At 40.9% G+C, this 230,686-nt stretch carries 230 protein-coding genes, 1 pseudogene, 2 riboswitches and 1 other annotated feature (2 of these 234 running past the window's edge); of the genes and pseudogenes, 64 read left to right on the top strand and 167 right to left on the bottom strand.

Annotated features, from left to right (window positions below):
* The 7 genes from QNH43_RS21800 to QNH43_RS21830 form a co-directional block, all read right to left on the bottom strand.
* Positions 1–177, bottom strand: the start of a protein-coding gene (locus QNH43_RS21800) for an ankyrin repeat domain-containing protein (protein ID WP_283915641.1). 333 nt of this gene lie to the left of the window's left edge; only the first 177 of its 510 coding nucleotides appear in the window; it begins with the start codon at positions 175–177; its stop codon lies beyond the left edge, outside the window.
* A gap of 353 nt (positions 178–530) precedes the next feature.
* Positions 531–1,040 (bottom strand): ankyrin repeat domain-containing protein, encoded by a 510-nt coding sequence (locus QNH43_RS21805; protein WP_283915642.1) that lies wholly within the window; start codon positions 1,038–1,040, stop codon positions 531–533.
* 125 nt (positions 1,041–1,165) lie between these two features.
* Positions 1,166–1,378, bottom strand: coding sequence for a bacteriocin immunity protein (locus QNH43_RS21810; protein ID WP_101223243.1), 213 nt, complete (start codon positions 1,376–1,378; stop codon positions 1,166–1,168).
* A 19-nt stretch (positions 1,379–1,397) separates the two neighbouring features.
* On the bottom strand, positions 1,398–3,200 hold the full coding sequence (locus tag QNH43_RS21815; protein ID WP_283915643.1) for a ribonuclease YeeF family protein: 1,803 nt from the start codon (positions 3,198–3,200) through the stop codon (positions 1,398–1,400).
* Positions 3,201–3,613: 413 nt separating this feature from the next.
* Positions 3,614–3,856, bottom strand: coding sequence for a hypothetical protein (locus tag QNH43_RS21820; protein ID WP_283915644.1), 243 nt, complete (start codon positions 3,854–3,856; stop codon positions 3,614–3,616).
* Positions 3,857–4,052: 196 nt separating this feature from the next.
* Positions 4,053–4,187 carry a hypothetical protein gene (locus QNH43_RS21825; protein ID WP_283915645.1) on the bottom strand — a complete coding sequence of 45 codons (135 nt, stop codon included), beginning with the start codon at positions 4,185–4,187 and terminating at the stop codon, positions 4,053–4,055.
* A gap of 577 nt (positions 4,188–4,764) precedes the next feature.
* Positions 4,765–5,223, bottom strand: a complete 459-nt coding sequence (locus QNH43_RS21830; RefSeq protein WP_283915646.1) for an SRPBCC family protein — start codon at positions 5,221–5,223, stop codon at positions 4,765–4,767.
* A 218-nt stretch (positions 5,224–5,441) separates the two neighbouring features.
* Here QNH43_RS21830 and QNH43_RS21835 point away from each other — a divergent pair, with 218 nt between their 5' ends.
* Positions 5,442–6,701: an ATP-binding protein gene (locus QNH43_RS21835; protein ID WP_283915647.1), complete on the top strand. Its 1,260-nt coding sequence runs from the start codon at positions 5,442–5,444 to the stop codon at positions 6,699–6,701.
* Positions 6,702–6,786: 85 nt separating this feature from the next.
* Here QNH43_RS21835 and QNH43_RS21840 read toward each other — a convergent pair whose 3' ends face one another.
* The 6 genes from QNH43_RS21840 to helD all read right to left on the bottom strand — a co-directional run bounded on the left by QNH43_RS21840 (position 6,787) and on the right by helD (position 14,965).
* Positions 6,787–6,933 (bottom strand): hypothetical protein, encoded by a 147-nt coding sequence (locus tag QNH43_RS21840; protein ID WP_283915648.1) that lies wholly within the window; start codon positions 6,931–6,933, stop codon positions 6,787–6,789.
* 455 nt (positions 6,934–7,388) lie between these two features.
* A complete protein-coding gene (locus QNH43_RS21845) occupies positions 7,389–7,547 on the bottom strand; it encodes a hypothetical protein (RefSeq protein WP_283915649.1) in 159 nt (52 codons plus the stop codon).
* Positions 7,548–8,422: 875 nt separating this feature from the next.
* Complete coding sequence (locus QNH43_RS21850) at positions 8,423–11,593, bottom strand: ATP-binding cassette domain-containing protein (RefSeq protein ID WP_283915650.1); 3,171 nt, start codon at positions 11,591–11,593, stop codon at positions 8,423–8,425.
* 448 nt (positions 11,594–12,041) lie between these two features.
* Complete coding sequence (sspL, locus tag QNH43_RS21855) at positions 12,042–12,173, bottom strand: small, acid-soluble spore protein L (protein ID WP_034304091.1); 132 nt, start codon at positions 12,171–12,173, stop codon at positions 12,042–12,044.
* A 139-nt stretch (positions 12,174–12,312) separates the two neighbouring features.
* Entirely contained in the window at positions 12,313–12,549 is a 237-nt protein-coding gene (locus QNH43_RS21860; RefSeq protein ID WP_283915651.1) for a hypothetical protein, read from the bottom strand.
* 79 nt (positions 12,550–12,628) lie between these two features.
* Positions 12,629–14,965 carry an RNA polymerase recycling motor HelD gene (helD, locus tag QNH43_RS21865; protein ID WP_283915652.1) on the bottom strand — a complete coding sequence of 779 codons (2,337 nt, stop codon included), beginning with the start codon at positions 14,963–14,965 and terminating at the stop codon, positions 12,629–12,631.
* Positions 14,966–15,357: 392 nt separating this feature from the next.
* Between helD and QNH43_RS21870 the strand changes: the two genes are divergently transcribed.
* Positions 15,358–15,615 carry a zinc ribbon domain-containing protein gene (locus QNH43_RS21870; protein ID WP_283915653.1) on the top strand — a complete coding sequence of 86 codons (258 nt, stop codon included), beginning with the start codon at positions 15,358–15,360 and terminating at the stop codon, positions 15,613–15,615.
* A 421-nt stretch (positions 15,616–16,036) separates the two neighbouring features.
* Here the strand turns inward: QNH43_RS21870 and QNH43_RS21875 are convergent, their stop codons facing one another.
* A complete protein-coding gene (locus QNH43_RS21875) occupies positions 16,037–16,957 on the bottom strand; it encodes a response regulator (RefSeq protein ID WP_283915654.1) in 921 nt (306 codons plus the stop codon).
* On the bottom strand, positions 16,954–18,225 hold the full coding sequence (locus QNH43_RS21880; protein WP_283915655.1) for a sensor histidine kinase: 1,272 nt from the start codon (positions 18,223–18,225) through the stop codon (positions 16,954–16,956). The genes QNH43_RS21875 and QNH43_RS21880 overlap by 4 nt, the downstream gene beginning before the upstream one ends.
* A gap of 199 nt (positions 18,226–18,424) precedes the next feature.
* Between QNH43_RS21880 and QNH43_RS21885 the strand changes: the two genes are divergently transcribed.
* A complete protein-coding gene (locus QNH43_RS21885; RefSeq protein ID WP_283915656.1) occupies positions 18,425–19,696 on the top strand; it encodes a cation:dicarboxylate symporter family transporter in 1,272 nt (423 codons plus the stop codon).
* Positions 19,697–20,091: 395 nt separating this feature from the next.
* Here the strand turns inward: QNH43_RS21885 and QNH43_RS21890 are convergent, their stop codons facing one another.
* Positions 20,092–21,069, bottom strand: coding sequence for a 2-hydroxyacid dehydrogenase (locus QNH43_RS21890; protein ID WP_283918422.1), 978 nt, complete (start codon positions 21,067–21,069; stop codon positions 20,092–20,094).
* 95 nt (positions 21,070–21,164) lie between these two features.
* Positions 21,165–22,478, bottom strand: coding sequence for an Nramp family divalent metal transporter (locus QNH43_RS21895; RefSeq protein WP_076364046.1), 1,314 nt, complete (start codon positions 22,476–22,478; stop codon positions 21,165–21,167).
* Between the two features lie 337 nt (positions 22,479–22,815).
* Between QNH43_RS21895 and QNH43_RS21900 the strand changes: the two genes are divergently transcribed.
* Entirely contained in the window at positions 22,816–23,217 is a 402-nt protein-coding gene (locus QNH43_RS21900; protein ID WP_283915657.1) for a hypothetical protein, read from the top strand.
* Positions 23,218–23,508: 291 nt separating this feature from the next.
* On the opposite strand, the gene QNH43_RS21905 is transcribed toward QNH43_RS21900, so the two are convergent.
* The 4 genes from QNH43_RS21905 to QNH43_RS21920 all read right to left on the bottom strand — a co-directional run bounded on the left by QNH43_RS21905 (position 23,509) and on the right by QNH43_RS21920 (position 26,353).
* Positions 23,509–23,778, bottom strand: coding sequence for an excalibur calcium-binding domain-containing protein (locus QNH43_RS21905; RefSeq protein ID WP_098370146.1), 270 nt, complete (start codon positions 23,776–23,778; stop codon positions 23,509–23,511).
* Between the two features lie 157 nt (positions 23,779–23,935).
* A complete protein-coding gene (locus QNH43_RS21910) occupies positions 23,936–24,490 on the bottom strand; it encodes a competence protein ComK (RefSeq protein WP_283915658.1) in 555 nt (184 codons plus the stop codon).
* A 460-nt stretch (positions 24,491–24,950) separates the two neighbouring features.
* The gene (locus QNH43_RS21915) at positions 24,951–25,262 is read right to left on the bottom strand and encodes a protealysin inhibitor emfourin (protein WP_283915659.1); all 312 of its coding nucleotides are present in this window, start codon (positions 25,260–25,262) and stop codon (positions 24,951–24,953) included.
* A 32-nt stretch (positions 25,263–25,294) separates the two neighbouring features.
* Entirely contained in the window at positions 25,295–26,353 is a 1,059-nt protein-coding gene (locus QNH43_RS21920; protein ID WP_283915660.1) for a M4 family metallopeptidase, read from the bottom strand.
* A 370-nt stretch (positions 26,354–26,723) separates the two neighbouring features.
* Between QNH43_RS21920 and QNH43_RS21925 the strand changes: the two genes are divergently transcribed.
* The 4 genes from QNH43_RS21925 to QNH43_RS21940 all read left to right on the top strand — a co-directional run bounded on the left by QNH43_RS21925 (position 26,724) and on the right by QNH43_RS21940 (position 29,852).
* Complete coding sequence (locus tag QNH43_RS21925; RefSeq protein WP_283915661.1) at positions 26,724–28,067, top strand: PepSY-associated TM helix domain-containing protein; 1,344 nt, start codon at positions 26,724–26,726, stop codon at positions 28,065–28,067.
* Positions 28,068–28,094: 27 nt separating this feature from the next.
* On the top strand, positions 28,095–28,565 hold the full coding sequence (locus QNH43_RS21930; RefSeq protein ID WP_283915662.1) for a FixH family protein: 471 nt from the start codon (positions 28,095–28,097) through the stop codon (positions 28,563–28,565).
* A gap of 175 nt (positions 28,566–28,740) precedes the next feature.
* Positions 28,741–29,223: a hypothetical protein gene (locus tag QNH43_RS21935; RefSeq protein WP_283915663.1), complete on the top strand. Its 483-nt coding sequence runs from the start codon at positions 28,741–28,743 to the stop codon at positions 29,221–29,223.
* 461 nt (positions 29,224–29,684) lie between these two features.
* A complete protein-coding gene (locus tag QNH43_RS21940) occupies positions 29,685–29,852 on the top strand; it encodes a hypothetical protein (protein ID WP_283915664.1) in 168 nt (55 codons plus the stop codon).
* Positions 29,853–30,067: 215 nt separating this feature from the next.
* Here QNH43_RS21940 and QNH43_RS21945 read toward each other — a convergent pair whose 3' ends face one another.
* The 10 genes from QNH43_RS21945 to QNH43_RS21990 all read right to left on the bottom strand — a co-directional run bounded on the left by QNH43_RS21945 (position 30,068) and on the right by QNH43_RS21990 (position 38,878).
* Positions 30,068–31,267 carry a phosphoglycerate dehydrogenase gene (locus tag QNH43_RS21945; protein WP_283915665.1) on the bottom strand — a complete coding sequence of 400 codons (1,200 nt, stop codon included), beginning with the start codon at positions 31,265–31,267 and terminating at the stop codon, positions 30,068–30,070.
* 137 nt (positions 31,268–31,404) lie between these two features.
* A riboswitch (ZMP/ZTP riboswitch) is annotated at positions 31,405–31,483 on the bottom strand.
* Between the two features lie 108 nt (positions 31,484–31,591).
* The gene (locus QNH43_RS21950) at positions 31,592–32,932 is read right to left on the bottom strand and encodes a sugar porter family MFS transporter (RefSeq protein ID WP_283915666.1); all 1,341 of its coding nucleotides are present in this window, start codon (positions 32,930–32,932) and stop codon (positions 31,592–31,594) included.
* A 23-nt stretch (positions 32,933–32,955) separates the two neighbouring features.
* Positions 32,956–33,381, bottom strand: a complete 426-nt coding sequence (locus tag QNH43_RS21955; RefSeq protein ID WP_283915667.1) for an RbsD/FucU family protein — start codon at positions 33,379–33,381, stop codon at positions 32,956–32,958.
* A complete protein-coding gene (locus QNH43_RS21960) occupies positions 33,374–34,288 on the bottom strand; it encodes a fumarylacetoacetate hydrolase family protein (protein WP_283915668.1) in 915 nt (304 codons plus the stop codon). Before QNH43_RS21960 ends, QNH43_RS21955 begins: the two co-directional genes overlap by 8 nt.
* 15 nt (positions 34,289–34,303) lie before the next feature.
* Positions 34,304–35,077, bottom strand: coding sequence for an SDR family NAD(P)-dependent oxidoreductase (locus QNH43_RS21965; protein WP_283915669.1), 774 nt, complete (start codon positions 35,075–35,077; stop codon positions 34,304–34,306).
* The gene (locus QNH43_RS21970) at positions 35,074–35,889 is read right to left on the bottom strand and encodes an SDR family NAD(P)-dependent oxidoreductase (RefSeq protein WP_283915670.1); all 816 of its coding nucleotides are present in this window, start codon (positions 35,887–35,889) and stop codon (positions 35,074–35,076) included. The genes QNH43_RS21965 and QNH43_RS21970 overlap by 4 nt, the downstream gene beginning before the upstream one ends.
* Before the next feature lie 34 nt (positions 35,890–35,923).
* A complete protein-coding gene (locus tag QNH43_RS21975) occupies positions 35,924–37,087 on the bottom strand; it encodes a UxaA family hydrolase (RefSeq protein WP_283915671.1) in 1,164 nt (387 codons plus the stop codon).
* Positions 37,084–37,413, bottom strand: coding sequence for a UxaA family hydrolase (locus tag QNH43_RS21980; protein ID WP_283915672.1), 330 nt, complete (start codon positions 37,411–37,413; stop codon positions 37,084–37,086). Before QNH43_RS21980 ends, QNH43_RS21975 begins: the two co-directional genes overlap by 4 nt.
* Positions 37,394–38,257 carry an amidohydrolase family protein gene (locus tag QNH43_RS21985; protein ID WP_283915673.1) on the bottom strand — a complete coding sequence of 288 codons (864 nt, stop codon included), beginning with the start codon at positions 38,255–38,257 and terminating at the stop codon, positions 37,394–37,396. The genes QNH43_RS21980 and QNH43_RS21985 overlap by 20 nt, the downstream gene beginning before the upstream one ends.
* Positions 38,258–38,431: 174 nt before the next feature.
* Positions 38,432–38,878, bottom strand: a complete 447-nt coding sequence (locus QNH43_RS21990) for an ATP-dependent metallopeptidase FtsH/Yme1/Tma family protein (protein WP_283915674.1) — start codon at positions 38,876–38,878, stop codon at positions 38,432–38,434.
* Between the two features lie 149 nt (positions 38,879–39,027).
* Between QNH43_RS21990 and QNH43_RS21995 the strand changes: the two genes are divergently transcribed.
* Entirely contained in the window at positions 39,028–39,543 is a 516-nt protein-coding gene (locus QNH43_RS21995; protein ID WP_283915675.1) for a GNAT family N-acetyltransferase, read from the top strand.
* A 32-nt stretch (positions 39,544–39,575) separates the two neighbouring features.
* Here the strand turns inward: QNH43_RS21995 and QNH43_RS22000 are convergent, their stop codons facing one another.
* From QNH43_RS22000 to QNH43_RS22020, 5 genes are all read right to left on the bottom strand, one after another.
* Positions 39,576–40,592, bottom strand: coding sequence for a LacI family DNA-binding transcriptional regulator (locus QNH43_RS22000; RefSeq protein ID WP_283915676.1), 1,017 nt, complete (start codon positions 40,590–40,592; stop codon positions 39,576–39,578).
* Positions 40,593–40,748: 156 nt separating this feature from the next.
* Positions 40,749–41,165 (bottom strand): VOC family protein, encoded by a 417-nt coding sequence (locus tag QNH43_RS22005; protein WP_283915677.1) that lies wholly within the window; start codon positions 41,163–41,165, stop codon positions 40,749–40,751.
* A gap of 102 nt (positions 41,166–41,267) precedes the next feature.
* A complete protein-coding gene (locus tag QNH43_RS22010) occupies positions 41,268–41,759 on the bottom strand; it encodes a PTS sugar transporter subunit IIA (RefSeq protein ID WP_283915678.1) in 492 nt (163 codons plus the stop codon).
* Positions 41,760–41,839: 80 nt separating this feature from the next.
* Positions 41,840–42,226: an iron chaperone gene (locus QNH43_RS22015; protein WP_283915679.1), complete on the bottom strand. Its 387-nt coding sequence runs from the start codon at positions 42,224–42,226 to the stop codon at positions 41,840–41,842.
* A 512-nt stretch (positions 42,227–42,738) separates the two neighbouring features.
* Positions 42,739–43,509 carry an SDR family NAD(P)-dependent oxidoreductase gene (locus QNH43_RS22020; protein ID WP_076364016.1) on the bottom strand — a complete coding sequence of 257 codons (771 nt, stop codon included), beginning with the start codon at positions 43,507–43,509 and terminating at the stop codon, positions 42,739–42,741.
* A 259-nt stretch (positions 43,510–43,768) separates the two neighbouring features.
* Between QNH43_RS22020 and QNH43_RS22025 the strand changes: the two genes are divergently transcribed.
* On the top strand, positions 43,769–44,365 hold the full coding sequence (locus tag QNH43_RS22025; RefSeq protein WP_283915680.1) for a TetR/AcrR family transcriptional regulator: 597 nt from the start codon (positions 43,769–43,771) through the stop codon (positions 44,363–44,365).
* Positions 44,366–44,432: 67 nt separating this feature from the next.
* Here the strand turns inward: QNH43_RS22025 and QNH43_RS22030 are convergent, their stop codons facing one another.
* Positions 44,433–45,077: an alpha/beta hydrolase gene (locus QNH43_RS22030; protein WP_283915681.1), complete on the bottom strand. Its 645-nt coding sequence runs from the start codon at positions 45,075–45,077 to the stop codon at positions 44,433–44,435.
* Between the two features lie 201 nt (positions 45,078–45,278).
* Between QNH43_RS22030 and blaOXA the strand changes: the two genes are divergently transcribed.
* Complete coding sequence (blaOXA, locus tag QNH43_RS22035; RefSeq protein WP_283915682.1) at positions 45,279–46,070, top strand: class D beta-lactamase; 792 nt, start codon at positions 45,279–45,281, stop codon at positions 46,068–46,070.
* A gap of 366 nt (positions 46,071–46,436) precedes the next feature.
* Here the strand turns inward: blaOXA and QNH43_RS22040 are convergent, their stop codons facing one another.
* The 7 genes from QNH43_RS22040 to QNH43_RS22070 form a co-directional block, all read right to left on the bottom strand.
* Positions 46,437–48,194 (bottom strand): SulP family inorganic anion transporter, encoded by a 1,758-nt coding sequence (locus tag QNH43_RS22040; protein WP_283915683.1) that lies wholly within the window; start codon positions 48,192–48,194, stop codon positions 46,437–46,439.
* Position 48,195: 1 nt separating this feature from the next.
* The gene (locus QNH43_RS22045) at positions 48,196–48,789 is read right to left on the bottom strand and encodes a beta-class carbonic anhydrase (protein ID WP_283915684.1); all 594 of its coding nucleotides are present in this window, start codon (positions 48,787–48,789) and stop codon (positions 48,196–48,198) included.
* A gap of 302 nt (positions 48,790–49,091) precedes the next feature.
* The gene (locus tag QNH43_RS22050; protein WP_283915685.1) at positions 49,092–49,829 is read right to left on the bottom strand and encodes a PepSY domain-containing protein; all 738 of its coding nucleotides are present in this window, start codon (positions 49,827–49,829) and stop codon (positions 49,092–49,094) included.
* Between the two features lie 83 nt (positions 49,830–49,912).
* Positions 49,913–51,253: a sensor histidine kinase gene (locus tag QNH43_RS22055; protein ID WP_283915686.1), complete on the bottom strand. Its 1,341-nt coding sequence runs from the start codon at positions 51,251–51,253 to the stop codon at positions 49,913–49,915.
* Positions 51,250–51,951 (bottom strand): response regulator transcription factor, encoded by a 702-nt coding sequence (locus QNH43_RS22060; protein WP_283915687.1) that lies wholly within the window; start codon positions 51,949–51,951, stop codon positions 51,250–51,252. Before QNH43_RS22060 ends, QNH43_RS22055 begins: the two co-directional genes overlap by 4 nt.
* Before the next feature lie 341 nt (positions 51,952–52,292).
* Positions 52,293–54,908 carry a phosphoenolpyruvate synthase gene (gene ppsA / locus QNH43_RS22065; protein ID WP_283915688.1) on the bottom strand — a complete coding sequence of 872 codons (2,616 nt, stop codon included), beginning with the start codon at positions 54,906–54,908 and terminating at the stop codon, positions 52,293–52,295.
* 434 nt (positions 54,909–55,342) lie between these two features.
* The gene (locus QNH43_RS22070) at positions 55,343–55,840 is read right to left on the bottom strand and encodes an SRPBCC family protein (protein ID WP_283915689.1); all 498 of its coding nucleotides are present in this window, start codon (positions 55,838–55,840) and stop codon (positions 55,343–55,345) included.
* Positions 55,841–56,543: 703 nt separating this feature from the next.
* On the opposite strand from QNH43_RS22070, the gene QNH43_RS22075 reads away from it, so the two are divergent.
* The 4 genes from QNH43_RS22075 to QNH43_RS22090 all read left to right on the top strand — a co-directional run bounded on the left by QNH43_RS22075 (position 56,544) and on the right by QNH43_RS22090 (position 58,304).
* Positions 56,544–56,948, top strand: a complete 405-nt coding sequence (locus QNH43_RS22075) for a VOC family protein (RefSeq protein ID WP_283915690.1) — start codon at positions 56,544–56,546, stop codon at positions 56,946–56,948.
* Between the two features lie 293 nt (positions 56,949–57,241).
* Positions 57,242–57,391, top strand: a complete 150-nt coding sequence (locus tag QNH43_RS22080) for a hypothetical protein (RefSeq protein ID WP_283915691.1) — start codon at positions 57,242–57,244, stop codon at positions 57,389–57,391.
* A 277-nt stretch (positions 57,392–57,668) separates the two neighbouring features.
* Positions 57,669–57,821, top strand: a complete 153-nt coding sequence (locus QNH43_RS22085; RefSeq protein WP_283915692.1) for a hypothetical protein — start codon at positions 57,669–57,671, stop codon at positions 57,819–57,821.
* A 75-nt stretch (positions 57,822–57,896) separates the two neighbouring features.
* The gene (locus QNH43_RS22090; protein ID WP_283915693.1) at positions 57,897–58,304 is read left to right on the top strand and encodes a DUF4183 domain-containing protein; all 408 of its coding nucleotides are present in this window, start codon (positions 57,897–57,899) and stop codon (positions 58,302–58,304) included.
* 94 nt (positions 58,305–58,398) lie between these two features.
* Here the strand turns inward: QNH43_RS22090 and QNH43_RS22095 are convergent, their stop codons facing one another.
* The gene (locus tag QNH43_RS22095) at positions 58,399–58,683 is read right to left on the bottom strand and encodes a DUF4183 domain-containing protein (RefSeq protein WP_283915694.1); all 285 of its coding nucleotides are present in this window, start codon (positions 58,681–58,683) and stop codon (positions 58,399–58,401) included.
* Positions 58,684–59,083: 400 nt separating this feature from the next.
* Here QNH43_RS22095 and QNH43_RS22100 point away from each other — a divergent pair, with 400 nt between their 5' ends.
* A complete protein-coding gene (locus QNH43_RS22100; protein WP_283915695.1) occupies positions 59,084–60,253 on the top strand; it encodes a hypothetical protein in 1,170 nt (389 codons plus the stop codon).
* An 85-nt stretch (positions 60,254–60,338) separates the two neighbouring features.
* Here QNH43_RS22100 and QNH43_RS22105 read toward each other — a convergent pair whose 3' ends face one another.
* From QNH43_RS22105 to QNH43_RS22130, 6 genes are all read right to left on the bottom strand, one after another.
* A complete protein-coding gene (locus QNH43_RS22105) occupies positions 60,339–61,634 on the bottom strand; it encodes a hypothetical protein (protein WP_283915696.1) in 1,296 nt (431 codons plus the stop codon).
* A 223-nt stretch (positions 61,635–61,857) separates the two neighbouring features.
* Positions 61,858–63,177, bottom strand: a complete 1,320-nt coding sequence (gene argH / locus QNH43_RS22110) for an argininosuccinate lyase (protein WP_283915697.1) — start codon at positions 63,175–63,177, stop codon at positions 61,858–61,860.
* 32 nt (positions 63,178–63,209) lie between these two features.
* On the bottom strand, positions 63,210–64,775 hold the full coding sequence (locus QNH43_RS22115; RefSeq protein ID WP_283915698.1) for an APC family permease: 1,566 nt from the start codon (positions 64,773–64,775) through the stop codon (positions 63,210–63,212).
* A gap of 479 nt (positions 64,776–65,254) precedes the next feature.
* The gene (locus QNH43_RS22120; RefSeq protein ID WP_283915699.1) at positions 65,255–65,662 is read right to left on the bottom strand and encodes a YbaN family protein; all 408 of its coding nucleotides are present in this window, start codon (positions 65,660–65,662) and stop codon (positions 65,255–65,257) included.
* 138 nt (positions 65,663–65,800) lie between these two features.
* A complete protein-coding gene (locus QNH43_RS22125) occupies positions 65,801–66,445 on the bottom strand; it encodes an MBL fold metallo-hydrolase (RefSeq protein ID WP_283915700.1) in 645 nt (214 codons plus the stop codon).
* Positions 66,446–66,654: 209 nt separating this feature from the next.
* Positions 66,655–67,200 carry a helix-turn-helix domain-containing protein gene (locus QNH43_RS22130; protein ID WP_283915701.1) on the bottom strand — a complete coding sequence of 182 codons (546 nt, stop codon included), beginning with the start codon at positions 67,198–67,200 and terminating at the stop codon, positions 66,655–66,657.
* Between the two features lie 148 nt (positions 67,201–67,348).
* On the opposite strand from QNH43_RS22130, the gene QNH43_RS22135 reads away from it, so the two are divergent.
* Positions 67,349–68,710 carry a D-serine ammonia-lyase gene (locus QNH43_RS22135; protein WP_283915702.1) on the top strand — a complete coding sequence of 454 codons (1,362 nt, stop codon included), beginning with the start codon at positions 67,349–67,351 and terminating at the stop codon, positions 68,708–68,710.
* A 433-nt stretch (positions 68,711–69,143) separates the two neighbouring features.
* Here QNH43_RS22135 and map read toward each other — a convergent pair whose 3' ends face one another.
* From map to azlC, 4 genes are all read right to left on the bottom strand, one after another.
* Positions 69,144–69,884, bottom strand: coding sequence for a type I methionyl aminopeptidase (map, locus tag QNH43_RS22140; RefSeq protein ID WP_283915703.1), 741 nt, complete (start codon positions 69,882–69,884; stop codon positions 69,144–69,146).
* A gap of 65 nt (positions 69,885–69,949) precedes the next feature.
* Positions 69,950–70,279 carry a PaaI family thioesterase gene (locus QNH43_RS22145; RefSeq protein ID WP_283915704.1) on the bottom strand — a complete coding sequence of 110 codons (330 nt, stop codon included), beginning with the start codon at positions 70,277–70,279 and terminating at the stop codon, positions 69,950–69,952.
* Positions 70,280–70,311: 32 nt separating this feature from the next.
* Positions 70,312–70,644 (bottom strand): branched-chain amino acid transporter permease, encoded by a 333-nt coding sequence (locus QNH43_RS22150; protein ID WP_144528885.1) that lies wholly within the window; start codon positions 70,642–70,644, stop codon positions 70,312–70,314.
* Positions 70,641–71,396 carry an azaleucine resistance protein AzlC gene (gene azlC / locus QNH43_RS22155; protein ID WP_283915705.1) on the bottom strand — a complete coding sequence of 252 codons (756 nt, stop codon included), beginning with the start codon at positions 71,394–71,396 and terminating at the stop codon, positions 70,641–70,643. The genes QNH43_RS22150 and azlC overlap by 4 nt, the downstream gene beginning before the upstream one ends.
* 177 nt (positions 71,397–71,573) lie before the next feature.
* On the opposite strand from azlC, the gene QNH43_RS22160 reads away from it, so the two are divergent.
* Positions 71,574–72,962, top strand: a complete 1,389-nt coding sequence (locus QNH43_RS22160; RefSeq protein WP_283915706.1) for an aminotransferase-like domain-containing protein — start codon at positions 71,574–71,576, stop codon at positions 72,960–72,962.
* Positions 72,963–73,493: 531 nt separating this feature from the next.
* On the opposite strand, the gene QNH43_RS22165 is transcribed toward QNH43_RS22160, so the two are convergent.
* Together QNH43_RS22165 and QNH43_RS22170 are read right to left on the bottom strand one after the other, a co-directional pair.
* On the bottom strand, positions 73,494–74,180 hold the full coding sequence (locus tag QNH43_RS22165) for an MBL fold metallo-hydrolase (RefSeq protein ID WP_283915707.1): 687 nt from the start codon (positions 74,178–74,180) through the stop codon (positions 73,494–73,496).
* A gap of 213 nt (positions 74,181–74,393) precedes the next feature.
* A complete protein-coding gene (locus tag QNH43_RS22170) occupies positions 74,394–74,843 on the bottom strand; it encodes an NUDIX hydrolase (RefSeq protein WP_283915708.1) in 450 nt (149 codons plus the stop codon).
* A 285-nt stretch (positions 74,844–75,128) separates the two neighbouring features.
* Between QNH43_RS22170 and QNH43_RS22175 the strand changes: the two genes are divergently transcribed.
* Positions 75,129–75,710 (top strand): LOG family protein, encoded by a 582-nt coding sequence (locus QNH43_RS22175; protein WP_283915709.1) that lies wholly within the window; start codon positions 75,129–75,131, stop codon positions 75,708–75,710.
* Positions 75,711–75,781: 71 nt separating this feature from the next.
* Here QNH43_RS22175 and QNH43_RS22180 read toward each other — a convergent pair whose 3' ends face one another.
* The 3 genes from QNH43_RS22180 to QNH43_RS22190 all read right to left on the bottom strand — a co-directional run bounded on the left by QNH43_RS22180 (position 75,782) and on the right by QNH43_RS22190 (position 77,412).
* Positions 75,782–76,204 (bottom strand): NUDIX hydrolase, encoded by a 423-nt coding sequence (locus tag QNH43_RS22180; RefSeq protein ID WP_283915710.1) that lies wholly within the window; start codon positions 76,202–76,204, stop codon positions 75,782–75,784.
* Between the two features lie 27 nt (positions 76,205–76,231).
* Entirely contained in the window at positions 76,232–76,657 is a 426-nt protein-coding gene (gene fabZ / locus QNH43_RS22185; RefSeq protein ID WP_283915711.1) for a 3-hydroxyacyl-ACP dehydratase FabZ, read from the bottom strand.
* A gap of 140 nt (positions 76,658–76,797) precedes the next feature.
* The gene (locus tag QNH43_RS22190) at positions 76,798–77,412 is read right to left on the bottom strand and encodes an undecaprenyl-diphosphatase (RefSeq protein WP_283915712.1); all 615 of its coding nucleotides are present in this window, start codon (positions 77,410–77,412) and stop codon (positions 76,798–76,800) included.
* 312 nt (positions 77,413–77,724) lie between these two features.
* Here QNH43_RS22190 and QNH43_RS22195 point away from each other — a divergent pair, with 312 nt between their 5' ends.
* From QNH43_RS22195 to QNH43_RS22205, 3 genes are all read left to right on the top strand, one after another.
* Entirely contained in the window at positions 77,725–78,249 is a 525-nt protein-coding gene (locus QNH43_RS22195) for a histidine phosphatase family protein (protein ID WP_283915713.1), read from the top strand.
* A 137-nt stretch (positions 78,250–78,386) separates the two neighbouring features.
* Positions 78,387–78,770: a VOC family protein gene (locus tag QNH43_RS22200; protein ID WP_283915714.1), complete on the top strand. Its 384-nt coding sequence runs from the start codon at positions 78,387–78,389 to the stop codon at positions 78,768–78,770.
* A gap of 55 nt (positions 78,771–78,825) precedes the next feature.
* Positions 78,826–79,431: a dienelactone hydrolase family protein gene (locus tag QNH43_RS22205; protein WP_283915715.1), complete on the top strand. Its 606-nt coding sequence runs from the start codon at positions 78,826–78,828 to the stop codon at positions 79,429–79,431.
* Here the strand turns inward: QNH43_RS22205 and QNH43_RS22210 are convergent.
* The 10 genes from QNH43_RS22210 to QNH43_RS22255 all read right to left on the bottom strand — a co-directional run bounded on the left by QNH43_RS22210 (position 79,428) and on the right by QNH43_RS22255 (position 88,437).
* Positions 79,428–79,622 (bottom strand): Fur-regulated basic protein FbpA, encoded by a 195-nt coding sequence (locus tag QNH43_RS22210; protein ID WP_283915716.1) that lies wholly within the window; start codon positions 79,620–79,622, stop codon positions 79,428–79,430. The genes QNH43_RS22205 and QNH43_RS22210 overlap by 4 nt on opposite strands.
* 25 nt (positions 79,623–79,647) lie before the next feature.
* On the bottom strand, positions 79,648–79,854 hold the full coding sequence (locus tag QNH43_RS22215) for a Fur-regulated basic protein FbpA (RefSeq protein WP_283915717.1): 207 nt from the start codon (positions 79,852–79,854) through the stop codon (positions 79,648–79,650).
* Between the two features lie 413 nt (positions 79,855–80,267).
* A complete protein-coding gene (locus QNH43_RS22220) occupies positions 80,268–81,470 on the bottom strand; it encodes a M20 family metallopeptidase (protein ID WP_283915718.1) in 1,203 nt (400 codons plus the stop codon).
* 81 nt (positions 81,471–81,551) lie between these two features.
* The gene (locus QNH43_RS22225; RefSeq protein ID WP_283915719.1) at positions 81,552–82,424 is read right to left on the bottom strand and encodes a MetQ/NlpA family ABC transporter substrate-binding protein; all 873 of its coding nucleotides are present in this window, start codon (positions 82,422–82,424) and stop codon (positions 81,552–81,554) included.
* A 21-nt stretch (positions 82,425–82,445) separates the two neighbouring features.
* Complete coding sequence (locus QNH43_RS22230) at positions 82,446–83,096, bottom strand: methionine ABC transporter permease (protein WP_283918423.1); 651 nt, start codon at positions 83,094–83,096, stop codon at positions 82,446–82,448.
* A 20-nt stretch (positions 83,097–83,116) separates the two neighbouring features.
* Complete coding sequence (locus QNH43_RS22235; RefSeq protein ID WP_283915720.1) at positions 83,117–84,133, bottom strand: methionine ABC transporter ATP-binding protein; 1,017 nt, start codon at positions 84,131–84,133, stop codon at positions 83,117–83,119.
* A gap of 299 nt (positions 84,134–84,432) precedes the next feature.
* Positions 84,433–84,544: riboswitch (SAM riboswitch) on the bottom strand.
* Positions 84,545–84,785: 241 nt separating this feature from the next.
* Positions 84,786–85,139, bottom strand: coding sequence for a GNAT family N-acetyltransferase (locus QNH43_RS22240; RefSeq protein ID WP_283915721.1), 354 nt, complete (start codon positions 85,137–85,139; stop codon positions 84,786–84,788).
* Positions 85,140–85,249: 110 nt separating this feature from the next.
* Entirely contained in the window at positions 85,250–85,618 is a 369-nt protein-coding gene (locus QNH43_RS22245) for a nuclear transport factor 2 family protein (protein WP_283915722.1), read from the bottom strand.
* A gap of 326 nt (positions 85,619–85,944) precedes the next feature.
* Entirely contained in the window at positions 85,945–87,255 is a 1,311-nt protein-coding gene (locus QNH43_RS22250; RefSeq protein WP_283915723.1) for an amidohydrolase family protein, read from the bottom strand.
* A gap of 204 nt (positions 87,256–87,459) precedes the next feature.
* Positions 87,460–88,437 (bottom strand): zinc-dependent alcohol dehydrogenase family protein, encoded by a 978-nt coding sequence (locus QNH43_RS22255; RefSeq protein WP_283915724.1) that lies wholly within the window; start codon positions 88,435–88,437, stop codon positions 87,460–87,462.
* 198 nt (positions 88,438–88,635) lie between these two features.
* Between QNH43_RS22255 and QNH43_RS22260 the strand changes: the two genes are divergently transcribed.
* The gene (locus tag QNH43_RS22260) at positions 88,636–88,974 is read left to right on the top strand and encodes a YmaF family protein (protein WP_283915725.1); all 339 of its coding nucleotides are present in this window, start codon (positions 88,636–88,638) and stop codon (positions 88,972–88,974) included.
* Positions 88,975–89,056: 82 nt separating this feature from the next.
* Here QNH43_RS22260 and QNH43_RS22265 read toward each other — a convergent pair whose 3' ends face one another.
* The 6 genes from QNH43_RS22265 to QNH43_RS22290 form a co-directional block, all read right to left on the bottom strand.
* On the bottom strand, positions 89,057–89,845 hold the full coding sequence (locus tag QNH43_RS22265; RefSeq protein ID WP_283915726.1) for an ABC transporter ATP-binding protein: 789 nt from the start codon (positions 89,843–89,845) through the stop codon (positions 89,057–89,059).
* 15 nt (positions 89,846–89,860) lie between these two features.
* A complete protein-coding gene (locus QNH43_RS22270; protein WP_283915727.1) occupies positions 89,861–90,874 on the bottom strand; it encodes a FecCD family ABC transporter permease in 1,014 nt (337 codons plus the stop codon).
* Positions 90,871–91,875, bottom strand: coding sequence for a FecCD family ABC transporter permease (locus tag QNH43_RS22275; protein WP_283915728.1), 1,005 nt, complete (start codon positions 91,873–91,875; stop codon positions 90,871–90,873). Before QNH43_RS22275 ends, QNH43_RS22270 begins: the two co-directional genes overlap by 4 nt.
* Before the next feature lie 84 nt (positions 91,876–91,959).
* Complete coding sequence (locus tag QNH43_RS22280) at positions 91,960–92,928, bottom strand: ABC transporter substrate-binding protein (protein ID WP_283915729.1); 969 nt, start codon at positions 92,926–92,928, stop codon at positions 91,960–91,962.
* A 567-nt stretch (positions 92,929–93,495) separates the two neighbouring features.
* Entirely contained in the window at positions 93,496–94,134 is a 639-nt protein-coding gene (ycaC, locus tag QNH43_RS22285) for an isochorismate family cysteine hydrolase YcaC (RefSeq protein ID WP_283915730.1), read from the bottom strand.
* 176 nt (positions 94,135–94,310) lie between these two features.
* Positions 94,311–94,871 (bottom strand): NADPH-dependent FMN reductase, encoded by a 561-nt coding sequence (locus tag QNH43_RS22290; RefSeq protein WP_283915731.1) that lies wholly within the window; start codon positions 94,869–94,871, stop codon positions 94,311–94,313.
* 229 nt (positions 94,872–95,100) lie between these two features.
* Here QNH43_RS22290 and QNH43_RS22295 point away from each other — a divergent pair, with 229 nt between their 5' ends.
* From QNH43_RS22295 to QNH43_RS22310, 4 genes are all read left to right on the top strand, one after another.
* A complete protein-coding gene (locus tag QNH43_RS22295; protein ID WP_283915732.1) occupies positions 95,101–96,192 on the top strand; it encodes a low temperature requirement protein A in 1,092 nt (363 codons plus the stop codon).
* A 130-nt stretch (positions 96,193–96,322) separates the two neighbouring features.
* Complete coding sequence (locus tag QNH43_RS22300; RefSeq protein ID WP_283915733.1) at positions 96,323–96,766, top strand: MarR family winged helix-turn-helix transcriptional regulator; 444 nt, start codon at positions 96,323–96,325, stop codon at positions 96,764–96,766.
* Positions 96,767–96,934: 168 nt separating this feature from the next.
* Entirely contained in the window at positions 96,935–97,270 is a 336-nt protein-coding gene (locus tag QNH43_RS22305; RefSeq protein ID WP_283915734.1) for a hypothetical protein, read from the top strand.
* Positions 97,257–97,907, top strand: a complete 651-nt coding sequence (locus tag QNH43_RS22310; RefSeq protein WP_283915735.1) for an O-methyltransferase — start codon at positions 97,257–97,259, stop codon at positions 97,905–97,907. Before QNH43_RS22305 ends, QNH43_RS22310 begins: the two co-directional genes overlap by 14 nt.
* Before the next feature lie 513 nt (positions 97,908–98,420).
* Here the strand turns inward: QNH43_RS22310 and QNH43_RS22315 are convergent.
* The 6 genes from QNH43_RS22315 to QNH43_RS22340 form a co-directional block, all read right to left on the bottom strand.
* Positions 98,421–98,576, bottom strand: a complete 156-nt coding sequence (locus tag QNH43_RS22315; RefSeq protein ID WP_065310844.1) for a DUF1540 domain-containing protein — start codon at positions 98,574–98,576, stop codon at positions 98,421–98,423.
* Positions 98,577–98,725: 149 nt separating this feature from the next.
* Positions 98,726–100,519 (bottom strand): carbon starvation protein CstA, encoded by a 1,794-nt coding sequence (gene cstA / locus QNH43_RS22320; RefSeq protein WP_076372238.1) that lies wholly within the window; start codon positions 100,517–100,519, stop codon positions 98,726–98,728.
* Positions 100,520–100,660: 141 nt separating this feature from the next.
* The gene (locus QNH43_RS22325) at positions 100,661–101,407 is read right to left on the bottom strand and encodes a LytR/AlgR family response regulator transcription factor (protein ID WP_283915736.1); all 747 of its coding nucleotides are present in this window, start codon (positions 101,405–101,407) and stop codon (positions 100,661–100,663) included.
* Positions 101,379–103,196, bottom strand: coding sequence for a sensor histidine kinase (locus QNH43_RS22330; RefSeq protein WP_283915737.1), 1,818 nt, complete (start codon positions 103,194–103,196; stop codon positions 101,379–101,381). The genes QNH43_RS22325 and QNH43_RS22330 overlap by 29 nt, the downstream gene beginning before the upstream one ends.
* 178 nt (positions 103,197–103,374) lie before the next feature.
* Complete coding sequence (locus QNH43_RS22335) at positions 103,375–103,521, bottom strand: hypothetical protein (protein WP_283915738.1); 147 nt, start codon at positions 103,519–103,521, stop codon at positions 103,375–103,377.
* Complete coding sequence (locus QNH43_RS22340; protein WP_283915739.1) at positions 103,515–104,630, bottom strand: GerAB/ArcD/ProY family transporter; 1,116 nt, start codon at positions 104,628–104,630, stop codon at positions 103,515–103,517. The genes QNH43_RS22335 and QNH43_RS22340 overlap by 7 nt, the downstream gene beginning before the upstream one ends.
* 859 nt (positions 104,631–105,489) lie before the next feature.
* On the opposite strand from QNH43_RS22340, the gene QNH43_RS22345 reads away from it, so the two are divergent.
* Together QNH43_RS22345 and QNH43_RS22350 are read left to right on the top strand one after the other, a co-directional pair.
* The gene (locus QNH43_RS22345) at positions 105,490–105,810 is read left to right on the top strand and encodes a YbjQ family protein (RefSeq protein WP_076372230.1); all 321 of its coding nucleotides are present in this window, start codon (positions 105,490–105,492) and stop codon (positions 105,808–105,810) included.
* Entirely contained in the window at positions 105,810–106,037 is a 228-nt protein-coding gene (locus QNH43_RS22350) for a hypothetical protein (protein WP_283915740.1), read from the top strand. The genes QNH43_RS22345 and QNH43_RS22350 overlap by 1 nt, the downstream gene beginning before the upstream one ends.
* Before the next feature lie 310 nt (positions 106,038–106,347).
* Here QNH43_RS22350 and QNH43_RS22355 read toward each other — a convergent pair whose 3' ends face one another.
* From QNH43_RS22355 to QNH43_RS22380, 6 genes are all read right to left on the bottom strand, one after another.
* Entirely contained in the window at positions 106,348–106,809 is a 462-nt protein-coding gene (locus QNH43_RS22355) for a carboxymuconolactone decarboxylase family protein (RefSeq protein WP_283915741.1), read from the bottom strand.
* Between the two features lie 123 nt (positions 106,810–106,932).
* Positions 106,933–108,281, bottom strand: a protein-coding gene (locus QNH43_RS22360; RefSeq protein WP_283914783.1) for an IS3 family transposase whose coding sequence is annotated in 2 segments (ribosomal slippage) — positions 106,933–107,837 and positions 107,837–108,281 — 1,350 coding nt in all. Because the reading frame shifts where the segments join, the coding sequence is not laid out codon by codon here.
* 77 nt (positions 108,282–108,358) lie between these two features.
* Positions 108,359–109,225 carry an RNA polymerase sigma-70 factor gene (locus QNH43_RS22365; protein ID WP_283915742.1) on the bottom strand — a complete coding sequence of 289 codons (867 nt, stop codon included), beginning with the start codon at positions 109,223–109,225 and terminating at the stop codon, positions 108,359–108,361.
* 191 nt (positions 109,226–109,416) lie between these two features.
* Positions 109,417–110,115 carry a hypothetical protein gene (locus tag QNH43_RS22370; RefSeq protein WP_283915743.1) on the bottom strand — a complete coding sequence of 233 codons (699 nt, stop codon included), beginning with the start codon at positions 110,113–110,115 and terminating at the stop codon, positions 109,417–109,419.
* A gap of 604 nt (positions 110,116–110,719) precedes the next feature.
* Positions 110,720–110,896, bottom strand: a complete 177-nt coding sequence (locus QNH43_RS22375; RefSeq protein ID WP_283915744.1) for a hypothetical protein — start codon at positions 110,894–110,896, stop codon at positions 110,720–110,722.
* A gap of 273 nt (positions 110,897–111,169) precedes the next feature.
* On the bottom strand, positions 111,170–112,066 hold the full coding sequence (locus tag QNH43_RS22380) for a LysR family transcriptional regulator (RefSeq protein WP_283915745.1): 897 nt from the start codon (positions 112,064–112,066) through the stop codon (positions 111,170–111,172).
* A 134-nt stretch (positions 112,067–112,200) separates the two neighbouring features.
* Between QNH43_RS22380 and QNH43_RS22385 the strand changes: the two genes are divergently transcribed.
* Together QNH43_RS22385 and QNH43_RS22390 are read left to right on the top strand one after the other, a co-directional pair.
* The gene (locus QNH43_RS22385) at positions 112,201–113,181 is read left to right on the top strand and encodes a DMT family transporter (protein WP_283915746.1); all 981 of its coding nucleotides are present in this window, start codon (positions 112,201–112,203) and stop codon (positions 113,179–113,181) included.
* 10 nt (positions 113,182–113,191) lie between these two features.
* On the top strand, positions 113,192–113,335 hold the full coding sequence (locus tag QNH43_RS22390; protein ID WP_283915747.1) for a hypothetical protein: 144 nt from the start codon (positions 113,192–113,194) through the stop codon (positions 113,333–113,335).
* Between the two features lie 327 nt (positions 113,336–113,662).
* Here the strand turns inward: QNH43_RS22390 and QNH43_RS22395 are convergent, their stop codons facing one another.
* The 12 genes from QNH43_RS22395 to QNH43_RS22450 form a co-directional block, all read right to left on the bottom strand.
* The gene (locus tag QNH43_RS22395; protein ID WP_283915748.1) at positions 113,663–114,292 is read right to left on the bottom strand and encodes a class I SAM-dependent methyltransferase; all 630 of its coding nucleotides are present in this window, start codon (positions 114,290–114,292) and stop codon (positions 113,663–113,665) included.
* A gap of 239 nt (positions 114,293–114,531) precedes the next feature.
* Positions 114,532–115,437 (bottom strand): NAD(P)/FAD-dependent oxidoreductase, encoded by a 906-nt coding sequence (locus QNH43_RS22400; protein ID WP_283915749.1) that lies wholly within the window; start codon positions 115,435–115,437, stop codon positions 114,532–114,534.
* Positions 115,438–115,503: 66 nt separating this feature from the next.
* Positions 115,504–115,932 (bottom strand): Rrf2 family transcriptional regulator, encoded by a 429-nt coding sequence (locus QNH43_RS22405; RefSeq protein WP_283915750.1) that lies wholly within the window; start codon positions 115,930–115,932, stop codon positions 115,504–115,506.
* A gap of 295 nt (positions 115,933–116,227) precedes the next feature.
* Positions 116,228–118,132, bottom strand: a complete 1,905-nt coding sequence (locus QNH43_RS22410) for an endonuclease MutS2 (protein ID WP_283915751.1) — start codon at positions 118,130–118,132, stop codon at positions 116,228–116,230.
* A gap of 659 nt (positions 118,133–118,791) precedes the next feature.
* Positions 118,792–118,947, bottom strand: a complete 156-nt coding sequence (locus QNH43_RS22415; RefSeq protein ID WP_283915752.1) for a hypothetical protein — start codon at positions 118,945–118,947, stop codon at positions 118,792–118,794.
* A 329-nt stretch (positions 118,948–119,276) separates the two neighbouring features.
* The gene (locus QNH43_RS22420; RefSeq protein ID WP_283915753.1) at positions 119,277–120,995 is read right to left on the bottom strand and encodes an adenine deaminase C-terminal domain-containing protein; all 1,719 of its coding nucleotides are present in this window, start codon (positions 120,993–120,995) and stop codon (positions 119,277–119,279) included.
* Positions 120,996–121,011: 16 nt separating this feature from the next.
* Positions 121,012–122,076 (bottom strand): ABC transporter ATP-binding protein, encoded by a 1,065-nt coding sequence (locus QNH43_RS22425; protein WP_283915754.1) that lies wholly within the window; start codon positions 122,074–122,076, stop codon positions 121,012–121,014.
* 14 nt (positions 122,077–122,090) lie between these two features.
* Positions 122,091–122,879 carry an ABC transporter permease gene (locus QNH43_RS22430; RefSeq protein ID WP_192206492.1) on the bottom strand — a complete coding sequence of 263 codons (789 nt, stop codon included), beginning with the start codon at positions 122,877–122,879 and terminating at the stop codon, positions 122,091–122,093.
* Positions 122,880–122,885: 6 nt separating this feature from the next.
* Positions 122,886–123,710, bottom strand: a complete 825-nt coding sequence (locus QNH43_RS22435; RefSeq protein WP_192206493.1) for an ABC transporter permease — start codon at positions 123,708–123,710, stop codon at positions 122,886–122,888.
* A 24-nt stretch (positions 123,711–123,734) separates the two neighbouring features.
* Positions 123,735–124,664, bottom strand: a complete 930-nt coding sequence (locus tag QNH43_RS22440; protein WP_283915755.1) for a nucleoside hydrolase — start codon at positions 124,662–124,664, stop codon at positions 123,735–123,737.
* Between the two features lie 21 nt (positions 124,665–124,685).
* Entirely contained in the window at positions 124,686–125,723 is a 1,038-nt protein-coding gene (locus QNH43_RS22445) for an ABC transporter substrate-binding protein (protein WP_283915756.1), read from the bottom strand.
* A 192-nt stretch (positions 125,724–125,915) separates the two neighbouring features.
* The gene (locus QNH43_RS22450; RefSeq protein ID WP_081395810.1) at positions 125,916–126,221 is read right to left on the bottom strand and encodes a DUF2294 domain-containing protein; all 306 of its coding nucleotides are present in this window, start codon (positions 126,219–126,221) and stop codon (positions 125,916–125,918) included.
* Positions 126,222–126,638: 417 nt separating this feature from the next.
* Here QNH43_RS22450 and QNH43_RS22455 point away from each other — a divergent pair, with 417 nt between their 5' ends.
* The 3 genes from QNH43_RS22455 (at position 126,639) to QNH43_RS22465 (ending at position 129,883) form a co-directional block, all read left to right on the top strand.
* Complete coding sequence (locus tag QNH43_RS22455) at positions 126,639–128,174, top strand: maltose/glucose-specific PTS transporter subunit IIC (RefSeq protein ID WP_283915757.1); 1,536 nt, start codon at positions 126,639–126,641, stop codon at positions 128,172–128,174.
* Positions 128,175–128,205: 31 nt separating this feature from the next.
* Entirely contained in the window at positions 128,206–128,898 is a 693-nt protein-coding gene (locus QNH43_RS22460) for an N-acetylmannosamine-6-phosphate 2-epimerase (protein ID WP_283918425.1), read from the top strand.
* Positions 128,899–129,004: 106 nt separating this feature from the next.
* Positions 129,005–129,883 (top strand): MurR/RpiR family transcriptional regulator, encoded by an 879-nt coding sequence (locus QNH43_RS22465; protein WP_260320996.1) that lies wholly within the window; start codon positions 129,005–129,007, stop codon positions 129,881–129,883.
* Between the two features lie 136 nt (positions 129,884–130,019).
* On the opposite strand, the gene QNH43_RS22470 is transcribed toward QNH43_RS22465, so the two are convergent.
* Together QNH43_RS22470 and QNH43_RS22475 are read right to left on the bottom strand one after the other, a co-directional pair.
* Positions 130,020–130,469, bottom strand: a complete 450-nt coding sequence (locus tag QNH43_RS22470) for a YfmQ family protein (protein ID WP_283915758.1) — start codon at positions 130,467–130,469, stop codon at positions 130,020–130,022.
* Positions 130,470–130,987: 518 nt separating this feature from the next.
* Positions 130,988–131,182: a hypothetical protein gene (locus QNH43_RS22475; RefSeq protein WP_283915759.1), complete on the bottom strand. Its 195-nt coding sequence runs from the start codon at positions 131,180–131,182 to the stop codon at positions 130,988–130,990.
* Positions 131,183–131,680: 498 nt separating this feature from the next.
* On the opposite strand from QNH43_RS22475, the gene QNH43_RS22480 reads away from it, so the two are divergent.
* Complete coding sequence (locus QNH43_RS22480) at positions 131,681–131,959, top strand: hypothetical protein (RefSeq protein WP_283915760.1); 279 nt, start codon at positions 131,681–131,683, stop codon at positions 131,957–131,959.
* 61 nt (positions 131,960–132,020) lie between these two features.
* Here QNH43_RS22480 and QNH43_RS22485 read toward each other — a convergent pair whose 3' ends face one another.
* The 7 genes from QNH43_RS22485 to QNH43_RS22520 form a co-directional block, all read right to left on the bottom strand.
* Positions 132,021–133,451 carry a MocR-like pyridoxine biosynthesis transcription factor PdxR gene (locus QNH43_RS22485; RefSeq protein ID WP_283915761.1) on the bottom strand — a complete coding sequence of 477 codons (1,431 nt, stop codon included), beginning with the start codon at positions 133,449–133,451 and terminating at the stop codon, positions 132,021–132,023.
* A 470-nt stretch (positions 133,452–133,921) separates the two neighbouring features.
* Positions 133,922–135,490: a SagB family peptide dehydrogenase gene (locus QNH43_RS22495; RefSeq protein ID WP_283915762.1), complete on the bottom strand. Its 1,569-nt coding sequence runs from the start codon at positions 135,488–135,490 to the stop codon at positions 133,922–133,924.
* Between the two features lie 23 nt (positions 135,491–135,513).
* Positions 135,514–137,457, bottom strand: a complete 1,944-nt coding sequence (locus QNH43_RS22500; RefSeq protein WP_283915763.1) for a TOMM precursor leader peptide-binding protein — start codon at positions 137,455–137,457, stop codon at positions 135,514–135,516.
* Complete coding sequence (locus QNH43_RS22505) at positions 137,454–139,403, bottom strand: putative thiazole-containing bacteriocin maturation protein (RefSeq protein ID WP_283915764.1); 1,950 nt, start codon at positions 139,401–139,403, stop codon at positions 137,454–137,456. Before QNH43_RS22505 ends, QNH43_RS22500 begins: the two co-directional genes overlap by 4 nt.
* A gap of 149 nt (positions 139,404–139,552) precedes the next feature.
* The gene (locus tag QNH43_RS22510; protein WP_076372345.1) at positions 139,553–139,816 is read right to left on the bottom strand and encodes a heterocycloanthracin/sonorensin family bacteriocin; all 264 of its coding nucleotides are present in this window, start codon (positions 139,814–139,816) and stop codon (positions 139,553–139,555) included.
* A gap of 451 nt (positions 139,817–140,267) precedes the next feature.
* Positions 140,268–142,583, bottom strand: coding sequence for a copper amine oxidase (locus QNH43_RS22515; RefSeq protein ID WP_283915765.1), 2,316 nt, complete (start codon positions 142,581–142,583; stop codon positions 140,268–140,270).
* Positions 142,584–142,863: 280 nt separating this feature from the next.
* On the bottom strand, positions 142,864–144,327 hold the full coding sequence (locus QNH43_RS22520; protein ID WP_283915766.1) for an aldehyde dehydrogenase family protein: 1,464 nt from the start codon (positions 144,325–144,327) through the stop codon (positions 142,864–142,866).
* Between the two features lie 888 nt (positions 144,328–145,215).
* Between QNH43_RS22520 and QNH43_RS22525 the strand changes: the two genes are divergently transcribed.
* Positions 145,216–146,001, top strand: a complete 786-nt coding sequence (locus QNH43_RS22525; protein ID WP_283915767.1) for a helix-turn-helix domain-containing protein — start codon at positions 145,216–145,218, stop codon at positions 145,999–146,001.
* A 496-nt stretch (positions 146,002–146,497) separates the two neighbouring features.
* On the opposite strand, the gene QNH43_RS22530 is transcribed toward QNH43_RS22525, so the two are convergent.
* The 9 genes from QNH43_RS22530 to QNH43_RS22570 form a co-directional block, all read right to left on the bottom strand.
* Positions 146,498–147,793, bottom strand: a complete 1,296-nt coding sequence (locus QNH43_RS22530; protein ID WP_283915768.1) for a uracil/xanthine transporter — start codon at positions 147,791–147,793, stop codon at positions 146,498–146,500.
* Positions 147,794–148,124: 331 nt separating this feature from the next.
* Positions 148,125–149,372 (bottom strand): amidohydrolase, encoded by a 1,248-nt coding sequence (locus QNH43_RS22535; protein ID WP_283915769.1) that lies wholly within the window; start codon positions 149,370–149,372, stop codon positions 148,125–148,127.
* Positions 149,373–149,400: 28 nt separating this feature from the next.
* A complete protein-coding gene (locus tag QNH43_RS22540; RefSeq protein WP_283915770.1) occupies positions 149,401–150,651 on the bottom strand; it encodes an amidohydrolase family protein in 1,251 nt (416 codons plus the stop codon).
* A gap of 24 nt (positions 150,652–150,675) precedes the next feature.
* Positions 150,676–151,923, bottom strand: coding sequence for an amidohydrolase family protein (locus QNH43_RS22545; RefSeq protein WP_283915771.1), 1,248 nt, complete (start codon positions 151,921–151,923; stop codon positions 150,676–150,678).
* Between the two features lie 211 nt (positions 151,924–152,134).
* Entirely contained in the window at positions 152,135–152,383 is a 249-nt protein-coding gene (locus QNH43_RS22550; RefSeq protein WP_283915772.1) for a hypothetical protein, read from the bottom strand.
* A gap of 72 nt (positions 152,384–152,455) precedes the next feature.
* Entirely contained in the window at positions 152,456–154,021 is a 1,566-nt protein-coding gene (locus QNH43_RS22555; RefSeq protein ID WP_283915773.1) for a glutathione ABC transporter substrate-binding protein, read from the bottom strand.
* Positions 154,022–154,120: 99 nt separating this feature from the next.
* Positions 154,121–155,620 carry a chlorohydrolase family protein gene (locus QNH43_RS22560; protein ID WP_283915774.1) on the bottom strand — a complete coding sequence of 500 codons (1,500 nt, stop codon included), beginning with the start codon at positions 155,618–155,620 and terminating at the stop codon, positions 154,121–154,123.
* 1 nt (position 155,621) lies between these two features.
* On the bottom strand, positions 155,622–157,130 hold the full coding sequence (locus QNH43_RS22565; RefSeq protein WP_283915775.1) for an amidohydrolase family protein: 1,509 nt from the start codon (positions 157,128–157,130) through the stop codon (positions 155,622–155,624).
* A gap of 66 nt (positions 157,131–157,196) precedes the next feature.
* A complete protein-coding gene (locus tag QNH43_RS22570; protein ID WP_283915776.1) occupies positions 157,197–158,753 on the bottom strand; it encodes a glutathione ABC transporter substrate-binding protein in 1,557 nt (518 codons plus the stop codon).
* Positions 158,754–158,963: 210 nt separating this feature from the next.
* On the opposite strand from QNH43_RS22570, the gene nikC reads away from it, so the two are divergent.
* The 7 genes from nikC to QNH43_RS22605 all read left to right on the top strand — a co-directional run bounded on the left by nikC (position 158,964) and on the right by QNH43_RS22605 (position 165,703).
* A complete protein-coding gene (gene nikC / locus QNH43_RS22575) occupies positions 158,964–159,866 on the top strand; it encodes a nickel transporter permease (RefSeq protein WP_081395807.1) in 903 nt (300 codons plus the stop codon).
* Positions 159,867–159,878: 12 nt separating this feature from the next.
* On the top strand, positions 159,879–160,799 hold the full coding sequence (nikB, locus tag QNH43_RS22580) for a nickel ABC transporter permease (RefSeq protein WP_034304259.1): 921 nt from the start codon (positions 159,879–159,881) through the stop codon (positions 160,797–160,799).
* A 12-nt stretch (positions 160,800–160,811) separates the two neighbouring features.
* On the top strand, positions 160,812–161,834 hold the full coding sequence (locus QNH43_RS22585; RefSeq protein WP_141994077.1) for an ABC transporter ATP-binding protein: 1,023 nt from the start codon (positions 160,812–160,814) through the stop codon (positions 161,832–161,834).
* Positions 161,834–162,823: an ABC transporter ATP-binding protein gene (locus tag QNH43_RS22590; protein WP_283915777.1), complete on the top strand. Its 990-nt coding sequence runs from the start codon at positions 161,834–161,836 to the stop codon at positions 162,821–162,823. The genes QNH43_RS22585 and QNH43_RS22590 overlap by 1 nt, the downstream gene beginning before the upstream one ends.
* An 88-nt stretch (positions 162,824–162,911) precedes the next feature.
* On the top strand, positions 162,912–163,679 hold the full coding sequence (locus QNH43_RS22595) for a sensor histidine kinase (RefSeq protein WP_283915778.1): 768 nt from the start codon (positions 162,912–162,914) through the stop codon (positions 163,677–163,679).
* Positions 163,676–164,374, top strand: a complete 699-nt coding sequence (locus tag QNH43_RS22600; RefSeq protein WP_283915779.1) for a response regulator transcription factor — start codon at positions 163,676–163,678, stop codon at positions 164,372–164,374. The genes QNH43_RS22595 and QNH43_RS22600 overlap by 4 nt, the downstream gene beginning before the upstream one ends.
* A gap of 3 nt (positions 164,375–164,377) precedes the next feature.
* Positions 164,378–165,703, top strand: coding sequence for an SLC5/6 family protein (locus tag QNH43_RS22605; RefSeq protein WP_283915780.1), 1,326 nt, complete (start codon positions 164,378–164,380; stop codon positions 165,701–165,703).
* A gap of 55 nt (positions 165,704–165,758) precedes the next feature.
* On the opposite strand, the gene QNH43_RS22610 is transcribed toward QNH43_RS22605, so the two are convergent.
* The gene (locus QNH43_RS22610; protein WP_283915781.1) at positions 165,759–166,346 is read right to left on the bottom strand and encodes an NAD(P)H-dependent oxidoreductase; all 588 of its coding nucleotides are present in this window, start codon (positions 166,344–166,346) and stop codon (positions 165,759–165,761) included.
* 120 nt (positions 166,347–166,466) lie between these two features.
* On the opposite strand from QNH43_RS22610, the gene QNH43_RS22615 reads away from it, so the two are divergent.
* Positions 166,467–166,895 (top strand): MarR family winged helix-turn-helix transcriptional regulator, encoded by a 429-nt coding sequence (locus tag QNH43_RS22615; protein ID WP_283915782.1) that lies wholly within the window; start codon positions 166,467–166,469, stop codon positions 166,893–166,895.
* Positions 166,896–166,979: 84 nt separating this feature from the next.
* On the opposite strand, the gene QNH43_RS22620 is transcribed toward QNH43_RS22615, so the two are convergent.
* Positions 166,980–168,437, bottom strand: coding sequence for a protein adenylyltransferase SelO (locus QNH43_RS22620; protein WP_283915783.1), 1,458 nt, complete (start codon positions 168,435–168,437; stop codon positions 166,980–166,982).
* Between the two features lie 530 nt (positions 168,438–168,967).
* On the opposite strand from QNH43_RS22620, the gene QNH43_RS22625 reads away from it, so the two are divergent.
* Together QNH43_RS22625 and QNH43_RS22630 are read left to right on the top strand one after the other, a co-directional pair.
* The gene (locus tag QNH43_RS22625) at positions 168,968–169,408 is read left to right on the top strand and encodes an SRPBCC family protein (protein WP_283915784.1); all 441 of its coding nucleotides are present in this window, start codon (positions 168,968–168,970) and stop codon (positions 169,406–169,408) included.
* Between the two features lie 823 nt (positions 169,409–170,231).
* Entirely contained in the window at positions 170,232–170,924 is a 693-nt protein-coding gene (locus QNH43_RS22630) for an FHA domain-containing protein (RefSeq protein WP_283915785.1), read from the top strand.
* 102 nt (positions 170,925–171,026) lie between these two features.
* Here the strand turns inward: QNH43_RS22630 and QNH43_RS22635 are convergent, their stop codons facing one another.
* Positions 171,027–172,829 carry a hypothetical protein gene (locus tag QNH43_RS22635; RefSeq protein ID WP_283915786.1) on the bottom strand — a complete coding sequence of 601 codons (1,803 nt, stop codon included), beginning with the start codon at positions 172,827–172,829 and terminating at the stop codon, positions 171,027–171,029.
* Between the two features lie 205 nt (positions 172,830–173,034).
* Between QNH43_RS22635 and QNH43_RS22640 the strand changes: the two genes are divergently transcribed.
* Entirely contained in the window at positions 173,035–174,426 is a 1,392-nt protein-coding gene (locus QNH43_RS22640) for a hypothetical protein (protein ID WP_283915787.1), read from the top strand.
* Here QNH43_RS22640 and QNH43_RS22645 read toward each other — a convergent pair.
* From QNH43_RS22645 to QNH43_RS22655, 3 genes are all read right to left on the bottom strand, one after another.
* A complete protein-coding gene (locus tag QNH43_RS22645) occupies positions 174,423–174,557 on the bottom strand; it encodes a hypothetical protein (RefSeq protein WP_283915788.1) in 135 nt (44 codons plus the stop codon). The two genes, QNH43_RS22640 and QNH43_RS22645, sit on opposite strands and share 4 nt — an antisense overlap.
* Positions 174,558–174,823: 266 nt before the next feature.
* Positions 174,824–175,789 (bottom strand): quinone oxidoreductase family protein, encoded by a 966-nt coding sequence (locus QNH43_RS22650; protein WP_283918427.1) that lies wholly within the window; start codon positions 175,787–175,789, stop codon positions 174,824–174,826.
* 110 nt (positions 175,790–175,899) lie between these two features.
* Positions 175,900–176,046, bottom strand: a complete 147-nt coding sequence (locus tag QNH43_RS22655) for a hypothetical protein (RefSeq protein ID WP_100298038.1) — start codon at positions 176,044–176,046, stop codon at positions 175,900–175,902.
* A 158-nt stretch (positions 176,047–176,204) separates the two neighbouring features.
* Here QNH43_RS22655 and QNH43_RS22660 point away from each other — a divergent pair, with 158 nt between their 5' ends.
* Complete coding sequence (locus QNH43_RS22660) at positions 176,205–176,735, top strand: GNAT family N-acetyltransferase (RefSeq protein WP_283915789.1); 531 nt, start codon at positions 176,205–176,207, stop codon at positions 176,733–176,735.
* A gap of 255 nt (positions 176,736–176,990) precedes the next feature.
* Here the strand turns inward: QNH43_RS22660 and QNH43_RS22665 are convergent, their stop codons facing one another.
* Positions 176,991–177,821, bottom strand: coding sequence for an STAS domain-containing protein (locus tag QNH43_RS22665; protein WP_283915790.1), 831 nt, complete (start codon positions 177,819–177,821; stop codon positions 176,991–176,993).
* 128 nt (positions 177,822–177,949) lie between these two features.
* Positions 177,950–178,381, bottom strand: coding sequence for an Lrp/AsnC family transcriptional regulator (locus QNH43_RS22670; protein WP_283915791.1), 432 nt, complete (start codon positions 178,379–178,381; stop codon positions 177,950–177,952).
* A 149-nt stretch (positions 178,382–178,530) separates the two neighbouring features.
* Here QNH43_RS22670 and QNH43_RS22675 point away from each other — a divergent pair, with 149 nt between their 5' ends.
* Entirely contained in the window at positions 178,531–179,115 is a 585-nt protein-coding gene (locus QNH43_RS22675) for a DJ-1/PfpI family protein (RefSeq protein ID WP_283915792.1), read from the top strand.
* A gap of 151 nt (positions 179,116–179,266) precedes the next feature.
* Here QNH43_RS22675 and QNH43_RS22680 read toward each other — a convergent pair whose 3' ends face one another.
* The 3 genes from QNH43_RS22680 to QNH43_RS22690 all read right to left on the bottom strand — a co-directional run bounded on the left by QNH43_RS22680 (position 179,267) and on the right by QNH43_RS22690 (position 183,957).
* Positions 179,267–181,231: a hydantoinase B/oxoprolinase family protein gene (locus QNH43_RS22680; RefSeq protein ID WP_283918428.1), complete on the bottom strand. Its 1,965-nt coding sequence runs from the start codon at positions 181,229–181,231 to the stop codon at positions 179,267–179,269.
* A gap of 34 nt (positions 181,232–181,265) precedes the next feature.
* The gene (locus QNH43_RS22685; protein ID WP_283915793.1) at positions 181,266–183,305 is read right to left on the bottom strand and encodes a hydantoinase/oxoprolinase family protein; all 2,040 of its coding nucleotides are present in this window, start codon (positions 183,303–183,305) and stop codon (positions 181,266–181,268) included.
* Positions 183,306–183,786: 481 nt separating this feature from the next.
* Positions 183,787–183,957: a hypothetical protein gene (locus tag QNH43_RS22690; protein WP_283915794.1), complete on the bottom strand. Its 171-nt coding sequence runs from the start codon at positions 183,955–183,957 to the stop codon at positions 183,787–183,789.
* A 318-nt stretch (positions 183,958–184,275) separates the two neighbouring features.
* Here QNH43_RS22690 and QNH43_RS22695 point away from each other — a divergent pair, with 318 nt between their 5' ends.
* The 5 genes and pseudogenes from QNH43_RS22695 (at position 184,276) to QNH43_RS22715 (ending at position 188,167) form a co-directional block, all read left to right on the top strand.
* The gene (locus tag QNH43_RS22695) at positions 184,276–184,704 is read left to right on the top strand and encodes a helical membrane plugin domain-containing protein (protein ID WP_283915795.1); all 429 of its coding nucleotides are present in this window, start codon (positions 184,276–184,278) and stop codon (positions 184,702–184,704) included.
* A gap of 42 nt (positions 184,705–184,746) precedes the next feature.
* The gene (locus tag QNH43_RS22700) at positions 184,747–185,928 is read left to right on the top strand and encodes an NAD(P)/FAD-dependent oxidoreductase (RefSeq protein ID WP_283915796.1); all 1,182 of its coding nucleotides are present in this window, start codon (positions 184,747–184,749) and stop codon (positions 185,926–185,928) included.
* Between the two features lie 318 nt (positions 185,929–186,246).
* Positions 186,247–186,387 carry a hypothetical protein gene (locus QNH43_RS22705; protein WP_283915797.1) on the top strand — a complete coding sequence of 47 codons (141 nt, stop codon included), beginning with the start codon at positions 186,247–186,249 and terminating at the stop codon, positions 186,385–186,387.
* Between the two features lie 259 nt (positions 186,388–186,646).
* Positions 186,647–187,717: pseudogene (locus QNH43_RS22710) on the top strand (CotH kinase family protein); the annotation flags it as partial.
* 72 nt (positions 187,718–187,789) lie between these two features.
* A complete protein-coding gene (locus QNH43_RS22715; RefSeq protein WP_260320926.1) occupies positions 187,790–188,167 on the top strand; it encodes an SET domain-containing protein in 378 nt (125 codons plus the stop codon).
* Between the two features lie 110 nt (positions 188,168–188,277).
* Here the strand turns inward: QNH43_RS22715 and argS are convergent, their stop codons facing one another.
* The 3 genes from argS to QNH43_RS22730 all read right to left on the bottom strand — a co-directional run bounded on the left by argS (position 188,278) and on the right by QNH43_RS22730 (position 191,948).
* A complete protein-coding gene (gene argS / locus QNH43_RS22720; RefSeq protein ID WP_434060138.1) occupies positions 188,278–189,957 on the bottom strand; it encodes an arginine--tRNA ligase in 1,680 nt (559 codons plus the stop codon).
* Positions 189,958–189,991: 34 nt separating this feature from the next.
* Positions 189,992–190,210: a binding site (T-box leader), on the bottom strand.
* A 67-nt stretch (positions 190,211–190,277) separates the two neighbouring features.
* Positions 190,278–190,823 (bottom strand): response regulator, encoded by a 546-nt coding sequence (locus tag QNH43_RS22725; protein WP_283915799.1) that lies wholly within the window; start codon positions 190,821–190,823, stop codon positions 190,278–190,280.
* Positions 190,824–190,916: 93 nt separating this feature from the next.
* Positions 190,917–191,948: a Delta(5) desaturase DesA gene (locus QNH43_RS22730; protein ID WP_283915800.1), complete on the bottom strand. Its 1,032-nt coding sequence runs from the start codon at positions 191,946–191,948 to the stop codon at positions 190,917–190,919.
* A gap of 448 nt (positions 191,949–192,396) precedes the next feature.
* On the opposite strand from QNH43_RS22730, the gene QNH43_RS22735 reads away from it, so the two are divergent.
* Positions 192,397–193,887 carry a LysM peptidoglycan-binding domain-containing protein gene (locus QNH43_RS22735; RefSeq protein ID WP_283915801.1) on the top strand — a complete coding sequence of 497 codons (1,491 nt, stop codon included), beginning with the start codon at positions 192,397–192,399 and terminating at the stop codon, positions 193,885–193,887.
* A 31-nt stretch (positions 193,888–193,918) separates the two neighbouring features.
* Here QNH43_RS22735 and QNH43_RS22740 read toward each other — a convergent pair whose 3' ends face one another.
* The 8 genes from QNH43_RS22740 to QNH43_RS22775 form a co-directional block, all read right to left on the bottom strand.
* Positions 193,919–194,815 carry a DMT family transporter gene (locus tag QNH43_RS22740; RefSeq protein ID WP_283915802.1) on the bottom strand — a complete coding sequence of 299 codons (897 nt, stop codon included), beginning with the start codon at positions 194,813–194,815 and terminating at the stop codon, positions 193,919–193,921.
* Positions 194,816–195,306: 491 nt separating this feature from the next.
* Positions 195,307–195,510 carry a zinc ribbon domain-containing protein gene (locus QNH43_RS22745; RefSeq protein WP_076370592.1) on the bottom strand — a complete coding sequence of 68 codons (204 nt, stop codon included), beginning with the start codon at positions 195,508–195,510 and terminating at the stop codon, positions 195,307–195,309.
* Between the two features lie 187 nt (positions 195,511–195,697).
* Positions 195,698–196,234, bottom strand: a complete 537-nt coding sequence (locus QNH43_RS22750; protein ID WP_283915803.1) for a hypothetical protein — start codon at positions 196,232–196,234, stop codon at positions 195,698–195,700.
* A gap of 376 nt (positions 196,235–196,610) precedes the next feature.
* Positions 196,611–197,567: an ABC transporter permease gene (locus QNH43_RS22755; RefSeq protein ID WP_283915804.1), complete on the bottom strand. Its 957-nt coding sequence runs from the start codon at positions 197,565–197,567 to the stop codon at positions 196,611–196,613.
* Positions 197,567–198,499 carry an ABC transporter ATP-binding protein gene (locus QNH43_RS22760; RefSeq protein ID WP_076370588.1) on the bottom strand — a complete coding sequence of 311 codons (933 nt, stop codon included), beginning with the start codon at positions 198,497–198,499 and terminating at the stop codon, positions 197,567–197,569. Before QNH43_RS22760 ends, QNH43_RS22755 begins: the two co-directional genes overlap by 1 nt.
* 262 nt (positions 198,500–198,761) lie before the next feature.
* Positions 198,762–199,001, bottom strand: coding sequence for a hypothetical protein (locus tag QNH43_RS22765; protein ID WP_283915805.1), 240 nt, complete (start codon positions 198,999–199,001; stop codon positions 198,762–198,764).
* Between the two features lie 62 nt (positions 199,002–199,063).
* The gene (locus tag QNH43_RS22770; RefSeq protein ID WP_283915806.1) at positions 199,064–199,558 is read right to left on the bottom strand and encodes a GNAT family N-acetyltransferase; all 495 of its coding nucleotides are present in this window, start codon (positions 199,556–199,558) and stop codon (positions 199,064–199,066) included.
* A gap of 105 nt (positions 199,559–199,663) precedes the next feature.
* Positions 199,664–200,317 carry an HAD family hydrolase gene (locus QNH43_RS22775; protein ID WP_076370582.1) on the bottom strand — a complete coding sequence of 218 codons (654 nt, stop codon included), beginning with the start codon at positions 200,315–200,317 and terminating at the stop codon, positions 199,664–199,666.
* A gap of 290 nt (positions 200,318–200,607) precedes the next feature.
* On the opposite strand from QNH43_RS22775, the gene QNH43_RS22780 reads away from it, so the two are divergent.
* Positions 200,608–201,405 carry a peptidoglycan-binding protein gene (locus QNH43_RS22780; RefSeq protein ID WP_283915807.1) on the top strand — a complete coding sequence of 266 codons (798 nt, stop codon included), beginning with the start codon at positions 200,608–200,610 and terminating at the stop codon, positions 201,403–201,405.
* A 92-nt stretch (positions 201,406–201,497) separates the two neighbouring features.
* Here QNH43_RS22780 and QNH43_RS22785 read toward each other — a convergent pair whose 3' ends face one another.
* Both QNH43_RS22785 and QNH43_RS22790 read right to left on the bottom strand, forming a co-directional pair.
* Entirely contained in the window at positions 201,498–202,031 is a 534-nt protein-coding gene (locus QNH43_RS22785) for a GNAT family N-acetyltransferase (RefSeq protein WP_349654784.1), read from the bottom strand.
* 11 nt (positions 202,032–202,042) lie between these two features.
* The gene (locus tag QNH43_RS22790; RefSeq protein ID WP_283915808.1) at positions 202,043–203,047 is read right to left on the bottom strand and encodes a phosphotransferase enzyme family protein; all 1,005 of its coding nucleotides are present in this window, start codon (positions 203,045–203,047) and stop codon (positions 202,043–202,045) included.
* Positions 203,048–203,452: 405 nt separating this feature from the next.
* Between QNH43_RS22790 and mntA the strand changes: the two genes are divergently transcribed.
* Both mntA and hepT read left to right on the top strand, forming a co-directional pair.
* Positions 203,453–203,860 carry a type VII toxin-antitoxin system MntA family adenylyltransferase antitoxin gene (mntA, locus tag QNH43_RS22795; RefSeq protein WP_283915809.1) on the top strand — a complete coding sequence of 136 codons (408 nt, stop codon included), beginning with the start codon at positions 203,453–203,455 and terminating at the stop codon, positions 203,858–203,860.
* Complete coding sequence (gene hepT / locus QNH43_RS22800; RefSeq protein WP_283915810.1) at positions 203,850–204,266, top strand: type VII toxin-antitoxin system HepT family RNase toxin; 417 nt, start codon at positions 203,850–203,852, stop codon at positions 204,264–204,266. Before mntA ends, hepT begins: the two co-directional genes overlap by 11 nt.
* Positions 204,267–204,337: 71 nt before the next feature.
* Here the strand turns inward: hepT and QNH43_RS22805 are convergent, their stop codons facing one another.
* From QNH43_RS22805 to QNH43_RS22840, 8 genes are all read right to left on the bottom strand, one after another.
* Positions 204,338–204,532 (bottom strand): hypothetical protein, encoded by a 195-nt coding sequence (locus QNH43_RS22805; protein ID WP_283915811.1) that lies wholly within the window; start codon positions 204,530–204,532, stop codon positions 204,338–204,340.
* A gap of 62 nt (positions 204,533–204,594) precedes the next feature.
* Positions 204,595–204,858, bottom strand: coding sequence for a hypothetical protein (locus QNH43_RS22810; protein WP_283915812.1), 264 nt, complete (start codon positions 204,856–204,858; stop codon positions 204,595–204,597).
* Between the two features lie 581 nt (positions 204,859–205,439).
* Positions 205,440–205,859, bottom strand: coding sequence for a VOC family protein (locus QNH43_RS22815; protein WP_283915813.1), 420 nt, complete (start codon positions 205,857–205,859; stop codon positions 205,440–205,442).
* Positions 205,860–205,942: 83 nt separating this feature from the next.
* On the bottom strand, positions 205,943–206,440 hold the full coding sequence (locus QNH43_RS22820; protein ID WP_283915814.1) for an SRPBCC family protein: 498 nt from the start codon (positions 206,438–206,440) through the stop codon (positions 205,943–205,945).
* Positions 206,441–206,601: 161 nt separating this feature from the next.
* Complete coding sequence (locus QNH43_RS22825; protein WP_283915815.1) at positions 206,602–207,114, bottom strand: Type 1 glutamine amidotransferase-like domain-containing protein; 513 nt, start codon at positions 207,112–207,114, stop codon at positions 206,602–206,604.
* Positions 207,084–207,257, bottom strand: a complete 174-nt coding sequence (locus QNH43_RS22830; protein WP_283915816.1) for a hypothetical protein — start codon at positions 207,255–207,257, stop codon at positions 207,084–207,086. Before QNH43_RS22830 ends, QNH43_RS22825 begins: the two co-directional genes overlap by 31 nt.
* Before the next feature lie 115 nt (positions 207,258–207,372).
* Positions 207,373–208,563 carry a macrolide family glycosyltransferase gene (locus QNH43_RS22835; protein WP_283915817.1) on the bottom strand — a complete coding sequence of 397 codons (1,191 nt, stop codon included), beginning with the start codon at positions 208,561–208,563 and terminating at the stop codon, positions 207,373–207,375.
* A 379-nt stretch (positions 208,564–208,942) separates the two neighbouring features.
* On the bottom strand, positions 208,943–209,833 hold the full coding sequence (locus QNH43_RS22840; protein WP_283915818.1) for a LysR family transcriptional regulator: 891 nt from the start codon (positions 209,831–209,833) through the stop codon (positions 208,943–208,945).
* 163 nt (positions 209,834–209,996) lie between these two features.
* On the opposite strand from QNH43_RS22840, the gene QNH43_RS22845 reads away from it, so the two are divergent.
* From QNH43_RS22845 to QNH43_RS22855, 3 genes are read left to right on the top strand one after another with little or no spacing between them, the layout of a single operon-like run.
* Positions 209,997–210,386 (top strand): tautomerase family protein, encoded by a 390-nt coding sequence (locus QNH43_RS22845; RefSeq protein WP_076370564.1) that lies wholly within the window; start codon positions 209,997–209,999, stop codon positions 210,384–210,386.
* 44 nt (positions 210,387–210,430) lie between these two features.
* Positions 210,431–211,633 (top strand): YbfB/YjiJ family MFS transporter, encoded by a 1,203-nt coding sequence (locus QNH43_RS22850; RefSeq protein ID WP_283915819.1) that lies wholly within the window; start codon positions 210,431–210,433, stop codon positions 211,631–211,633.
* Between the two features lie 34 nt (positions 211,634–211,667).
* The gene (locus tag QNH43_RS22855; protein WP_283915820.1) at positions 211,668–212,756 is read left to right on the top strand and encodes an NAD(P)H-dependent flavin oxidoreductase; all 1,089 of its coding nucleotides are present in this window, start codon (positions 211,668–211,670) and stop codon (positions 212,754–212,756) included.
* Between the two features lie 430 nt (positions 212,757–213,186).
* Here the strand turns inward: QNH43_RS22855 and QNH43_RS22860 are convergent, their stop codons facing one another.
* From QNH43_RS22860 to QNH43_RS22925, 15 genes are all read right to left on the bottom strand, one after another.
* Positions 213,187–213,318: a hypothetical protein gene (locus tag QNH43_RS22860; protein WP_260320919.1), complete on the bottom strand. Its 132-nt coding sequence runs from the start codon at positions 213,316–213,318 to the stop codon at positions 213,187–213,189.
* A gap of 152 nt (positions 213,319–213,470) precedes the next feature.
* Positions 213,471–213,569, bottom strand: a complete 99-nt coding sequence (locus tag QNH43_RS22865; protein WP_283915821.1) for an aspartyl-phosphate phosphatase Spo0E family protein — start codon at positions 213,567–213,569, stop codon at positions 213,471–213,473.
* Positions 213,570–213,808: 239 nt separating this feature from the next.
* On the bottom strand, positions 213,809–214,150 hold the full coding sequence (locus tag QNH43_RS22870; RefSeq protein ID WP_283915822.1) for a thioredoxin family protein: 342 nt from the start codon (positions 214,148–214,150) through the stop codon (positions 213,809–213,811).
* A 2-nt stretch (positions 214,151–214,152) separates the two neighbouring features.
* The gene (trxB, locus tag QNH43_RS22875) at positions 214,153–215,130 is read right to left on the bottom strand and encodes a thioredoxin-disulfide reductase (RefSeq protein WP_283915823.1); all 978 of its coding nucleotides are present in this window, start codon (positions 215,128–215,130) and stop codon (positions 214,153–214,155) included.
* Positions 215,131–215,296: 166 nt separating this feature from the next.
* A complete protein-coding gene (locus tag QNH43_RS22880; protein WP_283915824.1) occupies positions 215,297–215,905 on the bottom strand; it encodes a cysteine dioxygenase family protein in 609 nt (202 codons plus the stop codon).
* Between the two features lie 232 nt (positions 215,906–216,137).
* Entirely contained in the window at positions 216,138–216,881 is a 744-nt protein-coding gene (locus QNH43_RS22885; RefSeq protein WP_283915825.1) for an amino acid ABC transporter ATP-binding protein, read from the bottom strand.
* Between the two features lie 20 nt (positions 216,882–216,901).
* Positions 216,902–217,585, bottom strand: coding sequence for an amino acid ABC transporter permease (locus tag QNH43_RS22890; protein ID WP_283915826.1), 684 nt, complete (start codon positions 217,583–217,585; stop codon positions 216,902–216,904).
* Positions 217,586–217,597: 12 nt separating this feature from the next.
* The gene (locus QNH43_RS22895; protein WP_283915827.1) at positions 217,598–218,419 is read right to left on the bottom strand and encodes an amino acid ABC transporter substrate-binding protein; all 822 of its coding nucleotides are present in this window, start codon (positions 218,417–218,419) and stop codon (positions 217,598–217,600) included.
* Positions 218,420–219,026: 607 nt separating this feature from the next.
* Entirely contained in the window at positions 219,027–219,110 is an 84-nt protein-coding gene (locus QNH43_RS27875) for a helix-turn-helix domain-containing protein (RefSeq protein WP_434060214.1), read from the bottom strand.
* Between the two features lie 134 nt (positions 219,111–219,244).
* Positions 219,245–219,379, bottom strand: a complete 135-nt coding sequence (locus QNH43_RS22900) for a hypothetical protein (protein WP_283915828.1) — start codon at positions 219,377–219,379, stop codon at positions 219,245–219,247.
* Positions 219,380–219,493: 114 nt separating this feature from the next.
* Positions 219,494–220,651: a trans-sulfuration enzyme family protein gene (locus QNH43_RS22905; RefSeq protein ID WP_283915829.1), complete on the bottom strand. Its 1,158-nt coding sequence runs from the start codon at positions 220,649–220,651 to the stop codon at positions 219,494–219,496.
* A gap of 1,172 nt (positions 220,652–221,823) precedes the next feature.
* Complete coding sequence (locus tag QNH43_RS22910; protein ID WP_283915830.1) at positions 221,824–222,516, bottom strand: aspartate/glutamate racemase family protein; 693 nt, start codon at positions 222,514–222,516, stop codon at positions 221,824–221,826.
* A gap of 30 nt (positions 222,517–222,546) precedes the next feature.
* On the bottom strand, positions 222,547–222,969 hold the full coding sequence (fosM, locus tag QNH43_RS22915) for a FosM family fosfomycin resistance protein (protein ID WP_283915831.1): 423 nt from the start codon (positions 222,967–222,969) through the stop codon (positions 222,547–222,549).
* 1 nt (position 222,970) lies between these two features.
* On the bottom strand, positions 222,971–223,513 hold the full coding sequence (locus tag QNH43_RS22920) for a PepSY-associated TM helix domain-containing protein (protein ID WP_283915832.1): 543 nt from the start codon (positions 223,511–223,513) through the stop codon (positions 222,971–222,973).
* A 46-nt stretch (positions 223,514–223,559) separates the two neighbouring features.
* A complete protein-coding gene (locus tag QNH43_RS22925; RefSeq protein ID WP_283915833.1) occupies positions 223,560–224,000 on the bottom strand; it encodes a GNAT family N-acetyltransferase in 441 nt (146 codons plus the stop codon).
* A 167-nt stretch (positions 224,001–224,167) separates the two neighbouring features.
* Between QNH43_RS22925 and QNH43_RS22930 the strand changes: the two genes are divergently transcribed.
* From QNH43_RS22930 to nhaC, 3 genes are all read left to right on the top strand, one after another.
* A complete protein-coding gene (locus QNH43_RS22930) occupies positions 224,168–225,577 on the top strand; it encodes a sigma-54 interaction domain-containing protein (protein ID WP_283915834.1) in 1,410 nt (469 codons plus the stop codon).
* Positions 225,578–225,811: 234 nt separating this feature from the next.
* Positions 225,812–226,978: an alanine dehydrogenase gene (locus QNH43_RS22935; protein ID WP_283915835.1), complete on the top strand. Its 1,167-nt coding sequence runs from the start codon at positions 225,812–225,814 to the stop codon at positions 226,976–226,978.
* A gap of 49 nt (positions 226,979–227,027) precedes the next feature.
* Positions 227,028–228,479: a Na+/H+ antiporter NhaC gene (gene nhaC, locus QNH43_RS22940; protein WP_283915836.1), complete on the top strand. Its 1,452-nt coding sequence runs from the start codon at positions 227,028–227,030 to the stop codon at positions 228,477–228,479.
* Positions 228,480–228,575: 96 nt separating this feature from the next.
* Here the strand turns inward: nhaC and QNH43_RS22945 are convergent, their stop codons facing one another.
* Positions 228,576–229,067 (bottom strand): GNAT family N-acetyltransferase, encoded by a 492-nt coding sequence (locus QNH43_RS22945; RefSeq protein WP_283915837.1) that lies wholly within the window; start codon positions 229,065–229,067, stop codon positions 228,576–228,578.
* Between the two features lie 157 nt (positions 229,068–229,224).
* Positions 229,225–230,686, bottom strand: partial view of a spore germination protein gene (locus QNH43_RS22950; RefSeq protein ID WP_283915838.1) — the 3' portion only. The gene runs 185 nt beyond the window's last position; only the last 1,462 of its 1,647 coding nucleotides appear in the window; its start codon lies beyond the right edge, outside the window; it ends in the stop codon at positions 229,225–229,227.

A 230,686-nucleotide genomic window follows, 5' to 3' on the forward strand; every position in this document is an offset into this window, starting at 1 on the left:
TATTAGATATTCTATTATTTCTAACTGTCCAAAAGCTGCTGCTATATGTAACCATGTACCAAAGGGTGTCATCCATGTTAACATTCCTGGTTCTTGCTCAAGCAAATCTCTTAAAGTATCCAATTGGCCACTTTTTATGGCACCTCTAATGTCTTTCGCAATTTGAATTTTATCCATATAGTTTCTCCTTTATTTCCAAGGTCTTCTATATATCTATAATATCATCTAAGTCTGAACCTGCCGTATAAACTGATTTCAATTGATTTTTAACACTTTCTAAAGATATAATATTATGTTTTCCTATAATTAAATTTCAAAAAAAAACAAAAAGCATTTGTCGCCTCAAAGACAATCAAATGCTTTATCGTTAGCTATATAAAGTATTCATTACAAATCTTATCTTTAAATCAACGAGCGTTTCTTAATTTCATAAGTTTATAGCTTGTTCCTTGTAACGATACTTAGTAAGCTTAAAATGCCATCTCGCCTAGCTTCTTTCGTTTTTGACATAACTTATATTGTTACAAAAACTATTCTTTTTCATCCAACTTCTGCTTTAAATATTCAGCAATTTCTGTTTGCCCTCTTTCAATAGCAAATTCATAAGCTCCCCTATCTTTCATAGTATCCCCAGTATATTTAATATTAATATCAATACCATTCTGAACAAGATACTTTACAATATCAAGGTGCCCACCATAAATCGCTGAGAATAAAGGGTTTCTATTCGGGTCACTAACATCTAATATTGCACCATTATCAAGTAAGTACTCTACAATACTAATTTCACCTTCACTAGCTGCATGTGCAATAGTCGCTGACTTTGGTACGCCTTCGTTTATGTTAATATCCATACCAGATTCAACTAGAAATTTCATCATATCCAGTTTACCAGCTCTAGCCGTAACGTGTAGCCACGTTCCAAAAGGTGTTACAAAATCAAGCAAACTTTTATCAGTAATAATGATCTCTTTTGCTTGTTCTATATCACCATTCTTAATTAATTCATAGATTTTTATTGCTTTTTCCTTATTATCCATAGAATCCTCCAAAAATATCTTTATTTCATTGTTGCTGCTTCTTCACCTAGTAGCATATCAACCAAAAGAAACCTTGAATGGTAAATAGCCATTCAAGGTTCTAATAATACGTGTTCTAAATACATTTATTTTTCTTCTTTATATGCTAAGGCAATCTCTACTACTTCCTCTGGTGATAAATCCTCATCATTCCAAAAAATCAAGTCACTAGGGGCAGGATGAGGAACATTGTCTTCTAAAACTTCTATATATTCACTTACTTCTTCATCAGACAGCATAGGATTACATATTTTATTTACTAGTTCAACTAATTCCTCTTTAGATAACTTTTTACTCATTTTTTCTGCCTCCTCTTAATTACTGCCCTTTCTTTCCAAAATGATAAGCAGGGTCTAAAATATCTTGGTGCATTTTTGGTGAAGTAATCATTAAATTATCAAGATTGTATACTTCTCCACCCTTGTCTATGGGCTGTTTATGGTGAAGTATATATGACTTATGTTTGCCATAATGTTCAACTTTAGGAGCAATGGGAGCATTTCCTACTAACATCCTTGAAACATTTCGGGTGTTAAACTCCTTAGCAAAGCTTGAATTTGCTACAGACTTCCAAAACTCTTTTCTAAAATCATCAAAGGAATTAAATTGTTTGCCTATTAGTTTATCTCTTATTTCTTTAGGGATTACACCTATTGCCCCTTTATTATACATAAGCTTGGTCTGTGTTTGAAGACTTCTATCTAACTTAAAGCTTTCGTTTACAAACCCTGGCTTATACCTTGGACTCTTACTTAAATCTTTGCCCGTACCCCTACCACTAACCTCAGACTCCACTTTCGCCATAGAAATTAGCTGATCCTTCAACCCCGCACCATTAACCACATTATAAGGTACCCCACCTGCCATCGACAGTTGGTTTTTAGGGTTGTATGGCAATAGGCTAGGGATAGTGGCCAGCTCTTTTGCCTTCGTTGCACCTTTAACTGCAGCCGCTTTTGTAGTCGCTACCCCAGTTTTCGTTATGGCTCCCGCGCCTTTTGTTCCTACTACTGATGTGACGACTGTTCCGAGGGCATAGGTTACCCAATGAGACCGGGAATAGGCATCTCCATTTACCATATCCCGTTCATATGAGTCGGAGATGGATTTGGATATATATTTATAGGTTTGAATCGGGTGCATGATTGAATTGGCTACACCTTCAACCGTTTCGCCAGGATCTGTGACAAAGTCCCAAACTCCTGTCACGAAGTCTTTCCCTACATCATAAAGGCCTACGCCGATTCCTTTAGCAATGTCAGCCGTTTGCTTGGATGCTTCTAGCTGCATGACATATTGCTGCTGGTTGGGCGCTAAGTTTTCATACCCGATTTGCTTGGCGATTTTGAGGAACTCATCCTGATCTGTGACATGTTCGAGTTGTGCCTTCAAGTCTTTGATCCGGCGATTCTCCGCTTCCTCTTTCTTAACCTTCAGATATTGCGCGGTTTCTTTTTTCCTGACTTCCAGGTTTTTATAGGCTTCACTATTTTTATACGCTGTTGCATTAAAATAGAGAGGGGACACTACTCCTCCTCTTGTACTGGATATTTTCAATTGCTCCATGAGTGCCGTCACTGCCGCTTGGTCCGCTTCGGATTTAGCATATTCAGCCGTCCACTTATGATCGATCTCGTTTACTTTGTCTATCGTTTCGTTCCGATTCCTTTCAGCTTTCTCCATGTTCTCAAAGAACGCATCATCGGAAAAGGGCTCTAACTGAATGATATCATCAATTCCAGCCAATATTTTTTTCAGATCATTTTTTTGGGCTGTGACCATTTCCTTTGAATTTCGACTGGCGCTTTCCAGCTCTTCCTCTAAAAAAGGGACCGTAACCACGGTTTCACTCAGGTTCGCTTCGATTGTATCTCCTTGAATTCCACTTAAAAAGGCAACATGCCGATTGATCAGACGCAGCCAGGAATCCACGACATCGATCTGTGCTTTGTAAAATCCTTTGATTGCCTCTGCGCCTTGACCCTGCAGCTCATCATCCAAATGAACGATACTCTCAAATCCTTTTTTTAATTCAGTGAGCTGTTCTTTTAGGTCCTTATATTGCCCGACACGCGTTTGCATGGCGGAAACTAGTGTTTGAGATTCGTAAATCATCGACATAATGGAAAGTCCTTTCAACTTCTTTTCTTATAACTAGATTTCATTTATATGTAATATTTTTATTCACTGTAAAATTATGGACTAAATATATTTTAGAAGAGTTTCTATATTTATTCAAGAATTGAAGGGGATTTCACAAACAATTGTTTTTTTTGAAAGGTAAACGATACATGCTCATCGGCTCATCAAATAAAAGAGTTGGAGTATTTGAGACGATGCTGAAGACTAGGGAATTTTTTATGATTAGAAAATCACATTAAAAAGGAGGGACAAAAACTGCTATTGCCAAGGAAGCGGGGTTTGATTGCAAAACAATTAGTAAATACAGGAAGACCAGGTACCTCATAGTCTATTCCAATTCTATTATAACTGTACAGGATTTAATACTTGCTAGTAATAAAGCGTAACGATATTTATTTGTTTTTATCTACACGCTTTTCTAATGCGACCCAAGATAAATAAATCAGTAGAGTGGTAATCAAAATTATGAAACCAGCTTGTGTGATATAAGAAAAATCCCATTCTTTAATTTCTTTCTCATCAAGTCCATTATAATTTTGAATTACATAGTTCGAAGTCTCATAATCCATAAAAACGTAACAAATAATTCCTCCAATTATGACTCCACCTAACAATGATAATAAAAACTTTTTCAATATGTTGTCCCCCTAACCCTTTAGTAAATATGAGTGAGAATAAACTTATTGATAACCAAAGTCTCTATCTTCATCCCTAAAATTCCTATTACAAGTGCTTCTCTAGAATTGTTCAAACTCTACTTCATATATGGTTCTCTTAAAAGGGGGAAATACCTTCAAGTTCCCGAGTAAATCCAAAGGCAAATCTTCCATATTATCGTTTACTTCTATACTTTTTTTCTTCACTTATATCTATTCCTGCAGATACTTCAGCATTCGAATCCAATTTAAACATATTCATATTCAGTAAAACACATAAACTACCTATCACCATCGCCAGTTTTTTCATTTTCTTCTCCCTGCTTTTCCTTTATGTAATAATATTCAAAAATCCAGATTAATAGATTCCAAAATTAAATTCAGGATTTTCACATATGGAATATTTTACTTTTTTTCGTCCACTCACAAATTAGATAGGTAAAAAAGTTGTGAACCGATTACTCCTCTCTGTGATACCTTTTTCCCCGCAAATTAAACACCCCTGACACTAAAAGTACCAAGGGTTGAAGATTAATATATTTACATATAATGGGCACGTTCCCATGGAAGGGTCATTAAACATTTGTTTTTCAGAAACAACTTTACTGACCTCAATAAGAGTTCTTCAGTTGTCTAGGTTAGTAAGTGGCTTTAATTGTGATGTATAGGTCATTACGGTATGGGGGCTAATAGATTTTGCTTAGGTGCGAGACTCCTGCGGGAAAAGCGTGTCCAAGGGAGACACCACAGGCGCAAAGAGCGCCGAGGAGGCTCCCGGACCGCCCGCGGAAAGCGAGTGCCTGCAGTGGAATGAAACGATCAAAGCATCCCCTCCAACATAGGCAAGTTGTATGCCCCCTATAATGCGGAAGATTGACTTAATTAATTCATGATTCACTTGTTTCTGCTTCAGCTACCCTTTTGACACGTTCCAAGAATTCAACAACCACTTTATCGGTGGCAAATAATAAAAGTAATTTCAAAAACCACTTTAATGGGCGACTGGTGACTGTATATGTAAAGGAAGTTCGATTGTCATTGATTTTATTTAGTTCATAAAAGGCTGTAATTTCAAACATTTTTGCGAGTATGAAGCCCACTTTTAGCTTTTTCTCATTCGTTTCATTCAAATATTCCAATGTTTCTATATCATACTCTTCCGTTCGTTTTCCTTCTCGATACTTTTGGTGATATACACTTCCAACCTTTTCTTCCGTTATTTTAACGGGCTTCTGTTCAACTACTTGAGGCATGATTTTTTGCATATTTTCTACAGAACCATCAAGAAACTTCCAGACTTGTTCAATCGGGGCGTCTATTTCTATTTCCCTTGTCCACTTTTTCAATGAAATCACCTCTACCTACATTATATTTCCTTTATTATGTAAAACCAACTTTCCAGCTGATAAATCATTATATAAGTTTCATTTTCCACCTAGATCAATAAATGACTCTTTTTTTGAATTTAAATGTCTTTCTGTAAATAAATTACTTTATTAAGATTCTCTTTTTTACTGTTATTCTTGTATAATATACGAAACGGTTACTTTTTCAGGAGAATCCAATGAATTTTATTTATATTAATCAAAACATATTAGATAACCTCTTTTATATCTTGGTAAGTATTTTGATTTATTATTTTTTATTAGATCATGGCAAAAGGTTAAGTCAGTATGGCAAGACCCTTATTACTGCATGCATGAGCATTCCTATTATATTATGTATGAAGTTTCCTATTTATATAGATGAATATTGTGTCCACGATCTCAGGCAAATTCCTTTCATAATAGGGACCCTTTATGGTGGTTGGCCTGTAGGGGCTGCCCTGTTAGTCATCATATTAACTTTTAGGTTTGCTTTTTATGGTTTCAATTTCCTTACGTTACTTGTTTATATCGTTATCTTTATTATAACTGCTTTATTTTCTTCCAAATTCAATCAGTCCAATCGAAAAAATAAGCTAAATGGCTCGATACTATTAATTTTGTTTCTAGGAATAATGACCAGCCTTATTTCACTCGGTATGTCTGATTATTTTCATATAACGGAGGCGTATTTGTTTTACTTTATCATCCTCCCTCCTTTCATTATCGCTTTAGCTGTATATATCATGGAAATTTTAAAAGATGCCATTTTAATCCGGACACAAATGATACGGCTTGAAAAAATGGAGGTAGTCAGTCAGCTTGCGGCCAGTATTTCACATGAAGTTAGAAATCCTTTAACAGTTGTGAAAGGATTTGTTCAACTGCTAAAGGCTCCTGATCTTACTCAAGAAGTAAAGGAACAATATATACAGCATGTTGTCAGAGAGCTTAATAGTGCAGAATCCATTATTAGTGAATATTTGGCATTTGCAAAACCTGCACTTGAAAAAGTGGATACCATTTCAATTAACCGTGAAATAGGATATGTACTTGAAATGATAAAACCATTGGCCAGCATGAATTTAGTTACGATATCTGAACAGTTGGCTCCAGGCATTACCCGGGGGAATGTTCAACATTTCAAGCAATGCTTCCTGAACCTGATTAAAAATGGTATAGAGGCAATGCCTGACGGCGGGGAACTTAGCATTGTTTCCTATATAAATAATTTCGATATCATTATCGAAATAAGTGACAATGGAATAGGCATGAACAAGGAACAAATAAATCGTTTTGGCGAACCTTATTACAGTTCCAAAGAAAAAGGGACAGGGTTGGGATCAATGGTAGCTGTCAAGACCATTCAAACGATGAATGGCACACTTCATATAACTAGCCTTTTGAATAAGGGAACAACGATTTCAATAACCCTTCCCGTTTATCAAGAGGATTATTAAAAAAGCCCGCCATTATCCGCGGGCTTCAGACTGTAGACAAACTCGATGAAAACTCAGTTTGCCTGCAGTTTTTTATTTAATAAGTTCAGTTGATTTCAGAAATCCGCTCCCTTTCCGCCGACTGTCTGCCAAGCCTCCTCACCGCAAGCGGCTGTGGGGTCTTGGCAAGCCAGTAATTCGGCAGGAGTGTCGCAAATTTCTTCAATCCAATGAGGATTACAGTAAAAAACATTAAAACCGGAGCACTTTATTCGACCAGCAACACTGTCTTGGGCCACTGACGCAGTATATCGACCTAAACCACACAATATTCGGCCGTTCACGCACAGTATTCCACCTACCCCACATAGTATTCGACCGTTCCTGTTCGACCTTCATCACTATTCGTACTCTGAACCTCTTTTATATTCAAACAGAAGTCCGCCATTAACAGCGGACTTTTAGTTTGTAGACAAAAGGGGTTCTATCTAAATTTTAAAAACAAAGTTGATTGGAACGGAGGGTGCGAGACTCCTGCGGGAAAAGCGTGTCGAAGGGAGACCCCGCAGGCGCAAATGCGCCGAGGAGGCTCCCGGACCGCCCGCGGAAAGCGAGTGCCTGGAGTGGAAATCAACGTTTAAATTGTACAAACCCTAATAAACTGTAGACAAACCCGAAGAAAAGCGAATTTGCCTGTAGTTTTTTTATTTAAAAAATATACCGGTGAATTTCAAAAATCCGCTCCCTTTCTGCCGACTGCCTGCCAAGCCGCATCAAAGCAAGCGCGTGTGGGGTCTCGGCTAGCCAGTTATTCGGCAGGAGTGTCGCAAATTTCTTCAATCCAATGAGGAATACAGTAAAAAACATTAAAACCGGAGCACTTTATTCGACCAGTTGCACTGTCTTGGGCTATTGACGCAGTTTATCGACCTAAACCAAACAATATTCGGCCGTTCACGCACAGTATTCTACCTTCCCCACATAGTATTCGACCGTTCCTGTTCGACCTTCATCACTATTCGGACTCTGAACCTCTTTTATATTCAAACAGAAGTCCGCCATTAACAGCGGACTTTTAGTTTGTAGACAAAAGGGGTTCATCTGAATTTCAAAAACAAAGTTGATTGGAACGGAGGGTGAGAGACTCCTGCGGGAAAAGCGAGTCCAGGGGAGACCCCACAGGCGCAAAAGCGACGAGGAGGCTCCCGGACCGCCCGCGGAAAGCGAGTGCCTGGAGTGGAAATCAACGGTCAAAGTTTAAAAACCTATAAAAATTGTAGACAAACCCGATTTTCATCGAGTTGTCTGCAGTATGAGTCCGCCATTATCGGCGGACTTTTAGCGAGTGCCTGGAGTGGAAATCAACGGTCAAAGTTTAAAAACCTATAAAAATTGTAGACAAACCCGATTTTCATCGAGTTGTCTGCAGTATGAGTCCGCCATTATCGGCGGACTTTTAGTCTGTAGACAAAAGGGGTTCTATCTAAATTTAAAACAAAGTTGATTGGAACGGAAGGTGCGAGACTCCTGCGGGAAAAGCGAGTCCAGGGGAGACCCCGCAGGAGCAAAAGCGACGAGGAGGCTCCCGGACCGCCCGCGGAAAGCGAGTGCCTGGAGTGGAAATCAACGGTCAAAGTTTAAAAACCTATAAAAATTGTAGACAAACCCGATTTTCATCGAGTTGTCTGCAGTATGAGTCCGCCATTATCGGCGGACTTTTTGCAATAGAGTGCTGTCATTATTTATTTTTTCTGTTCAAGGCATTGATAAACGGCCATCATATCTCGTTTGTTCAGCTCACGAATCCGGGCGAAGATGGGGATATCGGCAACGGCCTCGGTACGTTCACTTTCAGCCACAACATCGCTTACTTTCCCTGTCAGCCAGGTCTGGACGTTGATGTCTTCGACGATGGCTTTACGCCCTTCATCATTGATGCCACTGGCATGGCAACTCACACACGGTATCGTTAATTTATATACGCCGTCATGGAGGTTATCTTCTGAAATGACTTTCTTTCCATTACAGAATGGGCATTTATGACTTGCTTTAATTTTATTGATTTGGGTCACGATTTTTTTGTAGCCGAATGTTTCATAGACATAGGTTAGTTTTTTGTATTTGCCATTGGTGAAGTATTTATCAATAATGGTTTCTCTTGTTTCGTTAATATCGGCAAAGTCACAGATGGTGATCTGGTTTTTGCTGCTGATTGCTTCGAGATTGCCTTTAATGCTGCCCCAAAATGGTTGGGTATTTTGTAAGACCACTTCATAGCCTTTGAGGCTTGCCAGTTCCAGTTCGAGCATTTTCAACGCTGCTTTTGTTTCACGTGGAAGGAATGAGACATCATCAGTGAGTGCGATATCGCCGCCCACAATCGCTTTTAGTTTTTCCAGTTCCGGCAGCTTCCCGACAATTTTGATGACTTGATCAATTGGCTGTTGGATGATCTCACGAATGTCTGTATCACCAAATGCCAGTTTTTTATGATGGTTCAGGATCGTTCCTTGACAGACAGGACAGGCGATCATTTCTTTTGATGCTTTCATCTGCTCTTTAATGATCGATTTCGATATGAACATATACCGTCCAATGATGAAATTGAAGCCTTCCCAAATTCTTGATGCCTTGCCTGCTTTATCATAAAAGGACTTTTCCCAATATCCATATAAGAAGGTCTGCTTTTCTGCATCTGTCATCTCATTATAGCTTTTACTGATGTCGTGACCGAGTTCATTCTTGATCTCATCAAACAGGAATTGCAGTTTTGAATGTTGATAGTATTTCAGTACTTCCATCACGTCTGGATGTAATAAGCCATCCCAGAATGGCACGTTTTTGTCTTGAATGACGACATCAAAGTCAAATTTTTCAATGACCCGGCGGCCCGAACAGCTTGGACAATGATTTTCTGCAGAATAGAAATCAAAGCTTCTTGTATCTTTATTGGTCGGATGCGCAGCGACTATATGGTTGATCATTCCGCCCACTTCAAAAAGAAACGTATATTGGCTGTACAAGTGCCGTTCAAGATCGATGGCGATCACAGGTGCAATCGTGTCTGACTCGTATTCACCATAAATCACACGAGCGATTGGTGATAAGCTTTTTAAAATCCCGCCCTTATAGACATTCTCTGCCTTTTTGAAATAGTCGAGATGATTTTCCTGTAAATAATGGATGCCATTTTTTGACCGAAGTGTGGAAGAGATATGCAATGGCTCCGCTCGATCTCCACTGTCTTTGTGACGATAATGCTCATCATGACTGACAACGTCAAGATGTTGGACAGGTGCAAGCTGTCTTTTACCGAAATCAACGATATGATCCGAGCTTTCCAGCATATAACCATTATGTTCAATCATGATGATGGAGACCGATTCATCCTCGAGGATGACCCTGACACTATCGATGAATTGGTTCAAAATGTTTTGCGATAACCCTTTTGAAGGCTCGTCAAAAATGAACAGCGTGTGTGGGTTTCTTGTCTTCGCGAACAGCTCGGAAACTAAGTGGACACATTGAAATTCACCTGTCGATAGTGTTTGTGTTTTTCTTTCTAACGTCAAATAACCAAGCCCAAGTTTGATCAATAAGCTCAAGCGTTTATGGGCGATGTCCTCCTTTGGCAATTCTTCGATGATATCTTCAATCGAACGCAGAAAAATATCATCAATCTCATCACTGTATTTGGTGAGTTTCTTTTTAATATCAAGAAATGTCGCAACGGTTGATCGACTGGTGATCGATTTGTTTCGGTCCTGCCCGACCATGACCAGCTTATCCTTTGGATACCGCTTCTGAAAATCCTTGGAGATACATTCATTGACAAGTGTGGATTTACCGCATCCCGACTCACCCGTAAAGGTAACGAGCCTATTCTTTGGAATCCGGATTTCCTCCATTTGAATATTACGGCAGTATAGATCCTGAAATTGATAGTATTCCGTTGGCGTCGCTTCATTTCGTTCCCAGCTGATTGGTTTGGGACGCGGTGATTCCTCAACGATTTTCCCACCATATTTACCGCTGCCAGGTCCAAAGAACAATTGTTCATCCGTGCTATCTAACACCGTGTCTGAATGATCAATGAGCCAAATTTGATTTTTATTACCTAATTGCTCAATCTGTTCCAATATTTTCAAAAGGGTTTGATGATCAAGACCGACGGAAATTTCATCAATGATGATCACGGTATTTTCACTTGTTGCCATGAATTCGGCCAAATACAGCCGGGTTAATTCTCCCCCTGACACTGTCCCCATAATACGGTTCAAGCCTAAATAACCAATATTCATATTGATTATATTTTGGAGAATATGCTGTTTAGCTTCACTAATATGTAATGTCTCTGAGAGTGAAAGGATTGTTTCAATGCTTAAGTTGTTGATATCGGAAATAGTATGCGGGCGATCCATTAATTCAATGGTATATTGCTCGACGTCTTGATTGTAGCGTTTCCCCTCACACTTAGGACACTCGACATTTTTCGTCGTACCGCGTCCTTTACAGCTGGGACACCACCCTAAGCCATTATTAAAGGAAAAAACTTCCGGAGAAAGATTGAATTTTTCAGCAAGACAAACACGAATCTCTTTAAACACACCAGTATGTGTGCCAATGGTTGAACGGGGATTGGCTGAAATGGATGATTTGCCGAGAAAAAGGACCAGCGGCATTTCTTCCATCTTGATGGCGCTGAAGTTGGTTTCCATAATAGCAGGGAATAAATACTGATATTCAGACTTCGGCAATAAGGAAACGAGACGCTTCTTGGATTCTTCCCCAATGGTCTGACAAAAAGTCGTTTTACCGGAACCGGATAACCCAGCAATTCCTAATGATTGATCGTCTGGCAGCGCTGCATCCAAATGGTTTATATTGTTCGCTATTAATCGATTTATTTTCATTTGTAACTCCTCTCCATTTTATAAGCTCAGTCTTTCATATTAGCACAGCGACAAATGTATTTGGTATTTTTTTAACGCTAGCTCCATCCTTCTATTCTTTCACATTCCACTGCTCCAAAAACGTATGATTCATCGACAAAAACTTTATAGATTATGGCTCTTTTCGTAAAGACTGTTGTTTTGAAAACGAAACGATTTAAGGTTGATTGGAGTGGAAGTGCGAGACTCCTGCGGGAGCAGCGGGACAGGTGAGACCCCACAGGCGTTTACGCCGAGGAGGCTCACCGCCCGCCCCGCGGAAAGCGAGCATCTGGAGGGGAAATCAACCACACCACATTACTTGGTAAAATGGCAAAAAAGTATGCGAAAACAGCCTAGATTATAAAAGCCCCTCTCGATATGAGAAGGGCATTCTTTATGAAGTATGACTATATTTTGCCCAATGCGCTTATTTTGTATTGGACTTTTTTGCCTTGTTTTCAAGGTCGCTTTTTGGCTCAGTGGAGAATTCCACATCTTTTCCGTGTCCCTGCGGGTTAACACTTGGTGCGATGCGACCTCTTCCTGTCTTTTTACTCATTTCCTTCACCTCCAAGTATATTATGTCCGAACTGTTATAAATTAAAAACGAGGTCGTTTCTATAAAGATCCCCCCAATAAAAAACCTGCATAGAACTAAAGTCTACACAGGTTTCAAAACAGCTGTTTGTTGGAAGGACCTACTTTAAAAGACGAGTGTAATTGAATGTGTCCTTGTTCTGAGGAATATCGGGATTTTTTTTCCCGGCAGGCTGTACCGCTCTTCCTGTATTTCCGCTATAGCCCTCTTCCACGGGCCCTGGATAATGATAATGACCATCATTAACTGATTGAGTTGCTGATTCACCAGTCGTCTGGCTTCCTCCCGTGTTCACCCCATCGAGTCTTACGGATCTGTTTTCTTTCTCGTTAGTCAAATCCTCTCCTCCTTTTCTAAAGATTCTTTTATAGTATTTGATAAAAGAACAATAAAATGAAAGGAGAAAAAAGGAAGCGTTAATCTGTCAGAAGGAAACGCTTCGTTGCATCGTTTTGCAAGAAAGGACTCGGTTCGCCGACCGCATATAAATGTAAGTTATGCATAGCCCTGGTACATGCGGTATAGAACAATCTTCGCAGGCTCTCATCACCGTATGTTTGCACAGATGCATCATAAATGATGACAGCATCAAATTCGATGCCCTTGGCCAAATAAGCTGGGATGACAACAACACCCTGTTCATATTCATTTGTGCCTTTCTGTACGAGTTTAATTTCACCGTGGATACTAAGGGCATCGTATGCAGCGGCACTTTCGGCAGCGGATTTACATATTATTGCGATGGTATTATAATCACGGCTTTGAAAGTCCTTGACTTTAGCCACGATTTTGCGGTGCAATTCATCTCGGCTGGACACTTGAGTCAGTACTGGCTTCTCGCCTTCACGTTCGAATGCCTTAATTCGATGGCCTTCAGGAACTAGTTCACGTGTAAATTCTATAATCTGCTTTGTGGATCTGTAGCTTTGATCCAAGGTTATACTCTCGGTTTCACTTATCCCGTATAAACTGGTAAGAGTCTGGAAATCCACCCGTTCGCTGGCATGTGCAAATATTGCCTGGTTAAAGTCACCGAGGACGGTCATCCTTGCAGAAGGAAACAACCGTTTCAAGAACTCGAATTGAAATGGAGAATAATCCTGTGCTTCGTCCACAAGCACGTATTTTATAGAAGTATTCGTCTGAAACCCTACAATTAGCTCCTTCAGCAGCAAAAATGGAGTCGCGTCTTCGTAATGCAGTTCACCTTCGTCCAGCATTTTTTGCGTTGATGAACATATATCCCTTTCGACAGGTGTTTCACCATCATTCCACAGTTCATTCCGTATTTGTTCGTCAAAGAGTTGCTTGTATATTTGCTTAATATTGATAAAATGAAGTGCTTTTACCCGTTTGCGTAACGTCTTCAATTTCTTGCGAACAATCATACGCGCAAGCATTTTATGCTCTATCTCATAATCATCAAAGGAATCTTCAGTACGGCCGCGTTTTTTCTCTAAGTGGTTGTATACCTTTTGATAGTCTTCTTTGCTAAGGTACTCGATTTCCTCCTGGACCCAAGGTTTTTCCAACTCAGACTTTTCCGTTTCATCAAGAATCTCACATAACCACTCTTTCAACTTTTCAACCCTATTGTGAAAACGTAAGGGGGTGTCTGTGTTATAAAATCTTTCCGAGATTTGTTTGGCCGAGACGAGCGTTTCCCCCCGGAACTTTAACCCTCTAAAGATCATTCCAGATCGTTCCAGTGATTGCCTGTATGTTTTGATGATTTCAAAGAAGCGAATCGATGCCTTAAATTGGATGCTCGCTGTCCTGGTGCCATAGGAAGGATCATCCGCTGCAGTCAACAAAAATTCCAATTGATCATAAGGATCCTCCACTTGATACGAGTCAGTCAGACGATGATCCAAGTATTCCTGGAATGTGACCTGCTGCATATTCTCTTCGCCAAGTTCGGGCAACACATTGGATACGTAGTTATTAAACATTGAGTTAGGAGAGAATAAAATGATTTGGTCGGCTTTAAGCCATTCCCTATTCTTGTAGAGCAAATAAGCGATCCGTTGGAGGGCAGCTGATGTCTTGCCGCTGCCAGCGGCACCTTGAACAATGAGCAGACGTCCGCGATCGTTCCGGATGATCCTGTTTTGCTCCCGTTGAATGGTGGCCACAATACTGTGCATATGCTTATCCGTTCCCTTACCAAGCACCTGCTGCAGTATCTCATCTCCAATGGTGAGACTCGTATCGAACATTGATTCGATAACGCCTCCCTTGATGATATATTGCCACTTTTTCTCCAGCATCCCAGAAATTACGCCTCCGGGAGTAGAGTATTCTACTGGACCGGGAGGATAGTCATAATAAACACTCGAAATCGGGGCCCTCCAATCGTAGACAATGAAGTTTTCTCCTGTTGTATCAGTAAGGGTGGAGGTTCCAATATAAATATGTTCCGTAAGGGCAGACCCTTCTTCAGTGATATCGATCCGGCCGAAATAAGGCACTTCCTGCATGCGGCGCAGTGTAGACAACCTCTTGAAGGAATATCTATGTGCGCCTTCGCTTTGTGAAAGAGCTTGAGCCTGCTGCCTTAAGCCAATGATGGTCTCGAGGTAATCATCGAAAGTATCCATATTAACCTTGAGGTCATCCCAAAAGTGTTTACGGATATTAACAACTTCTTTTCTGCGCTGGGAAGTTTCACCTTCAATTTTGCCGATTTGTTTCGTAATGGTTTCCATCACCTCATCCAAACGCTCTTGCTCCTGCCGAATTTCATCGTTCATATCAGACACTCCTTCAAAAAATAAAAATAGGGGTTGACTAGAGGTGAGTTTTACCTTATACTTATAGTAAGGGGTAAACTGTTCTTGTGTATCGGTAAATGTGTTTCTATACTAATTTATCACAATTTCTGAATGATATCAATGTAAATTGCAAAACAGTTGCCATAATAAATCGTCATTTAAAACTCTAATTTAACATTTTAACCCAAAACCAGTTGAGCGAGTAGCTTGACTGGTTATTTTTATGACTATTTGAAAACCTGAATGCCTCGCTAGTCCTGCCTTTCATAATAGCCGAAACGCCCACATCAACGGTGTGATTCATATTGACTTGACTTCATATTGTTTGTTGGATAATGTTTAGGATAAAACTTTTTGTAGGAGAATTTATAATGAAAAAATATAAAGCATGTCAGAGTTGTGGAATGCCGCTATCTAAGGATGAACTAGGTGGAGGAACTGAAAAAGATGGCAGTAAAAGCACTAAATATTGCAGTCATTGTTATATGAATGGTGAATTCACTCAAAATATCACTGCGATGGAAATGCAAAAATTTGTTCAAAATCATATGATGGAAAATATGAAAATGCCTAAATTTATTGCTAAGTTTTTTACTAGGGGCATCCCAAAGTTAGAGCGATGGAATTAATCAACTATTAGGAACGAATGAACTTTTTTATCTTCTTTCTTTAGATTTGAAAGAAGGTCGTACCGTTTATTAAAAAGGCTGTTTTCGCATACTTTGTTGCTATTTACCAAGTAATGCGGTGTGGTTGATTTCCCCTCCAGATGCTCGCTTTCCGCGGGGCGGGCGGTGAGCCTCCTCGGCGTGAAGGCCTGTGGGGTCTCACCTGTCCCGCTACTCCCGCAGGAGTCTCGCACTTCCGCTCCAATCAACCTTAAATCGTTTCGTTTTAAAAACAACTATCTTTACGAAAAGAGCCATTAAAAAATACGAAGAAAAAGCGATAAAGACAAATCCATATAAACGGATTTGTCTTTTTGTTTCTTCCATTGAAAAATATTGTTTTTGTGAATTTTCAATCTATTCAACTTGTGTTTCTGGTTTATTATTTCATCATCTGTCTTGCTTCCATAAACAGCACTTGGATAAACTTTTTCATGTTATTACGGCTCTGGCTGCTTACTTTTTTGCTTTTGTCTTCTAGCTCCAGCATTTTTTTGCGGACTTCCGAGAAATCAAAAAATGTGGATGAATAGGCTTCGAATTTTGGATTCATATAATCCGTCAATCCTAATGAAGCGATATGGATGAGGGCCTGGTTAAGAGCGCGGCGGACACGCTGCTCAGAGGCTTTCATTTCTTTCTGGATTTCGGCCTCTTTCGCTTGATCTCCCAGCTTTTCAGCGGCAATACCCGCAAAAATGTCCTTTAAATATGGAAACGTATAGGCGGAACCGAGTCTTCGCTTTTCATTTTGAAGGAATCCTAAAATGTTTAGTAAATCCTCGCTTCCCCCTTCGCCAATCATACCTAAATCGGAAATTAAGGAACGTCCGGCTTCCATGATATTTTTTGTATGAGAGGAGGACACTTTCGAAGACTTCGGGCGGCCCGTAAACACGTTCAACGATTTTTGAATGCCCTGGATCGATTGATCCACCAGTATTCGCTCGCTCACTTTGTTTAATATGCATGAAATTTCAACTTGGTTCAGCGGTTTTGTAATGTAGTATTCCGCCCCTAATCTATACGCCTCTCCTATCAGTTCTTTCGATTCCACTTGCGAAATCATCACAAACTTTCCTTGAAATCCATCAGCAAGGGCTCTGATCGTTTCAATTCCGTCCCTAATTGGCATGAGCAAATCAATTAGGACAATGTCTGCTTTTTTAAAAGACAGTAATCCATTATTCACTGCCGATCCGTCTTCTGCTTCTCCCACAACTTTACCTAAATCTTCATCTTCAATCATCTCTGTCAGCATTCCTCGAATGGCAGGATCGTCATCTATAATGAAATAATTCATCTCGTTAATCCTTTCTCCATAATCGCATCAATCGGAAGTTCTACGATGAATACGGTATCTTTATAGTTATTCATTAACCTGATTTGTCCTCCAAATTTTTCAACAGTTTGTTTCACATACGATAACCCGATTCCTGTCGAAGGGTTTCCTGCCTCATCGAATTTCTTTGTGTATCCTGCTGTAAAAATGACTTCCTTCTGCTTGGGTGCAATACCGGGGCCATTGTCACTGATGCAAAACTCCGCGAATTGACCTTTCCTTTTCACTTGCAGTGATACGTATCCCTCATCTTTGATGGCTTCCACGCTATTTGCCAATAAATTATTTATTAATGATAATACCATATAAACATGGTAGGGCGGATGGTCACCATCTATATGCAAGGAAAAGGAAATATCTTTGAGAAGGGACTCGGCATATCGTCTATTGGACACGATCATGATGTTTCCAAGCTCTTCGATATTCATGTATTCCTTCAGGTTTTCGGAAGACATGAGTTCCGATAGCCCCGCATAAATCCGCTGGTTATCTTTTTTGATTTCATGCACGAGACCGGCAATCTGCAACGCCGTTTGCGCATCGCTTCCGTTAGTCCCCCCTGATTTTAATCGACGGTAAAAGTCATAACAAGTGCGGGTGATTTCTTCCGCATGTTGCATCGTTTTCTTCAGTTGAACCGATTCTTCATACAAACTTGAAATGAAAAGCAGCATTTGTTCCTTTTGCATCCGCTGCTCCGCTTCTGCGAATTTTGCTTCTCTCAGCTTTAATATATTAAAGAAGCCGAGAACGAAAAAGCTTCGAATAAAGGCGATTAAAACGAGTTGGTCGATGGCTAGCAAGGGTGTGTCCTGATTCGCCAAGAAGGAACGGATGGCCATTTCGGATACACTTGCAATAAGCTCGATCAATACCCCTAAAAGCCCAATCATAAAAGGCTGATCGTGGCGTTCGTTCAATTTAGTCTTATGAAATGCGAACGCGTAAATGAAATAATAGAAAAAGGCGGGAAAATGAAGATACATCGCTTCCTCAACAGATATGTCCCGCATTCCGACAGCCAGTGAAAAACGAAAAATAAACACACTCATCCCCGTTAAAATGCCTGCAATAATCGGGTGGATCCCCCTCCCCCATAGCAAAAACAAGAAAAAGACGGGAGTTCCCAAACTGACCCGGAATGTACCGTCGAATGGATAAAACTTGAATTCACCCGCAAGAGGCACCGCAATCATAATCAATAATAATATCCTTATACTCTTTTTCAACACGGTCCCTCCCCAGTCACTTTATAAAAACATAACACATGAAATGCTAAAAAAGAGAGAGGGGTTTTAACTGAAATTTTTATTTTTTTATCACTTGTAAATATCAGTAGGTTTCAGTAGGTTCTGGTAGGCTGATCATAAACTTAAAATAATCTGAAAATTGAAAGCGCTAACAAATAAACTGCATAGGGGGATTAAAATGAAAAAGTTTGGATTAGCTACACAAATTTTTGTTGCACTTGTACTAGGTATCGGTGTCGGTGCTTTATTCCATGGCAATGAAACAGCCATGGCCATTATGGAGCCGATTGGCGATATCTTCATTCATTTAATTAAAATGATTGTCATCCCGATTGTCATGGCTGCATTAGTGGTCTCGATAGCGGGAGTGGGCGATATTAAAAAACTAGGAAAATTAGGCGGGAAGACTCTTCTTTATTTTGAGATTGTCACCACAATTGCCATTGTTATTGGAATACTGGCGGCAAACTTGTTCCACCCGGGGGCTGGCTTAGATACAAGCAACCTTGAAAAAAGTGATATTTCAAAATATGAAGAAACAACAAAGGAGGCTGGAAGCAGTGGCTTTGGGGAAACAATTTCTCATATTGTTCCTCAAAATGTATTTGAATCAATGGCTCAAGCGGATTTATTACCGATTATCTTCTTTTCCGTTTTATTCGGCTTAGGTGTGGCTGCGATAGGAGAAAAAGGAAAGCCTATTCTTGGATTCTTTGAAGGTGTGTTAGAAGTCATGTTTTGGGTGACGAATCTAGTCATGAAATTTGCCCCCTTTGGTGTGTTTGCACTCATTGGTGTAACAGTTGCCAAATTTGGTGTCGCAACATTAATACCTTTAGGGAACTTAGTAGTTGCTGTTTATGTGACGATGGTATTCTTCGTGTTCGTCATTCTTGGAATTATAGCGAAAATGTCCGGTACAAGCATTTTTGTTATCCTGAAAGTGTTAAAGGATGAACTGATTTTGGCCTTTACAACAGCAAGCTCAGAGTCGGTATTACCAAGGCTTATGGACAAAATGGAGAAGTTTGGCTGCCCGAAATCCATTACTTCATTTGTTATTCCAACAGGCTATACCTTTAATTTGGACGGCTCAACGATTTATCAAGCGCTAGCTTCGCTTTTCGTGGCACAAATGTATGGAATTGATCTATCCATTACAGAACAGATTACTTTGTTACTAGTATTGATGTTAACGTCAAAAGGAATAGCTGGCGTTCCGGGTGCGTCATTTGTTGTTATTTTAACGACACTTGGTTCTATGGGACTGCCGGTGGAAGGTGTTGCGTTCATTGCCGGTATCGATCGAATTTTGGATATGGGGAGATCAGCGGTTAATGTCGTGGGGAACTCATTAGCGGCTATTGTCATTTCGAAGGCAGAAGGTGAATTTGATCAGGAAAAAGCAAACCATTATGCTGATTCCATTAAACAATCAGACGTAGCATAAACTATATCCATATAAATCATAACGTACGTATTGAGAATCTACAGCTTGAAGCCCTTCTTTATAGAGAGGGCTTGTTTGTTTTGCAGAAGAAGTAATCATACTCGATATCAAAAAATGGATAGCCCCAAATAAGGCCATCCATCTTAATTTATGGCTGTTTTCGCATACTTTGTTGCTATTTACCAAGTAAAGCGGTGTGGTTGATTTCCTCTCCAGATGCTCGCTTTCCGCGGGGCGGGCGGTGAGCCTCCTCGGCGTAAACGCCTGTGGGGTCTCACCTGTCCCGCTGCTCCCGCAGGAGTCTCGCAATCCGTTCCAATCAACCTTAAATCGTTTCGTTTTAAAAACAACAATCTTTACGAAACGAGCCTAATTTATAAATGCTGTTAAAGAAATCACTTCACCTTTACACCAGCTTTAATCAAGGTAGGCGGAGTTTCTCCCTGCAATCCGGCTACAAGGTTGGTTGCTGCCAGCATCGCCATTTTTAGGCGGGTTTCATATGTTGCGGAACCGATATGAGGCAAAGTGACGACATTCTTCATCGAAAGCAATGGATTGTCTTCCTGGACGGGCTCTTGTACAAAGACATCCAGTCCTGCCGCGTGAATTTCACCATTTTTTAGCGCAGTGATCAAGGCTTCTTCATCAACGGTTTTCCCTCTTGAACAGTTGATGAAGATGGCGGTCTCTTTCATGAGCTTGAATTCTTTTTCCCCCATCATCTTTTCAGTTTGGGGAGTCAGCGGTGTCATCAAGCAGACAAAATCAGATTGCTTTAACAGTTCTTCCAGGGAACAGTATGCAGCTCCATACTTTTGTTCTGCTTCTTCGTTTCTAGATCTGTTGTGATAGAGGATGTTCATATCGAATCCAAAACGGGCCCTTTTTGAAACGGCAGAGCCTATTCCGCCCATCCCGATAATCCCTAATACTTTATGATGGACGTCCAACCCAAATGATTTTTCTCCGATATTCGATGTCCATTGCCCTGACTTTACCATTTGATCCATCTCTGGCATTCTTCTCGCTGTGGACAGCATCAAGCCCATAATCGTATCTGCGACTGTCTCATTCAATACCTCTGGAGTGTTCGTGGCCAGGATTCCGCGATTGGACAACTCGGTTATATCCAGATTGTCGTAACCAACTGATGAGTTACAGACGATTTTTAATTGCGGTGCTTGGTCCAGTAAAGTTTTATCCACCTTTAATCCTGAACCTAATATACCTTGTGCGTTCTTCAGCTCTTGAAGAAATTCAGGGTATTTTTGTGAGTCAAGACCTTCAAAATAAACGACATCACAAGTCTCGCGAACATAATCCAACACTTCTTGATCCACTTTCTTATAGATGATTACTTTCGGTTTCATCATTGATACCCTCATTTCCAATAAAGTAGGACCCCACCGGGATCAAATGCAGACACATGTATTTTGAAATACCTCTACCTATAATCTACCATTATTTAAAAAAAGGTTGTAGCTAATTGAATGGCGGACCAAACCGCTAAAATGGAAGCTAAAGATAGAATGATATTTTCGAACCAATTGTTTTTATATTTTCCCATCAAGCTTTTTTTATTTGATAGCACCAGCATCCCAATTGCGATAACCGGAAAACCGATGATGTTTATTGCATTTACGCCGATTGTCAATGCGATGAAACCAGGCATGCCGGGAATGGACCAAATGATCGGGGTAACCAATACAAAAATCATAACCCATTTATACATTGGATCTTTTTCATATTTGCCATTGTACTTTTCGCGACGATCCTTATTTATTACGTAAAAGGCATCTACTATCAATCTAGGAAAACCAGTTGACTTGCCCACTACACTCGCGAACAATACGCCAAATACACCAAGATAGAAAATGTACCAGCCAAATTGGCCTAACGACATTTGTAATGCCATTGCCAAGTCATCAATCGTTTCCACATGAATTCCATTCGGTTTTAAAATTTCTGCCCCGACAACCCAAATGGCCAAATTAATCACGATGCAAACTGCGATGGCAAACAGCAAATCATTTCTTTGAACCTTTACATGACTCGGTTTCGTCCAGCCCTTTTCCTTCATGAAATATGGATGAACAAAGTTCGAAATCGACCCTGCCACTGCACCGATAATTGAAATCGCCACCAATAATGCTCCATGAACGCCAGTATCACTTGGAATGCTAAAACCAACCGTTCCCTTAATGATTTGCCCCGCATCCGGTGTTGCTTGAATGGCCAGGAACAAGAAGGCAATGGTCAATAACGCCAAAAGCACTTTCATGACACTTTCAATTCTATTATAAATATTCCTGCCAATAAGCATAAAAACTAATCCCACAACTACCATTGAAGCTAAGAATGGCTGATTAACATGGAATAGGGTCGATAATACCTCTCCCGCTCCCTTAATCATATAGGCATTAAAAAGATGACCCATTATTAGTGCATAGCCAAACATGAAGTAACCGAAAAACGGATGAATGCGTCCATATCCTTCAAGTATGGTTAACCCCTCTGTGTTGCATAGCTGGAACCGGGCGATAACATTAACGATAAGAAAACGAAGGATTAATGACAGAGCTAGAATCCACATTAAGCTATATCCATAATCTGCCCCGGCAACAGAAGAAGTCACCAGATCTCCGGCTCCAAGCCACGTTAAAACGGCAAGAATCCCCGGACCATAAGATGTTTTGAACTTCGTGATGAAATTTGGTTTCTTACTTACGACCTCCGGAACAATCACAGTGGATTCAGCAAGGTTTGATTGATTTTTCAAGTTATTCACTCCATTCCACGAGTAATGTATTCGCTTTCATTTTTTCTAAAGCATTAATACTTTGATAACTCTCGACATACAGATATTGAAATTATGACAAGACTTTATGTCATTTCCGAATTGACATAAAGTCTACGCTGCAGGATGTTGTCATGCTTCATGGTGAAGTGAATCAGCTCATTAAAAAAGCTCCCCCTTCATTTGATTGAATGTTTCGACTATTTACATTGAAATTGTAAGACAATATAAAATGTAAGTCAATAAGATTTTTTTATAATCATTTTATGAAAAAATCTTTGTACCTATCGTACTAGATGACAAATCAAGATGAGCGGTGTTGTTGCGGATTAGAAAAGAAAGGATTCATTACTATACGGATAAGGGATTAGTACAGGGTGCGAATAGATTAATGCCATCAGCGGATAATATAAGCGAAGGAGTGAAATATATGCCACAAGATCATAGCAATGATCCATTCAATGATGCCGGGAACCTTGATGAACGTAGAGACCCAACTAATAATAATGATGACAGCGCTACAATTGACAGACCTAGTTTGAACCCCGGATTTCAAAGCGAAGAACGTCCTGTGCCTAATGGTAATATCCCAACAATAGAGGGAGTTGCAAACGTTAAAGAACGTTTTCCTTCGGACCATGAGAGACTTATGAGCAAGATCGATCTTGGTGATGCACTTATAAAACGAGAAAATACACATTCTGGACGGTTTGAAAGATAAAAAAGGGAATTTTTAAAAACATAGTTGATTGGAACGGAAGGTGCGGGTCTCCTGCGGGAAAGCGCGTACCGGGAGCGGAAATCCCAGAACTTGGATCGATTTCATTAAAACTAAACGAGAACGCCAAAGAAATGACCAATGATATGTTGGAAATACAAAAGACCGCCAATTCGGCGGTCTTTCCATCATTCCTTCCCTTACCTGTAATGGACGTCCTGAGACTTACGATTAATGTAAATCGGCCCAATCTAAAAAGAGACCTTTCATTTAAAAGGTCTCTTTGAATACTCCTTATTTTTCACAAGCGATCAAGTCTTTGTCACGATCGCTTTTTTTATTGGCATCATATAGCGCCTTTGAAACGTGAGGTTTGTATTTCGTTTTTCCTCCTTTATTTTTAACGGAAGATGTACGAGCTACGCCTCCTTTGTAGTCTTTATTCAATGCTGTACAGTTTTTATACGTCTTCACCTTTGTTTTGGCACCGGCAACATCATTCGCGCCAAACGAGAGACCCAAAACCAGTCCAAAAGATAGTAAAATAGCAAATAATCGTTTCAAAATATGTACTTCCTTTCCTAAAAATTAACTTTTTACTAATCATAATGTATCGTTTCATTTTTCACAATAACTTTATTTCCATATTTTAAATTAAACCTGCTCTCACTCTATCTATTCCGAAGAAAAGACCGCCAATTCAGCGGTCTCATTAATTATGTTATTCCTTTCCTTTCACCCTGTAATGGACCTCCCCAGGTTCTTTGCAAAAGGTGATTCCGCTTCCCGGTTCGTAATAAAAGGTCTTTTTGCCCAATGAGCGTTCATGGAAGGTCGTTTGCAAATAGGATGCTTGATCTCTTTTGAAGGCAAGCTGATTTTTGCTTAAGTCTACAGGAAGGCAATGTCCATAGTTTGTGTGGACCAATGTTTCTTTTTCGTTCATTTCCTCTAAGTCGCGAATGTGGATGTAGGAAAACCAGATCCCTCCCCTTTTCCGGAAAGAACGGGAGGAGAACCAGACCATTCCCAGCTGGGCGTTTATGCAGACAGGCAGCCTGTATTTACCGCCAAGCACGGATTTGGCTGCTGCAAGTCCGCCATCCAGATCCAAACCAAAGTGGTTCAGCGTGTTATTCAGGATTTCCTGTCGCGGTTGGGCAACGTGGAATGTGTTCTCTCCCTCCACTACCGTGGTCATCTCGACACCATTGGAATCGTAATGCTCCATCATTCCCACCGTCTCCACATTCAATAAATAGTTTTTGCGTATCATCCTTCCATTCACTCCCCATTTCCCTATTCATTTTTTTTGGAGTATACTGGATATAGAGGCAGGTATACTCCTGCTCGCAAGCCCTTAGGTGATGTCTTCCAGGACGTCCTCACCTAGGGGTTTTTATTTCCGTCTCTCGCACTTTCCTTTCAGATATGTCATTCACCTCCATGCGACCATTATCCTATTTTATGTATTTTTTGTAAAATCCATCTGATTTTGCCTGTATCAAAATTCGTTCCCTTTTGTGGCTGCATTGCCTGTTTAATTGGCTCAATCTATAAAAAATCTCGAATTTCCTTTTAAAATCTGCTGCTCAGAGCGCTATTTCCTTGTTATTTTGTGTCCATTTAGAGAACAAGCAGCCAAAATTCATATAAAAGTGAAATGAAATGACATTTTTGTGAAGTTTTAAGACATAACAAAAAAAGTCTATCGTGATGATAGACTTTTGACGTGGTTATTCTGCCATCTTTTTTTCAATCGCTAAATTCCGTAAATAATCCAATAAGGGCCGCACGTCCTCTGGAGCTGTTATGTCAGTAAACGAGAAAGACTGCTTCTTCTTTTCATCGGCTATATCCAGTTGATATGAAAACGAGTCGAACCCTTGCGCTTTCACTTTTTTACATTCGGCAGCATGAGGAAGGTCAGCTGTCTTCATTAAGTTCTGCAATTCCTCATTTTGCTCTTTCGGCAATTCATCTGTATCTATCTGGCAATTCAAGTCGAGGTTGGCAAATCCCCCTATGCAGCTAAATTTGATATGCATGTTAGATGAGGCCTCCTATTCATGGAATATGACTACTCAGGCAATCCAACCGCTTTAAAGGCATTTTCAATTGTTCCTATGGCTGTTTCAGGCACTTCTCCGCCATCAACAAGTTTTTGCGCTGCTTTGATGACAATTTGCACGAATTGATTGAAATTTGCCGTTGCAAACAAATTCTGCATTGCATTGAACCAGATCAAAGCCGCCTTGTCCGTTCCGATTTCCATGGATGTTAGATAAAAGGCCTTGTTTGGTATGCCGCTATTGATATGGACACCATGATTATCGCGTTCTCCTTTATAGAAGTTCCTCATATGATCAGGCTGAATATCTTTACCCATTAACTTATTGTCAAATGCAGTACCTGGAGCTTTCATCGAACGGAGTGCCTGCCCTTTCAGTGTTGGTCCCATTATATCAGCACCGATTAACCAATCGGCATCTCCTGCCGTTTGCTTTAAGTGAAATTGTTTTATGGCAACTCCAAACACATCCGAAAGGTGTTCGTTCAAAGCCCCGGACTGACCTACATACTCCAATCCACTTGTGAACTGCGTAACCCCATGTGTCAGTTCGTGTCCAATTACATCGAGTGAATTGGCAAAATTACTAAAGATGACCCCATCGCCGTCACCAAATACCATTTCATCTCCGTCCCAATAGGCATTCGTGAACTTATTCCCATAATGAACGTTCAGAATGAGATCAAGACCTTTGTTATCAATTGAATTACGGTGCAAAACATCCTTGAAATAGTCACGCACAACCCCGCTATAATCGTATGCAGCGTTAACAACAGTGTCTGCACTTGATCGATCTCCTTCTTTCCTTGCCTCATTCTGCCGGAGTTTCGTTCCCCCTTTACAATCGTAAACATGTCGGGCAGATTCACCTTGACGTTCAGATCCTGCATCCGTTAAAGCGACAACACCGTCAATATCATATTCTTTAAAAATTCTGCGCCTGCGCATTTGACGGCTTTTCGCTAAACTGATCCGTGCTTCTTCCACTTCATTTTGTGCCAAATTCTCAAGAATATAGTTAGGTACGATAAAACACTGACACCTTTTGGAACAATCCATATTATGCATATTCGTCACTCCTTTAAAGTTTTTTACGATTTATACAATTTCTTTTTTCAAGGGTGATGCTTTTCTTCATGCATTTGTCTTCAACATCGGTTCATCCGTACATTGAAATCTTGATGATCTTCCTATTTTCAACACATTTCTATAGATTACTTTCGCCGTATTTACCTCATTTCCCTTCATTCCTTTCCTACTCTACTTCTTGCTGAAAGTTCACTCCTCATTTACAGTTGTTCTTCTTAGTCGATATGACCATTTAATCTTTCACAAATACAAACTTCTTTTTTTTAATAAATTTCATATTTTTCTCACAATTTTCTTTTATCATCTATTATAGGTGAATTTATTAGTATTACTCGGAGGTTCTGTATAAATGGAAACTAAACAACCAAACACCTCTCTGTATAGAACAGTATGGAGATGGCATTTTTACGCTGGAATCATTTTTGCACCCTTACTTATTATTCTGGCAGTTACTGGCTCAATCTATTTATTTAAGCCACAGATTGAACAGATGCTTTATCAAAACTACCAAGAGGTTATTCCGCAAGGAGAAAAGATACCAGCATCCCAGCAGATTGAGGCAGTGAAGAAACTTTACCCTGATGCAGTTGTGACAAATTACCATCCTGGAGAAAATGCATCTCGTTCAAGCGAAGTAAGAATCACTTCTAATAATGAGTCTCTTACCATTTTTATAGATCCGTATACAGGTAAATCTATTGGAGAGTTAAATGATGAAGACAAGATTATGGATAAAATCGAGGAAATTCATGGTGAACTGATGGCCGGCACCTTGGGAGATAGAATTGTAGAGTTAGCTGCGTGCTGGGCAGTTGTGTTAATTGTTTCTGGTCTTTATTTATGGTATCCCAAAAGTAAGCTAAGTCTTTCTGGTGTGCTTTTTCCAAGAATAAATAAAGGAAAAAATATTTTCAGAAGAGATTTACATGCAGTACCTGCCTTTTGGATAACTGCGGGCATGTTATTTTTAATTATGACAGGATTGCCTTGGTCTGGTTTTTGGGGAAGTAATTTTCAATCGTTAGCTACCAATTCCGGGTCTGGGTATCCTCCTTCCATATGGACAGGAAGTGCTCCAACATCCTCAATTAAAACAAAAGACATTGCAGATGTTCCTTGGGCAGCAGAAAATTTAGATGTACCTATCTCAGATATTCAAGGTTTTATCCCACTGTCCATTGACGATGTAGTCACGATAGCGAATCGTGAGGGTATGCATCCAAGTTATAGCATTAATATTCCAAATGAAACTGATGGCGTTTATACATTGTCAGCTTTTCCACCGAAAGCACAAGATGAAGCGACTATACATATTGACCAATATTCCGGTGCAGTTCTAGCTGATTATCGTTATGATCATTACGGTTTAATAGGAAAAATAGTTGCTTGGGGAATTACCTTGCATAAAGGGACTCAATTTGGTTTGATTAACCAAATAATCAGCCTTCTTATATGTTTAGGAATTATGCTTGTTGCATTTAGTGGTTTTTATTTATGGTGGAAGCGAAAGCCAAAAAAAGGATTAGGTGCACCAAAAGCTCCTAATATAAAGAACATGAACTTCTTTTTATTTCTGTTAATAGGTCTAGGAATTTTGTTTCCTTTGGTTGGCTTGTCTCTTATTGTTGTTTGGCTAATTGACTGGTTAATTATTAAAAGAACTTCTGCAGTTAAGAAGTTTTTGAATGCATAATTTGAAATGTAAAGGGTGGCTTTTGCCGTGAAAAAATATATATGTATTACTTTAATCTTTATTTTCAGCTTATTTCTAAGTGCTTGTTCACTTGAAAGGGATGTCACTAATCTATACAAAGAAGAAACACCCCTTGAAGCTGAAATAATTATACCAGAATCCTTTTCAGTTAATACACAAGAGACCATGAAGGCTGTTCTTACTCAAGGTGGTCAAATGGTTGAAAACGCAGATTATGTTCATTTTGAGATATGGAAACAAGATGGCTCGCTCAAATATAGTATGGAACAAGCTAAAGAAGAGGGAAACGGTACTTATACTTTAAGTAAAAACTTTGATAGTGATGGCCTATACTATATAAAAGTTCATGCTAGTAACAATGGCTCAATCATTATGCCTCAAAAACAGTTTATCGTAGGAAAACTGTCTGAAAGTGAATTGAAATTCTTGCAAAAAGGGATGCAGAAACAAGAAGAAAGTCATGAACATCATCATTAAGAAATTTATTTGAAATCCGGTTTTCAATGGAAAACCGGATTTTTTATGAACCTGAGAGAATGCATTTACAGTACTTCACCTTTGTTTATTAAATTATTCTGCCCGTGCTGCATATACTGCTTTAAACAAGGAATCTTCCTCAGAACATACACAACCTTTAAGGGAGGGCATAGCATTGGTAACTTCACAGGGAACTGCTTCGGTTAGCTTTCCAGTTCCATCTGTATGGGGGATCCACTCTTCAATTGCTGGCAGAACGATCATTTGGGGCAAACTTGCCATTAACTCCATTATAGATAATAAGGTGGTGGGTACGATTAATTTTCGTGGCAGACCCATTCCGATTAATGGATTTTGGAATGAAAACACCAAACAAATCGCATTTGATTCACCTTATGCCACTTTCTCTGGCAAATTAACCATAATGGATGATCAACAGAGTGGAATTCGACATTTCATTCTTCAAGGACGTTTTCTTATGAAGCCTCCCTCTTTGCAAGCAGGTGAGACTGGATCGTGGATTGCCACTACTGATATAGCTCTGAATCAATTTCCTGTTAGCGTTAATGCGTATACCGGGCAATTGCCTCCTGTTGGAGCTTTTTTAACATCGAATATCCTTCATCAGCAACAGAATTTTTGGGGAAGAACAATATAGGGTAATCCATTCTGTGTAGAAAAGGTGTTTAGCATAGGAATCGTCTCTGTATCTCATTAGGACGATTCTTTACTTAGCTGCGCTGAATTGAACGTAAGCAAGGGGCACACAGTGACTCCATTGATTCAGGTTCGCAACACTTTGCTCCCTGGCATTAAGTTGACCGCAATGCCTCCCCTTTTGGGTACCATTTTGCCTATCTCACTAAGTAGATATATATATGAGATAGTTATTTTGGTAGATAACTTATGAATCCATTAACTCAAAATGAGTACAAATGGAATATAGATTGACATCATTTTCCCTGTACTTCATACTATTGTAATAATGGAAATGACAGAATATTTAGTTAAATAGGAGGATGAAACTATGAAATTAGCAGATGTTCTAGCAGAAAAGGATTTTCAAGTGGCTCAAGTGCTTGATGTATTAATATTCGAGGATAAATGGGGGGATGACATGTGACTAAGCACAGAATCCTTTTAACCATTCCAATTTTGCTGTATGGAATTTACATATTTGTTGTCATTCAAAACGATAAGAACATTCCCCTTTATTTGCATCTTCTATTCGCACTCTACTTGATGTTGTTTGTACATTATGAAGAAAAACCGGATATGAAACCATGACAGGTTTTTTATTGGAGAATTTCGATGCTTAGCAATTCGTGATGGAAGAAGTTTTGACCTCAATTGGATGTATTGAGCTGGTTCGTTGTAATCCCTTGGTTATGATTACCACATTTTTTTCAAAATTCATTAACATTGCCTAAAAAAAGCCCCAACTCCGTAAGGGAATTGGGGCTTTCACTTATTATTTGAGCAAGAAAGTCTTCCTGTTCAAATTAGATAATGCGAGTTGTAACGATGCCTTCGATTTGTTTGATTTTTTCTTCCAAACCAGGAATGATATCGCCGTTTACTTCACCGTCAATGTCGATGATCGTATATGCATATCCCCCACGGCTTCTGTTAACCATGTCAGCGATGTTCAAATTAAAGCTTGATATAGCCTGTGTGATTTGCCCAACCATGTTCGGAACGTTTTCGTGGAAAGTTGCCACACGACGGTTTCCTGTAAAAGGAAGGGAAGTATTCGGGAAATTCACAGAGTTCTTGATGTTCCCTGTTTCCAAAAAGTTCTTCAACTGACGAGCTGCCATGATGGCACAGTTTTCCTCTGATTCAAGCGTAGAGGCACCAAGATGCGGAATTGGAACGACATTTTTCATTTTCAACACGTTTTCATTCGGGAAGTCAGTAATGAACTTGCCTACTTTTCCGCTTTCAAGTGCAGCTTGCATATCCTCTTCATTCACTAGCTCGCCGCGTGAGAAATTCAAGATATGTACGCCCGGCTTCATGATGCTGAATGTTTCTTGGTTAAACATTCCTCTTGTGTCGTCAGTTAATGGAACGTGTACTGTAATATAATCAGATTCTGCAAACAATTCTTCAATCGTCATGGCGCGCTGTACATTGCGGGACAAGTTCCAAGCTGTATCAACGGAGATGAACGGGTCAAACCCAATGACATCCATGTCCAAATCCAGGGCATCATTCGCTACAAGTGCACCGATCGCACCTAAACCGATTACGCCAAGAGTTTTCCCCTTGATTTCTTTACCAACGAATTGTTTCTTTCCTGCTTCAACAAGCTTTGGAATTTGTTCTCCTTCGCCTTCAAGCGTCTTTGTCCAAGCCACACCTGCAAAAAGGTTACGAGATGAAGCCATTAATGACGTCAGCACCATTTCTTTTACAGCGTTTGCGTTAGCACCAGGTGTATTGAAAACGACAATTCCTTGCTCGGTGCATTTGTCGACCGGAATATTATTGACTCCAGCCCCTGCCCTTGCGATTGCCTTTAACTGATCGCCGAATTCCATAGTATGCATGTTAAAGCTGCGAAGAACGATCGCATCAGGGTTTTCACTGTCATTGTCGACTTTAAAATCGCCTTTATTGAATACATTCAGCCCGCTTTCGGCAATGTTATTTAACGCTTTGATCGTTTTGACTTTTTCTAAAAGTAATGTGCTCATTTTGTTTGCTCCTCTTTCGATTATGATAGTTTTGAAATTTCAAAATACTGACAAGATTTTTAAGCCCATGAAAATCTGCATACTTTAATCCTTCACTATCTGTTAATATACAGAAAGAGGCAAGGGATAAAATCCCTTACCTCTGCCCAGGCGAACGGCTACGACACTATGTGTTCCCTCACGGTTATCCGTGTTTCGCCAGTTGCACATAGTCTTTTTCATTTATTTTATTCTATCAAACTATTCAGCAATCTTCAATATCATTTTAAAGGTTTATCTCTTTTTTTGCAGAAACGGCAACTCACCATGGTGCGAATGGCAGACTCAAGCAGGTTTAATGGCCTTTGCCAAATCTTGTTCACGCCAGTATTCTTCAATTTCCTCCAATGATTTCCCTTTCGTTTCAGGAGTTTTATAGTGTATGAATACGCAAGCGACCACCGATAAGACCGCATAGATAAGATAGACGTTATTGCCAATGATACTTAACAGTGGCGGGAACGTGTATGAAAAAAGGAAGTTCAATGTGTATTGTAAAAAGGTGATGACTCCCATTCCGATTGCTCTTGCCTGCAATGGCAGCACTTCCGGTATGAATAGCCAGAAGACAGGGCCAAGACCGATGCCGAATGCGAAGACATATAAGAACACACAAACCATGCTGAAGATCGTATAATCCGAAAATAGTGCCAATCCGATCAGCGGCAGGACCTGACCGCCAATACTGTAGATAAGCAGCGTTTTTCTGCCTAGTTTATCAACGATGAATAACGAAATGGCAGTGGAAACGACCAAGGCCGTCCCGATTCCGAAGTTTGCTATATTGGAACCGCTCCATCCGTTGATTTCAACACCGTCAAAAATGATCGGGGCAAAGTATACAACGGCATTGATTCCCGTGAAGACTTGGAAGAATGTTAGAATGAAATTCATATTCAATATTTTTTTATATTGGTTTACTAAATGTTTGAATCCTACGCTTTGCTGTTTAAGAGAATGATTGATATCGTTTATTTCATCTTCCACTTCTTGCTTCGTTCCCCTTAGTTTCATCAAGACTTTCCTTGCGCGGTCTTCCTTTCCTGCAGTCATGAGCCACCGTGGGCTTTCCGGTGAGATGAGCATCCCAAACGTGAAGATTGCTGCTGGAATGATCCCGATTCCGAGCATGATTCTCCAAGATCCGCTAGCGGAGAATGAAGCCCCCACAATATAGGCACTCAAAATCCCGACGTTTACACTTAATTGATATAAAGCGCCGATCAATCCCCTGATTTTGGGAGGAGCCAATTCCACCAGATAAATAAGGGAACACATATTGGCTATCCCGCAGCCGATTCCAAGGATGAACCGCGATGCAATTAAAACGCTTACATTTGTAGCGAAGGCACAACCAATCGACCCGACGATGAATGTGATGCCTGCTCCAATCAGGAGCGATTTCCTTCCGAGCACCTTTGATAGTGAGGTGGAGAGGACGATAGCAGGCAATGCCCCCAATAGCAGGAAACTCACAATCAACCCTTGACCTGACGGGCTTAGTCCAAACTCCTCGGTGATGAATGGAATCGCTGGAGAAATGGCACCGGAATCAAAACCATATAATAGTCCGGCCAAACCGCCAAAAACCGCATAAACATACATAATATTCGGAATTCTTTGCAATGTGATCACTCCTTTTAGATAAGTTAAATTACACCTTTTTTCAATATGAGATTCGCATATTGTGCCCGTTCACTTGTTGCGATAATGGCATAGGCCGCTTTACTTCGTTCGTAAAAGTCCATTCGTTCCAGTTTTCCGATGTTGATGGGGATATGGTTCGATTTTTTTATTATATCTTCATAACTCTTCCAGATTACAGGGCTTTTTTCATCGCCTTCCACAGGATTCATCAGTATGACGGGATGTGTGACATACGTATCGAGTGGAAAGAACGCCAATATAGCTTGCAGGAAGTCAGCCACACCATGTCCGTGACCGTTGATGATCCGGCTTGAATGACTTGCAGCCGGATAATTCCCGTCTGCAAGTACGATTTCATCACCGTGCCCCATCTCCATCATGATCTTCATCAATTCTGGAGAAAGTATGGACGGAATTCCTTTAAGCATTCGTCATGGCCTCTTCGCTTTCAGCCACGAATGTGTTCGTGAGTGTTCCCAGTTTTTCGATTTCAACGGTGACCACATCCCCTGGCTGAATATAAACACGCTGTTCGGCAGGCAAGCCCAATACCACTCCTTCAGGTGTACCTGTCAATATAAGATCGCCCGGTTCCAATGTCATATGCTTGGAAATGTAACTGATGATTTCCGCGCATGAAAAGATCATATCGGATGTATTGGAATTCTGCCTTATTTCATCATTTACGTACGTTTTCAACTGCAGGTCATTTGGATTCCCCACTTCGTCCGCTGTTACCAGGTAAGGTCCCACAGGGCTGAAATCATCACACGTTTTCCCAAGCAGCCATTGCGGCGTTCTCATTTGCAGATCTCTTGCCGACAAATCGTTGACCGTACAATACCCGAACACATTGGAGAGTGCCGCATCTTCCGAAACGTTCTTTGTCTTTTTGCCAATCACGATTCCGAGTTCCACTTCATAGTCCAGTTCATTCGTTACGCTTGGAATGGAAATCTCACATCCATGACCCGTTAATGTATTATCAAACTTGTTAAATAAAATCGGCACTTCAGGATATGGTGCATTGGTTTCATCCGCATGTCTTTTGTAATTCAATCCAACGCAAATGATTTTATGCGGCTTCGTAACACTGGGACCGAATGCGAGCCCTTCCTCTTCCATTGTAGCTGCCATTCCTCCTCTTACAGCTTCATGGACCTTGCTTTCAAATTCGTCCCGTTCGGATTGACTGAAATTTATCACTTGCATCACATCCGTCACGGTTTGGTTCCATTCATTTCTCTTCGCCGTTTCTTCGATATCTATTAACTGATCCTCAATTTGAACAGCCAGTTTTTGCTGTTCACCTTTTATAAAAGTAGCCAATTTCATCGTTTCTTCCTCCTTTTATGCATTTTTCCCGAAAACAACCCCGCCATCGATATATAAAGGTGACCCCATCATGAACGCAGACTCGTCCGAAGCTAAGAACAGTGCGGCTTTTGCCACATCACCAGGTCTGCCCAAATCACCGCTCAATTGTCTTTTCTTGATATTGCCGATGGCGACCTCAGGATCGTCATATGAAGTTTTCAAGTAATCTTCGACGAACGGAGTCAGGATCGTACCTGGCAATAAAGCGTTCACCCGAATATTATAAGGCGCATAATCCACTTGCATCGCTTTCGTCAAAGCAAGAACAGCGCCTTTCGTTGCTGAGTATGCCGCACGTTTCACGAGACCCATTTCCGCTGCACATGATGACATATTGATAACGACCCCGCTTTTTTGTTCCATCATATAAGGGATCGTGTATTTAGAAGGCAGATAAACCCCCTTCACATTCACGCTCATGATTCGGTCCCACACATCCGGTTCCACTTCGTCCACCCTGCCCACATTCGAGATTCCGGCATTGTTGAACAATATATCAATTTTCTTATAGGTTTCGATGATTTGGGAGATTGAAGATTGAACCGCTTCCGGATTCGTTACATCCACCTCATAAAATGCCGCTTTCCCGCCAGCTTCCTTTATTTCTGAAACAGTGCCCTGCCCATTTTCTGCATGAATATCGGTAATGATGACAAATGCGCCTTCACTGGCGAATAAACGGGCTGATTCCTTTCCGATCCCGCTTCCCCCGCCTGTGATGACAGCGATTTTACTTTGCAGTCTCATGACGTTACCTCCTGTTCATGATTCATATGATCTTCAGGCTGCGCCGCTTTCACCGTTAAACCTCCATCCACCATTAACAGATGCCCGTTGATTTGCATGGCTTCATCGGAAGCCAAAAATACGACGGAATCACCAATTTGCTTTTCCGTACCAAGTCTTTTCATCGGATTGGCTTCAATCTCTTTTGCGAGAATTTGCGGATCTTCCAAATATTCCTCACACATATCCGTCGCAACGGTGCTTGGGCCGACAGCATTCACATTGATATTGTATTTTCCTAGCTCAATTGCCAACGCCTTCGTTAAATGAGAGGCAGCTGCTTTCGATGAAATATAGTGGGGAATGACCGGACTCGTGACAAGGACGCTAGCCGTTGATGTAATATTGATGATCTTGCCATATTTATTTTCAATCATTTTCTTCGCCACTCTTTGCGTCGTCAAAAAGATCGATTTAACATTTGTCCGATACGTATCATCCCATGTCTCTTCCGAAAGGCTCAAAAAAGGCTCAAACGGGGCAATACCAGCATTATTCACTAAAATATCCACTGTTCCCAATTCTTTTTCCACTTCATCGATCATGGCATCGACATCTTCCTTCACACCAACGTTCGCTTTCACGACAATCGCTTGGATATGAAACTCGGATTCTACTTTTTCTTTTAAAGCTTTCGCTTTTTCAAATGAACCTGGTGACGTATAGTTGATAGCCACATTGGCACCTTCTTCAGCCAATCTCCTAACAATCGCTGCACCGATTCCCCGGCTGCCTCCTGTGACAAGTGCTGTTCGATTATTCAATTTACCCATATGAATTCTCCTCCCTTTTCCTATCTTCTGTTTTCTAAAGGCTGATGCTGATCCGGCTGATGCTGAATTCCTGATGTCCCAGGATTTCCGCCTTTGTCAACTCACCCTGTGCTGTTTTAACGATCGTTTCGAAAATGCGATTTCCTGCTTCCTCCGTCGTTTCTTTTCCTTTCATGACGGGGCTTGTATCCATATCGATGTTATCGATCATCTTGATGGCCGTATGTTCATTTCCCGTTATTTTGATGACCGGGATAATCGGGTTCCCTGTTGGTGTCCCTCTTCCTGTCGTAAAGCAGACCATATGCACACCGGCTGCCGCCATGCCTGAAACACACTCGATGTCATTCCCCGGGGAATCCATGAAGTAATAGCCATTTCCCGGAATTTCTTCCGCAAATGATAAGACATCGTTCAATGGGGCTGTACCTGCTTTACTGATGCAGCCAAGCGACTTTTCCTCGATGGTCGAGAGCCCTCCCTCAATGTTGCCCGGGCTCGGGTTTCCGCCGCGCATATCGGCCCCGATGCGTTCCACTTCTTTTTCGAATTTATCAACATATGCATATAGTTTATTGGCCACATCTTCGCTCACTGCTTTTTGGGCAACAATATGTTCAGCTCCGATGATTTCCGTGGTTTCACCCATTACGATCGTACCTCCCTGTTTCAGGAGCTGATCAGCCGTTTTCCCTAAAGCGGGATTGCTGCACAATCCGGATGTGGCATCGGAACCGCCGCATTTCACACCTACTATCAATTCTGAAATGGGGGCATCCACTTGCGGCACTTTTTCGAGTTCCAGAAATAAACCCTTCGCCACTTCAGTCCCCTTCTTAATCGCGTTTATCGTCCCGCCTGCATCTTGGATATCTAGCCACTCCACTGGTTTTCCCGTTTCTTCTTCGATTTCCTGTTTCAATACTTTGGCATCAATCACCTCACAGCCCAAACTGATTAACAGGACCGCACCAACGTTTGGGTTTTTCCCCATTCCGCCAAGAAGCTTATGTGTACGTTCTTTGTCATCACCAATCTGGCTGCATCCATGCTGATGCGGAATGGCCACTGATTTAGGTACAGCTTGCTGGATTCTGTTGGCCACATGATTGGCGCAAATGACGGTAGGAATGATCAATAGATGATTACGGATTCCAAATTTTCCATTTGAACGGCGATACCCTTTTATCATGTTCATCGATTTTGCTCCCCTTCCGCCTTATCTCCTCTTCCTCTGATTCCCTCAATATTATGTACATGGACATGTTCACCAGGCTCGATATCCATCGTGGCTGCACCGATCACTTCTCCATATTTGATGACCGTCGCCGATCGCTGAATTGGTTTGATTGCGATTTTATGCCCAAATGGAATCGAACGCTTTGCTTCCACTGCCTCTTTTTGACCATTGATGACATAGAGTAATGTTTCCCCTTCATCTACATTTTTCAATGAAGTCGCAACATTATCGTGATCAGACATGACGATGCTTGTAATGTCCTGTTCATAAACTAACTTGCCCATTTTCCTCTCCCCTTTCTTTTAGCTTGTAAAAGGCTTTTGCATTTCCAGAAAATATCCCATCCACTTCAGCTAGTGTTAAAGTTTCCGGTAAATTCCCTTTAACGACCGTAATTGCCTCTTCATAGCTCCCGGCTGATAAACATACAGGCCAATCACTGCCGAAAAGTAAACGGTCCGGCCCGAACGCCCGAACAACATGTTGTATGTATGGCGTAAAGTCATCCACCTTCCACATTGCAGGATCCGCTTGGGTCAATAAACCCGACATTTTGCACCAAATGTTTGGAAACTGTGACAAAGCATTCATTTCTTCTTGCCATTTGTTTAACTCCCCTGCTGATATATTCGGTTTAGCCATATGGTCGATGACGGCCTTTAGGTCAGGAAGCGTTTTCATTAATGTTAAAACAGATGAAATATGTTTATGATTAATCAACAAATCCAGCGGAAGATCATATCGAATAAGCTGTTTCAGATTTTCCGCCACTTGTTCTTGTAAAATCCAAGCACTTTCTTCCAGATCCTGCAACATAGGGCGTAAACCAACAATTCCCGGTCGTTTCATCAATGAATCCAATTGCTCCGGGAAGGATGGAGCAGATAAGTCAAGCCAGCCCACCACGCCATATATCCAGTGATGGCGGTCATACAAGGATAATAGAAATAAAGTCTCTTCATAGGTTGGAGCCGCTTGTACAAGGACCGTCCCCGAAATATCATTCTTATGTATTAAGGGTGATAAATCGTCGGGAAGATAATCCCGATAAAGGACTCCCATATCATTTGTAAGCCAAGAGTAATCACCTCGGTCAATTCTCCAAAAGTGCTGATGTGCATCAATCATCATGCTGACCTCCTCTTGTTATCTTTATGTTACCGGTAACAATAAAATAACAGCAATATTTTAAATTGTCAATAAATTAAACAGAATCTCTTAAACTATCCAAATGGAATTACCATTTTCAACTCTTTTTAATAAGAAAACTCGCCATTCCCAATTGGAACGGCGAGTTTTTAATCATTTAGAGTGTTTCATTCTTTTTATGACAAATAGAAATATAAAACTAACAAAAAACAGGATGAAAATGATTACGATCGGAATCGTAGTTGTTAAAAGGGTGACCCATCCACTTGTCTCTTTGTTTTCTGGCGTAAACTCAATTTTTTCTATGTCATGTCCCCTTATGGCGCGATTCATTCTATCTTGCCAAATTTCACTATTCGGTACAGATGCGATAAAGTATTGATCCCTTTCATACCCTACAAGCCGACCGCTTATTTCATAAACACTATTTTGTGGCTCCACCTCTAAATATGTCACTTTCCCATCTTCTAAAGTTGCAAAAAATTCATCTTCAGTTAATTTCTCGGTCGGTTCTTTGTCATTATTAAAAACCAGCACAATCCCAAATGTAACCAAGAAGATTAATAAATAAAATACTTTACTACGGAAAATCCGCTTCATCTCATACCTCTCCCACAAAAACAAACTACAGGCAATAGTATCATACATAGTTAATTATTAACAATTAAGCTATCATTGTATCACTTGCAAAATGGATAATATTAGTAAAAAATAGGAGATATAGCAAACTTAAAAAAGGAGGAACCAATATGCTAATAAGAGAGGCAACGGTTGCTGATGCTGAAGGCATAGCAATCGTCCATGTGGATAGCTGGAGAACCACATATAACGATATAATGCCGAGTGATTTTTTAGATAATCTGTCTTATGGGCAAAGGAAAGAATTATGGAAAAAGAATATATCCAGTGATGGGAATTATGTTTATGTTGCTGAAAATAGCGATGGAAAAATAGTTGGATTTATTAGTGGCGGGAAAAGGGAAAAAAATAAAGTTGAGAATTCGGGTGATTTAACTGCGATATATATCCTCGAAAATTTCCAAAGAATGGGGATAGGCAAGAAACTCATCAAAGAGTTATTCTTTAAATTTGAAGAACTGGGATTAAAGACAATTTTTGTTGAGGTGCTTGAAGATAATGAATCTCGATACTTCTATGAGGCATTTGGTGCTGAATTGCTTAAAACCGAAAAAATCAAAATGGCTCGTACTGAATTGAATCTATTGGTTTATGTGTGGATGGATATCAGCACTGTATTGTTATAGCCACTTTTTCTTGGCAAAACAAAAAACTCCTATTATTTAATAGGAGCTCCAGATGATTTCCTGATTACCAATTCAGGCTTTAAATTGATCGTCCGATAGTCGGCAGGACCTACTTCATCGACTCGCTCGATCACTAATTGTGTTCCTAGATACCCAAAGTCGTAAGCGGGCTGTGAAGATACGGTTAAAAAGGGATCGAAGTCCGAGAATAATTCTAAGTCGTCAAAACAAACGACTGCAATGTCTTCAGGAACTTTAATCTGTTTTTCTCGTAAACTTTTTATAATTTTGATGGCAATGAAATTATTGGCGGCAAAAATCGCCGTTGGCCGCTCAGAGGGCGGAACATTCATCAATCCGTCAATACCGTTCCATTGCTTTTCCTGTTTGTAATGAGTCTCTATGACGAAAGAGTGATCGATGTTCAAATCATTTATTTTCAGCGTTTCAATATAGGCCTGATAACGCTCTTTCGAAGTGGAGATCGTTAGCGGACCATGAACCATCGCGATTCGTTCATGTCCAAAATCGATGAGATGCTGAAGTAGCTTTTTCGTTCCTTCATAGTTATCACCAAGCACCCGATCACAAGAAACATCTTGAATTTGCCTATCTATCAATGTAAATGGAATCCTGTTTTTAATTAATTTCTTTAAATTTTTCGTCGATTGATCGCCTGTTGGTGCAATAATTACGCCATCCACCCGTTTTGAAATCAATGCATCGATATATTCACTCTCTTTTTCGTAATCCTCATCGGTATTGCATAAAATGAGCTGATATCCCATTTGATTGGCTTTATCCGCGGCCCCTCTCGCTACCTGGGTGAAAAAGGGGTTCGTGATATCGGTTATGATTAATGAAAGCAGCTTCGTTCTTTTAATATTCAAACTTTGGGCAGCGGAATTCGGTATATAGTTCAGCTCTTTAATGACCGCTTCAACTTTTTCCCTTGTCTTTTCACTGATATTTCCTTTATTATTAATGACTCTCGATACAGTCATCGTTGATACATTCGCTTTTTTCGCAATATCGTAAATTGTCGTCACTTTTTGTACCCGCCTTTACATTATCCCTTATATTGTATCATAAGTATAAATGGTTATTTTATACTTTAGCACTTAGAAGATCATGTTGACCCGGAGACGGCACTGAGCTTCAAAAAAGGCACAATCCTTCACGAAGGATTGTGCCTTGCATTTAATTTAATTTTGATTAAATCCGCTTTCGTCCATGTAAAATACTTCCCAAGAGTGTCCGTCGATATCCAGAAAACTCCAACCGTACATGAAACCATGATCAATGGCTTCATTGAAAGGCTTTCCGCCAGCATCCAGTGCCCTATTCACGATTTCATCGACTTCTTCCTTACTTTTAACGGACAGGGCGACGATGGCTTCCGTACTCGCTGCAGAATCCGGGATTTCCTTCTTGGTAAACGTTTTAAAGTAATCTTCCACCAATAACATGACATATATGGACTCGCTGATAACCATGCATGTTGCATTTTCATTGGTCATTTGCTCGTTAAACTCAAAGCCGACCTTTGTGAAAAATTCTACTGAGGCATCCAAATTTTTAACAGGCAAGTTTACAAAAATCTTTTCTGCTTGAACTCCCATCCCATTCACCCTCGCTTGATTTATTTGTTCACTCACCTACTATTCGCTGCATTTTTCGATTATCCTGCTTGCAGCATAAAAGGAGAGATCACCAAAATCTTTCTACTTCAAATAAACACTCATGATCTGTGTTTCGTTACTATTCGCTTGGGTGCTATTTGTTTTTTCCAGTTTTTCAACTAGCTCGCCGTTCGTGATAACAATCGGAGTTACGATGCTTGGGGCTTTGGATTTTATAAAATCGATATCAAATGTTACAAGCTTGTCTCCCGCTTTTACATTTTGCCCTTCTGTGACATGTGCTTCAAATCCCTCACCATTAAGGTTAACTGTTTCCAAACCAATATGAATCAACAATTCAATGCCATGCTTTGTACGGAGGCCCAGTGCATGTTTAGTATGAAAAACCTGGATTACTTCTGCATCGATTGGAGATACGACCACTCCCTCCTCAGGAAGAATCGCTATTCCGTCCCCCATCATTTTACCGGAAAACACCGGATCCGGAACATCTTCAATGTTGATTACTTGTCCATTAATCGGAGCAAGCAGCTGTTCCACACTTTCTTTTTTACCGAATAATTTTTTGAACATACTATTTCCACCCTTCTCTTTCGGTCTTGTATCTCACAATCAAATGTTAAATATTTGATGAATTCTGATAATCATTTCCGTTATTTCTTTTTTGATTTGCCTTCCGCTTTCTTCTTTTTGTTCTCTTCCACTCTAAATATAACCATCTCGGTTATTAATTCATAAGGAATTGGCTTGTTTAGCGGAAACTGGACGGCACCTTTTGAACATTTATATTCAGATAATGCAGCTTCAAAAGCAGTGATGGCGCTTGGAGTTGGATAGAAACCTATATGTTTTTTATAAGCAGCGAAATGTACCAGATTTCCATATAAAACAAAGGTAGGCATTTGATAGCTTATCTTTTCCTCTGCATCCGGTGCTGCATCCCTAATGACTTTTCTTAACGTTTTTAAAATCTCCTGTACTTCTTCGGGAAATTGTTTAATGTATTCATCAATTGAATGAAATGTATTGGTTCCTTCCATGATTTCTCCTTTCTAAAACCAAATGATTAGTCATCCATACCTTTAATATAACATTTTATCCCTCCACTATCATGTTCCGTTACCCTTAAGGAAAAGGGACCCGGGCACTCGCTAGGCTACTTCCGCCAGTTTTTCCCGTTACAAATCATATGATTGGAGATCAAAAAGATAGTTGGATACTATCAATAAAAGCTGGGAGGCACAATTAACGAGGCAGCTGCTTGGCATTTGAATGACAAAACCCCCGAATTCGAGTGAATTCAGGGGTTTTGGATTTTTTGTATTGGCTGTTTTCGCTTACTTTGTTGCTATTTTCCAAGTAAAGCGGTGTGGTTGATTTCCCCTCCAGATGCTCGCTTTCCGCGGGGCGGGCGGTGAGCCTCCTCGGCTTAAAACGCCTGTGGGGTCTCACCTGTCCCGCTGCTCCCGCAGGAGTCTCGCAAATGCGCTCCAATCAACCTTAAATCGTTTCGTTTTAAAAACAACAATCTTTACGAAAAGAGCCTTTGTATTTAACGGCTCGTGTAACCTGCATCGACGTGCAAGGTTGTGCCCGTTACATAAGAGGACTGGTCTGAAGCTAACCATAAGCTAGCCTGTGCGACTTCCCTTCCTTGTCCAAACCTGTTCAACAGGCTAAGCTGCGGTGCGTATTCTTCTTCGGTGAAACCAAACTGTTCCAATGCTCCACGTAACATCGGAGTATCAATGGCACCAGGGGCCACAGAGTTAACACGTATGTTTTTGTCTCCATTTTCTAGTGCAGCGACTTTCGTCATTCCGACAACTCCGTGCTTTGCAGCGACATAGGCCACATTATCCGGCTGAGGACGGAAGCCGCTGACGGATGAAATATTGATGATCGATCCACCATTACCTTGCTTAATCATCTGTTGCAGTTCATATTTCAGGCATAGTGCTGTTCCTTTAAGGTCTATTGCCATGAGCTTGTCCCAATAATCTTCATCAAACTCGGCTACTGGTTTGTCATCAGGAGTCAGGGCTGCATTATTGACAGCAACATCCAGCCTTCCATATTTCTCAACAGTTGCATCGACCAGTGCTTTTACCTGTTCCGTTTTGGAAATATCGACCTTTTGGAAGAAAGCGATTCCGCCGTTAGCCTCAATTTCCGAAACTGCCTGCTTACCTTTTTCTTCGTTAAGGTCAGCTACCACCACTTTGGCACCTGCTTCTGCAAATAGTTTAGCCGTTTCGAGACCCATGCCCATTGCAGCTCCTGTTACGATTGCCACCTTATCTTGTAATACTGGATATGTCATTCCAATCACTCTTCCTTTCTGTATCTTAGAGTATCGTGTAATTTCATCCAAACCGGGGTTCAGGTGATTTATCCCACCTAACATCCCTTTATCATGGATATTATCCAAATCGGAAACTATCTCGACATTGAGATATCATGAAACAATTAAAGTATAAAATGTTTATGAAAGGGCTTCAATATGCAATACTATAAGAAATGTATGATACCCGACAGATTCATCGTTTTTGTCCATTAAAAAATCAGGAAGGAGTATTTCCATGTCCATTCAGCATCCAGATAGACGAGTAAGAAGAACAAAAGAGAGCTTTAAAGCGGCTCTATTATCTTTGATGGAAGAAAAAAACTTCCATACTATCACCATTACGGAAATCGTGAATATGGCGAATTATAATCGAGGAACATTTTACTCCCATTACGAGCAAAAGGAAGATTTATTAGATGAAATAATCGGGGAGATGTTCGAAAAATTGAATGAAGCTTACCGTAAACCTTATCGCGGTTTATCAGTCGTCGAATTCAATAACTTACCTTCAAAATCGATTGTATTATTTCATCATTTCTTAGAAAACAAAAAATTTTATAAACTGATGTTACACCCAGAAACTGCCTATAACTTCCGTGAAAAAATGACAAACAAATTAGCTGAATTATTCAGGGAAGACTATAAATACTCGACTGAGGCAAATCCGAATATTGATATTGACCTTTTTAGCACGTATCGGATCCATGGAATCATTGGATTGATAATAGATTGGATTGACAATGATTTCGAACAATCACCTGCGTATATGGGCGACCAGCTTATTCAAATATTGAATTTTCACACACCGAAATTCTATCTAAAAGACCGCTGACCCCCACATGGCTTCATTGATTTTCTTGTTTTCCTTGCCTTCCCCCTATCGTTTAATCGCAATTGTCCTATCCCTTTAAAAACTCTTCCATACCATTCATTACACTTTCCAGCATGGTAATCGACCTTGAAGCATTCAAAGGTTCAATATCCAATGAATGATTTGCATGTGGGATTTTATCGATGCTTATGTTCGTTTTATTTTCAATCGCTTGAATTTTATCTGGAATATAATGATGGTCTTTATCTCCGATTACTATATGTGCTGAATGATTGCTGCTCAATAGCCCAGCAAAAATCGAATCGAACTTCAATAGAGGCGTAAGCAAAATCATTTTGGCTTTCATAAACCGCTCACTTTTCATAATTCCATTGATGATGGGGATGGTGCCAAGTGATTTACCTAAAAACACTGTTCTTTGATATTCATGGTTTTGAAGTACTTCCGTAATGACGGGATTCACATCATTAACGATCACTTTTGTGATATCTACCAACGGATGCTTGAATATATCCTGGTCGTAAGCGTAATGAATATGCACGACATCATACTGATTTTGAAGCATGATCATCGTCGAATAATAGAATAACGGCTTCTCATACGTGTACCCCGCACCTGAAAACATAAAACAAACGGCAGGACTTCCGTTTTCAATATGTGTGTATGTAATTTCTTTTTCATTACTATTTATTTTTCTTTGGTTAACCTCCATGATAGATTCCTCCCATTCTTTCGTTTGCTTTATATATTCATTAGCTACCCTCTGCTTTCCTCCTTGATCGATACTATCTAAAACAGAATCCAAGAATTAGGTTTCGTTTTTTATCGGGAATAGGTATACTTTAGCCATCAACCTATTTTTTGGAAATCACTTCTGGTGATGTATCAATCCAGCCTTAAAGGAGAGTGTGTAATGAAAATCAAAGCGTTATGTTTCATTCTTGTCCTGCTAGTCACTGGTTCCATGGGTACGATTCACGCAAGTGCAAACGATCAAAAGGTGAAAGAACTGGATATCGGGGAGTCTTTCGATGGTGCGGAAGGCACGATGGTTCTCCAAAACTTAAAAAATGATAAAGTATATATCTATAACAAACAGAGAAGTAAAGTACGCTACACTCCGGAATCGACATTCAAAGTCGCGAATGCATTAATCGGCTTACAGACAAAAGCGGTGAGCGATGAATATGAAGTGAAACGCTGGGATGGCGTAATCAGGGAATTTGAAGATTGGAACAGAGATCATACGCTTGCTTCAGCCATGAGGCATTCCGTGATCTGGTATTATCAAGCAATGGCCCGCGATATCGGGGCGGGAAACATGCAGCGATATGTGAACCTGATTGATTACGGCAATCGTGATATCTCCGGCGGGATCGATCAGTTCTGGCTCGACAGCAGCATAAAGATTTCTGCCCTGGAACAAGTCCAATTCATCGAAAACCTTGTAGAGGAAAAACTGCCTATCGATAAGCAGCATATGAGAACCGTAAAGAGAATCATGATCAATGAAGAAGCAGACTCATATGTCCTCCATGGAAAAACCGGTACACGCCTTTCCGATATGGGATTGGGCTGGTATGTGGGGTACATCGAAACGGACAAAGGCAAATGGGCCTTCGCAACGAACATGGACGGCAGCGGAAGCAAAGCCAAAACGATTACGCTTGATGCCCTGAAAGAGTTGGATATCATAAAAGAATAATCGTTCACGCATGCTCAAAATTCTTGGGCATGCGTTTTGCCTTTTCTTAAGGCTCTTTTCGTAAAGATTGTTGTTTTTAAAAACTAAACGATTTAAGGTTGATTGGAGCGCAAGTGCGAGACTCCTGCGGGAGCAGCGGGACAGGTGAGACCCCACTGGCATTTACGCCGAGGAGGCTCACCGCCCGCCCCGCGGAAAGCGAGCATCTGGAGGGGAAATCAACCACACCGCTTTACTTGGTAAATAGCAACAAAGTATGCGAAAACAGCCTTTCTTAAAGATATCTGATAAACCGTGGGGTAGATTATTATAATCAAAGAAAATGAGCATCTGCCAAAAGCAGATGCCTCATCTTCCTGACAGGAGTCATGTTAAACCTATCTCCCGTTTTCTTTTTTGTTTTAATAATGCAGGCTTTTGGACTTGCTGGGAGAGTGCGGTACATTCAGCAAAAGAAAACTGTTTACATCCTTTACAACGGTTCTCATCCAGTTTGGATAAAGCTTTATTAATGGCATCACCCGTACTGGAAAAGAATTGTTCCTTACCTACCAGATTAATGAATCCGGTTTTTTCCAGCATTTCTTTTGGTTCCTGTTGAATCCCGGAAATCAACACTTGTAGATTTTGAAACTTGAATTGCTTCACGATTTCGGTGAGAAGCGCTTCTCCCGATGTATCGATAAATGGCACATTGCTCATTCTTAATAGGAGGACTTTAGGTTTTGAACGCATTATTTCGTCGATTTCTTCTTGCAGCCTTTCGATTGAGCCAAAGAATAATGGCCCCTCTATCGTATATATGTTAATCTGCGGGCAGCTTGAACCTTGTTGCACCATTTCTGGTTTAACTAGTTTATCAGCTGGATCTGGTAATACCTTCGATAATTTCAATGTACCGCTCATCAGTTTAACGAAAGATAGGATGGCTAATAGCAATCCGATGCCGACACCTGTTGTCAGGTCAATCAATACGGTTAACACGAAGGTGACGATCAATACGATCGAGTCCATGGTTTTTGCTTTTAAGATATGCGAAAATTCCTTCCGTTCGCTCATGTTCCATGCGACAAACATAAGAATGGGGGCCATGCTGGCCAATGGAATGGCCGATGCATAAGGAGCCAGGCTGATCAACACGAGCAATACCACCAGCCCATGAATCACACCCGATATAGGGGAAACTGCACCGTTTTTAATATTCGTTGCGGTACGCGCGATGGCACCTGTAGCTGGAATGCCTCCAAATAAAGGCGTGATCATATTGGTCAATCCTTGCCCCATCAGCTCCTTATTGCTGTTATGTTTACTGTTGGTCATGCCGTCTGCCACTACAGCTGATAATAGTGATTCAATTCCTCCAAGCATGGCAATGACCAAGGCAGCCGGAAGGAGTTCGATCACTAGTCCGCCAGTGATTTGGGGAAACTGAAAATGGGGCAATGCATTAGGAATGGCGCCATAGGCCGATCCGATTGTCGCTACCTGACCTGGAAAGAATAAGCTGGCTACTAGAGTCGATACGATCAATCCCAGCAATGCTCCAGGAATTTTCGGTACATATTTTGGAGTCAGTATGACGAGAGTTAAACTTATGATGGCTACCAGTACACTATAGACATTCACTGTATTGAAGTTCAACAAGATTTCTTTCATATTTAAAAGAAAGGCTTCTTCTTTTTTTAAGTTACTGAGTCCAAAGAAATTGGCAATCTGCCCAGAGAAGATAATCACGGCAATTCCAGCAGTAAAGCCGATGGTAACTGGACGGGGAATAAACTTGATGAATCTTCCCAGTTTGAAGACGCCCATAAGAAAAATCATGATGCCTGCCATGAAACCGGCGATTAACAGTTTTTCATATCCGTACTGCATGACCACCCCGAACAAGACCGGGACAAAGGCTCCGGTCGGGCCTGCAATTTGATATTTGGATCCTCCAAAAAGGGAGACCATGATTCCTGCAATAATGGATGTGTACAGTCCGTATTCCGGTCTTACTCCAGAAGCAATGGCAAAAGCCATCGCTAAAGGAATCGCTACAATCCCAACTACCACCCCGGCAACCAGGTCTTTCTGAAAACTGCCTAGATTATATCCTTCAAGCCTGCTAGGTCCCATCATTCTATCGCTCCTTCTTTTGAATATGTATTTCGTCCTTGCTATATCCATCTATGATCCGATCCAATTTACCCGTTTCGGGATGGATGACCATACCGTGAACGGCAATGGATTCCGGTAATAATGGATGGTTTTCGATCAAACGGACACTATTCGTTACACTCTCCTCAACGCATTGAAAACCTGACAGCCACTTTGATAATTCAATACCAGAGTTTGTAAGGACATCAATTTGCTCCTGACTGACTTTCTTCTGCTTTGCGGCATCAAGCAGTGAAGAGGATTGAAGCCCCACCATACCGCATCCATGATGTCCGATCACACACACTTCCTCCACTTTTAGCTCATAAATAGCGACAAGGATACTGCGCATGATGCTGCCAAAAGGATGGGAAACAATGGCTCCAGCGTTTTTAATGATTTTCGCATCCCCATTCTTTAAACCCATCGCCTTTGGAAGCAATTCCAGCAGACGGGTATCCATGCACGTTATGATGACGATCTTTTTATCTGGATACTTTGTCGTTTGAAACTCTTTATACTTGTTTTGATCGACAAACACCTTGTTGTAATCCAGAATGCTAGAAATAACTGACATTAATTATTCTCCTTTCTCGAGTTGAAATATGATGGAAATGTTTATGTACAATAATCCAGATGCCTTTCATCCAACCAACTTATTTGGCCCTGATTTATCATTTGGTGCTTTATTCCATGTTAGAGAAATTAAATTAGAGTTAAATGATAGAAGGATTAGAAATTGGTGAGAATTATTACATTTTCTTCTCTTTCCTTTTGCATTTTCCTTACTCAACGAAGCCAAAAAGGGTGATGCCTATTAATAGGCATCACCCTTTTTTATGATTTGCTCCATTGCGTCTTGATTAATAAACCCTTTAATTAGTTATCAGGGCCATCATTATCATTCTCTTCATCATCTTCCCATGTTATTGTTTTTACTTCTTTTGTAAAGCCGTCAACTTGGACGACCGCGTCTCGATCATCCTCTAATTCAACTTCGATCAAATAATAAGGTGTCTGATCTGGGGGCTGATAAAATTCTGTATCGTCACCTGTTCCTTTTACATGTTTTTCCGCAATTTCAATTGCTTCCTTTTCTGTAATGATACTATCTGCCACCATTGTCGAGTCAATAATGGCTCCAGAATATGGGTCGAGTATCAATGTGATTTTTTCGTTATTCTTATTTACCACAGCTTTATAAAAGGAATTTTCTTTCTCCTGCACAAAATCAATTTGTTCCAGATCACCTTGTGAGGTAATCCGTGCCTTTATTTCTTTTTGGGTCAGTTGCTTTTGGGGTATGTTTTCCGTCGTTTCTTCAGCTGCATGAACTATGGATTCTTTTTTTAGAGAACGAACTTCACCGCTTTTCGCATCCATCCTAATTTGATACACCCCGGTTTCAAGCTGCATTTCAATCCGATATTCTCCACCTTCACTTTTCGTTGTCTTTATGATGGTTCCAGGATATTTATCCTTTGCTGTATGGTTCACTTCTTCTTCCGTCAAGCTTTCAGCGGATAATGATGGAGCCCACCATTGAAATCCGACGAATAATAGCAGGCCAAAAACGAGGGTTGATCCAGCTGTTATCAGCATTTTTCCACTCTTCATCGTATCCCCCATCCAACGTCATTCTGACTTATTTAATCTTGATAAAATGAGACCGATAAGAATTCACTATTTAAGAGACTCAATTAAAATAAAAGGGTGACGATCGTTCCCCTGCCTTCGAGACTATCCATTTCAATCCGCACATCAATTGCATCAGCAATTTCCTTTGCCATGGTAAGCCCCAATCCTGATCCGCCTTTCTTTCGGCTTCTTGCTTTATCTACACGATAAAAGCGATCGAACACTTTTGGCAATTCAGCCTTTGGAATTCCATCCCCTCTGTCTTCGATGCGGATATATGCTTCATCACTTGTTTGTCCTATGTAGACTGAGATATGCTCGTCACTATACTTTCTTGCATTGTCTAAAAAAATGAACAAAAGCTGTTTTAACTTTTGAATGTCCGTTACTGCTTCAATTGCATCGCCACTATAAATCTCCACTGTTCGGTTGTACGCATTTTTATACACTTTCGCTAACTCTGCCATGATGTCGTTCAGAATGATGGTTTCCTTCTCTATATTCCATTTTTCCTGATGCTTTGCAAGCAGGAGCATTTCCTCTGTCATCTCCCTCATTCTTATGGCTTCAGAATGAATGGCCTCTATTGATTCATCAAACAAATCCGGGCGCTCCAACCCTTTTCTCTTCAAAAGACTTGCATAGCTTTCGATGACAGTTAGCGGTGTTTTTAATTCATGTGAAGCATTCGATACGAATTGCTCCTGTTTTTCGAAGTTGGCTTGCAGCAAATCAATCATGTGATTAAAGGTATTTCCCATTTCCACAAGTTCATCCTTTGATTTTTCCTCTAGGCTAAGTCGTTTAAATTGGCCGCTTGTTTGAATCTCCTTCATCGTATCAATCATCGATCGAATCGGACGGGCGATGAAGTTACTAAGAATGGTGCTTGATATCAGAACAGGTATCATGGCAATGACCGTCACAGCGATTAATACGATGCGCAGAACAGCGAGCATTTCTTCGGTTGCTGTAATGCTTTTGGTGATTTGCAGATTAACTACACTTCCATCCCCCCAAACGATCGGGTTTGAAACGAATACATACTTTTTCTTATGATAAGTGATGATCGCGCTCTTCTCACCCGGATAAAAGCCACTATCTCGATTGCTTAATTGTTTTTCAGAATCGGATGTAACGACTGTTCCATTTCGTTGACCTTCTTTTACAATACCGATCATGCCATCTATAGGCAGATAGGCCCGAAGTAAATCATTTGGTGAAATATCATTAACATTTTTACTAACATCAAAGGCAATTTTCTTTGTCTCCGCTTTCGCACGATTAAGTTCATTCACCATCATCAAATTACTGAATACAAAATAAATGGAAACATTCATTAAAAGGAGCAGGAAAATGAATAACACCGCTGTATATAAATTTATTTTCTTCCGAAGCCTCATTTTGCATCCTTCATGACGTAGCCAACGCCTCTTACAGTATGAATAAGCGGCGTATCGAAGCCATATTCGAGCTTTTTGCGAACATATCGGATATACACATCCACAACGTTTGTTTCTCCATAGAAATCATACCCCCAAACCGCTTCCAGAATTTGATCCCTGTTTAGCACTTGACGCTTATTCTTCAGTAAATAAAGAAGTAAATCATACTCTTTTGGTGTTAGGTCAATTTCACTTTCACCTCGAATGACTTCGCGTGTTTTGACATTCACCTTTAAATCAGCGGTATTGAGCCATCCATCGTCTTCATCTTCCATTGAAGGTACAGCAGTCCGCATTCTTAAAACTGCACGAATTCGGGCAAGCAATTCCTCAATTTGGAAAGGTTTAGTGATATAGTCATTCGCGCCGAGATCAAGACCGGAAACTTTATCCTCAACAGAGCCTTTTGCAGTTAACAGGATGACTGGGGTGGAACTGTTTTTCATACGAATTTTCCGAAGCAGCTCGATCCCGCTTATACCTGGAAGCATCACATCCAATAAGATCAAGTCCCATTTTGCTGATCGATACGCTTCAAGGGCTTGATTCCCGTCCATTGCCTTTCCAATTTGGTAGCCTTCGATTTCAAGCTCCAATTCTAGCAGTCTCAAGATTTTTTCTTCGTCTTCCACGATTAGTATCGATTCTTCACTCATTTGTAAGGCCTCCTTTGCGGGGGTTGTTTGTGTGACTATCCCTGTTTATGTATTCTGTCAAACAAAGATACTACAGTTGGAATACTAAGGAAATAGGGTATTATGACGGGTTAATAGGGCCCAATGCCAGAAGCTATCATAAGTAAATGGAAACAAATTTTTTCGGAATGGTTCCCATCCACATGCTGAAATGGCATCACTTGAATAGAAAACTGCGAATTTACGACATTATTAAAATCCAAAAATAAAAAGCCCCATTTCCCGGTGTTGCAGGCGGGAAATGGGGCTTTGGTTACTACGTGAAAGCGAATGCTCTTCTTTAATGATTTAAATGCAATGAATTATATTATTTCGATATACCCTTCTGTTCCATGCACGCGAATTCGTTGACCGTCTCTTATGATCTTGGTGGCATTTTCCACCCCGACAACCGCCGGTAAGCCATACTCACGCGCGATAACCGCTCCATGGGTCATCAGTCCGCCAACCTCGGTAACTAGACCTTTTATGGATACAAACAATGGTGTCCAGCTAGGGTCGGTAAAGGGGGTGACCAATATATCTCCCTCTTCTAAATTCGCATCATCCATGTTTAAGATGACACGTGCCCTTCCCTCAATAACTCCGGAAGAAACAGGCAGACCTGCAATAGCTTCGGCTGGGAGATTTTCTCGTTTGTACTCCCCTGCAATGATTTCACCATCAGAGGTGATAACACGTGGCGGAGTTAGTTTTTCATATAATTTGTACTCTTCTTTACGTTTGCTGATGATTTGGTAATCGAGTTTATTTGTGCGTACGACTTCGTAAAATTCTTCAAAAGTGAGGTAGTATATATCTTCTTTTTCACGAATGACTCTGGCTTGTAAGAGTTGTTCGGCTTCTTTCAGTAAAGCCTGCTTATAAACGAAGTAGCGATTAACCATGCCGTATTTTGGATATTCCCGATAACCGATGAAATTCCGGATTAGGCTGATCATTCGTTTTGTTTCTTTGGCTTTTTGTTCACCATCCGGTAATTGCTTCAATCGAGCTAATAACTCTTGTTCTTTTTTCAAAGCTTCCTGTCGCCCTTGCTCAAATTTCCGATTGCTGGCATCAGGCTCAAAGTTTTTGATATTACTGAGAATCATGGGGATGAGCGCAGTTGGTTTTTCGCTCCAACGAGTTTTAGTAATATCGATTTCTCCGGTACATCGCATTCCGTATTTTCGGAGATAATCATCGATAGCGTCTTTGGTTTCCTGTCCACCATCAAACTTAACCAGTTCATCCAAAAAGTTATCATCTTTTACATGTTGTAAATAATCAATTACTTCTGGATAAGGACGAATCACATCTGCGATATCCAATAGCGCCAGACCCATTTCCGAAGTAATATTGTTTGGTACAGATTGAGAAAGTGTATCCGCTGCGTTTTTTTCACCTAACCACTTGTTCATTTTTTCATTGATCCATGATGAGGCATCCATAGCAGCCATAAACACAGCTGAACTTTGTGGGTCAAATAGAATCTTCTTTAATAGCTGGATATCTTCCAGTATAAAATCAAATAAATCCGATCCTGATTTCGTTTGGATGTTTTGTTTTAACTCTTCTATCGATGTTTGACTGCTCTTAATCAAATCAGAAACGATCGTCGGGTCGTGTTCGATTTGTGCCCTAGAATCCGCAGGCGACACACTTTTATTGCTTTTACGGGAACTCTGTCCTTCCTTATCATTTGGTAAAGATTTTATGAAATCTCCTCGCTCTATTATGGTAATGAGTGCGTCTTTCATGATTGGATCGTGTTGTCCCATGGCATCTAATAACATTTTTCTGCTGTCAGGCGAAGCCAGATTATGCGTGACATCAACAAATAACCTTCCGCCAGCTTTAAATCTGGGTCCAAAAGATGTTAACTGGAATAAAGACATTCCAAGTGGTTTCATGGGATCGGTCATCATTTGTTGATGTCCGACAGATACGTACACGTGATTTTCTTGATCATCCGCTTCAGGGATCGGGTATAAAGTAGTGATTGGCCGACTCTGGACAATATAAAATGTATCATCAACCAAACACCATTCGATATCTTGCGGGCAGCCAAAATAAGCTTCGATCTGCCTTCCTGTGCGTGCCAGTTGTAAAATTTGTTGTTCAGTAAGTGTTTGATTCTTTTGCCGATCGGGATCGATCTGCCGGGTCTCCGTTCCGCCCTCTTTTAGTCCATGGATAGCCAATTTTTTGGTTGCTATCATCTTATCGACGATCTCATCTTCCTGTACTTTATAACAATCGGCAGATACCAAGCCAGAGACCAGTGCTTCTCCAAGTCCAAAACTGGCATCGATCGATAGCAGCTTTCGGTTAGAAGTAATCGGATCAGCAGTAAATAAAATCCCTGAAGCCTTAGGGAAAACCATCCTTTGAACGATAACGGATAAATAAACTTGACTGTGGTCAAAACCATTTTGCATACGGTAGATTACCGCGCGATCCGTAAACAGGGAAGCCCAACATTTGCTGATATGCTGCATGATGGCATCGACGCCGATGATATTTAAATAGGTGTCTTGTTGACCAGCAAAAGAGGCATGTGGCAAATCTTCAGCTGTCGCACTAGAACGCACTGCATAAGCATGTTCATCACCAAACCGGGAGAGATAGTGGGCAACAGCCTTCACTACATCGGAAGGAATTTCTACTTCCATAATGATTTTCCGAATCTTCCTGCTGATTTCACCAATTTGATCTCGATCCTCCACTTTCAGCAGTGTTAGTTGATCCACCAATGCGTAGAAAGCTTCGTTTTGTTCGAGGGCTTTTTGATAGCCTTCTGTCGTAACACAAAATCCTTCGGGCACTTGTATTCCCTGAATCTTCGATAGTTCCCCTAAATTCGCCCCTTTTCCTCCGGCGAGCAAAAGTTGCGTTTTATCGATTTCCCGAAACTCCAGTACATATGGTTTCATTTCTTTCCCTCCCATTTATTGCTTCATACCAAGACGAATCTCATGACAAAAAATGTTAATCTGATCAACCAATTGCGCGGTCCGCTCGTTCTTGCTCCTGGTGAAGTTCCATGTTCATCAAACACTCCTTAAAAAAATAAAAATAGGGGTTGACTGAAAAGGACTTTATGAAGTATAATTAAAATAGGGATAATTTATATAAAAATCATTTAACAGTGTGTAACTATATAAATTTACCACAGTTTTTCTTATTTATCAATGATTAAAGGAAGAAAAATTTCACAAGACTACAAAAATGATAATGAATTCCTATATTAATGAGCCCGATTTCTATTTTAAGAAATCGGGCTTTTTTCGTTACCCTTTAATAAGAACACTGAGAACTCTGCTATTAACAGTGTTCTCAGTGTTTTTTTGATCGTCATCGACCTATATCACTTTTCTGAAATATTCGCGAGATAACCAGCGAGTTGAACGAAGGTTCCAGAAAAGCCCGCCTGTACCATTTCCTGCGATTCCTCGTAAGTTTTCATTTCCTCCTCAGTTGGAGATACAGGTGTCCCAATCATTGTAAGTACTGTTTTACCTTCATGCTCGGTGAATGTAAAAGTATTGAGAATTTCCAATGGCCAGTTGTCGTTAAAAGGAGCACGTACGATGTTACCCTTTTCATCAGAAAAGAATGAGGTGTAAACAAGTTTCTCTGGAGCTTTTACTTCTTGATAAACAAATTTGACCCACATTACATTACCGTCAGGAGATGTCTGGCTGTAATGTAAGACACCATCCTCGCGAAGCTCAAACTTGGAAATATCAAAAGCCCATCCTTTTGGGCCCCACCAGTTCTTCAGATGTTCTGATTCGGTCAATGCCTTAAATACAAGCTCACGAGTAGCGTTGAAACTAAGGGTAATTTCAGTTTTTGTAAACATTTTATTCCTCCAATTATTGTGTTTTATTTTGTAGCTCCTTTAAGATAAAGTTCCAAGCTGTCGAGTTTTTCTTCCCATATTTCACGATACCGTTCCAACCAAATGTTTAATGCCTTAAAGGGTTCTGAACGAAGCTTATAAATTCGACGATTTGCTTCCGCATAAAATTCCACCACTCATGATATATAAAGCACACTTAGATGTTTAGATGCCAATGGCTGTCGAATCCGCCCTTAATCGAATTGGCTCTGCAAGAGCACTTAATAATGTAGTATTCATCTTTATACTACGATTTATTAGCATTATATTCCTTCACGTGGAGAATAAAATAATGATATTTTTGTACATAATGATACAGGTTTAAGTTTTTAATAAAGGCGCTCTTTTCGTAAAGATTGTTGTTTTAAAACGAAACTATTTCAGGTTGATTGGAGCGCAAGTGCGAGACTCCTGCGGGAGCAGCGGGACAGGTGAGACCCCACAGGCGTTTACGCCGAGGAGGCTCACCGCCCGCCCCGTGGAAAGCGAGCATCTGGAGAGGAAATCAACCACACCGCTTTACTTGGTAAATAGCAACAAAGAATGCGAAAACAGCCTTAATAAAAAAGAATGATTTAGAAGTTTTTATTTAAAAATAGAACCTATGTTCGTATATACTGGTAAGAAGACAAGGAATCCAATCTTAATTCAAAGGAGAATGAAAATGATTAAACCGTATTTAATGTTTAATAGAGAATGTGAAGAGGCTTTCAAACTTTATATGGAGGCATTTGGCGGGGAACTTATTGCGATGCAAAAATATGGTGAGCTCCCATCAAGTCCAGACTTTCCTGTTGAAGAGAGTGATAAGGAACTTGTTCTATACTCACAATTAAGAATCACAGAAGATGGATATATTATGGGTTCTGATTCAAAACGCGAATTGAATGATAGTGACAAAGTGGTTGTAAGCGTGGAGCTTAACTCGGAGGAAAAAGCCAGAAAGGCATGGAGCTTATTAAAAGAGGCTGGATCTATACATATGGATCTTCATGAAACATTCTTTGCGAAACTTCACGGTTCTTTGAAGGATAAATTTGGTATTTCGTGGATGTTTACTGTCAATTAAATTGAATCCAAGCCAAAAGACAACCCGTTATATGACTGGTTGTTTTTTTATTATTCGGATCATTGTAAATCCCCCACTTAAACTAACCTCCCTCTATTGTTGAAAAAGGTATTCCTTTGATTCATACCTTTAATCTATAAAATTGGAGATTATCGAACACGGGATGAATTTAAGGTGCATAATATAGGATTGTGATATTTAACTATATTTTGAAAAGATGTAATATCGTGTATCCTTTTTACACTAACCCACACCAACTCAAACAAGAAACATTGTCACAGGTTGGCCCTTGGGTGCAGTATGGTTTAAACGAAGCTCAAAAAACATCTATCCCTCATGCAATGATGGAAATTGCAGCTATTGCCTATCTGATGGGTAAAGGATATGATCCAAGGATGGCGCATCAAATGGTCGAATCATGGGAAGTTAATGAAATGTTTTAACTGCTTAGCTTTAAAATAAAGATTAATCAAAATGTCCTCTTTAACCCCCATATTGGCGTAAATAAAAAAATCCATTTTGAGATCGATCAAAATGGATTTTTTTATTATGACCGTTTTCCTTTAGTTTAAGTACAATCCTTCACAATTTCGCCTGCCCCATATTTTGTAAGTTGTTCACTCTATCTAGGTTTTGGTTTTGGTCTTTTTGTACTTACACGGCTTAGAAGTCGTCGCTGGCAGGAGTAGTGATCGATGAAGCAGCTAGTAAGTGTTATGTATGAAACGGAATGGGAAAGAGATAGAAAGTAAAAAGAATGGTAGCTTGAAGTTAAAAGAAGCGGAAGGTCGGAAAGAGAAAATAAATGTGTATGATATGGAAACTATAGTGGCTGTAGAACCCATACCTGAACCAAATGAAATGAATATATAAGGGTAAGGGAGATATAGAACAATTACAGAGATTTTCGAAGCATCTTATCCAAAAAGGAGGACTGAATAGCAAGTCATGACCAAGAAATTAATCAGTTATCACAACATGTACCAGCAACAAAAGAAAACAGGATTGAAGAATAAAAATATTTGTTTATCACCAAGTCCGCCAAGAGGTTGTCCAAATATTTATCCAGTGAGGGAAACCCCAGATCCGGCCAACATTTTAAAGGTAAAAACTTTTCAATATACTGCAATCTCTGACGGTATAAAAAGGATTTATACCGATCAAGATGGAGTATTAAAATACGGAAGCTCCGGGATTCTTGATCCAAACAGCGTATCTTATATAAACTTATTTATAAATGGAATTTTACAGCCAAATATAAATTACACCGTGAAACAAGGAAAACTTACATTCTCTAACGAGTTACCCCTATCCGGAGCCCCTATTATTCTTCAATTTGTAATAATTTATGGATAAAGACAAAGCGGAAAGCTTTTACGCATCCAATAAACAAAATGCCGGACAATCCTATATGGATTACCGGCATTTTTTCATTAGCAAATCATGAGTATTAGTTGACTACAACTTCAATAACGATTGGGGTTGCATCATCAAGTGTATCGCCATCTGGAATAGTTAAAGTAGTAGGAGTGAGGGTTGAGGTATCAGCTGTTTGAATCTGAGCATTTATATATAAAACATAATAAGCAAATGAAGCTGGAAATGCAGTTACAGCTGCACCAGCGTCATCCGTAAAGGTTGTTGCTGCAATGGCAAACGTCGCACCTGTACCTGTACCGTCTCCTATTGTGGCAGTATACTTTCTGGATGCCATAAAAGGTTTGATTATTGGCATTTATTTGACTCCTTTCTCTTTCAAATGTAAGGGGTTTTTCCAGACAGTCCTTAAGAGGTTGTCCATCCCCCTATTATTTATCTTATTTCATACTTCGGATTAGGGAACGGCAAATAATTCAGATTGATTCGATTTAGTCTCAATGGAGACCAATGTGAAACTACCTTATGAAAAACGTTTGGATATTGGTTTTACAAGGTCACGGAAAGCAAAATAATTTACCAAGATAATTAATTTTATCGGAACGTTATGTATTTAGAAGTCTGCAAGAATCTCTTAAACCATAAACTATAGGCAGGAGCACATAATGATATGGCTATCCATGCATAGATTTATTACACAACATATTATAGAACGAGACTATTTTAAAAACATAAATGAAGAGAATGGGTAGGTGCAAATGGGAATATTAGAAATGATAATATCCAGAGCTAATACAGCTTTGGTAATGAAAACAGGGAATGACTCAGAAGCAGCAATTGGCGGAAGTCCTTTCAAAACAATTAATGGGGCCATAGCAGCAATTAATGCAACGGGCGCAACCGGAATAACAATCTTTGTACTTCCAGGTATTTATGACGAAAAGATCATAATGCCTGCAGGGAATTCATTAAGAGGGATCAGTTCCTTGACTGTAATAATCCGTCAACAAAATGTAGGAGTAAACACAACTTTGTTGACCATGGGTGAGAATACAAGAGTAGAAGATATCACTTTGCAGCTAACTTCATCAAATCATGTTAATTTAATTGGAGCCGCTTTCCCTGGAACGACCTCACAAACAGCTAAAATACGAACAACATCCATAAAAGTGGATAATTCCACTGCCTCGACTACAGGTACCTCCAATGTTTATGGGATTCATTCATTTGGCACAGGAAATACTTCTGACAGCGTTGATGCTGTCAGAGCTTCGGAAATAACAGTAAACTCAGCTGGCCTTGGTATAAAACGGGCTTTGTTGGTAAATACAAATACACATAGATTCAATTGCCGTGATAGTAATCTTTTATTAACAAATGCAGGTGGAGCTGGTTCCTATATAGGCGCTGAAGTAAATCAGGCAGGAGCACAGCTTTTTATACGTGCATCGACTGTCCAAGGAGTTACAGCAGATGTCTCCCAAACAGCAGGAATTTTGAGTATCGGCACTACAAATTTATACAATTCGAATGCAAATAATTTGGGTTTTTCTACCGTTTTACAGCCCTCCACCATTATTTGGGGTGATCCAGGCAGCTTACCAAAAGGAACAGTCCGATTTTATCGGCCAGGATCGGCTTCTGTTGCAAATACGGAAATTTTCATTCGATTAAGTCAAAAATGCCTTTTGAAAGCGCTGGATGTACGAGCTGTTATTGGACCGGGAACTTCTAATACAGATACTTGGACAATTCGTAAAAACGGTGTTGATACACCCCTTACCGTTTCATTGACAGGTTCACAAACTTCCAATATTAATAATAATGTTTCCGTTTCTTTTCAAGCAGGAGATAATCTCTCATTAAAAGTAACGACAAGTTCCGGAACCGCCGTGTCGGATACAGTTCTTCAAGTCGATGTTTTTTAAAAGATAGATAATAAAAAAACATCAATTTTGCATTTGATGTTTTTCCTCCTTTTTCAACTTGAAGAAAGATTCCGAAAAATGGGTGCTATTTTAGACGATAGATTTTACTTGGTCTTCCTCGAGAAGAATAAGATTCCTCACCAATGATTTCTGCTAAATCGACATCACATAAACCTACTACAATACGCCGTGCATTACTTTCATCCCAATAGAGATGCGTTGTTAAATCTTTTATTGTAAAATCGTTCAGTTTCAATCTGTTAACTAAAGCATATAATTTATTATAATTTTTCACACTTATTTTGGCTTTTTTTAGTTTTTCCATAAAATCCTTGTCATCTATCCGGTAAGAAAAACGCAATTCTTCCTCTTCACCCGCAGACTCGATCATTGTTCCGTCCTCTTGTACAATGACGATGCCCTTCTCTGACTTTTCTTTTGAAAGCTGGATGGCACGCTGAGCGTTTATTTCCGCTGAGTGAAGTGTTTGACCATATCCAATTCCTACGGTTACAGTAGCATTCGATTCATTTGACAACTGAAAGACAGTATCTTTTAAATCTTTGATTTTGGATTCAATCGTACCCCTTGTACTAAAGATAAAGTAGCGGCCGTTTCCCTTCTCAACTAATGATCCCTCCAATTGCTCACAAAATCCAAGAAGGGTTTCTTTTAATTTTATCTCTAAAAATTGTAGATGGTACGAGCTTTTAGCTTTCTCAAATATTTTCTCAAAATGCTCTATTTCAATAATTTGAACACCAATTTGGGTGTCTCTAAAGTAAAAAGTTCTCGATTTTTCTGCAAGAATTCTTAATGATTGGCGAATTTCCATATCAGTTGTAGATATTCGATAGGTTGGTACTCCTGCTTCTTTTAAGTTTAGATATACAGCCTCGAAACAAGTTATTGCACCTTCCGTTTTTCCGGCTTTCCATAAATCAAGATGGAATGCGATTAATTCTTCCGTGCTTGAATTAATATGGAAGTTTTTTATATACATTTCTTTTGGAGTAATATCTATTTGTTTTAACGCCTGCTCTAAATGGGTTGTAGTTATTTCATCGATACTTACTTTACTTAAAAATTCCTTTTGGAAATATCCCATATGCAAAAGGCTTTTATAGATGCCTGATTCAGTATGATGAATATATAATAGGTTTTCCCCTATTCCTACAGTATTTTTTGCAACCATATATGAAATTTGGCCAGAAAAAAACCAGACATCCACATTTTTATTGAATTCCAAAACGATTTTTTCAGTTTCTCTGAAATCCTCATATGGGTAGGCTTTAAATTCCATGATCGACTCATATTCTTTACCTAAATTAATAATGCGCTCAACTGATGAATTAGGACCAACTACCCCAATTTTATACATATTTTTCTCCTTAGTTCAAAAAACTTAATTTCTTTAATCTTATCTTTAAAATGAAAGAAATTAAAGTTTAATCCTTCTTCTGTTGGAAAAACATTTATCACAAGACATTGTATCTCTTGTTTTAAAAGGGGAGTTTGATTATGTGTTTTAAAAAATATAAAGAGCTATTAGCATAGACCGTACTTATCTTCTATGCTATAGCTCTTCAATTGAAAAAACTAGATTATTTTAATAAGTTCACCTTAATGCCTTTATTTAATATATTTTGATAATCAATAAAGTTAAATAAGTCCCCTTCAATTAATGGATTTAAGCTCTTCAATTCGTCTAGGGTCAACTCTTCTATTGCTTTATCATGATCTTCACAATAAATGACGATAGAACCAACGATACTGTGGGCATCTCTGAACGCAACCCCTTTGCTAACTAAATAATCAGCGACTTCTGTTGCATTGAGAAAGCCATATTTTACAGCTTTTTTCATATTCTCAGTATTCACCTTCATGGTAGAAATCATATTAGACATAATTTCCAGACAAGACAAAACTGTATCCAATGCATCAAAAAATGGTTCTTTATCTTCCTGCATATCTTTATTATAAGCCAATGGTAACCCTTTCATCGTTGTTAAAAGTGAAGTAAGAGAACCATATACTCGTCCTGTTTTTCCTCTTATAAGCTCTGCTGCATCAGGATTTTTCTTTTGAGGCATGATACTGCTTCCTGTAGAATATGCATCATCAATAGTAATGAATTTAAACTCTTGGCTGCTCCATAAAATCAGTTCTTCACTTAATCTGCTTAAATGCATCATGATGATCGAAAAGCTAGACATTAATTCTAAAAGGTAATCTCTATCACTAACACCATCGAGGAAATTGTTTACAGGTTTTAAAAATCCCAACTCCTCAGCTGTCATTTCTCGGTCTATAACATGAGTCGTCCCTGCCAATGCTCCACACCCCAGTGGACTTTCGTTCATAATTTCAATTGCATTAAGAACTCTTTTTCTGTCCCTATCCAGCATATTGAAGTAGGCCATTAAATGGTGCTTAAGAGTTACTACTTGAGCTCGCTGTAGATGGGTGTATCCTGGCATGATCACATTGTTTGCTTTTGCCTTTTCTTCCAGGTTATTTTGAAGCTCTTCAATATACTCGATCACTTCTAACGCCTTATTTTTAGCGTAAAGCCTGATATCTAAAGCAACTTGATCATTACGACTTCTTGCTGTATGGAGTTTTTTTGCTGTTTCACCTATTCGTTCCGTTAATGTTGCTTCAACAAAACTATGAATATCTTCAAAATCCCCTTCGATCACCAATGCTCCGCTCTCGATATCTTCCAATATAGAAAGAAGTGACTTTACAATACTTTCTCCTTCTTCCTTGGTAAGCAATTCACATTTCACAAGCATATTTACATGTGCAATGCTCCCTTTAATATCTTCAGAATATAGCCTCATATCAACATGAAGAGAACGATTAAAGTCCTCCATTAATTTATTTTCTTCTTTTCTAAAACGTCCGCCCCAAAGCTTCATAACCATTTCTCCTTTTGTAAAATGAGTTACATTTAATTGTTATCCATATCCAGCAATTCTTGTACATTCCCCTTTTTCCTCATGTACCAGACTCCGTTATAAACAGCGAAATAGTAAAAAACGAATCCTATTATTGCCACGATGTAAGACATAAATGGCTCTGGAATAATACCCTTACCACCAAAATTCCCGATTGACGAAATCCCAACGAGCATCAGAATATAAATGACAAGATAGATCCCGCCAATGATTTCCATCGATTTATGTTTATTGATAAAGTGAGTAATCAAATATCCAACAATTCCAATTGCCAATCCCCAAATGGCAAGTTGAACCCTGCTCCAATTTGTCCAATAGATAAGTAGAGTGGCAAATACAAAGGCTAAAGGAGCGATAAAATTCATGCCTGGGATACCGTTGTTTTTTGTCAAACCAACCTTACGAAACACCATTACCGTGACGCATGCTGAGGCGTATTTAAAAATCCCGATCGCTCCAACGATGGCTACAATTGCAGTCCAACTCTTTAAAGGGAACAAGAAAAGCAACCCAATGAGGAAGTTGAGCGTGAGTGCACGTGTTGGAACGCCAAATCTTTTATTAATAGTTCCGAAATAAGAAGGAATGAATCCACTCTTCGCCATTCCAAAAACATGTCTTGAAGTTCCGGCTGTGTAAGCAAGCGCCGATCCAGTTGGGGAAATCATGGCGTCCGCTGTAATGGTCCAAGACAGCCAAACCATATTCGCCATAAGTGCTAAATTCGCAAATGGAGAGTCAAATTTAATTCCACTCCAACCATTAGCCAGCATTTCGGGCGGTACGGCCCCTATAAAAACGATTTGAAGCAAAACATATAAAACTGCCGAGACTGAAAGCGATGTGATAAGGGCAAGCGGAATATTCCGTCTTGGGTTTACCACCTCGCCACTCATCATTACCACATTCCCGAATCCTGTATAGGCAAAAAATATACCACTAGTTAAGATTGCGCTTAATCCTGCGCCATATCCATTAGGGGCAAACCCATGACTTGTATAATTCTCTTCATGAAAACCTGTCATAAAAAAAGCAACGATGGTCAGGACAGGCACTAAAAATTTAATCGTGGTAATTATGGTGTTCGTGACAGCAAATAATTTCACTCCAAAATAGTTCACCACAACAAAGAACACCATTAAAACAGTCGATGCTAGAATTCCTGTTGTCGTAAGTTGCTCCTTGGATATATCATATAGGCCTGGCCAGAACTCATTAGCGTATTGAATAACTCCCGATGATTCAACGGGTGCAGTGGCACAGTAGCCAAGCCAAATCGAATAACTAGTCACTGTAGCAAGCAATTTTCCATGGGAATAAAGGGGATAACGACCTAAACCGCCTGTTTCTGGTCTTACCCTTGCTAATTCAGCATAAACAAGAGCTATTAGCGTAATGACGAATGCAGCAATGACCCAAGACATAATAGCAGCTGGTCCAGCCATTTTTGCCGTATTCCATGGTCCAAAAAGCCAACTTGATCCAATAATTCCTCCAAGGGATAATGCAGTAAGTGACCAAAAGCCCATTTTCTTTTTCAAATATCGTTCTTGATTCATGAAATTCCCTCTCTCTTAATGGGGTATATTATTATTTGCAAACATGGATAGCTTTGTACTGTACTCCTTTCAGATTTTTTTAAGTTAATACTTCAGGAAGCTAACATTACCTAATGGATGGGACAAAATCCCCCCAAAAAATAGGACACATTAGCTTAACTCTCAAGGATTAGCTCAATTGCTTATTTTAAGGTTAAAAAAACGTAATTACCTTAAATTGATTTTATTTGAATCGTTTACATTTTGCAATATTATTTTTTGAAAATTCACAACACACACACTAAAGGAGTTCGTTCACTGAGTTAATGCATGCATGACCCGCCGATCAAGGGCACTTTTTACATTCAAAAGGCCGCCAAATGGCGGCCTCCTTATCCAAAATACATTGATTTTCTTACTCCCCTGCCCCGTTAGCTCCATAGGAAAAAGAGCTGCCGAAGCAACTCCCTTATTGAAGTAAGGACCCGTTATTTGAAGGTTCAAAAAGCTCTTTGTTTTGTATTGTTCGGATCGATTGTCTTAATTTTTTTAATGAAATAATAATGTTTGTAGAGCGCGAGCCCTATCAATAAGATCTTCACTAATAGGATGTCCACATAAAATACAGAAATGACGATGAAGAAATCGGCAATTAAATTGATTCTGATTTTCTCTCTTCGAGTCATACCTTTTTTTTGCAGGAATGCTTCAACGTATTTTTCATATAGTGAGGTGCTTTTGAACCAGTTTTCAATCGACTTGGAACTTTTAGCAAAGCAAAAAGCAGCAAATAAGTAAAACGGACCGCCCGGCAGAACTGGTAACACAGTCCCTGCAATACCAATCAAAAGAGATATGGACCCAAGAAGAAAAAATAGGATACTTTTTACTTTTTTAATTGTAATCACCTTTTTATTTATATTCTATCCGCTTATAACGTAAAGTGGAAGTCTAATTGATTCAACATCACTGATTAGATTAGTATCCGCCCTTTTTCTACTTGAACTAACCTAATTAATGATGCATAAACAGGATTTCTTATCCATTCATTCATACAGCATAGTTACGACACCAGCATATTCTGACAAATTCCCTTTGGAAATATCCAATGTCCCAACTTCGGTTGTTCGCTGTCCGGAAATCTGAAGAAACGTATCTACCTTTGAAAATATCAGGCCAACAACCGACAATGCCTTTGTTCTATAATGCATGGGAATTGTAATAGTAGATTTCAATTGACGCATCACTTGAGTGGCTTCCAGTGCATTTATCGTGAATGTACCTCCTACAGGAATGATGAGAATATCTACTTTTCCAATTTCATTTACCTGTTCTTCCGATAATAGATGCCCTAAATCTCCACAGTGACAGATAGTTAGACCGTCCATTTGGAACCGATATAAAATATTGGGGCCCCTCTTCTCGCCATTCACCTTGTCGTGAAATGTCTTGAATCCACTAATTCTTACATCTTCGCGGATGTATTCCTTCGGTTCATTAGCAAGCAAGTATTCACCTGTTGCAGCTTGAATTTTATTGTGATCGAAATGATTATGTGTAACGGCAACTATATCTGGTTCAACATTCGGCATACGGTAACGGATGAAACGATAATATGGATCAATAAGAATCCTGGTTCCACTTTCGGATGTTAGTAAAAAGGCCGAATGTCCAAACCATTTTATTTTCATACTAAAATCCCCCTTACTATCCAATTAAAATTATTAAAATCAAGCAACTTTTAAGGAACCTCGGTCCTAAAGTTCAATATTTATTCCATTCATTATAATTCCATTATCCACGAAATAGTCCTTCTACACATGATCTGCCCCTTTAGTTCCATTAGAAAAGCGATCCTCATTAAAGAATCGCGCCCCATTGTGAAAGAAAAATATTTTCATTAAAACGCAGGCGGGGTAACTGAAAATAAAACAGCTGCGTTCTGATTAAAACTATTTTCCCATTTATGTTTGAAATTTGCTGGTATTTTCACACTATCACCAGCTTCCAATATATATTCTTCTTCACCTAAATACAATTTGATTTTCCCTTCCAAAATATATGCCACTTCCTCTCCTCTATGTTCTAGAGGATTTTCCGACGAGGAAATATTCGGAGGAACTTTCATAATTGCTGTTGCCAAATTACCCGTAAAATCTGGTGACAATAACTCATAAGACAAATGATCAATGATCATTTTCTTACGTTTACTGGACCTAACGATTAAATCCTCCGTAATCGTTTCTTCCAGTAAAAAACTAAATGTTGGAACATTCAAGGTTTTAGCTAAGACCTTTAAGGTTTGAATAGAAGGATTCGCCAACCCCCGTTCAATCTGGCTTAACATGGAAGGTGTAATTTCAGCTAATTTTGCTAACTCTCTACTACTCAACCCTTTAGCTTTTCTATATTTTTCAACTTTCTTGCCAATATCTATATTTTCCATAACCGCTACTCCTTAACGATATATTAAATCAGATTTAAATAAAATTAATTTAAATTAACAACGAGATGGTTGTGTGTTAAACTATATTAAATTTTATTTAATTATAATTCACCAAACAACTTGTTACAAGAAAATGAGGAGGGTCCCAATGAAAGAGATTGAAAGCAAAGAATTACAATCATGGAAAGACAAATATCCCTTATTAAAGAAGCTCATTTCGACGGATGAAGTATTTTGGCTCAATCCAAATGTCGAAAAATTTCAAACAGGAATTAAAAAATCCCCCCTTACTCAAGAAGATGTAAGAGATGCAGAGGAAAGGTTGAAACGTTTTGCCCCATATATCGCCAAGGTTTTCCCTGAAACAAAAGGGACGAACGGTATCATAGAATCTCCTTTAGTGAGAATTCCTGCCATGAAGCAATCCCTGGAACAGGATTATCAACAACCTATATTAGGAGAATTATTACTAAAATGTGATAGTCACCTTCCTATATCAGGATCCATTAAAGCAAGAGGCGGGATCTATGAAATTCTCAAACATGCGGAAGAATTAGCTTTCCAACATCAATTGTTAACAATGGAAGATGATTATTCGATTTTGGATAGTGATAGGTTCCGAACCCTTTTCTCAAAATATTCAATCGCAGTAGGCTCGACTGGAAATTTAGGACTTAGTATTGGCATCATCAGTGCAAAGTTAGGTTTTAATGTTTCCGTTCATATGTCAGCTGATGCAAAACAGTGGAAAAAGGACTTGCTTAGAAGCAAAAATGTCAAAGTCATTGAATATGAAGCTGATTATAGTAAAGCTGTAGAGGAAGGCCGTATCCAAGCGGATAGTGACCCAACATGTTATTTTGTGGATGACGAAAATTCCCACGACCTATTTTTAGGATATGCAGTGGCTGCATCCCGTTTAAAGAAGCAATTGGAAGAGCTGGAGATAATCGTCGATGAAAACCATCCTTTGTTTGTTTACCTTCCATGCGGAGTGGGCGGTGGTCCTGGAGGCGTAGCATTTGGTTTGAAATTATTGTATCAAGACCATGTTCACTGTTTCTTTGCAGAACCTACCCACTCGCCATGCATGCTGCTCGGTTTAATGACTGGACTCCATGATAAAGTTTCTGTACAAGATGTTGGCATCGATAATGTAACAGACGCGGATGGACTTGCTGTAGGAAAACCATCCGGGTTTGTGGGTAAAACGATGGAACCCTTTTTAAGCGGCAATTATACGGTTAGCGATGAACAGTTGTATAAGTTGCTAAAGGAACTGGTCGATACAGAGGGGATCCATTTAGAACCTTCCGCACTGGCAGGCATGATAGGACCAAGTAAATTATGTAAAGAGGGCATCGATTATATACAAAAGCATCAGTTAACGGAAAAGATGAGCAATGGTACACATATTATTTGGGGGACTGGCGGAAGCATGGTTCCTGAAGAAATGATGAAGCAATATTATCAAAAAGGGTTGAAATTAGCGTTAGAGAAACAGAAGTAATGTACGTGGCTATAAAACAAAGTTGATTGGAACGGAAGGTCAAGACTCCTGCGGGAGCAGCGGGACAGGTGAGACCCCACAGGCGTTTACGCCGAGGAGGCTCACCGCCCGCCCCGCGGAAAGCGAGCATCTGGAGGGGAAATCAACCACACCGCTTACTTGGTAAATAGCAACAAAGTATGCGAAAACAGCCAAAACAAAAAAGACTGTAGGCAAAAGGATTCTATCTAACTGTTAAAACAAAGTTGATTGGAACGGAAGGTCGAGACTCCCGCGGAAAAGCGCGTGCCCTATGTTCCAATCAACGTTCGAATTTTCAAAAACTGTACCGCAGACTGCAGGAATGCTAGCCTGCCCCTTTAACTCCATAAGAAAAAGAGCTGCTAAAAGCAACTCCCTTATTTAAGTGTGCGTTCACCGATCGAAAATTGAATTAAAGTGTGACAATAATCGGACCATTTTTAGTAAGGATAATCGTATGTTCCAATTGTGCTACATAGCTTTTTTCTGTCGCATAGGTCCAACCGTCTTCTTTCTGGAATACTTCTTCTTCAAGGGTTGAGATAAATGGTTCGAATGCGATAACCATCCCTTCCTTTAATAGTTCATTATCCCATGGATCATTATAATTACAAATATGGTCAGGCGCTTCGTGTATTCCACGTCCTACACCATGTCCTGTAAGGTTTTTGATAACGGTGAATCCATGCTGTCTCGCTGTTTCGAATACCGCTTTTCCGATTCTGCTTTTTTTGGCACCGGGTTTCGCTTTCTTAAGACCTGCTTCAAATGCCTTTTTGGCAACGTCGCATAATTTCGTTAATACTTCTTCTCCTTCCCCTACTACAAATGAGATTCCTGTATCTGCGAAATAACCGTTCTTTGAAGCAGATACATCTATATTCACTAGATCCCCTTCATGAATAACCCGATGACCCGGAATTCCGTGTGCCACTTCTTCATTAGTACTAATGCAAGTATAGCCTGGAAAATCATATTCACCTTTTGGAGCTGAAACTGCACCCGCCTTTTCTAAAAGTTCTCCAGCTACATCATCAAGTTCTTTGGTCGTTATCCCTGGAATTGTTCTTTTTACCAATTCATCTCTAATGGAGGCAACGATTTTGCCAATTTCCTTCAAACCATTAAAATCCTCTTCTGTTTTTGCAATCATTTTATCCTACCTCATTATCTTTTATTATCTAAAATCCTTAAGCTAAGTAAGTATTAATTGTACCTTTATTTTCGCGAAAAATAAAAGCAATGTAAATGATTTGGTACAATATCCCTTTTTACAAAGTTACTCGAGAGTCCTAATGATGTTTTTCCATATGCATTACAGGCTACGGAAAAAGCATGATCTGCCAAAGCGTAAATAACTGCCCCGTGAACCGTTCCATATGCATTTACCATAGTGCCTTGCACTTCTAACGTTGCTTCTGCAGTACCTGCCTCGAATTTCGTTAACTGAATGCCTAACGACTGAGCATACGGATCGTTTTTCACTTGCTCATGAATTTGTTCATAGTGTTTTTCATGAATTTGAGACTCATCAATTTTCTTCTTCACCATTACCTACCCCTTCCAATACCATTATCAATTTAGAAAACCAATTGAACCAACATCATGTAGACAATCGTTCCCCCCGCTATGGAAAGGAGCATCATTTTCTTCCAAAAGTGAAGCAGTGCAACTACCGCTATCGCCATAAATTCAGGGATGCCGTGACTTCCGGATTGTAAGCTCACATCCTTTAAACAATAAATGACCAAAAGCCCAATTACCGCGGATGGCAGGATTTTACCGAGATACTGTACATATTTCGGTGTGGGTTTACCTGATGGGAAAACGATGAATGGAAGAAACCTTGTAAGCATTGTGCCCAGTACAACCATTGCTATTGTAATGATTTGCTGCGTTAAATCCATTGTCATACGGTCTTGACCTCAACTTTCTCTAATGGCTTTCTAAGTAAGGTGAGTACCCCCAAAATTGAAAACATGGCAGGGATGATGAAATTGTTTCCGCCAAAAATAATAAGACAGACTGCTGACAGCCCAAGCCCTGCGAGAGCACTATGATGGTTTTTCTCTTTCATCCACTGTTCAATGAAAATGACTACAAAGAGGGCCGTCATAACAAAATCGAGTCCTTCTGTGTTGAATTTGACAAGAGAGCCAAAAATGCCGCCAATCGCTGATCCCATCACCCAATAGGAATGATTGAGCAGTGTCACGAAGAACATGAACCAGCCCTTGTCTACATCCTTCGGAACATCAACGGTACAATTGATGGAAAAAGACTCATCGCAAAGCCCAAAAATCAGATACAGCTTTTTTTTCCCGGTCCCCCTGTACTTATCCAGCATGGAAATGCCATAAAACAAATGCCGTGCATTCACCATTAATGTTAGAAAAAGTGCATTAATCGGATTGAATGCGACAAGCAATAAATTGGCTGCAATAAACTCCATTGATCCTGCGAATATTGTAAGACTCATCAATATCGGGTAAATCGCACTGAAACCTAATGAATTCATAAAGATCCCATAAGCGATGCCTAAAAATAAAAAACCTGCAAAAATGGGCATTGTGTACGGAAAGGCCGCACGAAATGCAGGTAGCATTTGAGTTCTTTTTTTCATATAAATCACATCCTGATGGCTAAATTTATTTAAACTTAACATAGAAAATCCGTACAAAAAACAAGTTAATTGTATGGATTACAATTTAAATAAAATACCCCCATTTCATCAAAATGGGGGTACTGATAGATGTTCCTTATATAAATCATCCCGTTTCATCATTAGAATTCCATACAAAAAATGATATGATTGTATGGAATAAGGTAGTAGAGGTGAAGCATGCCAGTAAATTCATTTGACAATTATCCAATGTCTTGGAAACCTGATAAGAAAGCATTAAAGCGCCCTTTTTATAAATCTCTTGCAGCATTACTTGAACAAGATATAACAAATGGTTTTTTAGCACCTGGAACAAAGTTGCCTCCGCAGCGAGAATTGGCAGATTTTCTTGATTTAAACTTCACCACCATTACCCGTTCCTACAAAATATGCGAGGTAAAGGGATTAATATATGCCGTTACGGGAAGCGGAACCTTTGTGGCTCCCAATGCCAATCGTTCTATAACCATTTCCGTGGATAAAACGGCAAATAGCATCGATCTTGGTTTTGTGGCATCTTTTGAGCAAACCAATGATATTGTATCAGAAACCATTCAAAAAACCGTGAACAAAAGTTATTTGGAGCAGCTGCTGAATTACAACGACCCGACTGGTATTCCCCATCAAAAAACAGCAGCGCTAAACTGGATGGAATCTTTCGGCATCCATGCGGATCAAGAGCATATAGCAATCGTTTCCGGTGCCCAAAATGCATTGGCAGTTGCCTTGGCTGCCCTGTTTGAGCCTGGCAAGAGAATTGCAACCGACTTATACACCTATTCAAACTTCATCGAGTTGGCAAAGATGTTCCATATTAAGTTAGTGCCCATTCCCGGAGACCAGTTCGGCATGCTGCCAGATGAACTTGAAAAGCAGTGTTGCCAAACAAATATTGACGGCATTTTTCTGATGCCCTCTTGCAACAATCCAACCACAATCATGATGTCAGATATTCGAAAGCAAGAAATAGCTGCGGTCATCCGTAAGCATCGTTTAATTTTGATTGAGGATGATATCCATGCATTTCTGACGGCAGGCATCATCTCCGATTACCGGCAGCCCATGTACCAGTTGCTTCCAGAACAGAGCATTTATATTCTCGGTACCTCTAAGTCAATATGTTCTGGATTAAGAGTTGCCTATATGGTCTATGGGGATGCATTCCGCGAGAAAATTTCCCAGGCCATTTTCAACATAAATGTAAAGACCTCTTCTTTTGATGCAGAGGTTATCACGGAGCTTATCCTATCAGGAAAGGCTCATGAAATTGTTTCTCAAAAGAAACAGCTTGCACTGACTGCAAATGACATTTATTCGGAATATTTCCCTTTAAGAAAGGATGTTGGACATCCTCTCAGTCTTTATCGTTGGCTTCCCATTCAAGGACATAACGATGCGTTACAGCTGGAAACGGATCTGAAAAGGCGCGGTATTCGAGTTTTTCATTCCAATCGTTTCCAAAGCGGGCAGACCACCCCTGATATGTTTTTGCGTATTGCACTTTCTTCCACAAACTCATTTGATGAGTTAAAAATAGGATTAGACATATTAAAACAGTACCTTAACTGATTCAAAGATCGGAAAATCGAATTTTTTAAAAAGGCTGTTTTCGTAAAGATTGTTATTTTTAAAACGAAACGATTTAAGGTTGATTGGAGCGGATTGCGAGACTCCTGCGGGGGCAGCGGGACAGGTGAGACCCCACAGGCGTTCACGCCGAGGAGGCTCACCGCCCGCCCCGCGGAAAGCGAGCATCTGGAGGGGAAAGGAAATCAACCACACCGCTTTACTTGGTAAATAGCAACAAAGTATGCGAAAACAGCCTTTAAAAAACATTCCAGTCGATTTCAGAAATCTAAAAAACTATTAAGAAAACCGATGAGCCATTCCACCCCCTCAAGACTATCGCCAAAAGGGAAAAAAAGTCAGTTTTCCTATAGTTTTTTATTTAAAAAACGTTCCAGTTGATTGGAACGGAAGGTATGAGACTCCTGCTTAGAAAAGCGCGTCCAAGGGAGACCCCGCAGGCAAGCGCCGAGGAGGCTACCGGACCGCCCGCGGAAAGCGAGTGCCTAGAGTGGAAATCAAATTGTATAACCCTCATAAAGTGAATGTCCCACCATGATAACAATAGTAACTATCAGCTTTAAGATCTTTAATCTTACTTAAAGACTGTTCCGCTTCCTCGACATTTAAACAAAATTGTGGATTGGCTATGCCTAATTCATGATTCTCTTTAACAGCTGCATCACCTGATATTACACTTTTTAAACTTGGAAAATATAATGAAATATGCCCTGAAGTATGCCCTGGTGTTGCCACTACCCTGCATTCGTCATCTAAAATCAAATCACCATCATGTACCTTTTCATCAATTGAAACATGCTTCAATTTCTTTAATTGTTGTATAAACCATTTACCGAATTCGATTTCTTCATTTGGCATATTTTCTAGCATTCCTTCGGCTTGAACCAATCTCTCTGACTTCATTTCACCACTAATAAATTTCGATTCAACTTCACTAGCCATAATGTTAATAGAAGGATACTTTTCCTTGAATTCAAATAAGGAACCTATATGATCAATATCATAATGAGTGATGATTATATTCTTTAAATTCTTCATTTCATAACCATTTTTTATCATTTCATATTCAATTAAAGGTAAAAAATTAGGATAACCTGTATCGACCAAAGTTAGTTCATCCTTCAAAATAATCAAGCTAGGATTAATGTAGTTTTTTTGCCCATTAAATTCAAATTCAATTGGCAGTTCTATTATCTTCATTTTTCCTCCTCCAACTCCCCGATTTGATATCCGGATATTCTATATATTCTCCAACTATTAATTTTAACAAAATCTTCCTTTCATTGCATAACTAAAAGGTTGATGCAACGACCTTGTTATTGAAGTAAAGCACCTGTTAGTTCAAAAAGAAACCCTGTAACATATTTAAAGGGATACTAAGTAGGCAGTATCCCTTTTTTAAGTAAGGCTGGTTCATGAAATATATGTCTGGCCATTTTTGTAAGTGAATGCATGGTTTCCTTCTTGTTTCAATAAAACCGGCAAATACTGCGCGACCATCTCGGCAATTCCGAGATTAAGCGGATGAAGTATCCAATCAATGGATTTCCAATCAAGAATGCCTTCCCGCGTTTTTTTCGGTGTTTCATATATTAAATCTGCATCTGCCATATACAAATATACATATATTCCATCCAATTTACCTTCTGGAGTTTCCCAGGTTACCGTTCCTTTAGAAAAAAAGGTTCCTACCTCTATGCCCGTTTCCTCTAATACCTCACGCCGGGCACCTATATCAGGTGTTTCACCTTTCTCGATTTTGCCCCCCACCCCGTTCCAAACACCCATAATAGGAGCTTTCTCCCGATTAAGCATGAGAAGTTCATCATTCTTCTTTACAAAACAAACCGTATACTTAAACATTGTTCAAAGTGACCCCTTTATCGTTAATTACCTACATGGCAGTGTGCTGTTTACCCGTGATTTTTCGCTTTTACTCGTGAATTTCCACTATTTACTCGTGAATTTGCGTTTTACTCGTGGATTCGCGCCATTTACTCGTGAGTTTGCGCTATTTACTCGTGAGTTTTGCTGTTTTACTCGTGAGTTTCCGCCGTTTACTCGTGAGTTAGATAATTCAAGTTTAACAAATCCCCTTGAATTTTGTATGATAAGAAAGGAAGATTACTAAGTGGGAGATGTGATATTTTGAAAAGTCTAGCTGTATTTTGTGGATCAAGCAAAGGTGCATCTGCTGTCTATGTAGAAGAGGCTAAAAAACTGGGTGCAGAACTGGCAAAACGTAGTATTACCCTTGTCTACGGGGGCTCAAGTGTAGGAATCATGGGTGCAGTTGCAGATTCCGTTCTGGAGGCAGGCGGAAAAGTAATTGGAGTCATGCCAGATTTTCTAGAAAAAAAAGAAATAGCGCATAAGAGCTTAACCGAACTGATCGTCGTGGAATCCATGCATGAAAGAAAAGCAAAAATGGCTGAGCTTGCAGATGGGTTCATGGCTTTGCCAGGCGGGCCAGGAACATTGGAAGAATTCTTTGAGATTTTCACTTGGGCTCAGCTTGGTCTTCATCAAAAACCTTGCGGACTCTTGAATATCAATCACTATTATGATCCTTTGGTCGCTTTATTCAATCATATGTCCGACGAACAGTTCCTGCATGAAAAATTCCGTTCCATGGCACTGGTAGATGTTGATCCAAAAGGACTTCTTGATCAATTTAATACATATGAACCGCCAACCGTAAAAACTTTCATTACCGAAAAACAAACCTGATCATAAAAAACAACCGGCCAAGATCAATAATGACCTTGGCCGGTTGTAATAAACTGCTGCCTACTTAATGGTTAGGTAAATATCAGGTTTAAATAATCTCCATGCCCTTTACTGAGCTGCACTTCATGTTCGGATGAAATCCAGAAGAAATGGAATGTCAGCCCCTCTTCATCTCCTCCACCCGTTGGCTGATGGTCCCATTCATCAGGAACATTGTATACACTTAATTGATAAAAATATCTATTATGTATGGCACCGTCGGCGTTCTCCCAAAAATCTTCCGCAATTAATTCTTCCACATGAAAATTTTCCAGACCTGTTTCTTCTTTCATTTCCCTAATCACTGCTTGGTAAGCATCTTCTTGAGGCTTCACTGTTCCCTTTGGTATCTGTATACCCGCTTCCTTAATGGGATGTTGAAAAACCAATACCTGTGTTTTTCCATTATTGATTCTTGTCACATACCCGTAAGCCTTTTTTATCGGTATCACCATCATTCCCCCGTTATTGCACATGTCAGATCAATCACCAAAAGCAAATACGAGCTCTGTCTCGCATACAGTTTGTCCGTCGACAGTTGCCCTTCCTTTTCCTTTACCGATAGGACCTTTCAAGCGAGTAATCTCTACTTCTAAACGTAATTGGTCCCCTGGCCTTACTTGCTTTTTAAAGCGACATCCATCGATTCCAGCCAAAAGCCCGATCCGCCCTTTATTTTCTTCTTTTGTAAGCATGACAACAGCACTTACCTGCGCTAAAGCCTCCACGATCAATACACCTGGCATCACTGGGTAATTTGGAAAGTGACCAGCAAAAAACTCTTCATTTGCTGTTACATTTTTAATGGCCACCGCCCTCTTTCCTTCTTCCAATTCCAGTACTCCATCAACTAAAAGAAATGGATAGCGATGCCTGATAATGTCTTTGATTTCTTGGATATCAATCAATATTAAGTCCCCCATTGCAATGGATTGCTTTCACTTTATTTTACCATCCAGCATCATCATATGGATATTTTTGTATTTATCACACTGCACTTCATTCAACAAAAAAAGGCTGCCTAAGCAACCCGTTTTTTTGATTCCGCTTATAAATCCTTTGCTTTTTTTTCCTTCGGTTTTGTTAACGGGGATAGAACCATTTGTTCATATCTCTCATAACCCCCTAATAATTTATGAATCAAACCTATTTTAGGAACAACAAGGTAAACCGCCAATCCTGAAATGGTGCTCAGGATAGCTCCTGCCAGCACATCCGCCGGAAAGTGGACGCCTACCCAAATACGGGAAATGCCAACCAGGAAAGCCAGCATGATCCATAACAACCACCACCCTCTTTTGAAAAGCCAAAAGGAAACGCAAAACGAGAAAAACAAGATGGTATGGTCGCTTGGAAATGAATTATCCACTGCTTTTTCAATTAACTTATTAACATTGGTCAATTCAGCAAATGGCTGATTGTTTGAATGCAATTTCCCTGCCATTTTTCCCATCATTTCAGCTATTACAAATGTAACCATCCCACAAACAACCATCATTCTACTCTGTTCACTTCGAGTGAACCATATTACGATGACTGCTAAAGCCAAGAAAAATACCATGTACTCGGCAATGAAAATGGCAGAAGGGTTTAAATAATCGTATTGTTTCCCTAAGTCATTGATCATCCTAAATACATGGATATTCAGCTCAAAAAAATCCATCTTTCATACCCTACCTTCCTCTTTTTCTTACATATTAAAGAGAAAGGAAGTAAATCTCCATCGTTCTTCCTAACAGTTTAATCCATTATCTTACAATTTTGTCACATGGTTGTTATGCTTGTTCAAGTTAGCGGAGTGAGTGCTGAAGTTCTTGTTAAAAGCACCAAATCTATTACCGTGTAAAAAGAGGACATGATATGATCTTATAAACTTGAATGGAGTTATAACTAATAGTTCTTATTCCTTTAAAGGTTTTATTAAAGTTCAATAGAATTATTAATTGGGATGAATAAACAATATAGAGGTGATATCTTGCAGATACTAATAATTCGGCATGGTGAGTCAGAAGACGATTTTCTAGAAGAAAATTATGAAGGAACTACTGATTTACCCCTAACTATTAAGGGAATTGAACAAGTTGAAAAAATGTGCAGACGTGTATCCAAAGAGTTTCCACCAGAATTCATATGGTCAAGCACCTTGCTTCGTGCTAGTAAAACTGCCGGAACTTTATCAACTGCCATTAACTGTCCCGTAACATTCCTGGAAGATTTACGAGAGATGCAGGGTCGGGAGAATCATTTAGATTTTAGATTACGAGCTCAAAGTGTACTTTCTTATATTAGAGAAAACAGTGCAAATTATAAACGGATTGCCATTATATCCCATGGAGGGATGATTACTAAAATGATTGAAAGCTTTCTTCAATTACCACCCGCCATTCATGATGTGTGGTTCAATTCTCATAATACAGGAATACATCTTCTTGAGTATACTGATCATCCATACAAACTTATAAGATTTTTAAATAGTACTACGCATCTGGAATATAGCTAACGATCAGGGCTGTCTTAAGGCAGTCTTTTCTTTATGTGATAACAGGGCAGGATAGTTGAGTACTTGGTATAATTAAAAAAGGTTTTTAGGGAGATTCGTTGAATTCTTAGGTAAGGTTCAACGAAAGGTGGTAAAGTATGAAATCAATAAATTCTCCTATTTATCCTAAAGTTAACAATGTTTTCATTCATGTTAAAGATTTAAAGAAATCAGCTGGATGGTATTGTAATCTCCTTGGCATTCCTCATAATAGTGATGCTGTAGAATCTCCTGTTTACAATATTCCTATAACATATGAAACTGGATTAACGTTAGACGACCATACATTTGATCCTGATTTTAGATTCGAACCATCCAGCCATGTATTGTTTAATTTTTACGTAAAGGATATAGACGAAGCCTATACATTCATTAAGGGTAATAACATATCTATTGTTAAAGAAATAGAGCGTATTGGGGATTTCGCATATTTTAACTTTCAAGATCCTGATGGTAATGTACTTATGATTTGTAATGGTTAAGGATGAAAAATCTGGTTGGCTTTTATATATATAGTTTAGTTTGAGGAGGGTAAAGATGCTGCACATTCAGAAAAATTCCGATACTGTCATCATCGTCATTCACGAAATATATGGACTGAACCAACATATGCAGGGTTATTGTGAGTTATTATCAAAACAGGGTTTTGATGTGATTTGTCCGAATTTGTTAGAACGGGAGACGCCTTTTGATTATTCCCAAGAGGAGGCTGCGTATCGGCATTTTATGGAGAACGTAGGTTTCATGGGCGCTTTACATAAAATAAAGGATATATTATCGGATATTGAAGATGAATACCAAAAGATTTTTATCCTTGGATTCAGTGCAGGGGCAACTGTAGCATGGCTGTGCAGTGAGGAAGAGTGTGTCGATGGAATAGTTGGATACTACGGTTCGCGTATTAGGAATTATGCAGAATTAGCTCCACAATGCCCTGCACTGCTATTTTTCCCACTGGAAGAGCCTTCATTTAATGTGGACGAGTTAATTTCGGCTTTGGAAATAGAGAATGTCGAAATTCATAAATTCAATGGAGAACACGGATTCAGTGACCCTTACAATTCAAAATATCATGCAGAATCAGCACAAGCAGCCGTTAGCAAAATGATGAAATTCTTTATGGATCATGAACATTCCGCCTAATGCCGCTTTGCATTGATCCATTGTATCGAACCCGCATCACTATGGGGATGACAGTCATTTTGAACCTTTTTATACTCTGTTTCCAATTCTTTTAAAGTTAACTTCATCAGCTGTTCCACACTTTTATTTACAGTATGGATCATAAGTTTATAGATCAATGCCTTCCGCCTTTCTTCCACGCCCTTCCTCATTTCTCCCTCTCCTTTTATTCTGACATTATATGAAATGTATCCTTAGACAGGGGGAATGATCGTCGGATTCCTTCTCCTCGATTTTACTTATTTTAATATATTCATTCTCTAAATCGGTTAAGGTCAATTCAAATAGATGGATGTCATTCTTTTTATAAACTCCCTTGTTAATCAACTTGTTGATCAGGAAGTTTCTTTTTTTCTCAATCGCTTTGCGTAATAATATCCCCATGATAAATCCTCCTTATAATCTTTGGCTGTTTTCGCATACTTTGTTGCTATTTACCAAGTAAAGCGGTGTGGTTGATTTCCCCTCCATTGCTCGCTTTCCGCGGGGCGGGCGGTGAGCCTCCTCAGCGTGAACGCCTGTGGGGTCTCACCTGTCCCGCTGCTCCCGCAGGAGTCTTGCAATCCGTTCCAATCAACCTTAAATCGTTTCGTTTTAAAAACAACAATCTTTACGAAAAGAGCCTAATCTTTCGACTTGCCCATTCAAAAAAAACCGGAGACACCTCTTTACATGAAAGAAAAGTCTCCGGTTTTCCGGTCAATTAACCTATAATCCCTATTTATTTACTCGGTATTGTTGTTTTTATAATACTGACTCTATGCTCCGTAGTCAACAATTTTTTTCCTGCATCTTATTTATTTTTGCTTTGCTTCATGAAATGCTGCTTTCACTTTATCCAACAGGTCTTGATCAGAAATCAATTTATAACCTGTAAGTGCAAGGGCTTTTGCTCCGGTCAGGATGGCTTTGTCTCCAGCAGGGGATTTGGCACAGTCGCGGAATTCATTCGTATGGGCAATCAGCTCATCATGGCCAATTTTTATGTAAGGATGTGCTGTCGGCACTACATGGCTTACATTACCAGCATCCGTCGAACCATAGCCACTCTCTTTTCGAGGACCCACTGCTTCCCCTAATTGAGCAAGTTCTTCTTTTAACAGTTCATCCAGGACTGGATTAATGACAAAATCGAGTACTTCATTTTGGAAACGTTCAACTTTAACCGTACTTCCTGTGGCAAGTGCTGCCCCTTCGGCAACGGCACGGATTTTATTGGATACTTCTTGGCAAAGTTTCCATGTTGCTGCTCTAATGTAAAACCTGGCGGAAGCATATTCAGGAATGATGTTAGGCGCTTCCCCGCCATTGGTGATGATTCCGTGGATTTTGACCTCGGCTGGGAGCTGCTGGCGCAAAGCATTAATGCCATTGAACAGCTGAATCACCGCATCAAGTGCGTTCACGCCTTCTTCAGGCGCAGCTGCTGCATGTGCAGACTTCCCGTAAAAATGAAAATCAAGGGGGTCGACTGCCAAAAATGGACTTGTGATACGCGTTTGCCCGCCAGGATGGATAAGGATGGCCGCATCAACCCCATCAAATAGACCGTGCTTCACAAAGCTGCCTTTTGCGCTTCCATTCGGCCCGCCCTCTTCTGCCGGTGTTCCGAAAACAATCACCTCTCCGCCCGTTTCCTCCAGCACTTGAGCCAAGGAAATGCCTGCTGCAACACTCGTTGTGCCGATGATATTATGGCCGCAAGCATGACCTAAACCCGGCAATGCATCATACTCGGCTAAAAAGGCAATCGTGGGTCCTTTCTTTGAAGAGGCTTTTTTGGCGATGAATCCTGTTTCATGCCCGGCAATATTGCGGGTCACTTCAAACCCTTCATTGCGAAGTATTCCGGTTAATGTATCCGAAGCGAAGAATTCTTGATTCCCAATTTCCGATTTGGCATGAATGGCTTGACTCGTTTCGATATATAATTTGGAATGAAGGTCGATGTGATCTTCAATGATTTGCTGATGCTGCTTCTGTACTAATTCTCTCGCCATATTCGTATCTCCCCTTTTTGGTTTAAGGAACCGGATAGGCATCTTGAATCCATCCGGCATTCCTTCACTTGTTCTAAATCATTATTTTTCATTTGCTGGTTTTGTCCAAGCATCCTGGTAATTGACTAATTCATCTACAGAAACATATGCAGGAATGGTGTTTCCTTTAAACGTTTTTTCAATGAACGCTTCCACTTTTTTCGATTGATAAAGCTCCACTAATTTTTGCAGCTCAGGACGATCGGCATCTCCCTTTTTAACTGCAATGATATTAATATATGGTTTCGCCGTTTTACTTTCATGGAATAATGAATCTTTTAAAGTAAGGCCCGCTTCGACGGCAAAGTTATTATTGATGGCTGAAGCATCGGCATCATCCAATAGACGCGGCGTATTTCCGGCAGCAACAGGCTGGATTTTCAAGTTTTTCGGATTATCCTTAATGATTTCCAATGATCCCGATCCATTGAATTCCTCTTTCAATGTAATCAATCCAGCTTCCTGAAGAAGAAGTAAGGCACGGCCAAAGTTTGTTGCTTCATTCGGAACGGCAATCGTAGCACCATCTGGAAGACTTTTAAGATCTTTATGTTTTTTCGAATAAAGGCCCATAGGCGCAATGACGGTCGACCCGATGGCCTCTAATTTCAGATTTTGGTCTTGAACGAATTCATCGAAGTAAGCGACCGTTTGGAATGAGTTGGCATCAATTTCACCTTCACTTAAAGCAAGGTTCGGTTGGATATAATCATTGAAAGTGACCAGCTCGATATTCAGCCCTTCCTCTTTCGCTAAGTCGACAATGTATTCCCATGTTCTCGTATCCCCGCTGCTGACACCGACTTTCACTGTTTTCACATCATCCGAACCGCCTGATGCACCTTCTTCTTTCCCGCATGCTGCAGCCACGATGGCCAATGCCAATACTATGATCGTTAATAAGATTTTCTTCATTTCTCCTACCTCCTGTTATTTTTATCTTCTTCTGATTTTTCTTGAAATAAAATTCCCGGTGGATTGCAATAATTGAACGATGATCACGAGCGCCGCCACTGTGACGATCATCGTCATCGTATCGAACCTTTGATAACCGTAAGCCAAAGCTAGATCTCCGACCCCGCCTGCCCCGACGGCACCTGCCATGGCCGTAGATCCAACAAGCCCGATTGTCGCTGTTGTAAATGTAAGGATCAACGAACTAAGTCCCTCGGGAATCAAAAAGCGATAAATGATTTGCCATGTCGTCGCCCCCATCGCCTGAGCTGCCTCGATGATCCCTTTGTCCACTTCCAACAGGGAGTTCTCCACAAGCCGGGCAATATAAGGAGCCGCGTAAAAGATTAGCGGAACAATGGCCGCATTCATTCCGATCGCACTGCCTACAATCATTCTGGTAAGCGGAATAACTGCTACAAGCAAGATGATGAAAGGAACCGAACGCAATATATTGATGATCGGGTTCAATACATTAAAGACCCATTTATTCTCCAAGATATGACCCTTTCTTGTAATGACAAGCAGGATACCGAGCGGAAGCCCAATCAATGCGGAGAATACCAATGAGATGGCTACCATATAAAGTGTGTCACCGAAAGCTGTCAACAGCTGGTCTGCCGTTATTTCCATTCCCCAAAGCGTATTACCCATTAAATCTGCACCTCCTGGACGAGAATCCCCTCATCTTTAATATATTGATAAGCTTTGTCCACCTCATTTTTGTTCCCGGTCACTTCGATGATCAAATTCCCGAAAGGCGTTTCCTGAATTTCAGAAATATTGGCTGATAAAACACTTAAATGAACATCATATTTCTTCGAGATCGTTGAAAGTAAAGGAGTACCCGAAGTAGTCCCAATAAAATTAATTTTCCAAATAATCGGGATATGGGACCCTATGCTTTTTAGGAAACTTTGTGGAATTTCGTCATGTATGACCGTTCTCACGAAGTTTTTTGCAATATCCGTTTGCGGCTTCGCAAAAACTTCAAAAACCGAACCTTGTTCAACGACGCATCCGCCCTCCATGACCGCTACCTTATTACAAATTTCCCTAATGACAGACATCTCATGAGTGATTAGCAGAATGGTGATATTGTATTCTTTATTGATTTTCTTTAAGAGCTGCAGAACGGCACTCGTTGTTTGTGGATCCAATGCCGAGGTAGCTTCATCACACAATAAGATCGATGGATTGGTAGCCAATGCTCTCGCAATGCCGATCCGCTGCTTTTGGCCTCCGGATAATTGATCCGGATAACTCTTTGCTTTGTTCGATAAGCCAACGAACTCCAACAGCTCGCCTACCCGCTTTTTGATTTCTTTACCAGGGGTTCCCGATAAAATCAGCGGCATGGCGATATTATCAAAAACGGTCTTTGAGTTCAGCAAATTGAAATGCTGAAAAATCATCCCGATTTTTTTCTTTTCTGCCCGCAATTCCTTCGGGTTCAATTTGGTTAAATCCTTGCCCCCAACAATCACCGAACCATCTGATGGATGTTCAAGCAAATTGACCAACCTGATCAACGTACTCTTCCCGGCCCCGCTATAACCGACTACACCGAATATATCCCCCTTTTCCACTGTCAAATTGATGCCCTTCAAAGCCTCGACAGTCTGTTTCTTTGTTTGATAAACCTTTTTGACATGTTGAAACTCAATCATCCAATCTCCCCCCATGCTGTTTATTTGTACGAATTCATTATCCAGAGAAGAGCTTTGCCAAGTTTCATAATGATAGGGTTAAATTTTTGAAATTTACGAGTAAATCTGCAAAATTCACGAGTAAATCTGTCAAATTCACGAGTAAACCTGCCAAACTCACGAGTAATTGCACCAATTCTCCAAATAACCATATACATTTTGAATAAACAAAAGAGGCCTCTTCCGTCATCAGACAGAAGAGGCCTCTTTTAGACATAAAAAAGAGTAAACTCTTAAATTAATTATCTAAGAAAAGCTCCTTCTTATCTTTCAAACTTTCGTCCGTTGGAATTAGCACAGTATTTTTACAAAAGTAAAAACCCGCTGCCGAGGTATCATAGGGCCAAGTCCCTCCACATCTCTTGATAAGAATTAACGTTTTATTTAATTATGTCCTTCACTATATATTCAAATTTCTCTAAAGTCAACCATATTTTTCATCACGCTAAATATTTTTATAGTATAGTAAATTGATACTTTTAAATTATATTAATATAATTTTATAATGATTTACTCATTCTCCATACAAGGTATTTTTCATTTTCTTCGCTTATCTTCTTCATGCCTGAATGCGTATATAAACGAATCGCCCTCCCATTATCCGGAGAAACCCTTAAATGATATTCCGATACATTAAATTGCCTGAAAAGTTTTCTGCGTAGCGAACCAATTCCTTGCCAAGGCCTTTACTGCGGTAATCGGGAATAAGATAAAAAAGATTCACATAGCCGATCTCCGTTCCTTCATACTCCCGAATTTGAAGTTCCATTTGGCCAATCGGTTCTTGGTCCTTTTCAATGATCACTTGTCCATCCGGAAATTTGCGGACCCGTTCTTTCATTCGTTGCAGATATGTATTCTCATCTCCAAAACCATCTTCAGATCCAAAACTTACAACATAGGAATCTTTCCTGAATTTAATGATAATCTCTTTATCTTTGTCCGTATCAATGGTGCGAAAAATCAACTTCATCCACCCCTATCATTTTATTGGAATAGTTTTTAAGTAAGCAAAACTCATTTTACTTACGTTCTTTTTTTTTGATATTTATTTTTTTCTTTTCATAAATAATAGGCTTAGCGGGGCCCTATCGTTTTTGTGCCTTGATGAAAAAACATTTGCCATCTTCCATTCGTACATTTCCAGATTGAACTCCTTAAGGTATGTTCCACTTTATCCTCATCAAAAATCCGGTACGTAGTTAACACGGTATCATCAGACAATGGATGCATATCAAATTGACTTAGTATCATTTTCACCGCTCCGGCTCCCTCTTGCCCCAAAAAATCGTTTTTTGACCATATGTTACCCGAACTGCCGAACTCAAAGAAATCATCTTTCAATAATAATGAAAGCTCTTCTGGCGATGTACGGACTTCAGATTTTAACAATTTCTCCTCCAGTTGATACAAATGCTCTTTTAATAATGAAGATTCACTATCCATTCATCATGTCCTCCTTTTTCAGCTATTGGTGAAATTCATGATCCATGCCGGCAAAGATTTTTTATCCAGTTGGTTAATATTTTGCTGTCAGCAACCTTTTTTGCCATACTTACTTTGTTCCATATTTCCAAGAAATTGGACTCGCGACGGATTACTAAGTATTAAGAACAATTCATTCCACAATACTAGCGGTAATTCCTTTTTGACTGCCATCCGGTGCGAACTATTCCTTACTGTTCCTCAAAATGGATCATTGAGTCCATAAAAAAAAGGAGCTGCAAATGGCAGCTCCTTTTTCTGTGCATACGTTTGTTCTCCCATCAGCGTTAACGTGATAGGGTACCTTGCAGACGATTCGTTTCGGCGATTACTTTTTCTTCATCGATCGTTAAGCAGCGCCTTTCTTTCACGACCATTTTGCCGTCGATGTATACATCACATACATCATTTCCGCGTGCTGCATAAAGCAGGTGCGAATAGGCTTCACTCAACGGCTGCAGATGTTCTTTGTCATATGGGTAAATGGTGATGAAATCTGCTTTTTTACCAGCTTCCAGTGATCCAGTATGGTTCATGCCTATCGCTTCTGCGCCCATTCTTGTGGCCATGGCCAGTGCTGTTTGGGCAGGGAATTTGGTGGCATCCTTATAGATTCCTTTTTGCAGTAATGCAGCTGTCCTCATTTCTTCGAACATATCGAAGTTGTTATTGGAGGCGACGCCATCTGTTGCTACTCCCACTTTAATGCCTGCATCAAGAAGGCTGACGACATCGGCAATTCCAGATCCGAGCTTCAGGTTACTGATCGGATTGTGGGCAACGCGAACATCATGCTGTTTTAGTATCGCACGCTCTTCATCATTGAGAACCACACCATGTGCCATCACGGTAGGCTGATCGAACAGACCTAGACGGCGAAGGTGCTCGACAGGACGGGATCCGTAACGCCTTTCGATGTCGAGGATTTCAAAGTCCGTTTCCGATACGTGGATGTGCACCATCAAATCATTCTCTTTTGCAATCCGTGCACTTTCCATGATCGCTTCAGGTGTGCAGGCATATGGGCTATGTGGTGCGACCATGGTAGTCAGGCGTCCATCGGCAAACGTTTTATAGTTTTTTGAAAACTTTTCTGCCCCCATGAGGTTCGCCTTTTGGTCTTTTTCGGAACCCAAGCTGAAGATCGTGTAGGAAAAGGCTCCGCGCATTCCTGTTTCGCCTATCGTCTCCATGACAGCATCTGCATCTATTCCATTAGGATTAAACATATCCGAAAATGTCGTGGTTCCTGATTTCATCATTTCCATAATGCCAAGCTGAGTGCTTACAGAGGCGATTTCCGTTGTAAACTGGCTTTCAAGCGGCCATATTTTCGTTTCAAGCCATGGCTTCAGCAGCATATCGTCCCCGATACCGCGTAAAAGGGTCATTACAATATGCGAATGGGCATTCACAAGGCCTGGCATGATCCATTTCCCGCCAAGGTTGACCACCTGATCTGCATCTGCCAATTGTTGTTCATCATGCTGGCCGATGTAGGATATGGTATCATCTTGTACAATCATCATGCCGTTTTCAAAGATTTGATTTTCCTTGTCCATAGTAAAAAATGTAGCATTCACATATATGGTTTTCATAAGTAGTTCCTCCAAAGTCGTATCATGTAGCAACATGTTCTATTCCGCATTCTAAACTAGTACCTTACAGGTAATCAAGTAATTCCATATTATCAGGGGCCATTTCCATTTACCTTAGGAACCTATTGGAAGAGCTCCACATGAATGGCCCCTTCAATATATCCGTTCAATCAGCAAACCGCCATTGCAATTTTAGCATGCGAATCAGTTGCTTAAGAAAATCTTCCCTCCATTGCCAGCGACATGAATGGCTTCGTGCACATCTTGAAGGCTGTACCAGGAAGCCGGCATCATGAACTTCAATCTTTTATCATTAATGAATCCCATCAAAAGGTTAAACGTTTCATGCCAAGTTTGAATGGAAGCCTGCTGATTCCAATGCCGAAGATGAAACATTTTAACATCCACTTTTGTCCTTTGTGAAATCTCAGCCCAATTTACAGACTGTCCTGATAAAAGGCCGATCGTTAATAAGATGCCATTAGGCCGAACACAAAAAGCTAGCTCTGAACCATCGATGCCGCCCACTGAATCTATGGCCGCTTTCGCTCCGCGCCCATTCGTCCAGTCCATCACTGCATCATGCAATGATGATCGGGACGTATCGATCACATATGAAGCTCCAAGTTTAAGCAGTTCTTCCGTATACTTATTGTTTCTCGTTACAGCAATCAGCTTAAAGCCAAGAATCTTCGATAACTGGGTGAAGATACGGCCGATGGCAGATCCGCAAGCATTCACGAGTAATACATCATCGGGTTTCAATGCCAATACTTCTGTACAGATTAGCCATGCGGTTACCGGGTTTATATATAATTGCGCTGCAATATAATCCTCGATTGAATCGGGAATGACGATGGCCAAGTCCGCAGATGTTTTAACATATTCCTGCCAGGTCCCTTCACTGCGCAAAGGCAGAACACGCTTGCCTATCATCTCTTTCGAAACCGATGGGCCCACCTCTTCTACAATGCCGACCCCTTCATAACCGGGAATGGAAGGCAAGGGAATTCGGTGGGAATATGCACCGCGAATGGGCAGCAAGTCAGACGGGTTAATGGGACGTGTGGTCATCCGAACGAGGACCTCGCCCTCGAAAGGTCCTTGAATACATTTATTTTCAACTTTTAAAACCTTTTGCGGATTCCCGAACTCATAGAATTTAACACATTTGGCTTCCAAGATAATAAGTCTCCTTTAATCTATTAGTCTTTCTATTTTATCATTTATACTGAGCCTGGCCAGTATTCTCCTCCGGATTTATGTTCTTTTATTGTGGTTTGTTTTAATCCTATTTCCATAAATTTGGTCGTTAAGAATCTTCTTATTTTTCCAAGCATATGGTTTATAAAACGTTTATTTATACAAGGGGTGAAGAGATTGAATAAAGTAGGAAAAGATGATTTTGTTTCAGGGTTCGTACCACATCATAATCATGGATCTGTTGATTATACCTCCGTAGCGGACGGCCATGTCCATCAATGTTTAGATGTAACTTCCCCGCCAATTCCATCACAAGAGGGGGAACATATTCATTATACTGAAGGATATGTGTTATTTGAGGATGGGCATACCCATTATTATAAGGCATATTCGGGACCGCCCATTCCGGTTGGAAATGGAATGCATGTTCACTATTACGATTTTCACACCACGGAAGATGATGGGCATAGACATAGAATTAAAGGGGTCGACCAACCTGCTCCAGGGAATAAATAAGATACTTGATAAACAAAAAAACATCAGGGGGATGTGAAATCCCCCTGATGTTTTCTTGCCTCCGAACTCTATATGCATCTCACTAATCTTGAGATAAACCAATTGGAATGCATAGGGGCGTTTGATCAACAGGGTTTTCAATAATGCAGCATTCAAGTCCGAAGACGTCCTTGATCATCTCTTTTGTAAAGACCGTTTCAGGCGGTCCTTCTTTATAGATTTTCCCCTTCTTGATGCTAATCAGATGATCGGCATACTGTGCTGCTTGATTCAAATCATGCAGAACCATGACAATCGTTCGCCCATGAGTGGAGTTTAAATCGCGCAGTAATTCCAATATTTCAATTTGGTGCGCTAAGTCCAGATAGGTTGTCGGTTCATCCAACAGTAATAGGTCGGTTTCTTGTACCAAAGCCATCGAAATCCATGCCCTTTGCCTTTGTCCTCCAGATAATGCATCCAATGTCCGATCAGCGAATTCCGTCATTTTTGTTGCGGATAATGCCCGGTCGACAATGGCATGATCTTCCGGGGTTTGTCTGGAAAATAAGCCTTTGTGCGGATGCCTGCCATAATAGCATAGTTCTTTAACGGTTATATCTTCAGGAGCTTCCGGAGCTTGGGGTAAGATAGCCAATTTCTTTGCCACATCCTTGGAAGATTGAAGATGAATGGCTTTTCCATCTAAATAGATCGTGCCTTGCTGGGGTGTTAATAATCTGGCTAGGGACCGGAGAATGGTAGATTTGCCACAACCATTGGAACCTATGATTATACTGATCTTACCTTCAGGAATTTCCAAATCGATATCATCGATGATTTGAGTTGATCCATAAGAGAGGGAAAGATGCTCTGCTGATAATGTTGTCATGATATTCAACCTTCCTTATGTTATTTTTCGTTCTCGGCGTAATAGATATAAAAAATATGGCACTCCAATCACCGCAGTGATAATTCCCGCGGGTATTTCTATTGGAGGAAATAATCCTCTTCCCAGGCTATCGGCAACGAGTAAAAAGATGGAACCGAAAAGAGCTGAAGCAGGAAGCAAAACCTTGAATTTTGACCCTACCACCCTCCGTGCGATATGGGGGGCAATTAAACCTATGAAACCGATGGAACCCACCGCCGCTACACAGACTCCGATTAATATGACAGAAACACTCAACAACATATAACGCAGTAATTTTGATCTTTCACCGAGACCTGTCGCTATATCGTCGCCAAGGCTAAGTACATCCATTTTGGAAGTTAAGGCAATCAATACCGGGACAAGGACAAGAAATGGAAGCAAAATGAATACTTGATCCCATCCTCTTCCCCATAGACTGCCGGTCAACCACAGCAGTGTCGTGTTTACATCATCCGGGAACTTGACCATGAAATACTCTATACCCGCTTGACATATGGCCCCCAAAGCAATTCCCACCAAAGCGATTGTATTTGGCTGGGCTCCTTTTTTATAAACAAATATCATCAAAATTGCCGCCATGACCGCCGCTCCGATAAAAGCTGAAAGAGGCAGAATGATAATGGGCGATTGCGGAAATAAAACGATGACTATAACAGCTGCCAAGCCGGCCCCTTTTGTTACCCCAATCACATCTGGAGAAGCCAACGGATTTCGAAGGACTCCTTGCAGGATGGCTCCAGCCGTTGCCAAACCGGCCCCCACTATCACGGCAATCAAAATACGTGGTATGCGATAGTTGTGCAGAATGAACGACTGGCTTTGCATGCCATTTCCAAGGAAATTTTGGAGAATTTCTAAAGGTGAGATATAAATGGCCCCTAAGCCCAGGCTCACCATTGCTAAAATCAGCATGGTAACCGTCAGCATCAGGAGAATAGAATAAGGGTGCAAAGTTGATTTCAACCCAAATGTCCGTTTTCGTTTCATTGCTTAATATTCCTCCCTCTCTTCGCTAAATAAAGGAAGAATGGCGCACCGATTATAGCTGTTACGATGCCTACCGGCGACTCAAAAGGATATGCGATAAACCGGGCGAGAATATCTGCGTAAACCAAGAGTAAAGCGCCGAATAATGCAGAAAAAGGGATGATTCTCCGATAATCCCCGCCCACCATTCTCCTGACGATATGAGGAATGATCAATCCTACAAAGCCGACCGGTCCTGCGACGGCAACCGAAGATCCTGCCAAAATGATCACCAATATTCCTGCCAAAATACGGATTCGGTACACCCGCTGTCCAAGTCCCTGCGCCATATTTTCCCCTAAGACAAGGATGGAAACAGATCGAGAGAACAAGGCAGCGACAAGTAGCCCGAAAAGGGACCAAGGAAGAATCATGTTAACGTGTGCCCATGTTTTCCCATTAATAGACCCGACTAACCAATAGAGCACATCTTTCGCTTGTTCATTAAAGATGATCATGCCTTGCGTTAAAGAAGATAAAAAAAAGTGAACAGCCATTCCGGCCAATGCCAGCTTTACCTGGGTCATCCCCCCTCCCGAAGCAAAAGAATAGACGGCCATCCCACCCACTGCTGCCCCAATGAATGCAACGCAAACTAGAGATACGGAAGAAAGGTCAGGAAAGAAAACGAACGCGGACACAATAAAAAATGAGGCACCGGCATTAACACCAAACACTTGTGGAGAAGCTAATGAATTCCGGGTAATGGCCTGCATGAGAGCGCCCGCCACCGCTAAATTGGCACCGACCAATGCTCCAACTAAAGCCCGGGGCAATCGAAGGGTCCTTATAATAGTTTGTTCCTTGGACGAGTCGGCATCAAAAAAGGACTTCAAAACCATGGATGCATCTATATCGGCCGCTCCCACCGAAATACTCGTCAGGACTCCTAAAATCAGCAAAACGATTCCAGCGATAGCGGTACAATACACTTTCAGTTTACTTCTAGCTACAGTTTCCATCGCTATACAACACACTTCCTAACTAAATTTAAACCTAATGGAAAGCGAAGTAAGAATGGGATCTCTTACTTCGCTTTTGTTCCTTTATTCTTCACCAAGCATGTTTAAAGTGTCTTTAGCAATGGCCTCCGCTGATACAACACCACGGTATCTCGTCCATAAATCACGATCAACACTATACACTTGTCCGTTTTTTACAGCCTTCAGGTCTTTCCAAAGAGGATTGTCTTTCCACTCATCAGTAAGTAACTTACCCTCATTATTCGCTAGAAGCAGCACATCCGGATTAATCTCGACAAGCTGCTCCAGGTTCATCTCGGCATGTGGCTGTTCCTGCTGAATGGCATTTTTCAATCCCATGCTTTCAAGCAATTCCCCATCATAAGAAGATGAAGTATGGGCTTGGAATGAAGTATCTCGTACAACTGCAGGTAAAACCGTCATATTTGAATCAACAGTAAGTTTTGCCTTAAGTTCCTTAATCGTTCTTTCATGCTCGCTCAATCTTTTTTCAGCAGCATCTTCCTGATTCACTGCCTTTGCAATCGTTTTAAATGAATCCAGGTTTTCTTGATATGTAGATTCCCTGCTTTTTAAGACAATGGTAGGAGCAATCTGCTGTAAATCTTTATAAATCCCTTTATGCCGCTCAGCATCTGCAATGATTAAATCCGGCTGTAATGAACTGATCACCTCTAAATTTGGCTGTTCACGTGTTCCTACAGAAGTATAATCCATTTCTTGGCCTACAAGCTTTGTAATCATATCTTTTTTGTTGTCATCTGAAATCCCGATAGGTTTTATCCCTAGGGCATTTAAAGAATCAACGAAAGATAATTCAAGCGTAACGATTTTTTTAGGAGTATTTTTAATTTCCGTTTCTCCCATTTCATGCTTAATCGTCCTTGTTTCTTGATTACTTGTTTCGGCAGATGTCTTCTCTGCTTCTGTTGTTTTTTGAGAATTATTACATCCTGATAACATCATCATAATCGTGAATAACAGGATCAATGCTCCTCCCCCAAACGTTCTTGCTTTTCTAGATTCTCTCATTTTTCGCACCCTTTCCTTCATCTATACCTATTTAACTTCTTACACTACGAATACTACATAATTGAAAATGATTATCATTATCCTGTTGTTATGATAAAGTCATGGATTGATACCGTCAATATTAATGAAATTTTGTGAATAAAGATCATTTTGGCCATTAAGACAACCTGCATGGATTTTATTGTTTCGTGAAGGAAATTGAAGTATGGATTCGGCAAGGGATTGAAGTAGAACTTTAAAAAAGGCTGTTTTCGCATACTTTGTTGCTATTTACCAAGTAAAGCGGTGTGGTTGATTTCCCCTCCAGATGCTCGCTTTCCGCGAGGCGGGCGGTGAGCATCCTCGGCGTAAACGCCTGTGGGGTCTCACCTGTCCCGCTGCTCCCGCAGGAGTCTCGCAATCCGTTCCAATCAACCTTAAATCGTTTCGTTTTAGAAACAACAATCTTTACGAAAAGAGCCAAAATTAAAAAGGTTTCGGAATGAGAACATTCCGAAACCTTTTTGTTTAAAAACTGGGATGGGCATAATGTCCCTCCCTTGTATAAGGACACAAGTAAAGTTATCTTTATATCTTGCTGAAATCGCGCTGAGATCCCCTATAGCTTCCGATTATATTCTGATAACCAGGAAGCTGGCTGGAAAGTAAAGCACCAAAACCTTCGACATCGTTGCGCCAATCACGTTGTAATTCGCACGCTACGCTAAACCAGTTCATAAGCTGCACACCGCCATGGGCCATACGCGCTAAAGCCGCATCAGCCACCTGTTTGCTGACTGTTCCAGAAGCATCCGTGACAGCGAACACTTCATAACCAGCGTTCAAAGCGGAAAGTGCCGGGAAAGCAACGCAGACATCCGTAACCACGCCCACGATGATTAGTTGTTTTTTTCCAGTTTCTTCGATTGCTTTAACAAAATCTTCATTATCCCATGCGTTAATTTGTCCAGGCCGAGCTATTTTTGGTGCGTGAGGAAAAAGTTCTTCCAATTCTTGCATGAGCGGTCCGTTTGGCCCGTTTTCAAAGCTCGTTGTTAAAATGACTGGCAAATCAAAAAACTTAGCGGTGTTGGCAAGAGCCATAACATTGTTCTTGAATTCATCAACACCATAATCACGCACTAGCCCTGAAATAAGACCGGTTTGATGATCCACTAGTAGAACGGCAGCATCATCTTTGGAAATACGAGAATAGAGATCAGACATTTTTAAAGTCCCCCTTTTATTAAAGCTATCGAAGAAAGTTCATATGTAGGGAAATTCCCCCAACCTCTTCGTTGGTTGCAATCAGTTTATAACTTAACTGATTGTTGTTTTAAGTTTATCTATAAACTTATAACCTGTCAATCATATATATAGTAAGATTCATTGATTATTGCTAATTAATCTAGTACTGGAGTGTGATCGATCCAATGAATGAATTGTTGTAAATAACGCTCGAGATAACGTTTCGTTTGATCGTCAGTAAGCACTTTACGATCAGAATCAATCTTATTATGTACTTGCGATATCAGCATTTTTTGAAATGGAAGAACATGAACTTGCATGGCCTCCAGTATTTGCCTGATTTGCATTTGAGCAAATGCAGTGCCCATTCCCCCAGGAGTAGCTCCGATCAGGCCAACTGGTTTTTTGGTAAGTACAGCGGACTCCCGAGGTCTTGATGCCCAGTCCAATGCATTTTTTAATACACCAGGTATTCCGGAATTGTACTCTGGGCTTACGATGATGATACCGTCAACGTCCTGAATGGCGGATTTAAATGACGTCACTGCTTCTGGAACGCCGCTTATTTCCAAGTCTTCGTTAAACAACGGAAGATCATTAATTTCGATCCAGCGAAATTGATAAGAATCAATCATATCTGTCAATGATTGAGCAATGATTCGATTATAAGAATTTTCCCGTAAACTGCCGCAAATAAGGCCGATGGTTCTGGTCATCTACTTCCCTCCCATTTTGAAATCATCTCCTATAGCACCATAATATACCAACGGCAAAAAAGTGACGTTATTCCTAATCACTAAATATGGAAAAACATAATAGCTGGGTAAAAAGAACTTCCTAAAATTGATCATGAACTCAAAAATTGCATGCACCAAAGTCCCTCTTCCATTTTCTGAATACTTACAACATACTATTAACTATAAGGCGATTGGGAGGAGTGCGGAAATGGATGAAAAGAAAGTTACATGGTTAGAGCTCTTTTATGATTTGTTATTTGTGGCGGCCGTTGCGGGCGCCACTCATGTTTTACTGCATGTTGAAGATGGATATATCCATCTGGAGTATTTGTTTAAGTTCGTGTTGATTTTTATTCCTATCTGGTGGGCTTGGGTAGGGCAAACCATATTTATTAACCGGTTTGGAAAGGATGTATTTCATCAACGGCTATTTTTGATACTGCAAATGTTTTTTGTCCTCATTATGACATCGAGCTTATCTGTTGATTTTGATCCTTATTATCTTTCTTTTTTAATTGGCTATATTGGCTTAAGAGCCGTGACGGCCATCCAATATCTTGTTGTACAGCGGATAGAAGAGGGAGTTCGAAAAAAGGCAGCACTCTTTTTGGGAAGGTATTTTTGGGTTGGGATCGTCATTTCATTATTCTCCGTCCTTTTTGATTCTTGGCTTCGCTATGCTGTGCTGTATTTGGGCATCCTGATCGATATCATCATCCCAATCCTTGGAAGAAAGTGCTTGGAAAAGGTTCCTACAAATACAGCCCACTTGTTGGAGCGCTTTGGTCTATTCACCATCATTCTCTTTGGGGAAGCTCTTGTGAGCACTCTTGCGGTCATACAACCTAAACAAGGAAATTGGGATTCGATAGCCTTTTCCATCATTTCATTTGCCCTGATAATAGCTATGTGGTGGCAATATTTCGATAACATGGAGAAAAAGGTCGACAGGTCTGTACAATCTTCCGGCCAAATCATCATTTACGGTCATCTGTTTATTTTAATGTCCATAAGCATGATTGCAGCAGCCATCAGATTATTGTTTTTACATGAGGTCCATTATTCATTTATCTTATATTTTGTTTTTGGTTCCGTATTGCTCTATTTCATTTCAACCACTTTTGTTTTCCACCAATATAGACATAAGCATCAGCGGTTGCAAATATATCATTTAGGATTATTTTTAGGGATTTTAGCAGTCTTTTTTATTTTTAATTTGTTTGTCGGGGTACCGAATATTGTGATAATAGGCGAATTAACACTGTTTTTTATCATCTTTGCTAAACTAACGACCACATAATAAAGGAATCGAAACCAGTATCAATCGATAATACTGGTTTCTTTAATTTGAAGATGGAATTTTTTTCATTTGACACCATATTGGTTTATTCATAAACTGATTGTGACGAAGAAAGAATGAGGTGACATTCATGAAAGAAAACACAACGAAACCCTCCGCATCTACTAATGAGGAACGACTAGGTTTAATGTTATGGTTCCGAATAACAAGAATATATAACCAGAGTATCCGGGAATCGAATCAACATTTAAAGAAATGGAATCTATCGGCAGCCCAATTCGATATCTTGGTCCAAGTGGGTTCACATGAACGATTGTCTCAGCAAGAACTGGCAAACAAGCTTTTTGTGACAAAAGGCAATATCACTCAACTATTAAGGAAAATGGAAGAGTTGGGATTGATTAAACGGGAACAGGAATGGAAAACAAAATATCTTTCATTGACAGAGGAAGGAAAAGAGTTTTTTCATGAAGTTGTTCCAAAACAAGAGCATTTTCAAGCATCACAGTTTGCCAACTTGAATGAGGCGGAAAAGCAGCAGCTTTTGGATTTACTTAGTAAAGTTCAAAAATGAAAACAGATCACCTGCTAGAATGGTGATCTGTTTTTTTATCTTTGTTATTTTATAAACTGCATTTTGATTTTTCCATTCTATTTTCAGTTGACATTTTGTATACATATGTATACGTTTAACACAAGACAAAAAGTGTATACATATGTATACACAGAAAGAGGTTTTAACATGAGAAATGAAAAACTCAAAAGGGATGGCCATCACAAAGGAAAAGACCATGGTTCACACCATCATGGCCCAAAAACGTTTCGCCGCGGAAGGGCCCTTGCTTTTTTAGAAATGATGAATGTTAAACGTTCAACCATTAAGGAACAGTTAGATAAACCAGAGTTTCATTCCATTAATCAAATCTTAGTCGGTGAATTAAAAGCCATCGATATGTTAATCAACGAATTCATTCAATTATTTGAAATACAAGAAAATGAAGCAGCCGATAAGAAAAGTGAAGAAAAGGAAACATCCAATAACGGTGAGAAAGGAATGGAAATGAATGAAACAAATTAACAGTTATATCGATTCGTTGTTTTATACCAAAGATGCCCTTTTGGAAGAAGTCATAACGTCCATACAAGAAAACGGAATGCCGTCCATATCGGTATCCCCCTCATCTGGGAAACTTCTTACAATGCTTATATCCATTTCAGGAGCTAAAAATGTTTTGGAAATAGGCGCTCTTGGGGGCTATAGCGGAATCTGCCTTGCCAGGGGATTCGGCAGCGAAGGAAAATTAACCTCCCTTGAATTAAAGGAGGAATACGCAAAGTTAGCTTATCACAATCTATGCAAAGCCGGCTTTGGCGATCAAGTATCATATATGACCGGAGAAGCTCTACCAAGCCTTGAAAAACTCGTACGTGATAACAAGAAATTTGATTTTTTCTTTATAGATGCCGACAAGGACAATTATGAAAATTACCTACGATATTGCATTAAGCTGGCGGAACCGGGTGCTTTAATCGTCATGGATAACGTACTTGCAAGGGGCAGTGTTGCCAATCCGGATGCAGAACCTGAACGTCACACTGCATTCATGAAGGCATTCAATGAAACGGTTGCCAAACACCCTCAATTGGAATCCATGCTCATTCCAATCGGTGATGGGCTGACTCTTTCAAAGGTAATTGCCCAAACTCACGAGTAAAACTGCTAAATTTACGAGTAAAGTGCGAATTCACGAGTAAAGTATCCAATCTCACGAGTAAATTGCTCAAACTCACGAGTAATGTGCTCAAATTCACGAGTAAAACAGCCAAATTCACGAGTAATGTGCGAATTCACGAGTAAATTGCTCAAACTCACGAGTAATGTGCCCAATCTCACGAGTAAAACAGCCAAATTCACGAGTAATGTGCGAATTCACGAGTAAATTGCCCAAACTCACGAGTAAAACTGCCAAATTCATGAGTAATGTACGAATTCACGAGTAAAACAGCAAAACTCACGAGTAATGTGTGAATTCTCGAGATTTCGCCCGATTTCACGTGGAAATCGATCAAACTTTTGAATATATCGCCCATACTCTCGAATTTATCGTCCAAATATCCTTTTCATGAAGAAAAATAAAATGAATTTCGATAATCTTGAATGAAAATGATTTTTATTATCAATAATAAAAAGAAAGAAGGGTAACCAGTTGATGGTTACCCCCGATGATTTAAATTTCTGGATCAAATGTTTTGCAATCCGTTTCTTTGCTATTTGATGCTTGATTCCCTTTATGACTTACAACATAAATAGCATCAGCACTGCATTTGTTTCCAGAATCCCAATATTTACAATTATTCACTTCACACAGAACATCTTTTGCCATCTTATCACACCTCCTCATTTGCTATCATTAACAAAGTTGGGGTTATTGATACTTTCCTTTTTCAGGTTTTTGTGTCTAATTTTAAGGAAAACGATATTGAGGGCCGCAACGAACGAAAATCCGGGCAGCTTCCGCCCGGATTTTTATGTTCATGCTGATCTTTTCAGTAGTTCTGCCTGAGGGATTTTCCAAAGCTCCCGCCATTTTTTCAAGGCGGCAACCAGAATGATCAAGCCCAGGATTAACATGGTGATCGATAATATTCCGTTCAAGATGCTGAATCCTGCAGAGTCCGGGTTCAGGTATACGTTTCTGACCATCCAGTACCCTGCTACATTAACCGTTACATATAAATAGGCAAGGGGTACAAGGCATGTCCACATATACCAGCGTTTGTCTGCAATTTTCAATACGACGGTCGCACCGATGATGAGTCCAATCGAGGCCATGAGCTGGTTGGATACGCCAAAGAGTGCCCAGATCGAACTAATGTCCCCAGAGTAAAGCAGGTATCCCCATATAAAGCAGGCTAACGCGCTGGCAAAGATGTTACCCGGCAGCCAGTCGACCCTTTTTAGTGGTTTATAAAACTCCCCGAAGAAGTCCTGGATTAAGTAACGGGCAACACGTGTCCCTGAATCGATTGCGGTCAATATGAACACCGCCTCGAACATGATGACGAATTGGAAGAAAAATGAAGCCAATTTATCAAAGAAGGGTATTTCGGTAAAAATATAGGTCATGCCGACAGCAAGTGTAACTGCCCCGCCTGTCCTTCCTTCCAGATTAATGCCGATTTCTTCACTGAGTTCGTTAAGGTGTACGGTTTCCATACCTAATGTTTGAAATACTTCAGGTGAGGAGTTAATCGCAAAATAATCCCCTGGCTGCAGCGAAACCGCAGCAATCAATGCCATGATGGCAACGACACATTCCACAAGCATCGCCCCGAAACCGACGGATTTGATATCACTCCAACGGTTTAACATCTTTGGGGTTGTGCCTGATCCGACAAATGCATGGAATCCTGAAATCGCCCCACAGGCGATGGTTATTGAAATGAATGGCCAAACGGGTCCGGCTACAATCGGGCCCCCGCCATTAATGAATTCGGTAAACGCAGGAAACTGGATTTCTGGATTAACCACGAAAACACCGATAATCAATGCGGCAAATACACCGATTTTCATAAATGTACTCAAGTAATCACGAGGTGCCAGCAGCAGCCAAACAGGCAATGCGGCAGCGAAGAAAGCATAGATCGGCAAAATGATGGCAAGTGTGCTCGCCTCGAGTGTCAATAAGTCACCAAGTGCCGTTCCTTGAATGTTCGGACCAAGTAAAATCGCGGCCATGATAAGCGCAAAACCGACGATGGTCGCACCTTTCAGATTGCCGGTTTTTTTATGGTAAAGCCCTACTCCCATGGCGATGGGAATGGTGATCCCGACTGCAAACGTCCCCCATGGATTATTTTCCAAAGCATGCAGAACGACCATTGAAAGTCCCGCCATCGTGATCGTAATGATAAAAAGCATCGCGAGTCCTGTACAGAAGCCTGCTACAGGTCCAAGTTCTTCTTTTGCAACTTCCGAAAGGGATTTGCCGTCTTTCCGCATCGACGCGAAAAGCACGACGGCATCATGGACGGCTCCCCCGATTACAGCCCCGATTAAAAGCCATAATAAACTTGGCAAATAGCCGAATTGTGCAGCAAGGATCGGACCCACCAAAGGACCAGCCGCTGCAATGGCTGCAAAATGGTGGCCGAATGCCACCCATTTATTTGTTGGAACATAATCTTTTCCATCTTCTAATTTATGGGCCGGAGTCGGCTTCGAATCATCGAGTTTTAATACTTTGAGTGCTATGAATGTCCCGTATAAACGGTAGGCAATCATTAATATACAAATGGAGCCTATGACAATTGTAACCGCATTCATATTTGAACCCCCTCTATTTCTTACATCGTAAAATGATGATATCACAATGAAAGCGGCTTCAATGGGTTTTCAAGTTATAATGCAGATATCGGGGGATGGACTGCAATATGAAGAAGGTAAAATGCAGAATTATGAAAATTTTTAAAAACCGATAAGCTGCCTTAGCTCCTTCACATATGTGCGGCTTACCGGAATGTTTGATCCGTCACTCATAATGAGATTATAAGTCGAGTTGAACCAAGGCTGTATTTCAGATATATGGATGACATTCACGATAAAACCGCGATGCACCCGTAAAAATGAGCGCTTATCGAGCTTCCTTTCAAGCACGATGAGGGGCTCACCGATTTTATATTCAGTTTCTTCGGTTTTAATGATCGTCTTTCCTTCCATGAGTCCTATGAACAAAATATTATCCCGGTCAATCAAAACGATACGATCATCTATCACTACAGCCAATTTACCTGTCTGTTCCACCGCCGTACGGCTGGCGGGAGGTACTGTCCTGGATTCACCTTTCCCGATTTGCCGCTGCTTCATGAGCTTATCCAATGTTTGGCGAATCCTTTTTTCATTAAATGGCTTTAATAGATAATCAAATGCATATAACTCGAAAGCCTGGAGGGCAAACTCATCGTAAGCGGTCGCAAAAATGAGCGAAGGTGCGGGGTCAAGTTCCGCCAATTGCTTAGCCAAATGCAAGCCATTGCCTTCAGCAAGCTCAATGTCCAAAAAGACAAGTTCAGGTTTAAGGCGGGAGATATCCCTCATGGCATCTTCTATCCCCTCGGCCTCACCCACGACTTCAACTTGCCTGCTTCTCTTCAATAGATATTTCAATTCATCTCTTGCCAGTGGTTCATCCTCTACGATAAATGCTTTCATCATCGTTGACATATGCTCCTTTTTCGTTGAGTGGTATTGATATTTTCACTTGTGTTCCGTGCCCCGGTTCACTTGCGATCGAGAGGCTGGCCTGTCCTTTATAGATCCCTTCCAGCCGTTCACTGATATTATGAAGGGCCGTTCCCGTACCCTTAGTCGATTCTACAGCATGCTTACCCAATTCATCTATTCTCCCGCTTGAAATCCCTTTTCCGTTATCTTCCACAACAATGCGCATCGTACCGTCTTTAAAGTATGCGTGAATGATGATTTCACCTTTGCCTTTCAGAAGTGGAAATGCATGGTGTACCGCATTCTCAACAAGCGGCTGTAACGTGAATGGAGGGATGAGAACTTCCTTAAGCCTTGGCTCAATGCGATAGTCGATATGATATTTATCTGGAAAACGCGCCTGTTCCAGTGATAAATATGCGTTAACATGCTCTAATTCCTTTTCCAGCGGCACCAGTATTTGTCGGGCACCTTGTAAATTAGAACGAAAGAACGCACTGAGCTCCTGCAATAAGTTTCTTGCCTTCTCGACATCCGTCCGGCATAGAACGGATATCGTATTGATTGCATTGAATAAAAAATGAGGATGGACCTGTGCCTGTAAGGCCTTAATTTCAGCATCTTTCAATAATTTCGTTTGCATTTCCGCTTTAGCGAGTTCCAATTGAGTGGAAAATAGTTTGGCCAACCCTTCAGCTAACTCTTGTTCCACTTGGCTTAATTTATCCGGATGCTTGAAATACATCTTCAATGTCCCGACCGTTTTCTGCTGGACCTGCAACGGCAGGACCACTGCCGCTTGCAATGGGCATTGATCATGAAAACAATAAATGTCCTTTTTTGTTTTGGCCACGATGATTTTCCCTTGTTCAAGGGCTTTTTTCGTTAAGCCTGTCGCTATCCCCACCTTTGGGACATGGTGATCGGACGCAGCACCCACATGGGCAAGTACGCTATGTTCATTGGTAATGGCCACGGCATCGGCCTCAGTCAGCCCCAAGATGATTTGGGCTATTCTCTTGCATGAAGTTTGATTCAGACCTTGCCGGAAAAAGGGCAAGGTTTGATCCGCAATCAGGAACGCAAGATTGGTTTGTACGGCCCGCGTCCGTGCTTCGTCCCTCGTGATCGACTGAATGATGAGCATGAATAGTAAAGTCCCGAACCCGTTGATGATGATCATGGGCAGTCCGATTACTTGTACGAGCTCCCACGCCCTTTCAAATGGTTTGGCCGTCACCAGGATGATGCCCATTTGGATCGCTTCCAATGCCATGCAAATGGGAAGGGCAAACCAAGGGGTGATCATCCCATGCTTTCGCCGCCTTTTCCCCAAAAAACCCGATAAAACCCCAGCCAAAATCGCAGCGATTGCACAAGCCCCCGCCGTAAAACCCCCGAGAAAATAACGGTGAAGCCCCGCAATCAAACCTACTCCCAACCCAACAAATGGACCTCCCAGCAAACCGCCGATGGCCACGCCCATGATTCTTGTATTGGCAATCGCGTTATCGGGAGCAATCTCAGCATGCCAATTCCCCTCTGGCATGGCATGAATCCCGATTTCGATCCCTGTATAGTTACTTATGATGCCAAACGTTCCAAAAAGTGCGATAAACATGATTTTCTTTGACATTTCATGTTCATGGCCTATCATTTGCCGAAACGGTTTCATATAAGAAAGCAGGAATGCGGCAATTACGATGATCCCCACTTTTTCAAACAGCGACGGTAATAAATCAACCAAAGCATTCACCCCATTTCTGGCTTTTTCATTCATCTTACACCAGCCATGAAATCCTTGTCGAATTTTGTTTTTACGATTAACTCCGATAATCCAAGAACATGGAACCTCCATATAATCTTGTTACATTTGGGATACGCCTTCAGCTAGCATGGGGAACATTAGAATGCTGTGGTTGGTTCAATCCCGGTATGATCATTCAAAAAAAAGCCTATCAATACCAAGGCTTTTTCAAAGGAAGGAAATCACTGATTCGTTTATATAGGACCGTGTCACCATCCTCAGGTAGACATTTAACAAGTTTTTCGTCATGGAAGTTCCTTACAGATGAAGCTATTAGACCAAAGGCTGCATTTAACATCCTTTGGCCGCCTTTGAAATGGAACGCTTTTTTTTCAATAGTCCAATCACTAGCAATATCACCGGGAGCAGAAAACAAATGGTTAAGGAAAATGGCGTCCATGCTTTTAAAGTAAAGTTTTGACTATGTACTGTATTTGGATGTGTAATGATGGAGAAGGCAAGAATGATAAATGCTAATGGGAAGTGAAGAATTTTGTGATTTTTTAATCCCAGTACCTGTGCTAACCCCAGAGACATTCCATAATAACAAATCGTTAGCTTGAAATACACGGAAAGAATCCAAATGAAGGCTACAATGACTTCAATACGTTCCAAAAAATTACCGACACTCAACCTCTTTCCTAATCTATAAGAAGGATAGTTTTGCAGTGCTGTTATATCAATACCCAATACGAGGATACTGAAAATGATCACCAAGAATAGAACCATGCCTCCCAATAATGTTCCCCGATAAAAGTTTTTTTTCATTTCATCCTTTTCATTTACATATGGCATGATCATTAAAAGGAAAACGAGCTGTACATACGGGAGTGCCAAAATGTGATAGGAGCCCTTAATAATTGGTTTCATGCCGTCGTCGAAAATAGGCTGTATATGTTCTAATTTGATCTCAGGGATAAGAAGTAAAAATAACATGAAAAGCATAAAAACTATCCAAGGGAAAAAGATTGATGCAGTTCGGCTGATGACTTCCAATCCTAAGCGTACACCGATTATGCTTGTCAATAAAAAAAGAACCATGATCATTTCGATAGGCGTTCCAACCAAAATTTGTGTCGTTGAAAAACTCCCTATTTCATACAATAAAGCAGACAAAAGGTATAAAATATAAAAAAGAAAGAGCAGTGCCGAGATTTTCCCAACCCATTTCCCCAATATTTTTTCATTCACTTCGACATAAGTTTTAGATGGATAAATGGAGGCTAATTTATTATATAAGAATACAAAACATAAACTGATGAGCGTCGTCATGATATAGGAAATCCAGGCATCCTGCTTCACTAACGTGACAAGTAGAGCAGGTACATTAAGTATCGAACCTCCTATCGTAAATATGATGACCAATATAAGAAATTCCCCGGAGCTAATTTTTCCTTTCTCGAGCATGATCAGTACCCCCCCTAAGACAGAATCCGTTCCATGAAAGATGTGAAGGGATTATAAATTTTTGTTATCCAGTCTAAGGGATTAGGGATGGTAATATTTTTGATTAATAAAATACTCAACGTCATGCCAACTAAAAGCAATAGAATATAAACGGAGACTTCCCTCCAGCATTTATGTTTAATAAGTTGAGGTAATTCGAAATATGAAATAACGGCTCCAGTAAACACTGTTCCAATCATTGCCCACATTGATTTTACTCCTCGATTTCTTTTTGAAGGGTTCTGGTTATAATCTTTGCTTTAAAGGTCACATTCACTTCCAAATCTCGAATTGCTGTTCCCGCAGCCAGTTAGACATAATGCAGGTAAGATGAATGTTACGGTTATGGTTTCACCCTGGATGCAAATATATCCATTAAAATAATTTGTAATGAAATAAAGGGCATGTTTTGAAAAAAGATTATTCATAACATGCCCGCTTACAAAATTACCTTTGCGGGAGCGAAAAGGCTGGTTATCGGGAAACGCTCCCAATTGGCATCATGAATCTACACACAAATAACCATTCAATCAAAATTCAATCCCATCTCTTTTCTACGAAATGGGATTTTTATGTTTACCCGAAATATGCTACGTGTTAAATAAGTGAACTTCCTATTGTTTAAGAAGGATAAGCTTATATTATGTTAAAATTGGAATGTTATTATTTTTGTGCTTGATAAAATGGTAATCATTATGGAAGTCACACAATGGCTAATGTAAAAAAGAGTATAAGGCTGCACAGCACATAGATATAAATGATATTGGGGACTTACTTTCAGTTCAGGAGATTCTAAAGAAATTTTATGGAGGCGATTAATGTGTTGGTAGTTACCACAGAAAAAATTGAAGGTTACAAAATTGTAGAAGTAAAAGGACCTACCTTTGGTCTAATTGTAAGAAGCAGAGGGATTGGCGGCGATATCATGGCAGGGTTGAAATCCCTGGTAGGCGGGGAGATCAAGCAATATACAGCTATGCTTGAAGATTCAAGAAAAGAAGCTATGGACCGTATGATAAAAAATGCCAATGAAATGGGAGCAAACGCAATTGTCATGATGAGATATGATTCTGGGGAAATCGGTACAAATATGAGCGAAATTGTTGCATATGGAACCGCCGTCATTGTGGAGAAGATATAATGAAATTCATCATAGGGTACTATATATTACAAATTGTTATAGTTATCTTATGCATTTTACTTGGATACTTTATCTATGATAAACGGTTTAAACGTAATCACGGCGCAAAAGTTCCTGATGGATTTCAATCGACAGATGAAATAAATATAGACCCTGTGACTGGGGAAAAAACAAGGGTGTATTATAATCCTGATACGGGTGAACGCTTTTATAAAAAGGAAAAATGATGATAAAAAGCCACGATTTTTACAAAAACGCGGCTTTTTATTTATTGAATCAAATGTAATTCCTAACTTTTGAGCAGGTGTTAATCCTTCGATGAAAAGTTGTCTACATTTTTTTAAGGGTTTGTTTGATTTCTACTCCAGGCACTCGCTTTCCGCGGGCGGTCCGGCAGCCTCCTCGGATCCTTTGCGCCTGCGGGGTCTCCCTTGGACACACTTTTCTAAGCAGGAGTCTCGTACACCCGCCCCAATCAATTTTTTTAAAATTTAGATAGAACCCCTCGTAACCATACAAGCGATTTTAATAACACAATTATTTTTGCATGACAGGCTTATAGTGCCCTGGGATGCTTTTGGCTGAAATGGCCAATCGGTTCCAGCCGTTAATCGTGATGATGATGGTCACGAGATCGATATATTGTTTTTCATCAAAATGAAGGCGGACCCGCTCATACAGTTCATCAGGTACACCGTTTGCAGAAATGGCCGTGACCGCTTCCGTCAATTCCAGCGCTGCCCTTTCCGGTTCAGAATAGAATGGTGATTCCCGCCAAGCACTCAAGCAGTAAATTCTTTGTTCCGTTTCACCCATTGCCCGGGCATCCTTTGTATGCATATCCAAGCAGTACGCACAGCCATTGATTTGAGACGCGCGAATTTTAATCAATTCGATTAATTCGCCATCGATTCCCGTTGTTTTTTTGTACTCCTCCAATCCCATCATTAATTTGACCACTTCCCGATTTGTCTTCATGTAGTTAATGCGTTGTTCCATGTCTATCTCCTCCATCAAATCTTTTTGGTTACACTTATAAGACAAAATGGAGGTTTGATTTGTGACAAACAAAAAAGAGAGCCCGTAATGAAGTGAACCCAAAAAGTTAGACACTTTATATAATTAGGCAGCCTTGAGGGCATGAACCCGGTAATCTACCGGGCTCATGCCTTTTAATTTTACCTTGATTCGTTGATGATTGTAGTAATGGATATATTCTTCTAGTTCTTGTTTGAAATGCTCCATGCTTTCAAATTCTTGAAGATAGAGTAATTCGGATTTTAATAAGCCAAAGAAGTTTTCAATGACCGCATTATCGAGACAATTTCCTTTGCGGGACATGCTTTGTGTAATGTTATGTCTTTTCAAATCATGCGAGTATTGTTTCATCTGATAATGCCAGCCCTGATCTGAATGGAGAATGGGTGAATCTTTCGATTCCAAGCGATCAAAGGCTTTATCCAGCATTTTGGAAACGAGCGGATAAACAGGCCGAGATTCGATATTATAGGCGATGATTTCACCATTAAACAAATCAAGAATGGCCGATAAGTATAGTTTCTCCCCAGCTAGATGGAATTCGGTGACGTCTGTCACCCATTTTTCATTGGACTTTGCCGCCTTGAAATCACGTGCTAGAATGTTGGGCGCAATCTTGCCGATGTTCCCTTTGTACGAACGGTATTTCTTCATGCGAACCAATGACTTCAATCCTAGTTCATTCATCAATCGGAGAACTGTTTTATGATTGATGCGAGCACCTCGGTTACGTAATTCTAGGGTGATACGCCGATACCCATAACGCCCTTTATGCGTATGGAAAATCTCTTTGATAAGTGATTTAATTTCTGTGTATTTATCCTCACGCCCGAAGGCGTTTACCCAATAATAGTACGTACTCCGTGCCATTTTAGAAATGGATAGAAGCAGATTTAAATCAAATTGTTTCCTTAGTTCATGGACTACTTTCGCTTTTTCTTTCTTTGTAAGGCTTCCTTTTCTTGAACTAAGGCATTCAACTTTTTTAGATAGGCATTCTCTGCACGTAAGTATTCTAATTCGGCAAGAAGTGCTTCTTGAGAGCCATTAGCTGGCGATGTTTTCTTGGTTTCTTTTTTCATGGATAGACGCCCCTTTTTCTTTGGTTTAAGGGCGTCTATACCGCCTTCCTTAAACTGATTTGCCCAATTCAAAAGTGTAGAATCGGAAGGAAGGTTATAGTGTACAGCGGTCTCGTTGATCGATGCCCCATATTCGTTCATATATTTAAGTACCTCTAGTTTAAAGGGCAGAGTGTAATTTGTATAGGATGAAGCAAGTCCTTCCATCCCATGTTTTAGATAGCGAGCGACCCATCTTTTCAGAGGGGATAAACCTACATTTCTTTCTTGTGCAATGGATTTATAGGATTTTTTTCCTTCTAAGTACTCTAAAACTGCATGTAATTTTTCGTCTATCGTATATTTAGTCAAAAAAACTGCACCTCCAATTGTTAGATGTTGTCTAACAATTGGGGTGCAGTTCATAATCGAGCCCTCAGTCTACCCTATTAAGGAACAGGAATATGTTTTAATTTATCGGGATTGGTAACAATAAAGATTTTTCGGATATTTTTTTGTTTTGAATCCAATTCAAAGCAGATGACTTTGACTGGCTTCCCGTCTTTCACTTGCAAGATTCCTTCCTGACCATTGACCATCACCGGAAGAAGTTCTCCTATGAAACTTCCTTTAGCAGAAATTCCTTTAAGAAAGGAGGATACGCGCTGTTTGTTTACAATCGGATTTAGTGCAGAACGCACTTTTCCTCCGCCGTCAGTAACAAGGACAACATCTTCTGTAAGGATATCCAAAAACTCCTCAATGCTTCCTGTCGTAGATGCTTTTATGAATTTTTTTGCCAAAAGATCGACATGTTTCGTATCCTCCGGATGGACTGGCAGATCATTCTGTAATTTCCGCTTAGCCCGGCTATAGATCTTTCTGCAGTTCACTTCATTCTTTTCCAGCATTTCGGCAATATCTTCATAGCTGTAAGCGAATGCTTCTCTAAGCACGAAAACCGCTCTTTCAACAGGTGAAAGCTGTTCCAGCAAAACGAGGAAGGCATATGCAACCGTTTCATCCGTTACAACCTTATCTAAAGGCTGCTCTGTTTCGTTTACCCGAGGTTCAGGCAGCCAAGGTCCTGTGTAAACCTCTCTTCTCTTACGGGCTGAATTTAAAAAGTTCAGACAGCGATTTGTCGTCATTTTCGCAAGATATGCTTTCATGTCCTTAATTTGTTCGGTATCAAGCTTAAGCTGCAGGAATAAATCATGAACGATATCTTCTGCGTCGGTAACCGATCCAAGCATCCGGTATGCGATGGAAAAAAGAAAAGGTTGATATGTCTTATATAATGCATCCAACTCCACTTGCTTCACCCATTTTCTATCAAATTCGTTTTTTGAGATATATGACCCTTTCCATAACTATTCTCTAAACCAATCATTTATCCTTCTTCACCTGGTTTAAAGCAGTCATTCAAACAACATAAAAAAGAGCAGCAAGGGCTGCTCCCAGACTGTAGACAAAATCGATGATCATTTCCAATTTCAGCTCATGATCAAGGTGCTTCATACCATACGATATCATCAAACATTTTTACAACCCGCGGTATGAAGCCTTCTTCATATTCTTCCGGGTATTGAACGATCGCATAGTAAACCCGGTCGCCATGTTGAAAAACCGACACTGTACCTAATATTGAATAATTACTGCCCTTCTGACTAATGTCAAATTCGACCTCGGACCAATCAAATCGGTTGGGCGCATTATCAGGTCGCTGTTTAATCTCAAAATCGTTGCTTATCACAACTTCCCTCGCAAACTCCTCTTGTTCTTCTATTGTCGCATTCGTACCCTCTTTGGAAAATATCTGAACTTTGGCATCCTCATTTCTCTTGCCTGCAAAATTTGCAAAAACAATCATTGCATCTCCTTCACCGGAACTAGCCTCTTCAACGACCATGTCATCCACGATGTAGGTTGAGAATCCCAATGCCTGACTATGATGAAGCGTGAATTGAAATGATTCTTCCATACCTTCTAATATGATCCTATCCGTTTTCGTAGTTGGCCGATCTTTTGTCGGATCGACCGATTCACCTGGAGGATTTTCAGCTTGTTCGTCGGTTTGCTTAGGATTATCATTTGGCTTTTCTGAAATTGGTGGAGATTCCTTATTTTCCTCCTGGACTCCTTTACAAGCACTAAGTCCTGTTACAAAAAAAACGGCTGCCAAAATCAACAATATCTTTTTCATTGGAACCCTCTTTTCATGTGTTTTAACAAATTATTATACGGTCCCACATGAAAAAAAGTTACACTATGCCTCTTTGCAAGTATCAGACTTAAAATGATTGATGCTGCACTCTTTCCGAAAAGAAAATATGAAATTGATTCATTTACTAACTTTAAGGAAATCGTTTTCAACAGTTAACGCTTCACGCATCCGTAAGCCATCGACATTAATACGGGCTTGCCGGAAATAAAGTTCCCTAATCGAGATCAGGAGTCCTTTGATGCGTCCATATCTTTATTCAACTAAACTACTCGATAGATAAGATTGTTGTTTTTAAAACGAAACGATAAGGTTGATTGGAGCGGAAGTGCGAGACTCCTGCGGGAGCAGCGGGATAGGTGAGACCCCACAGGCGTTCACGCCGAGGAGGCTCACCGGCCGCCCCGAAGCGAGCATTGGAGGGAAATCAACCACACCGCATTACTTATTGAATAGCAACAAAGTATGCGAAAACAGCCTAATGTAAAGAATCGCACGTTCAAAAGGCCGCCAATTGGCGGCCTTCATAACTTCCCTTGCCTTATATATACTAATTGAAAAATAAATGTTTATGTATCGTTTATGGTTAAGATCCAATGCTCTGTTCTACTGCAGTATCCCAACTAGGAAAATAATACAATGCATTTTTCATTAACTCCGGATCTGACTTCTTTACCTCTTTCTTTCGAGGTGTCTTCCCTTCTTTTTTTACTAATTCAGAAATTTGATTCACGACTTCTTCAACACTCATATTTACTTCCATCTTTGTTCCCTCCTTTTTGCTATTATTTATATATTTTCCCAATTGATGAAAAGTAATACAAATTTTCTTTTGCTAAACAACCAGTTTAGTTTAAGAAGGGAATTTTTTCTTTAATTTGACTGTATGATAATTGAAATCATCGTACAGACAAAAAGCCAACGAAATCGTTGGCTTTTTGTCTAAATCATTCACAAATGCTTTTCCAAGTTATCGTTAGATTCACCTAATAATCGGTTTCAGCGATCCCCCATCATTCTATGTAAAGAATATGTTTCATATTAGCTCAGGAGTGGTTCCAGGATTTTGCTTAAAACGGCTGTCATGATGAGCTTCGATGGTTTGTAGGAAGCTTTTCATGGAGTTTGTCATATAAGCATCTTTCCGGTGAATGAAGACCGTCGAGATATTGCCGTATTCTTCCGGAATTGCATGCACGTGCACGTTTTCATGGTCTGCAAGGTGATTTACCGCTGAATGGGGTACGAGGGTAATGCCAAGGCCGAGTGTTACGCTGGTTAGGATCGTTTCCAATACATTGAACTCCATGATCCTTTTGGGCATCACTTCTTCCTCTTTCAGCCATTGTTCCAGTTTAGAGCGATAGCCACAGCCCTGACTGAATACTAAAAATGGTTCTGTAATCATTTCTTCAAGGTTAAATGTTTCATTTCTTGTAACTAATACAAGTTTTTCTGTACACACATCGTATGGCTGAATGAGCGGATGTTTAATCGGTCCTGTAACAAAAGCGCCATCCAGCCTATGTTCGATGACATCTTTAATTAAATCCTCGGTTATCCCCGCCTTTATGGATAAATCGACATTGGGATACTGTTTATAATAAGAGGCTAGAATCCTGGGAAGATCGCTGACCGTTTCAACTGTACCGATGTTCAATATCCCTGTAGGTGTTTCACTATCCAGGAATACTTGCTTGAGCTCTTCCACATCAAGCAAAATTTTGTTTACATACTCAAGCATTTTTCTAGCCTCTGCAGTTAAAGACATGCCTCGTTTATGCCGATTGAATAAAGGCGTCCGTAACTCCTGCTCTAAATGCTTAATCCTTGCCGTTACATTGGATTGGACGTAATTCAATTCAACAGCCGCCTTACTTACGCTGCCATATTTAGCGACGCACTGGAATATTTGCAAATCCCGCATTTCCATAAAAGTGCCCCCCTATCTCAACTATCATTAATAATGATGATTATATTCATTTTAAGTCATTTTACATGATAATGACTTTATCATAAGGTGTGTATAGGAATTTAATCAATCATTATTTTTGAGAGGAAGCTTTTATGAAAAAAAATCAAGTTTTAATCGGTGCACTTTTATGTTTGACAGCCAGCATTTCTTGGGGAGCGATGTTTCCAGTTGCAGAAAGGGCCTTAATGTATATTGATCCTTTTTATTTCTCTTTTCTTCGATATTTGGCTGTTAGCGTAATTTTAGCGATATTGCTTTTAATTAAAGAAGGGAAGAAGGCCTTTAGCCTGGAAGGGAAAGGAAAGAAATTATTGTTTTTTGGAACGATGGCGTTCACTGTATACAACTTTCTCATTTTCGCAGGTCAAGACTTACTGGGACATAACGGGGTGATTGTCGCTTCCATCATGGAATCATTAATGCCCATGATTTCAATCTTGATAATGTGGGTTTTCAAAAATGCCAGACCGATGAAGTATACCATCGCCAGCATGTTCATTGCCTTGATAGGGGCCATTCTTGTCATTACCAATGGCGACATATCATTCCTATTTTTATTGAAAGATAGCCTCATCCCTATCCTTTTCATTCTCATCGGGGTTATAGGCTGGGTTATATATACGATGGGCGGCGACCAATTTAATGGATGGTCAACACTTCGCTATTCGACTTTAACGTGCATCTTAGGAACTGCAGTATCAGCAATCATAACATTCCTCGCAACTGCAATGGGCCTGTCTGTCCCTACAGCAGAAGTTATGCAATCCATTTATGGCGAAATGATTTTCATGATTATTTTCCCCGGAGCCATTGCCCTTTTAAGCTGGAATTTAGGCATTAAACTTTTAACGCCGATCAATGGAATCCTATTTATCAATTTAGTTCCAATAACAACGTTGGTCATCATTTTTATCCAAGGAAAATCACTAACATCATCCGAATTACTGGGAACTTTTTTAGTGATATATGCATTGATTCAAAACAATTATTATCAAAGAAAAAACTTGCCTTCCCGAGTCGAGAAAATGAATCCGGAAAAGAATCATTTAATTGAAGGTACACAACATCAATAGGAGGGCAACGATGGATTTATTAACGCTTATGCTAATCTTCGGATTAGCTGTACTGTGGGAATTGGCCACGATTAATAAGAATGTAAAAAAGATGAATGAGCAAAATGCAGAATTAATTAATCTATATCATGATAGAAGTAAAAGAATGCAGTAAAATAGCCTTCTGGCGATACAACGCAAAAAAGCCTGTCATTGGATAGGCTTCAGACTGTAGACAATTTGAACGCTGATTGGAACGTAGTGCACTCGCTTTCCGCGGGAGTCCCGAACAATTGAAGCCTTTTAGAGAGGCTTTTTTGCATTTTTGATGATCGTACCATTCACAAGAACGACGTCATCATCCATGAATCCTTTTTCTTATAAACGATTGCATATCCACGGTTCGCTTACCTTCACTTTGTCGGCGGCCGCAAGTAAATAGAAACGAGCATGCGTTGAAAAATGATTGATCAAAACATGCCCTTTTTTCAATGTACTTGTATTATAGTTCTTTTTGACATTTTATCATTGTAAATTTAAATGGAGGCTTATTTTCCATATTCTTATGCGGCTCGACAATTTCCGAAGAATCTATCAATCCATATTTTCCAAATTCCTGTTTTATCGAATCGGAATCATAAAAGAACATTTTTACCCCTTCCATTATCTCGAAATAGTCTTTACCTAGTTGTTTGCCCTTGCCAAACATCGGGGCTTCTTTTGAAATAGCAGTAAAAATCATATATCCGTTTGGCTTTAACTGATTATAGCAATCTTTAATAAACTTATCTCTCTCACGCTTATTCAATAAGTGAATAAGCGCATAACAAAATATCCCATCATAAAGTTTGTCATCAAAAGGCATATCGGTTACCGAACCATGAAAAATACTATTATTAAGCCTATTTTGCCTTGCCAAATGTATCGCTGTTTTTGAAATCTCAATACCTGTTATATTTATTCCGTTTTCAATAAAAACCTTTGCGTTTCTGCCATATCCAATACCAGGAATCAATATATCCTTACCTTTATTCTCAAGGAAAAAGTCCTTTGCCAAGATTGCGGAGTCTGAAGGTTCAAATCCCCACATCATTTGATTTTCTATAAAACTTGCTTCCCAGAATTCTGTCATGCCTCAATCCCCTTTACAAATATTAGTTCTTTTTCTTTGACTGTTTTCGCATAATTTGTTGCTATTCACCAAGTAATGCGGTGTGGTTGATTTCCCCTCCAGATGCTCGCTTTCCGCGGGGCGGGCGGTGGAGTCTCGCAATCCGCTCCAATCAACCTTAAATCGTTTCGTTTTAAAAACAACAATCTTTACGAAAAGAACTTTTTCTTTTTAAAAATACTCTTTTGCAGTCAAGGATTTTATGCCTCCAAAAGAAATGCAGCTTCAACTAAATCCATGATGAGTCCAGCGGCCGCTTTATTGCCCTCCGCCGCCGCAATGACCAGCTGGGAAGGGGTGCTGAGTGATGTATCTCCGCATGCATATACTCCTTCAACCGTTGTTCGCCCAAATGAATCCACTTTAATCCCGCCGTTTGGAGTGATCTCGCAGCCGAGCTGTTCCGCAAAAGGAGCAGACTGCACCAAGTCTGTCACCACAATCCCTGCCTCCCTTTTGATTTCCTGTCCGTTTTGCAGCCGGATCGATGTCAGCTGCCCTCCTTTCGATTCAAGACCTTCAATCTTTTCTTCCACGACTGTCACGTTCTGCCTAGCCAAGATACCCTTCTCCTCATCAAGCATCTGATAGCCATCTGTAAACACAATTACATCATCGCTCCAGTTTGACAGCAGTTTTCCCATATGAAAAGCCCGTTCATTTTCTGCAATCACCGCCAATGCTTGGCCCCGCATTTCCCAGCCGTCACAAAACGGACAGCTGAAAACACTTGTTCCGTATACATTCTGTATGCTTGGTACCTCCGGCAAAACATCCCGAAGACCTGTTGCGAGAAGCACTTTTTTCGCCTTGTAATCCGTTCCGCCTTTCGTTTGAATCCGGAACACACCACTGGCTTTTTCAATAATCTCCACCCGCTCCTCCTTAATGGAGACGGACGGATATTTCTGGATATCCGTTCTTGCCCGCTTCTTGAACTCTGACGGCTTTACCCCATCTTGTGTGATAAATCCGTGCGACTCCTGCGTCACCCGGTTACGGGGTTTATCCTCATCAAACAAAATTGTTTTCCGTCCAGCACGCCCCATGACCAATGCGGCATTGAGTCCTGCAGGTCCTCCGCCAATGATTACACAATCCAGCATATGAAACACTCCTTCTTTATAAAGTCTATTAAAGACCCTTAATATCCTTAATTTGTGCAAAAAAATTTATTTTTCTTTTTTAGTCTCATGACCATGTTTTTTTTCTATCTGCTCCGCAATGCTTTGAATCGTTCGTCCAGCCAGTTCTTTCTTCATGTTGCCTTCCGCCTCGACCATCACGCGCTCAATTATACACTCGCTTTCGTCATGGTCAAACGCACAGTTGAACAGCACCGACTGACCCTCCACCGCTTCAATAACATCCAGAAACGAAATGTCCTGTGCGCGGCGTGAAATGCTGTAGCCGCCTTTTGCCCCTGGCACTGATTCAATTAATCCTGCCTTCACAAGCTTCGTCAAAATCTTCGACAAGTACGTCGGAGACAAATCCTGCATGTACGCCAGCTGATCTACGCTTACCGCCTGACCTTTCGGTTCCATCGTTAAATGCACCATTGTATGTAGTGCATAATTGGTTGCCTTTGAATACTTCATTGATGCACCTCATAATTAAAACTATTACAGACTTTTAATATCCGTAATTGATTGTAACTCAAGCTGCAAAAAACCGCAAACTTTTTTTACCTCACCTAACGATCGATCATCTTGCCAAAATCTTTTCTTGTTTAAACAACAGTACGTTCCCATCATGTATTCCTTTTTAAAATGTTTGGTCATGCAATAGATGTGACTGATAATGATCCACACGAGAAATCAAGGGAAAATTAAAGGGTATGAGCCCCTGTAAATACAGAACTCATACCCTGCCGATGTTGGCTTTTACATCAGGTTATTCACCAAGCTTCTTCCGGATATCCGCTGCTACGTTCTTTAGCGCTTTCTTTGACCCCCGTTCAAGGTCGTGGTTCAATTTCCTTTCTTTGTAGCTGACAAATAAAGTATTGAGATCATAGCCTTCAGGATATAAATCGACTGCCTTTATTTCCAGCTCGAGCCTACTGGCATGAACCTCCTTGAAGGTATCTTCGAAAAGAACGGTGACATTATTGTATGAATCCTTTTTCTTATAAACGATTGCATAGCCATTCAGTTCGCTTACCTTCACTTTGTCACCGACTTCATATTCATAGGATGCTTCCTTAGGAACGGCCGTTGGCTTCGCTTTTTTGATTTTACCTTCCTTGACACGCTCCAAGTCGTAGTCTTTATTGTCGATATAGAGCTTTGCCTTTTGCAGGACCTGTTCACGAACATTCATTTTTTTGGCTATCCAGAGAGCATTGCTTTCCCCGGATTGACCGATCAACAGCTTGTATTTTGGCTCAAGTGTTTCACTGTTGAATTGCATGGCCGCATTCATGAAATCACTGTGTATTTCCGAATAGCGCTTGATTTCACCATAATGGGTGGTCGCAACGGTTATGCAGCCCCTCTGATAAAATTCCTCAAGGATGGCAATCGCCAATGCGGCTCCTTCATTCGGTTCCGTTCCGCTCCCGATTTCATCGAACAGCAGCAAGGAGTTATTGGTTAATGCCCCCATGATTTCCGAGATGTTTTTCATATGCGATGAAAACGTGCTCAGTGCATTTTCAATGCTTTGATTATCACCGATATCGACGAATACCTGATCGAAGACGGCAAGCTCCGTTCCTTCTTTCCCGGCAACATGCAGCCCTGACATGACGGCCAATGTAAGGATGCCGATCGTTTTCAGGACGACTGTTTTACCCCCTGCATTAGGGCCTGTAATAATCAAGCTGCGATAGTCCTTCCCGATTTCAAAATCCAAAGGTACGCTGTCCTGCGGCAAAAGGGGATGTTTACAGCCCTGTAATTTAATATAACCGTGATCATTGATTTTCGGTTCGATTGCATCCATGCTTTTACTGAACTTGGCTTTTGCGAAGATCATGTCATATTGACTGATTAACTCGATGTTTATCTTGATCGGTTTCAGCTGTTCGAAAACCGTTCCGGATAATGTGGCCAAAAGTTGATACTCTTCCATCGATTCCTCCGCTTTTAAACTGGCCAATTCTACATTCAATTTCGTCACCGAGGCAGGTTCGATGAACACGGTAGCCCCTTTTGCAGATACTTCCACGATCGTTCCCGCCACTTGATTTTTATAGGAGGCTTTGATCGGAATTGTGTAGCGATCATCCTTTTTACTGATGAAAAATTCCTGAATGAACTCTTTATTGGCTCCGCTTTTCAAGAACTTATTCAGCCGTTCCTCTATTTTACTTTCTGTCTTGATGATTTGGTTCCTGATCCGTTTCAGGTCCTTGCTTGCTTCGGAAACAACAGCATTTCCTTTTATGGTGAATTGGATTTCTTCTTCAATGCTCCTGAATTCAGTCATGGACCGGGCATAGGAATGCAGTGTTGGTGCAAAGAACTCTTTATCGGTCATGAATTTCCTGATATTCCTGCAGCCTCTTAAGAAGTCTGCTATCGCCACTAACTCTGACGGCTCCAAAATCATTCCTTTTTCCAGTTTGTCGATATGGAGTCCAATATGTGAAATGCCTTTCAAGGGAATATGGCTTTCCGCATTCAATAAGTTCCTTGCCTCCGTTGTCTCGTTCAAACGATTTTTAACGACTTTCAAAATGCTGCTCGGCTTAAGCTGATCCAACAACGCTTTTCCTAAACCGCTTACGCAATGGTTTTTCACCATTTCCTTGAGTTGGATATATTGTAATTTTTCATAGGTCATTGTATTCATCCCATGATCCTCCTTGAATGAGTGAGTGATTAAAATTCCCGAATCCAAAAATGCCCGCAATGGTCCCCCTACCTTTACAAATGAACAAGCCATTTGAGTAGAAAGCTCCTGCGGGCATCGGCCTTATCCATGGATAAGTACCTAAAATCGATAACAAATTGGGCAGCTCGAATAGACCTGCGTACACAAAAAAGCATGATAGGACAAATCCCACCATGCTTTTCGCCGTAACACCTGCATGTTACACGATTTATGGAAAAGGAAGCAGTCTTAAGGTAGGTATTCACAATGCAGAATTGCACTGTGAAAAGGCATACTTAATCCACTGACATACCAGTGATTAAATACCTTATTCAACTAAATTAGTTGATACCTACTCCCGACATAAAACACCACACCTTTTCTTAGATTGGAACTAACATACCATATCAGTAAGAAATAGTCAATTCTTTTTTTGCCATCCTTCGAATCTATTCATGTAACCAAGGGGGTATTGGCTTTAACAGCCATAATGCTTCAGTAACTCCCCTTTTCAGTTCTGAATATTTACATTAGAATTGGGGTATGATATCCTTATATTAACATAAACTAAAAACACCCCCATGCTGGTAACATGAGGGTGACAACTGCAAGAGTGAGCGATCACTTTTCTAAACAATTTAATCTTGGTCAGAAGAAGAACCACTGCGATCTTGCGAGGATGAGTGGTTCTTTTTCCTTTTCCTGGTGAACGCAGACAGGATTAGACTGGTTGCTACAGCAACAAATATCTCTTTACCCATATCTGTAATTAAGTTCAATAAGAAATGCATCATACGGTCACCCCCTTTCCCATCTATAATTAGATGGAAAAGCAAAAAAGTGACCTCCCACTCTATCCTCAGTTGTCCCTCTATTTTATCATATCTTTGACGTTATGGAAAATATATGAAAATAAATAGTGATATTAAGAGGATTTATTCTAGCTCAGATTATTCCCCTTTATTTACAAGTGCAGCTAACATTTGAACATCTCTCCTAATTAGCTAGATATAAATGACGATAAGCCGTCCTAATGTGACCGTTTTAATTAGCTCAATTTTCTATTGATCCACTTAAGTCATTAAGAAAAGGGGATTATCCAGTGGATAATCCCCTTTTCGGTTTAAGCTTCATCACTCATTATGAGAGGGACTGTTTTCCCTTCATTCACGTTGATCAATCCATGGTCGGTTATTTTCAGGGCCGGACTGACAGGAAGCGATAAGGTGCTTAATGACATGATGACATTATAATGTTCGTAGCCTAACGATTTAAGTGCATCTGTCAGGTGCTGAACCTGCCTTGATACGATGTCCATTGGCTCTTCGGAAAGGATCCCCCCTACCGGAAGTGGAATCATGGATAGGACCTTGCCGTCTTCAACACAGCAGACTCCGCCTTGCTTCCTTATTACTTCGTTCGCGGCCATCATCATATCCTGCTTATTATGGCCAATCACCAGGAGATTATGGTTATCATGCGAATAGGTTGTGGCGACCGCTCCACGCTTCAAAACATCGCCGGTGATCAACCCGTGCGCCCGATTACCGTTTTTCCCATATCTTTCGAATGTGGCGATCAACCCATAAGGGCTTTCTTCCCAGCATAATTGACCATTCTTCCCATCTAAATGATCATGGGTTTCAGATGTGAAAGTAGAACCATTCTGCACGTTTATGATCCGGCACTTGCTGCGTTCAAGCTGTTCCGGTATTGTGATGGTAAAATCGTTTTCCGTAAGTTCGGCAAGCTTCACGCTTTGATAGAAATGCCCAGGAAATTGTCTTTCCTTCACTTCTTGCACATATGGCCGTGAAGATTCATAAACGAGCTCACCTGTTTTGTATACTTGTTCAATTCCAAATGTTTCCAAGTCCGATAACAGCAGGAAATCTGCCGTTTTTCCAGGTGCAATGGCGCCCCGGTCATACATCCTCATCCGCTGTGCAGGTGTATAGGTGCATGCATATATCGCTTTTTCCGGAGTCATCCCCATTTGAATGGCTTTCTTTAAAAGGACATTCAGATGTCCCCTGTTTTGGAAAGAGTCGGTCATGACATCATCGGTGACAAAGCAGAAATGCTCATCCACCTGATTTTCCTTCAAGTAATCCATCACTTCTTCAGTCATTGATTTTTCTTGAATTTCAATGAACATCCCGGCAGCGATCCTCGCATCCATCCCTTCCACGGTCTGGTGTGTATGGTCTGAATTCACTCCGGCATAAACAATCTTCTGCAAATCCAAGTCGAGCAGCTTTGGAACGTGCCCCTCTATGATCAGATCTGGATAACGGGAACGGATATGGGACAAAATCTTATTCGTTTTGCAATCCGGGTCGGTTATGACCTCATAGTAATTCATGATCTCGCCGAGACATTTAATGTCCTCCGTTTGCATCAATTCATCTATATCATCTATTTCGATAGAACCGCCTGTTGTTTCCATCGATGTGGCAGGAACGGAACTCGGGATGGCATAAAACATGTCCGCTACGCAATCTTTACTCGCTTTGATCATTTCCTTTACACCGGAAATTCCGAAAACATTGGCCATTTCATGCGGCTCCGGCACGATCGTCGTCACGCCATTCTTGATTAACCCGTAGGAAAAAGTCGCAGGCGTCACCATCGTACTTTCAATGTGGAGATGGATATCGATCAGGCCTGGAACCATATACTTCCCCTGCCCATCGACGATTCGATCCGACTCGAAGGCATCCAATTCCCGGTCTCCAATATAATAGAACTTTCCATCCTTGATGGCTGCATTCCCTTTAATGAATCTTTTAAAATAGCTGTTAAACACGTTGATATCTCTTACAAGCATATCCATTCGCATAACTTACCCTCCTAAGCTAGTCAACAAGCACCATCTGGTTTTTCGGAATTTCAAGGATGATTTCCTGACCCGTACGGTAGGATTCCGCCATTTCCTTGTTCACGGTGAAATCCCCTATTGGAGTTTCAACGACATATTGATAGCTTCTTCCCAGATAGGTACTTACCTTAACCCGGCCAGATACACTATTTTCCTGAACAGCTCCAGTGTTATCTTTTTCCCTGATCAACAGATCGTCCGGCCTGATGGCTCCTACTTTTCCCGTTGTATTGGTCATCTGTGCATCCTTGTGCAGCACAAATGAATATCCGGATTTGTTCAGTTCCATTTTACCGTCATGATCTGTCCGCTTATCGAAGTCAATGAAGTTCTTGAAGCCGATGAAGTCTGCGACAAATTTGGTTTCAGGATATTTGTAAATGGTTGCAGGATCACTAAGCTGCTCGATGATCCCTTTATTCATGATCGCCACCTGGTCGGATATCGAAAAGCATTCTTCCTGGTCATGGGAGACATATACCGTTGTAATCCCCAGCTCTTGTTGGATACGGCGAATCTCGACCCTCATATTCACCCTTAAGTTGGCATCAAGATTACTCAATGGCTCATCAAATAATAGGATGTCCGGTTCAATCACCAGCGCCCTGGCAATCGCAACCCGCTGCTTTTGGCCTCCGGAAAGCTCTTGGGGATATCTCTTTTCAAACCCTTTTAAATTGACGATTTCGAGCACATTCATTACTTTTTTTTCGATTTCACTTTTAGAAATCTTTCTCAGACGGAGACCGAATGCAATATTATCGAATATCGACAAATGCGGAAATAATGCATAGTTTTGGAACACAAAGCCAAAATTCCTCTTGTTGACGGGCACTTTCGTATAGTCCTTTTCCTTGAATAAAAACTTCCCTTCGTTCGCCTGTAAAAACCCGGCAATTAAACGCAGGGTAGTCGTTTTCCCACAGCCGCTCGGGCCAAGAAGGGATACCAGTTTCCCTTTTTCAATCTCAAGATTGAAATCTTTTAATATATTCTGTTTGTTATATGCTACAGATATATCTTGTAAAGTGAATAAAGCCATCCATCATTACCTCCTTATCGTTTTGTGAAATAAGACAATCCCATGAGCCGTTCTACTATAAACATGAAGAAAGCCGTTATGAACATGAGTAATACGGAAATGGCCGAAATGGTAGGATCGAAGTAGTTCTCTACATACGTCAGCATCTGAATCGGAAACGTACTTACCCCAGGCCCTGTCATATAAACTGAAATGTCTACATTATTGAAGGATTCCAAGAAGGCGATCATGACTGCCGCAAGAATTCCTGATTTTATATTCGGGAGGACGACTGTAAAGAATGTGCCCAATTTACTGGCTCCGAGACTCTCCGCCGCTTCTTCAATGGAAAAGTCAAAGTTTGATAAGCTTGAAGAAATCACGCGGATGATGAACGGAAGCATAATAACAGTATGTCCCACAAACAGGGCCGCATAAATCGGAAGCTGATAAGCCCCCACAATATAACGTAAAAACGCAAAGCCGAGCACAATTCCCGGTATTAATATGGGAGAAACGAAAAATGCATTAATCACGCTTTTCCCTTTGAAATCAAACCGGCTTAGTGCATAGGCAGCCGGCACTCCCAGTAACAGTGCCAAAAGGTTGCCTGCCAGTGAAACAAGGATGGACGTTTTAAAAGCGACCAAAAACATTTCCACATTAAAAATATTTTCGTACCATCTTAAAGAAAACTCTTCTGGCGGGAACTTCAAAATATTTCCGCCTTCGAATGACGTAACGGATATGATAAGCAAAGGCCCTAGTAAAAAAAGGAACACCAGGAGAGTAAACAGGGCCAATCCTCGATTTTTTTCCTGCATACACCTCTACCCCTTTGGATTTAATTTTTTTGCCAAACCATTCATGATCGATATGATTAGGACTGTCACCGCAATCATTATGGTAGCGACAATCGATGCCACTTGCCATTCGTTCAAAGTAATCGCGTTTTGGTAAAGAAATGTCGAAATGACCCGCTGTTTCCCGCCTAATAAAGCAGGCGTTGTATAGGCCGTGAAGCTCCCTACAAAAACAAGGATGCTGCCAATGACCAAACCAGGAACCGAAAGCGGGATGACCACTTTCGAGAATACGGCCAACCTTGATGCTCCAAGGCTCTCCGCCGCTTTTAATAAGTCAGTTTCGATGTTCTCCATCACACCCACCAGCGTCACGATGATCAATGGCAGGAATAAATGGACCAATCCGATGATGATGGCAGTAGGCGTGTACAAAATATCCAGCGGCTTTTCAATCAAGCCCATGCCCATGAGCAATTTATTCACCACACCGTTTTTACCGATGATCACCATCCAGCTGAATGAGCGGACCACAGGGCTTGTCAATAGCGGGAAGATCGTCAGCAAAAGCATGATGGCTTTTTTTCGTTGTTTCAGTTTTGAAATATAATAAGCTGCCGGAAATCCTAATAGAATGCAAATGATTGTCGTGAAGAGACTCACCCTAAGTGTCGTCAGCAGAATTTCAATAAAGTATCGATCTTGGAAAAAATCGAGATATCCTTGTATGGAAAAGCCGCCGCTTTCATTAAAAAATGTCGTGCCAATCGTCATTAGGATCGGAATGATCATGAAAATCGTTAAAAATAGAACGCCCGGAAACAGCAACAGGTATAGATAGCGTTTTTTCACCTCGGAACCCCCTGTTCGTATGATTTATGAATTGATTATGCGAATGAACAGGTCGAAAAACGCTTCTGCATCGACGTCCAGACAAACATGCGCATTTGGCGGCTTCATCAGCCTATTTTGAAAGTCGCAGACCATCTGTCCGTCACAAAGCTCACTCTTTGTTTCAACATCCACATAATAATCTTCTCTGGTGACAAGATCTTCTTGCAAAGCAATGGCTACAGCCAATGGATCATGCATCGCACAGGCCCATATACCGTTACGTTCAAAATACCTTTTCCGATAATCTGATGTACTTTCCCTTATATAGTCGGCAAGTTCAAGGTTTTGAATCAGTTGGATATGTTCTTCACCCAATAGAACCTTTCTCGTGACATCAAGACCAACTTGCGTGATGGATGTGAATCCCGCCTGTAATACGATTTTGGCTGCTTCAGGATCGACATACGTGTTATATTCAGAGGTTGGCGTGACATTGCCAACCCCTTGAACGACTCCGCCCATGAAAATGACTTCTTTAACGAGCTTGGTGATTTGCGGACATTTTTTCACCGCTAATGCCAAATTCGTAAGAGGTCCCGTCATGACAAGCGTCACTTCACCTGGAAAATTCAAAATGGAATTGATGATGAAATCAGAAGCAAATCCATCATCAGGCCGCTTTTTGACTGGCACATCCTTCAAGGCTCCGCCAATCCCGTCTTCGCCATGGACCCGGTGTTCAAAAAAGGGGCTCCTGATAATTGGTCTATCTGCCCCCTTTATGACTGAAATGTCCTGTTCACTCAATAAATCCAATATTTTGCATGTATTCAATGTGGCCGTATCAAGTGATACATTCCCGTTCACCGTTGTTACCGCCAATATGTCGAATTGACGGCTTTTAACAGCAAGAATGATCCCGATTGCATCATCTATTCCAGTATCCACATCAAGAATCATTTTTTTCTTCATCAAGCACACCTCGTTTCTTTCTTAGTGTGTAATCTCACGATTCCAACGATCGATCCATTGTTTAGAGTCCTCATTTACATACTTCATGTCCAATACACGGAGGCTGTTAATGACGTCATCTCCATAGGTTAAGCCTTTCGCTTCCGTTTTAGAGAGCTTGACTTCCGTATTGACAGGAGAATCCACTTTCGCTTTCGCTGATTTTTCCTGAACTTCCTTGCTTAAGATGTAATTCATGAATTCGCCGGCCAATTCTTTTTGATCGCTGGCTTTAACAATATTCACCGTATTCATCACTGCGTAGCCGCCTTCTTCAGGGGAAATGAACTTAGCATTGGGAACGGCTTCCTGTAAATCGCCAAAATACATTTCCATGATCGGGCCTGCAGCGATCTCCCCTTGCGAGAACATGTTGACGAACTCTGATGTTTGCCCATATTCCTTAACCGCATTCGGCATGATCTTTTTCATTTGATCGAAGGCTTTATCTTCATTGAACTCTTTACTTCCGCTAACTTTTGAAGCGGCATCCAAAAACATCGGTCCAGTTGTTGAAGTGATGGATGGGATCGTGATCTTCCCTGCCAAATCCTTGCTCCAAAGATCTTTCCAAGAGGTGATCGGTTTACTCACTTCATCGGGATTATAGGCAATTCCAAATTGTGCAATCGTATAGGCTGGTCCAAAGTCATCGCCATTCGGTGCTTTTGCTTTGTCGTATATATTATCAATATTCGGAATTTTGCCATGGTCGACTTTCTCAAATAATCCTTCATCGATGCCCTGCTGTGCATAGTAGTCGGATAAATAGATAACATCCACATCGCTATTCGCTTGGCGTACTTTGTTCAATCGATCTGCATTATTTCCTGAATCAACAACAATCTCTACATTATGCTTCTTTTCAAATGGCTCATAAACTTCCGGACGGAAGAAATCATCGGCGAATCCCCAAGTGGAAACGACTAATTTGGTTGGTTTTTCCTTCCCACCCTCTTTTGAAGAGCATGCAGCTAAAACTAATGTGAAAAGTGATAACATCATCAATATTTTTTTCATCATCCAAACCTCCAAGTTCATATTGTTTAAAATTTCCTTTTTACTGATATAAATGTAAAAAAAGACAATCTTAAATAGAATTGAAATTCTACCCAAGATTGTCTTTTCTTTGTAAACAAAGTTAAAACTTATCATTTGGTTCTCTAGTGGCGTTCCCTCCAGATAAATCCGAAGTGAAATCCATTTATATGATTACTTAATTTTTTCCTTCAAAACAATATTGGTGAATGCCAGCTGCGTCGCTGAGTCATAATCCCTCAGGACAGCTTCAATATCCCAATTTGTTTGCGTTTCCAGCTTTTGTTTCAATTTCTTTTTATAAAGCAGGGACATATGAAAGTCAACCTCCTGCTTCAGGCTGGGAACTTCCCCTTCCAAAGCTTCAGAGCGCGGGGCACGTCGATGTTTGGCCTGAAATGTAATCACATTCTGCTCAACAGTAACCTTCAGCAGCGTCGTACCAAAGCCGAACAATTCCTTCGATACCTCATTATACATATGAGAAAGCAATTTCTTCGTTTCGTTAGAGTTTACCGGTAAGATGACTATCACCTGCCAAACTATCGTTTGAGGTAATTATATATACTTTTTTTTAATTGCACAAGATAATATTCGGATTTCGCACAAAAAAAATGTTTTTTTTTATTAAATAGTACATTTACTCTCCAATACACGAATTATAAAAATAAGCATAAGGAGATTTCAATATATTCATATAACTTTATATCAGCCAACAGACAGCCAAGCGAGCTCCTGTTTTGAAAACTTTTTCAGAGAATTGAGCGCAGGATTGAAAACAATTGATATAACCTTGCATCTCATTGAAAACGCTCTCACAGAGATTTAATATAACTAGTATAGAGCGATAAAAAATAGAGAGTATCAAAGGCTCGTTATAATGAGGGAGGAATTATTATGAAGAAAGCTTTTGAGAAAGCGCAGCAGTTCGGTAAATCTTTTATGCTCCCGATAGCCGTTTTGCCAGCGGCCGGTTTATTGCTGGGAATTGGCGGTGCGCTTTCCAATCCAAATACAGTTGAGGCCTATCCTTTTTTAGACTTTGCTTGGCTGCAGGCCATTTTCACGATCATGAGTTCTGCAGGAAGCATCGTATTCGGCAACTTGCCGGTCATTTTTGCCGTAGGTGTTGCAGTAGGCTTGGCACGTTCGGATAAAGGGACCGCTGCACTGGCAGCCATGATCGGCTACTTCGTCATGAACAGTTCGATAAATGCACTGCTTCAAATTAACGGGGAACTTGCCAAAGAGAATTTGGCAGGTGCCGGACAGGGAATGGCGGTCGGGATCCAAACACTGGAGACCGGTGTGTTTGGCGGTATCGTAGTAGGTGTCGTCGCCGCATTTTTGCACAATAAATATAATAAAATTCAGCTTCCGCAAGTTTTAGGGTTTTTCGGTGGTTCCCGTTTCATTCCGATCATCGTTTCCTTCGCATCCATCTTGGTTGGAGCCGTGCTTTTTATCGTGTGGCCTTATTTCCAGCTTCTCATTAACCAATTAGGTGCGCTGGTAACGAGCACAGGTACGATCGGGACTTTCTTTTACGGATTCATATTACGGATGCTCGGGCCGTTAGGGTTGCACCATATTTTCTACCTTCCCTTCTGGCAAACAGCATTAGGCGGAACGATGGAGATAAAAGGGCAGATTGTAAGCGGGACCCAGAATATCTTCTTTGCGCAATTGGCCGATCCGACTACCGTCAAGTACTATGAGGGTGTTTCCCGGTTCATGTCCGGACGGTTCATCACGATGATGTTTGGTTTACCCGGCGCGGCACTGGCCATTTATCACTGCGCTAAACCTAAAAATAAGAAAGTCGTGGCCGGCTTGCTTCTTTCAGCTGCCTTGACCTCTTTCTTAACAGGCATAACCGAGCCTCTTGAATTCAGTTTCTTATTTGTCGCCCCGATCCTTTATGTTTTTCATGCCTTGTTTGACGGACTTGCCTTCATGATGGCAGATATATTCAATATAACGATCGGTCAAACCTTTTCCGGAGGGTTTATTGATTTTACTTTATTCGGGATACTCCAGGGAATCAGTAAAACAAACTGGATTTATGTACTGCTCGTCGGCATTCCATGGTTTTTCCTATACTACTTCACTTTTAAATTCTTGATCAGGAAGAAGAATTTGAAAGTGGTCGGCCGTGAAGATGATGAACAGGCCGCCGTTACACAAGTAACCGCATCTGAAAGAACCCAGACCATCGTCAATGGTTTAGGCGGACAGGAAAATATCGATATAGTCGATTGCTGTGCAACCCGTCTGCGTGTCACGGTAAAGGATGAATCATTGGTGAAAGAAGACGTCATTAAACAAACCGGTTCAAAAGGCGTCGTAAAAAAAGGAAATGGCATTCAAATAGTATACGGTCCCCAAGTGACGATCATCAAAAATGAAGTGGAAGAATTCTTGGGTCATTAAGAACATAGATAACGATAAGGACGTGTTAAACATGCAACAGGTGCTGGATAAAATTCACAAAAGCTTAATTGTATCATGTCAAGCATTGGAGAATGAGCCGCTGCACAGCTCTTTTATTATGGGACGCATGGCCATTGCTGCCAAAGAAGGCGGTGCGAAATGCATCCGCGCAAACTCTGTAGCTGACATAATCGAAATCAAGAAAAATGTGGACCTTCCAGTCATAGGGATCATTAAACAGGTGTATGGACAAAACGATGTCTATATCACTCCCACCATGGCCGAAATCGATGCATTGATGGAAACGAAAGCGGAAATCATTGCGACGGATGCTACATCGCGGATAAGACCGGACGGTAAAACGCTAAAGCAGTTTTATGGCGAAATAAGAGCAAAATATCCGGATGTTTTACTAATGGCGGATGTATCCACCATTGAGGAAGCCATTTTCGCTGACGAATTAGGATTCGATATCGTAGCGCCCACTTTATTCGGCTATACCGACGAAACGTTCGGCCAGAAAATATATCAGGATGACTATGCTGTGCTCAAAGAGATCGTAAAAGCAGTGAAAAAAGCGAAAGTGATCGCGGAAGGAAATGTCATGACACCAGAAATCGCCCGCTCTGTATTGGATATGAATGTCCATGCAGTAGTAGTTGGCGGTGCCATTACCAGGCCGCAGCAAATCACTAAAAGATTCGTGGATGCTATCCAAGAATAGAACATTGCACATAGTAATGAAAAGACCCAGACTGGCAACAGTTTGGGTCTTTTTTGCGATTCACGGCTCCTCAGGTTATTGACGCCGCCAATGGATACATTAAACTATGAATACATATAAGAAATTTGAAATGGGTGATCAAATGGAATATCTCGCAGAAAACCTCATATATGGCATTGAGTGCAGCATGGACAAATTCACCAAAACAGAAGAAGAATTGGCCAATTACATTCTGCAGCGCCCTGAAGAAGTAAGTCAGTTAACCATTAGTCAAATCGCTAAAAAGCTTCATATTTCACCTGCAACCATTACGCGTTTTTGCCAGAAATTAGCCTTTTCCGGGTTCAATGAGTTCAGGCATGAGTTAAAAAGGTTCGTGGATCTCCGAAATACACCGAAAAATATGAAGAACATCAAGCAGGTGGATTACTTCGCTAAACTGTATCAAGATCACTTAGGTATCATTGATAATACCTTTCATATAACCACATATGACGATATCCAAAAAGCCGTATCTTACCTTACACAGGCAAATAAGATTCATGTTTATGGAATAGGGAGTTCAGGTATAGCGGCACAGGAGTTCAAGTCAAAGTTTTTCCGTATCGGCTTAACTGTTGAAGCTATTACAGATCCCCACCAGTCAATGATGGATGCAGCTTTAAGTAACGAGAATAGCGTTGTCATCGGCATTTCCATTTCCGGAACAACGAAAGAAGTGATTTCTGCAGTTAAAATCGCAAAGAGGCAAGGCTCACGCATCCTGATCTTTACTGGGGATAAGAATTCCGAGCTCTCAAAGCTTGGCGATATATCGCTATTGGTCACGAGCAAGAACAGCATGCATATGGGGCAAAACATCTCCCCATTGCTTCCGCTGCTATTACTTTTTGATTTAATATATACAGAGTTGGTCGCTAAAGATTATAAAAACAGGATAAGCATCAGGGAAAAGACTTTAAAGGTATTGACCGAGAACGACTGACTTTTGGCCGATCCGTAAAAAAGTACATGTACTTACCAATACACGAATCATATAAAAAACTGCATCTCCAATTGCTTGTAAGTTACTAACAATTGGGGTGCAGTCCATTTAAAGACGTCTTTTTTTTATGTTCCTTTTAAACTAAATTCCTTATTACTGGCATGGAACGTTCTTGGAGGCTCTCGGAAAGAAGGCTATACGCAACTACCTTATTCTTGTACTGTTTGACTACATCCACGTGGTCGTTGTAAATGTACACAAATAATCGAACATCATTTTTTCCTCTTTTAGTATCAATCATTATTGGAATCCCACTGTTCTCTGGATGTAAAAACAATTGCTCGTTCCCTGGAAATATATGATTTTTTTTCAAAAACTTAGCTTCGTTAAAATAATCAATTACTTGAATTTTGTCTTCACCTTCCAAACGTTTTCCATCAAAGGTTACGATTGCATTCGCGCCACTAATTTCTGAATGTATTTTAAATTTACTCAGAATCCAATTCACTGCATCGGTTGGAAGGCAGGTAACTAATAATTTAAGCAAACCTAAGATAATTGTCAAAATCAATACAGGCACTGTCATATTTCATCATCTCCGCTACTTTATAATTTAATGATTGGCTGTTTTTGAATGATTTGTTGCTATTTACCAAACAAAGCGATGTGGTTGATTTCCCCTCCAGATGCTCGCTTTTTAGCGGGGCGGGCGGTGAGCCGCCTCGGCGTAAATGCCTATGGGGTATCAACTGTCCCGCTGCTCCCGCAGGAGTCTCGCACTTGCGCTCCAATCAACCTTAAATCGTTGCGTTTTAAAAACAACAATCTTTACGAAATGAGCCTAATGATTAAATGAAAGAGACGGTCAGTTTTTCTTTGTAGTGACTGTCAAACTCTTCATTTCGGCTTACAAAAGCTATTTTTTTTACGAATCAATCAGATTCTTTTCGTTCACATTTCCGTCACATATGTGAACAAATTCACAATTTCCCGCAAATAGAGCATGTCTTGTAAATCACTCGTACAAAACACTAGCTTTATATAATTAAGCCTATATTTCTATACATTTTGATTTGCTATTATAGCAATCATTCACATAATATCTTAGGCTAATTTTATTACGAAGTAGATGATGCCCACAGTTAATATTAGGGCAAGACCCATATAAATGTAACTAAGGTTCAGCAAATTCCCTCTCGTTGCTGCAGAATAATCACTATCACTCTTCCCCGCTAACGAAAGGGTGCCAACCAGGGCAACTAAACTAATGGCTACTACTAATATTACACTTATCGTCATGATCCAACGCCTCCTTTACTTCCTTGAGCCATTTCAAATTATTCCGATTCTCATCGCATATCGCAGTGTATCATTCCTAATTGGCATGTCAAAATTAAATTGCCCAGGTTGATCGCTCATCGTAAATATATTAGAAAACCCTACTTCTCTATAATAAAAGAACAGCCAATTTTAGGGCCATCCAATCAAGTGAAATTTCCACCATCCACTTGCTGAATTCTCGTTAATATACATAGAAAAGGGCAAAGCGCCTCTGAAGGAACGGCTAAGATACCACGCCTTGTGGTAACTCCAGACCTAACTTGCTTCCTCGAAAAAGACAAAAGTTCGTCGAATAACGTAACTTTCATCAAATGATGTTCCTGAATCAACTGACCCAAAACAACACCTTTAACTCCTCGGGTATGGTTATCATTTAGATGTGGATTTCCACTCCAGGCACTCGCTTTCCGCGGGCGGTCCGGGAGCCTCCTCGGCGCTCGCCTGCGGGGTCTCCCTTTGACGCGCTTTTCTAAGCAGGAGTCTCGTACTTTAAGTTCCAATCAACTGGAACGTTTTTTAAAAGAACCAGCTGCAGGCCGGTCTCATTCTGAACCATGTTCTAGACTAGGTTATCCTTCATGTTTTTTTCCTGTAACACTTATTGGATTGAAGAAATTTGCGACACTCCTGCCGAATTACTGGCTAGCCGAGACACCACAGGCGCTTACGCCGAGGAGGCTTGGCAGACAGTCGGCGGAAAGGGAGTGGATTTCTGAAATCACCGGAACCTTTTAATAAAAAAAACTGCAGGCAAACCGAACCAGTTTGTCCACAGTATGAATATGAAAGCATATGATTATAAACTTTTTACAGCCTCTGCAAACCTTTTGATGCCTTCGTGAATGGAATCCTCATTTTCCCTTGCAAAAGTAAAGCGTACATATTCCTTATTTGTACCTAAGGTTGAACCTGGAACGTATATGACTCCCCTTTTGATGGATTCCTCCAGTAACTTTATTTCGTTCAATGGCACCCTAAGCTTACACCACAAATGAATTCCACCATTTGGCGAATAATACTCAACTTCTTTATGCAGGAATTGTTGAAGACTCGAAACGATTGCATCCCTTCTTTTTTCCAGTTGCTCCCTTAAGTAGGTAATATGGGCAGGAAAATACTCTGAATCCAAAAAATCATTTGCAATCCATTGAGTGAATGAGCCATGGCCGAAATCAACCTGCTGCTTAGCATCAGATAGTCTCTCTATAACGGATTTAGGTCCGATAATCCACCCAATTCTTAAACCGGAAGCAACAATTTTTGACAATGAGCTTATATATAAAACATTTCCGTTGTTATCCATCGATTTAAGAGTGGAAATTTCTTCACCGGCAAAGGAAGTTAAACTATAAGGATCGTCTTCTATGACCGGTATTCCATAATCGGATGAAAGTTCCAGAATCCGTTTGCGGCGGTTGATATGCAGGACAGTTCCTGTAGGGTTTTGAAATACAGGGTTCAAAAAAATCATCCTGATCCGGTGTTTTTTATGGAGTTCCAATAAATCCTCCGGGTTGATGCCATCTTTATCAACTGGTAAAGGAAAAATCCTTAGCCCCGCGGATTGAAAGATGGGAAGGTTGTAACTATATGATGGATCTTCCATTACAACGGCATCTCCTGGCTTTAACAAGCATTGGACCACCAGATGCAGGGCCTGCTGTGCACCAGAAGTAATGAGTACGGAAGATGGATGCGTGTCAATTCTCCTATACTGTTTAACATGATTGGTTATCGTTTCCCTCAAAACCGCATTGCCCTGTGGGTGATCATAACCCAAACTGCCAATGAAGGACCTATTGGAAATGATTTCACGTAAGGATTGGACTGGAAATAAGTCTTCTGAAAGCTCCCCGCTAGCTAAGTTAATAACTTGATGCCCTTCCGTCTCTTTACGTATTCTTTGGGTTACTGGCATATTGGGCAAAAAAGAACCCGCTTCAATATATCGATTCCAGCTAGGTATACGTTTTCGTGTAACTCCCCAGATATCCTTGCTGATCATCGTTCCGCTTCCTTTTATTCGTTCAACCAGTCCATTTGCTTCCAATTCATCATAAGCCTTAACAACTGTGCTTCTGTTAACTCCCAGTTCACTAGCCAAGAAGCGTTCAGACGGTAGCGGCTTATCCAATAAAAATGTTCCATCAGCAATGCCACTCTCGATGTAAGCTGCTATTTGTTTATATAAAGGCTTCTTGGATTTTCTGTCAATTTTCCATTCCATAAGCTACATCCTTTAAAATGTTTAGTTAAAAGCGTACTACATTATGAACTTTATATACTTATTCATTCCCAAAAGCAGTAAAACCTTATAATTCAGTATAATCTTCAGCCGGGAGTATTGCACTTTTAGGTTGGAAGCTATACCATTTTTCAAGTTCCAGTTTTTTATTAAGGCTGTTTTCGCATACTTTGTTGCCATTTACCAAGTAATGCGGTGTGGTTGATTTCCCCTCCAGATGCTCGCTTTTTAGCGGGGCGGGCGGTGAGCCTCCTCGGCGTAAACGCCTGTGGGGTCTCACCTGTCCCGCTGCTCCCGCAGGAGTCTCGCACTTGCGCTCCAATCAACCTTAAATCGTTTCGTTTTAAAAACAACAATCTTAACGAAAAGACCCTTTATTAATAATGGGATTTTCCTCATTTAATAGAAACGGCCTTCATTCTTTAAAAGGAATGAAGGCTATAATTACATCTTTAACTATGCAGACTCCCCTTCAGCCAAGGGCGATCATGATAGTGTCCGATCGGGATTTGGATCAGGCCCGTTTTCCTTTGCGGACCGCCTATCTTGTAAAGTTCATCACACATATTCACATCAAAGCCGAGCAGCGGGTGTCCGTTCATTCCGAGGGCTGACGACGCTAGCAGTAATTTCTGAACGAGCATCCCCGCTTCCATTTGCTGGATGCGGTATCCTCTATATCCAAGTTGCGTTTTGGAATAATCCCGCTCACCAACTACATGTATGCAGATCGGCACTTGCTGAAAATTCATGATATCGAGGGACATTCCGTATTGCAATAGGAGCCTCTGATCTCCTGATTGTATCTGTCGTAATGAATGTGTCGTGCTGTCGTAATGGTATGCACCATCTTGAATGTCTTCCACATTATACAAACAAGCATATAATGAAACGCGATGTTCGTTGTTCTCGCTTTTTCCATCCAAGTCATTTCGATAGGAGAACGAAGCGGTTGCCTCCTGCAGGAGAGCAGCCAGTTGCCATTGACTGACTTTACCGAGTACGAAGTCCATTTCAGGTGAAAATCGCTTCCGGCAAACTGATGCCAAGTCATAGGACAACCGCTTCACGATAGGAAGGGCTACAATATGTCCTTCGGGCTTCGCCCCATTCTTCGGACTGATCCGCCGGAATGATTGGGTGGATTCGATCATGGATGCTTCATTCATTTTAGTCAGCATCGGAAATTCCCTGATTCTTCGCGACCGAACATAGTGTTGGGGCTGAATATCCGTCAATTCCAGCAATAATTCCGTTGAATTGACAGGCCGGTCCATACTCCTTTCTTCTCTAAATCTAAAAGAAGGTTCTTCCGATAAGGGGATCACAGCATACGTGCTCTCTTCCTCTTCCGAAAGCCCGAGCAGATGATTGATGGCCCGATCAAGGAATTGGAAGCACACCCCGGCTGCGATTCCAAACCGTTTCGCCACTTCGAGCAACTGTCCAAGAAGCACGCCTGCATCCAGACCTTGCAGACGGTATGAAAAGTTATTATATTTGTAGAAGTTTTTCCAAAACATCGTCGATACAAAAACGGTGCCAAAGCATGCGGACATATCAAAGGTTTCACCAAGAGCTTTTGTTATATATGAATCAAAATTCCCTTCCCGCAGCAAAACCAACCGGTGGTGTGCCGCATCATAATGGTATACACCAGCAGATAATCCCTCCAGCTTCAAGTACACGTACAATTCACTTGGATACAAAGCTCCGCCTGATGGCGGAAAACGCCGGAATGACTGCATGAGGTCCTCAGATTCCGAGGAACTCGGTACCTGACTGACTTGGGTCAGGCCATATGCATACCAGAGAAAATGACCGATTCCTTCGAGGTCCTGTTTTGAAGGTCCGCTGCACCCCTCGAGCGTCAGCGGCACCTCCAGTGATAGCGGAAAAACAGGCAAGTCACGGTAAAGCTTATACGTTAGCGGTGCATCATCCCAATCCACTTCCCAATCCGGCGGACTTGCCTTTTCGATATCAAAATGCAAATTGTGTAAAAATGCCTCTAGACTCATCCTCCAACCTCCTAAATCACCGCTTATGGAAAAGGATGCGGATGCGGATTGAGCTGTTCGAATTCAAGCGGCCGTTCAGCATATCCTATTTCCATCGGAACCCTCAGTATTCTCTCAAGCCCCGTTATGCGGGTAAGATGATGGCCGAATGTCATCGGCAGCATCCCCGGTATCAGCACTTTCACGCAATGTAATCCATTCCGTGCAATTTCCGGTGTCGTCTGACCCACCACGATCACCTCGAGTTGCAATCGGCGAAACTCCTGAAGGATTTCCTGCAAATCTTCCGTCAAGTCCGGATGGTTCACCTTTTCCCCGTATTCTTCAGCGAATGTTCGCATCGGGCGGTCATCATCCAGCAGAAACTGCAGCCGCTCTTCGGCTTGCGGTAAACCGTAAAGCATACCATGATCATCCATTTTCCGTACCAGTGAGGAATCATGCAGCATTTTCTCAACCTCATCCTGGTTCTCTTCCAATTTATCGTCAAGTGTCAGCATCATGCCCGCCAACTCGAAAACCGCGCTTTTCACAGCCCGGACCGGGTCCAGATGGGCCCCTGCGGCACAGATGATATTCAATCCTTTTTGTTTCCTGTTTTTCGCCAACGCCCATACGCTCGGGATACCATGTTCCATGGTCGAATTAAACAAATGGATATCATATCCCGCTGCCGCCCTCGCCCTGTCAATCATCAGCTCAAGTTCTTTGTCATTTGCTGAATATGGGTCAAGACGTGTGAGGGGCAGCTGCGCATACCAGGTCAGAAGAAACGAATCACGTTCGACCACTTCCATGATGCCGTAGAAAATGGCCTCCTCCAAACTTCCCCCTAAAGCACAGCCATTGGAAGTTTCATAGACAAATCCATGACCGCAGCCCAAGCTGTAATAGGAAAGCAATTCCGGGACCAAGATCGGCCGCTCTTGCAAAAATGAGTGGCCCCACACCCAATCTATCGAGCGGTCAGGATTAAACGGCTGAAACGGGAAATCCCGCTGTGCATAATTTTCCTTCGAGTGTACCCCTATCCTGATGGGATCGAGCGCAAAATCTTTAAGGTTGTTGTAACTGTCATGTATGACTGTCCGTTTACCGCGGGGCTCCATTCCGCAATACCTTTCCAATCCCTCCAATATGGCAGTCATCTCACTGACCGCATATGAGAGAGTACGGCCTGCCGCCCCCTCATCTCCTATGAACAAAGGCAAATTAACACTTACATCGGCAAATGGCGGCACAAGGTCTATCATTTTATTATTCAAGAAACCTGTGCGATGGTCCAGGTAATCCTTGGCCAGAACTTCATTCAGCTCCTCCATTGAACGGGTACGGTAACTGCCGGGACTGATCTTCGGACTTGGCTGCAACGAAATCCTGGCACGCTCCTTCGAGTCATCAGGTAATGCTGAGCAAACCGGACACAATGGATCTGGTAAAAATGAGTGCCACGAGCCATTCAGCGTTTTCAAGTTGATGATTGATACACACCCTTCCGAACGGGCGCCTTCCCCTTTCATCGCCTTCCTTACCTCTGCACAAATCAAGTGTGCCATCTGTAAAAGGCCTGTGCGTGATGCAGCCGCATCACGATCTATCCCCCCATTTTCCTCCAGCTGTTTGCGGATTCCCCACATTTCTTTTCGATCGCGCCCGGCCATGAGATGCCTTTGGTCCGCACACTGTGAGCAGCCAGGAACATCCGGGCGCACCAACGGACCTATCACTCCCTCTCCAAATGATACGAACCCCCGCAGCCATGGAATGCCCGCTTGCCTTATCACCTCTTCCGCCTTTAAATGGACGGCGGGATTCCAGGCATCTTGCAGCAGAAGGACCATAGCCGCCGTTTTCGGTATTCCTGCCTCGAAATCGGTTTGGCGATTCACCTGATATTGGCCGGACAGGTCCCCATGAACATGGTCGGCCAACACTCCTTCCCCGACAACCAATACGTCAGTTTTCACCCTGATTCCTCCTCTCGCAAGAACACCCCAAACACTCCTGCCATTTCTTCCTTCAAGAAAGGTTCCAGATTTAATTCGAAAACACAAATTCGCTTATTGTTCTTCTTCAAAACTTGAATGGCCGACTGTACTAGTTCGGAATTCCCTTTCACCCCGCATGAAGGAATCACAAGATTCAGGGGCATCTTTTCTTCCTCAAGAACAGGTGATGCCACTAAACCTGGAGCTGTTAAGCAAACCGTCTGATTTTGGACTTTCATGACGGCCTTTTGCAAGGCATTCCGTAAGGCGATCGTTACATTCAAACCGACAGCTCCGGACCAACCGTCGCTCGTTCCTGCCCAAACTACCGGGAAACCGGACACTTCCTCACCCAACGCGATGATCGGTTCTCCTTGAAGCCGGGTCAGCGCTTGTAGATAATATCTGCAGCGCTCATCTTCCACTTGAGCCAACTGCACCGTCACGAGTTTCTCCTGGTTGAACCTCTTATTGCCAAACTCTTTATCCAAACTGCTTTGCAATCCACGGCAAACACATTCAGCAAATGTTTCCCCTGCTCCGACACCGGACGATTCCTTTATATCGTCTGCCCCCTGAAGCGGTGGAAGAGTCGGGACGAGCTGGCTGAGAGTTCGGGATACATATGCTTCAACTCCTGCAAGACCGGCTTCCCTTCTCGCTTCCTCATGCGTCAGGTCTGAACGGATAATTTCGGGCAGCAGTTCGGCCGGACCGGACGACAGCGGATCAACAACCTGAACGCGGCATTGGGCCAACGGCAGCTGTTTTAAATCTCCCTCATCCCAACGATGAAAGATTCCGGATTCCGCGGATGTCAACCGGCTGAAATACATAAACACCTTCCCCGGCTCACTCGGGTCCGATTTCTGCTCGAGCCGTTGATCAAAATCTTCAATCCATGCAGCAGTCCCCTTTCCCGTCACTCCCGGATGGGGAATGAACGGATGCCATTTTCCCTCCAATGTATCCATATCCAACAGATAAAATTGATTGGCTTGTTCTGCAGTCGTAACGCCTGTAGCGTCTTTAAACCATTCGAATGCCATTATATTGGCTAACATCGCTCCGGCTGTGGCGGAAAAGGAAGATGGTGCCTGACCTTTTTCCAGCTCAGCTTGATGTAAACGATGCCAAGCGGACTCCCAACACCCCTTGGAATCCGGATGGACGAGCGGACCAGCCATGCCTACTTGATTGATGATCAATGCAGGAAACAGGATCTTCTTCCCTTGCCTGCAAACCGAATGAAGTTCTCTTAACTCCTCTATATCACCCTCTTGTGACACATATAAAATGGAGTCAAAAGGCTGCACGATCTCCTGCCATTCAATCTCTACTCCCTTTTCACGCACGACCTCCCCTATGGCAACCTCGTCGTCCGTCTTACGCGCATGTGTCACGATTTCATTCAATCTTTTTCTATTGGTCGGTACCGTGTCCGTAATGAAGATATGGAATGTCGGCAATCCGGTTTCAATCAGTGAGGACACCAATGAAAGGAACAATGGGCCAGAACCTATAGCCAACGCCTTTTTCTTTCGATAAGTTTCAAAACGGTAGGCCCCGGAATCGCCGCAGCTTTCCAGGAACTCGATTTGTGAAGCATACCTTTCAAGTACTTGATTCCTTAATTGATGGGGACTGTCCTGACTCACATCCCGAACAAACCCATTACCGTACAAAACCTCGGCAATTTCCATCACCCTGTTCCGGTATGGGCCAGGCAATCCGTCCGTCAACTCGCTTAATGTATGATTCCCGTTGAACATCGGTAATAGCTTTTCAATCCACTGTACGATCGAGCTGCCCTCCATACGGAACGAACTTATGTTATTCCTGAAATACACACCTCTGTTCGGTTCCGGAAGAAAAAACGTATCCCTTTTCACTTTTAAACGCATAGAAGGGGTCAAATTCACCATTCCGTTCCTCCTAACCCGATGCATTCTAAGTGCTGCCATTAGCACAGCACTTCACTTTAATCCTATGTACGACAATTTGTCCCTTATGTCTCATGCTATAAAGAAAAGTCCCTGCACATGCAGGGACTTCCTTTAGAAAACCTGGATACTTAACCGCCGCAACGTCCGCAACGACCGCCGCAACCTCCGCAGCGTCCGCATCCGCCACAGCGACCACAGCGACCACAGCGACCGCCGCAACCAAAGCAACCGAAGCACAAGAAACAGCCAAAACAGCCAAAGCAGCCACCCACACCAATGAATTGCCGGGACGAATCATCCAGATTGTACTGGTTTTGATCCCATGGAACCGGCTGAGTTACCTGGAAATCATCGACATTCAGATTTTGCAATTGATTTTGAAATTCATACATTTTATATAACCTCCGTTTTTTATTTATAAGGTAGTGCTTAGAACAGGAAACCGGAACGAAATGGTCAGGGAATAAAACCACGTCAAGTATTCCCTCCAACAAATTATGTCAGGGGAGTGGGCATTGCCACTTATTCAAAAGCCCATTTTTATTAAATCTTCATAAAACGGTTCAAGCGGAAACAGGATCATCACTTTATTAATGATGTGGCTTAGTACAAATGAAAAACTTCGAACAAAGCTGTAAGAACCTGGAACTAAGTTGGCAAACCCAGGATAGGAGATTAGCTTATCAACTCGAAAAGGGCTCCGGTGCATGTTAGAAACACAGAACCTCAATATCCTTTTTATAATGAATTACGATGCTACTCCAAACAATCAATTCATGAATTCAATCTCGCTTCGGACAAAAATAAAGCCCTTGCATTAACTTATACAAGGACTTTATTTACTCACTTTGAATTTTCTTTTGGTAAGTCTAATGTTGGAGTACGATCAAAGAAATTCCACGGTTTTAACATGGCGTGTACCCATTCTGTTGGCATCATTGGCCATTCTTCAGCTCGTGCTACATGAGTTGCACCTGTGGTCATCCATACCACATTATCTGTATTGTCAATGGAACCGTTGTCTGTCGAATATTGTCTTAATCCTGTATCTGTTTTGCTGCGGTTCGGATATTTACCTTCCGGATATCGCTCATCCGGGTCATAATTTGTGACCCACAACTGCTTGTCCATAAAGTTAACTCGCTTGAAAAGCCAATCATCATCACTAAATAAGGCTCCTTTGGCAATCGGGTGAGTGCCTCCTGCAAAAGGGATGATTTGATAGGAAACTGGATTTCCTACCTTATTCTCTTTATTAAGATTACTGAACAGTCGAATAGTGGAAGAATCAAATTTTTGAATCGACTCTTGCTCCGTCTTTACTGTTTTTTCTTCTGTTACCATAACACTTTTGCGTGGACCGCCCTCTTGATTTTTTTCTACCTTTGGATTAATTTCCATTAGGGAATTACTTTCGCCATCAACATCTAGGTCAAGCCTGAAATTGTAAATGTGCTGGTGTGTGGTCCCGACAATATTATTATCAAGCAAAGTACCATATTTTGTATCCTCTTTTGCAGTTTTGTCATGCATTGTTTTTGATTTAACACCTTTTACTGCTTCAATACCGGATGCTCCTACATCAATATTAATTACTCCATTTTGTGATAACTTCCAATCAAAGATATAATCATAGTTTCCTATTGTACTAACCCAGCGAACCACTAATTCGCGGCGTTCACGGCTTTGATTTTCTTCTTTAAATGTCGCAAGGTCGGCATGTTTATATTCTGGCCCCGCATATTGTTCAAATACTGCAATGGCATTTTTAATAACGTAAGGATTGCCCGAGTTATCTGCAATTGTTGCATCCAGCAGCACGGCGTTTTCTGGTACGTCAGCTCCAAGTTCTAGCGGTGCAGTTAATGTGCCCATTCCATATTCACCAGCATCCAAATAGGATTTGAAGTACCAGCCAACGTCAGGATCTCCGTAAGGAACTATCATCCCACCCAGCGATCCTTCATACATAATTTTTCTTTTTTTTCCATGGTCATCATAAGTAACGGTTGATAACACAGGTCCTACCCGGGTATCCAATCGCAAGTGGAAATCCCAGTTTTGCCAGCTAATCGTATTTCCTTTTATTTCATAGTTCTTGCCTTCAGGCTCGGTAATATTAAGCGGTTTTGCATCGGATTTCTTCTCATAATCTCTGCCATCATATGCGTTTAATTGCATCGGGATCGGAATGACACCTTCATCTTCTATTTTAATAACCGCTTTCTTTTCAAGATCTACAACAGCAACCAAATTTTCAATTGGATGCGCCCAAAAATTCCCATCCCCTGTATCCAAATAAGATACTATTTTCAATAGACGCTTATCATGCTCCAATTTATCTTCACCATCGAAATAACCTACTGTCAACGGGGTCGCAACGACCTTTTTAGGGTCATCTATCCCCCGTTTTTTTAGCGCTTTTGCAAAGTCTTCACTTGCTTCAATGGCTCCTTGAACAGTAGCAAAATCATCCAGAATAATCATGCCATGAACGCCGTCCATTTCATTCCATGAAACTAGTTTTTTTGATGATATATTCACTTCACCCTCAATAACTTGTTTGCCATTCAATGCAATGAACTCTGCTTTTCTTGTAAATGCGTTGTCTTTTTTCTCTTTATCGTAGTCCCACTCCCACACTTTCTTTTTATCGGGAAGCTTCAGTGTAATTTCTGTAAAACGAAGAGTATCTTTATATTTCCCTGCCTTTTTGATTACATTAACCACCGCTTTAATTTCTTTAGGAGTTAAAGGATCTAAAGGATGATAAGCTTGTTTTATTTTAGCTGTTTGCTTGATGTCAGGGAGAACTTCATTTACAAAATGATCAGTTACGTAGATTTTCTCATCTTTTTCTATCACGTTTGATTCAAGTGTAATCTCTTTTCCATTAATATACGCTTTATCGGAATCAGGTATTATTTTTATGACCGTATCATCTTTTTCGATGGTGATTTTTTTTGTGAAAAAACTCCAAAAATCAGATTTAACAGTTGCACCAGTACCTTCTAAAGCTGTTTCTAGCTTAATTAATTCCACTTCACCGCCATGAGCAGAAGCATTGTTATTATGAATTAGTGAATAAGGAGAGAATATGAAAGTTAGTGCAGTCATTACAATAATTGCTGCTTTGAAAGTTCTTTGCTTTATTTTCATAGAATGTTTCCTTTCATTTTTTATTTTGGCTGTTTTCGCATACTTTGTTGCTATTTACCAAGTAACGCGGTGTGGTTGATTTCCCCTCCAGATGCTCGCTTTCCGCGGGGCGGGCGGTGAGCCTCCTCGGCGTAAACGCCTGTGGGGTCTCACCTGTCCCGCTGCTCCCGCAGGAGTCTCGCACTTGCGCTCCAATCAACCTTAAATCGTTTCGTTTTAAAAACAACAATCTTTACGAAAAGAGCCTTTATTTTTAACTTTCATTAGCTAAATAATAGTCTTAGCCGCCGTACCAATTTAAGCCTTTTTCACCTAAATCAATCCATACACTCTTTGATTGTGTATACATATCCATGGCTTGGACCCCTAATTCTCTACCAAATCCACTTTGTTTCATTCCTCCAAAAGGAGTTGTACTATCTAGCATACTGTACGTATTCACATAGACAGTTCCCGCTTGGATACCACGCGCCATACGATGAGCTCTTTTTAAGTCATTGGTCCATATCCCTGATGCTAAACCGTAAATAGTATCATTTGCTTGCCGTAGAGCATCCTCTTCATCTTTGAAGCGAATAACCGACACAACTGGTCCAAATATCTCTTCACGCGCAATTGTCATTTCGTTGGTGACATCTCCAAAGATGGTAGGTGTGAAATAATATCCATTTTTCTTGCCTCTTTGGCCGCCTGTCACTAATTCCGCACCTTCTTCAAGACCAACCGCTACATACTTTTCAATCGTCTTTAATTGTTGTGCGGAAACTTGTGGACCCATTTGCGTTGTCGCTTCAAGGGGATTTCCTACCCGTATTGATTGTACTTTACTAGCAAAAAGATCCATAAATTTATCATAAATATTTTCTTGGACAAATAAACGAGAACCAGAAGCACAAACTTGACCTTGTGCAAAGTAAATGCCAAACATCGCTCCATTAACTGCATCTTCAAGATTGGCATCGTCAAATACAATGTTAGGTGATTTCCCTCCCAGTTCTAAAGAAACCGGTTTCAAGTTTTTTGTAGCTGCTTGCATGATTAAGCGACCCGTGTCCGTTGACCCCGTAAAAGCAATTTTATCGACGTCTGGATGAGAAGCTAAAGCAGATCCCACGGTTGAACCTGGACCGGGTACAATATTAATCACTCCATCAGGAATACCGACTTCTTGGAACAGTTTAGCCAGTTCTAAAATACTTGTTGATGTTTCTTTTGCTGGCTTAATAACAATTGTATTTCCAGCAGCTAAAGCAGGAGCTAATTTCCACATCGTCAGCATTAAAGGAAAGTTCCAAGGGACAATGGCACCAATTACACCTAATGGTTCTTTTAGTGTGTAGTTGAAACGATTGTGAGGCGATGCTAATGTATCACCTTGAACCTTATTTGCAAGTCCTGCATAGAACTCCAGTACATCTATGGTAGAAGGAAGAGCTATATGCTTGGTTTCATTGATTGGTAAACCATTATCTTTTGATTCAACTTCCGCTAAAAAGTCTGAATTCTCCCACATTTTCTGAGCTGCTTTATACAGAAGTCTACCTCGGTCACTAGGAGACATAGTCGCCCATGGTCCGGATTCGAACGCTTTTCGAGCTGCTTTAACTGCATGGTTTAAATCTTCCTCGCCCCCTTGCGAAACAAGGGCATGAACCTCTCCTGTGCCAGGATTAATCGATTCAAATGTTTCTCCTGAGAGTGAATCTGTCCATTTTCCATCGATAAATAGTTGATATTTTTTCATTTTCTCCACCTCTTATTTATTTTTTTGATAAAACTTCGAAATGACTAACCAACAATTTTGAAAAACATAGATAGCTAGGTTTCCTTAAAAGCTCCTAACTTTGTTTACACGCAGCGTTGGAAGCGATTACATTTTCATGATTTTTCAGCATGGATAATGAACTCTTAAGTGATGTAGGCTGAAATATGCTCATTTATAGTGCTTCTATTTCAGCACGAGTTAGCGTTTCAATTTCTGAATTTTACATGAAAGCATACCTCTTCCATTATTTTATTAGGCTGTTTTCGCATACTTTGTTGCTATTTACCAAGTAATGCGGTGTGGTTGATTTCCCCTCCAGATGCTCGCTTTCCGCGGGGCGGGCGGTGAGCCTTCTCGGCGTAAACGCCTGTGGGGTCTCACCTGTCCCGCTGCTCCCGCAGGAGTCTCGCACTTGCGCTCCAATCAACCTTAAATCGTTTCGTTTTAAAAACAACAATCTTTACGAAAAGAGCCTTTTTTTAAAGACATAGAGTAATTAACAACTCTAAAAACACATAAACATACCCAAAAACCAAACTGCCGTTACAGAAATGTTATATAAATAAACATTACTCTCCTTCAAATAACCTTAAATCAATAAATCAAAATTGCACTATGCATCCACTTATTCAGTTTTGATAAGGAGATGTTTACTTTTCTACCTCACACACTGCGGTTTCTTTCATCTCCTTAGGTTAATTTTAAAAAGCCTTTCTAATTTACTAACTATTACATGTAAGTATTTTATATTATCCAGAAAAATCAAAAAATTTACCATTACCCAAATGGGTCATTTTATATCAAAAAGTAATTCATTTTATTTTAAAATGTTATATAATCAAAAAAAGTTAACCTGGAGGAATGCCTATGAAGGAAATGTCTAACCGCAGCTACAAAAAAATTTTATCTTTTATGGATGAAATCACCTTTTCTAATGAAAATTTCCGTGAAAAAGTACTACAGACCTTTGAAAATTTATTCGGTTACTGCCAATCTATTTTTTGGTTATGTGATGATAATAATGACTTGTTCGAACCTATTACGTTAAATATAGATAAATATGTTATCGATGATTATCTTAATAACTTTTATCAATTAGATTTGCTAGTACCCAAATATACTAAGCAAAAAGCAAGTAAACAGACTGTTATAAAAAACCTTGATTTACTTCCTCCTGAATTATATGAAAAAAGTGTATACTATAATGATTTCATGCTAAAATATGGATTTTATTATGATGTGGGTGTTTTTTTATATGATAAAAACAGTATTAAAGGTGTTCTGAACTTCGTTAGATCCAAAAAGGAGAAGCCCTTTAGTACATCCGATATTATGTGTCTAGAGGTTATTTCCAGGTTCTTATCGCAAAAAACAAGCGAGTTCCCCCATCCTTTTGTAAGCGCACCCAAAGAGAACCTGATTAATCCCTTGAAAAATAAGATTCTGTCCAGTTCTCAAGATCTCAAGCAACCAGATTTAACAGTAAAAGAAGCAGAAATATTACAACTGGTTCTAAAAGGGCATACCAATATCACCATTGCCAGCGAACTATTTATTAGTGTTAATACAGTAAAAAGACATTTGCAAAATCTTTATAGAAAGTTTGATGTCTCAAACCGAACAAGTTTATGCTATAAAATTGTTAAACCTTAAACACAATCAAAAAAACCAGAAGGTCCCCAACACCCTTCTGGTTTTCATATTAATTTCCTTACAAGTAACTTTTTTCTTGGCTCTTTTCGTAAAGATTGTTCTTTTTAAAACGAAACGATTTAAGGTTGATTGGAACGGATTGCGAGACTCCTGCGGGAGCAGCGGGACAGGTGAGACCCCACAGGCGTTCATGCCGAGGAGGCTCATCGCCCGCCTCGCGGAAAGCGAGCATCTGGAGGGGAAATCAACCACACCGCATTACTTGGTGAATAGCAACAAAGTATGCGAAAACAGCCTTTTTCTTTGGCATTTAAAATGAAAAAATCCTTATTATAAAGATTGCCCCACCATTATTGATGGGAGAATCACTTATGTACTGCCGTATCCAATCAGGCGTTTCTCCATGCCTTTTCAAAATATAAGAAAGCTGTATAGAATCTTTAAAAGGAAGTTATCTATTGTGCTTAGTAAGAATTCCATACATCACTCTTTCCAATTAGTTCTCCAGTTGTTCATAACGAGTCCAGTTCACCGATTTTTCCAGCACGATTGATATCAATACGCCCATTATAAGCCCATTCGTCAAAAAGGGCAGTAAAAGCGTGGGAACGTTCGAAAATGCACTAGGCAGGATATTCATCAAGCTCACGCCAATCAATACGGGTACGGCAAGCCTGAATATCGTGTCTGAAGTGAAATGCTGGCCCTTGACGCTGTTGAAAGCCGTACCGAACAGCTGAAGGTAAGCAACGAACAATACTGCATTCCCGACTGTTATCGGCATGGTGGCCAGGAAAGAGATGAAAGGAGGAATGAGCCCAATTATGGTCAATAACATGCCTCCAAGCAAGAAGGGCCTCCGCTCATAGATTTGAGTGCTCTGCAAAAATCCGATGGATGAAGTAAAAGGTGTATACGGAACAAGGCCAAGCAACGGGGCGAAAATGGTAAAACCGCCAGTCATGAATAAAGAATTCCGGTACTGCTTGTGTTCAGCTTCATCACCGATTAATTCCGATGCGGCTTGGATGGAAGCGAACGTGTTGCACAAATTCAGTAATCCTGCAAAAAAGGAAATCGCTATTATCCCGAATTCCAGGTTTGGAGCACCTAATGGGAAAAGTGAAAAAGCGGCACCCGTCGATCCCATTTCTCCCCCGGCCTCCGGAAATAGCAGCTCGTAAAAAATCCATCCCACCATGATTCCGATCAATATGGAGAAATTGCTTATGGTCCTTGGTCCTTTTATCTTTAATATACTTACTAATAGTACAATCCCCACTGATAGGAAACTGACCGGGATATTAATTTCCCCATTCTCCGTAATCCCAAGCATCCCCTTGAAAAAGACAAAAATGAGCTGGAACGTCAGAAGGAATAAATAAACCGTCATGACCATGGGAGTGAAAATCTTCTGGACATAAGAAATCAGGTTGAAGGCAGCAATAATGAGGGTCACGATACCAGCTGCAATGAGACCAGTAGCTATTCCCCCTCCAATCTCGGCATAACCGAGCCCTATGGATGGTGCTGATAACCCTAAATTCAACATCACTCCCCACAATAGACCGGAGTGACCTTCCATAAGTGGATACTTATGCCCCTTCCACCCCTGAAACACGCAAGCGATCCCGGTGAAAATGAGCGAGCTTCTCATGGTCATTTCCGTAATATCGGGAGGAAGATCAAAAGCTGCGCCAATCGATATGGGCACAACTACCGTATTTGCAAAAATAAAAAACAACCATTGAAAAGAAGAAAATAGAGTCACAGAAGAACTCCAACTTTTCATAGATTCCATCTCCTTTGAACATGATACTTTTCAAGCTCATGGTGAATTTAAATTGCCCTTCCCTTGAAAAAGGCGATAAGAGAGCACCATGTAAATAAAACGCGGTCCCCGGACGGGGCATGCGATATGATAACGTTATCATTAATAGTAACAAAGACTGCGGCTCCCTGCTAATTTGTTGGCTTGACTGAGGCAGCAAGGCAAATAGTAAAAAAAATCACTTCCACAGCATATAACATAAGTAAGTAAAAGTACATGGAAGCGGAACCCGTTCCATAACAAAACGAAAAAGGAAATCCGGAAGTATCCAGAAATCCTTTTTCGTTTAGTCTTACCGTTCAATTGACTGCTTTTGTTTATACAGTGAACCGGAAACTAAGTTTCCTTTGTAAATGACTGCTTTACGTTCAGAACGCCTGGCAACTGCCTCTGCAGAACAACTTGCGTCAATTAACACCAAACTTGCGGCATCTCCCGCTTTCGGCCATACCTGGTTACCCTTTTCGTCCAATGGGGTTTTTCCGCCGGTTATATACCCGAGTGTTCGGGAAAGTGAGACTTCATCGATCCATTTGAAACGTTCTGCAAGCCTTCCTGCTCTCTCCAAGATGTCACCATTCCCAAGAGGGGACCATACATCAAAGATATTATCATTTCCTACTGATACTTCAACCCCTCTTTCATGTAATAAATCAACAGGGGGCATCCGCCTGTTAATAGGGACGCTGGTGACGATGGAAATCCCCGCATCCCTAAGAATGTCAGCCAAATCACAGGCTTCTTCCCTGGATACGTCCCCGATACCGAAAGCATGGCTTAATGCTACCCTGCCTTCCCAGCCCGCCTGCTTGGTCAGAGCTGCCAAACGTTTCATGGTGAACGTGCCCAGATGGCCTGGATCATGCAAATGCAAGTCCACATCAGCGTTCGCTTCCACTGCTAAATCCATCAATTGAACCAGCGATGCTTCAATATTGTTATCGACTGTTGCTGGATCGACCGCCCCGACGATTCCTGCTCCGTTTCGCAATGCCTCCCTGACAAGCTCGACAGAACCGGACCGCAACAATCCGTGCTGCGCAAATGCGACTATTTCTGAACTGAGTCTATTAGAATAGCCAGCAAGCGCCTGTTGCACTTGCTCTAAGTTTTGCAATCCCACTTCAGGATAGATATCAACATGTGTCCGTATATGTGCAGAGCCGGAAGCTAAAAGGATTTCCAGTAAAGATTCTGCACGTTTACATGTGCTTGTCGCAATGGAAGGCAGTACCCTTTTCTCATTTTCAAAGCGTTCAATGACGCTTGAAGAAGGAGTGCACGCTCTCCAAACATCCCCCATCAGTGTCTTATCAAGATGAACATGCTTTTCGATGAACGATGGTAACGCCAGCAAACCTTTTGCATCCTCCACCGGTAAATCATCATGTATGGCTTCCCCACCTTTGACAATCTTCGCGATCCTTCCATCCTCCATCAACAGATGAAATAGCCCGGTCATCGTTCCTGTAACTCTTTCATTCTCTTTCTTGTAACCACATTCCAAACGAACATTCTTTAACCAATAGATTGCATTCATGATCTTCATCCCTTCTTGAAATAGACCTTCAATTCGACTTCAAGGCAGATTCGCGATTGAGTCCGCCGTAAACCAGATTTCCATCGACCATAACCGCAGCACGCTCCGATCTCCTGGCAACTGCCTCGGCAGAACATGAAGCATCCACAAAAACCATACTAGCGTCATTTCCCACATTCGGCCATAAACGATTTCCTTCAGGGTCCAGTGTCTTGACCCCTCCCGTAATGAATTGGAGCGATTGGGACAATGCATACTCGTCCTTCCAGTTGTACCTTTCGGCCAATCGTCCTGCCTTTTCCAGCATATCCCCTGTACCAAACGGGGACCAGGAGTCATAAAAGCCATCGCATCCGAGGGCAACATGGACACCCTTTTCATGCAGTGAATCAATCGGGGGAATGACCCTGTTGATCGGAACTGTAGACATGATGGCTACCCCCAGGTTTGATAATTCACTGGCCAGTTCATCTGATTCTCCTATTGAAACATCACCAAGTGCAAAAGCATGACTGATGGCCGCTCTGTTTTTCCACCCTGCTTCATCGATCAAAGAAGCGAGTTTCTTGATCGTATATAAACCTAGATGACCGGGGTCATGTATATGAATATCAATATCCGCATCAAATTCAACGGCCAAATCGACCATTTCATATAGGGAAGCTTCTATATTATTATCCACTCCGCCAGGATCCAGGCCGCCCACCAAAGACGCCCCTTCTTTCATCGCTTGTCTCATCAACCCTTTTGAATTCGTTCTTAACAGTCCATGCTGTGGGAAAGCCACGATCTCGTATGTCATTTTCCCATTGAAACGATATAATGCACGTTGAATCTCCTCCAAGTTCTTCATACCGATGTATGGATCAACGTTAACATGTGTCCTTACATGCGTCGCCCCGCCGCTTAACAATAGTTGAAGCATCCGTTCTGCCCGGAGCCGACCGGTTTCAGCCAGTCCAGCAAGCTCCTTTGCTTCTAACTTTAAGCGTTCGATTAAATTCGGAACCGGAGTGCATGATTTCCATGGCAGTCCTAAATAAGTCTTATCAAGATGGTTATGCATCTCCTTAAAAGGAGGAAGTGCAAGCAGCTTTCCCGCGTCGTGAACAGGATCATCCGTTTTCAAAGGCACACCTGAAGCCAATTGCAATTCCTTTATGACCCCATTTTTTATATACATGTTGTAGGCAGCTGTCTTCGTCCGGTCAATTCGTCCATTCTCAAAAACAAATCCACTATCAAGTGTAACGTTTGTAAGCCAGTATGCTTCATTCATCAAATCACTCTCTTTAATAGAAGATTAAACACCTGTCGTCTCAAAGGATGAAATAGATCCGCTAACAACATTGCCCCTGAAGATGACAGCGGCACGCTTTGCCCTTCTAGCCACCGCTTCCGCAGAACAGCTGGCTTCAAGCAACACGATATTCGCCTCATCCCCGACATTAGGCCACGCCTTGACCCCGTCCTGGTTTAATGGGGTCTTCCCTCCTGTTATGAATTGCAGGCTTTGCGCTAAGGAACGTTCTTCAATCATGCGAAACCTTTCTGCAAGGCGACCGGCCTTTTCCAGATTGTCCCCGATGCCAAAGGGTGTCCAATGATCAGTGAGGCTGTCATTACCCAATTCGACTTTCACCCCTTTTTCATGAAGCAGGGGGATGGGGATCGTTCTGAAGATCGGCACTGTGGATGTAATCGATATGCCCGTTTCCGAAAACCTTTCGGCTATGTCCGTTGCCTCCGGGACTGAAAGATCTGCCAAACCGCTTGCGTGGCTAACCGTGACCCTTCCTTGCCAGCCTGCGTCTTCCGTCAGTGAAGCGAGGCGCTGCATCGTGAAGAGTCCAAGGTGATCCGGATCATGTAAATGGACATCGATATCGGAATTGTATTCAACCGCGATATCCATGATCGTTTCAAGGGACCGCTCTATGTTTTCATCAATGGTGGCGGGATCCACGCCGCCTACCAGATTCGCCCCATTCTTCATGGCCTGCCTTATCAAACCGACGGAATTGCTGCGTAACAGTCCATGCTGTGGGAATGCAACGATTTCATACGTCAATTTATCCTTATAACCTTCCAATGCCTGAATGGTTGCCTCTAAATTTTTCAGACCTATGACGGGGTCAATGTTGCAATGTGTGCGTATATGGGTAGATCCGAAGTCCAATAATAAATCGAGCATTTTTTCCGCTCTTACTTTAGCGGTAGGCAATAATTCTGGCAGTAAGACCTGCTCTTCCTCTATCCGGGTTTTCACGCCATTAATGGCAGGCGTGCAAGCCTTCCACGGACCGCCATAATAGGTTTTATCAATGTGGATATGCATTTCCTTAAACGAGGGGACCATCAGGAGACCGTGAACATCATGCTGTGGGTCCTGATCATTTATCGATTCCTTCGCCAATAAAATCGAGGATATTTTTCCATTTTCAATCTTGATGTGGTAATTTCCGGTTTCAGTGCCGGTGATCGTTTCATTTTCATTATAAGTAAAACCATTTTCCAAGCGTACATTCGTCAGCCAATAAGATTGAGACATTAAACTCACCCTTCCACTCCAGATTGAATATGCATCACTTTCATTATAGTTCTAAAAATCAACAAATCATTTCAGAATTTTTACTTGTTTTTATGTTATTTTTACTTATTGTGCCAAAGAAAAAGGTTCACCCTAAATTGGATGAACCCCTTTCAGACTGGAGACAATTCTATGAAAACTCAGTTTGCCTGCCGTTTTTCATTTAAAAAGTTCAATTGATTTCAAAGATCCGCTCCCTTTCTTTTGTAGACGTTGATTGAAACGTAGGGCACTCGCTTTCCGTTCCAATCAACTTTGCTTTAAAATCCCTTTCCGCCGACTGTCTGCCAAGACACCGCATCGAAGCAAGCGCCTGCGGTGTCTTGGCTAGCCAGTTATTCGGCAGAAGTCTCGCTCCTTCAATCCAATGAGGATTACAGTAAAAAACCAAAGAGTCGGAGCACAGTATTCGACCGTCCACTAATTTTTTTCGACCGGGAACATCATTTGATGAATGATACGTTTACCAAACCCCTTTCGTCTTATCTCCCCATCACTTTATCGTGACTTCATTTATTTCCAGGTAGCCTGAAGGGCTGATTGAAAATCCTTTTACTTCTTTAGCGACTGCAGCAACATTTTCTATGACCCTTACAGGAATATACGGGGTGTCACCCATCTCGATTTCCTGTGCCTCTGCGTATAGTTCTTTGCGTTTGCCTTCTTCTTTTTCCTTCCTGGCGGCATCTATTAAACGATCAACCTTCTGATTGCTGTAAAAGAATGTATTTCCTGCCGCTCCCTGTGATTCCGTATGAAATAGATTATATTGATTATAATCGGCATCCCCTGTCGCGTTTCTCCAACTGATGATGAACATTTCCGATTGCCCTTTATTCACTTGTTCCACGAACGAACCGTACTCCATCACCTGTACCTTCAAATTAATCCCGATACCTTTTAGTTGGGATTGCAGGACCTCGGCCAAGTTGACTCTTTCTTTACTGTCCATTGTCAGGATGGTTGCATCCAAGCCTTCAGAATATCCGGCTTCGGCCATCAGTTTCTTCGCTTCCTTCAGGTTGTAATCATAGGCTTCGAGTTCTTCGTTGTAACCGAATACTTTAGAGCCCATCAAGGAGTTCGCCTTCACTCCCACATTATTAAAGACACCCTTGATGATCGAGTCCATTTCAATGGCATGGGCGATGGCTTTACGGACCCTTACATCATTGAACGGTTCTTTATTGACATTGAACCCTAAATATTCGGTACCATACCCTTCACTGCGGTAAACATCCATTGCCGGTGAAGATTCAACCTGGTCCATGACCGCTACAGGAAGAGGCTCAGCAATATGCGCTTCACCGGTTTCAATCATCGATATCCTCGTGGAGTCTTCCGGGACGACCTTGAAGATGACCTTGTCCACTTTTGGCTCGTCTCCCCAATAGCTGTCGTTTTTCGTCAATGTGATTTCCTGGCCCGGGGACCATGAATCAAAAACGAAAGGACCGGTTCCATTCGGTTCCTGGATGATCTTTTTGCCATACTTTTCAATCGTTTTCGGACTGATGATTCCGCCTTCGTGATTCGCCAATATGGAAAGGAGAGGGGAAAAAGGTTCCTTCAAAATGAATTGCACGGTAAATTCATCAACCGGTTTCACCTCTTTTACCATTTCGAACACGACCGCCCTCGGAGAAGCGACCTTCGGATCTAAAAGTCGATCAAACGTCCTTTTTACTGCGTCTGCATTAAATGGCGTGCCATCATGAAACTTTACACCTTCCCTAAGCTTGAATTCCCAGGTCGTGTCATTTATTTGCTTCCATTTTTCTGCTAGCATAGGCTGTATCTCACTATTCTCATCCCGTTGAACAAGACCTTCATAGACTTTATGGTGAGTGACGCTAGCGGCGTTAATCGTGGACATGAACTGCTGATCCAGATTCTCAGCGTCGGATAAGCGGGCAATGACCAATGTCCCCCCTTCGTTTGATGCCCGGTTTGGATCACTTGCCGTTGTGTTTACGTCATTGTTAGAAGAACAGCCCGTAATGATGATAGCCATGATCATGACTAGAAAAAGCTTACCTGTCCCACGTTTTAACCCCATGGTCTTCTACCTCCCAATTTCGTTTTTTAATATTTATCTAATTATAGGAAATATTCTGACTATTTTTTTCGAATATCTTTACTATGTTTTTCATTTTCTTTACTTGTTGTCATGAATCGCTTCGGTCCCGCTTATCGATTCCACGACCTTGAATGATGGCTTAAACAATTCTTTCTCGGGAAGCTCCTGATAATCCCTTTCCATATATCCTCTTCTCATCTTCTTAAAATATTGTTGGCCCTTATATTTGATATCCGTTAGATCCAGATTGGGGATTATTTGATCCTTCATGACTACCTTTCCATTTATGATCGATAATTTAACGTCCCTCCCCGACCCGCTTACGAACATGGTCCGAATGGGATCATCGATCACCCCCATATGAAAACCGTCCAAGTCAATCGCGATGATATCCGCCTTGGCCCCCGCTGCGATGCGCCCTAAATCGTTCCTGCCAAGAAAAGCGGCCGCATCAAGTGTGGCTGACCGAAAGAAATCGGCATAGACAGAGCCTTCCGTTTCTCCTTCCACCATCCGTGAGAGCATGCTGCCCGTCCTGACGTTCTGGAACATATCCGGAGGGAATGTGTCCGTTCCAAGGGCTATATTGATCCCAGCACGTTTATATTTAGCAAAAGATTCCAGTGCCTCCCCATGCCTCCCGATGATCAGAGGGCAATGAATCACCGTTGTGTTCGTTTCAGCAAGCAATGCCAAGTCATCACCCTGTCCATATTTCGCTTTACTATATCCTGAAACAAAGTGGGCATGCGGGATCCCTGTTCTTGGACCGAGAAATCCAAGGTCGTATAAATATCTGATCGGTGTAACTTGATGGGCATTCCAGACGGTGTTGAATTCAAAACGTCCTTGTGCAGCATGCAGCTTTATGGGTACGTCCAATTTTTCGCTGTAATATTTAATCTGTTTTAATTGATTTGCCGTTTGGGACTCTATACGTTCTGGGGCAAGCATCCCTCTGACCATGCCTTCATAAGCACCATCGAATTTTTCCACAAACTCGACCGCTTTCCGTAATCCCGCTTCCCCGGCTTTTTCATCCCAATGCAGTTTAATATTCCCGTTAGGCTGGACGACCCTCATTCCTGTTTGGAAACTCGGGCCAAGGTATATCCTTAACCCCAAGCCAGCTGCATGTTCTGCCGCAGCTGCCAATTCATCATAGGTTTCAGCCCAGCTTTTATAAAAAACGGAAGTAATGGGCATCGCCGTCGTCACGCCATGAAGGATGAGTTGTGAACAAGCATATAGTGATTTAAACGCTTCTTCTTCCTCGGTCATTAATTCAGGATGTCCGCTTTTTATATGATTCTCTGACCAGAGAAGGTTTTTCTGTCTGTCGGCATCCGCTTCAAAATGTAAAATATCATGGTCAATGTCCCCTAATGCATTTAAGTCTATGAACCCGGGACTGATAATGGCGTTACCGGCATCCATTACCTCGTCCACTTCCCCTGGATAATTTTTTCCGACATACAGAATCGTGTCTTTTTCATAAACGATTTCCGCGTTTTCCAAAATGACATGATCGCATCCATCATACCCAATTACATATCTTCCTTTAAGCTTGGTTTTCATCTTATTCCCCTTTCACCATCGCGGCAGCGTCTTCTCGTTCGTCATATCGCTTTTCATCTACATATGCCCTGGCATGGCCCCAGAAATATTTCGTCGGTTGCATATACTTTTCGAGCCCCGCACGCTTAATCGTTGAAAAGGCCTCCTCATTCGCTTCATCAAGGACTGTACTTTCATGGACCGTCCGTACATTCCTCCCTTCCATGATCAATTTCCCATCCACGATGACATGCTCCACATCATTCGCCACTGCTTGAAATACAAGCCGGTGAACATGCATGAATTCAGGGGTCAGATGAGGCTGATGCAGATTGACCGTAATGACATCCGCTTTTTTCCCGATCTCAAGGGAGCCTATTTCATCATCCCAGCCAATGCATTTCGCAGCATCTATCGTGATCATTTCCAACAGCTTGCCTGGCGGTAAATAATAGTAGTCCCTAAGCGCTGCCTGGTGAACAAACTGTGTTTTCCTCATTGCCTGAAACATATCGAAACTTGTGGAAGGGGATGTCCCATCCGTGGAGATTGCCACAGTTGCACCCATCTCCAATAATTCAGTTATCGGGGTACGGGCATGAACCTGGCCAAATCCAGGTGATGCACTGACGTTGGTACCTGTTTCTGCCAGTATTCTTGCCTCATCGAAGGAAATGCCCCGACAGTGCTGTAAATGGACATCTGGACCCAATAGGGCATTTTCCTTATCCTGTATCGCCAAATGAATCATCCCGCCAAAGGCATCAGAGTGAATGCGTGTATTATATTTCCTGGCAATCTCCCTTATTTTCTTCGCTTGATAAAGGTCATGATCATTCAGCCCATAAAGCCTGTCAGGAGATGTGGGATTGGAGGGATCCACCGATGTCACGATGACAAATGGCGTAATGAAGGCTCTCGTGCGGTCTTCATTCGCATGGTTCAGCGCCTCGATTACAGCTTCCGCCCCCTGCAGCACCTCTTCATAGGTAACTTCCTTCACCACTCTCCTTCCGTCGATCCACCTGCTGAATGAATGGGGCCATGGAGGGTTGCAAGGACCCGTGCATACCACTTCCCTGATTCCCACTTCGGCGTATGCTTTTGCATGATTGAGTGCAAAAATGGGTTCATCGGACCGCGGCATGGAACCTAACACGCTCACACCGGTTGTCACGCCAGCCTTTAATCTCTCAAGGGAGGATAGCTTTCCTTCGTAGTACCAAAAGTCATCTGTAACAAAATGCTTGTACGCATTCGTCATGATGGGCATCCAAAAATCGATATTTTCCATTGCGATCGTTTTGAACATGGAATGTCCCCCATGCCCATGAACATCTATCAATCCCGGCAATATGCATTGATGGCTGCAATCGATGACTTTTACAGCCTCATACTGCAATTTCAGTTTTTCGCTTGAATCAACGGCTAAAATCCTTCCTTGATGTATGGCGACGGCGCCATCCGGCAGAATTCTCCTGTTTTGATCCATGGTTATCACGGTCCCATGGGTTAGCAGTAAATCTATCATATTTTCCCCTCCTAATTGAGAAGACAGCATAACATCCTTATGCTGCCTTCCTTTTGTGATGAATTCCTACTTCACGGTTACGTCATCAAGCATTAAATAATTTGCCGGATTCAGCCAAAGTCCTTTAACCGTCCCGCCATATACGGCCAAGTGCTCATAGTTACGGATCGGAACATATGGAACTTCTTCCCTTTCAATGGCTTGTGCCTTGGAATACAGTTCCTTACGTTTATCGCCGTCCGATTCTTTACGTGCATGTTCAATCAATTTATCCACTTCCGGGTTACTGTAGAATGAACTATTTCCCGCAGCACCTTGGGATTTGCTATTGAAAAGATTGAATTGATTATAATCTCCATCACCGGTAGCATTGCCCCAGCCGCCTATCGCTACCTGGTGCTCGCCCTTGGCTGTCGCATCAATGTAAGCCCCATACTCAAGGACTTGAATTTTGACCTTGATTCCGATTCCTTTTAACTGGGATTGAATCACCTCGGCCATATTGATCCTTTCCTTACGATCACTCGTCGTCAGTGTAAACTCCAAACCATCCTTTACCCCCGCTTCAGTCAAGAGCTTCTTCGATTCATTAATATCATAGTCGTAGCCTTTTATATCCCGATCATATCCAAACACCTTTGGGCTCATTGTTGAATTTGCCCTCGTACCGACGTCGTTATAAACCCCTTTGATAATGGAATCCACCTCGATGGCATGAGCGACCGCCTTGCGGACCCGCACATCATCAAAAGGTTTTTTCTTAACATTGAAGCTTAAGTATTCAACGGCAAGTCCCTCCGTGCGATATAAATCCATCGTGCCCGAAGCTTCGATCCTATCAATCTCCGTCACTGGCACTTGATCTGTCACATGTGCTTCACCCGTTTCAATCATCGCAATCCTCGTGGCATCTTCAGGGACAACCTTGAATACCACCCCATCGATCTTAGGCTTGTCCCCCCAGTAATCCTTGTTTTTCAAAAGTGTGATTTCTTCACCAGGCTTCCACGATTTAAAAACGAATGGCCCTGTCCCAACGGGGTTTTGAGCTAGTTTGTCACTATTTTCCTTAATCGCTTTAGGGCTGATGATGCTTCCTTCATTACTTACTAAAATCGATAACAGCGGAGCATAAGGATATTTCAGCTTGAATTGTACGGTCGTTTCGTCAACGACTTTAATTTCCTTGATCATTTCCAATTTACCAGCCTGAGGAGAAGCTGTTGCCGGGTCCAGTATCCTGTCGAAATTGGTTTTCACCGCTTCGGCATTGAATGGGGCCCCATCATGGAATTTGACTCCCTCCTGCAATTTAAACTCCCACGTGACATCATCCAGCTGTTTCCACTCTTTTGCGAGCAGCGGTTTAGGATCCATGTTTTTGTCAGGAACGACCAATGTTTGATAAACCTTTTCATAAATGACGTTTGCCGATGGAATGTCTGTTATGAAATGAGGGTCCAAGGTGGTCGCGTCAGATAATCGCGCGACGATCAGCGTTCCTCCTTCTTTCGCTTTTTCCTCTGTTTCCTTGCTGCCGGTTTGTTCTGTTGCACACCCTGATAAAACGGATGAGATGCCTAATAAAGAGGCAAAAAGCAACCCAATCATACCTTTTCTCATTCTATTTCCTCCCTTTTCATCCTCCCTTTGTTTCTCCAAGTAACTTTCAGCTATGGGTACATCGGGCTTACTGTAAATTATAAAAAAAAATAAAATTTTATATTTTCAGAATCTTTACTCATTTTTTAATTATCTTTACTGCTTTTCCGCATCATATTTACTTCAATTCCTTTTTTGAATAAATTGAATGAAAGAAAAGGAGGAAGTCCAATGAAGCCAGAGGTCGTAATCAATAATACCGAATTGAATGTAAACGAAAGAAAATCTCCGAAACTAAGACACTGGAAAGCCTTTTATAAAAAATTCAAACGAAATAAATTGGCATTGGTAGGCGGGTATATCGTAATTTTTTATATTTTATTGGCTATCTTTGCACCTTTGATCTCACCGCAGGATCCGTATGAAATTGACTTAGTCAACAAACTCCAGCCTCCATCGGCCGAACATCTGATGGGTACGGATGATAAGGGAAGGGATATTTTAAGCAGATTATTATATGGGACAAGGCTTTCATTGACGGTCGGGTTTGTCTCTGTATTCTTCGGGGCGTTCATTGGGATACTCCTTGGGTTAACAGCCGGGTATTACGGAAAATGGATCGATACCGTCATCATGAGGATTGTCGATGTTCTGCTGGCTTTCCCGGGAATTTTGCTAGCTCTTGCCATCATCAGTGCCCTTGGTCCAAGTTTAATCAATGTAATGGTAGCGGTCGGCGTCTTTTCCATACCGATGTTCGCCCGGATTGTACGCGGTTCCACATTGTCAGTCAGGAAGCTGGAATATATCGATGCCATTCGTGCATTGGGAGCCACCGACATCACGATCATATGCAAGCATATTTTTCCGAATATTCTATCACCCGTCATCGTTCAAGCCACATTACGTCTGGCAACGGCCATTCTGTCGGCAGCCGGATTATCATTTCTGGGACTGGGAGCCCAGCCGCCTTCTCCAGAATGGGGAGCGATGCTGAGCAGCGGTCGGGATTATTTGTTTAGCGCCCCCCACATCGCTTTGTTTCCGGGGATAGCGATATCAACACTGGTACTTGGTTTCAACATCTTCGGGGATGGACTTAGAGATGCCCTGGATCCAAGAATGAAAAAATAAGGAGGAGAGAAAATGTTCGTATTCATTATCCGACGGGTACTTCAAACCATACCGGTATTACTGGGAGTAAGTCTTGTTGTGTTCCTCATCATGCAAATGGTCCCGGGAGATCCGGCGACACTGCTTGCAGGTGAAGGAGCGACTAAAGAAACGATTGAATCGCTGCGGCATGAGCTTGGCTTGGATCGTCCAATCCTCTATCAGTACGTCGACTATGTCCTTCATGCCGTTCAAGGTGATTTCGGGGAATCACTCCGCAGCAGCCGCCCTGTTTTGGACGAAATCATGGTCCGTTTGCCCATCACCCTTGAACTGGCACTTGCAAGCATTTTCATAACGGTCGTGCTTGGAATGATCGCAGGAATCATCTCGGCCACCAAGCAATACTCGGCAGCTGACATTTCCATCATGATCGTTGCTTTACTGGGAATCTCGTTACCTAGTTTTTGGCTGGGCCTCATGCTTATCTACTTCTTTTCCGTGAACCTTCATTTGTTTCCGGTTTCAGGTTGGGGAACTTTCAGCCACATGATACTCCCAGCCATAACCCTTGGGGCCGGCGGAGCGGCCATTGTCGCCAGGATGACCAGGTCGAGCATGCTTGAAGTCGTTCGCCAGGACTACATCCGGACCGCAAGAGCCAAAGGATTGAAAGAATATATCATCATTTATAAACATGGCCTGAAAAATGCGCTTATCCCCGTCATTACGGTCGTTGGCCTCCAGTTCGGTGCACTCCTTGGCGGCACAGTATTGACAGAGTCCGTTTTTGCCATCAATGGACTTGGGAGATTGATAGTCGATGCAATCAGAACGAGGGATTTGCCGATGGTCCAAGGCGGGGTCCTCATCGCTTCCGTTATCTTCGTATTCATGAATTTGGCAGTGGATGTCCTCTATCGATACTTTAACAAAAGAATAGACTTGAACTAAGGAGGTATGATGATGAAACAGGTTGATGATAAAATACTGGAGGTAAAAAATCTGCAAACCCACTTTTTCACGGACGAAGGAACGAGTAAAGCGGTCAACGGAATCAGTTTCTCCCTTAATAAAGGGGAAACGCTTGGAATCGTCGGGGAGTCCGGAAGCGGGAAAAGCATAACATCGCTATCATTATTAAGGCTCATTCCATCGCCCCCCGGCAAGATTGCCGGTGGCAGCATCCTTTTTAAAGGGGAGGATTTGCTTACGAAGTCTGAAAAGCAGATGCGGTCCATACGCGGGAATGAAATTTCGATGATATTTCAGGAGCCGATGACATCGTTGAATCCCGTATATCCAGCGGGCGAGCAAATTGCAGAAGCGATCCGGCTACATCAAAAGCTGGGAAAAAAGGAAGCATGGAATAAAGCGGTCGACATGCTTCGGCTCGTCGGCATCCCCTCACCCGAAAAAAGGGCAAAACAGGAGCCGCATGAGCTAAGCGGCGGAATGAGGCAAAGGGTCATGATTGCCATGGCACTTGCCTGCCACCCTGAGGTTCTAATAGCGGATGAACCTACAACAGCACTGGATGTGACGATCCAAGCCCAAATCCTTGAACTGATCAAGACGCTGCAAAAGGATTTCGGGACGGCTGTCATTTTGATCACTCATGATTTGGGTGTCGTATATGAAACCTGTGATCGGGTTGCCGTCATGTACGCAGGAAAAATCGTCGAATACACTTTGGCCAAGGAAATATTCACAAACCCAAAACATCCATACACGATTGGCTTATTGAACTCCCTCCCGCGTCTGGATATGGACCAGGAAGAACTGACTACAATCCCCGGGACCGTTCCAAGTCCTTACAACATGCCCAAGGGCTGCAGCTTCGCTCCCCGCTGTGCACATGCGAGGGGCATTTGTGAACAGGCTGTACCGGATCTCCAAGCTATCGGCCCAAGCACCGAGGTCAGCTGCTGGATGTTCACCCCTCAATGGGAGAAGGAATATGACGCTCAAGAGAAGGTGGGAATTTAATGATGGGTGTACCAGCTGCAGAGAAAAAGGTTCTGCTTAAAGTGGATCAATTGAAACAATACTTTCCGATCAAGGGCGGGTTTTTCGGAAGAACCATCAATCATGTAAAAGCCGTCGATGACATTACCTTCGATATCCATCAGGGCGAGACCTTAAGCATAGTCGGCGAATCCGGCTGCGGAAAATCGACTACCGGAAGGGCCATCCTTCGATTGGATGAACCAACAAGCGGGAGCATTCACTTTCAGGATAAGGATTTACTGAGTTTAGGAAAAAAGGAAATGAGGCGTACCAGGAAGGATCTGCAAGTCATTTTTCAAGATCCATTTGCCTCCCTTAACCCGAGACAGACGATCGGCCAAATTCTCGGAGAAGCTTTGGCCATCCAAAATGTAGTACCTAAAGAAAACCGGAAGAGCCGGATTGAAGAATTATTGGGACATGTCGGGCTGAGACCGGAGTCCATGGAAAGATACCCGCATGAATTCAGCGGCGGCCAGAGACAGCGGGTCGGCATTGCGCGGGCTCTTGCAGTGGACCCAAAATTGATCATATGTGACGAAGCTGTATCTGCACTGGATGTCTCCATTCAAGCGCAAGTGCTGAATTTATTAAAATCCTTACAGCGCCAGTTCGACCTTACCTTTCTTTTCATATCACATGATTTAGGCGTGGTCAGGCATATCTCGGATCGGGTTATGGTCATGTATCTCGGAAAGATAGTCGAAATAGCCGATAAAAAATCCATTTTCGAACAGCCGCAGCATCCATATACAAGGGCATTGCTATCGGCCATCCCAGTACCGAATCCTGTGCATGAAAGAGAACGGATCCTATTGACGGGTGATGTCCCCTCACCCATCGACCCTCCAATCGGCTGCCGCTTCCATACACGGTGCCCTTTTGTACAGGATATCTGCAAAACACAGCTGCCTGAACTAAAAAGATCCGCACAAAACCATCAAGTGGCTTGTCACATTGTGTCATAAGCTGTAGATTTCCGGAGGGGTCTTTAGTATGATACTAATAAACAGAATAATTCAAGTTATTTAAAAATATAACCAGCAGAGGTTCACCATGCTAAGTTACGAAGGATTCACATTAATTATCATGCTCTTCATTTTAGCTCCCATCATGGGAGCTATCGCTCTTTTATTTCTATTCATATTCGAGAAAAGGATCGACCTTCTTGAAAATAAAAACAAAGAGATCCGCCTGGAGCAAGCACTGCAGGAAGCACAGTATAATAAATTGAACCAGCAAATCCAGCCACACTTTTTGTTCAATACACTGAATGTCATACTGGGCTTGGCCCGCCTGAACAGGACGGCTGAATTGATACGGGCATTAGAGGCATTTTCGCAATTCCTGAAATTCAAATATAAAGCATCAGAACCATTGATCCCCCTTTCCCAGGAAATCCAGTATACCCAACATTATCTCGACATCCAGACCCTTCGCTTCGGTGATCGGCTCAAGATTGACATGGAGTGCCCAGAACCATTATCAATCGCATTGGTCCCACCCTTCATTCTCCAGACATTGGTGGAGAATTCGTTTAAACACGGATTGGAAAAAAAAGTGGGTGAAGCCCTGCTGCATATCCGTTTCCATCTGGATTCGCAGATGGTATATCTGGAAGTGGCGGACAATGGATTAATGGGAAATGAATCTTCCGTTACGGACGAAGGCGGCCATGGCCTGGATAATATCCAAAAACGTCTATATTTGTATTTTAATGACCGTGCACAATTGAATATAGCTTCTAATGAATCGGGAACTAAGGTAGAGGTATCATGGCCACTGGTTTTTGATAAGAAATTGGAGGAGGCGGAGCCGGAATGAATGTATTATTAGTTGATGACGAACCATTGGTCCTTGAACAAATGGAATATATGATTCAGTCCATATACCCTTTTTGGAAGTTTCACAAAGCTGCTGATGCCTGTCAGGCACTGACCCTCAATCAAAATCATAAAATCAACCTCGCTTTCCTGGATATTAATCTACCGGGGCGATCTGGTCTTGAATTTGGCGAAGACCTAAGGGCACTGAACAAAGAAGTCGAAATCATAATGGTGACCGCACATCAAAGTTTCGATTATGCCCAGCAATCCATCAGGATAGGCGTGGTTGATTATTTAACGAAACCTGTCATAGAAAGTGATTTGCATAAAGTCCTGGCCAAGTATGACAAAAGTGAATCTTCCCATAACTATTCAACCCTTATTCACCATTCGCTTTCATTCATTCATGAAAATTATGCCGAAAAACTCTCCCTTTCGGACATCGCTCGTGAAGTGCATACCAATCCGACTTATTTAAGCAGGAAATTCCATGAAGAAGTCGGAACTTCCTTTTCGGAATATTTAATGCACTATAGAATAAAGGCCGCTAAAAGGGCCCTGACCAATAACACCAGCTGGAGCATATCAGACGTCGCTGAAAACTCGGGTTTCAATAGCCAGCATTATTTCAGCACTTTATTCCGGAAGATAGAGGGAATCACGCCCAAGGAGTTCCGCGAGAAAGGAAAATGAACATTGCGATCACGTACATTTCAAGAATACGTACAAGGCCCCATCCAAATCGGGATGGGTTTAGGGATCATCTCCCTCCTGGCACGCTGGGTGACAGGAACCACGATATTATCCTCCCCCGAATCGATGGTGAAGTATGGAGTTTTCGGAGGGATCGGGTACGCACTGATGGGAGCGATCGCCCTGTCGATGTTCAGCTTCATCGGGAAAAGGGTTCGGCAGGATTTCCCCGTGGGTTTGACCATCGGGGACTATTTAAAAGCCCGGCTTCACCCGCTCGGATATTGGATATTGATCGTGATCCTGGTCATAACCAGTTTTCACATCCTATTCATTCAGGGAATGGCCGCGTCCACCCTATGTCAGTTTCTTTTCGATACACCGCTCTATGTCGGGTTGTTCTTTTTTTTCGCTTTCTGCGTCCTTTATGCTGGATTCGGCGGGTTAAAGCTCATTCATGGATTCGCAGCTTTTCAAGTCATCTTCATGTTTGCCGCAGTTATCTTGATTCCATTATACTTTTTCGTCAAGGAAGGGATTCAGCCTGTTTATGATGGGATTCGTTTATACCATCCATACATGCTCGTAATCAATAAGTATGATCTATGGAGTTTTCTTTTAGCAGGACTTCTTGTCGGGTTCGGCCAGTTTTTCTTTGACCTAACATCATGGCAGCGATTATTCATGATGGAAATGAAAAAGGTTCCCTTAACATTCTCTTTATCCGGCCTTATCTGGATCATATTCCCGCTCTCCTTTTCATCCCTGTTCATCATGGTCATCTTTACGGGCGGCTTCACTGATATACACTCGATCCTTGATGGATTGGCAAACAAAATAACGACACCATTCTTTTTCATCCTTTTTGTGCTCTGCGCTTTCAGTGCAATCACCTCAACATTCGGCGCCTGCCTGCATTCATTGGTAAGCCTGATCGTAGCCAATATTCTTGAACCATTACAAACAAAAAAAAATGACCAGCAAAAAATAAGATTGGCCTGCCTGCTTTCAATCTGTATTGGAGGATTGGTTTTCGTTGCTACAATCTTCTATTCCCCAAACCTATTAGAGCTCTTATTTTATTCAGGCAATATATACTCGGCATTGCTGGCCCCAATCCTGGTCATCGTATTCAGCAAAGGGAAAGTCGCTGATTACATACCGATAAGCGCAGTCCTGGCCATTGTGGCTTCATACATCATCCAGCCTTATGTAAGTGAATTCCAAAGCATATGGTTTAGCGGGTTGGCTTCATTGACGATCCTGGTGATTTGTATGATCCTTACCCTCATCAAGAACAAATGGAAGTTCGTGAAAACCAAACCATAAATACTGCAAACCCCATTCATTATGAATGGGGTTCTTCTTTTTAACTCGCAATAACTTAGCTTGCCACCTTTCTGAAATACCGATAAACCTTTTCTAGCTTTTGAATCTGTTTCCCCTTTGGGCTTTCCATATTTCCGAATTCGAAAAACTTCACTTTTTTAATTCCGACAAAATTGAATAATGCTCTTTTCATCAAGATTTTATGCGCATCATTCAACCAGAGAAGCGGATACTTTGCAGGTCCCTTCATCGTGGATACACATACGACCGACTTTCCCTTTAGGAGACCCTCTGGGAACAATCCCTTTTTATCCCTGTAAGCAAAATTCGCAGAAAACAATTGATCAATGTATCCCATCAGCATTGCCGGAGGCCTCCCCCACCAGATTGGATAGATAAAGACAATCTTGTCTGCCCAGGTAATTTGATTTCTATATTTTTCAAGCTGAGGATCACGATGCATATTACGCCTTCGTTTATGCTCATTGAACTCCAAGAGCGGATTAAAGCCCTCTTCATATAAATCCAATACCTGCAGCCCCTTTATGTTGGAGTTCTCCTTACTGCCCTTGATGACCTTTTCTAAAAAAGCATGGCTTAAGCTTTCATGATTTGGATATGTGTAAATGACCAGCACGTTCATGACGTACCCCCCTATTTACTTATCATTTGATAACAATCATATAACAGTGACTTTTTTGTTGTCAAATGATAGTTGTATTTTGATAACACTTTTGATATCTTCACAAGAGAGGTGAAAGTTATGGACAAAAAAGCTCTTTTTGAAAAAATGGTCACATTTACAACTTCCGTACATCAAGTGACACACGAATTGACCCAAAACGCCAAATCCGATTCCATCACGCCGGTACAATATAAAATCCTTGAATATATAACAGTCAGCCAGCCTGTCACACCAAGTGAAATCAGTGACTGTCAGCACATTTCCATGCCTAACACGAGCCGTGAACTGAAAAAATTAAGCGAAAAGAATTTAATCGAAAAAATAAGTGATTCGGAAGATAGACGGAAACAATGCATCCGCCTCTCCAAAGAGGGGGAAATGATGATGAACGAGGCTTTTGCAATCGTGGAATCCCGTTTCCAAAGCCGGCTGCAGCATGCATCAAAGGAAGATTTAGCGGATATTGACCGTGCCCTGGACATTCTTCAAACAAAACTTTTTTACTAAATAAACAAAAATGGCTCCCGGGATTGAAGTTGACAAAGAATCCATTCAATCCCGGGAGCTCATTCATACATGCATGTTTTATAATCAGGTACCGCAAAAGGTCCGGTATGGCTTTGTTGATTCAGGCAATGCGGCGTATTCAGCTTGTTCCTCGCAGTGTGCATAAGGTTTTGCAAGAACATCCAAAAGCCGTTCCATCACGCTGTAGTCCCCTTGTTCCACTGCAGCTTCCAACGCCTCTTCCACCCGGTGGTTCCGTGGAATCACTGCAGGATTGCTGTCCTGCATCAACTGATTCGAAGATTCTTTCGATTCCTTCTGCCTGCCCAGCCTCGCCTGCCAAAGCTCTTGCCACTGAGCGAATTCCGGTGTACCGAAAAGGACCGTATCCTCCACTTTATCAAAGGTCAAAGCACGGAAGGTATTGGTATAGTCGGCACCATGCTTCTTCATCATGCTGAGGATGCCATTAATAAGGGCTTCATCCTGAGTCTCTTCGTTGAATATCCCCAACTTCGCCCTCATTCCCGCTAACCAATTAGCATGATACAGATCATTAAAAACGGAAATCTTATCTTGTGCCAGTGTTACGGCCTGATCTTGGTCATCATGCAGCAGCGGCAATAAGGATTCAGCGAATCGCGCAAGGTTCCATCCCCCAATAACCGGCTGGTTGCCATAGGCATAGCGGCCTTGTCTATCAATTGAACTGAATACCGTTGCAGGGTCATAGGCATCCATGAAGGCACAAGGGCCATAATCGATGGTTTCCCCGCTGATTGTCATGTTGTCAGTGTTCATCACCCCATGAATGAAGCCAACCAGCTGCCATTGGGCAATGAGCTCTGCCTGACGCTTGACCACTTCCTGCAGCAGCGAGAGATAACGGCTTTCATCGGCTTCAATGTCTGGAAAATGACGCTTAATGGCATAGTCGGCAAGTGTCCGGAGTTCCTCGAGCGTGCCCCATTTTGCAGCGAATTGAAAGGTTCCGACACGAAGATGACTCGAAGCCACACGGGTCATGATGGCACCAGGCAGCCCGGTTTCACGGATTACCGTTTCACCTGTCGTCACGACAGCCAGACTTCTGGTGGTAGGAATGCCGAGTCCGTGCATCGCCTCGCTGATGATGTATTCGCGCAGCATCGGTCCAAGTGCAGCCCGGCCATCGCCCCCGCGGGAGTACGGCGTTCTTCCTGGACCCTTCAGCTGGATATCGACCCTCTCGCCTTCTGGCAAGACCTGCTCGCCAAGCAATATCGCCCGGCCGTCCCCCAACATGTTAAAATGACCGAATTGATGCCCAGCATATGCTTGTGCAAGGGGTGAAGCACCTTCAGGAACCTCGTTTCCGGCAAACACCGCCACGCCATCTTCGCCTTGTAGCTTTTTCACGTCCAAACCAAGAGTTCCAGCCAAACTCTCATTGAGAATGACCAACTCCGGTGAACGTACAGGAGTCGGGTTCGTGCTCGTGAAAAACTTTTCCGGAAGACGCGCATAGCTATTGTCTAAATTCCATCCTGTTTCATTAGTCATGTTTTCTCCTTTTCTTATTTTGACTTTTGTATAAAGGTTCGTTCCCTCAAGATTCAGTTAAAACACGGTTTAAAACTCAGTTGCAGTCCATTTTTTAATGTCTACCTCTAACAATTAATTATACCGTTTCTGCATAAAAATGGCTCTTTTAAAGTAGCGTTAAATCCATGATAACTCCCAGGTCGATAAGACGATTGTGTAAAGCGCCAATATCCTCATCGGTCCCTTAGAATGAAGGAAAGCAGGCACCCTTAATGTTTTAATAAAAGGCAAGAAAATGTTTAAATATAATGTCACACATTATATATAAGGAGTATAAAAGGATAGGTAAGCAGAGATACATCTGAATTTAAAGGTGCATTAATGAACTGTTGATTGAAAATGGAGTTGTTCCGTTAAAGGGCCAGATTGTGGAGGATGGGAAGAAGGAAAGTTATGTATAATTAGTGATGTAAGTTTATGCTTTTTATGTAATAATTATTTTGTAAATGGAAAGTTACAATTCATACATAGTGAAGGTGGGGATCATAATGGCAACGGGAACGCATACAGTAGTAGTTCCAGTAGATGTACAAGCAGTTTGGGATTATGTCAGTGATCTCGAAAAATGGGCAACGACAGTACCAGCCTATAAAGAACATGAAATCATAAATGACAAGCAATCTATTTGGACATTTGAAGGTAGTGTGAAAGGTATTAAAAAAACCATACAAGCGCAGGTAGATATTACCGAATGGAATGAACCTTCAAATATTAAGTTTGAACTAAAAGGTTTATCAGATAATTTTACAGGAAGCGGTCACTTTACTGCAGAGGATGTTAATGGTGAAACACTAATGACTTGTACGGTGGAAGTCCATGCAGGAGGATTATCTGGTGCGGTGTTAACACCACTTATTAAATGGGCTGTTCCAAAAGTAGCATCTCGTTTAACAGAATCCATCGCACGTAAAATTGCAGTATTCTCATAATTAGCGGAAAGGGGGCTGTCCAAAAAGGATGGCCTCTTTTTTTCAATATTACTCCTGCCGAATAACTGGCTAGACGAGACCACAGACGCTTGCTTTAATGAATCTTGGCAGATAGTCGGCGGAAAGGGAGTGGATTTCTGAAATCAACTGGCACGTTTTTCGAAGAAAAAAACTGTAGGCAAACTCCCTTTCTTGAAAGTTGTCTACAGTCTGAAGCCTGCCGTTGATTCGGCAGGCTTTTTTTATTTCATCTATCGTGTGGAGGATTCATGTTTTCAGAATGCCTCCCCACCTTTTCTGTCTTCTTCCTTCCCACTTCGTCTCTTGCATCCCTCTTCCATTCAAGGATATGCTTAATTCAGTAAAGTCAGGCTGATAAAGGCAATGCCAAATATACAGTACAGAATGAGGGTAAAGGGCTGGGGAAAAATAATATATACTATCATACTAATGATCATCAGCAGGATGCTGAAGGCATTTATCCTATCTCTCCACATACTCACCTTTGGTCAACTCCTTTTCCACAAGCGTAAGGTACATTTTCATCGCAAACTTCTTCCGGTGCTGCCTGGCCGGCTTTGAGGAAGCATTTCTCCCACAGTCAAAGCGTACATCAGCAAAAATAGAGTTTCTTCTTCATCCTTCATTTCACTTTGTTATAATGGCTTTGTGCCTAATTTGCATTTTTTCATTTTTTCGTTAGTAAGTAAGCGACTGATAATTTATAATTATAAAATTGAACCCGCTAAACAGCCATGTAGCCAAAATGATAAATCCATAAAAATAATTTAAATATTCAGACTTTTTAAGGGGTATGAAGTGAATGATCTATAAAACTTTCAAGGTTGTATTAAGAGCCTTGCACAAAGGCCAAACCGAGGAATTCGCTTATGTTTTTGAAGGGAAAAGCTTGCTGATCGGCCGTGCAAGCCAGCACTCCAAGGCTGATTTCAAACTTTACAATGACTTCGTTTCCAGGGAACATTGCCGGATTTATATGGAGGAAGGACAGCTCTTCATTGAGGATCTGGCAAGCAAACACGGTACCTCGGTGAACCAGATGCGGCTCGTGCCGGGCAATCCCTGTCGCATTGAACCGGGGGATTCGATTACTTTGATCAATGGACTGATTGAATTCATGATTTCCATCGATAACGATTTAACACGGGATTTCACTCCGGTGAACCCCGAGTTCCTGCAAACCGTCACTATCAATGAGCACCTTCAGACCGTGATCATCAATGAAGAAGCACCCATAAAAATGCCGACAAAGGAATTCAATTGCTTTAAGCTGCTTTATGAAAATTTGGACAACCTTATTTCAAAGGAAGAGATTGTCCAGCAAGTATGGCCGGAGAGAGTCGGTGATCCCGAGCAAATTGTGACGGCAGAAGAAATCGCTTCACTGCTGTACCGGGTGCGGAAACGGATAAATGGGCACTTCGCAATAAAAGCCGTCATTCAAAAAGGATATTATATGGAATCCATCCATTCATTCAATCTATCGGACTTATAATGACTATCATTCGAAGACATGAAAAAAAGCATTGCTGATAACAATGCTTTTTTTTCATGTTTTATATCTAAGACGGCAAGCAGGTATCCACCTGGGCCATTATCATTTCTTCGGTAAGTCCAGATTAGTGAATTCATCGACTGGAACGATGTCTTCTTCCATATCCATCACCTTCAGCACAACCCGGTCCCCTACATTCGTCAACACGATGTCAGAAAGCGCATTGACACCTGGGTCCACCGAGAACCTCTTGGAATTGCCTTCGACGATCAAATGGAATACGTATCCATTTGAGAGATTGGCATCATTGATCCTTATTACCTTCCCCTTTATTTCTTTCATCTCAAATCCTTTTTGAGGCGTCACACCGCTCACTTTCCCTAAAGAGGCAATCAGTTTTTTATAATTGCGGAAAGCTTCGTCCTTCGTTTTCCCAAAGACCACTTGGGGATTATCGCTATTGGCGTAAACGATCGCCACACCTTGGAACTTGCTGCCCTTTGTAACCGGAATCACATATGTGGGAGCACCGTAAATCGTATAGAAAATTCCATTAGTGGCTTTCCAGCCTGGATATTTAGACAAAAACTCACTCGCATTTGCGTTGGATTTTGCCTCCTTTCCAGTCAGAACGGACGTGACGCCTTTATAGTATGTCATTTCACCGGTTTTGGCATTGAAAACACCATAACCTACAAGGGTTTTGGAGTTGCCTTTTGATTTAGCCCGGGTAAAGTCCACTACATAAATCAATTCGCCTTTTTCGTTAAACGTAACTTGCATATTATCCTCATTAGGAATCAGGACATCTTTCTTCGGCCCAATCAAGGACTGGTTTTTCCACCCGTGAACATATTTCCCCCAGTAGGTCCAATATTCCAGGGCTGTTTCCAATGTGAATGTCCGATCTACCCATTTAGGTTCTTTTCCTTTTGGATAGTATTTCGTGTCCCCCGTTTCCGGATTCACCAATACCACCCCGTCCACTACGGGACCGCTGCGGTATTTCAAATAATGTCCGACTGAAGCAACGAAGAAAGGCTTTCCATCTTCGTTCGGTTCCAAATATGAATCATGGATGATTTTATTCGGATATGCCTTGCGGATGGTTCTTTCCAAATCATGATCGAGATACTGTGAGGGAGCATACAGCATCTTCCCTTTGACAGTACTTGCCCCTTTATCCGTCGATACGGCGGAAATCAGATTATAACCTGGCGTGTATTCCGCTTTCCCGGCTTTCAAAAATCCGTCCATTTCAATGGGTGATGTATAAGCCAATTCATCATTGATATTGGTTAATCGGTATTCACCTTCAGTGAAATATGATGCATTTTCTATTTTATTAATCGCTGCATCGCCTTTTGCGTCAGCCATTTTCACAGTAACAAGCGGCATGGTTTTTATATCTTGAACTTCTTCCAGCTCTTTTTTCTTATCGACCTTCGCCAATTCATGCAGATCAGCGGCAAAATTGATGGGGTAAAACAGCATGATGACCCATGCTAATATCAAAACGACACCTATCAAACTGTTGAAATGTACGTTCCAAGGTGTTTTCGATTGCTTTGCTGTTTCATTTCCCCTCCGATTCCGTCGGGTGCTAGAAGATTCACTGGCACTGTACACATAAATTCTTGAATCGATGATGAGAATGAGCCCAAGTATAATGGCAAAACTCGAAAAGAATGCAGCGGGAGTGAGATCCAGCAGCATGATATCAATAACGAAAAAAAGTATGGCAGCAGAAACTAAAAGTCTCAGCACCTGTTCAATGAAAAAAGGTATCTCCTTTTTGGTGATTGCGTTTGTCCATCTCTGCGGAATCAAGGAAAGTCCCAATATGGCAAATGGCATTTTCAATAAAATTCCTTTCAAGATGAAAACGAGTAATGAAATTATCATGGTTTTAAAAATCTCTCCTTGTCATGTATGTTCCCATTTGCCCATTTTATCACTTTTGTACAACTAATTTACTATTTTTTAAATATATCGAAATAACGTAAAAGAACTACCAATATTATTTGCTCCAACGATGCTACTTTTATCGATTTAATGTTTATATAGACTCTAGAATAGGTTGGATGCCAAAAGGGGGGGGCGAAGCCTTATGATTTACGAAGAAACTTACCAATACCTATTAAGGAATGTATCTTCCACTGAATTCGATACGTGTTTGTACGCCTTGCTCCACAGTGATTGGGATGGGGTCATCCAGAGCCCGCTTCATATGATGGCCCGAGGGGTCGGAACGACAGAAAAGTACTTAAGGCAGATCATCAATAAATTCACCGCACCACAAGGATCACTAAAAAGAGTGTTTGTGCCCGTCCATCAAGGTGATGATATTTTATATAAGTTTAACCTTGGTCCTGCAAGTAATCTTGGCTTTAACAGGAAGGCGGACCGTTATTGCAAGAAATACCGTTTCTTTTATTGCGATGCTTTCAAAACCTTAACGATTCATGGAAAACGGCTGCTGCTCATGGGCGCTTTCCGAATGTCTGTTTTGAAGTCTGAAGAAGTTCTATTCGATTATAATGAAATCGTTCCTGATTCCAACTCGCCATTCACGAGGAAGCGCTTATTGGATGCAGTCGATGCCATCCATGCCGCTTTAGGCCATGTAGTGACGATTTCTTTTGCTAGCAGGGCTTTTTCAAAGAAAGAAATCCTGGTATTCACCTTTACAGAAGGCGTCTTGGAGCAGTATAAGGAAAATAGGTCGGAACGGACATGGTTGCGGAGAACGATTTTTGACTCTGGCTACCTTGGGCATATCAATGATTCTGTATGCAGGGAATTGGAACGGGTAGGCAAATATATTTTCCGTTCATTTCTGCAGGAAACGACAAACATCTCCAATGATATCCAAATGGAACTGCAGAAGTTAGCCCGTTTCGTCTATTCTCATTCTCTTAAGAAATTTGGCCAGGCGATTCCTGCCAATGAGCAGTTACTTCTTGCCCCCAAACAAGCCTCTGCCTATTTAAGCAAGATCATGTACAATGAAGCATTGGAACAGATGGTCAAGTATGCCCACCAGGCGGAATCCATCAAAAGCCTGCTTGAACGCGTTCATTTTCATAGAAACATCTCGGAGAAAGCTCTCTGCCGGGAAGTGAATGATTTGGAAATGGCAGAACATATCAAGCCCATTCTCCAAAAGTACCATCAAGCAGACTTCATCCGTCATGTGCTGAACGACTGGTGCGAAACATGGCTCATTTCCCGTGTAAAGTCAGTGACAGAAGAATTCCGGGCAGATGGAAAAAGGAAAAGTACCGATGCTGATAAGCAGGCCGCGGCCGAATATATAATGCGCATTAGAAACGATACATATGACCAGTTGGACAAGCTGTTGACCTTGATTCTTAAATTCGGCAATCATGCTGTGGCCCCGGCTGTCCGGAACTTCCCTCTCACTAAGAAAAAGGAAACCCTCCAATCCTATTTCGCGATCCAAAAGGAGCGTCTCGGCGTTCTCCCCATTTCCTCTTAAAAAATCATCCGGTTTAAACCTTTTAATAGGTCATTTGTTTTCCAAGAGAACGGATCCGTTCTCTTTTTTTGCTTGTAACGATGGACGGCTGTGAATTGCAGAATGACGATTGTGATTTGGTGATTGGCCATTGTGGATTTCTCCCCTGAATTCGTGTATTGCATATGGATTTTGTGGATAAGGGAACTTGGGCAGCAGTTTTTTTTGACGGCAAGCCATGACCCCTGCATGGGCAAGGGCATTTATGCGGAGTTATTCTAAGGGTCTAAGAATGGGTCTATATAAAGGAACTGAAAAAGGTTTTGAACATTAGTATGAATAAGGTGTTGAATCCAGGCAGGCCGCTATACGGTAAAAGAAATGGGCCCCATTTAAAATGGAAAGCCCTCATGACTTGTTATGGCATTAATAATATTTTCCCAGAACTTTTCCGGCTTTCAAGAAGTCTATGGGCATCCGCCCCATTTTCCAAAGAGAAAAGAGTCGGTTCTTTGATGAGGATTTCCCCAGACAGAATCCATTGAAACAGCTCTGCTGTTCTTCTTGCCCGTTCTTCATGGGTGGTCAGGACATTCCAAAGGTCTCCACCTATTAATGCTTTCGATGTATCCATTAGCATTCTTGGATCGATTTTCTCCGGATCACCGCCTGCCATCCCAAAAAATACAACCGTTCCTCCAGTCTTGGTCGCCTCGAAACTATCCATCAAGGTTTGGCCCACTGATTCATAAACGACATCAACGCCTTCACCGCCGGTTACATCCTTGATGGAATCCACCCAGTCCGAACCGTAAAGGAAAACATGATCCGCACCCATTTGTTTGGCAACCGCCGCTTTATCATTTGATGAGGTCAAGCCAATGACCCGACCGCCCTTCATCTTGATCATCTGTGTCAGTAATTGACCGACTCCACCGGCAGCTGCATGGACCAGAATGGTTTCTCCTTCTTTAACTTGATGACTGTCATGAGTTAAATATTGGGCAGTCAATCCTTGAAGTAAAACGGATGCGGCCGTTTCAAAGGAAATGCCCTCTGGCAGCGGTAACAGCTTATCAGCTGGAACTGAAACCAGCTCCGCATTGGCATGGGGAACATCAGCGAACCCGACACGATCACCGGCTTTCACATGATGGACATCTTCCCCGACATATTCGATGACCCCTGCCCCCTCATAACCTAGAATGAATGGGGGATCACCCACCAAATGATAATTCCCTTTCCTTCTATATACATCAGCAAAATTCAATCCGATTGCTTTCATTCGAACGATCACGGCTGATTTTGAATGTTCAGGTTCTGCAATTTCCCTTACAGACAGAACTTCCGGCCCGCCGAAATCATCAAAGACAAGTGCTTTCATCATCCTAACTCCCTTCAATGCTTCTTCATTCTTTAAGATATAGGATGAACCCTTTGGTGGCAAGAAACAACCGCCCTGCCTTTTAAGGCAAGAGCGGTCACTAAGTTTACTCAATCTGTATTGGACCCAGGGCCGTTCTTTCGTTTATTAGCGGAATATTCCTTACCGTGTGCTTCATGTTCTGCAATGATGTCCGCTTTCGGAATATGGTTATTCTTTTTCGGTGAAGCAATACGGTTACGATGTTTTTTTCCCATGATCTATCTCCCCTTCATTCAAAGCTATTTATGTTGAACTATTGTTAGCTTGTCCGATTACCACCGAAAATACCCGCAAAATAGTCGCTTCATAATAAAGGAAAAACCATCGCGGAGGCCGAATAGATGTAAAACTGATATTATGAGGGGGGAATAACATGTTTCCTGTATTGAACACGGAAAGGTTATGCTTTCGGGAAATTCGTGAAAGTGATGCGCAAGCTGTTTTCCAATGCTTATCCAAAGATGAAGTCACCCGCTTTTATGGGCAGGATTCATTGGAAAATGTCGAACAGGCGAAGGATATCATAGCGTCTTTTGCGAAAAACCATCTTGAAAAACGAGCAATCCGATGGGGAATCGAAAGAAAAGATACCCAGGAATTGATTGGTACCATCGGTTTTCATGCCCACAGTCCCAAATACAGACGGGCAGAAATTGGTTATGAAATCCATCCAGCACATTGGCGGAAAGGATTTGCGTCAGAAGCTCTTAAAGAAATTATCGATTACGGTTTCAACGACCTTGATTTAACCCGAATCGGCGCGGTCGTTTTCCTGGAAAACAAGCCATCAAGTGAGCTCTTGCTTAAGCTGGGCTTCATCCAGGAAGGAATATTAAGGAGTTATATTTACCAAAACGGTATCCCTCATGATACATATGTCTATTCCTTGCTGAAGCCTCTTTGAAGGGTTCTTCGCGACACTCCTGCCGAATGACTGGCTAGCCAAGACCCCCGAGATGCCTGCATTGATGAGGGCTTGGCAGTCAACCGGCGTAAAGGGGGCGGATTTCTAGAACCAAGATCAGATTCTGTTCGGAGCATCCTTTCCCCATTCCATTTACTTATTTGAATAAGATAAAACTGTAAATAAACTTCCTTTATATTCCAAATTACCCACAAAAAAAAGTCACCAAAACCTGGCGACTCCAACTTCACGATTTTAGGTGACTACAAGATAGTCCTTCAAGGCTTGTTGCAGCGTACCCTTGGTCTCTGCTTTATTATCGAGCTGAATTCCTGCACGGATCATTTTCGTTACAACCTCTGGGCGTAATCCAGTCACCACAGCCTTACACCCCATCATTGCCGTTCCATCGAGAATTTTCATCAAATCATTGATCATTTCAACTTCCATTTCGATGATACCGGACAAATCCAAGATCAAGGTCTGTATCCGCAGTTTACCTATCTCCATCAATACTTTTTCTTCTATTATCTGTATTCGTGAATAATCGATTGTCCCAATTAACGGAAGGACACAGGTGGTGGGAGTGACGGGAATGATCGGGACGGATAGATTTTCCACCAAGTTTTGCTGAGCGAGAATCAATTTGTCTTTATAATCGGAATAACTGACGAAAAAGGATTTTAGAAAAACATCAACCTTTTCATTCACTTTTTTCTCTAATTCAAAAAATACTATGGAATCCTCAATAAACGCTTCCTTTTCTTGTTCAAACTTATAGAGAAACGTCCAAAGCGTTCTGCGAAGGGCCTGAATCCATTCCAGCTTGAATGAAAGCGTCAAGGAGTGGGTTGCCCACGTAACTCCCTCTTGTTCGGCAAAGGCAATCAAATCCGTTTCATTCAGTTCCACTATATAACGGACGAGCTTATGTGCATTATTCAAAAGGTCGACATTTCCAATCAGAAGGATTTCTTCGATTTTATCCCTGACATTGACCGCTGCTGATAAAAGATATTCTTCAAACTCACTTTTATTCTGTAAAAGGAATTCCATTATTTTATCTTCATCATAAACAAAACTCACTCTTCTCCACTCCCCTTTTGAACATTCAACTGTGATTTTTGTTACTATTTACTTTCTATATGGGTGGAGCTTTTTCCTGCTGATTGCCCCTATATTAAAAATATGGATAGTAGATGGGTAAAAACCGATTATATCTCCTCTCCTGAAAAAACATTTTTCGTTGCGGAAGAAAATATCAGATGTGTGGACGATTTCCCATATTTAATGGCTTCATCAACGAAGTCTTCCAGCGTTTCCATGGAAAATGTACTTATTTTAATCAAATAACTGTATTGACCTGCTAACCGGTGGCATTCCAGTACTTCCGGATGATTCAAGCTAAATTGATAAAAGTCTTTGCATCTATCCGTTTCGAATAATATGAATGCCGTTATGCTCCTATCAAGTTTTTCAAGGGATATTTCGGTTTTATATCCTTTTATCACACCGCTTTCCTCTAATTTATTCACACGTTCTTTCGTTGCTGGAGCCGTTAAGGAAACTTCATGTGCCAGTTCTTTCATGGACATGCGCCCATTATTCTCCAGCAAGGAAAGTATCTTTTTGTCCGTTCGATCCATTTCAATCACTCCCACTTTTTATTATTAATAAAATTTACCTAAATACATTATAAAATAAATAGAAATGAAATGATTACGTAATTTATCTTATGTATTAGGGAATTCGCTTTTTATATAATAAATACAAATATAAATAAGGGGGATGCACGATGAAAAAAGTATTGATGCTGCTATCCAATGGATTCGAAGCGGTTGAAGCAAGTGTATTTACAGATGTATTGGGCTGGAATAAATTAGAGGGTGATGGTACGACTGATCTGGTTACGGTGGGACTTCATCAACAATTGAAATGCACATGGAATTTCATCGTGCAGCCGGAATTGATCCTCGATCAAGTGAACCTTGATGACTTCGATGCTTTGGCCATTCCAGGAGGTTTTGAAGAAGCCGGTTTCTATGAGGATGCCTATGATCAGAGGTTTCTTGATGTGATCAAGCATTTTCATGATAAGAACAAAATCATAGCAACCATTTGTGTAGGTTCTCTCCCACTAGGAAAAAGCGGGATATTGAATGGAAGAAAGGCCACTACATACAACCATCCAACCAGCAAGAGACAGGGGCAGCTAAAAGATTTTGGTGCGATTGTCGTTAATGAACCGATTGTCATCACGGACAATATCATTACATCCTACAATCCATCCACAGCTTTCGATGTTGCCTTTACGCTCTTGGAAATGCTCACTTCAAGAGATAATTGTAAACATGTGAAGGAATTGATGGGCTTCCATTAAGATTGATTACCGCTCCAGGCACTCGGCGGAAAGGGAGCGGATACCTGAAATCAACTGCAACTTTTTTCAAAGAAAAAAACTGCAGGCAAGCTCGTCTTTTCGAGTTCATCTGCAGTCAGGGGTTCCGAATGAATCCGGAACCCTTTTCACGTTACTTCCAAAAAGCCAATGAACGGGTTTTCATGGATTCACGGAACTGTTTTGTTGATTCTGGCAGGACTTTATTCGTTGCATAATCGATGATGACACCATACTGGCGAATGACATCCAGACTATCCAGCTCGCCATTGGCGAATTTATCTTCCACGCTTTGTATGTTTTCCTCAAGCCATTGTTTACGGTTGTTCCTGATATACGACCTGGCTTGTTCCGTTGCTTCAAAATCTATTTCGAATAAATCGAGATCTTTATCGATTTCCTTGATCACGACTCCATAATCTTTTTTGGCTCGCTCAATTGAAACATACTCATCGATCACATCTTCCAACACATCTTCGGGACTTCTTTCAAGCGGATCTCCCAGTCCCCCGCCCCCAGCGGATGGGCGTACAAAGGAGTCTCCTTGCTGAACCTTTACATTTGAGAAAATCGCACCTAAATAGCGTTCGCCTTCCTTGCCCGGATTCAGCCATGCTCCATGCGGGGAAGAAGGAAGCCCTCCAAAAATCCCCCATGTTATTGAACGGGAGCGGTCACAGCAATAGGACATGACGGTGTTTTTGACATTCGTGAGTGTACCGCCTTTTTCTACACCGCACCCGCCACGGTATTTCCCAGGCCCGGCAGAGTCGGTGATGATTTCATGCTTCATCGTCACGACAGGTGACAGTCTTTCTTGCCCTTCGCAAGGCTGTACACTGAGGCCCAAACCGAATGTCGGCGAAGTGGCGTTCACGCCGTCCCGGTCATGGCGTCCTCCATGACCGCCGGCCATCCAGTCATACCACATGAAGTATTTATCCTGCTCCTGGCGTTGATCCCAACCGCCGATAAGTAAATACTCCAGGTTAAATGAGCATGCGATCGCTCTTTCCGGCATGATTTTGGACCAGAGTTCGAAACACGCACTCATGATTTTTTCATAGGCCCCTGAACAAAAACCGGTTACGGCAATCGGTGCCGGGGCATTGACGACGGAGTTTTCCGGCAGTTCGATCTTGACCACTCTGTAAAAGCCGGAGTTCAAGGGTATTTCAGGAAAGAATGTCTTGGTTCCCGAGTACGCTGCTGATAAAGATGCCCCGAAACCGGCATTCAAAAAGCAGCCGATATAAGAATGCGATCCAGAAAGATCATAATGGATCTCGTCATCCGTGATGGTCATCTTAACACGGATCGGAATCAGGCCGTCTCCGGCTTCCGGATCCATATCAATATAATCGACGGTCTCCCAGGTTCCATTCGGTAAAGCCGCAACCTTGGCCCTTGCCAAGCGCTCCACATAATTCTGCACTTCCGCAAAGGCAGACAAAGTCGTATCGATTCCATACTTCTCGATGATGGAAAACAACTGGCGCTCGCCTACCTTGGCCGCCTCCACTTGAGCACGCAGATCGCCGACACGTTCCTCAGGGACGCGCATGTTCGAAACGAGCACATTGACCACGTCTTTTAAAAATGTTCCTTTACTATATATCCTTAGCGGCGGAATCCTTACTCCCTCTCCGAAATGTTCCTTGGCATTGATATCGAAGGAGCCAGGTGTCGAGCCCCCCATGTCGGCCCAGTGGCCATTCGTCTGCATGAACGCAATGAGCTTGTTCTCATGAAAAACCGGTAAGAGAACCCGTGTGTCATTGAAATGAGTACCGCCCCGATACGGGTCATTGACCAAGAAAACGTCCCCGGGATGGATATCACCCTCGAAGTCCTCGAGCACCGCCTTTGCCGTTAGATGCAGTGTTCCTACATGGACCGAAATATCCTGGGTCCCTTGCATGACTGTATTCCCTTCTGCATCACAAAGCGCACAGCTGAAATCCCGATTATAAATTACGAAGGAATAGCATGTCCGAAGGATTTGTTCTGCCATCTGATCTACAAGGTTAACGAAGCCATTTTTTATCACTTCAAACGTCACCGGATCTAAACCTGTTCCAACTCCAGATTGGTCCATTAACTGTTTATTCGACAATGAAATCCACCTCTTTTTATTTATTTTGGGAAAGAATCAAGTTTCTGTATTTATCAACTTTTGCCGTGAAATTTGGTGGAATGACTGTCGTTGTATCAAGCTGATCCACTATGGCAGGTCCCGTGATTTCAGAAAATGCCGGAATGAGTTCCCGGTTATACACGTTCGTATTCACATACCCTTCCTCTTCGAAATAGACATCACGCGTTTCCTTCAAGGCATCTGCAAGTGTCCCCCCTGGTTCATAAGTCGGGAACTCAGGTTTTGGCACAGTTCCGATAGCGGTAACGAGCAGCCCGTAGATTTCCACGGTCTGTTCTTTATCGGAGAAAGAAAATTCCCGTTCATGCTCTTGATGGAAACGGGCAAGCGTCTCTTCCAATGAAGAAATCGGGCAATCGACTTCTATCGCCAATGAACGCCACTGTCCCATATACCTCATGTCAATATAGCGCATCAATGTGGAAGCTTCCTTAGCGACCCCTTCTTCTTGCAATAACTCAGCGGCCTCTTTTTCCATTCCGCTGAATTCTTTCTCTAAATCCTTTAACGATACATCCTTGACGTTCTTGACATAGGTTTTGGATATATCATGACGAACATCGACCAACAGGCATCCCATTGCGGCGGCAACACCCGGATGCGGCGGGATGATGACAGTCGGGATTTCCATTTCCTTGGCCAGGTAAGCCCCATGCAAGGGTCCAGCCCCGCCGAACGCCACAAGTGCAAAGTCGCGGGGATCGTATCCCCTTCTGACTGAAATCAGCCTTAGCGCATCACACATATTGGCATTGGCCACCCGTGTGATGGCATTGGCCGCTTCTTCAATCGTATAATCGAATTTCTTGGCGATCTTATCCACGACTTCCATCGCTTTTTGTTTATCAAGTTCCATTTGTCCGTCCAATAGTTTCGTGCCAAGTCGTCCCAATACAATATTGGCATCGGAATTGGTCGGTTCCACTCCACCCCTGCTATAGCAAGCAGGCCCGGGAACCGCGCCTGCACTTTGAGGGCCATTGCGTAAAGAACCGCCTTCATCCACCCAAGCCAAGCTTCCGCCTCCTGCTCCTATCGTCAGGATTTCGATACTTGGGAACCCGATCGGATATCCATACTCGATATACCAATCTTTAGTAATCCGCAAATCACCTTCATGCATCAAGGAAATATCGGTGCTCGTTCCTCCCATATCCAGCCCAATGGCATTATTGAATCCGCAAAGCTGGGCGATATGTTTACTGGCAATCGCACCTGCAGCGATTCCGGAACTTGCAAGCCTTGCCGCATAACGGGGAACGGTTTGGGATGTCATTACCCCTCCGCCTGAGTGAAGCACTAATATGTCATCTTCATACCCCCGTTTATTCATTTCACCTTCAAGCGTTTTAATATAGTTGCTGACAGTCGGTCCTAAAACGGCATTGACGATCGTCGTACTCATGCGCTCATGCTCAAAAATCTCAGGAAGGACTTCACTTGAAATGCATATATAGACATCCGGCAGTTCCTCCTGGATGATTCGTTTCACTTTCGTCTCATTGCTTCCATTTACATATGAGTTCATGAAGCAAACCGCAATGGATTCGGTACCGCGTCTTTTTAATTTCCTTGCCAGTGACCGTACTTCCTCTTCATTGATTTCCATCAAGACATTCCCTGCAAAATCGATGCGTTCCTCCACTTCAAAACGGTCTCTTCTTTGGATATACGGTTTGGCTACATCATCATATGTATCCCATAACTCAAGCTTGGTTCCTCGGCGGATTTCCGATACATCCCGAAATCCAGCGGATGTGATCAATGCTGTCTTTGGCAATTTCCTTTCAATCAAGGCATTGGTGCCCACTGTTGTACCATGGGAAAACACTTTAATATTTTCACAATCTATTTCCGCTTTTGCAATTCCATCCAAAATGCCGATTTCTGGATTCAAAGGAGTCGACGACGTTTTCGTGATTGAAATTTCCTTCGTGCTTTCATCAAAAACGAATACATCCGTAAATGTTCCGCCTACATCAATTGCGAGCCTAGTTTGCTTCGTGCCTATCATTTAATTCCCACCCCTGCTACAAGATTTAAAATACTTTATACCTTTTGACATTGCTTCGTGCCCATTTCGCCACTTAATGGAACTGTGTGAAAGGGTGTCAGCCAGCCGCTGGATTTTCTTAGGCCAAAGAGGGACAAGATGAATGATGAAATAAAAAAACCAGTCATATCAATAAGAAATAATTGATATAACTGGTTTTTGATCTAGGTCTAGCTTCGCTGGCCAGCGAAGTCTATTAGATTCGACAGTTATTTATAGATTCATCTTCTAAAACATCAAGTCCATTTTAAGGCGATGGCAGAGTAGTATTGCTAGATAAAACTACCTGTTTAACTATGGCTATATACATTATCTTACGTCAATCCATGATAAAGTCAAGGGTATTTTTTAGAATAGTCAAACAACTCACGGAGGTAAGAAGTATACAAAAATAAGTAAAATTAAGTAAGCACAACTGTTTCGCTATACTTACACAATATGATTATTTATCAGGTGTTTCCGCTGTGCCTTCCTCACTGTTTTTGAGGTAAACTTCAGAAATTCCATTCATGCCTTCCAATAGTTGTGCTTGAGTATATTCCATACTGCCAACCAGTTTATGAAGCTTCTTATCATCATTCTCTTCTGTAAGTTTAGATTCTGAATCGGTCACATTTTTTCACCTCCAACATTTAGGATGGCAAATCAAGATGGAAATATGTATGACAGGCGATGAAGATAGTCACCCTCAAAGTCCATTTTAGGTAAAGAATGGAATATTCCAGCAGATTCTGTACTTAAATAAGGAGGAAAAGATTATTTTATGAATCTTTTTTAAAAAATCAGCTGTTTTCAAGCCACTAAAGGGATATACTATAGTTTAGCTTTTATTACATTTTTGTTAGTATTTTTTCTTGCCACATATTGTGTAATATTTTACAGGTTTTTCTATTTACATCAACAAAATGCTTATTGCAAAGGAGAATTGGATATGTCAGAAACGATTACCCAATCACAAACTGAACAACTTAATGCCCGCCAAAAACAATTAGATGTACTGGACCAATTATTAAAGCCTGAGGTTCAGGAATCATTGAACACTTTAGTCGAGCAGTTACCAAAACTAACTGAGTTAGTGAATATTTTAACAAAGTCTTATGATTTCGCTCAATCGGTTGCGACTGATGATGTATTGAAAAATGATACGGTCAGCGCCATTTCGGAAATCGCGACACCTGTAGTACATTCAGTGAAAGGGCTTGCGGCTAATGCCATCGAAGCTAAGGATCGTGCTGAAGTGAATCATGACGTGATCGGTCTTTTTGGTCTGTTAAAAATGATGAAAGACCCTCAAGCACAAAAACTTTTCCGTTTCGCCCAAGCTTTTCTTGAAGTCTCTGCAGAACGTAAAAACCAATAATCATTTGATAAACTTTCAATCAGTAAGGACGGGGGATTAACTATGTCAAAACAAATCGTCATCTTAGGTGCAGGATACGCAGGATTGCTATCTGCCTTATCCGTACGTGAATATTACAAAAAAGATGAAGTGCAGGTTACAGTGGTGAACCAATTTCCAACACACCAAATCATCACCGAATTGCACCGTCTTGCAGGCGGATCCATTTCTGAACAAGCCGTTTCCATTCCGTTGGAAAAACTTTTCAAAGGAAAAGATATCGACCTTATCATTTCCAAAGTGGAGTCTTTCTCAGTAGATAACAAAGAAGTGAAACTTGCCAATGGTTCCACTTTATCTTATGATGCCCTGGTTGTTGCTTTAGGTAGCCAAACAGGATTCTTCGGCATTCCGGGACTTGAGGAAAACAGCATGGTCTTGAAATCCGTAAACGATGCAAACAAGATTTACAAACATATCGAAGATCGCATCCGCGCCTATGCACAAACGAATAATGAAGCGGACGCAACCATCGTGATCGGCGGAGGCGGATTGACGGGCGTCGAGTTAATCGGTGAAATCGTCGACCATTTCCCTAAAATCGCCAAAAAATTCGGAGTGGACTTCAAGGACTTGAAAATCAAGCTTGTGGAAGCTGGTCCAAAAATCCTTCCGGTCCTGCCTGATCACTTGATCGAACGTGCAATGGCAAGCTTGGAAGCACGCGGCGTTGAATTCTTGACAGGTCTGCCTGTAACGGGTGTTAAAGGAAATCAAATCGAATTGAAAGATGGACAAACGATAACGGCCAACACACTTGTTTGGACAGGCGGAGTTGCGGCTCTTCCTATCGTAGGCGAATCAGGCCTTGAAGTGGATCGCGGCAAAGCGACCGTTAATGAGTATCTGCAATCAAAATCCCATAATGACGTATTCGTTGTCGGGGACAGTGCCGTAGCGTTCCCTCCAGAAGGCGGCCGTCCATACGCTCCTACTGCACAAAATGCTTGGCAAATGGGTGAGCTTGTTGGATACAACCTATATGCAGCATTTGAAGGCAAGAAACTTGAAGAATTTGCACCTGTAAACTCAGGTACACTTGCGAGCCTTGGCCGTAAGGATGCAGTGGCAACCGTCGGGGCCAATAACACTTCCCTTAAAGGCCTGCCGGCTACATTGATGAAAGAAGCAAGTAATGTCCGCTATCTATCACACATCAAGGCCCTATTCAGCCTGGCTTATTAATTTATTATAGCCGTGACATGACATCCAGTTCATTGATATGTCCGCGGTACATGCCCTTTCTTCCCGGTCATCGGGATTAAAGGGCATTTTTTTCATGAAATTATTATAATGCCTGATCATGATGCAATGATTGACGAAAGATGTTAATAATGGACGGTACTCCATTTTGTTGCTTATCCATTCTATAAATCTCCTGGGATTAGGCAACTCTCCTAAATCCTCTCCGTTAATTTTTATTAGCCCGTTTGTCGTTAACTAACGCTCAAGTATGTACCATTGCGCATATCATAAAATTAACCTTATTAAGGAGGGCTCTGTATGAAAGGGAAAAAAGGAAAAGCAGCTGGCGGTTCATCTACCGGTAGCACTTCTACTGGTGGCACTTCTACTGGCAACAATTCCACTGGCAATAAATCCACTGGCAATAAATCCACTGGCAATAAATCCACTGGAAAATAATCTACTGGCAACACAGCTACTGGTATCATAACTACTGGTATCACATCTACAACAACAACAACAACATCTACTTCATCAAGTTCAAGTTTAAGCTCGTCCACTGGACGTGGCAAAAAAAGAAGAAGATAGATAGTTAAACATAAAATGCTTCAGCTTGATTGATCCTGATTAATCAAGCGGAAGTATTTTATGATATTACGGCTTCATTAAGTTCAAGTCTGTCCATAAAACATCTTATACAAGGAAGGAAGGTGAGTGTATGTCTTATCATATTCCATCTTATTTCTTAATGATAGAAGAAGAAGATCTAGAAGATTTACGTGCGGATATTTGGAGCGATAACCCTATTCCTGCCAATTTGAAAGTAGAAAACGACATTTATGTTATCGATATTGCCTATCGGGGTTCTTATACCCGCAAATTCCGAAAAAGGTCCTATTGGATTGATTTCATCGAGCCAGAACAATTCTTTGGCGCCCACAAAATCCATCTCAATGCCGAATACAGAGATCCTTCCCTCATTCGCAATAAACTCTCACTCGATTTCTTTCAAGACCTTGGTGTCCTTTCCCCTCATAGCCAACACATCAACCTAATCCGAAATGGCACGTTTAAAGGTGTGTATTTACAATTGGATTCCGTCGATGGGGTTTTTTTAGAAAAAAGAGGACTTCCTGCCGGCCCGATTTATTATGCTGTCAACAATGATGCCAACTTTTCATTGAAAAGGGATGGGATAGCGAAAGACTCCCTTACGTCAGGCTATAAACAAGCGTTTGGCAAACCCGCCGATGATGAATATCTAATCGAATTGATCAAAAAAATCAACACCACCCCACTTGCTAAGTTTCCTGAAGTAGTCTCGCAACATCTTGATATCCATAAATACTTACGCTGGCTGGTTGGAGCCGTTTGCACCATGAATAACGACGGTTTCACTCATAACTATGCACTATACCGCAATAGTAAAACGAAGTTATTTGAAATCATTCCTTGGGATTACGATGCCACTTGGGGACGCAAAGTCAGTGGAGGGATCATGGAGCACACATATGTCCCTATCGGAGGAAAAAAGACAAACCACCTTATTCATCTGCTCTTGCAGGTTCCGGAATACAGTAAGTTCTACAAAGACCTCTTGGTTGAAACATTAGAAACCACATTTACTGTGAAGTATATGGAAAATAAAGTATTACCACTGCACCAGGGCATACGCCCCCACATCCTTCATGATCCATATAAAAAGAATAAGATTGATCTATTCGACAAGGAACCGGAATTCATCTTCGAATTCATTCGCAAACGCAGTGCTTACTTAAATAAACACCTTGGTGGCCTAGATGAAAAAAATGCCACGACACAACTGATAGCCAAACAAGACCGAAAAAGGGGAGTTGCTTCCATGTCACCAATCTGCATTAAAAATACGGGGAAGTATGGCAGGGGAGTATATGCTACAAGGGATATTAAAAAAGATGAACTCATTGAGGTATCACCTGTCATCATTTCACCCAAACATGAATGGAAATATCTAAAGAAAACCGCACTCTTTCATCACTGTTTCTATTGGGGAGATGATGATGAAACTGCCATTGCCTTAGGAAATGGTTCACTATTCAATCATTCATACACTCCAAATGCGACATTCGATAATAATTTTGAAGATTTAACGATAGACTTTTATGCACATAAAGATATAAAGGCTGGCGAGGAAATCACGATCAATTACAATGGTGAACCTGATGATAAATCCCCGTTATGGTTCGATGTCATCGAGTAGGCGTTTTTTGCTTCCATTTTATTTTGAAAGAATCCATTTTGAAGGAAAATTGATCAAAATGGATTCTTTTTTTATTCAATTTTCTTCGCTAATGCAAGGACTCTTTAACATTACATTTTATTCGGCGCTGAAATTCCCAATAAACTAAGCGCATCCTTTAATACAATCGCTACGGAAAAAGCGAATGAGAGCTTCATTTGTTTCAATTCATCTTCAACCAAGATTTTCGTATGTGCATAATACTTATTGAATGCACGCGATAAATGCAGGCTGAATTTCGCGATTTGTGATGGATCGGCTTGTTCAAATGATTTTTGGACAATGATCGGGTATTGCTCCAACAGCTGGATGACCGGCCACGCATATTCTCCTAAAGCTTCAAAAGTGATGGCCTGCTCTTTAAATTCACCTTTTTCAAGCAATGAGGAAATTCGCGCAAATGTGTACTGTACATATGGACCCGTTTCTCCCTCAAAATTCATCATTTGCTCTAATGAAAAATCAATATCGTTCATGCGGTTATTTTTTAAATCATTAAAGATTACAGCTCCGACACCAACCTGTCTTGCAACCAGTTCCTTCTGTTCAAGCGCTTGATTTTTTTCTTCGATATTGCGCTTCGCAGTTTCGATCGCCTCTGCCAATACATCCGCAAGCAGCACGACTTTCCCTTTACGTGTCGACATTTTCTTGCCGTCTTTTAACATCATGCCAAATGCTACATGCTGCAAATCTTTTGACCAATCATATCCCATTTTTTCAATGACGTTAAAAAGTTGCTTAAAGTGCAGGGATTGTTCGTTTCCGACAACATAAAATGTTTTCTTGGCCCCGTACTGTTTTTTACGATACATGGCTGCAGCCAAATCACGCGTGGCATAAAGTGTCGCCCCATCGGTTTTCGTAATCAAACAAGGCGGCATATCTTCCAATTGCACGACATAGGCACCTTCGGATAGGGTAAGCAAGCCTTTTTCTTTTAGTTCCCCGACAACAGCATCCATTTTGTCATTGTAAAACGCCTCGCCGGCATAGGAATCAAAACGGATGCCCAATAAATCATAAATCGTCTCGAATTCTTTTAAAGACGCATCCCTGAACCATTTCCACAATGCCAGTGCTTCCTCGTCGCCGTCTTCAAGCGACTTGAAGCTTGCGCGTGCTTGTTCATTCAACGATTCATCCGTTTCAGCTCTTTCATGGAACTTCACATAGATTTTCAATAATTCCTGAATCGGCGAAGCTTCGATTGCCTCTTTGTCGCCCCACAGCTTATACGCGACGATCAACTTGCCGAATTGCGTGCCCCAATCTCCCAAATGATTGATACGCACGGCATTGTAGCCATTTTTTTCGGCAATGTTAGCCAGTGCATTCCCTATGACCGTTGAGCGTAAGTGTCCCATGGAAAAAGGCTTGGCGATGTTCGGGGAAGAGTAATCAATCACGACATTTTCCTGTACAGGCTGCATTGAACCATACTGTTCCTTTTCCCTTAATATCGATTGCAGCACGTTTTCCGTCACCATCTGTTGATTGACGAAGATATTCAGATAACCACCCACAACGTTCACTTCTTGGATCAACTCACTGTTTAATTGTTGGGCTATTTCAGATGCAATCACTTGAGGCGTTTTTTTGAATTTTTTTGCAAGAGTAAAGCATGGAAAGGCGACATCACCTAACTCCATCAATTTAGGCTTTTCCATTAACTTTTCTATTTCACTTGCTGGCATTTCATTGTTCAAAGCAGTTGAAATCAATTCTGCAATTGGCTTATTCATCGACATTTTCCCTCCTAAACAAAAAAGCCCCCGCCTCTAAATAAGAGACGAGAGCATGAATTCCCGTGGTACCACTCTAGTTGCCACAAATTGTGGCCACTTTCCATTGTTAACGAGGTGACTCCCCGATGTTCCCTACTAAACGTTTCAAGAAATTTCTCCAAAGTGCGCTTCATTCATCCGTCCTGCATTAGGCTCCCACCATCCCTAACTCGCTTTCCATTTCGAAATGAACTACTCTCTTCATCACAGAATTTTCAATATTATAATTTAATCCATCGTACACAATTTAAAAAAACGTGTCAACAGGATTTAAGAAACAAATCCTAACCAGCCGGTAACTTCATTTTATCCTTGATGGTCGAAAAATATTTCCTTACCGTCCCCATTGTGTCGCTTTGCTTATTAGACGCTTCCATTTTGGATTGACCATCTGCTAACAGCCCTAACACTCCCATTTCCCGGCCATTATTGCTGGGAGACTCATCTATAAGTTCCGGGGAGTATATTCGCTTGCCGTCCATTATGCCGCGAATCGAGCAGGCTAACTCTTCACCAGGGCTATCCTTCAATAAATAACCACTTATATTAGCCTTTAATGCGAGTTGAAAATAACCAGTCCTTCGAAATGTCGTTATAATGACCACTTTGCATTCAAATGACTTTAATGCTTCCGCTGCCTCAAGTCCGCTCATTACAGGCATCTCCATATCCAAAATACACACATCAGGCTGTAATTGGTGTACAAGGGCCATCGCTTCTTCTCCATTACTGGCTTGCCCGACAATTTCTATATCTTCTTCAAGATTGAGTAGAGAACTTATTGCCTCTAATAGCATTTGCTGATTCTCTGCAATGACAATTCGAATCATTTTAAGTTCTCTCCTTTATCGAGTTCCTTATATGAAACAAAGACTCCCCCAAATCCAAGGATTATTAAGGGAGTCTGGAATGATACATGAACGTTACAGTTCAGATTTCACTTGAACGGGAACACTTTTTTTCGATAAATATTTAATGTCTTTGAAGCTAACAAAATTCTTGGATTCCTCATCCCATAAACGGAAACGGAGTGAGCGCAAGCTTGTCGCAAGAGTAATCGTTGGAACGTTCTCTAAAGGCTGCGTATTATTGTGCGCCATTTCCAATTTATAGTTAGGTACCCTTGGACTTAAATGGTGAACATGATGGTAACCGATATTGCCAGTAAGGAACTGCATCAGTTTTGGAAGCTTATAAAAAGAACTTCCTTCCACTGCCGCCAATACATATTCCCACTCCTCATTCTCTTCAAAATAAGAGTCCTCGAATGTATGCTGGACGTAAAACAGCCAAATGCCCACTGAACCAGAAATCATGAAGATGGAACCTTGTACCAGAAGGAACGACTGCCAGCCTACTGCCAGGCAAAGCAATGCCACTAATGCGACGATGATTACATTCGTCAAATACGTATTCATCTTTTCCTTCTTTCTAGCACCTTTACGGTTAAATCTGTTTTTAAGAAGGAAAACATAAATTGGGCCCAAACCAAACATAACCAATGGATTGCGATAAAAACGATAGGCTAAACGAAGTTTAAGCGGTGCAGCCAAATACTCATCCACCGTAAGGGTCCAAATATCCCCTGTACCCCGCTTATCCAAATTGCCGCTTGTTGCGTGATGCACAGAATGCTCATGTCCCCATTGATCAAACGGGAATAAAGTCAAAACACCCATGATCGTACCGACTGTTCTATTCGCACGGCGGTTTTTGAAAAATGAATGATGCGTACAATCATGAAAAATGATGAATATCCTTGTCAAGAAGCCAGCAGCAAACACAGCTGGAATTAAAGCTAACCAATAAGAAACGGAAAGACTTATATATGCTAGGTACCATAAAATGATGAATGGCCCCAAGGTATTGACGATCTGCCATATACTTTGCTTAGTCGTTGATTGTTCAAAAGGAGCAATCTGTTTTCTCAAGTTTTTCGTATTTTGCAAGGTCATTATTCAATTGCACTTCCTTGTTATTTGTCGTTATTTCATATTATAAAGAAAACAACCTGAAATTATTAGTACCAGGTGTCATGACTAGAAGATGACAAATGTCATGTACAAGTCATTTCAACGGCAAACGTAAAAAAGGCCAACCATTAAAAACTGATTAACCTGTACATATGTATCGGATTTCATTATCTTGAAATAACATGTAGCCTTACTTTAAGAACGGGACTGTCCATATCAGGCTTACAGTACCAGCAGTAAGCAAAAATAATTCGACCTACCAGAGTGGAACTACAATACAAAATCGCAATTAGATTCCCTATTTTCTTCTATATAGGGCCTTTCCACAATGTACCTCTATTTTATAGCGATTCCCCATAGTAAACTGGTAAAGTTAAATTTTACAAAGGGGAATAAAATAATTGTGAAAAAATTCTTTGGATGTTTTATTATGGTAGGCCTTCTTTTTATATACCTCTTTCCGACCAATGGTACTTCATCAAGTAAAACCCTTTACATAGGTTCTGTTAAAGTGGACAATACAAAAGTTTTCAGTTCTCCTAAATTAGGTTCCACTCAATTAAAGACATTAAAAAAGGGCGAGGAGTTTCCCGTCATTTCTTCTTCCGTTGGGGATTCCGCGGGGCCTATCATTCATAAAGTAAAGGCTGGAAACACATTATGGAAAGTAGCAAATCAATATGGTGTTTCAGTAAGTGAGTTACAAAAAGAAAATAAATTAACTTCGACCGAAATAAATATTGGCCAAAACCTGAAGATTCCCCAGAAATATAAGATCCATAAGGTTGTATCAGGAGATACATTGTGGAAGATTTCTACTAAATATAAGGTAACCACAAGTGATTTGACGAAATTAAACAACTTACATACGGTTACACTTAAAGTAGGCCAGAAATTGAAGATTCCGGATTATTACTACCAAGTTCAATTGCTTGATGGTAAAAAGGGATGGATAAAGGCATCCCAGCTTCAAAAAAAGGCGCAAAAACCTATTGTCATGGGCTGGACGCATAATGGATCGAAAGAAAACTACACCCAACAAATTAAACAGCCCAATTTAAATGTAGTTTCTCCCCGTTCCTATACGCTGACGGATTCCGGTAATTTCGTTTCCATTTCTGCGGATGCAAAATTCGTCCAAAACGCCCATAAACAAGGAAAACAAGTTTGGCAGCTTATCGGTAATCAATTTGACCCTGTCTTAACTGGTTCTGTACTAGGCAATACAAAAAAACGCCAGAAATTAGTTTCAGCTTTGCGTGATTCACTTGTTAAAACTAAAAGTGATGGAATAAATGTGGATTTTGAAAACATCGATCCAAAAAACAAGAAAGACTTCGTACTTTTCATAGGCGAACTGAAAAAGGCACTAAAACCCCATGGAATTAAAGTATCCGTCGATGTCACCCGAGAAAATGAAGACCCTTTTTGGTCAAAAAGTCTGGATAGGAAAGCACTTGGCAAAATAGCGGACTACATCATCATAATGGGTTATGACGAGCATTGGGGAGGGAGCCCGGTAGCCGGGTCCGTTTCCTCGTTACCTTGGATCAAAGAAGGAACCAAGCTTTTAATGAAAGAAGTACCTGCCCATAAGATCATATTGGCCGTACCATTTTATACGAGAGAATGGGTAACCGATTTATCGACCAAAAAAGTGAAAAGCCACGACCGTACCATGGCTGAAGTCAACAAAATCATTTCATCTCATAAACTTAAAAGGGTATGGGATAAAAAGGCTCAACAAAATTACGTGGAGTACACTTCCAACGGGGAAAAGCACCAAATATGGATAGAAGATGAAAAATCGATGAAGCTCCGTATTGACCTGGCAAAACAAAATCATCTAGGCGGTGTATCTGCTTGGTACCTTGGATCAGAAACCCCTGACATTTGGGATGTCTATCATTTTAATCAATAGATTAATAGAAAAACCATAAGGAAAAAAGGCCTCACATTGTGTGCGGCCTTTTTTGAATGGCATCATTTTCAGTCGGTCTTGCCGTCTTAAGTGAATAGAGCACCCCAATAAATATCAATGTAATGCCCAAGATTTGAATCCTGTCCGGTTGAAATCCTGAAAGCAGAATATCCAAAAGGATGGCCACTGCCGGATCGACAAAAATCATGAAAGAAACTACATTTGTAGGCAAGTGACGGATACTATTAAAAAACAGCAGATACACGACGCCTGTATGGATGATGCCAGTAAGTACCGTATAAAACCATTCGGAAGATTTTAGCGTTGTGTAGACTGAAAAATCGACAAAAGGGATCAGTAATAGAAATCCAATGAACATTTGCAGAAAGGTGGTCGCGTATACACTTGTCTTTGAAATGCTCTTTCCTAAAAGCATGGTTGCCGCATAGAAAAATGCAGCAATGATTCCATAAATGATCCCTTCCCATTCAGGGGTTGATGATCGAAATCCATCTGTTCCCATAATGAATAATGTGCCAATGAAGCAAAGTGAAATGGCCAGGATGGAGAATAAACTCATTTTCTCCCTGAAGATGAAGCTCCCGATAATGAGTACAATGATCGGTGCTAAATGATAGAGCGAAATGGCTATTGTCACGGATATCAGCTCGAAAGATTTAAAGAGGAATATCCAGTTTAACAAGTTGGCCACTGCGCAGAAAATGATGAGCATTACCTCTCTGGAATTCCATATTTCGTTCTTGAAATGTCCTGTAATCATCCATGCTGCACATAAGAAAATGGCAGCACAAATGCAGCGGACAAAAACCAATTCCAATGCAGGAAGTCCTGATAGTCCTGAAAAGAAACCGACAGAACCAAAGATCGTCATGGCTAGAGTCAGTTGAAGAAGTGCTATTTTTTTCATTTAATTTCCCCTCAAGAATTTTCCATTTTTTACATTCATACTAACATTTCTCGGGCATGCCGTCACGTGTGATGATATTCGCCCACATTTGATCTGGAATCATTCATGTACACCTGCTATCGCGCGGCAAGGTCGTCATGATCTCGTCTTCCCTGCCTTCCTTCATTTTGGCGGCCCAGTCCGGCTCCATCAGTAATTCCCTTCCTAAAATGAAGAAGGCTGTTTTCGCATACTTTGTTGCTATTCACCAAGTAATGCGGTGTGGTTGATTTCCCCTCCAACGCTCGCTTTCCGCGGGGCGGCGGTGAGCCTCCTCGGCGTAAACGCCTGTGGGGTCTCACCTGTCCCGCTGCTCCCGCAGGAGTCTCGCAATCCGTTCCAATCAACCTTAAATCGTTTCGTTTTAAAAACAACAATCTTTACGAAAAGAGCCATGAAGAAAAACCAAGAATCCCCTTTTCATGAAGAAGGGGATTCCTTTCGTGCAGTGATCATCCTAAGAATAGATCCAGCAGATTACTGCCTGCCGATGATTGCCTATTATAAAACTCCGAATAACCGCAATTTTTGCAATACACAACCGTAAATTGATTATTCTGGACATCGAACATTTTTGACAAGCCTGTTCCTGTCATGGCTACATCCTTCTTAGCAGCATCATTGCTTCCGCATTTCATACAACCCTTTTCGTTCATGATCCTTCATCTCCCAATCTATATATAAATACCGGTCCAGCACCGTACATAATTAAATATACGGATAAAGTGATGAATGGTTTCAGAACTTATAAAAAAATGGAAATTCGTTCCTTAAACATATTCTTTATCGCATCCCTTTCTTAAACGGCCGAACCTCTTAATCGAGGACACTCGAGAAAAAACATTACATGACCTCTGCATCGTCCAATCGTATTTCTGCAACCCTTCCACCTTGAACACACCAAAACTCTAAAGTAATATTCCGTTTATGGTCAATGTAGCCGATAATATCCGCTCCCTGTTCATAGCTTTTATAATAATGATCTCCATACTTCGAAAGAACGTCCGCTTTCTTACTCCCTAATTTAATACCTTTGCTTGTTTGTAGGGAGTTTTCAAATAGATCGTCGTCCGTACTTGAAATGATTAATCGCATAATTTTCCCTTTATGCTTTTCTGTATTGATAGAGGCCGTTTTTAACCCGCCTTTCCAATAATAATAATCATATGCATTATTATTATTATCTTGATCGATGGGTTCTCCATATTCCCTAATAAATTCCAGACTCGATATGTTATCCAAAACCTTAAATCCCCCGATGGATTCATCGGACAAATCTGTTGGTTTTGTCAATTTTTCAGAGAATGCCGAGTACACATAGAAACCTAATGCTGTTCCAATAATAATAAGTACAATTATGAACTTTCGTTTATCATGCATTTTTCCCATCCTTGAATCTACTCCATCTCTATCGGATTATTTCCGTGGGTCACTATTCTGTAAATTGAGCTGCTAACTAGCAAACAGGCAGGAACTGACCCCCATTATGAATCCTCCGCCTATCCCGACCACTACTCCAACAACTGTCCATTGTAAATGATCATGCCCGTTAGAAATAAAGAGAATCCTATAAGTCCAGTTAACAAAACCTTTTTTTTATTCATTTTACACCCCTATGCCCTACTAAATATCCTTATATTATCTTATACGGATATATTTGGATAAAGGTTTCACTTTATGCCAGATTCAAAGTAGCAACATTCCTTTTGCATAAGAAAAACCGAAATCAGCTACTGATTTCGGTTTTTCGCTCTATTTAATTCGTGATATCTTTTTTCTGGAAGAAGAAGAAAGTTAGCGCTAAAAAGATAAGGTAATAGATTCCCAGTACACCCATCGAGAATCCTAGTGTAGCTCCATCGAACATTTCTATGGTTCCGGAAATATAGCCCCTTAAATCAAGGTGGGGGAATAAGACGAATTTTAACCACTCGTATTTATCGATGAATGATTGAATGACCATATTTAATGTCGAGGAAGCAAATAGGATGAAAATGGATATACCTACTGCAAGTGCTTGGTTTTTAAATAATGTGCTTAACATGAAAGCGATTGTCGTGATGACCAGGAATCCTGGTATCCAGTATACGATCATGTCCACGAAATATTCGCCGACCACCACCGGACTGAATTCACCGAAAGATGCGGGATCCATGATTTTGTCTGAATACGAACCATTGCCAAAGAATATGATTCCGATTAGATAACTGAATATAAGTAGGCTCGCAAGTAATAACGCTGCAAATAATAGGGAAGTAATATATTTGGAAAGTAGAATCTTCCAACGTTTATAAGGCCTGATCAACAGTTGTTTAATGGTGCCATCCGAAAATTCAGAGGAAACGAGCGAGCTGCAAACAATAACGACGAATAAAGTGACAAATGATGTTAATGATGTAGTCCATTCCGCCATATAGGTCCAATTCGTGTTTAAGTCAGGGTTTATATTATCAGCCAGCAGTTGCTTGTTGAGATTAATATCTTCCATGATCATGGCTTTTTCATCTTCACTGATTTCCTTAGCTTCCAAAGCCTTTTCCTGTTCTTGTATATCTGCCTTTAACTCTTGCTTCCAATCTTTACCCGATTCGTCGGGACTTAGTTTATAATCGATGACCGCAGCCCCTAATGCTGCCAATAAAAGAAAAGCGATGAATATATAAGTTGATACTTTTGAAAAGATTTTCATCCATTCATTTTTTACTAAGGACATCATACAGACTCCCTCATTTCCTGCTCAGTGATTTCAAAGAATTTGTCTTCCAGTGATTTTCTAGTAATGCCAATTTCATAGACATCGAGCTGATTTTCAATAAAACTCCTATTTATATTGGCCGTTTGTTCCCGAGTGGCCGATACGGAGATTGTCTTCGCATCAAATTTCAGAATCGTAATATCCCTAAACTGTTCTTGAAGGATTTTCTTAGCTAGCTTCCCATCACTGACAGTGAATGAAACTTCATTGATCGTTTCGGTTTTTTCATCAACAATATGTTCTTTCGTATGTATCAGTTTTCCCTTTTCAATAACGGCAAAACTATCGCACATCAATTGCATTTCCGATAGTAAATGTGATGAAATCAATATCCCGACGCCTTCACTTGCCAGTACTTTCAAATAATCACGAAACTCGCGAATCCCTTGTGGATCCAAACCATTCGTCGGTTCATCAAAAATCAATAACTTCGGTTTATGTAAAATGGCCTGTGCCACGCCTAAGCGCTGGCGCATCCCTAATGAATAGGTTTTAACCTTCTTATCGATGGCATGATCCAGTTTGACAAGCTTGATGACCTCTTCTATTCTCTCATTGGATATGTCATTGGATGACATTCGGGCATAATGGAGGATATTCTTTCTGCCTGTCATGTACTTATAAAACTCCGGGTTTTCAACAATGGCCCCCAATTGATTCATTGCACCTTCGAAATCATTATCGAGGTCACTGCCATTGATCATGACAGTGCCGCCCGTACGGTTGATGAGACCTGTGATCATACGGATGATAGTGGTCTTACCAGCACCATTCGGACCAAGCAAACCAAATATTTCATTACTTTTTATTTCAAAGCTAACATTGTCCACGATGGTTGCTTTTCCAATTTTTTTAGTTAAGGATTGAACCTTAAGAACCGATTCAGACATATAATACCTTCCTTTTTTCATTTTTTCCAAAATCACACAAATCCTACATTACCATATTATGCATATTATTACTATACTGAAATTCTTTCATTTGGGTATATTGAACCAATGCCCCCATCGGCGTCACCTTCCCGCCCGCATTATCATAAACACCTTTTTCCTCGAAATAGCAACAACTCCTATGTACCTTTTACTTTTAATACGTTTTTGTTTGAATAAAGTTACAGGAATATTTTATCTAATCAGGAAAGTTTATGGATAATCACAAGCTAAGCAATATATAAGTAAAGCCGATGGAAATGGCCAGGCCCAATGTAAAAAGAAGGACTTTTCTAACAATAGATGGTAAAAGCTTATATATCATCATTAAAATTACATCGATGAAATTCGTTGATATTCCGGAGCCGAACTCTTTGATCTCTTTCTTTTTGCCAAAAACGGCGAACCACATTACAAAAAGACCGCATAAAATAAAAATGATGGAAAAAATCTTATATCCCATTGTATGTCACCCATTTCCTCATAGGTTAAACGATATTGTTATATTCTTATCTTAACTGGTTTTTAGGATTCAAGTTTCAAGATGAATTCTTCAACCTCTTCCCCTCTTGCATGGGAATATCCTTTGTCTTCATCGAATCTTTCAAATCCGCATTTTTTCAGCACCCTGATGGATGCGAGATTATCCTTGGCTGCCCGGGCATAAAGAGGACGCACTTTTACTTTCGGCAAAAAATTGAGCAGTGCCTTTGTAGCGATTCCTTTACCCCAATATTGCTTCCCGATCCAATAACTCACTTCAGGGTTACCAAACTGCTCAAACTTGAGAATGCTGCCCGCAACACATCCGTTGTGGATTATGGTCATTTTTTGAATATCCCGGTTCGATAAAATGTTCTTCCAGTGTGTCAAAAACGCCACTTTGTCTGATGGATCCCTGGATGTGAAAGCAGCCATATAGTTTGCGGCAGGATCCAGTTGCTGCTCGAAAAAGATAGGAAGATCACTATCCATGACCTCCCGCAGCCGTACTCCTTCGTCATTGGTTTGCAATCCCATAATGTCACCCTCCCCACCAATTCATTAAAAACCGGAAAAACCGAAGACTCTGCCATCTTCGGCGCGGTTTCATTCCTTCATCATACTATAATTTCCTTCGAACGCTTATTGCTCAATATGTTTTATAACGTCAGACAAGCTCTTATCCATCATGGATCGGAGGCGTAAATGATGATTTTCAAAAGCTAAAGCTTCAGTCACGGGATTAGGAACGATTACACACTTTAATCCCGCCGTCAGGGCCGCTTGAAGCCCATTTAACGAATCTTCAAACGCCACGGCTTCTGAAGGCCGAATGCCCAGGACTTCAATTGCCTTTACATACAAATCAGGCGCAGGTTTTACTTTTTCAACATCATCCCCTGTAATGAGAACTTCAAAATAGTTTAACAGCCCAAGTTCCCCCAGATGATGAGTGACCCACTCTTTTGTCGAGCTTGAAGCGAGGGCGATTTTATATCCATTGTTTTTTGCTTCTTCTAAATAATCCTTTACACCTTCACGTGCCTGTGATGTTTTCATTTTGACTTCATGAAAGCTTTTTGCTCTGGATTCAATTTCTTCAATATTGCAACTTTCCCCCAGCTGATCCTTGAAGTACTGATTAAGTTCAGTATTATCCGTTCCGATACATTTTACGAAATGTTCGAGGGGCAAATCAGATTTATAAAAAGCCATCGTTTCTTTATAAGCCTCATACCAAGCCGTTTCTGTGTCTAAAATTAAACCATCAAAGTCGAAAATAACTGCTTTAATCATAATGATTTCCTCCTTTACCCTTGAAATTGAATTTCTATTAACATAAACGTACATGAATGAATTACCTTGTTCAACCAAACGGTTCCGTTCGTTCCACGGGAAGTTCGATCTTTTTCCATAATTAGTTAATCACTAAGGATATGGTAACCCGATGTCCGCCTCATTTCTTTTTTATATGTTACATGTTTTAACAATTACTTAGTGCCTTCGCGGTGTTTTTCCTTAACTGCGCCTAAAAGAGTGATAGTTTAACGAATCGTTTATTGCAGGAAACAACGAGGAGGATAAACATGAAGAAAATTTTATTAACGATCCTAACGGCTTCTGTATTCATTCTAGGAGTATGCATGCCAACAAAAGGCGAAGCCGCTGCTTTGGATCGCACACTTTCATTTGGAATGAGTAATAGTGATGTAAAAGTATTACAAGAATTATTACTGACAAAAGGGGTCTTTCCCTATCACGAAGCAACAGGTTACTACGGACCGATTACAAAAGAATCCGTAAAGAAGTATCAGGAAAAATCAGGACTGAAAGTCGATGGAATAGCAGGAACTCAAACGAATCAGAAAATACAGGTACTAAAAAGCGGGGATATGGGAAGACCTGTAGCTGAACTGCAAAGGTTATTGAAAGCCTGGGACGTTTACACATCAACGATCGATGGCATTTATGGAACAGGTACAAAGCAAGCCGTCATCAACTTTCAAAAGCAAAAGGGATTATCGGCTGATGGAATAGCCGGTGCACGGACCCTCAGTAAATTAAAAGAAAGAGCAAGTTCAGCAAGCTCTGCCGTTAAAGAAATAACGGTTACAAGTACAGCATATACAGCGAGCTGCGAGGGATGCTCAGGAACTACAAGAATGGGCGTTGACCTTAAAAAATATGATGATGCCAAACTGATAGCAGTCGATCCGAACGTGATTCCGCTAGGATCCATCGTTGAAGTTGAGGGCTATGGACAAGCAATTGCTGCAGATACGGGCGGCGCGATCAAAGGAAACAGAATCGATGTATTCATCGCGGGTGAAGCGGATGCTTTAACGTGGGGAAGAAAGCAAGTGAACGTGAAGATTATTAGATGATGCGTGACATACACATCATTTTCATATAAAACTAGATACATAACCAAACCGAAAGAGCATGTATTGAATCGATTCATGCTCTTTTGGTCTGTTCAAACCATTTTGTACATGATGATATCATCGGCGTATTCACGTTCGCTCATCTTGAATTCCTTTATTTTACGGCCCTCTTCAACAAACCCCAGCCTTTTATACAATGATATTGCCCGATGATTTGTTGAAAAAACTCCCAAGCTCACCTTTTCAATGAACGGATTGGCTTCTGCCCATTCCAATAATGCTTTAATAAGCTCTTTTCCAATCCCCATCCCTCTGTAATTTTTTCTGATCATCACCCCAAATGAGCCCTTGTGAGACATTCTCTTCCTATTTTCCGATTGAAATCCTATCCACCCAATCACTTCACCATTTATTTCGGCCACGATGATGGTTTCTCGTTCATTTTCCAATAACCTTCGGATCCAATCTCTTTGTTGTGCTGGTGTTTTATTGAACTCCTCCGATACCGCAATAAAATACTCTCCTTCGGAAATAACGGAATTCTGTACATCCAAAACCGCTTCCGCATCTTCCAATTCACCTGTCCGAATCAGATATGCAAGTCCATTATTTTTCATCTCTGACATTCCAATCCCCCTTAATGAACCATGTTCGGATCGAAGTGAACAATAGGACGGCTTTCAATGATTCTTTGTTCGATACTTTTGACGGTTTTGAATAATTGACCATCCGCATTCTTCAAATCATACTTTTTATGAAAAAAATTATATAACGTTAGATCCCTTAACTTTAAAAATAGAGGAATCGCTTCGTATTCCTCAGGTGCCAGGATATTTTCCGTTTCATAGCCTTTTATGAATTCCCTCATGAACTTGGCGGCATATTCATCGAGCCCTTTTATCCCTTCACGTTCCAAACTCCATATCAAATAGTACAGAGGTATGGCCAAATCGCTGGCAAACCAGTGATAAGAACAGTCATCAAAGTCAAAAACATGAATCTTCCCCTCATGAAAATGGAAATTGCCGTTATGTATATCAGAATGGATCAATCCAAAATTATCTTGATGAACTGGAAGGGCATTTAATTTCTTCTTGATTAATTCTTGTTGGTGCATCAATTGCTCTGGAACATCGGATTGGTAGAGTTCGGCATTCAATAGTTCCTCTTCATGCCAATCCAGCCTTTTAAATTTTGTTTCAGGCTGATAATTTTTAGTTTGTTTATGCATTTGGCCAATCGTTCTTCCCCATTCAAAAAATAAAGGTCCATCGAAACTTTCATCGGTGACTTTCATCCTTACACCAGGAGCTTTTTCAAACAGGCAACAATAAAATTCCGTACCATCCGAACCCTTTACAATTTCAACTAAGTTATTTTCTTTCGAAGAGAGAACTTTAGGAATTTCACTACTATTATTCTGTAAATATTCAATCCACTTTAATTCAGCAAGCACTTGACCTTTTGTACGATGCGATTGATGTGTCATTCTTAAGATGTATGGCGTTCCATCCCTGTAAACCTCAAATACATAGTTCTCTGCATCTCCAAGTTTAACCGGGTCCACAGCATTCACTTGAAAAAGATGCCCAGCCAATTTCACCAATTCATTAGAAAAAATCCGCTCTACCGACGCTTCCATGATCTTCACTCCTTAATGATATTGCCAAAAAAATAAGGCTGTTTTCGCATACTTTGTTTCGATTTAACAAGTAATGAGGTGTGGTTGATTTCCCCTCCAGATGCACGCTTTCCGAGGGAGCAGCGGGAGTCTCGCACTTGCGCTCCAATCAACCTTAAATCGTTTCGTTTTAAAAACAACAATCTTTACGAAAACAGCCATTAATAAAAACGATTTATACTATGCTTTATACGATACCAAAATGCCTTTTCCCTTTATTTGTATATTATTTTTTTATTATCTTGGACTCTGCTCCCATCACCAATCTTAAATGAATCCATATTTTTCATAGGATTCTTTGTGGCGAGTACAAAGGAAAACTAATGTTTGGTATACTATGCTTATTATCATTAGGGAGCGTGTTCTATGAAAACAGAGATGTTTCAAAGTATCCAAAAGTTCCTAATAGACAAAATTGATCCTTCCTTTATCTTCGTATTTGGTTCTTACGCGAAGAACACTGCACATAGGGATAGTGACATCGATGTAGCGTTCTACAGTCAAGATTCATCACATATTACATATGAGTTATTTTTATTGGCACAGGAACTGGCAGATATCCTGAAAATAGATGTGGACCTGATTAATCTAAGGACAGCATCAACCGTTCTTCAGGCACAAATATACACAACCGGCATTGTGATTTATTCAAAAGATGACACACTTCTAAAAAACCAACAAATGATTGCTCTTAGCATGTATGCTAAATTGAATGAGGAACGGGAAATTATCTTAAAAAAAATAAAGGAAAGTGGGTCCATTTATGGAGAATGATGTGATTTTGAACAAGATCAGTGTAATCGAGCGTTGCATGAACCGAGTTAAGGTTGTATACGCGAATAATCCAGAAAGCCTAAAGGACTATACGAAACAAGATTCCATCATCCTTAATATACAACGTGCATGCGAATCCTCGATTGACCTGGCCATGCATATTGTAGCTGATCAAAGACTTGGGTTGCCTCAATCAAGCAGGGATGCTTTTGATATGCTGAAGGATCATTCGGTTATTAATGAAGATATAGCTAGGCGCTTAAAAGCTATGGTTGGATTTAGAAACATTGCTGTTCATGATTACCAAAACATTAATTTAGACATTTTAGAACAAATCGTAGTGAATCATCTCAGCGATTTCATTGCTTATACAAAACAAATCCTGAATTTCCAAGGTACCCGGTGAAAGAGGTATCCAACGAAAAGCTCCTGCTTGTTCATACTTCAAAAAAAAACGCCCTATAGGGCGCGACCAAATCAAGTTTCCGTTTCTTCTTCATTCGCTATTTTATTGAACTTCAAGATCGTTTCTTCGATTACTGGATTATTGAATTCCTCTTGGATGGCTGATTGTACAAATTTATCTTCACCATTCATTTCATCCCAAGCATTAACCTTGTAATCTGGATCCCGACGATTTGATTTACCGTTTTGTTCCTCATTAATTGACAACTGTCTTCACCTCTTAAACATAGTAGAGTTCGAACCAATCATAAGCAGAAAAAGTTATCTTTTTAAAAATCATCCTTGATTGAAATGGGTGAACCCGTTGAGGTATGTTGATTAACCCAGTCAAGCGACACTTTTGAAACGGCATCCCACTCAGGTATTTCGGCTTTATGTTGTTCCACCCAGCTCATGCAATATTGCGGGTCTATATTGCTTTCTTGCGATTTCGCCAAGAATGACTGAATTGTGGTTTCGGTACAGTTTTCCCATGATCCACATGTATCCTGCCAAATATGCTCCATTTTCATTTGTATATTTTCGTTAGCCATTGGGTTTCCTCCTTAAATGAATGTTACTTTTTGATATCTTAATTAAGTATGTCCAAGGCTAAATAAATCATTACAAGAATTTTAAAATAAGGCTTTTCAGCGAAAGAATGAATTTATAGCTGTAAAAATGATGAATAAACAGATTCCGATGAACAAGATCCACCAGCGCCAATAACTGCTCATGAAAGGGAAATTATTGCCTTCTTCAATCTCTTTTACACCCTTATAAAGCCAATTGCATTGGAACAAACCAAAATATAGAAAATTCACTCGTGAGATTTAAGCATTACTTGTGAATCGGCGTTTACTCGTGAGTTTTACGCTTTTACTCGTGAATCGGCGTTTACTCGTGAGTTTCAGCGATTTACTCGTGAGTTTAGCCTGTTTACTCGTGAGATTTATGCGTTTACTCGTGAATTTTACGCTTTTACTCGTGAATCGGCGTTTACTCTTGAGTTTAGCCGATTTACTCGTGAGATTTAAGCATTTACTCGTGAGTTTAGCCAATTTACTCGTGAATTCCACGCTTTTACTCGTGAATCGGCGTTTACTCGTGAATTTAGCCAGTTTAATCGTGAGATTTAATTTCCTATTCCGGGCGAATTCATTAAAACTATTCTCCAACCATCCGGATCTTCAATGGTAACACCCGAGTTTTCCCAATATGGATTTTCCGGAGAAACCGGTTCATAGCCCATACCTTTCAATCTATTCGTGATTTCCTCAATGGTTTTACGTTCAGGAATATAAAAGACAAGCAGATTATCTTTTGTTGGGGCAGGACAAGGACTGCCATCTTTATGTTGGGTAAACTCCAGATGATAGCTGGAATCAGGAAGCCCGATCATGATGCCGTCATATCCCTCATGATCTTCAAAAGAACCGATTTTTTTCAAACCTAAGCCTTCACAATAGAAGTTTACAACCTTTTTTAGTTGATCAGTAGGACGTGCAACCCGGATTTGCGCTACTTTCATTTCATTCGGCCATTTACTTTCCATTGTCCCATCCCTCTCTGTAAATCGAATTTGTTGGAAGGCTTTTAAATTGAGTTCATTGACTCAACTTTTAATTACGCTAACAATTAGCCTTTATAGCTGACCTGTCCAGTTTCAACCAATTCCTTCAGTCCCATAAACATTAAATTCCAGCCATGTTCAGATCCATCATGATAGTCTCCAAGAGCTTTTTCAATATCGGATTCTGTCCAATTTTCTTCATGAGGAACGATGATGTTTTGTGAAAATGTCATTTCACAGCCCTTTTGAAGTTCTTTCAGCTCAACTGTAATTGTATCTACTGATTCACTGAACTGCGGCATTTTAAAAGTGAACACTAATTTATTGGGAGGGTCCATTTCAAGATACTCCCCTATCGCCCGATAATCTTTTCCATCGCGATGATCAATAATTTCCCAAGTGCCTCCCACTTGAGGATCATTTTTTGCCACCTTATTTGTCCCTTCCAATGTAAACAACCATTTTCTCATCATCTGAGGGTTCAACCATGCATCAAAAACCCTTTCAGGCACTATATCAAAATTTCTTGTCATCTTTAAAGTGGTTGTTGAGTATTTTTCCATTTACATACTCCTTACGTCATTTTATGGGTCTACCTTTTTACATACTTTTCAATTCTTCTTTTGAGACAACACCCCAACCGTGTGCTTCCAGCTTCTCCATATAAGTTTCCATCCTGATTTCCTCAATTTCGATCGAATGCGGGTGAAGCGAAACAAAACACTCATTCGAAGCAAAATTGATCGAAACCTTTACAACTTTCCTTTTTCATATTTTGAAAGGAATAGATATCATTTGTCACTTTAAATGGTTCCCCGTTCTTGGAGAAAATTGCACTTCCATTTGGTATTGAATATATCTTTCGTTCATTTGATAGGGGAATTAGATCTGCATCAATATTAACCTCGTAATGGACCTCGACGCTAAACCCGACAAATCCCAAGCCCTTGATCACTATCGTTTCTGGATAGTCTTTATCTTTTGTTATTATGCAATCATTGCAGAGAGCTAATGAACCCGCACTATAACCAATGATTAAACCTTGAAAGTCTTTGATAATTGGGGCAAGTCCTTTTTCTTCTATAACATGGATCAACCTTTCTGGCCTTCCACCAATAAAGTAAAGAATATCATGTTCTTTTATGGACTTTTTCATTTCTTTGTCCGAAAGGTCTTCGTTTAATAATTCAATACTTACATTCTCCATTATTGAAAAAGCTTGTCTGATACTTGCCATCCAACTTTCATACCTGGAATTGTCGGTTGCAAAAGGGATATTAAAATCTTAGCTTCAGGTTTAATCATTTTTGAGAGTTCCAGGAACACTTCAACTAATTCATTATTCGTGTGATTTCCGCCGCCAATAAAACAAATATCCATATATGTCCCCCATTTAGTCAGCTGCTATTCTCTTAAAATATTCTATGTAAAAAGGACAATACCTTTATATGTCACCGCTTATCAGCCACCAAGGGCAGCTGAGAAATTTTTATATTTAGATATCATATTGACTTTTAAATTCAAAAATCTCATCAACAGCTTGGTGATATCCACCCGATTTTTGAAAGGATTCCCTTATATTTGAAACAGTTTTATGGAAAGATGGGTCGTTTAACACGTGATCTGCGGCCTCACGCAGTTGATTTACGGTCAAGCTTTGCATTTGTAATTTAATACCTGCTCCAATATTGGCAACTTGCCCTGCAATAATTGGCTGATCCGCGCTTTGTGGGATTACAATTAGCGGAATCCCGTAGTAGAGCCCCTCATTGGTACTATTCATTCCTCCATGTGTGATAAATAACTTCGTGTATTTTAGCACTTCCGTTTGTGGAACATATTTTTTTACAATGAAGTTTTGGGGAATCTCTCCTAAATCAATAAGTGGGGTTTGTTGACCGATCGACATTACAACCGTGTGATTGCTATATCCAAATGCTTCAAAACAAAGCTTATAAAAATCAACATCACGGTTAAAAACTGTCCCGAGGGAAATGTAAATGGGACTTTTTCCTTTGATAGCAGCAAGGTCAAAGTTATCCTGTTTTAATCGTGAAGAGATGGATGGACCTACAAATTTGTAAGTTTGGTCGAATGCTTCTCCAAAAGGTTGAAACTCTCTAGTTGTATAAACGATTGTAAGTGGTGCAGGATTACAAAAAACTTCGTAAGGAGAATGGATCTCCACATCATATTTTCCCTTCACCCTTGCCGTCAGGCTTTGAAAATCATCGTATATACGTGTAGGGATTCCTTCAGAAAGCTGTTCCAACATTTTATCGAATGATGCTTTTGTCTGTGCAAAAGAAGTACAAGAATTGATTGCAGGAAGCTTAAAGATTTTGGCAAGTAAATGTCCACAACCAAACATAGAATCGTGGATGATGTAATCAAAATGCTCTCCTTTGATCTGTTCAAGAACGCTGGGTATGACGATATCTGCCGTACGTAAAAGACCGTTGATTCTTTCGAGTAAATAATTTCTTCCACCTGAGATAAAAGCTTTTATAAATTTTTCACCGTCAAATGTTCGTACAGTAGCTCCCGTCTTCTCAATACGCTCCCGAAAAGCTTCTATCGTAAAGTACACTACCTCTTCTCCACACGAAATAAGCTCTTGCACAACTCCAAGAGTTGGATTGATATGTCCTTCTGATCCACCATTAATAAATAAAACACGTGCCATTTTATCACTCCTTAGGTAACTCTGTAAGAGTATGGTCACTGTCCCTTACCCTTCTCAACTCAAATAATTTAAATTTATCATAGTACAATACTTGAAAACCTCAAACTCCTAATAACCCATGTAATCTAAAATTAATATCGTTTAGATACCATTCTTCTTTTAATAAGGCTCTTTTCGTAAAGATTGTTGTTTTTAAAAACGAAACGATTTAAGGTTGATTGGAGCGCAAGTACGAGACTGGCGTTTACGCCCAGGAGGCTCACCGCCCGCCCCGCGGAAAGCGAGCATCTGGAGGGGAAATTAACACCGCTTTATTGGTAAATAGCAACAAAGTTGCGAAAACAACCTTTAATAAAGAACCTGTTACTATAACCCTCGCTTAAATGAACCTTTTATTTTCTAACAATTCCTCCTCATCACTTAACATATTGATAAATTTTATTAAAGACGCAGGTGCATACTTATCTTTTCGATAAATGAATACTGTTTTGACTTTTCCGCATAGATTCGGAATTGAATGTTGTCTAAGGCCGTCATGTTCATGTTTTGCAATAACACTTTGTGGAAGCATACTTATTCCTAGACCAGCTGCGACACAACCGATGATCCCATCTATAGTGCCAAATTCCATTATCTTATTGGGTATCATCTTCTCTTGTTTTAACCATAGTTCAAACTTTTCCCGATAAGCACATCCTGCATGAAATACAAGCAGTGTCCTTGTTTGAATATCTTCGATAGATGATATAGGAGGATGAATTGTATCTGTAATGAGAATTAGTTCCTCTTCGAACACTTCTTTCTGAATGAGATCAGGGTGATTAATGGGTCCAGCCACAAATGCTCCATCCAATTCATTCTGTAGCACAGCTTGAATATTTTGTTCAGTGGAGCCTGTTTTTAAAGTTAAATCGACCTCTGGAAAATCTTTATGATACTTTGAAAACAAGACTGGTAAGCGAACTGCTGCGGTCGTTTCCATTGAACCAATCGTTAACGGACCTCTAGGTGTTTGATCATCATTCATCATACTTTTGGTTTCTTCTATAAGATCGAATATTTTTTCTGTATATGTTAGCAACATGCTTCCTTTGTCCGTTAATGCAGTGCCACGATTATGTCTATAAAAAAGAGTTGTTTGAAGATCCGATTCCAGCTGCTGTATTTTCATCGTGATATTTGACTGTGCATATTGAAGTTCCCTCGCTGCTTGAGAAATACTCCCCATCTTAGCAACACTCTGGAAAATTTTTAATGAATGCAAATCCAAAATAATCTCTCCTTAGTTGATTTATCTTTTAGCCATCAATAAGAGTGATACCAAATATAAATTTTAAGTATTATACCATATAGCAAATAAAAGATATGCTTATAATATCCTACATGTAAATGGACACTCTAAAACCATTATTAATTTGAGGGGGATACACAAAATGCCATTATTACGTTTTGATTTGGTAGAAGGAAGAAGCGAAGAAACGTTAAAAAAATTATTGGATTCGGCTCACCATGCGATGGTGGAAGCTTTCCAAGTGCCTGAAAGCGATCGTTATCAAATCGTTCATCAGCACCCGCCGCATGAACTAATGATCGAGGATACCGGACTGGGGTTTAAAAGAAGCAGAGACCTAGTGATCATCAGTATTGTAAGTAAAAAAAGAACGGTAAAACAGAAAGAAACCTTATACTCACTTCTTGCTCATAAACTTGAATCGGACTGTGGGATTTCTCCACAGGACTTGATGGTCTCCATAACGGAAAACAGCGATGCTGACTGGAGTTTTGGAGGAGGGGAAGCACAGTTTCTAACAGGTTCATTATAGCTATGAATGTATGCTTATAGTATACAATTTTTGGAGGGGAATCTTTGAAGAATCAATCTTACCTTTTTTTAATAGGGGGAATATCTTCTTTAATCATTGCTATGGGGATTGGAAGATTTGCATATACTCCCATTCTTCCCCTTATGCAAAAAGAACTTTCTTTATCAAATACAGTTGCTGGTTATCTAGCATCAAGTAATTACGCAGGATATTTGCTTGGAGCAATTTTAGCAGGTGCCATTCCTTTTAAGAAGTATAGAACCAGTTTGTTAAGAATAAGTCTGATCATCAGTATCTTAACCACTGCCCTGATGGGTCTCTCATACTCTCCTTTACTTTGGACTGGACTTCGCTTTCTATCAGGGTTTGCCAGTGCCTTTGTGTTGGTCTCAGCCTCCGGTATCGTGTTAGATAAACTTGCAACTATAAGAAAAACCAGTTGGTCGGGGGTTTTTTATGGGGGAGTAGGTATGGGAATCTTTTTATCCAGTCTAATGATTCCGAGTTTAAACCACGTATTTCGGTGGGAAGGAACATGGATAGGGCTAGCTGTTGTGAGTGGACTTCTTGCTATCTTTGTTTGGATCTGGCTCGATGATCCCCCTAACGTTGTCGAAAAGAAAGATAAACAAGATATGATTGTAAAAGTGCCCCCCGCTAAATGGCTTATATGGTTGATTATTGCGTATGGTTTAGAAGGATTAGGTTACATTGTTACAGGAACGTTTATCGTATCCATCGCTGAAAAGACCTCATACTTTCATAATGGTGCTACCTTAGTTTGGATGATGGTGGGATTGGCCGCGATTCCATCCTGTCTCATCTGGTCTTTACTAGCTAAAAAATGGGGATTCATTAAATCTTTAGTGCTTGCAATGGCTCTGCAATCCTTGGGTATTGCGATGCCAGCCTTTTGGATGTCAAAAACAAGTTTTGTCATAAGTGCTTTATTATTTGGAGCTACGTTTATGGGTATCACCACCCTGGCTACAACATTGGGACGGGAAATGAATCCATCTGATAGCAATCGGACCATTGGCATGCTTACCGCTATTTATGCTATTGGACAGTTGATAGGACCAACCCTCGCTGGGGTTTTATCCTCACTCACACATGATTTCAATGCTGCTTTTATTGGCGCAGCAAGTGCTGTCTTCTTTGGGGCAATTTTACTTTCAAGCGGGATTCATTTCGAGATCAGCCCTAACGTTCATCCATCCAATATAAAAAAAACAGAAGAGAATTAATTGGGATCAAAATACAAAATTGGGGGAGTCAATGATGTTGAATAATGGAATGATGAAGCATTTGAAGATTAAGAATCCGATTATACAAGCTCCTATGGCTGGCGGGATCACCACTTCCGATTTAGTGGCCGAGGTGTCCAATGCTGGGGGACTTGGAATGATCGGGGCAGGCTATCAGACACCCATACAAACGAGAGAGCAAATTAGAGAAATCAAGCAGTTAACGCCAAACCCTTTTGGCATCAATCTATTCGTGCCAAACGAATTTAACGTAACGCCTGAAGCGTTCCAATCAGCCAACCAGCTTTTACACACCATTCGTAAGCAATTACATTTAGAACAAACAGACAGCTTTGACATTCCTGAGTATAAAAAAATTCATGAAAGCTTCATTGAACAAGTTCAGGTTGTCATTGAAGAGAATGTATCCATTTGTTCCTTTACATTTGGTATTCCTCCTAAGGAAGTGATGGATAAATTAAAACAGCATAACATCACTCTTATAGGAACAGCTACAACGGTTAGGGAAGCCGTTGAAAATGAAAAGGCGGGAATGGATATGGTTGTTATGCAAGGCAGTGAAGCTGGCGGGCATCGCGGGAACTTTATTGATGGTCATCAGGAGAGCCTGGTAGGTTTAATGTCACTTATTCCGCAGGTTGTTGACAATGTAAGCATACCCGTTATTGCTGCAGGAGGAATTATGGATGGAAGAGGATTAATGGCTTCACTCTTCTTAGGGGCACAAGGTGTACAAATGGGCACAGCTTTCTTGACTTGTATAGAAAGTGGGGCACACAAGGTATATAAAGAAGCCATTTTGAATGCTGATGAAGACCAGACAACCTTTACTCGTGCCTTTTCTGGTAAATGGGCAAGAGGTATTAAAAACAAATTTATTGCAGATATGCTGGAGCATGAATTGCTTGTACCCGATTTCCCTGTTCAAAACCTATTAACTCAAGTAATTAGAAAAACGAGCAGTGGACAAAATAATCAAGATTTCATGTCCCTCTGGTCTGGACAAAGTCCAAGATTAGCCAAAAGTCAAACCGTTGAAAGATTAATGAAAGATATTATGTCTGAAGCTAAAATGTTGAGGCAGCAGCTCACTGCACTTTAATAAATCAAATGTTGCCATTCGTACAATAAGGTCACCAGATATTCCTGGTGACCATTTTTTATATCGTTTCTCTTTAATAGTAGCAATTGGAGAAGTTAATACTTTTTAGCTCTTTACTGACAAAATAGTTCCATAAATGATCTTCAGCTAACGCACCCGTTAGTGCAATAAGAATTTATTATTTTTTGAACTTTTTTACGTCTGGAATTCTCGAATATATATCATATAAATCCTTAACAGTTTGTTGGATAACTTCATCCCCATCCGTTCCATTTATTGCCGTATCAAGTCTTGCGTGATAAATCAATAAAGAGAACTGATGTCGATATATCAGTTCTCTAGTAAAAATTTTTTCTATATTCTTTATTTGTTATATGAGAAGAAATTTATAGTGGAATCAAAAAAAATCAGTCACTACTGAACCTCCCCATTATTCTTTCTTATCATTATTCTCTTGGTTATTCTTTTCTGAAATTCGTCTTTGATGGGCTTTCGTCGCAGCATTCACATGGTTTGCATCATTTGGTTTATTTTTTTTAGAACCTCTTGCATCATTACTCATACTTACTCACCTCCCGCGGCAGCTTATATACGTATGTTAGCTTACTCTTGCCTCCAAATTTTATACGCCTTTTTGGAATCGTTTTGTTGTTTTCATCCGCTGTTCCTCCTGACAAACCATTAAGACGTTTAAACTGTTTTAATCCTGTATATCTAATTTTTCATAATTTTATTAAGTAATAGATCTAATTCCTGGCTATATTCAATCGTTCTTGAATCACACAGGCCATACTTTAATGCTGATGTCTCCATTTTGGATTTTAGATCATTTTATTCCTTCAAATATTTCATAATTTCCATTTCTTATACCTCTTGAAGCTAAAAAGGTCATACAAAATCATCTACTAAATGCACAAAGTCGGCGTGTTATTCGAATTCTAAAAACTGTATAGTTTCTATTAAAATACGTTGATAAGGATGTTGAGACTAAAAAGATGGCCAATAAATATTGAGTGATTGCTCAATATTTATTGGCTCCAGGCAAGGATTTTCTATCCTAGTTTTCCACTTGCCTCTACAATTTGATTAAGAAACTGTTCAACCTCTTCCTGACTTTTTCCAACTTTACTTACAAACCGGTTCAGTTCCTTCCCTTCTTTAAAAGCAATAAAGCTTGGGATTCCGTACACATCCAGCTTCTCCAATACCTCTGGAAAATGTTCACGATTTACTGCAATCATATCTACTTTTTCTCTATACGCTTCTTCCAAGATGGGCATAAATAAATCGGTATGCTGACAGTCTGGGCAATATTCGGCATAGAATTTGGCCATAACTGGTCTTGTTGATAAAATCGCCTCTTCAAACTCTTGTTTTGTTTTAATCTCTTTCATTATTAAAATCCTCCCCATATTTGGTTCTCATTGATAGATTGATTGTTTCCACTACATAATTCACTTGCATCAAGATATTTTTCGCAATCCAGAGCAGCCATACAACCACTTCCCGCAGCCGTAATGGCTTGGCGGTATTTATGATCTTGAACATCCCCGCAGGCAAATACACCTGGGATATTCGTTTCGGTTGTACCAGGATTCACCATGATATATCCGATATCGTCCGTTTTGATTTGATTGTTTAAAAATGCTGTGTTCGGTTTGTGCCCAATGGCAATGAAAATACCATCAGCTTCCAGAATTTCCTCTTTTCCTGTTTCGCTGTTTTTTACTTTCAAGCCAGTAACATGTCGATCCCCTGCGATCACTTCTTCAGGAATGGAATTTAAGCTCCACGTAATTTTTGGATTCTTTTTGGCACGGTCTTGCATAATTTGGGAAGCGCGAAGCTCCTTTCTGCGGTGGACAACCCGAACCTCCGAAGCAAACTTCGTTAAAAAATTTGCCTCCTCCATAGCAGAATCTCCGCCCCCGACAACGATAATTTTCTTTCCTCTAAAGAAAAATCCATCGCATGTTGCACAGGTGCTTACCCCACGCCCAATATTTTCTCTTTCCCCTGGAATCTCCAAAAGTTTCGCTGAAGCTCCCGTTGAAATGATTAAAGATTGCGTTTTAAGCTCCCCTACTCCTTCCACCGTTAAGGTAAAAGGGTTATTGGAAAAGTCGACTTTTTTAACCCAGCCTCTTTTAAACTTTGCTCCAAAAAACTCAGCTTGCTTTCGCATGTTCTGCATCAACTCTCGTCCCATAATCCCTTCAGGAAATCCAGGAAAATTCTCGACATCTGTTGTCAATGTCAATTGCCCCCCTGGTTCAGGCCCTTCAATGACCAAAGGACTTATGTTAGCACGTGCTAAATAGATTGCTGCGGTTAACCCAGCAGGTCCAGTCCCTAGAATAACGGCTTTATACATCGCTTACCTCCTTATCTCTTAGTCATGAATATTAATTTGCAATATTCGTGCCAATCTTTAATTCCTTGCAAAATCACTATTTTTTCAGCCTCTTATAGGTTAATCATTCCTATTTCCTATCACGTTTGAGAAAATTTTTTTCAAGACCAAGAAAACATGTACCAACTCAAATTTCAAACGGTGGATTAAAAGCCAAAGCAGGGGAGTATTCAACCCGCTTTTCTTTTGCAAGATATAGCCCCTCTTCGTCTAAAGGGGTGAATACCCGAAATTTTCTCAATTGCTTTCCATAAACATGGATCGTGATAGCTGGTTTATTACCTACCCCCTCCAAGATATGACAGTCTGCTGGAGGCAGTAGCTTTCCTGTATTCTGCTCGTTTACAATGATGGTATCAGTATGCTGTAACTTAACAATATTGCCTCCAGATAATTCCTCTAATCGTATATAATTAGTCACTTTAACCTTACCCGCGACAACTCCTTCTGCTCCCCATGTATCATCGTGATCATGAAGAGTGGTCTTCTGGCCGGGCTTCCAGACTAGCGCGATCACTTCGAAACGATCCTCTGGGTCACAATACAACAGATGCCGCGAGTACCCTTCCTCACTTGGTCTTCTTTTCTCAGAAGGAAGCCATGATCGGGATTGAATTAATTTACCAACCAACTTTTCTGCTTCCACAACACATTCGTTATCATTCTGACTCCGTTCCACCATAACCGTCATATCTTGAACAAAATTTTTGAAATCATATTCATTCGTGTGATCCATTTTAATTCCTCCCCAATATTCTTATGTTTTACTTTCCTGTATGGGAAAGTTGCTTGACTGCTTGTTCTAACTGAAGTAGGGCTTTTTCCTTTTCTTAATTATTCAAAAAAAGATTGCAATTGAAATTTGCAATCCTAGGGTAAAGTTATAAGATTCTGTCGTTCTAACATGCGGGAAAGTGCCGAGTAACGAGTTTTCCATTCTTCCGCAGCTTGGGGATAACGGCCCTTACCTATGAACAAAGTCTATTTAAAAATTGTAATGTCCGTTCATGCCCTGTTTGTTCAAAAATTTGTTGCGGTGTTCCTTCTTCAACAATTACACCTTTATCAATAAATACGACTTTATCCGCTGCTTCACGCGCAAAATTCATTTCATGTGTCACTACAACCATGGTCATTCCCTCTTTAGCAAGTTCTTTCATGACCTTTAGAACCTCACCAACTAATTCAGGATCTAACGCGGAAGTAGGTTCATCAAAAAGCAGAACTTCAGGTTCCATAGCCATCGCCCGTGCAATTCCTACACGTTGTTGTTGTCCACCGGATAGCTGGGATGGATAGTGGTTCGCCCGTTCCGATAATCCTACCTTTTTCAGCAATTGAAGAGCCTTCGTACGAGAGGCTTCCTTGTCTTGTTTACGAACGTAAACAAGACCTTCCATAACATTTTCAAGTGCAGTCATATGAGGGAACAAATTGTAACCTTGGAAAACCATACCCGTTTGTTGACGGAACTTAATTACCTTATCTTTTGGAACTGGTTTTTTATCCTGAAAATCCAAAGAAAACCTTCCAAGCTTAATGGTCCCTTCTGTAGGCGTTTCCAATAAATTCAGGCAACGTAACAAGGTTGTTTTCCCTGAACCCGATGGCCCAATAATACAAACTGTATTGCCTTCCTCAATTTTTAGATCGATTCCCTTTAAAACCTCTGTTTGTCCAAATTGTTTATGCAGGTTCTTCATTTCAATCATGTATAGTTCCCCCTATCAAATTAGCCCGTCACATAACGATCGAGCCGTTTTTCCATCTGTCCTTGTGCATTCGAAAGAACGGTACTGAAAATCAAATAAATAAATCCTGCCAGACAATAGAGTACCAATGGTTCATAGGTTGTTGCGGTAATTTGCTGAGCAACTCTAAACATTTCAGTCACCGTAATGGTAGCAGCCAACGATGTATCCTTTACCAAGCTAATAAAACTGTTTGCCAAAGGCGGGACAGATACCCTTGTTGCCTGAGGGAGAATAATTCTTTTTAATGCCTGCGGATAGCTCATCCCAATAGAATAAGCCGCCTCCCATTGACCTTTGGAAATGGAGAGTATAGCCGCACGAATAATCTCTGAGTTGTAGGCGCCAACACTAAGCGTAAAACCGATAATCGCAGCAGGAAGGGGGCTAATCGTAATGCCTATACTCGGAAGGCCATAGAAAATGATAAACAACTGAACAAGCAGCGGTGTTCCCCTAATCACCCATACATAAAATCTTGCAACAGCGTCTAGGAGTTTAATTCCCGAGATTCGAGCTAATGCCGTAAGTAAAGCAAGAAGGAGTCCCAGTAAAAAGGATACTAATGTCAAGGGAACCGTAAACGCAACCCCAGCTTTTAACATCGGGAAAAAGGAATATACAATGATGTCAACAATTTGGTCCATTCTTTCATCAGCAAACATGTGGAACCCTCCCTATTTTGAAACATCTTTTCCAAAATATTTTTGTGAAATACTTAAATATTTACCATCCTTCATCATGTCGGAAAGCGCTTTATTTACGGCCTCTTCCAATTCTTTATTCCCTTTTCTCATCATGACCCCCATTTTTGCAGGATCATCAAGTTCTGCGACAGTTTTAACTGGTGCATCAGGTTTTTGCTTTTTGAAATCTAGGTAGGATAGCCCGTCATTTACAACCGCATCCGCACGTTTTGAAAGTAATAAATCAATGGATTGATTAAAACCTTCTACTCCAACGATCTCAGCACCATAAGATGCTGCTATATCTTTATAGTTACTAGTTAATGTCTGAGCTGATTTTATTCCTTTCAAATCTTCAAATGATTTAATCGTATTATTGTCCTTGTGAACAATCAAGAAAGGTTTTGACATAATATACGGCTCTGAAAAATCGTATTTTTTCTGGCGGTCAGGAGTAATTCCTACATTATTAGCAATAATATCGAACCGCTTTGAATCGAGTCCTGCGAACATACCGTCCCATTGGGTTTCAATGAATTCTGGTTTCACACCAAGTCTTTTTGCTACTTCCTCCGCGATTTCAACATCAAAACCGGTTAACTTCCCTGAAGAATCATGGTAGCTAAAAGGTGCAAAGGTTCCTTCTGTTCCAATTTTAATGGTCCCTCTTGATTTAATTTGCTCTAGTATATCCCTGCTCTCATCTGCCTGTTTGCCTGGTTGACTTGCTGCCTGATTTTCGGCCTTTCCGCACGCAGATAATACAAGTGCTACGAGTATCGAAAAAGCGATGATGATGAAACTCTTTTTCATAAATAATTCCCCCTCACCAGCGTTGTATAAATAGTGTCATAATTTTCAGTTTGATTATTCTTTCTGTTTGAAGCCAAAAAGATAAATACCTTATAAAAGGTGGTTCTGTCCATTTTGGAAATTCATTTACAATTAAATCTGTGCGACACCAACAACCAAATTGCTCATTAAGGGACGGCTTTTCATTCATTCTTTCGAAGCCAGATATACACTGGTTTCTATAATACAGCCCTCAAATAACGGCTAAGTTGTAAAGTTTTTCGGTTGATTTTGTTTCAATTTGTACAAGAACGTGTTTTATATTCTGTATATTTTTAATATTCTGTAAATTTTATCTATACTTTTCAAATGGACTCCACCTCCTTCTTTTCGTTATCATACATATTATGCAAGAGTTGTGCCAAAATAAAATCCTTGTTAATTCAACATCCCTTCTATCGAACTAGTTGATAAATTCCCATTTCCGCGACGAATATAGTGATAACCTACCGATCCGCACTGTTTTTCGCTTCCCAAATTCGGAATAAATATTTCCAAATATGCGAAATATCCCCCACGGAGACGAAAAAAGATTGCAAATAAAATTTGCAATCTTAGGTAAAGTGGATCAAACTTTTAGATTGTATCGTTTTAGCTTACGATAAAGTGTCGATAAACTAATTTTTAATTCTTCCGCTACTAATACAAGGATTTTCCTAACATTGAAAACATCTCATATACTGGTTTATTCCGTTCTTCAATGACATGATTTAATTCTAAAGCCAATGGGTAATAGCATTTTTACACCTTCTTTACCTAGTTGGATTTTTCCAGATCATCTTTAACCTAAACACTCAACAAATCTCCCGGTTCAATTCCTATCCCCGATTGCGGAAGAAAATCTTTTGACCGACCCTCGAGGAGTGATACTGCACTGATTCTATCAGATTTCAGGAGCCTCCCTTTTCCTTTTTTATACATCACTTGCCTCCTTGCTTCGCTAATCTCTTAATTATGAATATTAATTTGCTATTCATGCCAGCATTATTATTCCCTTTAACCGCAATGAAATTGACAATTCCTCCAGCCGTGCCGTTATTCTAATGCCATTTCGAGATCCTTCCATATATCTTCTACATCTTCAATGCCAACCGAAAAACGAACGAGTCCATCATAAAGACCTGCTTTTTCTCTTTCTTCTTTAGGGATTATCGCATGTGTCATCGAAGCTGGATGTTGAATTAATGTACCTACATCTCCTAGGGAAACTGCTAAAGTACTCAGTTTTACAGAATTCATAACTTTAACACCTGTTTCGTATCCCCCCTTCAAGACAAAAGAAATCATTGCTCCAGGACCTTTCATTTGTTTCTCCATGATATTTTTATCTTCAAAACTTGCTAGCCCTGGAAAATAAACCTTCTCTATAGCCTTATGTTTTTCCAAGCGTTCAGCCAAAATTTGTGCATTTTCTTGTGAGCGGTCCATGCGAATGTGCAATGTACGTATCCCTTGAAAGAGAAGCCAGGCATCCATAGGGGCCAAATTTGCTCCCATAGTCTTCTGCACTTCTTTTCTCATCGGATCAATAATTTCCTTGCTGGAAATCACTAGTCCGCCAATAAGATATCCATGACCCGACAAATATTTCGTTGCACTGTGGACAACAATATCAATGCCGCATAGAATAGGATTTTGTAAATATGGGGACAAAAACGTATTATCAACAATAGTCAAAATATCCTTTTGCTTAGCGACCGCCGCTACACTCTTCATATCCACTAAGGAAAGCGTGGGATTAGAAGGAGTTTCAAAGTAGACCACTTTCGTTCTATCTGTAATGTGTGGTTCAAGCTCTTCCCCTGTCTTAAATGGTACAAATGTTACATCAATTCCAAATTTCTTTACCGTTTTGGATAGAAATGCGTGCGTCGCCCCATACAACGCTGTGTGTGCAACAACGTGATCTCCTGCCTGCAAAACACCCAAAAGGCAGCCAGTTATGGCAGCCATTCCAGATGAGAAAGCCAAACAACCTTCACCAAATTCCAATGCCGCTACCTTCTCTTCCAGTTCTCTTACATTTGGATTTCCCAGGCGTGAATACATAAATCCTGGATCTTCACCTGCGAAGCGTTGTGCTCCTACTTCTGCATTATCAAAAACAAATGTCGAAGTCATATAAACAGGAGAGATGTGTGAGCCATGCCCTGGATCTTTATTTACTTTTACTAGCTTTGATGAATAGTTCATTATTATTATGCCCCCTAATTTTAGTAATCTGAAATGCTGCCGTTTTTATTTCTCATTAGTTGTATGCAAATCTTTATATGCAAAAATTATGCCAATTCTGTAAACCTTATAAAATCTACAGTTTTAATATTAAAATTCTTTATTTATTTTCATTTTTGGCAAGGTGCACTGCAAAACATAGTAATTATCGAAATTACCAATTTAGCAATATTGATAATATTTTTCTAAAATTGAAAAGAATTTAGCTACCATTCTAACTTCTTGGTATTTCATTTTGCAGAAAAGGAACCATGCTCAAATATCAGCATGATCCATTGTTATTATTCTGTATTTTAAAAAACTACTCGCCTTTTGCATTAATGCGGGCTGCCTAATAATTTGCCGACTGCATAGATTTTTTCAAGAAGGCTCTTATCTAAAATATGGTTGCTTTTTTTGATTCGCTGATAAACTTTCGAAATCCGCTAATAATTACTTTAAAGAAGTGAATTAAACCCTTAAATCGTACTTTTTTGGAGTTTGAACCTAGTTAAAAACAACAATCAATGCGAAACAGCCTTCAAAAATATTAAGAATGTCTATCAATTAGAAGATCAACTAGGAAAATGCCATTTTGGCATTCGGAGTTTGACTGAATTCGGTAACCTGTTGGGGGCCCCTAGTCCAATCAGTGCTCTCAATACTCTCATCTTGAGGTTAGCCCTAAAGCTATTTCGGAGAGAACCAGCTATCTCCAGGTTCGATTGGAATTTCTCCGCTACCCACACCTCCCCCCCGCACTTTTCAATGTTTCCTTCATTGCTTTTCAAAAGTACTCATTCCCTAGAAAACAAAAGGGAGAACCTCGCCTCTTGCTCGTCTTTTGTCTTATTATTATAAATTTACATAGTTAGATGTGCAAAATAATTCCTAAAGTAACACATTTCGGAAATTATACGCTAAGTGAATCCCAACCTAAAAAGCCGATTTCCTCTAAGTTAATTTTTTACATACTCAATAAAAAGAATCGTTTTCCCTATAAGGAAAACGACTCTTTTGGTAAACATGGCAACAAATTGGCCAACGTTGTATCCATGCAATCACTTTGCTTATACAACTAATCTGCCCTTATAACCCCACAAAAAAAGGCTGCCGCAGCAACCTTCCTTATTGAAGCACAGTATCCAATCCATTCATTTTTCCAATGTCATATTAACAGCATCAATGGCATGGATTGCGGCCGTATCAAATAATGGCACTTCTGAGTCCTCTGGTTTTATTAGTAATCCAATTTCGGTGCAGCCTAATATTATTCCTTCCGCTCCATCATCCACTAATCCCTTGATGACCTTTTTGTAATGATCTCTTGATGATTGCTTGATTTCCCCTAAACATAATTCTTCATAAATGACTTGATTGATCACTTTTCTATCCTCGGCATTTGGTATCAAAACCTTGATACCATTAGACTCAATTCGTGTTTTATAAAAGTCTTGCTCCATCGTATATTTAGTGCCAAGTAAACCAACCGTGCTGATCTTGGACTTTTGAATTTGTTTTGCGGTTGAATCAGCAATGTGTAAAATCGGTAAACTGACTTTTCCTTCAATATATCCGACCACTTTATGCATCGTATTTGTACAGATTAGAATCATTTCGGCACCTGCCTTTTCCAAAGACAGGGCTGCTTCCCCTAATAATTTTCCGGAACTATCCCAATCCCCTTCAGCTTGATAGCGTTCGATCTCTTCAAAATCCACGCTATATAAAATGCACTTGGCTGAATGCAATCCTCCCAATTTGGCTTTTACTTCTTCGTTAATGGTTCGATAATATTCCAGCGACGATTCCCAGCTCATGCCGCCAATGAGGCCAATAGTTTTCATGAACTTTCCCCTTTTCATTTAGCTTATTTATCAGTCGAAAAACTCCATATGTGTTTTTTCTTGTTTGTAGTAATCTATTCTATCTTGTAAAGAACCTGTATGAAACTCGAACTTATGGCCATCTGGATCAGTGAAATAAATGGACTTCTTATCTTTTTCATCTCTTGGACGTCCTGACAAGATGTTTACATTCAATTCCTTTAGTTTCTCGTACATGTGCATAAAGTCAGTTTCTTCTATGGAAAATGCTATATGTGTGTATGATTGGCTTATTTCATTACGGGGAATATCCTTTTCTGCATTCAGGGCAATCCACATTCCCTTCAAATCAAAATAGGCAGTGTTTCTCCCCTTGACTAACAATTTTGCATCAAAAACACTTTGATAAAACTCAATGGATCTCTCTAAATTAGAAACTGAAAATAAAAAATGATTCAAACCTTTTATAGACACTCTAACACCTCATATTAGGATTGCTTTTTTTCGCCATTAGACGCTTATAAAGAGGATAGCCAAACATGTAATACCCTGAAAATGACAGCAGGATTAGGGATAAACCGGTCATTGTGAGGATACTGTATCTATACCAATCGCCAAAGAAGGATCCATCATGCAAAGTGATGAGGAACGTCGAGTAATCCGGATTTGTGGATAACACTTTTCCCGTACTCACATCTATTTGAACACCTTGACCGTTATTAAAGCGAACCTGGTAAACATTTGCACTTGGTCTATATTCTATTCTAAATATATCTTCAACCGAGTCCGCACCTGGAAGATCCTGAGACGTGGCAATGGATACGACCTTCTCCATAGGTATCGCTTGATCTGGACCCGCCTCTTTCCCCGTCCTTAACTCATCAGCCACTCCGAGTGGTAACATATAAACAAGCACAAGGCCTGTGACTGCGATGAACATGAAAAAAATGGATAAAACCAATCCAGTCCATTTATGTATTTTTCGGCTAAATTGATACAACTTTACAGATTTCGACAATTCCGTCACCCCTTGACCATTTTTCAAAACAGTAAAATTCATATAATTATAAATTTTTCTTCATAACCACCCGATCTTCATTTACAACATAATCATTTTTCAGATAAAATGCTTCTGCAAGACCGTCATTAGCAGTTAATAAATATAAACTTTTAATCTCTCTTTTCTGCAATTCACCTTCTAAAGATCGAAGCATTTTTGAGCCATGCCCTTTACCTTGCATTTCATTATTCACACAAAGTTCTGCCAAATAATAAGTTAAACCTTGATAAGACACCTTACTATTTCCGGCAATGAAACCAACTGGATTGTGATCAATCTGAAATAAAAAGCCAAGAAATTTAGGCGTATGCAATAAGTCGGAAAGTCTCTCTTTAGCCGTTTCATATGTCCAACTTTCATTCCATGGTTCACGATTAAAAACGTTCATGTAGAGTTCGATACACAGCTCCAAATTCTCCGATGTCAGTGGCAGCATTTCTGTCATATTCATGCTTCCTTTCTATTTTCATTAAAATTTTGTATATTAATCCAAATTATATCTTATCTAATGTGAACTAACCTGTTTCTATAGAACCATAAAAGAAGGGCTGCCTAAGAAGAATTAAATCACCTAAAATACTAGACAACTACAAAATCATGGAGGAGAAAACAATGAACAGATTGGAAAATTATGAAGTTCTGAATCAACTGAAATACATTGATGGCATTACCATTATCGATAATAAAGGGACAATCTTGTTTACAATCAAATTTAATCCGCGATTTCACTCTGAAACTCTCGAACGGGAGGAAATATTAGGAGAAAGCTTATTTTCTGTATTTCCTACGCTGAATGAAAAATCGAGCACGTTATTAAATGCCCTGAAAACAGGTCGCCCTATTTTTAAAGGCAAGCAAGAAATTGTTGATTTCATGGGACGGAAAATTGAAACCACAAATATCTCTTTACCAATCAGGGCCCATGGGAAAATTATTGGAGCAATTGAATTGTCGAAAGAAAGAAGGAAAGAAGATTCCATTCCTAATAATGTAATCGAGATCAATTCAGATATGTTTAAAGGCGATAAACGATTACTGGAAAATATTCGGCCGGAACGGGCCAAATATACACTAAAAGATATTATTACCGATAACGAGGAAATGAAGAATTTAAAGCATTTAACCGAAAAAATCGCTAAAGGAAGCTCACCTGTCTTTATATATGGTGAAACAGGAACAGGAAAAGAATTATTTGCCCAATCACTGCATAATGCCAGCACTCGTGCAGAAAAGCCTTTCATTGCGCAAAACTGTGCAGCCATTCCGGAAGCCTTAATTGAAAGTATTCTGTTCGGTACAATAAAAGGAAGTTTTACAGGAGCAGAAAATAATCCAGGTTTATTTGAAATAGCGGAAGGAGGAACCATTTTCCTGGATGAGATCAACTCGATGCCCATTCATCTCCAATCCAAGTTATTAAGAGTACTGCAGGACGGATATATTCGAAGATTAGGAGATAGAAATATTAGAAAAGTTGATGTACGTATAATCACGGCGTCCAATAAACGCCCTGAAGATTGTGTAAAGGATAAAGATATGCGGCTTGATTTATATTACAGATTATGTGTAATGACGCTCAATATTCCGCCATTACGTGAACGGAAAAATGATATCAAGCCTTTATTGGATTTTTTCATCTCTAAATATAATGTGCTGCTGCACAAGAACATTACCAACGTATCCAAAGAAGTATATGACTTTCTCTTAAGGTACAACTGGCCAGGGAATGTAAGGGAATTGGAACATATTGTTGAATTTGCGATCAATCAAATGGATGAATGGGAAGATACACTTCAAATGAAAGATATTGAAGAGCGTGTGAAAAATTTCATTAGACATAGTGAGGAAGAGTTTCAGATTGAACCATTAAAAGATGCTGTGGCCAGATTAGAAAAGATCATGATCGAAAAAGCAATCCATCAAACAAAAAACAACGTATCTCAAGCAGCTAAATTACTCGAAATCCCTAGACAGACTTTGCAAAATAAGATCAGATTGTACGAAATAGTGCCCAAAAGCTAACAATGGACAAATAAACGATGTAGAAAGTGCCCAAAATATAACATCCATTGCTTAAATAATAACAATTTAATCATTTTCACTATCTGAAATCGACATTATCATAATGCGAAACTCTTATTTTCCTGCATAAAACAGCGGAAAATGATGAGATCTCTTGGCATACTTCTTGCTTAGTTTACAGATGTAACACAAAGCATTTCCTCTCTATAAAAAACTAGGAAGAAGGGGTATAGTATGAAAATTGGTATGCCGAGGGAAATCAAGGCTGGGGAAGATCGCGTTGTATTAACACCAATAGAAACTGCTGAGTTAGTCGGAGATGGGCATTGCGTGTTGATCGAGACAGAAGCTGGTTTGAAGGCTGGCTTCACTGATGAGGAATATGTGGAAGCAGGCGCACACATCAGGCTGACCATGGACGAAATATATAAGGAAGCTGACTTTATTGTGAAAGTTAAGGAAATTTCACCCGAAGAATATGAGCTGTTGAGGGAAAATCAAATGATCTTCGCCTGCCTCCATCCGGCTTCAAACAGTGAAGAAGTGGACGTATTAATGAAGAAAAAAGTGATTGCCCTTACGGCAGAGGATTCCCATAGATATGGTTCCCCTAACTGTGAAGTTGCCGGCAAATTAGGCGCTTTAATGGGAGCTTATCATTTGCTTAGCATAAATGGAGGAAACGGACAGCTTATATGCGGAGTCGGCGGCGCATCGGGAGCGAATGTCCTGGTCCTTGGTGCTGGAATTGTTGGAAAGGCAGCTACAGAAATTGTTTCCGCCTTAGGTGCTGACGTTACCCTAACGGACATCAATATAGGTGCATTAAGACATTGCCAAGAAATTTTTCCTAAAAATGTAAACACGATGATTTCCAATCAACAAAGCATTAAGAAAGTCCTTCAAGAAATAGACTTAGTCATCAATTGTGTTAAATGGCCAAAACATAGAAAGGATCATTTAATTACTAGAGATATGTTAAAGATCATGAAAAAAGGTTCAGTGATTGTGGACATCAGTGCGGATGTTGGCGGGGCAATTGAAACCTATAAACCGACAACACATGCAGACCCTACTTATGTGTTAGACGGCGTAGTTCATTACGGGGTCGATAATATACCAGGAGCTGCACCACATACTGCCTCTAAAGCCTATGCTTCAGCCGTACTGCCCCATATCCGGTCCATCGCGAACAACGGTGTAGCGGAGGCGTGCAGGAGAGATGGGTACTTAAGAAGAAGCTTAACCGTATATAAAGGCATTCTTACACATGAAGAAACATGTGTCGTTCAAGCCAGGGAATTCACATTTCCGGAAGAAGCACTGGGTTTGACGGATCGCAATGATCTCGATTTTGTACCTAGTGCTACAACAACAAAATTACCGATGAAAATGAGTTAGCCCATCAACTATTTAAAAAGGAAGAAATGTTAAGGGGGGAGAAAAATCCATGAATGAAGTTGAAAAAAAGGTTTCACTCAAGGTGGCATTGCTGACTATTCTTGTATTGATAACGGTTTTATCAATCGGTAACGGCATTTTGAAACTGCCTACCGATATCGTATTTATTGTCGCAACGATCGCCATTTCCATCGTTCTATTAACACAGGGATTTAAAGGCAAGGAACTGCAAGAATATTTCGTTGATGGTTGTAAGAAATCATTGCTGGTCGTGTTGATTTTAATGAGTGTAGGAATGGTTATCGGTTCTTGGATTGTTTCGGGAATTGTTCCCTCCATTATTTTTTACGGACTCAAGTTACTATCTCCCACCGTGTTTTTAGTATCAGGCTTTCTGATATTATGTGTTACCTCCTTTTTTATCGGCAGCGCTTATGCATCAGCAGGAACACTTGGGGTTGCATTCATGGGCATTGGCTATGGAATGGGAATACCACCGGCATTAACGGCAGGCATGGTTGTATCGGGAGCCATATTTGGAAATAAAATTTCGCCATTTGCCGACACTACAAACTTGGCAGTGGCCGTTACGGGGGTTGAACTCACGAGCCATCTTCGGTCCATGCTTTATTCCGTATTGCCAATACTAGTCATCAGTACCATCTTGTATGGATTTCAAGGAATGAAGTTTTCCCATAATTCGTTGGATGTGACCAAAATAGATTTAATTACAGATACGTTGTCTAAACACTTTGTGATCAGTCCCTTTTTGCTGCTTGTACCGGTTATAACGATTTTATTGGCTGCCAAGAAAGTTCCCCCATTAATTGCCTTGTTAATATCAGCCTTAGGCGGGGTGATTGCCGCTGCTTTAATTCAAACAAATTATGATATAAACACCATTTTCACCGCTTTATCTAAAGGATTCCAAATACAAACCGGGGTGGAACAAGTCGACAACCTACTCAATAGAGGCGGTATAGCAAACATGATGCCGACTGTTACTCTGTCCATTTTAATTCTTGGTTTTGGCGAGATATTACAAAGAACAGGTATTGTAAGTGCCATTCTAGGCAGCATTAAGAATGCAATCAAAAGTGCACGAAGTCTTGTTTTAACAACCTTATTCTCAGGATTGGTTACAGATATGCTTACAGCAAGTCAGTATATGTCCATTATATTGCCTGGTCAAATGTTTAAATCCGCTTATAAAAAACATAACGTATCGCTAACCGTTCTTTCCAGAACGTTAGAAGATGGCGGAACCATGTTTTCCTATCTCGTTCCTTGGTCGTTAACAGCGATTTATTTATCAGGGGTACTGGGAGTCTCGACTTTGGATTTTTTCCCTTATGCTTATCAAGCCGTCTTAACACCTATTCTTGCCATCATTTACGCACTAACAGGATTTGCAATCTTTAAAGAAAAAGGAAATGTGAACAAGGATAAAGAAAATCCGGAAGAAAAAACGTTCATGCAGAAAAAAATAAGCAATGAATAAAAAACACTTTAGCTGACAGCCCTGCTATATAATATTCCATGAAAAAAGGTCGGCCAGCAATCTTTACTGGCCGACCTTCGTCATTAAGAACAGGATTCATTGCCAATCCCCATAATTTGATAGCTGTTTCATGAATAAAACTCTATCTTGATCTAGTCCGTCATAGTCAGAGTGGACTGAAACACCATCGATTAATTTATCTCCATCTTCCATTTCAAACCCCATCTTGAGATGATAGGCAATTGAAGATTGGTTGACAGGAGACGTTACACAACGGACAATCTTGCGGCCATTTTGATGAACGACATGAAAAAACTGATGGTATAAATGTCTTCCGATATCATTTTTTCTGAATTCAGGATGTACGCCAACAAAGTGAATATATGCCTCATCAGATTGAGATTGAGATAGAATCCCTATTAGGAAACCGACTATTTCCCCTTCCTTTTCGGCAATGAAACTTGTATTTGTAAAATGATCAAAAAATAATTTCGGTAACATATCAGACATTTGCCTTCCGTCCCACCACTCATTGATCAGTGGAGATATTGCATAGTAATCTGACCCTTTCACTGAACGAATTTCCATTCTTCTCCCCCTTTAATGATGCAGCTAAACTAATTTTATCATTTGCCATATAACCCAGAAACATTTTGCACAACTACCCCCGATAGTTACATAAAGAAAGAGCTGTCTTATAGACAGCTCGAATATTAAGCTAACGCACCCGTTTTGTTACAGCATGTCACGTTTCAGTGCCGTCACCCTTCTTCATGTTAGAAGTCTTCATTCCGCGTGATGTAGGAGGCAGTGGCCTTTGATTATCGCCTTCTCTTTTCAGATTAGTATTGGAGCTTAAAAATTCGGGTCTTTTTTTTAACGCCCACAATGGTCTCCTGTAGAATGTATCGCCTAGTCCTTCCGGATTAAGCGGAGCAAATGGTGACATATAAGGAACTCCGAATGAACGCAGGCTGCATAAATGGACTAGGACGACAAAAAAGATTAAATTCATACCATAAAAACCCATTGCACCTGCGCAAATGATAAATACGAACCGCAGCAAGCGAGCAGCAGTTGCCATGGTATAGGAAGGGGTCGCAAAACTTGCAATGGCCGTGATCGATACCATGATGACCATTGCCGGTGATACAATTCCAGCCTGAACCGCCGCCTGACCAATCACCAGGGCACCAACAATGGACATGGTCGCCCCAATGGCTCTGGGCATCCTTAGGCTTGCTTCTCGTAAGAGTTCAAATGTTATTTCCATGAAGATTGCTTCGATAACAGCCGGCAAAGGAACGGAATCCCGTTGTGCCGCAAGAATGACGAGCAGCTTTGTAGGAATCATTTCTTGATGATACGTTGTAGCTGCTACATAAACAGATGGGGCAATCAGCGAAATAAAGAAAATGATAATACGTAAAATACGTATAGCTGAGGCTATATCAAAGCGAGCATAGTAGTCCTCGACAGATTGAAAGAACTGAACAAATAACGCAGGCGCCACCAAGACAAAAGGCGTTCCGTTAACAAAAATGGCTACCCTTCCTTCAAGGAGATTGCCAGCGACCTTATCAGGTCTTTCTGTATGATCAAGGGTGGGGAATGGGGTCATGACCTGATCTTCTATCAATTGTTCAATATATCCCGATTCAAGAATACTATCGATATTTATTCCTTTTAAGCGCTCTTTGACCTCTTCGACGATTCCTTTTTTTGCAATCCCATTTATATACATAATGGAAACATCCGTCTTTGTCACAGTGCCGATTTTCATCGACTCTATCCATAAATCCGGACTGTTAATGATGCGGCGTACCAGGGCTATGTTTATTGCATTCGATTCAGTAAACCCTTCTCTTGACCCGCGGACCACCGAATTTGTGCTTGGTTCCTGGACAGAACGCCTTTCTCCCCCTTTTGTACTGGCAACCAGGGCCATGTTTATGCCATCAACAAAAATGACGCTATCCCCTGATAATAATGACAAAAATAATTTTTCCCAGTCCGTAACGGGTTCTACACCGCCGAGTGAAACCACGTCTTTAGAGATCACTTCCAGCACTTCATGTGGAAGTAACTTTTCTTTTAGATGAGGATTTTTCATGATGGATTCAATTAAAAAATCTGTAACACTCGGATTGTCTATCAGACCCCGTACATACAAAATGGTCACCTTGATCACAGGATTTTGACTAGTT

The sequence above is a fragment of the Peribacillus simplex genome (assembly GCF_030123325.1).
GTDB classification, from domain to species: domain Bacteria; phylum Bacillota; class Bacilli; order Bacillales; family DSM-1321; genus Peribacillus; species Peribacillus simplex_D.

Excerpts from the sequence above, each read along its gene's own strand:
- QNH43_RS21805 (WP_283915642.1), bottom strand. The coding sequence starts at position 1,040 with ATGGATAATAAGGAAAAAGCAATAAAAATCTATGAATTAATTAAGAAT.
- QNH43_RS21810 (WP_101223243.1), bottom strand. The coding sequence starts at position 1,378 with ATGAGTAAAAAGTTATCTAAAGAGGAATTAGTTGAACTAGTAAATAAA.
- QNH43_RS21815 (WP_283915643.1), bottom strand. The coding sequence starts at position 3,200 with ATGTCGATGATTTACGAATCTCAAACACTAGTTTCCGCCATGCAAACG.
- QNH43_RS21825 (WP_283915645.1), bottom strand. The coding sequence starts at position 4,187 with ATGAAAAAACTGGCGATGGTGATAGGTAGTTTATGTGTTTTACTGAAT.
- QNH43_RS21835 (WP_283915647.1), top strand. The coding sequence starts at position 5,442 with ATGAATTTTATTTATATTAATCAAAACATATTAGATAACCTCTTTTAT.
- QNH43_RS21840 (WP_283915648.1), bottom strand. The coding sequence starts at position 6,933 with ATGTTTTTTACTGTAATCCTCATTGGATTGAAGAAATTTGCGACACTC.
- QNH43_RS21845 (WP_283915649.1), bottom strand. The coding sequence starts at position 7,547 with ATGTTTTTTACTGTATTCCTCATTGGATTGAAGAAATTTGCGACACTC.
- QNH43_RS21850 (WP_283915650.1), bottom strand. The coding sequence starts at position 11,593 with ATGAAAATAAATCGATTAATAGCGAACAATATAAACCATTTGGATGCA.
- sspL (WP_034304091.1), bottom strand. The coding sequence starts at position 12,173 with ATGAGTAAAAAGACAGGAAGAGGTCGCATCGCACCAAGTGTTAACCCG.
- helD (WP_283915652.1), bottom strand. The coding sequence starts at position 14,965 with ATGAACGATGAAATTCGGCAGGAGCAAGAGCGTTTGGATGAGGTGATG.
- QNH43_RS21870 (WP_283915653.1), top strand. The coding sequence starts at position 15,358 with ATGAAAAAATATAAAGCATGTCAGAGTTGTGGAATGCCGCTATCTAAG.
- QNH43_RS21875 (WP_283915654.1), bottom strand. The coding sequence starts at position 16,957 with ATGAATTATTTCATTATAGATGACGATCCTGCCATTCGAGGAATGCTG.
- QNH43_RS21885 (WP_283915656.1), top strand. The coding sequence starts at position 18,425 with ATGAAAAAGTTTGGATTAGCTACACAAATTTTTGTTGCACTTGTACTA.
- QNH43_RS21890 (WP_283918422.1), bottom strand. The coding sequence starts at position 21,069 with ATGAAACCGAAAGTAATCATCTATAAGAAAGTGGATCAAGAAGTGTTG.
- QNH43_RS21910 (WP_283915658.1), bottom strand. The coding sequence starts at position 24,490 with ATGATACGCAAAAACTATTTATTGAATGTGGAGACGGTGGGAATGATG.
- QNH43_RS21915 (WP_283915659.1), bottom strand. The coding sequence starts at position 25,262 with ATGCATATCAAATTTAGCTGCATAGGGGGATTTGCCAACCTCGACTTG.
- QNH43_RS21920 (WP_283915660.1), bottom strand. The coding sequence starts at position 26,353 with ATGCATAATATGGATTGTTCCAAAAGGTGTCAGTGTTTTATCGTACCT.
- QNH43_RS21925 (WP_283915661.1), top strand. The coding sequence starts at position 26,724 with ATGGAAACTAAACAACCAAACACCTCTCTGTATAGAACAGTATGGAGA.
- QNH43_RS21945 (WP_283915665.1), bottom strand. The coding sequence starts at position 31,267 with ATGAGCACATTACTTTTAGAAAAAGTCAAAACGATCAAAGCGTTAAAT.
- QNH43_RS21955 (WP_283915667.1), bottom strand. The coding sequence starts at position 33,381 with ATGCTTAAAGGAATTCCGTCCATACTTTCTCCAGAATTGATGAAGATC.
- QNH43_RS21960 (WP_283915668.1), bottom strand. The coding sequence starts at position 34,288 with ATGAAATTGGCTACTTTTATAAAAGGTGAACAGCAAAAACTGGCTGTT.
- QNH43_RS21965 (WP_283915669.1), bottom strand. The coding sequence starts at position 35,077 with ATGAGACTGCAAAGTAAAATCGCTGTCATCACAGGCGGGGGAAGCGGG.
- QNH43_RS21970 (WP_283915670.1), bottom strand. The coding sequence starts at position 35,889 with ATGGGTAAATTGAATAATCGAACAGCACTTGTCACAGGAGGCAGCCGG.
- QNH43_RS21975 (WP_283915671.1), bottom strand. The coding sequence starts at position 37,087 with ATGAACATGATAAAAGGGTATCGCCGTTCAAATGGAAAATTTGGAATC.
- QNH43_RS21980 (WP_283915672.1), bottom strand. The coding sequence starts at position 37,413 with ATGGGCAAGTTAGTTTATGAACAGGACATTACAAGCATCGTCATGTCT.
- QNH43_RS21985 (WP_283915673.1), bottom strand. The coding sequence starts at position 38,257 with ATGATTGATGCACATCAGCACTTTTGGAGAATTGACCGAGGTGATTAC.
- QNH43_RS21990 (WP_283915674.1), bottom strand. The coding sequence starts at position 38,878 with ATGAAGCGGATTTTCCGTAGTAAAGTATTTTATTTATTAATCTTCTTG.
- QNH43_RS21995 (WP_283915675.1), top strand. The coding sequence starts at position 39,028 with ATGCTAATAAGAGAGGCAACGGTTGCTGATGCTGAAGGCATAGCAATC.
- QNH43_RS22005 (WP_283915677.1), bottom strand. The coding sequence starts at position 41,165 with ATGGGAGTTCAAGCAGAAAAGATTTTTGTAAACTTGCCTGTTAAAAAT.
- QNH43_RS22010 (WP_283915678.1), bottom strand. The coding sequence starts at position 41,759 with ATGTTCAAAAAATTATTCGGTAAAAAAGAAAGTGTGGAACAGCTGCTT.
- QNH43_RS22015 (WP_283915679.1), bottom strand. The coding sequence starts at position 42,226 with ATGGAAGGAACCAATACATTTCATTCAATTGATGAATACATTAAACAA.
- QNH43_RS22020 (WP_076364016.1), bottom strand. The coding sequence starts at position 43,509 with ATGACATATCCAGTATTACAAGATAAGGTGGCAATCGTAACAGGAGCT.
- QNH43_RS22025 (WP_283915680.1), top strand. The coding sequence starts at position 43,769 with ATGTCCATTCAGCATCCAGATAGACGAGTAAGAAGAACAAAAGAGAGC.
- QNH43_RS22030 (WP_283915681.1), bottom strand. The coding sequence starts at position 45,077 with ATGGAGGTTAACCAAAGAAAAATAAATAGTAATGAAAAAGAAATTACA.
- blaOXA (WP_283915682.1), top strand. The coding sequence starts at position 45,279 with ATGAAAATCAAAGCGTTATGTTTCATTCTTGTCCTGCTAGTCACTGGT.
- QNH43_RS22040 (WP_283915683.1), bottom strand. The coding sequence starts at position 48,194 with ATGATGGGACCTAGCAGGCTTGAAGGATATAATCTAGGCAGTTTTCAG.
- QNH43_RS22045 (WP_283915684.1), bottom strand. The coding sequence starts at position 48,789 with ATGTCAGTTATTTCTAGCATTCTGGATTACAACAAGGTGTTTGTCGAT.
- QNH43_RS22050 (WP_283915685.1), bottom strand. The coding sequence starts at position 49,829 with ATGAAGAGTGGAAAAATGCTGATAACAGCTGGATCAACCCTCGTTTTT.
- QNH43_RS22055 (WP_283915686.1), bottom strand. The coding sequence starts at position 51,253 with ATGAGGCTTCGGAAGAAAATAAATTTATATACAGCGGTGTTATTCATT.
- QNH43_RS22060 (WP_283915687.1), bottom strand. The coding sequence starts at position 51,951 with ATGAGTGAAGAATCGATACTAATCGTGGAAGACGAAGAAAAAATCTTG.
- ppsA (WP_283915688.1), bottom strand. The coding sequence starts at position 54,908 with ATGAAACCATATGTACTGGAGTTTCGGGAAATCGATAAAACGCAACTT.
- QNH43_RS22070 (WP_283915689.1), bottom strand. The coding sequence starts at position 55,840 with ATGTTTACAAAAACTGAAATTACCCTTAGTTTCAACGCTACTCGTGAG.
- QNH43_RS22075 (WP_283915690.1), top strand. The coding sequence starts at position 56,544 with ATGATTAAACCGTATTTAATGTTTAATAGAGAATGTGAAGAGGCTTTC.
- QNH43_RS22085 (WP_283915692.1), top strand. The coding sequence starts at position 57,669 with ATGAAACGGAATGGGAAAGAGATAGAAAGTAAAAAGAATGGTAGCTTG.
- QNH43_RS22090 (WP_283915693.1), top strand. The coding sequence starts at position 57,897 with ATGACCAAGAAATTAATCAGTTATCACAACATGTACCAGCAACAAAAG.
- QNH43_RS22095 (WP_283915694.1), bottom strand. The coding sequence starts at position 58,683 with ATGCCAATAATCAAACCTTTTATGGCATCCAGAAAGTATACTGCCACA.
- QNH43_RS22100 (WP_283915695.1), top strand. The coding sequence starts at position 59,084 with ATGGGAATATTAGAAATGATAATATCCAGAGCTAATACAGCTTTGGTA.
- QNH43_RS22105 (WP_283915696.1), bottom strand. The coding sequence starts at position 61,634 with ATGTATAAAATTGGGGTAGTTGGTCCTAATTCATCAGTTGAGCGCATT.
- argH (WP_283915697.1), bottom strand. The coding sequence starts at position 63,177 with ATGAAGCTTTGGGGCGGACGTTTTAGAAAAGAAGAAAATAAATTAATG.
- QNH43_RS22115 (WP_283915698.1), bottom strand. The coding sequence starts at position 64,775 with ATGAATCAAGAACGATATTTGAAAAAGAAAATGGGCTTTTGGTCACTT.
- QNH43_RS22125 (WP_283915700.1), bottom strand. The coding sequence starts at position 66,445 with ATGAAAATAAAATGGTTTGGACATTCGGCCTTTTTACTAACATCCGAA.
- QNH43_RS22130 (WP_283915701.1), bottom strand. The coding sequence starts at position 67,200 with ATGGAAAATATAGATATTGGCAAGAAAGTTGAAAAATATAGAAAAGCT.
- QNH43_RS22135 (WP_283915702.1), top strand. The coding sequence starts at position 67,349 with ATGAAAGAGATTGAAAGCAAAGAATTACAATCATGGAAAGACAAATAT.
- map (WP_283915703.1), bottom strand. The coding sequence starts at position 69,884 with ATGATTGCAAAAACAGAAGAGGATTTTAATGGTTTGAAGGAAATTGGC.
- QNH43_RS22150 (WP_144528885.1), bottom strand. The coding sequence starts at position 70,644 with ATGACAATGGATTTAACGCAGCAAATCATTACAATAGCAATGGTTGTA.
- azlC (WP_283915705.1), bottom strand. The coding sequence starts at position 71,396 with ATGTTAAGTTTAAATAAATTTAGCCATCAGGATGTGATTTATATGAAA.
- QNH43_RS22160 (WP_283915706.1), top strand. The coding sequence starts at position 71,574 with ATGCCAGTAAATTCATTTGACAATTATCCAATGTCTTGGAAACCTGAT.
- QNH43_RS22165 (WP_283915707.1), bottom strand. The coding sequence starts at position 74,180 with ATGAAGATAATAGAACTGCCAATTGAATTTGAATTTAATGGGCAAAAA.
- QNH43_RS22170 (WP_283915708.1), bottom strand. The coding sequence starts at position 74,843 with ATGTTTAAGTATACGGTTTGTTTTGTAAAGAAGAATGATGAACTTCTC.
- QNH43_RS22180 (WP_283915710.1), bottom strand. The coding sequence starts at position 76,204 with ATGGTGATACCGATAAAAAAGGCTTACGGGTATGTGACAAGAATCAAT.
- QNH43_RS22190 (WP_283915712.1), bottom strand. The coding sequence starts at position 77,412 with ATGGATTTTTTTGAGCTGAATATCCATGTATTTAGGATGATCAATGAC.
- QNH43_RS22200 (WP_283915714.1), top strand. The coding sequence starts at position 78,387 with ATGAAATCAATAAATTCTCCTATTTATCCTAAAGTTAACAATGTTTTC.
- QNH43_RS22205 (WP_283915715.1), top strand. The coding sequence starts at position 78,826 with ATGCTGCACATTCAGAAAAATTCCGATACTGTCATCATCGTCATTCAC.
- QNH43_RS22210 (WP_283915716.1), bottom strand. The coding sequence starts at position 79,622 with ATGAGGAAGGGCGTGGAAGAAAGGCGGAAGGCATTGATCTATAAACTT.
- QNH43_RS22215 (WP_283915717.1), bottom strand. The coding sequence starts at position 79,854 with ATGGGGATATTATTACGCAAAGCGATTGAGAAAAAAAGAAACTTCCTG.
- QNH43_RS22220 (WP_283915718.1), bottom strand. The coding sequence starts at position 81,470 with ATGGCGAGAGAATTAGTACAGAAGCAGCATCAGCAAATCATTGAAGAT.
- QNH43_RS22225 (WP_283915719.1), bottom strand. The coding sequence starts at position 82,424 with ATGAAGAAAATCTTATTAACGATCATAGTATTGGCATTGGCCATCGTG.
- QNH43_RS22230 (WP_283918423.1), bottom strand. The coding sequence starts at position 83,096 with ATGGAAATAACGGCAGACCAGCTGTTGACAGCTTTCGGTGACACACTT.
- QNH43_RS22235 (WP_283915720.1), bottom strand. The coding sequence starts at position 84,133 with ATGATTGAGTTTCAACATGTCAAAAAGGTTTATCAAACAAAGAAACAG.
- QNH43_RS22245 (WP_283915722.1), bottom strand. The coding sequence starts at position 85,618 with ATGGATAGTGAATCTTCATTATTAAAAGAGCATTTGTATCAACTGGAG.
- QNH43_RS22250 (WP_283915723.1), bottom strand. The coding sequence starts at position 87,255 with ATGAAAACCATATATGTGAATGCTACATTTTTTACTATGGACAAGGAA.
- QNH43_RS22265 (WP_283915726.1), bottom strand. The coding sequence starts at position 89,845 with ATGACAACATTATCAGCAGAGCATCTTTCCCTCTCTTATGGATCAACT.
- QNH43_RS22270 (WP_283915727.1), bottom strand. The coding sequence starts at position 90,874 with ATGAAACGAAAACGGACATTTGGGTTGAAATCAACTTTGCACCCTTAT.
- QNH43_RS22275 (WP_283915728.1), bottom strand. The coding sequence starts at position 91,875 with ATGGAAACTGTAGCTAGAAGTAAACTGAAAGTGTATTGTACCGCTATC.
- QNH43_RS22280 (WP_283915729.1), bottom strand. The coding sequence starts at position 92,928 with ATGAGAGAATCTAGAAAAGCAAGAACGTTTGGGGGAGGAGCATTGATC.
- ycaC (WP_283915730.1), bottom strand. The coding sequence starts at position 94,134 with ATGTCTGATCTCTATTCTCGTATTTCCAAAGATGATGCTGCCGTTCTA.
- QNH43_RS22290 (WP_283915731.1), bottom strand. The coding sequence starts at position 94,871 with ATGACCAGAACCATCGGCCTTATTTGCGGCAGTTTACGGGAAAATTCT.
- QNH43_RS22295 (WP_283915732.1), top strand. The coding sequence starts at position 95,101 with ATGGATGAAAAGAAAGTTACATGGTTAGAGCTCTTTTATGATTTGTTA.
- QNH43_RS22300 (WP_283915733.1), top strand. The coding sequence starts at position 96,323 with ATGAAAGAAAACACAACGAAACCCTCCGCATCTACTAATGAGGAACGA.
- QNH43_RS22305 (WP_283915734.1), top strand. The coding sequence starts at position 96,935 with ATGAGAAATGAAAAACTCAAAAGGGATGGCCATCACAAAGGAAAAGAC.
- QNH43_RS22310 (WP_283915735.1), top strand. The coding sequence starts at position 97,257 with ATGAAACAAATTAACAGTTATATCGATTCGTTGTTTTATACCAAAGAT.
- QNH43_RS22315 (WP_065310844.1), bottom strand. The coding sequence starts at position 98,576 with ATGGCAAAAGATGTTCTGTGTGAAGTGAATAATTGTAAATATTGGGAT.
- cstA (WP_076372238.1), bottom strand. The coding sequence starts at position 100,519 with ATGAATGCGGTTACAATTGTCATAGGCTCCATTTGTATATTAATGATT.
- QNH43_RS22325 (WP_283915736.1), bottom strand. The coding sequence starts at position 101,407 with ATGATGAAAGCATTTATCGTAGAGGATGAACCACTGGCAAGAGATGAA.
- QNH43_RS22330 (WP_283915737.1), bottom strand. The coding sequence starts at position 103,196 with ATGAATGAAAAAGCCAGAAATGGGGTGAATGCTTTGGTTGATTTATTA.
- QNH43_RS22335 (WP_283915738.1), bottom strand. The coding sequence starts at position 103,521 with ATGTTAAATGCAGCCTTTGGTCTAATAGCTTCATCTGTAAGGAACTTC.
- QNH43_RS22340 (WP_283915739.1), bottom strand. The coding sequence starts at position 104,630 with ATGCTCGAGAAAGGAAAAATTAGCTCCGGGGAATTTCTTATATTGGTC.
- QNH43_RS22350 (WP_283915740.1), top strand. The coding sequence starts at position 105,810 with ATGAAATTCATCATAGGGTACTATATATTACAAATTGTTATAGTTATC.
- QNH43_RS22355 (WP_283915741.1), bottom strand. The coding sequence starts at position 106,809 with ATGGAACAACGCATTAACTACATGAAGACAAATCGGGAAGTGGTCAAA.
- QNH43_RS22370 (WP_283915743.1), bottom strand. The coding sequence starts at position 110,115 with ATGAAAAAGATATTGTTGATTTTGGCAGCCGTTTTTTTTGTAACAGGA.
- QNH43_RS22375 (WP_283915744.1), bottom strand. The coding sequence starts at position 110,896 with ATGGAAGTAAATATGAGTGTTGAAGAAGTCGTGAATCAAATTTCTGAA.
- QNH43_RS22380 (WP_283915745.1), bottom strand. The coding sequence starts at position 112,066 with ATGGAAATGCGGGATTTGCAAATATTCCAGTGCGTCGCTAAATATGGC.
- QNH43_RS22385 (WP_283915746.1), top strand. The coding sequence starts at position 112,201 with ATGAAAAAAAATCAAGTTTTAATCGGTGCACTTTTATGTTTGACAGCC.
- QNH43_RS22390 (WP_283915747.1), top strand. The coding sequence starts at position 113,192 with ATGGATTTATTAACGCTTATGCTAATCTTCGGATTAGCTGTACTGTGG.
- QNH43_RS22395 (WP_283915748.1), bottom strand. The coding sequence starts at position 114,292 with ATGACAGAATTCTGGGAAGCAAGTTTTATAGAAAATCAAATGATGTGG.
- QNH43_RS22400 (WP_283915749.1), bottom strand. The coding sequence starts at position 115,437 with ATGCTGGATTGTGTAATCATTGGCGGAGGACCTGCAGGACTCAATGCC.
- QNH43_RS22405 (WP_283915750.1), bottom strand. The coding sequence starts at position 115,932 with ATGAAGTATTCAAAGGCAACCAATTATGCACTACATACAATGGTGCAT.
- QNH43_RS22410 (WP_283915751.1), bottom strand. The coding sequence starts at position 118,132 with ATGAATACAATGACCTATGAAAAATTACAATATATCCAACTCAAGGAA.
- QNH43_RS22415 (WP_283915752.1), bottom strand. The coding sequence starts at position 118,947 with ATGATGCATTTCTTATTGAACTTAATTACAGATATGGGTAAAGAGATA.
- QNH43_RS22420 (WP_283915753.1), bottom strand. The coding sequence starts at position 120,995 with ATGCGAATGGATATGCTTGTAAGAGATATCAACGTGTTTAACAGCTAT.
- QNH43_RS22425 (WP_283915754.1), bottom strand. The coding sequence starts at position 122,076 with ATGGCTTTATTCACTTTACAAGATATATCTGTAGCATATAACAAACAG.
- QNH43_RS22430 (WP_192206492.1), bottom strand. The coding sequence starts at position 122,879 with ATGCAGGAAAAAAATCGAGGATTGGCCCTGTTTACTCTCCTGGTGTTC.
- QNH43_RS22440 (WP_283915755.1), bottom strand. The coding sequence starts at position 124,664 with ATGAAGAAAAAAATGATTCTTGATGTGGATACTGGAATAGATGATGCA.
- QNH43_RS22445 (WP_283915756.1), bottom strand. The coding sequence starts at position 125,723 with ATGAAAAAAATATTGATGATGTTATCACTTTTCACATTAGTTTTAGCT.
- QNH43_RS22450 (WP_081395810.1), bottom strand. The coding sequence starts at position 126,221 with ATGTATAATGAGGTATCGAAGGAATTGTTCGGCTTTGGTACGACGCTG.
- QNH43_RS22455 (WP_283915757.1), top strand. The coding sequence starts at position 126,639 with ATGAAGAAAGCTTTTGAGAAAGCGCAGCAGTTCGGTAAATCTTTTATG.
- QNH43_RS22460 (WP_283918425.1), top strand. The coding sequence starts at position 128,206 with ATGCAACAGGTGCTGGATAAAATTCACAAAAGCTTAATTGTATCATGT.
- QNH43_RS22465 (WP_260320996.1), top strand. The coding sequence starts at position 129,005 with ATGAATACATATAAGAAATTTGAAATGGGTGATCAAATGGAATATCTC.
- QNH43_RS22470 (WP_283915758.1), bottom strand. The coding sequence starts at position 130,469 with ATGACAGTGCCTGTATTGATTTTGACAATTATCTTAGGTTTGCTTAAA.
- QNH43_RS22475 (WP_283915759.1), bottom strand. The coding sequence starts at position 131,182 with ATGACGATAAGTGTAATATTAGTAGTAGCCATTAGTTTAGTTGCCCTG.
- QNH43_RS22485 (WP_283915761.1), bottom strand. The coding sequence starts at position 133,451 with ATGGAATGGAAAATTGACAGAAAATCCAAGAAGCCTTTATATAAACAA.
- QNH43_RS22495 (WP_283915762.1), bottom strand. The coding sequence starts at position 135,490 with ATGAGTCTAGAGGCATTTTTACACAATTTGCATTTTGATATCGAAAAG.
- QNH43_RS22505 (WP_283915764.1), bottom strand. The coding sequence starts at position 139,403 with ATGGTGAATTTGACCCCTTCTATGCGTTTAAAAGTGAAAAGGGATACG.
- QNH43_RS22510 (WP_076372345.1), bottom strand. The coding sequence starts at position 139,816 with ATGTATGAATTTCAAAATCAATTGCAAAATCTGAATGTCGATGATTTC.
- QNH43_RS22515 (WP_283915765.1), bottom strand. The coding sequence starts at position 142,583 with ATGAAAATAAAGCAAAGAACTTTCAAAGCAGCAATTATTGTAATGACT.
- QNH43_RS22520 (WP_283915766.1), bottom strand. The coding sequence starts at position 144,327 with ATGAAAAAATATCAACTATTTATCGATGGAAAATGGACAGATTCACTC.
- QNH43_RS22525 (WP_283915767.1), top strand. The coding sequence starts at position 145,216 with ATGAAGGAAATGTCTAACCGCAGCTACAAAAAAATTTTATCTTTTATG.
- QNH43_RS22530 (WP_283915768.1), bottom strand. The coding sequence starts at position 147,793 with ATGAAAAGTTGGAGTTCTTCTGTGACTCTATTTTCTTCTTTTCAATGG.
- QNH43_RS22535 (WP_283915769.1), bottom strand. The coding sequence starts at position 149,372 with ATGAATGCAATCTATTGGTTAAAGAATGTTCGTTTGGAATGTGGTTAC.
- QNH43_RS22540 (WP_283915770.1), bottom strand. The coding sequence starts at position 150,651 with ATGAATGAAGCATACTGGCTTACAAACGTTACACTTGATAGTGGATTT.
- QNH43_RS22545 (WP_283915771.1), bottom strand. The coding sequence starts at position 151,923 with ATGTCTCAATCTTATTGGCTGACGAATGTACGCTTGGAAAATGGTTTT.
- QNH43_RS22555 (WP_283915773.1), bottom strand. The coding sequence starts at position 154,021 with ATGGGGTTAAAACGTGGGACAGGTAAGCTTTTTCTAGTCATGATCATG.
- QNH43_RS22560 (WP_283915774.1), bottom strand. The coding sequence starts at position 155,620 with ATGAAAACCAAGCTTAAAGGAAGATATGTAATTGGGTATGATGGATGC.
- QNH43_RS22565 (WP_283915775.1), bottom strand. The coding sequence starts at position 157,130 with ATGATAGATTTACTGCTAACCCATGGGACCGTGATAACCATGGATCAA.
- QNH43_RS22570 (WP_283915776.1), bottom strand. The coding sequence starts at position 158,753 with ATGAGAAAAGGTATGATTGGGTTGCTTTTTGCCTCTTTATTAGGCATC.
- nikC (WP_081395807.1), top strand. The coding sequence starts at position 158,964 with ATGAAGCCAGAGGTCGTAATCAATAATACCGAATTGAATGTAAACGAA.
- nikB (WP_034304259.1), top strand. The coding sequence starts at position 159,879 with ATGTTCGTATTCATTATCCGACGGGTACTTCAAACCATACCGGTATTA.
- QNH43_RS22585 (WP_141994077.1), top strand. The coding sequence starts at position 160,812 with ATGAAACAGGTTGATGATAAAATACTGGAGGTAAAAAATCTGCAAACC.
- QNH43_RS22590 (WP_283915777.1), top strand. The coding sequence starts at position 161,834 with ATGATGGGTGTACCAGCTGCAGAGAAAAAGGTTCTGCTTAAAGTGGAT.
- QNH43_RS22595 (WP_283915778.1), top strand. The coding sequence starts at position 162,912 with ATGCTAAGTTACGAAGGATTCACATTAATTATCATGCTCTTCATTTTA.
- QNH43_RS22600 (WP_283915779.1), top strand. The coding sequence starts at position 163,676 with ATGAATGTATTATTAGTTGATGACGAACCATTGGTCCTTGAACAAATG.
- QNH43_RS22610 (WP_283915781.1), bottom strand. The coding sequence starts at position 166,346 with ATGAACGTGCTGGTCATTTACACATATCCAAATCATGAAAGCTTAAGC.
- QNH43_RS22615 (WP_283915782.1), top strand. The coding sequence starts at position 166,467 with ATGGACAAAAAAGCTCTTTTTGAAAAAATGGTCACATTTACAACTTCC.
- QNH43_RS22620 (WP_283915783.1), bottom strand. The coding sequence starts at position 168,437 with ATGACTAATGAAACAGGATGGAATTTAGACAATAGCTATGCGCGTCTT.
- QNH43_RS22625 (WP_283915784.1), top strand. The coding sequence starts at position 168,968 with ATGGCAACGGGAACGCATACAGTAGTAGTTCCAGTAGATGTACAAGCA.
- QNH43_RS22630 (WP_283915785.1), top strand. The coding sequence starts at position 170,232 with ATGATCTATAAAACTTTCAAGGTTGTATTAAGAGCCTTGCACAAAGGC.
- QNH43_RS22635 (WP_283915786.1), bottom strand. The coding sequence starts at position 172,829 with ATGATAATTTCATTACTCGTTTTCATCTTGAAAGGAATTTTATTGAAA.
- QNH43_RS22640 (WP_283915787.1), top strand. The coding sequence starts at position 173,035 with ATGATTTACGAAGAAACTTACCAATACCTATTAAGGAATGTATCTTCC.
- QNH43_RS22645 (WP_283915788.1), bottom strand. The coding sequence starts at position 174,557 with ATGGCCAATCACCAAATCACAATCGTCATTCTGCAATTCACAGCCGTC.
- QNH43_RS22650 (WP_283918427.1), bottom strand. The coding sequence starts at position 175,789 with ATGAAAGCACTTGTCTTTGATGATTTCGGCGGGCCGGAAGTTCTGTCT.
- QNH43_RS22655 (WP_100298038.1), bottom strand. The coding sequence starts at position 176,046 with ATGGGAAAAAAACATCGTAACCGTATTGCTTCACCGAAAAAGAATAAC.
- QNH43_RS22660 (WP_283915789.1), top strand. The coding sequence starts at position 176,205 with ATGTTTCCTGTATTGAACACGGAAAGGTTATGCTTTCGGGAAATTCGT.
- QNH43_RS22670 (WP_283915791.1), bottom strand. The coding sequence starts at position 178,381 with ATGGATCGAACGGACAAAAAGATACTTTCCTTGCTGGAGAATAATGGG.
- QNH43_RS22675 (WP_283915792.1), top strand. The coding sequence starts at position 178,531 with ATGAAAAAAGTATTGATGCTGCTATCCAATGGATTCGAAGCGGTTGAA.
- QNH43_RS22680 (WP_283918428.1), bottom strand. The coding sequence starts at position 181,231 with ATGGACCAATCTGGAGTTGGAACAGGTTTAGATCCGGTGACGTTTGAA.
- QNH43_RS22685 (WP_283915793.1), bottom strand. The coding sequence starts at position 183,305 with ATGATAGGCACGAAGCAAACTAGGCTCGCAATTGATGTAGGCGGAACA.
- QNH43_RS22695 (WP_283915795.1), top strand. The coding sequence starts at position 184,276 with ATGTCAGAAACGATTACCCAATCACAAACTGAACAACTTAATGCCCGC.
- QNH43_RS22700 (WP_283915796.1), top strand. The coding sequence starts at position 184,747 with ATGTCAAAACAAATCGTCATCTTAGGTGCAGGATACGCAGGATTGCTA.
- QNH43_RS22705 (WP_283915797.1), top strand. The coding sequence starts at position 186,247 with ATGAAAGGGAAAAAAGGAAAAGCAGCTGGCGGTTCATCTACCGGTAGC.
- QNH43_RS22715 (WP_260320926.1), top strand. The coding sequence starts at position 187,790 with ATGTCACCAATCTGCATTAAAAATACGGGGAAGTATGGCAGGGGAGTA.
- argS (WP_434060138.1), bottom strand. The coding sequence starts at position 189,957 with ATGTCGATGAATAAGCCAATTGCAGAATTGATTTCAACTGCTTTGAAC.
- QNH43_RS22725 (WP_283915799.1), bottom strand. The coding sequence starts at position 190,823 with ATGATTCGAATTGTCATTGCAGAGAATCAGCAAATGCTATTAGAGGCA.
- QNH43_RS22730 (WP_283915800.1), bottom strand. The coding sequence starts at position 191,948 with ATGACCTTGCAAAATACGAAAAACTTGAGAAAACAGATTGCTCCTTTT.
- QNH43_RS22735 (WP_283915801.1), top strand. The coding sequence starts at position 192,397 with ATGGTAGGCCTTCTTTTTATATACCTCTTTCCGACCAATGGTACTTCA.
- QNH43_RS22740 (WP_283915802.1), bottom strand. The coding sequence starts at position 194,815 with ATGAAAAAAATAGCACTTCTTCAACTGACTCTAGCCATGACGATCTTT.
- QNH43_RS22745 (WP_076370592.1), bottom strand. The coding sequence starts at position 195,510 with ATGAACGAAAAGGGTTGTATGAAATGCGGAAGCAATGATGCTGCTAAG.
- QNH43_RS22750 (WP_283915803.1), bottom strand. The coding sequence starts at position 196,234 with ATGCATGATAAACGAAAGTTCATAATTGTACTTATTATTATTGGAACA.
- QNH43_RS22755 (WP_283915804.1), bottom strand. The coding sequence starts at position 197,567 with ATGTCCTTAGTAAAAAATGAATGGATGAAAATCTTTTCAAAAGTATCA.
- QNH43_RS22760 (WP_076370588.1), bottom strand. The coding sequence starts at position 198,499 with ATGTCTGAATCGGTTCTTAAGGTTCAATCCTTAACTAAAAAAATTGGA.
- QNH43_RS22765 (WP_283915805.1), bottom strand. The coding sequence starts at position 199,001 with ATGGGATATAAGATTTTTTCCATCATTTTTATTTTATGCGGTCTTTTT.
- QNH43_RS22770 (WP_283915806.1), bottom strand. The coding sequence starts at position 199,558 with ATGGGATTGCAAACCAATGACGAAGGAGTACGGCTGCGGGAGGTCATG.
- QNH43_RS22775 (WP_076370582.1), bottom strand. The coding sequence starts at position 200,317 with ATGATTAAAGCAGTTATTTTCGACTTTGATGGTTTAATTTTAGACACA.
- QNH43_RS22780 (WP_283915807.1), top strand. The coding sequence starts at position 200,608 with ATGAAGAAAATTTTATTAACGATCCTAACGGCTTCTGTATTCATTCTA.
- QNH43_RS22785 (WP_349654784.1), bottom strand. The coding sequence starts at position 202,031 with ATGTCAGAGATGAAAAATAATGGACTTGCATATCTGATTCGGACAGGT.
- QNH43_RS22790 (WP_283915808.1), bottom strand. The coding sequence starts at position 203,047 with ATGGAAGCGTCGGTAGAGCGGATTTTTTCTAATGAATTGGTGAAATTG.
- mntA (WP_283915809.1), top strand. The coding sequence starts at position 203,453 with ATGAAAACAGAGATGTTTCAAAGTATCCAAAAGTTCCTAATAGACAAA.
- hepT (WP_283915810.1), top strand. The coding sequence starts at position 203,850 with ATGGAGAATGATGTGATTTTGAACAAGATCAGTGTAATCGAGCGTTGC.
- QNH43_RS22810 (WP_283915812.1), bottom strand. The coding sequence starts at position 204,858 with ATGGCTAACGAAAATATACAAATGAAAATGGAGCATATTTGGCAGGAT.
- QNH43_RS22815 (WP_283915813.1), bottom strand. The coding sequence starts at position 205,859 with ATGGAAAGTAAATGGCCGAATGAAATGAAAGTAGCGCAAATCCGGGTT.
- QNH43_RS22820 (WP_283915814.1), bottom strand. The coding sequence starts at position 206,440 with ATGGAAAAATACTCAACAACCACTTTAAAGATGACAAGAAATTTTGAT.
- QNH43_RS22825 (WP_283915815.1), bottom strand. The coding sequence starts at position 207,114 with ATGGCAAGTATCAGACAAGCTTTTTCAATAATGGAGAATGTAAGTATT.
- QNH43_RS22830 (WP_283915816.1), bottom strand. The coding sequence starts at position 207,257 with ATGGATATTTGTTTTATTGGCGGCGGAAATCACACGAATAATGAATTA.
- QNH43_RS22835 (WP_283915817.1), bottom strand. The coding sequence starts at position 208,563 with ATGGCACGTGTTTTATTTATTAATGGTGGATCAGAAGGACATATCAAT.
- QNH43_RS22845 (WP_076370564.1), top strand. The coding sequence starts at position 209,997 with ATGCCATTATTACGTTTTGATTTGGTAGAAGGAAGAAGCGAAGAAACG.
- QNH43_RS22855 (WP_283915820.1), top strand. The coding sequence starts at position 211,668 with ATGTTGAATAATGGAATGATGAAGCATTTGAAGATTAAGAATCCGATT.
- QNH43_RS22860 (WP_260320919.1), bottom strand. The coding sequence starts at position 213,318 with ATGAGTAATGATGCAAGAGGTTCTAAAAAAAATAAACCAAATGATGCA.
- QNH43_RS22865 (WP_283915821.1), bottom strand. The coding sequence starts at position 213,569 with ATGGAGACATCAGCATTAAAGTATGGCCTGTGTGATTCAAGAACGATT.
- QNH43_RS22870 (WP_283915822.1), bottom strand. The coding sequence starts at position 214,150 with ATGAAAGAGATTAAAACAAAACAAGAGTTTGAAGAGGCGATTTTATCA.
- trxB (WP_283915823.1), bottom strand. The coding sequence starts at position 215,130 with ATGTATAAAGCCGTTATTCTAGGGACTGGACCTGCTGGGTTAACCGCA.
- QNH43_RS22880 (WP_283915824.1), bottom strand. The coding sequence starts at position 215,905 with ATGGATCACACGAATGAATATGATTTCAAAAATTTTGTTCAAGATATG.
- QNH43_RS22885 (WP_283915825.1), bottom strand. The coding sequence starts at position 216,881 with ATGATTGAAATGAAGAACCTGCATAAACAATTTGGACAAACAGAGGTT.
- QNH43_RS22890 (WP_283915826.1), bottom strand. The coding sequence starts at position 217,585 with ATGTTTGCTGATGAAAGAATGGACCAAATTGTTGACATCATTGTATAT.
- QNH43_RS22895 (WP_283915827.1), bottom strand. The coding sequence starts at position 218,419 with ATGAAAAAGAGTTTCATCATCATCGCTTTTTCGATACTCGTAGCACTT.
- QNH43_RS22900 (WP_283915828.1), bottom strand. The coding sequence starts at position 219,379 with ATGTATAAAAAAGGAAAAGGGAGGCTCCTGAAATCTGATAGAATCAGT.
- QNH43_RS22905 (WP_283915829.1), bottom strand. The coding sequence starts at position 220,651 with ATGAACTATTCATCAAAGCTAGTAAAAGTAAATAAAGATCCAGGGCAT.
- QNH43_RS22910 (WP_283915830.1), bottom strand. The coding sequence starts at position 222,516 with ATGAAAACTATTGGCCTCATTGGCGGCATGAGCTGGGAATCGTCGCTG.
- QNH43_RS22925 (WP_283915833.1), bottom strand. The coding sequence starts at position 224,000 with ATGACAGAAATGCTGCCACTGACATCGGAGAATTTGGAGCTGTGTATC.
- QNH43_RS22930 (WP_283915834.1), top strand. The coding sequence starts at position 224,168 with ATGAACAGATTGGAAAATTATGAAGTTCTGAATCAACTGAAATACATT.
- QNH43_RS22935 (WP_283915835.1), top strand. The coding sequence starts at position 225,812 with ATGAAAATTGGTATGCCGAGGGAAATCAAGGCTGGGGAAGATCGCGTT.
- nhaC (WP_283915836.1), top strand. The coding sequence starts at position 227,028 with ATGAATGAAGTTGAAAAAAAGGTTTCACTCAAGGTGGCATTGCTGACT.
- QNH43_RS22945 (WP_283915837.1), bottom strand. The coding sequence starts at position 229,067 with ATGGAAATTCGTTCAGTGAAAGGGTCAGATTACTATGCAATATCTCCA.